This is a genomic window from Pseudooceanicola atlanticus (genome assembly GCF_000768315.1).
Lineage (GTDB): Bacteria > Pseudomonadota > Alphaproteobacteria > Rhodobacterales > Rhodobacteraceae > Pseudooceanicola > Pseudooceanicola atlanticus.
Genome location: NZ_AQQX01000002.1, coordinates 506,148 through 736,833 on the forward strand (window position 1 = coordinate 506,148; position 230,686 = coordinate 736,833).

Here is a 230,686-nt window from a genome sequence, read left to right on the forward strand (position 1 = left end):
GATCACGTCAAGACCGGGGTCAGCGTGCTGCTGGGCGACGCGCCCTTCACCGCCGGGGTCCATGTCATGGGCGGCGCGCCGGGCACGCGGGAAACCGACCTTCTGGCCCCCGACAAGACCGTGGAGCAGGTCGATGCGCTGGTCCTCTCGGGCGGGTCGGCCTTCGGGCTGGACGCGGCCTCGGGCGTGGCGGACGGGCTGCGCGCACAGGGGCGCGGCTTTGCCGTGGGCGGCCAAGTGGTGCCGATCGTGCCGGGGGCGATTCTGTTCGACCTGGTGAATGGCGGCGACAAGGACTGGGCGGAGAACCCCTACAAGGCCCTGGGCCGGGCGGCGCTGGCGGCGGCGGGCGAGGAGTTCGCGCTTGGCACCGCGGGGGCGGGCACCGGCGCGACCACCGCGCAGTTGAAGGGCGGGCTGGGCTCGGCCTCGGTCGTGCTGCCTTCGGGGCATGTGGTGGGCGCACTGGTGGCGGTGAATGCGCTTGGATCGGCCATCGTCGGTGACGGGCCGGAATTCTGGGCCGCGCCCTGGGAAACGGGCGAGGAGTTCGGCGGCTGTGGCGTGGCGCAGGCCTGGCCCGACCCGCATCTGCCGGTGACCAAGCTGTCGGCCCATGCCAACACGACGATCGGCATCGTCGCCACCGACGCGACGCTCACCCAGGCGCAATGCACCCGCATGGCGACCGCCGCGCATGACGGCTATGCGCGGGCGCTCGTGCCCTCCCATACGCCGATGGATGGCGACCTGATCTTTGCCGCCGCGACCGGGGCCAAGCCCCTGACCAACCCGGTGGCCGAGACGCTGATGCTGGGCCATGCCGCCGCGATCTGCATGGCGCGGGCCATCGCGCGGGGCGTACATGCCGCAAGCGAAGCCCCCGGCGATCCCTTCCCGACATGGGCGTCGCGGTTCGGCTGAGACCGGGTATGGCTTTGGTGATGGCTCTGGACAGCGGACGGACTAAGTGATCCAACAAAGCCCAATTACCGCCCGTCATCCGGAGGACATACCATGCTGGACCAAACAACCGATCTGAAATCCCTGCTCAAGGACCCCTCGCTTCTGGTCGAGGCGGCCTACCTCGCCGGCGAATGGGTCGAAGGGGACGAAGGCACCTTCGACGTGGTCAACCCGGCCCGCGGCGACGTGATCGCCCGCGTCGCCGACCTGAGCCGCGCGCAAATCTCCCATGCCATCGACAAGGCCTACGAGGCGCAGAAGGACTGGGCCAGCTGGACCGGCAAGGAACGCGCCCAGGTGCTGCGCAAGTGGTTCGACCTGATGATGGAGAACCAGGACGACCTGGGCACCATCCTGACCGCCGAACAGGGCAAGCCGCTGGCCGAGGCCAAGGGCGAGATCGCCTATGGCGCGTCCTTCATCGAGTTCTTCGCCGAGGAGGCCAAGCGCGTCTATGGCGAGATGATCCCCGGCCACCAGCGCGACAAGCGCATCATGGTCATCAAGCAGCCGATCGGGGTCGCGGCCTCGATCACGCCGTGGAACTTCCCCAATGCGATGATCACCCGCAAGGCCGGCCCGGCGCTGGCCGCGGGCTGTTCCTTCGTCGGCCGGCCGGCCAAAGAAACCCCGCTGTCGGCGCTGGTCATGGGCGTTCTGGCGGAACGCGCGGGCATTCCGAAGGGCGTGTTCTCCATCGTGACCTCGTCGCGGTCCTCGGAGGCGGGCAAGGAATTCTGCGAGAACCCGAAGGTGCGCAAGCTGACCTTCACCGGCTCGACCGAGGTTGGGCGCATCCTGCTGCGCCAGGCCGCCGACCAGGTCATGAAATGTTCGATGGAGCTGGGCGGCAACGCCCCCTTCATCGTCTTCGACGACGCCGATCTGGATGCCGCCGTCGAGGGCGCGATCATGTGCAAGTTCCGCAATAACGGCCAGACCTGCGTCTGCGCCAACCGGATCTACGTACAGGCCGGGGTCTATGACGCCTTCGCCGAGAAGCTGAAGCAGAAGGTCAGCGAGATGAAGGTCGGCGACGGGCTGGAGGACGGTGTCCAGCTGGGCCCGCTCATCAACCCCGAAGCCAAGGACAAGGTGAAGGAACACCTGGACGACGCGACCTCCAAGGGGGCGCTGGTGTTTTACGGCGGCGAGCTGGGCGAGGACGGGTCGAATTTCTGCCCGCCGACCATCGTCACCGGCGTGACCCAGGAAATGCAGGTCGCCACGGACGAGACCTTCGGCCCGCTGGCGCCGCTGTTCAAGTTCGACGACGTGGATGACGTGATCGCCATGGCAAACGACACGATCTTCGGCCTGGCCTCGTATTTCTACGCCAAGGATCTGAGCCGGGTCTACAAGGTGGCCGAAGCGCTGGAATACGGGATCGTCGGGGTGAATACCGGCATCATCTCGACCGAGGTGGCACCGTTCGGCGGCGTGAAGCAATCGGGCCTGGGCCGCGAGGGCAGCCATCACGGGATCGAGGATTACCTCGAGATGAAATATGTCTGCATGAGCGTCTGATTGGCGTAATCCAGCGGAGCGCGCTGAGCGCGCGTTCCATTTCCTGGAAAGGGGGGCTCTGCCCCCCTTTGCCATGCCCGGGGCATGGCACCCCCCGGGATATTTCCCGGCCAGATGAAAGAGGGGCGTGGGTTCGGGGGCGGATCAGGCGCGCCGGGTCCGGCGGCGGGCTCTGCGGCGGGCGGCCTCAAGGTGCACGGCGGCGCATCCCAGATAGGCGAGGCCCGCGAAGATCAGCGCCCCGGTGAAGCCCCAGGGCGCGGTCATGGCCAGCAGCACCGGCGTGCCCAGCAGGTTGCCAAGGTTGCCCATCTGCGCCAGCGCGCCATTGGCCAGCGCCTGGTCCCCGGCCTCGGGGTTGAGCTGGGGGATCGCGGTGAAGCTGGCCCCCTGCACCAGCCCCAGCGACCCGAAAAGCGCCACGGGCGGCCAGAACGCGCCCGGCAGGAGCGCCATGGCCAGCACCGATGCCCCCGCCAGCGCCAGGCCGATCAGCACGATCTGCACCGCTGGCATGTAGCGCAGCAATTGCGCGCCCAGGCTGAGCGAGACGAAGATGCCGGCGATCGGCATCCAGAAGGTCAGGGCGGTGCGGTGCGCCTCGGGCAGGTAGGGGGGCAGCACCGTCAGCAGGGCGACGAAGGTCAGCGTGTAGAAGAACCAGCCCAGGGCGGGGGCCGCGATGTAGGGCGAGGCGTAGATGCGCGGGTGATCGGCCAGCAGGCGACGCAGCCCCGGCAGCGGAGTGTCCGAGCGCGGCACGGCGCCCGCCGGCAGCGCCCGGGCCAATGCGGCGGCCAGCGCCAGCATCGCCACCGCGTGGGCCACGAAGATCGGCGCCGGGCCGTGCGCCTCGGCCAGCGGGGTGGCGAGCCAGGCCACCAGCGCGAAGGTCACGCCGAAATAGCTGCCCCAGAGCGTCATCGTATAGGGCCGGTGCCGCGCCGCGCTGAACTGCGCGATCAGCGTCGGGATCGCGACGACGAGAGAGATATGGCTGACGCCTTCGACCGCGCGGCTGGCCAGCATCAGCGGCAGGGGCGGGATCAGCGCCTGCAAGAGGCTCATCACGGCCCCTAGGATCAGCCCGCCGATCACCACCCGGCGAAACCCCGTACGCGCCACGATCATCCCCGCGATCAGCCCGGTCAGCACACCCGTCAGGCTGAGGATCGAGACGAGGAAGCCCAGCGACGCCCCGGCCTGCGGATAGGCGGCCTGCACCGCGGGGAAGATGACCGACACCTTGGCGAACTGCCCCGCCGCGCACATGCCCGCCAGCAGCAGCAGGGCGATCAGCCCGAAAGGGGTGGTGGTGCGGTCCATGGATGCTCAGTGGCGGATTGCCGGGGGCCGCGCAAGATGGCTTTGGGCAGAGGCGGGTCTGCCGGACTGAATCAGAGCCTAAACAAGGGGAATATTGGTCACACCGGTGTGCAGGGGGCGATCAGCGGCGGGATCTTGTGATGAAATGCGGTGCCGAGTAGCGCTGTAAGGGTGATGAACCGATGCAGATTCAGTCTCTAAACAAGGCGAATTGAGGCTTTTTGCCCCGGATGTTTCCAACACCGCATCAGACGCGGCGGCACCCGCACGGGCCGTACGCCACCGCCATAACCGCGCGCAACGGGACCAGTGGGTGCGCGGCCCCCAATGGCCCCTTTGGCACGGCAGATGGATCACAGGCCCAGCTCTGCCCGGATCGCTGCGCTGTCGGCCCCGCGTTCCGCCGGGCGGGCGGGCGCCGCGGGGGTCGCGCCGTCGAAGCGGGGGGCGGCGGCGGCCTGAAGGTCCTCGCCCTCGCCATGCCAGATGCCGCGCGCCGCGATATGCGGGTCGGCGACCGATTGCACAGGCGGCAGCACGGGCGCGACGCAGGCATCCAGTCCGTCGAACAAAGCGGCCCAATGGTCGCGCGGTTCGGTGGCAAAGATTGCCTCCAGCCGGGCCGACAGGTCGGGCCACAGCGCCTTGTCGTTCTGGCGCAGGAAATCGGGATCCTCGGACAGGCCAAGACGGTCCAGGAAGATCGCGTAGAACTTGGCCTCCAGCGCCTGCACGGCGATGAAACCGCCATCGGCACAGCGATAGCTGCGCGACCAATGCGGCCCGTCCAGGCGGCTCTGCCCGCGTTCTGTGACGGTGCCGCCGACGCTGGCCATGGACATCAGCAGGTTCATCATGTGGGCCGAACCGTCGACGATCGCCGCGTCCACGACGCTGCCCTGCCCCGTTTCCTTCGCGCGCATCAGCGCCGTCAGCATACCGATCACGAGGTAGAGCGCCCCGCCCCCGATATCGCCCACCAGCGTGGCCGGGGTCATCGGCGGCTGACCGGGCAGCGACGCGTACCACAAGGCGCCGGACAGCCCGATATAGTTCAGGTCATGGCCCGCCAGTTTCGCCCTGGGCCCGGTCTGGCCCCAGCCGGTCATGCGGCCATAGACCAGGCGGGGATTGGCGGCCCGCATCTCCTCGGGGCCCAGGCCCAGCCGTTCCATCACCCCCGGGCGCATCCCCTCGATCAGCCCGTCGGCGCTGGCGATCAGCTTTTTCGCGACCTCCAGGTCGGCGGGATCCTTCAGGTCCAGCGTGATCGAGCGCTTGCCGCGATCCAGCGGGTTGGCGGATTGGGCCGCGCGGGCTTCGGGCGCATCCTTGCGGTGGATGGTGATGACCTCGGCCCCGAGATCGGCCAGCGTCATGGCCGCGAACGGGCCGGGGCCGATCCCCTCGATCTCGATGATCCGCACGGATTGCAGCATGTAAGTCTCCTCTGGTCTTGCGGTCCGGTTCACGCCGGATGGCTTGCCGGCCGATTAGGGAACATTGCGCCGGGGGACGCAACCGCCTGCAATGCGCAAGCTTCGGGTCGCGGGCCGGGGGCGGCGCGGCGCAGGGTGACGGGCAGACCCCCAGCCCGAAAAGGACCCAGGCCATGCCCCACACGATCCGCCCCCTGCCCAGCGACAAGGTCGCCGCCTGGCGCAACGGCGCCCCCGACGATTACGGCCTGCCGCCCGAACTTGCCGTGTCGGACGGCGATGGCACGCCCTGCCGCCATTGCCTGCGGAACGTGCCGAAGGGTGCGGGGATGCTGATCCTCGCCCTGCGCCCCTTCACCACGCTGCATCCCTATGCCGAGGCGGGGCCGATCTTCCTCTGCGACGACGAGTGCGCGCCATGGCAGGGCGTCGGGATGCCGCCAATCCTGACGCAAAGCCCGACCTACCTGGTCAAGGGCTACCTCGCCAGCGAGCGAATCGCCTACGGCACCGGCGACGTGGTGCCCGCCGCAGAGGTCCCCGCCCGGATCGACGCGATCCTGGCCCGCGGGGACATCGCCTTTGTCGATATCCGCTCGGCTCGGAACAATTGCTTCCAGGCCCGCGCCTACACGGCCTGAGCGCTTTAGGATGATCCCGTTCAAGGGCTTGCCCGGACCCGGCCTTTCCCCCATATTGCGGCGCAGCACGAATGCCAGCCAGAGGAATGCGCCAATGACGATTGAGGCCCCCGAAACCAAGGTCGTGGAATCCCGCAAGGTGGCCTGCGATGGCGGCGAAGGCGCGCTTGGCCATCCCCGCGTCTGGCTGTTCATCCCCGAAGAGACGAACTTTGTCGAATGCGGCTATTGCGACGCCAAATTCGTGCTGAAAGGCCATGAGGGCGCCTGACGCCCTCTGCACCCCCCCTGACAATCCGATCCCCAGGCCCGGCCGATGGCACCGGGCCGTGACCCATGTCCGCGCCTGATGCGCCACGTCCCTGCCGCCCGGAAAAGGCGGCTGGCAGCAGCCCCCGGAACGTGGCAAGACTCCGGCGACGGATCACGCGCGGAGGCCCAGAATGACCCAGCAATTCGGCAAAGGTTGCCACCTGCACCTGATCGACGGATCGGCCTTCATCTTCCGCGCCTATCACGCGCTGCCGCCGCTGACCCGCAAATCCGACGGCCTGCCCATCGGCGCCGTCAGCGGGTTCTGCAACATGCTGCACCGCTATGTCGAAGGGAATACCGGCCCCGATGCGCCGACCCATGTCGCGGTGATCTTCGACAAGGGCAGCCACACGTTCCGCAACGACCTCTATGACCTCTACAAGGCCAACCGTGAGGCGATGCCCGAAGACCTGCGCCCGCAGATCCCCCTGACCCGCCGCGCGACCGAGGCGTTCAACATCGCCTGCAAGGAGCTTGAGGGCTACGAGGCCGACGACATCATCGCCACCCTGTCCTGCCAGGCCCGCGACGCCGGCGGCCGCGTGACGATCATCAGCTCGGACAAGGACCTGATGCAGCTGGTCGGCGGCGGGGTCGAAATGCTGGACGCGATGAAGAACACCCGCATCGACGTCGAGGGTGTCGAGGCCAAGTTCGGCGTCGGCCCCGACCGCGTGGTCGACGTGCAGGCCCTGGCCGGCGACAGCGTCGACAACGTCCCCGGCGCGCCCGGCATCGGCATCAAGACCGCCGCGCTTCTGATCAACGAATACGGCTCGCTCGAGGACCTTCTCGACCGCGCCGAAGAGATCAAGCAGCCCAAGCGCCGCCAGACCCTGATCGAGAACCGCGAACAGATCGAGCTGTCCAAGAAGCTGGTGCAGCTGGATTGCGAAACGCCGCTCGATTTCACGCTCGACGATCTCGAGGTGAAGGACCCCGATACCGAGACCCTGCTGGGCTTCCTCAACGAGATGGAGTTCCGCACCCTCACCAAGCGCATCGCCGACCAGATGGGCGTCGAACCGCCCGCGCCGCCGGAAACCGAAACACTCGGTGGTGGCGACGCCCCCGAACAGGTCGAGATGCCCGAGATCGACCCCGACAGCTATGAAACCGTGACCACGGCGGACCAGCTTCAGACCTGGATCGACCGCATCTACGAACGCGGCTACGTTGCCATCGACTCCGAAACCACCGGCCTCGACGAAATGCAGGTGGACCTGGTGGGCATCTGCATCGCCACCGATCCCGGCCAGGCCTGCTACGTGCCGCTGACCCACAAGGCGGCCGAGGGCGACGGGCTCTTCGCGACCGAGGACCTGGCCGAGGGCCAGATGCCCCTGAACGAGGCGCTCGACCTGCTGAAACCGGTGCTGGAGGATGACGCGATCCTCAAGATCGGTCAGAACATGAAATACGACGCCAAGATCCTGAAACGCTACGGGATCTCGGTCGCGCCGATCGACGACACCATGCTGATGAGCTACGCGCTGAACGCGGGCCTGCACACCCATGGCATGGACACGCTGTCCGACCGCTACCTCGGCCACCAGCCCATCCCGATCAAGGAGCTGCTGGGCTCCGGCAAGTCGATGATTACCTTCGACAAAGTGCCCGTCGACAAGGCCACCCGCTATGCCGCCGAGGATGCCGATATCACCCTGCGCCTCTGGCAGACCCTGAAACCGCAGCTGCACGTCAAGAAGGTCACCACCGTCTACGAGACGCTGGAACGCCCGCTGTCGCCCGTGCTCGCGCAGATGGAAATGCACGGCATCAAGGTCGACCGCGATACCCTGTCGCGCATGTCCAACGCCTTTGCCCAGAAGATGGCCGGGCTCGAGGCCGAGATCCACGAACTGGCCGGGGAGACGTTCAATGTCGGCTCGCCCAAGCAGCTGGGCGAGATCCTGTTCGATAAGATGGGACTCGAGGGTGGCAAGAAGGGCAAGACCGGCGCCTATGCCACCGGCGCCGACGTGCTGGAAGACCTGGCCACCGAACATGACCTGCCCGCCCGCGTGCTGGATTGGCGGCAGCTGTCCAAGCTCAAGTCGACCTATACCGACAGCCTGCAGGAACATATACACCCCGGAACCGGCCGGGTGCATACCTCCTACGTGCAGACGGGGGCCAATACCGGCCGCCTCGCCTCCACCGATCCGAACCTTCAGAACATCCCCGTCCGGTCCGAGGAAGGGCGCCGCATCCGCGAGGCCTTTATCGCCGAGGAGGGCAAGCTGCTTCTCTCGCTCGACTATTCCCAGATCGAACTGCGCATCCTCGCCCATATCGCCGACATCCCCCAGCTGAAGGAGGCCTTCGCCGAAGGTCAGGACATTCACGCCGCCACCGCGTCGGAAATGTTCGGCGTGCCGCTGGATGAAATGACGCCCGAGGTCCGCCGCCAGGCCAAGGCGATCAATTTCGGGGTGATCTACGGGATTTCCGGCTTCGGGCTGGCCCGCAACCTGCGCATTCCGCGCGGCGAGGCGCAGGGCTTCATCGACCGCTATTTCGAACGCTTCCCCGGCATCAAGGATTACATGAATTCGACCACCGAATTCGGCAAGGCGAACGGCTATGTCGCCACGCTGTTCGGGCGGCGCATCCATACCCCCGACATCGCCGCCAAGGGGCCGCGCTCCGGCTTTGCCCGCCGCGCCGCGATCAACGCGCCGATCCAGGGCACGGCCGCCGACATCATCCGCCGCGCGATGATCCGGATGCCCGAGGCGATCGAGGGGCTGCCCGCCAAGATGCTGCTCCAGGTCCATGACGAACTGATCTTCGAGGTCGACGAATCCGCCGTCGAGGACGTCACCGCCGCCGCGCGCAAGGTGATGGAATCCGCCGCCGCCCCCGCCGTTAAGATCGACGTCCCACTGGTCGTCGATGCCGGTCACGGCAAGAACTGGGCCGAGGCCCACTAAGCCCCCCACCGCAAGTTTCGTGGCGCGCCCCGCCTTTCGCGGGGGGCGTTGCCCTGCGCGCGTGCTGCGGCCGCTGCGTTAAGCCCAGTGCCCTGCCCCGTCGCGCCACCGACGCGATACCGACGCAGCACCGACGTGATACCGACGTCCCGTCCGGGCCGTTAACCGGTTCACGCAACACCGCGTGGTATGAGGGCTGACCGACAGAGATCACGGGGCTGAGAACCGGGGCCCGAAACGAGGGGTTGAAAAACATATTCTAATTCTTTTATATGTTCTGCACCCACCCAGTCGAAAGTTGATTCCGTGACACGTCCTGCCCTCACCCTCCGCTCCCTTTCCCGCTATTTCCCGATCCTCGACTGGGGCAAGACCTACGACAAGACGACGCTGACGTCGGACCTCGTGGCGGCGCTGATCGTCACGATCATGCTTATTCCTCAATCACTTGCCTATGCGCTTCTGGCGGGCCTCCCGGCGGAAATGGGGCTGTATGCCTCGATCCTGCCGCTGGTGGCCTATGCCATCTTCGGCACGTCGCGGGCATTGGCCGTGGGGCCGGTCGCGGTGGTGTCGCTGATGACGGCAGCGGCGGCGGGCAACCTCGCGGCGCAGGGCACGCCGGAATACATCGCGGCGGCCATCACCCTGGCCTTCCTGTCGGGTCTGATGCTGCTGGCGCTTGGCTTCTTCCGCCTTGGATTCCTTGCAAATTTCCTGTCCCACCCGGTCATCGCGGGCTTCATCACCGCCTCCGGTCTGCTGATCGCGACGTCGCAGCTGAAGCACATCTTCGGGGTCTCCGCCCATGGCCATAACCTGCTGGATTTGCTGGGATCCCTGGCCACTCACCTGCCCGACACCAACCTGATCACGCTGGTCATCGGGCTCGCCTCGCTCGCCTTCCTGTTCTGGGTGCGCAAGGGGCTGAAACCACTGCTGCTTTCCGCAGGGCTGGGCCAGCGGTCCGCCGACCTTCTGGCCAAGGCCGGCCCGATCATGGCGGTCGCCGTGTCGATCCTCGCGGTCTGGGGCCTGAACCTTCAGGACCGCGGCGTCGCCATCGTCGGTGACGTGCCGACCGGCCTGCCGCCCCTGTCGCTCCCCTCCTTCTCGATGGAACTCTGGGGTCAGCTCTTCCTGTCCGCCCTGCTGATCTCGATCATCGGTTTCGTCGAATCCGTCTCCGTGGCGCAGACGCTGGCCGCGCGGAAACGTCAGAGAATTGCACCGGATCAAGAGCTTATCGGCCTCGGCGCATCGAACGTCGCCGCCGCGTTTTCGGGCGGGTACCCGGTCACCGGGGGCTTCGCGCGCTCTGTCGTGAACTTCGATGCGGGCGCCGAAACACCCGCCGCCGGGGCCTTCACGGCCATCGGGATCGGTCTGGCCGCGTTGCTTCTGACGCCACTTCTGTTCTTCCTCCCCAAGGCGGTTCTGGCCGCGACGATCATCGTCGCCGTGCTCAGCCTGGTCGATTTCTCGATCCTGCGCCGGTCCTGGGATTACTCGCGCGTCGATTTCGCTGCCGTGTCCGCGACGATCCTGCTGACACTGACGCTGGGCGTTGAAATCGGCGTCTCGGCCGGGGTCGGCATCTCGATTTTGCTGTTTCTTTACAAGACGTCGCGCCCCCATGTGGCCGAGGTCGGGCTGGTCCCCGGCACCCAGCATTTCCGCAACATCAACCGCCACAATGTCGAAACCCACCCCGAGCTGATCACGATCCGCATCGACGAAAGCCTCTATTTCGCCAACGCGGCCTTCTTGCAGGACCTCGTCTATGACCGCGTCGTCTGCGACCAGCCTCTGGAGCATGTGGTGCTGATGTGTTCGGCGGTGAACGAGATCGACCTGTCGGCGCTGGAAACCCTCGAGGCGATCAACACCCGCCTGTCGGAAATGGGCATCAAGCTGCACCTGAGCGAGGTGAAGGGCCCGGTCATGGACCGCCTGAAACGGTCGCATTTCCTGGACGAACTCAGCGGTCAGGTCTTCCTGTCGCAATACGACGCCCACCGGACCCTGACCGGTCGCCCCCACGCGACCGCCGCGAAATAAGGGCCGATTGACCATCCGTCCCGCGCCGCCTATCCCGTCGACATGACATGGACTGGCAAGATCATCGGTGACGACAGCGCCTGGGGCGATGGCCCCGGCGCGGACATGGCCCTGGTCGTGGGCGACCCCGCCGCCCCCGGCGAACCCCTTCCCGGCAAGCTGATCCCCGAAGCCCCGACAGAGGGGCCGGGCGGCATCTACCTGCCCGATCTGGGCGCACTGCGGTCGGTGGATCGCCTGGCCCTGATCGGGTTCCAGGCGCTCAACCCGCATTGGGACGGAATCGCGGTGGTGCTGGGCGACCGCGCGTCGCTCTGGATCACGCTGTCGGCCGGAGAGGCGATCCACCTGCAGGGCAGCGCGACGCCTGCGCTGATCGCCGCGCTTGGTCTGTCGGATCAGGGTGTCAACGGCCTCGACGCCGCGATGGACAGCCCGGACCGCCTGCCGATGCTGCTGCACGATGCCCCCGACGACGCGACCCGCACCGGCACCCTGATCGGGGCCGAGATCGGCGCGGCGCGGACGCTGTGGCTGGGCCAGCAGGCGGTTCTGATCGGCGACGGGCCAGTGTCGAAAAGCTATGCCAAGGGCCTGCAGGACGCCCATGTGCCGGTCACGCTGACCGACACCAAGCGGTTGAAACGGGAAGGGTTCAAGGCGCTGGCCAAGGCCTTCGCTCAGGACTGAGCACCGCGCCGCTTCGGCCCCCAGAGCGCCGCCGCCCCAAGGATCAGACCCGAAATCGTGGCGATCATCCCCGCCGCACTGACCGCATCCGCATAGCCCAGCCAGAGCGGCCCGTAGCCCGCGATGACATAGCCCAGCACGGCCGAGATCACGGCGAAGAGCATGCTCCAGCCCACCTGCACGGCCAGCCGGTCGGTCATCATCCGCGCCGCGGCGGGCGGGCAGATGAACATGGCGATCACGATGATCGACCCGACCGCATCGAAGGCCGCCACCGCCGCGATGGCCGACACGATCACCAGCGCCAGTCCAAGCGCCGAGACGGGCAGGCCCAGCGACCGGGCAAAGCCCTCGTCGAAGGTGGAAATCGCCAACGGCCGCCACAGCACCGCGATGAACAACGCCACGATCACCAGGACGACGGCCATCCGCGTCAGCTCTGGCGGCAGCCAGGCAAGCGCGACCGGGTCCCAGAGGCTGCTCCACCCCGTTGCGTCCAGCCAGATGAGGCTCTCCAGGTTGCCATAGAGCGCGTGTTCCACGTCCAGGTGAACCGAGGACGTATCGGATTGCTCAAGCAGCAGAACCCCGGCGGCGAAGAGCGTGGTGAACACCACCCCCATGGCCGCCCCCGGTTCGATCCGGCCGACCCGGCGCACGGTTTCGATCAGCACGACGGCCACGACCGCAGCGATGGCGGCCCCCAGCATCATCGGCCAGGTGGAGGACGTGCCGGTCACAAGGAACCCCAGCACGATCCCCGGCAACACGACGTGTGAAATCGCGTCCCCGATCAGGGCCTGCCGCCTGAGCAGCAGGAAGTTTCCGGGCAGCGCACAGGCCAGTGCCGCAAGGCAACCGATCAGGATCGGCGGCAGGGACAGGGCGACGAATTCCTCTCCCATCACGCGGCCCCCTCGGCGGTCAGGCGGCGGTCAAGATCGGCGATCTGATCGGCGGTCAGCACGGTTTCGATCGGGGTCAGCCCGTCATAGCGTGCGGCCATCGGCGCCGCCTCGGGCAGGCCACGCAGCATGTGCCAGCGGCGTTCATCCAGGGCGGCGCGTTCGGCCGCGGCCTGCCCGTCGCTGGTGGCGACGCCATCGCGGCGGATCAGCCCCTCCTGCCGCAACAGGCGTTGCGTGTAGGGTTCATAGATCGGCTGGCCCTGCGCCACGGCCAGCAGGCCCTGGCGGCGATGCACCCTGCGGCGGAATTGAAACTGTGCGATCACCCCGGCCAACACGCCACGTTGCGGCGCCAGGACCAGCGACACGGCAAAGATCGCGGCGGCGACCAGCACGATGATCGGCCCGGTCGGCAGATCCGGTGCGAGGGAGGAGATCACCGCCCCCGCCGCCCCCGACACTCCGCCGATCAGCCCGGCCAGCAGGGCGACAACCTCGCTGCGTTCGGTCCAGAACCGGGCGGCAACGGGGGACAGGATCAGCAGGGCGACGATCAGGATCAGGCCGACGACCTTGAGGCCCACCACCGTCACCGCGAGGGCCAGCGCCATCATCGCCATGTCGATCCGGGCGGGCCGCATGCCCTGCGTCGCCGCATATTCCGGGTCGAACGACACGAGCGTCATCGGCCGTCGCAACAGCGCGCAGGCGGCCAGCGCCAGTGCGCCACCCACGGCGATGATGATCGCGTCACTGCGCAGCATCCCGGCGGTCGATCCCAGCAGGAAGCTTTCCAGCCCCGCCTGGCGCCCCGCGCCGATGGTCTGGATCACGGTCAGCAGCACGATGCCGAAACCGAAGAAGACCGACAGGACCGCGCCAATCGCCGCGTCCTCGCCCAGGCGGGTGCGGCGGTCCAGCCAGTGGACGATGACCAGCCCGGCCAGCGACGACAGCGCCGCGCCGCCCATCAGCCCGATCAGGTTCCGCCCGTCGCCGCCAAGCGCGACCATGACGAGGAAGGCCAGCGCCACGCCCGGCAGGGTCGCATGGCTGATCGCATCGCTGACCAGCGACCGTTTGCGCAGGAAGAGGAACGCGCCGATGCCGCCCGCGGCCAGACCTAGAAGGCCCGCCCCGGTGGCCACGAGGATCACGTTGTAGCCCAACCCGAACATCTGGCCCATCATGCGGTGCGCGCGGGAAAGCCGGGGGCCGGCGCGGCTTCTGCCACCGGGAAAAGCTGATCCAGCAGGCCCGAGGCGAGGCGCCCGCCATAGGCCCTTTGCAGCGCGTCCTGGGTGAAGGCCTCGGCCACCGGGCCTTCGGCGACGGGGGACTTGTTGATGATGTAGACGCGATCGAAGTAATCCGGGACGGTCGACAGGTCGTGATGCACGGCAAGGATCGTCCGGCCTTCGTCCTTGAGCGACTTGAGAACGTCGATGATCGCCTTTTCCGTTGCCGCGTCGACCCCCGCAAAGGGTTCGTCCAGCAGGTAGAGGTCGGCCCCCTGCGCCAGCGACCGGGCGAGGAAGACGCGCTGCTGCTGCCCGCCCGACAGCTGGCCGATCTGGCGGTCCGCGAAATCGGCCATGCCGACCTGGTCGAGGCAGTCCATGGCCAGGCTGCGGTGCCGCCCGGTGATCCGGCGCAGCAGGCCAAGCTGGCGGTAGAGCCCCATCTGCACCACGTCGATCACGCGGGTCGGGAAATCCCAGTCGACACTGGCGCGCTGCGGGACATAGGCGATCCGGCTGCGCTGCTTGTCGAGCGGTTTGCCATAGACCGTGACCTGCCCCGACAGGGCCGGCACAATGCCCAGCACCGCCTTGAGCAGGGTCGATTTGCCCGCCCCGTTCGGCCCGATGATCGCCGTCATCGCCCCCGGTTCGACCCGCATATCGGCGGAAAAGACCGCGGGGCTGGCGCCGTAAGACACGGTCAGGCCACGCACCTGCAGGGGAAGCTGCGCATCTGTCATGGTCAGATCCCGGCCGCCAGCTTGCCCATCATCCCACGATCCGGCGGGGTGCCCCCAAGGGCGCGGGCGATGGTGGTGACGTTATGGTCGATCATGCCGGGATAGGTGCCCTCATAGGTGCCGGGTTCGCCCATGGCGTCGGAGAACAGCTCTCCGCCGATCTCGACCTTGTGGCCCCGTGCGGCGGCACCTTCGATCAGCGCCCGCATGTTGCGATCAGAGACAGAGGTTTCGACGAAGACCGCGCCGATTTTTCGGTCGACCAGCGTGTCGACGAGGTCGCGGATACGATTCAGCCCGGCCTCGCTTTCGGTCGAGATCCCCTGGATGCCCAGCACCTCGAACCCGTAGGCGCGGCCGAAATAACTGAAGGCATCGTGGGCGGTGACCAGAACGCGGGCCTCCTCGGGCACGGTGCTCAGCACGGTTTCCGCGTAATCCTGCAACGCCTTGACCTGCGCCTGATAGGCCTCGGTCCGGGCGGTCAGGGCCACCTCGCCTTCGGGGGCCGCGTCGATCAGCGCGGCCGAGATCGCGGCGACCACATCGGTCCAGATGTCGGGGACCATCCAGACATGCGGGTCGAACTTTCCGTCGTAATCCGGGTGGCTCAGCAACCGGTCGCGACCCAGCCCGTCGGCCACCGGCACGACCGCGCGGCGGCGGGCGAGGTTTTGCAGGAACTCCTCCATCTGCGCCTCGAGGTATAGACCGTGATAAAGCGTCAGGTCGGCCCGGGTCATCGCCACGATATCGCTGCGGGTCTGGCGGAAGGCATGGGGGTCGACCCCCGGCCCCATCAGCGCCCGCACCTCGCCCAGGTCGCCCAGGATCGTGCGAGCGGCGTCGGCGATCATGCCGGTCGTGGCCACAACCGAAAGGCCCGTCGCGGCGCGGGCGGGCCGCACCGGCATCAGCGTGGGCATCAGTGCGGCGGCGGCACCGGTGGCAAGGAAGGAGCGGCGGTTCACAGACATGGAATCCTACATAGCGCAAAGCGTTCGGCGGCAAGATGCGAACCGTTCGCATCTTTGTCAAGCCATTTGCGAACCATTCGCAACTAGAGCAACTGGCCGCCTGTTTTCCGCGCAACCGATGCTTCCTTTACGGCGCGCTTGCCATGGCTTTGGGGCCGTGCGACCTTGCGCCCGACCCAGACCAGACGCCCGGAGGAGTGGATGCAAAGCAAGGTCGACCACATGACAGCGCAACTTCCCCAGATGGTCGAGCCGCGCAATCCCGGCCAGGATCTGGACCTCGATTGGGTGCTGTCGGCACAGGCCAATCGCAGCGCCATCGAACGCCGCGCGGGCACCCTGCCGGGGCGCCGGTCGGTCAAGAAGGATTACCAGGCCGCCTGGCTGCTGAAGGCGATCACATGCATCGACCTGACCACCCTGGCCGGTGACGATACCGAGGGACGGGTGCGCCGCCTCTGCGCCAAGGCTCGCCAGCCCGTGCGCCATGACATCATGGAGAAACTGGGCGTCGAGGGGATCACCACCGGCGCGGTCTGCGTCTACCACGACATGGTGGCCCCCGCCGTCGAGGCGCTTCAGGGCACCGGCATTCCCGTTGCCGCCGTGTCCACCGGGTTTCCCGCCGGTCTGTCGCCCTTCCACCTGCGCGTGGCCGAGATCGGCGAAAGCGTGAAGGCCGGCGCGGACGAGATCGACATCGTGATTTCCCGCCGCCACGTCCTGACCGGGAACTGGCAGGCGCTTTATGACGAGATGAAGGAATTCCGGGCCGCCTGTGGCGATGCGCATGTGAAGGCGATCCTCGCGACCGGCGAGCTGGGGTCGCTGCGCAATGTCGCCCGCACCTCTCTGGTCTGCATGATGGCGGGCGCGGATTTCATCAAGACCTCGACAGGCAAGGAATCGGTCAACGCCACCCTGCCCGTGTCGCTGGTCATGATCCGCGCGATCCGGGACTATCACGAGCGCACTGGCTATCGCGTCGGCTACAAGCCCGCGGGCGGGATTTCAAAGGCCAAGGATGCGCTGGTCTACCTGTCGCTGATCAAGGAGGAACTGGGCGACCGCTGGCTTCAGCCCGACATGTTCCGCTTTGGTGCGTCGTCGCTGCTGGGCGATATCGAACGGCAGCTGGAACACCACGTGACCGGCGCCTATTCGGCCGGATGGCGCCATGCGGCTGGCTAAGTCCCTTGCTGCCGCAATGCTGCTGACCGCCGGTCCCGCGCTGGCCGGTCAGGATTATGCCTGCGCGCCCTGGCAGCCCGCCGGCCAGACCCCGGATCTGAGCGCGGTCTCGGTCCTGAAATCGACGTTGGTCGTGACCGCAGGCGCGGCGCCCGAAACCATCCGGATGATGCAGGGCACGCTGACCCGGCGGGTCTACCCGGACGAGACCGGCCTGTATGTCCTGCATGGCGACATGGTGCGCACCGAAAATGGCCCGGGCTTCGGCCCTTCCATCACGGTTCAGCGCCTGGTTCATGACCCGGATCACCCGACACTCCTCCTCACGACCTGCGAGGCAAGCCGATGACCATCAAGGAAATTTTCGACACCATGGAGTATGGCCCCGCCCCTGAAAGTGCCGCCGACGCGCTGGCCTGGCTGATCGATCAGGGCGACCGGTTCGGCCATTTCATCGACGGCGCCTGGACCGAGGTCGGCGACACGTTCGAAAGCCGCAACCCCGCCAACGGCGAGGTGCTGGCCTATATCACTCAGGGCACGCCGGGCGACGTGGACAAAGCCGTGGCCGCCGCCCGCAAGGCCCAGCCGAAATGGGCCAAGCTGGGCGGTCATGGCCGGGCGCGGCACCTCTATGCGCTGGCGCGTCTGGTGCAGAAACATGCCCGCCTTCTGGCCGTGCTCGAGACGATGGATAACGGCAAGCCGATCCGCGAAAGCCGCGACATCGACGTGCCGCTGGTCGCCCGGCATTTCTATTACCATGCGGGCCTGGCCCAGCTGATGGACAGCGAAGCGCCGGGGATGGAGCCGCTGGGCGTCTGCGGCCAGGTGATCCCCTGGAACTTCCCGCTGCTGATGCTGGCCTGGAAGATCGCCCCCGCCATCGCCGCGGGCAACACCGTGGTGCTGAAACCGGCGGAGTACACCTCGCTCACCGCGCTGTGCTTTGCCGATATCTGTCGCCAGGCGGGGCTGCCCAAGGGCGTGGTGAACATCGTCACCGGCGACGGCGCGACAGGCGAGGCCATTGTCACCCATGACGGCATCGACAAGGTCGCCTTTACCGGCTCGACCGATGTGGGCCGCCGCATCCGCGAGGCCACCGCCGGACAGGGCAAGGGCCTGACGCTCGAACTGGGGGGCAAGGGGCCATACGTGGTCTTCGACGATGCCGATCTCGACAGCGCGGTCGAGGGTCTGGTCGATGCGATCTGGTTCAACCAGGGGCAGGTCTGCTGTGCCGGATCCCGCCTGCTGGTGCAGGAGGGCGTGGCCGACCGGTTCCATGCCAAGCTGAAGGCGCGGATGGACAAGCTGCGCGTCGGCAATCCGCTGGACAAGTGCATCGACGTCGGCGCCATCGTCGATCCGGTGCAGCTGGAGACGATCCACGGGCTGGTCGACAATGCGGGCGGAGACGTCTACCGCGCCGCCTGCGACATCCCCGAGGGCTGCTACTACCCGCCCACGCTGATCACCGGCCTGTCCACCTCCGACCGGCTGATGCAGGAGGAGATCTTTGGCCCGGTCCTCGTCTCCACCACCTTCCGCACGCCGGACGAGGCGGTGCAGCTGGCCAACAACACGCGTTATGGCCTGGCCGCGTCCGTCTGGACGGAGAACGTGAACCTGGCGCTTGGCATGGCGCCGAAGCTGGTCGCGGGCGTGGTCTGGATCAACGGCACCAACATGTTCGATGCGGCCGCAGGCTTTGGCGGCGTGCGCGAGAGCGGCTTTGGCCGCGAAGGCGGATGGGAGGGGCTGTCGGCCTACCTGCGCCCCGAAGGCAAACGCAAGACGCTGAGCGAGATCGAACCGCTGACCGGCGACCCGGACAAGCCCGGCGATGGCAGCCTGGACCGCACCGCCAAGAACTATGTCGGCGGCAAGCAGGCCCGACCCGATGGCGGCTATGCCCGTCCCGTCTGGGGCAAGTCAGGCGCCTTGCTGGGCCATGTCGGCATCGGCAACCGCAAGGACATCCGCAACGCGGTCGAGGCCGCGCAGGGTGCCAAGGGCTGGGCCGGGACGACGGGTCACCTGCGGGCGCAGATCCTCTATTACATCGCCGAGAACCTCGAGGCGCGCGCCGCCGAATTCGCCCACCGGATCGACGCGATGACCGGCGGGCGCAGCGGCGAGAAGGAGGTCGCGGCCTCCGTGTCGCGGCTGTTCACCTATGCGGCCTGGGCCGACAAGTATGGCGGCGACCTGCGCCAGGTCCCGATCCGCGGCATGGCGCTGGCCGTGCGTGAACCCGTTGGCGTGATCGGCGCGCTCTGCCCCGATGAGGATCCGCTGCTGGGCTTCATCTCGGTCATGGCACCGGCCATCGCCATGGGCAATCGCTGCGTGCTGGTCCCGTCCGAGCCCTTCCCGCTGGCGGCGACGGATTTCTACCAGGTGCTGGAAACCTCGGACGTACCGGGCGGCGTGGTGAACATCGTCACCGGCTCCCACGCGGAACTGGCACCAACCCTGGCCGCGCATCTGGACGTAGAGGCCGTCTGGTCCTTCTCCTCCTCCGACCTCAGCAAGGTCGTGGAGGCGAAGAGCGCGGGGAACCTGAAACGGACCTGGGTGAACAACGGCCTGGCCCGTGACTGGTTCGGCCGCGAGGGCGAGGGCCGGAAATTCCTGGACCAGGCGACCGAGGTCAAGACCGTCTGGGTCCCCTACGGCGAGTAAAACGCCCGCAGGACGAAAGCGCCGGGGGCCAGCCCCGGCGCCACCCGTTTCACATCTGGATCGGCATGATCTCTGCCACCTCGACGGAACCGCCACCGGCGACCATCGGGTTGCCCTTGGCCAGCGCGCAGGCCTCTTCGATCGTGTCGACCTCGATGATGGAATACCCGAAGGCCGCGTTGGCCACTTCGTCCAGCACTCCATCGGCGGTGACAGATTTCGACTTGCCGACCGGCTCGCCCGGATCGACCAGCTTGGGGCCGACCTCGGCCATCCAGTCGCCCCAGGCCTTCATCGCGGCCTCCTGGTCCTCGGGGGTGGCGGGCACGGACGAGGCATCGCCGTGATAGATATACATGAACTTGGGCATAGGTCTTTCCTTTCAAAGGGTTGAGGGCTGGATCACGTCTGCAGGGACGCATCCGGATCGAGGAAGAAATCCAGCTTCCGCAGGGTCGACAGCCAGCCGCGGGAATGGGCCTGGCCGGCCTCGGTATCCGCAAGCTCCCGATGGGTCAGGGTCAGCCGCGCGCCCGTCTCCGTCTCTGCGACCGTGAAGGTCACGTGGCTTTCCGGGCCGCGCTGATCCGTGTCGTCATGCCAGGCCCAGGTGAACCCGACAGAGCCCTCTCCGCCCTCGGGCGGCCGCACATGGGTGATCTGGCCCGACACTTTGAACTGCGCGCCGCTTTCCTTGCCGACCATGGTGCAGGTCCATGGCCCGGTGCGGCGGAAATCCAGGTCGCAGGTCTCGAGGTAGGTGCCTTCCGGCCCGAACCACTGGATTATCTGCACCGGTTCCGTCACCGCACGCCAGAGGCGGGACAACGCGACATTGTAGTCGCGGATGAACTCGATATCGGTCGTTTCAGTATCCTTCATTCCGTCCCCTCCCCGGGTGTGTCGTCAGGCTCCAGCGCCAGCAGCGTGTCCAACCGGTCAAGGCTGCCGCTCCAGAAGGCGCGATGGTCCATGGTCCAGCCGTGGATGGCGCGCAGGGCGTCGGGCTGGACCGAATAGTAACGATGCGTGCCTTCGACCCTCTGCACGATCACCCCGGCCTCCCGCAGCACCTTGAGGTGGCGCGAGATCGCGGGGGCCGAAATCTCGGCCTCGGCGGCAAGAGTGCCCGCGGGCAATTCGCCCCGTTTCAGCAGCTTTTCGACAAGCGTCAGGCGGGTGTCATCCGACAGGGCGGCAAAGGTCTTGGTCAGCGTCGTCATGAAGGAAGACTGCGCCGATTCTTTATTTTCGTCAAATGTTAATTAACAGATAAGCGAAATTATAGAGCCGAGGCGAACTCGTCCTTCGCATACCCCTGAAGGTACAGCAGGGCGGTCAGGTCCCCGTGGTTCACGCGGATGTTGCACTGCGCCGCGACCGAGGGCTTGGCATGCAGCGCGACGCCCATCCCGGCGCGGGTCAGCATGCCCAGGTCATTGGCTCCGTCCCCGACAGCGATCACGTCGGCGTCGGTCAGCCCCAGCCGGGCGGTGATCTCCTCCAGCGCCTGAACCTTGGCCTCGCGTCCCAGGATCGGACGGCCGACATCGCCGGTCAGTTGGCCATCGGCGGCGATCAGCGTGTTGGCGCGGTTTTCGTCGAAACCCAAAGTCGCAGCGATCTTGGCGGTGAAGGCCGTGAACCCGCCGGAGACGAGCGCACAATAGGCCCCGTTGGCCTTCATCGTCGCCAGCAGCGCGGGACCGCCGGGCATCAGGGTGATGCGCGTGTCGATCACCTGCTGGATCACGCCCTCGGGCAGACCCTTCAGCAGCCCGACCCGTTCGGTCAGGGCACCTTCGAAATCCAGCTCTCCGTTCATGGCGCGGGCGGTGATGTCCTTGACCCGTTCGCCCACCCCGGCCTCATCGGCCAGTTCGTCGATGCATTCCTGCTGGATCATGGTGCTGTCCATGTCGGCCAGCAGCATTTTCTTGCGGCGGCCGTCGGCGGGCTGAATGTTCAGATCGACACCGAGCGCCTGGAAATCCTGCCAGACCTGATCGGCATTCGACGGGATGTCGGTGAGCGTGAACACCGCCGCCTCGTCCGGTGCCAGCCATTGCAGAGCGCCGCCGCCCCAAGCGTTGCGCAGCGCCTCTGCCCCTGCTGGATCGAGGTGGCCGGGTTTCGCGATCAGGGTGACGACATGCATGACGGGGCTCCAACGGACGTTTCGCTGCCTTAAACCATGCGCGCCGGACAGGAGCCAGTACCGCAGAGCTCGTCAGGCCCCGAAGCCGCAGTTTTGCCAGCTGCATACAGGGGGACAGGCTGCGACAAAGTGGCCCGAAACGCCTTCTTATCAAGGGCGTGACGCCAAAACGTATCAATTAATTAACGAATTGCCTCCACAAACCCGCCACATTTTCTGCCGACATTGAGCTCACAAAAAATCAGGCCGCACCAAAACAAAAGCGGCGGGTAGAGACATATGGCAACGACATTCCAGGTAATCTATCTGGGGATTAATCCCTTGATAGATACAGATACGGACGACGAGATCGCGGAAAACGCGGGTGCCCTTCTCGGCACCTACGGCAGCGAGTCTTCTCCCCTTTATTCCGAGATTTACACGCTGTCGGCGGAACGCCTCAGCGAAGACGCCAACGACACCTATGACGTCGATAATGGCGGTGGCTACGACACGTTCCGCATCGATGGCGGGGCGGAACAGCAATTCGACGCGCTGGCCGAATACAACATCACCCTGACCTATATCGACGGCACGACCGCCAATGTGCGTGCCTTCGTGTTCCAGGATACGTCGGGGCGCACCTATCTTGCGCCGGAAACCTCGTTCAACTCCGATCAGGCGCAGATGGAGGCCAAGCCCATCGAGTCGATGGAGCTGACCTCGGTGAACTCCAATACCGGCGACAGTGGCGGCGACATGCAGGCCGACCGGTATGCCGCCGATTACGCCAGCCCGGTCGAGGGGGGCACCGCCACCAGCGACTTCATGGGCTTCGGCTTTACCGATTCCGACGGCGACCAAATTACCAGCGGCGATGACTGGATCGTCGGCTATGGCGGCAATGACTGGATCCAGGCCGATGGCGGCAACGACTTCATCTATGGTGGCACCGGCAACGACACCGCCGAAGGGCAGCTGGGCAACGACTCGATCGAAGGCAATTCGGGCGATGACGAGCTTTATGGCGGCACCGGGCAGGACAGCCTCTACGGCGGGCTGGGCAACGACACGCTGGATGGCGGTATCGGATCCGACACGCTCTGGGGCGACGCCGGCAACGATTCCATGTTCGGCGATACCGGCGACGACAGCCTGTATGGCGGCACCGGCGCAGACAACCTGGATGGCGGGGCCGGCAACGACCTGATCGACGGCGGCTCCGGCGATGATGTGCTCGAGGGTGGGTCGGGCGACGACACCTTTGCCTGGGCCCCCGGTGACGGCAGCGACACGATCAGCGATTTCAACTTCGGGATCTCGGGCGCGCTTGGTGACGGCAACACCACCAACAACGACTATATCGACCTGTCGGGCTATTACGACAACCTGAGCGAGCTGCGCGCCGACTTCGACGATGATGGCGTCCTGAACCAGTCGAACGCCACCGCCGCGACGGGCGCGGTCGATTATTCCGACAACACCCAGATGACCGGCAGCGACGGGCTGACCTTTACCGGGGCGGATCGCAACAGCTTTACCGCCGACAACACTGGCGTGGCCTGTTTCGCCACCGGCACCCGCATCCGCACCCCGCGCGGCGACGTCCCGATCGAAACGCTGCAACCCGGCGACCTGGTGATGACCAAGGATCACGGCGTGCAGCCGGTGCGCTGGATCGGCATCAGCCACCTGGACGAAACGCGCCTGGAACGCAGTGACAAGCTGCGCCCGATCTGGATCAGCAAGGATGTCTTCGGATCCGACCGCGATATCGTCGTGTCCCGCCAGCACGCCATGTGGGATCCCGAGCGCAAGGAACTGGTCCGCGCCGTCCACATGCTGAAGGAAAAGCGCAAGGGCGTCCGCGTGGCCCGTGGCAAGAAGCGGGTAGCCTATGTCCACCTGATGTTCGACCGGCACGAGCTGATCTATGCAGAGGGCGTCCTGTCCGAAAGCATGTATCCCGGCCCGATCGTGCTGAACGCGCTCGCCCCCGAGGTGCGCGACGAATTGTTCGCCGTCTTCCCCCGCCTGCGCCCGGCCAGGTCACCGGAACGAGTGCGCGAATGCTACGGCAAACCGGTGCGTCCGCTCTATTCGCCGCGCAACCAGGACCGCGAAGCCGCCTGATCCGGCGGCGCGCAAGTTTCCGATAGGAGACACGGCAGACCCCCGCGGCGCGAATGCGACGCCGCGCGGGTCAAATGCGTCATCTGCGTCATTGCTTCCTTCACGAATCGGCCCTATATCCGACCGCGGGACACCCCTCCCCAACGAGGGGCGCTTATCTGGAAGGATACCAGCAATGGCTATCGAAGCACCGGCAACGCGGCCGGCTAACCCGCGTTTCTCCTCTGGCCCCTGTGCCAAGATCCCCACGTTTGAACTGTCCAAGCTGTCCGACGCCGCGCTCGGCCGCTCGCACCGTGCCGCCATCGGCAAGGAAAAGCTGAAGGCCGCGATCGAAGAGACGCGCGACCTGCTTGGCATCCCCGCGGACTACAAGATCGGCATCGTGCCGGCGTCCGATACCGGCGCCGTCGAAATGGCCATGTGGTCCATGCTTGGCGAACGCAAGGCGACCATGGTGGCCTGGGAAAGCTTCGGCTCCGGCTGGGTCACCGACGTGGTCAAGCAGCTGAAGATCGACGCCGAGGTCAAGGAAGCCGGCTATGGCGAGATCGTCGATTTCGCCGAGATCGACTTCGACACCGATGTCGTCTTTACCTGGAACGGCACCACCTCGGGCGTGCGAGTGCCGAACGGCGACAAGATCCCCGCCGACCGTGCCGGCCTGACCATCTGCGACGCGACCTCTGCCGCCTTCGCGCAGGACCTGCCCTGGGACAAGCTCGATGTGACCACCTTCTCCTGGCAGAAGGTGATGGGCGGCGAAGCGGCCCATGGCATGCTGATCCTATCCCCCCGCGCTGTCGAGCGGCTGGAAAACTACACCCCGGCCTGGCCGATGCCGAAAATCTTCCGCATGACCAAGGGCGGCAAGCTGAACGAAGGCATCTTCAAGGGCGAGACGATCAACACGCCGTCGATGCTGGCGGTCGAGGATTACCTCGTGGCCCTCGCCTGGGCGCGCGAGATCGGCGGCTTCAAGGCGCTGATGGCCCGGGCCGACGCCAACGCACAGGTGATCTGGGATTTCTGCGACCAGAAGGACTGGATCGCGAACCTGGCGAACGACCCGGCGACGCGGTCCAACACCTCGGTCTGCCTGAAGTTCACTGACGACCGGATCACCGACGGCGCCACCTTTGCCAAGGCCGTGGCCAAGCGGCTGGAGGCCGAAGGCGTGGCTCTGGACATCGGCGCCTATCGCGATGCCCCTGCGGGCCTGCGCATCTGGTGCGGTGCCACCGTCGAGACCGCGGATATCGAGGCGCTTCTGCCCTGGCTCGAATGGGCCTTCCACGCCGAGATCGGGGCGCAGACCGAAGCCGCCTGATCCGTCGAGATCACTAAATTGATTGCAGGCCGGGCCGCTGCCCGGCCCGCCCCTCCCCCGATATATCTTCTCAAGGAGCGCCTGACATGGCCCCCAAAGTACTCGTTTCCGACAAGCTGAGCGAAACCGCCGTCCAGATCTTCCGCGACCGCGGCATCGAAGTCGACTTCATGCCGGACCTCGGCAAGGACAAGGACAAGCTGGCCGAGGTGATCGGCAATTACGACGGCCTCGCCATCCGGTCCGCCACCAAGGTCACCGCCGCCCTGCTGGAACACGCGACCAACCTCAAGGTCGTCGGCCGCGCCGGCATCGGCACCGACAACGTCGACAAGGACGCCGCCTCCAAGAAGGGCGTGATCGTCATGAACACGCCTTACGGCAACATGATCACCACCGCCGAACACGCCATCGCGATGATGTTCGCCGTGGCCCGCCAGATCCCCGAGGCCAGCGCCTCGACCCATGCGGGCAAGTGGGAAAAGTCGAAATTCATGGGTGTCGAGCTGACCGGCAAGACCCTGGGCGTCATCGGCGCGGGCAATATCGGTGGCATCGTCTGTGACCGCGCCCGTGGCCTGAAGATGAAGGTCATCGCCTACGATCCCTACCTGGGCGAGGAAAAGGCCGCCAAGATGGGCGTCGAGAAGGTCGAACTGGAAGACCTGCTGAAGCGGTCTGATTTCATCACGCTGCACGTGCCGCTGACCGACGCGACCCGCAACATCCTGTCCAAGGAAAACCTCGAGAAGACCAAGAAAGGCGTGCGGATCATCAACTGTGCCCGCGGCGGCCTGGTGGACGAGGAAGCCCTGGCCGAGATGCTGAAATCCGGCCATGTCGCCGGCGCCGGCTTCGACGTGTTCGCCGAGGAACCCGCCAAGGACAACGTGCTGTTCAACCTGCCCAACGTCGTCTGCACCCCGCACCTTGGCGCGTCCACGACCGAAGCGCAGGAAAACGTCGCCCTTCAGGTGGCCGAGCAGATGTCGAACTACCTGATCGACGGGGCCGTCGAAAACGCGCTGAACATGCCGTCGATGACCGCCGAAGAGGCCAAGGTGATGGGCCCCTGGGTCAAGCTGTCGGGCCATCTGGGTGCCTTCATCGGCCAGATGACGGACGAGCCGATCAAGGCCATCAACATCCTCTACGATGGTGTGGTCGCCGACATGAACATCGCAGCGCTGAACTGTTCGGTGATCGCCGGGATCATGAAGCGGTCCAACCCGGATGTGAACCTTGTCTCCGCGCCGGTCGTGGCCAAGGAACGCGGCGTCCAGATCTCGACCACCAACCAGGACAAGTCGGGCGCCTTCGACGGCTACATCAAGGTCACCGTCGTCACCGACAAACGCGAACGCTCGGTCGCGGGCACCGTCTTCTCGGATGGCAAGCCGCGCTTCATCCAGATCAAAGGCATCAACATCGACGCCGAAGTGGGCGAGCACATGCTCTATACCACCAACGAAGACGTGCCGGGCATCATCGGCACCCTGGGCCAGACCATGGGCGCGAATGGCGCGAACATCGCGAACTTCACCCTCGGCCGTGCCGCGTCGCGCGGTGAGGCAATCGCGCTGCTCTACCTCGACGAAGCCCCGCGCGCCGAGATCCTGGACCAGCTGCAAAAGACCGGCCTGTTCCGGCAGATTGCGCCGCTTCAGTTCGACGTCGCCTGATCCGCGTCACATCGTGAGCCTTGCAACGCCGCCCGGTCTTCGGGCGGCGTTTTTCGTCTCCGCTGTCAGGCGCGGCCCTTGGCGAACAGCACGACGATGAACATGACCATGGACAGGATCGTGACCACCGAGCCCAGCTTGGCCAGGGTCTCCCCGGTCTGATTGATCGCCATGGCGATGCCCGGCACGATCATCACGACCCCGAGGATCGCCAGCCCGGCATGGATCTTGGACAGGATCCCATCCGCTGCCTTCGGTACCAGGTGATAGAACGTGCCATAGATCGCAAGGCTGACCCAGCCCAGCAGGTTCAGGTGCGCATGGGCCGGGGACATCCCGTGATTGCCCGTGGCTGACATCTGGATACCCCAGGCCATCCCGATAAGACCGCAGATCGCGGCCACCGCAAAGAACAGAAACGGCAGACCTTTCATGTAACCCTCCTTCTTCGATCCTGCGAAATGCAGGCTTCTTCTTTTTTCAAAATATGCGCGGCAGAAGCTGTGTGGCCCCTCCGCGTTCCCCACCTTAGACGCAGAATCGAAAATCGGAGTCGAAAATGTAACGTTGCCCGGCCGCGCCGCCCCGGGTCTGGACACTCCGCGACGGATCGCCCAGACCTTGGCGGACCCAACAGGAAAGCCCGCCCCATGACGCTTTATGTGATCGGTGACATCCACGGACAGGACGCCATGCTCGACACCGCGCTCGACCGGATCGAGCGTGACGGCGTGCCGGGGGCCGAGGTCATCTTTCTGGGCGATTACGTGGATCGCGGCCCCGACAGCCGCGCCGTTCTGGATTGCCTGACCACCGGCCTGTCCGAGGGGCGTAACTGGACCTGCCTGCGCGGCAACCACGATCACATGTTCCACGCATTCCTAGAAAACGGCGCCTTGGCGGATGACAATATCAAGTCCGGCCTGCTGTGGACGCATTACCGGCTGGGCGGGCTGGACACGCTGCGCAGCTACGGCATCGACGCCGACGAATACAGTGACCCGGAAGATTTGCACCGCCAGGCAAAAGAGGCCGTGCCCGCCGCGCACCGCGATTTCCTGGCCGGGCTGCCGCTTTTTGCCGAACGGGGCGATGTCCTCTGCGTCCATGCCGGCATACGTCCGGGCGTGGCGCTGCCCGAACAGGTGATCGACGACCTGATCTGGATCCGCGATCCGTTCCTGGAAACCAAGGACCCGCATCCCTGGCTGGTCGTGCATGGCCACACGGCGATCAAGCGGCCGACCCATTACGGCAACCGCATCAACATGGATGCCGGCGCAGGCTATGACCGCCCGCTCAAGGTCGGGGTGATCGAGGGCGACGCGGTCTTCTTGCTGGAGGACAAGGGCCGCGTGGCCCTGCCCGTCACTCCTGGCGCACGACGCCGGTAAGCGCGGCGGCGCCAAGCGCCGTGATGACCCAGCCCAGCCCCTTGGCGATCCAGCGCAGCCACCAGCCCGCGCGCCCCAGCGGCGAGCGCGCGGTAGACGGGGCCCAGGCCTCCTCCTGCCCAAGTGATACTAGCGGCACGACCACGTCGGCGGCATAGGCGAAACCGTTGAACGTCTCGTAATCCTGCCCCGCGCGACCGGGCGCTGACCAATAGGCACCGGGATTGTCGGGGGCCACTCGAGTCGCCTCGATCCAGTCGTCCGAGATCAGGATCGGCGCAGCATTGGGCGTCATGTCCCCCGCCGCCCAGGTCGCCTGGAAAAACGCGCCCAGCCCGATCATCAGCACCAGCGCCGCGATCAGCGCCCGCCACGGGCGGAAACCATAGCCCACGGTCACCCAGATGAACTGGTCCAGCAGCCAGCCGCTCCACCACTTGGCATCGCGCCCCTGTTCCGCCAGCGCCTGCCGTTCGGACCGGCGCAGGATGCGCTCCTTTTTCATCCGCACGGCGCGGGCATCGTCGCGATGGCCCATATGGGTCAGCACCCGGGCCAGGTGTTCATAGGGCTGCGCGGTAAAGGGCGTGTCGGGCGGACGGCGATCCAGCCAGGCCAGTCGCGCCTCGAGATCAGTTTCCGCGTGGCGCGAAAAATCGGAATAGGTGAACCCGTCCAGCCGGATCGGATAGCTGGCCCCCGGGCCCGCCGGTTCATCGCGCAGCCGTTCCGCATGGGCGCCCGCCAGGTTCACGACGCCGCGCGCGATCTGGTTGTCCCGCAAGTAGAGGATCCCGCCGATCCTTGCCCGCGCCAGCGACAGGGCAATGTCCGGCCCGTGTTCTTCGCTGCCCTCGAACATGGCATCGGGCGGCACGTCTTCACGCGGGGAAATCGCGCAGCGGGTGATGAACAGGTCATGCCCGATCTCGGCCGAGGCAAGGAACAGCGCACCTTCGCTGCTCAGGTCCGACTGCCCCTCGGAATAGGGATAATTGCCAAGGTAGACCGATCCCGACACCGTCAGCGCCGGGGCGAACAGCGCATCCTGCCCGCCCGCCTGAAGCGCGATCCCGCACAATTGCAGGTCGCCCTCGATCTCGGTGCCCGCCAGAGACAGCTCTCCCTTCACCGAGGTTTCGCCGCGCAGGTAGACCGCGCCCGCAAACCGCGCGTGATCCGCCGTCAGCCCGTTCAGGTGGCAGCCGCTGAGATACAGCCCCCGCATCCTTGCGTTCAGCGCCTCGATCGGCCCCCGCAGCAGGCAGTTCACCAGCGTGACATCCTGGTGCAGCGTGATCCCGTTCAGGTCCAGCGTGCCTTCGATCCGCGCGCCACGCAGCCGCAGCGCCGGGGCCTTGTCCTGCAGGATAAGCGCCCGGATCAGGGCGGCGCGGATCGTCACCTCGGGCCCTTCGCCTTCGGGGAATTCGCCCTCGCCCAGTGTCAGCTTGCCGGAGCCATCGGCAAACCGCTGGATCAACGCCTCTTCGGCGGGTCCCGGATCGGGACAGGAGGCGAGGATCTCGTCCTTTGACATGGGGGCAGAGTTGCATGATCCCCGCCAAACGGGCAAGACAGCAGCAATGGGCCGGACCGGGTATCAGGTTCCCCGTCGGCCGCTTGCAAATCCGGGAGGGATTCATGGAAGAAATCGTCATTCTCAGCGGCGCACGTACCGCCATCGGCACCTTCGGCGGCAGCCTGGCCGGCGTCGCGCCCATCGACCTGGGCACCACCGCCGCGAAAGAGGCCCTGACCCGCGCCGGCGTCGAAGGCGGCCAGATCGGCCATGTCGCCTTTGGTCACGTGATCAACACCGAACCGCGCGACATGTACCTGTCCCGCGTGGCCGCGATCCAGGCCGGCATCCCCGACACCACCCCCGCGATGAACGTGAACCGCCTGTGCGGCTCCGGGGCGCAGGCCATCGTGTCGGTGATCCAGTCCCTGGCCATGGGCGACGCGGAATTCGGCCTTGCCGGTGGTGCGGAATCGATGTCGCGCAGCCCCTTCATCAACCCCTCCGAACGCTGGGGCCAGAAGATGGGCGACATCAAGGTTCTCGACATGATGCTGGGCGCGCTGAACTGCCCCTTCGGCACCGGCCACATGGGGATCACCGCCGAAAACGTGGCCTCCGAACACGACATCAGCCGCGAGGCGCAGGACGATTTCGCGCTGGAAAGCCAGAAACGCGCCCTTGCCGCGATCGAGGCGGGCCGCTTCAAGGATCAGATCGTTCCGGTCATGGTCAAGGTGAAGCGCGACGAGGTCGCCTTCGACACCGACGAACACGTCAAGGCCTCCACCACCGCCGAAGGTCTGGCCGGTCTGCGCCCCGCCTTCAAGAAGGACGGATCGGTCACCGCCGGCAACGCGTCGGGCATCAATGACGGTGCCGGCGCGGTCGTGATGGCCACCGCCGCCGCCGCGGACAAGGCCGGGCTGAAGCCGCGCGCCCGCGTGCTGGGCTACGCCCATGCCGGTGTCCGCCCCGAGGTCATGGGCATCGGCCCGGTCCCCGCGGTGGAAAACCTGCTGAAGAAGACCGGCCTGTCGATCACCGATTTCGACGTCATCGAGTCGAACGAAGCCTTCGCCGCCCAGGCCCTGGCCGTGAACAAGGGCCTCGGCCTCGACCCCGCCAAGGTGAACCCGAATGGCGGCGCCATCGCCCTGGGTCACCCCGTCGGCGCGACCGGCGCGATCATCACCGTGAAGGCGCTGTATGAACTGGAACGCACCGGTGGTTCCAAGGCGCTGATCACCATGTGCATCGGTGGCGGCCAGGGCATCGCGCTGGCGATCGAACGGATGTAATCCCGTCTGTCACCGGGAAGTATCAGAGGGCGCGGATGTCACCATCCGCGCCCTTTTTGCGTCCTGTTATTCCCTACCTCAGCGCAGTTCGATCGTGGCAGAGGCCGACCGCCCCGCCGCGTCGATCACCGACAATTCGGTAAAGCCCTGCCCCAGCCCGTCCAGCAGCACGCTGCGGTCCTGAACGCCGGTGCGCAGCGGCAGGCCATTGGCCATCCAGGTGAAAGGCGGCTTGCCCTCGCGCACCTTCGCAGGCACCGCCCCGGCCCGGGCCAGCACGGCGCCATCGGGCGGGAAGGCCAGTTTCGGCAGATCGGCCGGCGCGGCGAACCCGTCGCGGGGCCGGAACCGCTTCAACGGTTCGGGCAGCAGCGCGGCGTCGACCAGCAACGTCTCGGGCGGCGGCGGGGGCGGCGCATCGAGCGCAGGTTTCAGCCGCCCGAACGCCTCGAACAGCACAGGCGCGGCCAGATCGCCACCGAAGGCACCGGGCACCGGTGTGCCATCGGGCCGCCCCAGCCAGACCCCGATCACATGCGCCCCGTCATAGCCCACGGCCCAGGCGTCGCGGTGGCCATAGCTCGTCCCGGTCTTGTAGGACAGGTAGTTGACCGGCGCGCCCGGCGGCGGGTTCAGGCCCGCCAGCATATGCCCCACCTGCCAAGCAGAGGCGCGCGACATCAGCCGCCCCGACTGCTCCGCCTTCTCCATACGCCAGCGAAGGTTTTGCCCCTGTCCGTCATTGGCCAGCCCGGCATAGAGCTGCACGAGGTCATGCAGCGACATCCCCAGACCGCCAAGCGCGACGGCCAGCCCCGGCTTGCCCCCCGGCACCGACGGGTCGGCCCCGGACCGGCGCAGCGCGGCCATCAGGTTCTGCGGTCCGATCGCGTCGGTCAGTTGCACGGCAGGCAGGTTCAGCGACAGGCGCAGCGCATCGGCCACCCGGATCTCGCCCCGGAACATGCCATCGAAATTCTGCGGTGCGTAGCCGTCGAAATCCATCGGGCGGTCGTCGATCATGGTTTCCGGATGCGCCAGCCCGGCATCGAAGGCCAGCCCGTAGATCAACGGCTTCAGCGTCGATCCCGGTGACCGCAGCGCCCGCGTCATGTCGATGAAACCCTGCCGCCGCGTCGCGTCCTCCAGCCCCGCCGACCCGACCGAGGCCAGGATCTCTCCGCTGCGGTGATCGGCGACCATCATTGCGATGGACAGCCGTTCGGAACGTCCCCGCAGCGTCGTCCGTGCCAGCGCCTCCAGCGAAGCCTGAAGGGTGGCGTCCAGGGTCAGGCTTTGCACCGGGACATCCGGTGCCTCCGCCAGGGCGCGGTCGGTCATGTGCGGGGCCAGCGCCGGAAACGGGCGGCGTTCGCGCGGCGCGGTGTCGGTCTTGGCGGCGGCGACCTCGTCTTCCGGCAACACGTCATAGTTCGTCATGCGGTCCAGCACCCGGTCGCGGGCGCGGATGGCGGCCAGCGGGTCACGGTCCGGACGGCGCGCCTCGGGCGATTGCGGCAAGGCCACCAGCAACGCGGCCTCCGCCGGTGTCAGGCGGCGCGGTTCCTTGCCGAAATAGCCCAGCGTCGCCGCGCGGATGCCCTCGAGGTTGCCGCCCATCGGCGCGAGCGTCAGGTAAAGCGTCAGGATCTGCTGCTTGCTGATCTGCCGCTCCAGCGCCAGGGCCAGGCGGATCTGTCGAAGCTTGCCCGCCCAGGCGCCGGTGCCGCTGTCCTCGAGCAGTCGCGCAACCTGCATCGTCAGGGTCGACCCGCCCGAAACGATCTTACCGGCCCGCGCCGATTGCCAGGCCGCACGCAGCATCGCGACCGGGTCGACACCGGCATGGCGATGGAACCGCTTGTCCTCGAAGGCCAGAAGCATCCGGATGTACGCGGGGTCGACATCCTCTGGCGACACGCCGAGACGCCAGCGACCATCCGCTACCGTATAGACCCGCAGCAGCGCCCCGTCCCGGTCCTGCACCTCGGCCGAGGTGTCCAGCAGAAGCGGCGGAATCTCCGTCGCGTCCACCCAGGCGTCCAGCCGGTCGCGGCCAAAGGCCCCGGCCCACAGGGCCAGGACAAGGATCAGCAGCCAGCGCATCACTCGGTGACCGTCACCTGACCGGCGGCGGTGCGGGCGCGGTAGCGGGGGCGATACATGTCCTCGACCGTCGCCGCCGGGTGGTGATAGCTGCCCGGAGAGATCGCGCGCACGATATAGGCCAGGCGGAACGGGTTGTCGGACCGCCAGTCGATCGCCGCCAGGAACCGTTCCGTGCGGAATTCGCTATGTTCCGGATTGCGGGTCTCCAGCCAGTCCAACCCCTTGATGTCGCCCGACTGGATCAGGTTGGGATTGTCGATCTCGAACCCCGCCGGCAGCGGGTCGTCCACCATCAGCCGCGCGCCCGTCTTCTCGAAGGGTTGCACGGTCAGGACGGTCACCAACCGGGTGCCGCGCGCCACGCTGTCCGGCGACACGGCCTCGCCCTCCATCGTGTAATAGGCGCGTTCGATCGAATAGCCGTAGCCGCCCGCATCGGCCGGGGTGGCGGGCACGCCGATCGTCGTCAGGGTCACGTCGGTGACTGCGTCGCCCTCGTTACGGATCGCCATCGGGGTCAGCGTCTCGGCCTCCATCGCGCGCACGAAGGGGCCTTCGACCGTTTCGCCGTTCAGCGACAGGCCGGCAATCGACGGATCGTCGATCAGGGCCTTGGCCGCCAACAGGGTCCAGGCGCTTTCCTGGGTCGACATCGGCCCGTCCTGCGCGCCGACCTGCGACGCCAGCAGGGTCCGGTCCACGGCGTTCGACCCGCTTTCCACCGCCAGCGACAGCACGCCCGCCGCATCGCGCAGCTGCGTACCGTAATCGGCGCGGAAGACCTGCGCCTCGGTCGCCTCACGGTCGGCCTTCAGCTTGCGGCCCGCGATGGCGAACATCGCGTCGGCGCGCGTCTGGTCCCCATAGAGCGCCAGCGCCGCGCCCAGCTGCGCCGCCGCCAGCGGGGTCGCGAAATCCTCGCCCTTGGCATCGGCATAGTAGCGCAGATCGCCCATATTGGCCGCCCCTTCGCGCGCCAGAACCATCAGCGCATAGGCTACGTCCTCGCCGCCATTGTTGGTCTCGGCGTCGAAATCGGGGGCATAGTTGATACGGTTGCGCAGGTTGTCGACCGCCATGCGGAAGGCCAGCGGGTTCACCTCGTGACCCTCAGCCCGTGCACGGGACAGGAAGTCGGTTACGTAGGCGTCCAGCCAGAAATCCCCCGACGATGCGCGCCACAGCCCGAACGCCCCGTTGGAGCTTTGTCGGGTCAGCACGCGGTCCACCGCCTGGGCGATGCGGGTGTCGATCTGCTGCGGCGTCGCGATGCCCATGGCCTGCGCCACGGAGGACAGGTATAGCAGCGGCATCGCCTTGGAGGTCACCTGTTCGGTGCAGCCATAGGGATACCGGTTCAGCGTCGCCAGCAGCGCCGGCGCATCGACGCGTGCGAGCGGCCCGGCCGACACGATGGCCTGCCCGGTGCCCGGCACGAAATCGGCAAAGACGTTCTGGTCCAGCGTGAAGGTATCCCCTGCCGCCAGCGAGAACCGCTGCGTGACCGAGATCGCGGGATCGTTGACCCGCACCGGCATGTTCAGCGTCTTGGTCAGCTGCCGCCCATCCGGCGTGGTCAGCGCGACCGTCACCGTATGGTCGCCCACCTGATCCGCCGCCAGAGGCAGGCGGAAAGTCTGGGTCTGCTTCTCGCCCAGGTCGAAGCCCGAAGGCACATTGCCCGTCAGCTGCACACCCTGCGCGGTGACGTCCAGCCCCATCCGGCCCGTCGGCCCGGTGGCATGCACGATCTCCAGCAGCATCGAAGACGTATCGCCCGGTTGCAGGAACCGCGGCAGCGTCGCCGTGACCACGACCGGGTCGCGCACCAGCACCTCCGCATCTGCGGCACCGACACCGGTCTCGCTCCAGGCGACGGCCATCAGTTTCACGGTGCCGTTGAATTCGGGCAGGTCAAAGGACAGCTCGGCGCGGCCATCGGCACCCACCGTGACGGGACCGGTGAAATAGGCCACCAGTTCCTCGGTCGGCGGCGGGCTTTCCAGCCGGGCAGAGCTTCCGGCATCGCCACCGGAACGCACCACGCCCATGGCGCCCTGCGTGCTGTCGATGAGGCGGCCGTAGAGGTCACGGATATCCATGCCCAGTCGGCGCTGGCCAAAGTAATGGCCCTCGGGATCCGGCGTTTCGAACCGGGTGAGGTTGAGGATCCCGACATCCACCGCCGCGACGGTGACATAGGCGGTATCGCCCGCGCGCACGCCTTCGACGACGACGCTGGCGGTCAGCGGCCCGCGCGGATCGGCCTCCTCGGGGGCGTCAAAGGACACGTCCAGCGCCTTCTCGCCGGGATCGACCTTGGCATAGCTCAGCCCCAGGGACCGGGCGGGCATCTGCCCCGCCGGTTCGTCCATGGCCCGGATGACCGAGGCGGTGACATAGGCCCCCGCGCCCCAATCCGCGGTCACGGGCAGGTCGATCAGGTTCTCGCCCTCCTGCACCTCGACCGCCTTCATGTCGATCAGGCGGTTGGACATCACCGTGACCAGCGCCGTGCCCGCATAGCGCGGCACGATGCGCAGCTGCGCGGTGTCGCCCTCGGCATAGCCGTCCTTGTCCAGCGACAGGTCCAGCATATCGGGGGTCGAGGACGCATCCGCCGGTGCATACCAGCCCGAATGGAAGGTCAGGTCGCTGGCCAGGTAATCGCCGTCCAGACGCTCCACCACGATTTCATAGCGGCCCCAATCCGTCGGGGCCGTGACCTCGACCGGGGCATCGCCCAGCGTGGCGCGGCCCGTCGCGACCTCGGTCCGGGTCGTGTAGGGTTCCCAGTTCCAATTGCCGTATTGCTGGTACCATTGATATCGTGTGCGGACCCGGTTGACCGTCCACTGGACCTCCATCGCCTCGGCCTCCAGCGCGGAGTTCAGGGCGATCAGGTCGAACGCCGCCATGGCGCCTTCGCTCACGGCCTCATCGAACAGCGGTTTGATCCCGATGGCCGGGCCGTCCGGTCCGATGACCCGTTGGATCGACCGTTCGACCGGCCGCCCGGAGCCTTCCTGCACCCGTACATTGGCCCGCAGCGCGAACGGCATGCCGCGATTGTCGTCAGGGAAGGGCGGCTCCAGCGCCAGCGTCGCCGCGCCCTGCGCATCCGTGCGCCCGCTCAACGTGTCAGAGATGGCGTAGCGGCTGTCGGCCTCGCGCCCGAACGTATAGCCCGGATGACTGTCCAGCTGCCGCGTCGTGCTAAGGCGGATCTCGCCCGAAATCCGCAGATCGGCCCCCGGCGCGCCAAACAGGTAATCCGCCTGAACCCCGAGCGTCGGCAGAGCCGAAGCTTGCAACGGGCCCTCGGGCAGGTCGAGCGCCACGTCGATGCGTTCCGGCAGGAAATCCTCGACCAGGACGGTGGTCTGGGCCAGGGCCGGCGCGTCCACGTCGGCCTTGATCTCGATCCGCCAGGACCCGCGCGGCGCGGTCGATCCGACGGGCATCTGGAACACGTGCCCCCCAGCCGCATCGCGGGTCGAGGTCATGCGCGCATATTCCACCCCGTCCGGGCGGGTCAGGATCGCCGTGATCGGCAAGCCGTCGATGGCCGCGGCGACATTGTCCCGCGCCAGCGCGGTGACGTTGATCGTTTCACCGGCGCGATAGGCCCCGCGATCGGTGGTCAGGAAGACATCGACCGGCGGCGCGGGCTCCCGCCCCTCGACACCACGGTCGGACAGGTCGAAGGCCGGATCGGTCAGCGACAGAAACGCCAGGTCATCCCCCGATCGCGCCAGCACCATCGCCGGGGCCGCCCCGCCCGTGCCACGGGTCAGGCCGGCCTCGAACAGGCCATAGCCCTCGGCATCGGTGGTGATCGTGCCCAATTCGCGGTTGGCGCGGCTCAGCAGGGTCAGCTCGACCCCGTCACGCGGCTGCGCATCGCCAAGGCCACGCAGGAAGACATGCAGCCCGTCGCTGCCCTGCATCGTGGTCAGGCCCAGATCGGTCAGGATGAACCATTGAAAGGCCGCCTCCGCATCGTCGTTCCCGGGTTCTTCGGCGGACAGGACATAGGCGCCCGGCTCCAGCCCGGCCAGAACGTCACCCATCGGCAGGCGGGTGGTCATGTCGCGGTTCAGCTCGTTCTGGGTATCGGCCTCGCCCTCCCAGACCTTTTCGGCCACTTCGCCGGTGAAATCGCGCAGCTCCCAGCGTTGCAGGCGCTGACCGAAGTAATCCTGCTGGACCGAGCGCAGCAGGTTGCGGTCGATCACGCGATAAAGCTGCATCTCGACCCGGTCCAGGTTCACCGTCTCGATCGGCAGCGCGGCACTGCCCGACGAGGGCAGCACATAGGCCCGGCCGGGGAAGGTGACCGACGGTTCACGGTCGCGGATATAGAACCGCAGCGGCACGTCCTTGACCAGCTTTTCACCCGACAGCGCGGGCATCCCTTCGCGGAAGGTCACGGTGTAGCGTTCGCCGTGATTGCCGCCGCGCACGCAGATCTGGTTGCCGCTGGCCTCCACGGCCATGGATTGATCGGGCAGGCGCACGTAATCGGCGTAATCCACACCGACCTTGACCAGTCGTTCCGAGAACTCGGCACAGATCTGCGGATCGGCGAGGTTGCTTTCGACGCGATGTTCGGTGATGCGGAAGCCGAACTTGCCGATCGCATCGTCCAGCGCGGCGGTGATGTCCTCGCGCGGCTGGATGCTTTCGGCCAGGCGCAGCGTCGGGATCATGTCCCGCCCGCGACGGTTCAGCAGCAGCGCATCGGCCATCACGGTCAGCGCATTGACCCGCACCGCGTCACTGTCGGCCCGCAGGTAGGCGTTGATCGCCGCCGCCAGCGACCGGTCCGTATAACGCGAGCGGTTGTTGCCCGCATCGGGCGCATGGTCATGCAGAAGGCGGGCATATTCCGCCCATTGATCGGCGGCGTCGGACTTGGCCACCGCCCCGCCCATCCAGCGCATCGCGTTCAGCAGGTCGCCATCGGTGCGGCGCTGCTGCGAGGCGGCGACCATGGCCGACACGGTGAATTGCCCGCCGGGGTGATACCAGCCCACCTGCCGCGCCAGATCGCGCGCGTCGCGCATCGCGCCGCTGCCCAGGAATGCGATCTCGGCCGCACGGGTTTCGGCCAGGGCCATCGCCTCGGGCGTCATGCGCACCACGCGGGCCGATTGCGCACCGTCGAATTCCTCTTCTGCCGTCACCTCGCTCTTCGGGAAACAAGACTTGTTGTTCTGGTTGAAGGTGAAGGCAATGCAGGCATCCTGCGCCTCGCAGGCCTGTCGGCAGGCCTCGAACGTGGTGTCGAACAATTGCGACAGATCGGTCCCGACAAAGTCTCGATCCCCCGACACGACCACCCGTTTCTCGGGCACCGGCGCATCCTGCGCCTGGGCGAACGGGGCGGCAAAGATCAGGGCGGCGGCAATCACCTTGAGCAAGCGGGACATGAATTTCTCCTCGATGAATGCAGTCAAACTGCCATGCCCCGCCGAAAGCTGACAAGGATTCGCCTCCCCGCAGGGCAAACCTAAACGGATTATTCACCAACATGGCCGAGTGTCCGGTGAGGCGCGAAGCGCAGCGAACGGAGAATCTGGCATGACCCTGGCCACCAAACTGGCGGAGGAACGGCGCGCGCGCCTGGCCGCAGAACGGTTGCTGGAACAGAAGCAGCAGGAACTGCACGCGGCCAATCGCAAGCTTGGCCGCCATGCCCGTGCCCTGTCCGAGGAAATCGTCGAAACCCGGGCAGAGGTGCAGAACGTCCGCGACGAAAACCAGCGGTTCAAGCTCGACCTCAGCGTCGCCAACCAGAAGGTCCAGCTGGCCGAACGGCGGCTCTGGCATTCGATCCAGTCGATCCAGGACGGCTTTGCCTTTTTCGACCCGGACGGCCGGATGCTGGCTGCCAACGATGCCTGGATGTCCGTCTTCGACGGGCTGGACGAGGTCGGGCCGGGTGTCTCCTACATGCGGCTGCTGCAACTCGCCACCGAGGAAGGCATCGTCGATATCGGCGACATGACCCCCGCCGACTGGCGCACCATGATGATCCGCCGCTGGCAGGAGCCGAACCCCGACCCGGTGGTGATCCGCCTGTGGAACGGCGTTTTCATCAAGATGGTCGATCAGCGCGGCCATGACGGCGACATCGTCTGCCTGGCGCTGAACATCACCGACACGATGCGCTACCAGAAGGAACTCAAGGATGCCCGCCAGAAGGCGGAGGCCGCGAACCGCGCCAAAAGCGCCTTCCTCGCCAATATGAGCCACGAGATCCGCACGCCCATGAACGGCGTCGTCGGCATGACCGAATTGCTGGCCGACACGCCGCTGACCGACGACCAGCGGCTCTATGTCGATACGATCAAGAACTCGGGCGAGGCGCTCTTGGTCATCATCAACGACGTGCTCGACTATTCCAAGATCGAGGCCGAGAAGCTCGAGCTTCATCCCGAACCCTTCGACCTGGAACGCTGCATCCACGAAGTGCTGATGCTTCTGCAACCCGCCGCCCGTGACAAGGAGCTGGAGCTTGTCGTGGATTACGACCTCTTCCTGCCCACCACGTTCATCGGTGATCCCGGGCGCGTGCGGCAGGTGTTGACCAACCTGATCGGCAACGCGGTCAAGTTCACGCTTCAGGGCCACGTGATCGTCCGCGTCACCGGCCTGCCCGAACCCGAAACCGGCCGCGTCCATGTCCATGTCACGGTCGAGGATACCGGCATCGGCGTCCCCGCCGACAAGGTCGAGGCGATCTTCGGCGAATTCAGCCAGGTCGAGGACAGCCAGAAACGCAAGTTCGAGGGCTCCGGCCTTGGCCTCGCCATCACCCAGCGGCTGATCAACCTCATGGGCGGCGAGATCTGGCTGGACAGCGAGGAAGGGGTCGGATCGGCCTTCGGCTTCCAGGTGACCCTGCCCGTCACCGACCAAACGGCCGACCCCGCGCCGCCCGACACCCTGCGCCGCGTGCTGCTGGTGGACGACCAGCCGGTAAACCTGTCGATCCTGGAAAAGCAGGTCGAAATCCTCGGGGCCAGCGCTACCTCCTGCGCGTCGGGGGCAGAGGCGATGGCACGCATCGGCGACGGGTTCGACCTTGTGATCACCGATCACAACATGCCCGACATGGACGGGATGGAACTGGCCGACGCCATCCGCGACGCGGGCTACGACGTGCCGATCATCATGCTGTCCTCCTCCGTCGGCTACGCCGAGATGGACCCGGCGCGCCGCCACCTCTCGGCGATCCTGCAACGGCCCACGCCGCGGCGCGACTTGTTCCGCGCGCTCGAAACCCTTGACCTGCCTGCGCCCGCCAAGACCCCGCCGCCGCCGGAACCGACCGACACCGCACCGCCCACCGAGGCGCCGCCGGACAATCCGCGCCCCATCGTCTTGGCGGCAGAGGACAACGCGACCAACCGGCTCGTCCTGTCCAAGATGCTGCGCGACGAAGACATCGACCTGCATTTCGCGGAAAACGGCGAAGAGGCGGTGAAGCAATGGCAGACACTGCGCCCGGTGATGATCCTCATGGACATCTCCATGCCCGGCATGGACGGGATCGAGGCCACCCGCCTGATCCGCGACGAAGAAGCAAGCCGCGCCCTGCCCCGCACCCCCATCGTCGCCATGACCGCCCACGTGATGGAGGACGGAGAGGCCCAGATGCGCCGCGAGGGCCTGGATGGCCACCTCGGAAAACCGATGCGCAAGGCCGCGATTCTGGAAACGATCCACCAATATCTCGGCACGCCCGAAACCGTGCTGGATGCAACAGGATGAAAACCGCCGAACGCCAATGGCTTCAGCAATTCTCTGCGAGCGGGCAACGGTTCACCTTTCGATTTCGCAACAATCGGGGTAAGATCGGAAACAATGAAAAGCATTGATAAAAGGCCGGCAGTCCTCATGCGCTCGTTTCTTTCAGTGACCTTCGCGTCGCTCACCGTCTTGTCCACGGCCGCGTCCGTCGTGGCAGAACCGGTGGCCCGCTCGCTCCGCCCGCTGGCGCGTCCCGCCGCGTTGCAGACGGCGACGCCCGTCGCGGTCACCCCTGTCTCCAACAGCTCGACCACGCAATCCGGTGCCACACAATCCGGCGACAGGGCCATCGCGGCCTCCATCGCCGGACAGGTCATGGCCCAGCTGGGCACCAAGCCCGCAACCCAGGCGGAACAGCCCGCGACCCGTGCGGCCTCCGGCGCCAAGGTGATCCGCGTCGCCGCCCGCACCAGCCTGCGGCCCCGCGTCCGGCCCGAAGGGTTGCTGGCCACGTCGCAATCCACCTCGCAATCCTCTGCAGAGGTCATCCAGGCCTCGAACCCCGCGGGCTTCCGCAACTGGGTCTCCGGGTTCCGCAACCGCGCGCTGGCCAAGGGCGTCAGCGCCCAGGTCTTCGACCGGACCTTCGCCCGCGTCCGCTACCTGCCCGAGGTCATCAAGCTCGACCGTCGGCAGTCCGAATTCACCAAGTCGACCGGCGAATACCTGGAAAGCGCGGTGTCGGCGACCCGCGTCACCAATGGCCGCAAGGAGGCGCGCCAGCACGGCCGCACCCTCAACGCGATCGAGGCGCATTACGGCGTCGACAAGAACGTCGTCGCGGCGATCTGGGGCATGGAAAGCGCCTATGGCTCCTACCGGGGCAAGACGCATATCCCCTCGGCCCTCGCAACGCTGGCCTATGACGGCCGCCGCGGGTCCTTCTTCGAGGCGCAGCTGGTCGAGGTGCTGAAGATCCTCCAGCGTGGCGATACCACGTCGGAAAACATGCTGGGCAGCTGGGCCGGGGCCATGGGGCACACCCAGTTCATCCCGACCTCCTACCAGGCCTACGCGGTCGATTTCACCGGCGATGGCCGCCGCGACATCTGGTCGGACGACCCGACCGACGCGCTGGCCTCCACCGCCGCCTATCTCAACCGCATGGGCTGGGTCCGGGGCATGCCTTGGGGGGCCGAGGTGACGCTGCCCGCCGGGTTCAACTTCACCCTCGCCTCCGGTCCGCGCAAGATGCCGTCGGAATGGGCGCGGCTGGGCGTGGTGCCTGCGCGGGGTGGATCGATCCCCGATTACGGCTCTGCCCGGCTGCTGCTGCCCGCCGGGGCCAAGGGCGCGGCCTTCCTGGTGTTCAAGAACTTCGACGTGATCAAGCGCTACAACAACTCCGACGCCTATGCGATCGGGGTCGGCCACCTGGGTGACCGGATCAGCGGCGACGGGCCGCTGCGCGGCTCCTGGCCCAAGGGCGAACGCGCGCTGAAACGCGCCGAACGGCAGGAGCTTCAGACCCGCCTGACCCGCGCCGGATTTTCGACCGGCGGCGTCGACGGCAAGATCGGCCCCAACACCGTGGCCGCGATCCGAGGCTACCAGCGCGCCGTCGGGATGGAACCGGACGGCCACCCCTCCGTCGCCCTGCTGACCCGCCTGCGGCGGTAGATTCAGACCCTGTTTCAGGGGAATTTGGCCCGGCGGACACAGGTTCGCCGGGTCTTTTCATTGGTCATTCGGGTAGTAGCAGGGGGAGTTTGCCGGAGCATTTCATGCGCCTCGCGCCGAACGCGCTGCCTCGCAGGGAAGCGCGACAATCGAGCCGCTCCTTCCGCCTCTGTCAAAGCATCGTGCCGCGTCTTGCGAGCGCCGTTTCACCGGCTGGTACTCGAATTTGGGCCGTCCTCTCTTTGCCCTGTCGCATCTCATATCTCGGCTCAGAGCTTATGCTTTAAACCAGCCGATGCGACGGCCCGAGCCGTGCGCGCGCCGTCCCGCGGGGTGGCGCTCCGACCGCCCCGCTAACGCGCTTTCATGGTGCAATCTGCATCTTCGCTCTAGGCTAACATCGAACGTCAACATAGCGCCGCCCCGTGGGGGCGGCATCGTCCATTGTCCTCGGACCAATGGCGGACAATGAACGATCGCTCGCACGGCGCCTGCGGCTTGATTCCGTGCGGGGGATAAAGCGGAAGCCTCGCCCAACGTGGGGCAGGACGCATTGGCCACGATCCGTGTACCGGGTCCGTATCGATCCTCGAAAAACAGACCCTAAACCGGGCCTTTCCGCTCTTCTTCGACCGTACCGGCCCCACGCCACGCCCCGTATCCCGGCGTCAGAACCTCGCGCAGGAAGGCCACCGGATGCGCCTTGAGCGACAGGCGCAAGGCCACGAAATCCTCGACCATCGCCTCGCCCGGGGTCATCTCGGGCAGCAGCACCGCGGGTTCCACGATCCCCTCGCCGTCCATGTCGCCCTCGAACAGCGGCAGCGGCTTGCCGGGGCGCAGCGCCTTGGCCTCCCAGATGGCGCCGCGGCGATCCAGCCCCAGCCCGGCAAAGGCATCGGCCTCGGCCAGCCGTTCGATCAGCGACGGGGCCACGCCCGCCCGGCGCCAGACATCGCCGACCGAGTGATAGCCGTTGCCCCGCGCCGCCACGATCCAGTCCGCCTCCTCCTGCGCGACGCCCTTGATCTGGCGAAAACCCAGCCGCAGGGCCAGCCGCGCGCCATCGCGCTCCATGATGTTGTCCCAATGCGAGGCGTTGATATCGACGGGCCGGACCTCCACCCCGTGTTCACGCGCATCCCGCACGATCTGGGCAGGGGCGTAGAACCCCATGGGCTGCGAATTCAGCAGCGCACAGGCAAAGATGCCGGGATGGTGCCGCTTGATCCAGGACGAGGCGTAGACCAGCAGCGCGAAACTCGCCGCGTGGCTTTCGGGAAACCCGTATGACCCGAACCCTTCGATCTGGGAAAAACAGCGCTCCGCGAAATCCTCGTCATAGCCGTTGCGCCGCATTCCCCGCAGGAACCGGGTGCGAAATTCCGACACGTTGCCGTGCTTCTTGAAGGTGGCGAGGGACCGGCGCAGGCGGTCCGCCTCCTCTGGGGTGAACCCGGCCCCGATGATCGCGATCTGCATCGCCTGTTCCTGGAAGAGCGGCACGCCAAGCGTCTTGCCCAGCACCCGGCCCAGCTCGTCCGAGGGGAATTCCACCGCCTCCTCGCCGTTGCGGCGGCGGATATAGGGGTGGACCATGTCGCCCTGGATCGGGCCGGGGCGGATGATCGCGACCTCGATCACCAGGTCGTAGAAGCAGCGCGGCCGCATCCGGGGCAGGAAGTTCATCTGCGCCCGGCTTTCCACCTGGAAGACGCCGATCGTGTCGGCCTTGCACAGCATGTCGTAGACCTTGGGATCCTCCGGCGGGATCGTGGCGAGGTCCAGCTCGGTCATCTCGTGGCGCTCCAGCAGGTCGAAGGCCTTGCGGATGCAGGTCAGCATGCCAAGCGCCAGCACGTCGACCTTCAGGATGCCGAGCGTGTCGATATCGTCCTTGTCCCAGCAGATGACCGTGCGGTCCTCCATCGTGGCGTTCTCGATCGGGACAAGTTCGTCCAACCGTCCCTCGGTCATGATGAAGCCGCCGACATGCTGCGACAGGTGGCGGGGGAAGCCCTCGATCTCGTGGATCAGGGCCATGGTCTGGCGCAGGCGCGGATCGGTGGGGTCCAGCCCGATCTCGCGCATCCGCTGGTCCTCCATCCCGCCGGCGGCGAAGAACCCCCAGAGCTGCGAGCTGAGCGCCGAGATCGTGTCCTCCGTCAGGCCCATGGCGCGGCCGACCTCGCGGATGGCGCGCTTGCCGCGGTAATGGATCACCGTGGCACACAGCCCCGCGCGGTGGCGGCCGTAGCGTTCGTAGATGTGCTGGATCACCTCCTCGCGCCGCTCGTGTTCGAAATCGACGTCGATGTCGGGCGGTTCGTCGCGGGCCTCCGACACGAAGCGTTCGAACACCATCGTGCCGATCTCGGGGCTGACCGAGGTGACGCCAAGCGCGTAGCACACGACCGAGTTTGCCGCCGAGCCGCGCCCCTGGCACAGGATGTTGCGCGACCGGGCGAAGGCCACGACGTCATGCACGGTCAGGAAATAGGGTTCGTAATTCAACTTGGCGATCAGGGTCAGTTCATGATCCAGCATGGCGCGGACCCTGTCGGGCGCGCCGTAGGGATAGCGCCAGGCCAGCCCCGCCCGCGCCAGCCGGGCCAGACGGTCGGTGGGGCTTTCGCCTTCCGCGATCTCGCTGGGATATTCGTAGCGCAGCTCGTCGAGGCTGAAATTCAGTCTCTGAACCAGGGAAATCGTACGATCCACGGCATCCTGAAACGGCCCCAGCATGCGCCGCATCTCGGCCTCCGACCGCAGGCGCTGTTCGCCATTGGCCAGCGCGTCGCGGCCCAGGGCCTCGACCGTGCGGGAGGTGCGGATCGCGGTGACCACATCGGCCAGCCTGCGGCGGCGCCCGTGATGCATGATCGGGCGGGCGCTGGCGATGGTGGGCAGGGCAAGCGCCTCGGCCAGCGCCGTCTGCGCCGCGAACCGGGCCGCATCCTGCCCGTCATAGGCCGGGGCCAGCGCCAGCGACATCTGCCGGCCAAAGCGGCGCGTCAGCCGTTTCGCCCTTGGCAGCCAGTCACCCGCGCCGCGCTGCGATGTCAGGCTTTGTGGCGGGTGGAGCACCAGGTGCACCTGGTCCAGCCCGTTCTCCAGCAGGTCCTCGGGGTGGAGCAGGCAATCGCCCTTGGGCGACCGCAACCGTCCCTTGGAGATCAGGCGACACAGCCGTCCCCAGCCCTGCCGCGCCTCGGGCAGGGCCGTGATCTCCGTCCCGTCGGCCAGCAGCAGCCGGGCCGCCGGGATCAGCCGCGGCGCCTTCGGGCGGGGCGGTTCGTGGCCGGGCTTGAGCGGTCCCATCGGCCCGTTCGCGGCCTCCCAGTCCGTGCGTTCGCGGATGGCGCGGGCGATCTCGCGCGCCTGCTGGTGGGCGCGGACGATGCCGGCAACGGAATTGGTGTCGGCGATGGCGATGGCGGCCAGGCCCAGCTGTTCGGCACGCAGCACGTATTCCTCGGGGTGGGAGGCCCCGGTGAGGAAGGTGAAGTTCGAGGTGGCAGAGATCTCGGTGAACATGGGGAGCGATGCGTTGGAGCGACTCGCAGTATATTCACGTTTTGTTCTTTTTTGAAGCCTGGGAGGGGCGGTGACGATCAGGACGCAAAAGCCCTTGTTTAGGCTCTGGATCTGCTCAGCATCCGGATGAACTGGCCGGATCGGGCAGCCATTCGCCGTGTGTGGATCAAGACCGATGTCAGGAAACGACCTGCGGGATGGCCCTTCCCAGCGTATCCGCCGGCAGGACAAGACAACCCAAGTCGTCCTACGCGGGGAAGGCCACAGGGCACGAACCCTCGAAAACAGACCCTAATTCAGGCGAATTCGCCTCATTCCACCCGCCGCCAGACCAGCGCCATCCGCCCAAGCGCAAACAGCGCCACGGCCACCGCCACGATCGACGGCCCCGCCGGGCTGTCCAGCCCGTAGGACAGGCCCAGCCCGCCGAGCGCCGCGACACCGCCGACGGCGACGCCGAAGCCCAGCATCGCCTCGGGCGAGCGGGCAAAGGGCCGCGCGGCCGCTGCCGGGATCACCAGCAGCGCCGTGATCAACAACGCACCCACCACCTTGATCGCCAGCGCCACCAGCAACGCCAGGGCCAGTGTCAGGATGCGCCGGTCGCGGTCGGGGTTCATGCCCGAGGACCAAGCGAGGTCGGGGTTCACCGTCGCCGTCAACAACGCGCGCCAGCGCCAGCCGATCACCGCGATGATTGCAGCCGCGCCACCCCAGATCACCCCGACATCGCCCCAGGACACGGCCAGGATATCGCCGAAGAGGTAGGCCTCGAGGTTCAGCCGCGCGCCGGGCAGGAAGGACACCGCGATCAGCCCGATCGCCAGCGCCCCATGCGACAGCACCCCCAGCAGCGAATCCGCGCCCAATCCCGGACGCCCGGATTCCATCGCCGCCACGGACAGAGCCATGATCACGGCGACACCCGCGACACCCAGGTAGACCGGCAGGTGCAGCATCAGCGACAGGGCCACGCCCATCACCGCCGCATGGGCGGTCGCGTCGCCGAAATAGGCCATCCGCCGCCAGACGACGAAAACTCCGAGGAACGGCGCCGCCACCGCGACCCCCAGCCCGGCCAGGGCCGCGCGGATCATGAATTCAGAGAAAAGCCCGCTCAATTGTCCGTTCCCGTCTTGTCCAGCGCGGCACCGTGGTCGTGGTGATGGCGGTCGCCATGGTCATGCCCGTGCCCGTGATGATGATCGTGATCATGGGAGTGATCGTGCTCGTGCCGGTAAAGCGCCAGCGCCCCATGGGTCCCGGTGCCGAACAGCGCGCGGTATTCTGGGGCAGAGCTGACGATCTCGGGCGCGCCTTCGCAGCAGACATGCCCGTTCAGACAAACCACGCGGTCGCTCGCGCTCATCACAACGTGCAACTCGTGCGAGACCATCAGGACGGCGGTCCCCATTTCCTCCCGCAGGGTGGCGATCAGGGCGTAGAAATCGGCCGAACCGCGCTGGTCCATGCCCTGCGTCGCCTCGTCCAGGATCAGCAGATGCGGATCGACCAGCAGGGCACGGGCCAGCAGGGCGCGCTGGTACTGCCCACCCGACAACCCGGCCAGCGGACGATCCGCCAGCGCGGAAATCCCGACCCGCTCCAGCATCGCCGCCTTGGCGGCCCGCCCCGCCGGGCGCGGCAGGTCCAGGAAGCGCGAAACGCTCAGCGGCAGGGTCGGGTCGATGCTCAGCCGTTGCGGGACATAGCCCAGCCGCAGCCCCGGCATCCGCGTGATCCGGCCCGCGCGCGGCGACAGCGCGCCGACCAGCATCCGCATCAGCGTGGACTTGCCCGACCCGTTCGGGCCGACCACGGTCACGATTTCTCCGCCATCTATGTGGAAATCGACACCGGATAGCACATCCGTGCCGCCGAAACCGGCGCTCAGCCCCTTGGCCTCGATCAATCTGCTCACGCGGCTTTCTCCGTACAGGCGGCACAAAGGCCCTCGGCTTCAACCGTGGTCCGTTCGACGCGGAACCCTTCGGGCAGGTCAGGCAGGGTCGCCGTGACCTCGGCCACCGTGCCACAACCGCGACAGATCAGGAACGCGGCGCCATGCCCCTCGGCCTCGGGATGTGGGCAGGCGATGAAGGCATTCAGCCGCTCGATCCGATGCGCCAACCCGTGATCCACCAGGAAGCCGAGCGCGCGATAGGCGACGGGCGGCTTGTCGCCCAGCCCCTCCTCGTCCAGTCGGCCAAGGACATCATAGGCGCCCATCGGGCGGTGCCCCTCCAGCAGGATTTCCAGCACCCGCCGCCGCACCGGGGTCAGCCGCGCGCCGGAAGACGCGCAGATCCGTTCGGCCGCCGCCATCGCGTCCGAAACGCAGTGATCGTGATTATGCGGATGGAACTCGCGCAGGGGGTCGGGATTTTTCTCATGTGCCATATTGATATATTATCACATCGCATGTTAGAGGCAATGTTATCTTGTAACAAAATTGGTCAAATCGACATGCGCACCCTCCTCTCCTCCGTCGCCCTCTGCGCAACCCTGCCCAGCCTCGCCCTGGCCGAGGCGCCCCGCGTCGTCACCGACATCCCGCCCGTCCATGCGCTGGTAGCTCAGGTGATGCAGGGCGTGGGCGAACCCGACCTGCTCCTGCCGCCCGGCGGCTCCCCTCATGGGCACCAGATGCGCCCGTCCGAGGCGAACACGCTGGCCAACGGTCACCTGCTTTTCTGGATCGGCGCGGCGCAATCGCCCTGGATCGAAGAGGCGACCGAGACGCTGGCCACCAACATCCGCTCCGTCCCCCTGATCGAGGTCGAAGGCACGCATCTGCGCCTCGGCGGCCATGACCACGGTGAGGAAGGGCACGATGATCATGGCGAAGATCACGCTGATCATGCAGAACATGACGATCACGGCGACGATCATGCGGCCCACGAAGATCATGACCATGAGGCCGAGCATGACGATCACCACAACCACGAGGACCACGCCGAGGACCACCACGATCACGACCACGAGGACCACGCCGGCGACGACACCTCCGACGGCCACCATGTCGGCGATGGCCACGTGCATGACGGCATCGACCACCATGCCTGGCTCGACCCGGTCAACGCGCTGATCTGGCTGCCGGAAATCTCGCGCCAACTGGCCGAGATCGACCCCGACAACGCCGCCACCTACCGCGAGAATACCGAGGCCGCGATGACCCGCATCAAGACCCTGACCGGAGAGCTGACGGCGCGCCTGTCGCCGCTCGAAGGCGGGTTCTTCGTCTACCACGATGCCTATGGCTATTTCACCGACCGGTTCGACCTTCCCGCCAGCGGCGCGATTGCCGACAGCGACGCCACCCCTCCCGGTGCCCGCCGCATCGCAGAGCTTCAGGCTGAAGCCGAGGCCGCCGATATCCGCTGCCTCTTCACCGAGCCGCAATTCGACACCCGCACCGCCGACCGCATGGCCGCGACGCTGGGTGTGAAGGTCCACACGCTCGACCCTGTCGGGTCGTCCATGACCCCGGGGCCGGATCTCTACGACGATCTGCTGCTGAACCTCGCCAAGGGGCTGGAGGCCTGCCTGACCCCGGAATGACCCACGCCCAGGGGCTTGCCTCACCCCCAAGGACATCCAGCCCGGGCGGTTCCGATCCTCAGCGGATCAGGATCGCCCGGAAATCATTGACGTTCGTGCCGGTCGGCCCTGGCACGAACAACCCGCCGCAGGCGTCGAAGGCGCTCCAGGCATCGTTCAGCGACAGCGCCTCGGCCGGATCGATCCCGGCGGCGCGCATCGCGGCGCAGGTGCCCGCATCGGCAAAGGCACCGGCATTGTCCTCGCTCCCGTCGATCCCGTCCGTATCCGCCGCCAGCGCCGCGATCCCCTCGCAACCCTCCACGGCCAGCGCAAAGGCCAGAAGGAATTCGCTGTTCCGCCCGCCTTTGCCCTCGTGTTTCAGCGTCACGGTCGTCTCGCCGCCCGACAACAGCAGGCAGGGCGCGGTGAAGGGACGGTTCTTCGCCGCCACTTCCCGGGCGATGGCCGCATGGGCACGGGCGATGTCGCGCGCCTCCCCTTCCATCGCGTCGGACAGGATATGCGCGGTCAGACCACGTTCGGCTGCCAGGGCCGCCGCGGCCTCCAGCGACCGCGCGGCCGAGGCGATGACATGCACCTCCTGCCCCTCGAACACCGCGTCGCCGGGCTGCGGCGCGTCCTCCGGTGCCTCGTTCAGGAAGGTCATGATCCGATCCGGCAGGGTGATGTTCCAGGCCCGTATCGCCGCCAGCGCATCGGCGCGGGTCGCGGGGCCGGGCACCGTCGGGCCGCTTGCCACCTCGGCCGGGTCGTCGCCGGGCACGTCCGACACGACGAGGCTGACCAGCCGCGCCGGACCGACCATCGCTGCCAGCCGACCACCCTTGACCCGGCTCACCTGCTTGCGGATCGCGTTCATCACGCCGATCGGCGCACCGCTCGACAGCAGCGCCTTGTTCAGACCCTGCTCGTCCTCCAGCGTCAGCCCCTCGGGCGGCGCGGCCAGAAGGGCCGACCCGCCTCCGGTGATCAGCGCGACCACCAGGTCATCCGCCGTCAGCCCCTCAAGCGCGGCCAGAACCTCCTGCGTGGCGGCCTCGCCAGCGGCATCGGGGACAGGGTGCGCGGCTTCCAGAACCTTCAGCTGGCGACACGGCGCGGCATAGCCATAGCGGGTGACGATCACCCCCTCGACCGGGCCGTCCCAGGCGGCTTCGAAAGTCTGCGCCAACTGCGCCGCCCCCTTGCCGGCCCCGATCACCACGGTCCGGCCCTTCGGCTTCTCCGGCAGGTGATCCTTCAGCGCCTCCGCCGGATCGGCCGCGGCCACGGCAGCGTTGAACAGGTCGGTGAGCAGGGCGGTATCGTCTGGTGTCATCCCCTCAGCCTAGCCGAGAGGAAGGGGGCCGCAAGGCCTTCCGATCCGGCACGGGCCGGGCAAGGCATGACGTGCCCGATTTGCGGACGATGGTACTCCCCAAGGTCGAGCGCTTTTGGCATCCCAAACTCTCATGTAAAAACCGAGGGCAGCGACACACGGAGTTGAATGACCAAACCAACCCAAACGCCCCCAATTGCCAAATCCCCGCCTCAAGCGTACCGTCCCGCCAAACATGCCCGCAGGAGGACCCCATGGAAGACGGATTCCGCGACAACGATATCTCCAAGGTGGTCGAAGCCGACCGCGCCCATGTCTGGCACCACCTGGTGCAGCACAAACCCTTCGAGACCGGCGAGCCGCGTATCATCACCGAGGGCAAGGGTATCCATGTCTGGGACCAACGCGGGGTGAAGCACCTCGACGGTGTGTCGGGCGGCGTCTGGACCGTGAACGTGGGCTATGGCCGTGAAAGCATCGCCAATGCCGTGCGCGACCAGCTGATCAAGCTGAACTATTTCGCCGGGGCCGCCGGCACGATCCCCGGCGCGATCTTCGCCGAAAAGCTGATCGAGAAGATGCCGGGCCTGACCCGCGTCTATTATTGCAATTCCGGGTCCGAGGCGAACGAGAAGGCCTTCAAGATGGTCCGCCAGATCGCCCACAAGAAATACGGCGGCAAGAAGACCAAGATCCTCTACCGCGACCGCGATTATCACGGCACCACCATCGGCGCCCTGTCGGCCGGCGGCCAGGACCAGCGCAACGCGCAATATGGCCCCTTCGCCCCCGATTTCGTGCGCGTGCCCCATTGCCTGGAATACCGCGCCGGCGATCAGAACGCGCCGGTCGAGAATTACGGCGAATGGGCCGCGGACCAGATCGAACAGGTGATCCTGGCCGAAGGGCCCGAAACCGTCGGCGCGCTCTGCCTTGAACCGATCACCGCGGGTGGTGGTGTCATTGTCCCGCCCGAAGGCTATTGGCCCCGCGTGCAGGAGATCTGCCGCAAGTACGATATCCTGCTGCATATCGACGAGGTCGTCTGCGGTGTGGGCCGCACCGGCACCTGGTTCGGCTACCAGCATTATGGGATCGAGCCCGATTTCGTCACCATGGCCAAGGGCGTGGCCTCTGGCTATGCCGCCATTGCCTGCTGCGTCACCTCGGAACGCGTCTTCGACATGTTCAAGGAATCGCCCGAGGACCCGATGGATTACTTCCGCGACATCTCGACCTTCGGGGGCTGCACCGCCGGCCCCGCCGCCGCGATCGAGAACATGCGCATCATCGAAGACGAGAACCTGCTCGACAACACCGTGGCCATGGGCGACCGCCTGCTGAAAAACTTCGAAGCGCTGGCCGAGAAGCACAAGGTGATCGGCGAGGTCCGCGGCAAGGGTCTTTTTGCAGGGATCGAACTGGTCGCCGACCGCCAGACCCGCGCCCCCGCCGACGAAAAGCAATGCGCGCAGATCGTCGCCGAATGCGCCAAGCGTCAGGTCATTATCGGGGTCACCAACCGCTCCGTCCCGGGCTACAACAACACGCTGACCTTCAGCCCCGCCCTGATCGCCACGCCCGACCATATCGACGAGATCTCGAACGCCGTCGATGAAAGCCTGACGGCGGTCTTCGGATGACCACAGGGGTGATCTCCGGACGCTGCTATTGCGGGGACACCGCCTACGAATACACGGGCAAGGTGTTCCTGCATGCGCAATGCCATTGCCGGGAATGCCAATATTACTCCGGCGGCGGGCCGAATTACTTCATGCTCGGCGCGCAGTCGGAGTTTCGCTTCACCAGGGGCGAACCGCGGGACTTTACCCGCCCCGACCTGGACCAACCGGTCCACCGCCAATTCTGTCCGACCTGCATGACCAGCCTGGTCACGCTGCTCGACAACGGCACGGTGGTGATGAAGGCCGGAACGCTGGACGATCCGTCGGACTACGCAGGGCCACAGGCCGCGATCTACATGTGCGACACGAATTTCTACCAGACCGTGCCCGACGGCGTGCCGACCTTCGACAAGCTGCCGCCGCGTGGTTAGGCGCTCATCGGAAACAATCAAACAAGATTGTTTCCGCTGTGCATACAATGCCGAGGCTTATTCCGGCTGGACCATCCGCCCCATGCGGCGCCCCCCCAGGATATGCAGGTGGAAATGCGGCACTTCCTGCACGCCATGTTCCCCTGCATTCGAGATGAAGCGGCAGCCCGCCCCCTCATCCGCCGTCACCCCGGTGCTGCGGCACACATCGGCCACGACCCGGTGGAAATCCACGATCTCCTCGGCCGAGGCCTCCGCGGCGAAATGATCGTAGGTCACATAAGCGCCCTTGGGGATGACCAGCACATGCACCGGCGCCTGCGGGCGGATATCCTCGAAGGCCAGCGTGTGGTCGGTTTCCTTCACCGTCTTGTTGGGGATCTCGCCCCGCAGGATCTTGGCAAAGATGTTCTGGTCGTCATAGGCGTAGGCCATCGGGTCCCTCAATCGGCAAAAAGATGCGGTGTGTTGGCAAGTTCATGCGCCACATCGTCGGAAACCGCAAGGAACCGGCCCATGGCGCGGGCATTCTGCTCCACCGTGGCGGATTGCCGGATCCGGTAGAGATTGGGGAATTCCGCATCGCGGATCTGGTCGTGTTCCATGGCAATCGCGTTGCGCACGGTTGGCAGCAGCCGCTGCAGGGCATCCTCGCCCGTCCGTGCCCCGGCCAGCCCGACGCGCCGTGCATGGCCCTTCAGGTAGTCGTCGTCGAACTCGCAATCGATCTCCAGCAGGGTGGTCACCGACCGGTCCGAACAGAAATCCTGCAACAGGTCCAGGCTGGCCGAGTCCAGGCAGATCACCATCCGGTTGCTCTTGTAATAGTCGAACAGCATCCGCATCAGCGACCGCCTGTGCCGGGTCCGCTTGGCCAAGGTGTTCTGGATGCCGCCCAGGTCGGGCATGGCAGCGTTTTCCTCGTGAAACAGGTACTCCACGGTCGGGATGTCGGTCAGTTCCCGGATCTGCTTGGCCAGTCGCTTGGCGACATGCCACTTCTTGCAGATCACGATCAGCAATTCGCGTTCGCGCCCCAGGCTGGCTTCGTTTTCCCAGAACCGCGGCGCAAAGCGCCGCCCGATCCGGCCCCGCCCGGTCAGGAACTTGAACAGCGACTGTCCTTCGTTCGAGATCTGGAACTCCGTCCCCGTCGCCGAATACAGCGCCCCCAGCCGCGTCTTCAACTCCAGCGCCTCGGGGCTGATCTTGCGGGCGAACAGGAACTCCTGCCCCAGCAGCAGATCGTAATGGTCGTTGTAGAAGACGACCGGCATGCCGTAATCGCTGAACATCAGGAAGGTCAGGGTGCGCGTCTCGATCTCGACATCCGGGACCAGGTGGCGCACCAGCGTCTGAAAGAACGTCTCGTCCGGGATCCACGTGGTCCGGAAGAACCGGATAACGTCGCGCCGCCGGGCGAGGAAGTCCATGATCGCCTCGACGGTCTGGCGTCGCAGGCACCACCACTGGCTGCCGATCTGGATCTGCAGATCCTCTGGGATCTCCCGCGCCAGTCCCAGCTTCTTCTGCAAAAGGATGCTCTGGTAGAACATCCACTTGTGCTTCCGTTCGTTCAGGTAATGGCGGTAGATCAGCCGCTCTTCCTTGATCCCGGTCTTGATCCAGTCGCTGTCGAAGAAATCGAAGCTCTCGATGTAATCCTTCTCGGCGCTGTCCAGGAAATCATGGGCATAGGTGGCTGTCTTGATCGGCATGCAATCGCCCGACAGCATGTAGAGATGCGTGGCCCGCGGAAATGCCTCCAACGCGGCTTCGACGGCCTGCAGGGTGGCATCGACCAGCGACCACTCCCCCCACCCGCAGCGGAGCCGCTTGCGGGCAAAGGTCACGCGCGGGTTCGGGTCCAGCGCGGTTCTGATCTGGCGATAGGCGGCCGGGCTGGCATTTCCATCGAAATGGATGGACATGAAGTCGCCGGTTGCCGTCAGGCGATTGGCCTGATCGATGATCGCTTCCGGATCCTTGTGACACAACAGGATGTAAGCAATTGTTGCCATGGACGAAACTAATTCACGAAACTGCCGTATTTTGTCCACACCGTTATGGTGGAAGACGCATTGATAAGACAGGCAATGTTTGCTTTTTTATGCAAGATAACGACTGGGTTCAAAAAACAGGCCCGGATGACTGGAGGCTGAGCAATATGGGATTCCCCGGCACATGGATGACGGAAAGTGAGAGCGTGGTCTACCGCGTCGTGCCCAAGTGCGCCTGCTCCACCATCGGTCAGATCATGTATTACTCCGATCATGGACAATTTTATGACGGCGACATCCACGATTCCAAGGAGGGGCTGCATAAATGGTCACAGGATCACAGCCAGCCGCTGATCGAGGCGAATGTAAGCCACCACAAAAGCTACGCCTTCACCTGCGTCCGCAACCCCTATGCGCGGATCCTGTCGTCCTTCTTCGACAAGATCTGCGGCATCCAGCGCAACGGCAACCGCTACCGCGGCAACCTCGTGCCGCTCCTGGTGCAGAAATACGGGATCGAGGTCGGCGGTGACGACGGCCAGCAGGACTTCGACCAGATCAAGTCGTTCCGCCGCTTCCTGCTGTTCGCCCGCGACACCATCCGCTGGCGTCGCCCGATGGAGCCCGACATTCACTGGTCCGCCATGTCCGGTCACATCTCGACCTTCATCGCCAATGGCGGCCGCTACGACAAGATCTTCTGGACCGAGAAGTTCAACGAGGGCATGCAGCAGGTGCTCGATCACATCGACACCCCGAACCCGGTCGACCTGGGCAGCATTCCCCGCTTCAACGAATCCGAAGGCCACGGGCCCAAGCGCGCCCACCCGGTCGAGGATTACTTCGACGACCTGTCGATGCACCTAGTCTACGAAATCTACAAACGTGATTTCGAGCTATTCAAATACGATTTCCACGATCCGTCGAACAAGATGCCGATCGCCGAGATCGACCTGGACGAGGTGCACGCCAAGCTGGGCGACTGACCTCCGGACGACGCGCACCACTCGCCACAGGCCCCAACCGAGGATCGGTCCCGAAGGGAACGGTCCGAGTAGCAGGAATGCGCCCCCGCCAGGGGGCGCGCCTTTGGATCAGGTCCGGCTCAGCTCTCCGCCGTGCGGGGCAGCTTGGGGCTCGCCCGGTCCAGCTTCAGCTCCGCATCGGAGAACTTGAACGGCGCGCGGACGCCCGGCACGCCGTCGGGCTCGATCCGCATGCCCCGCGCCACGACCTGCGGGTCCTCGAAGACCTCGGCCATGTCGTTGATCGGCCCCGCCGGAATGCCCTTGCCCTCGCACTGGGACAACAGCTCGGCCTTGGTGAAGCGCAGGCAGGCCTCCTGGATGCGACGGATCATCTCGGGCCGGTTGGCGACGCGGTCGGAGTTGATCCGGTAATCCGGGTCGTCCTTCATGTCCTCCAGCCCCAGAACGTCACACAGGCGCTGGTACTGGGCGTCATTGCCGGTGGCGATGATGATATGCCCGTCCGACACTTCGAACACCTGGTAGGGCGTCAGGTTCGGATGATAATTCCCGGTCCGCGCCGGCGGTGTGCCGGTCGACAGGTAGTTCATCGCCTGGTTTGCCGTCACCGCCACGGCGCAATCCAGCAGCGCCATGTCGATATGCTGGCCACGGCCGGTGACGCTGCGCTGATGCAGCGCGGCCAGGATCGCGGTCGAGGAATAGATGCCGGTGAACAGGTCGGTGATCGCGACACCCGCCCGCAGCGGCTCGCCATCGGGTTGCCCGGTCAGCGACATCAGCCCGGACATGCCCTGGATGATGTAATCGTAACCCGCGCGGTGCGAATACGGACCGTCCTGCCCGAACCCGGTGATCGAGCAATAGATCAGCCGGGGGTTCACCTCGGCCAGGCTCTCGTAATCCAGCCCGTATTTCTTCAACCCGCCGACCTTGAAGTTCTCGATCAGGATGTCGGCATCCTTGACCAGGTCGCGCACCATCTCGCGGCCTTCCTCGGTCCGGAAATCGCAGGTGACGCAGGTCTTTCCGCGATTGCAGGAATGGTAATAGGCGGCGGTGTGATCGTCGTCGCGGTCGATGAACGGCGGGCCCCACTTCCGGGTATCGTCCCCGTCAGGGCTTTCGACCTTGATGACCTCGGCACCGAGGTCGGACAGAGTCTGACCGGCCCAGGGGCCGGCCAGGATACGGGCCAGTTCGACGACCCTCAAACCTTCCAATGGTGCAGCCATCAGCTCTCCAGCTTGGCGTCGAGAATAGCCTTCAGATCGCCGTAGTTCATGTTGGAATGTTTCTCACCGTCGATGATCAGCGTGGGCGTGCCCGTCACGTCATCCTCGGTGCTGTTCTTCTGGAACCAGGCGACCAGCTTGCGGGCCTGTTCCTCGTCCGCCAGGCAGGCATCCAGCGATGCGTTGTCCAGCCCGGCCACCAGGCCGATCTTGCGCAGGCGGTCCGCAATGCCCGCCGGATCGCCATCGCCGATCCAGTCGCGCTGCTGCGTGTACAGCATGTCGGAGATCCCGAAGAACCGGGTCGGTTCACAGCGCGCGACCATCGCCGCCCACAGGCCGAACTGGTCGAAATACACGTCGCGATAGACGAACCGCACCTTGCCGGTATCGATGTAATCGGCCTTCAGGTCCTTGAACACGGCGTCGTGGAAGTTGGCGCAATGCGGACAGGTGAACGAGGCATATTCCATCAGGGTCACCGGGGCGTTCTCATCGCCCAGGGTCATCTCGATGATGTCGGAGGTGTCGATCTCCTCGCCCGAGACCTGGTTGATCTGCACGGGCGTGGTGCCGGGCGCCTGCATGGAATACCACGCGCCGCCTGCGGCCACGACGACAGCGGCGGCGCCGCCTGCCATGAAAATTCTGCGGTCCATCAAATGGTCCTTTCTACTTGTCCTGTTTGCTTAAAACATTCCGGGCCAGGGCCTCAAGCGCCGATCGCAGGCTCTCGTCGCCCACGCCGTCCGCCACCTGCCGTGCTTCCGCCGTGACGGCGGGGCTGGGTTCGGGCCGTGATTTCGGTTTCTGCGGGGCAAAGGCGACCTGGCCATCGGCGAACCCGGTCGCGGCGGTCTGCGTCACCCGCACCCGCGCAATCGCGTTGTAGCCATAGACCGCGTTCACCTTTTCCCGCAGCTTTTCCTTCTGCATCTCCACCAGCGGGGCCATCGCCCCGGTGGTCAGCAGGGTCAGCGTCGCGCCAAATCCCTGGCGCGCATACTTCACGTCGACGGGGCGGGCCATCTCGGCCATGTCGCCCGCGATCTCGTCCCAATGGGTCAGCAGACGCGTCACGGCAAAGCCGCGCGTTTCTCCCGCCCGCCGAATCTGCCCTTCCAGCAGCTTCGACGTGCGCGCAAATCCGTAGGTTGAGGTCGTGCGGCGCTGTGCCATAAGCTTGCCTTTCCCGGTTGGCCCCTATCCTAGACGGTTATTCCGCCGGGACCAGAGCCGAGAACCGGCAAGCCATAAACATTGTGTGACGGCAGGGTGAACAGAATGGCAAAAATCGCGCCACGCGCCGAAGATCTGCTCGACTGGTACGACCAGCATGCCCGCACCCTGCCCTGGCGGGTGCCGCCGCTGTCCAATGCCCGCCCCGACCCCTACCGCATCTGGCTGTCCGAGGTCATGTTGCAGCAGACCACCGTCGCCGCAGTGAAGGAGTACTTCGCCCGCTTCACCGCGCTCTGGCCCAGTGTCGATGACCTGGCCGCCGCGCCCGATGACCGCGTGATGGGCGAATGGGCGGGCCTGGGTTACTACGCCCGCGCCCGCAACCTGCTGAAATGCGCCCGGGTCGTCTCTGCCGATCATGGCGGCATTTTTCCCGATACCGAGGAGGGGTTGCAGAAACTGCCCGGCATCGGCCCCTACACGGCTGCCGCCATTGCCGCCATCGCCTTCGACCGGCCCGCCGTCGTGATGGACGGCAATGTCGAACGGGTGATGGCCCGGCTGCATGACATCCACACCCCCCTGCCCGCCGCCAAGCCCGAGCTCAAGGAACAGGCCGCGGCGCTGACCCCCGACACCCGCCCCGGCGATTATGCGCAGGCGGTGATGGATCTCGGCGCCACGATCTGCACCCCACGCTCGCCCGCCTGCGGCATCTGCCCCTGGCGCGACCCCTGCGCCGCCCGCGCTGCCGGCACTGCGCCCGAACTGCCCAGGAAGACCCCGAAGAAGGCCAAGCCGACCCGCCGGGGCATCGCCTACCTCGCCCGGACCGCCGATGGTCACTGGCTGCTGGAGAAACGGCCCGACAAGGGATTGCTGGGCGGCATGCTGGGCTGGCCCGGATCGCCCTGGGCCGATGCCGATCCGCAGGAGGATCCGCCGCTCGACGCCGACTGGCACGATGTCGGAGAAGAGGCGCTGCACACCTTCACCCACTTCCATCTGCGGCTGGGACTGCGCGTCGCGCAGATCGGTCACAGCACCGACGTGATACCGACGTTATACCGACGTGATACCGACGCCGAATTTCGGCTGTTGTCGCCGGGTGACTTCCGCCCCTCCGACCTGCCCACGATCATGCGAAAGGCATTTGACCTCGGTCATGGCAAGTTGGAGACTCTGCGCGACACTCGGCCCTGAGTTCCATCAAAGGCAGCCCGCATGATCCCCGCCGACACCTTCCCGAAATTCCGAAGCGCCATGCCGTTCTGGATGACCCTGCTCAACGTGCCACTGGCCGTGACAGGCACCATCCTGGGCGGAATCTGGGTTCTGCTGCTTCCCGTCTATGGCTTTGTTCTGATTACACTTCTCGACGGTTTGGCGGGGCTTAACGAGGAAAACGCCGATCCCGAAACCGCGGAAGCCGACCTGTTCTGGTATCGCGCGATCACGCTGGTCTGGGTGCCGGTTCAGTTCGTCACCCTCTTCTGGATGATCTGGTACGTCGCCGATCACCGGCATCTGGGTGTGCTCGAAATCCTGGGTCTGACCTACGGGTTCGGCGTCATGACCGGCGCCGCCGGGATCGTCTATGCCCATGAATTGCTTCATCAAAAGAACAACCTGGAGCGCTGGCTGGGCGATTTGCTGCTGTCCATGGTGCTCTATTCCCACTTCCGCTCCGAACACCTGCTGGTCCACCATCTGCATGTCGGCACCACCCGCGACGCCGTCACCGCGCGTTACAACGAAGGGTTCTTCCGCTTCTTCCCCCGCGTATTGATGGAGTGCCCGCGTTCGGCCTGGCGGGCCGAGGTGGCGATGCTGAAACGTCGGGGCGCCTCAGCGTTGGACCGGCGCAACCCCTTCTGGCGCTACGCTTTTCTGCAACTCGGGATGCTCGTCGTGGCGCTGGTGCTGGGCGGCTGGTACGGGCTGATGCTGTTCCTGCTGCAGGCCTTTTTCGCCGTCTGGATGCTGGAACTGACCAACTACGTCGAACATTACGGGCTGACCCGGAAATACCTGGGCAACGGCAAGTACGAACACGTCAAACCGCATCACAGCTGGAACGCCGCGCACAAGGTGTCGAACTGGATGCTGATCAACTTGCAGCGCCATTCCGACCATCACTACAAGCCCGACCGCCGCTTTCCCCTGCTGCAGAATTACGGCGCCGACGAAGCCCCGCAACTGCCCTACGGCTATCCCCTGATGGCCACGATCGCGATGGTTCCCCCGCTGTGGCGGCGGATGATGAACCCCAAGGTTCGCAAGTGGCGGGCCATGTACTACCCCGAGATAACCGACTGGAAACCCTACAAGAAAGGCCAGCACCCCGAACCTGCGGGCTGATCGCAACGAAAAGGCCCCGCCGGTAAGGGCGGGGCATGAGTTAGGCACCGCACTTGGCGGTCGGCGGTGCCGGCGGTTCGTGTAAACGCTTGATGTCTCAGTTCATCTCGGCGCGGATCTGCTGGCGCAGCAGGTCGATCGGAATGGTCTTCCCGTCGCGCTTGAAGCACCAGTAAGTCCAGCCGTTGCAGGACGGCGCACCTTCCAGATGCGCCCCGACCTGGTGGATGGAGCCCTTGATGTCGTCGCCGATCAGCGTGCCATCCGCGCGGACCTTGGCCTTGTGGCGACCGTTCATCGACCACAATTCCTCACCCGGGCGCAGCATGCCACGCTCGACCAGCTGCCCGAACGGCACACGCGGCGCCGCACGTTTGGAGGCCGACACTTCCAGCGCCTCGCGGTCGTATTTCCGAACCCGCGCCAGGCGGGCTTCGGCGACGCGACGATAGCTTTCCTCGCGCTCGATCCCGATGAAATCACGGCCCAGCATCTTGGCCACGGCCCCGGTCGTGCCCGTACCGAAGAACGGGTCCAGCACCACATCGCCCGGATTGGTCGACCCGACCAGAACCCGGTGCAAAAGGCTTTCGGGTTTCTGCGTCGGATGGGCCTTGTCGCCGTTGGCGTCCTTGAGGCGTTCACCGCCATTGCAGATCGGCAGCACCCAGTCCGACCGCATCTGCACGCCTTCGTTCAGCGACTTCAGCGCCTCGTAATTGAAGGTATATTTCGCACCCTCGCCCTTCGATGCCCAGATCATCGTTTCATGGGCATTGGTAAAGCGCTTGCCGCGGAAATTCGGCATCGGGTTCGACTTGCGCCAAACCACGTCGTTGAGGATCCAGTAGCCCTGGTCCTGCAGCGCCGCACCCACGCGGAAGATGTTGTGATAGGAGCCGATGACCCAGATCGCACCGTTGGGTTTCAACAGGCGCCGCGCGGCTTTCAGCCACTCGCGGGTGAACTTGTCATAGGCTTCGAACGACGCGAACTGATCCCAGGCATCGTCCACCGCGTCGACCTCGGAATTGTCGGGGCGATGCAGCGAGCCACGCAACTGCAAATTGTACGGGGGATCCGCGAAAATCAGGTCGACAGAGCTTTCGGGCAGAGCATTCATCTGCTCCACGCAATCGCCGGCCAGGATAGTGTTGAGCGGCAGGGTCGCTGCCTCTTTGGTCTTTGTTTTCATCATCTTCTGCCTCTATGCCGGCCCCGTTTGCGGGTGCTCGTTAGATGCCCAAATGATGAGTCAAAGGTGATTCGCAGTCAATTTCTTTTTCGAATCAAGGGGTTACGCTTTTATCTTTACACAAGATATTGTGGACAGGTTTGAAGCTCCGTCTATGGTGTGGGGTGACACCGATATTTTGAAGCGCCGAAATGTGGCTTTTTGACGGATATCCGGCGTTGGACTCCCATCCGTAGCCGGGAAACTGTTGCGCCAAATCCCGCATGATCATGTCACGCGCGATTTTGGCCGCGATGGAGGCCGCGGCGATCGACACCGACCGGCCGTCGCCTTTGACCACCGCCTGGGCGGGTATCGTCAGACCACGGGGAATCAGATTGCCGTCGATCAGCAGGTGGTCGGGCGGCACGGACAGCCCGGCAACCGCCCGTTCCATCGCCAGGTGAGAGGCACGGAGAATGTTGATCTCGTCGATCTCCTCGACGCTGGCATGAGCGACAGAGATCTCGGCGCAATCCTGCAGCGCCTCCAGAAGGGCGATGCGCTTCTTCTCGGTCAGCTTCTTGGAATCGTTCAGGCCATCGGGGATCGCGGACGGGTCCAGCACGACGGCAGCCGCGGTGACAGGGCCGGCCAGCGGGCCGCGGCCCACCTCGTCCACACCGGCGATACGACGGGCGCCCTGGGCGATCAGGCTCTGTTCAAGGGAGAAATCGGGACCATCCATGCCCCGGCCTACCCAATCCCCCCGCCCAAGGGAAGCACGCAAAAAAGGAGGGAGGGGCCGTGTCCCCTCCCTCCTCGCTCTGTCCGCCGCCTGGAGAATGGCGAACCTGGGGAGCGTTCGGTTACGCGTTGAAACCGTTCCGGCGCAGGCAGCGGGCGGAGTAGAAGTAACGCGAGGTGTTGGCGAAGTTACGGCGCACGCAATCGCTGGGCAGCGCGGCGGGGCGACGGATGTTGTGGCGGGTGCAGCCAACCGCGTAGCCCTTGGTCCAGCCCTGGCGGGTTTGGGCGTTGATCAGGCATTTGCGCGGGGCGACAAGACCGGCATTGTGGCGCGGTTTATGGCCGTGATTGTTATAGCGCGGCTTGTGGTTGTTGTAGTGCCGCTGATGGTTGTTGTAACGCGGCTTGTGGTGCACTTGGGGCTTGGGCTTGTAATGGCTCTGCGTGCCGGCATGCGCCTTGTTCTTCTTGCGCTGTTCGTCGGCGATGGCGGCCCCGATGATCGCAAGGGCAGTGGCCCCGACGATAAAGCGGGCGACATCCTTGTCACCGGCCTGGGCGGCGGTGGTGGTGGCGCTGATGGAAGTGACGGCAATCGCCGCGGCGAGGATGGTTGCGATGAATTTGCGGCCCATGTGAAATCTCCTTTTGGATATGCAGGCTCGAGGTCTGGGTATGTGTCCGCCCCGACCCGGGGGACGGATGAGGCATGACCAGACGATGGGTCGAACCGGCGAAATCGGGCAATAACGGCCCCCTGTTATCGGATAACGCGGTTCCCAAGCCCCTTTGGTTATTGAATGACACGGGCCGCGCGGGCACATTCCGCTGCATGAAACACATCGCACTCATCCTTGGCGTCTCACTCGCGCTGATCACCGCTCCCGCTGTTGCGAGCGCTGCCTGCGTGGCCGAATACAAGGCCAAGCGGGACAATCCCCTGCAGCTGAATTATGGTGAGCTTACGGTTTCCACCTGCAACCTGGCCGACGCGACCGAAGAGGCCCGGAGCATTCTGGCCGCCCGGGGATGGATCCTTCTCAAGATCCTGTCGCTGAAAGGCTGAGATCGAAGAAGGACCAAGGTGACGGTGCAATCAGATTCGACCGAATTCGCCGCTGACATCCGACGTGTCGGCACCCGCGTGGTGACGATCGGCATCGCGGCCATCGTCCTAATGCTGGTGATCGGGGGCGTGATCCTCTTCCTGACACTGCCCGATGCGGGTGTGTTCAACGAACGGGTGGAACGCATCTTCGTCGAGAACGACACCCTGACCGGCGATGCCGAGATCAAGCTGCTGGAAATCCTGGCCCAGTCCGGCACCGCCTTTGCGGAAACGCTGGCGGGCTACCGGATCGTCATCTTCGTGCTGATGGTCTTTGCCACTGCCCTGCTGGTCGCGGCGCTGGTCTTCCTGGTGATCCTCATCACGCTCAACCGCCGCATGGCCGAGATCGAGCGCGCGGGGATCGAGGTGAATTCGCTGCTCATCAGCCGCGATGAAAAGACTGTCTACCTGAACAATCACGGCTTCAAGCTGACCGATGCCGCGATGGAGACTTTGTCGATCCTGGCCGAAGCGCGGCTGGACGACGAGATGCTGACCGGCGCGCAGATCGAGGCGATGATTTCCGGCCGCAACGTGGCCGATTGCGAAGAGGCCGCCGGCGCCACCCGGATCAAGCGGCTGCGCGACACGCTGGGCAACCAGCTGGTCAGCGAATTGCTGGTCCGCAACATCGCGCGGCGCGGCTACATGCTGTCCGTCGGCAAGGATGTGATCCGGGTGATCTGACGCGCGGGCGGGTTATTCCGCCAGGTGGCAGGCCACGCGCGTGTCGCCGATATGGCGCAGCAGGGGCTTCTCCTGGCTGCACCTGTCCACGGCAATCGGACAGCGCGGATGATAGGGACAGCCGGTCGGCGGATTGATCGCGTCGGGAATTTCCCCCTTGGGCGGATCGACCTCGCGCCCGAAGGCATCCATGCGCGGCGCGGCGTCAAAGATCATCTGCGTATAGGGATGCTTGGGATCGGAGAACAGTGCGTCGCGCGGGGCCTCTTCCACCAGCGTCCCGAGGTAGAGCACCCCGATCTTGTCGGCCATGTGCTGCACCACGGTCAGGTCGTGGCTGATGAAGAGATAGGTCAGCCCCAGCTCTTCCCGCAGGTCGGACATCAGGTTCAGCACCTGACTTTGCACAGAAACGTCCAGCGCAGAGGTCGGTTCGTCACAGACGATGATCTTGGGGCCCGAGGCCAGCGCGCGGGCGATGCAGATACGCTGCCGCTGCCCGCCCGAGAACTCGTGCGGATACTTGTCGGCATCTGCGCCGGACAGGCCCACCTGTTCCAGCATCCTTTCCGCCAGACCCCCGGTCTTGCCGCCTCGCACGGCGACGGGTTCGGCGATGATGTTGCGGACCTTCCAGCGCGGGTTCAGCGAGGCATACGGGTCCTGGAAGATCATCTGGATATCGGCCCGGACCTTCGCCGCCTCGGCACTGTCGGGGTCGGAGCTGATATCCTTGCCGTTGACCTCGATCCTGCCCTTGGTGGGCGGGACCAGGCCGGTGATCATTTTGCCGATGGTCGACTTGCCCGACCCGCTTTCGCCGACCAGCGCGTAGACGGAGTTCTCTTCGATCTCGAAGGAAACGTCCGAAACGGCGGTCAACTTGGCCTTGGGCAGACGTTCCAGCACACGGTTCAGCCAGGGCTTGGACACGTCGAAGATGCGGGTCAGTGCCTCGACACGGATGAGGGTGCTCATGCGGTCGCCTCTTTCGTCTGGGTCAACGGGTACCAGCAGGCCGCGCGCCCTTCATCTGCTGCCAGGGTGGGGCCCGGTTCGGCGCGGCACTTGTCGGTCGCCTTTTCACAGCGGGGATGGAAGGCGCAGCCATCGGGCAACGCGTCCAGCCGCGGCATGGCACCGGGAATCTGGCGCAGGCGCTTCTGCCCCCGGCTGGCCACGGGTGTGGAGGCCATCAGGCCAGCCGTATAGGGGTGATGCGGCTTGGTGATGACGTCGCGGACGGGGCCCAGTTCGGCCATGCGCCCGGCATACATCACGGCGATCCTGTCGGCCGCTTCGGCGATGACTCCCATGTCGTGGGTCACCAGCATGACCGCCACGCCACGTTCCCGGCACAGACGCTTGAGCAGGGCGATGATCTGCGCCTGCACGCTCACGTCCAGCGCGGTGGTGGGTTCATCGGCGATCACCAGCTCCGGCTCCGCGCACAAAGCAAGCGCGATCACCACACGCTGCCGCATGCCGCCGGAAAATTCGTGCGGGTAGCTGTCGATGCGCTGACGGGCGGCAGGAATGCCGACCTCCTCCAGCGCGGCGATGGCGCGGTTCAGGGCCTCGGACTTGCTGACATCCAGATGTTCGCGGATCGTCTCGGTCAGCTGCTCACCCACGGTCAGAAGCGGGTTCAGAGAGGTCAGCGGATCCTGGAAGATCATACCCATCCGCTTGCCCCGTTGGCGGCGCAGGGCCTCGCCCTTGAGGTTCTGGATGGGGTCGCCCAGCAGGCGTACCTCGCCCGCCGCGATGCGCGCGGGGCGATCCAGCAGGCCGATCACGGCATTGCCGGTCATCGACTTGCCCGCGCCGCTTTCACCGACGACGCCCAGGATTTCACCCGCGGCGATGTCGAAGGACACGCCATCGACCGGTTTCAGCAGACCCTTGCGGGTGGGAATTTCCACGACAAGGTCGCGGACGGACAAAACAGGAGTGCTCATCTCGCCACCTATCGCAGTTTCGGGTTCAGCGCGTCGCGCAGCCAGTCACCCAGCAGGTTGATCGACAGGGCCAGCGCCAGCAGCGTCAGCGCGGGGAAGATGAGGATCCACCATTCCCCCGAGAACATGAAGCCCTGCCCGATCGAGATCAGCGTGCCCAGCGACGGCTTCGTCGGCGGCGCGCCCACGCCCAGGAAGGACAGGGTCGCCTCGGCGATGATGGCCAGCGCCAGGCTGATCGTCGCGATCACCAGGACGGAGTTCATGACGTTGGGCAGGATGTGCCGCAGCATGATCGAAAAGGCCGACCGGCCGGCGATCTTGGCCGCCTGCACGTATTCGCGGTTCTTCTCGACCAGCGTCGCACCCCGCACGACTCGGGCGAATTGCACCCAGTCCGACAGGCCGATGGCCACGATCAGCACCCAGATCGCCATCTGGTCGCGATAGGCCGGGGGGGTGATGCCCTTTGCGATCCCGAAGATCAGCATGGCCACGAGGATGGCCGGGAAGGTCAGCTGGATATCCGCGATGCGCATGATGATCGTTTCGACCCAGCCGCCGACATAGCCGGCGATCAGGCCAAGGATCACCCCCAGCACCATCGCGAAGAGCACGGCCGAAAAACCCACGAACAGCGATATCCGCATCCCGTAGAGGATGGTCGAGAACACGTCGCGCCCCTGGTCATCGGTGCCCAGCACGAAGAAATCCCCGGTGAAGGCATTGGCCTCTCCGGGTGGGGTGAAGCCGTTCATCAGGTTCAGCGTGGCCGGGTTGAACGGATCATGCGGCGCGACCAGCGGGGCAAAGACCGCCGCAAGGATCAGCACCATGACCACGATCGCCGACACCACGGCCACCGGGTTGCTGCGGAAGGAATGGAACAGGTCGCTGTTCACCGCGCGGGAAAACCGCGACGGGCGGGCGGGATCGGCTTTGGGGCGAAGCTCGGTCTGGGTCATGTCAGTGGCCTCCGGCTGCGCTGCGGTCGACGCGCAGGCGCGGGTCGATGGCGAAGTAAAGCAGGTCGACGATCAGGTTGATCCCCACGAACATGACCGAGATCATCATCAGGTAGGCGGCCATCACGGGGATGTCGACGAATTGCACGGCGTTGATGAAGAGCAGCCCGACGCCCGGCCACTGGAACACCGTTTCGGTGATGATGGCGAAGGCGATGATCGACCCCAGCTGCAGGCCGGTGATCGTGATCACCGGGACCAGCGTGTTCTTCAGCGCGTGGTGGAAATTGATGGCCCTCTCGCGAATGCCGCGGGCGCGGGCGAAGCGGATGTAATCCATGCGCAGCACTTCCAGCATCTCGGTCCGCACCAGGCGCATGATCAGCGTCATCTGGTAGAGGCCCAGGGTGATGGCCGGCAGGATCAGCGCCTTCAGCCCGCTTTCGGTCAGGAAGCCGGTGGTCCAGCCACCCAGCCGCGTGACCTCGCCCCGCCCGAAGGAGGGCAGCCAGCCAAGCTCGACCGAGAAGAGGTAGATCAGCAGGATGCCGATCAGGAAGGTGGGCAGCGACACGCCAACCAGCGACAGGGTCATGATGACATTGGCCGACACGCCACGCTTGCGGATCGCGGTGAAGATGCCCAGCCCGATCCCGCCGCACAGCGCCAGCAGGCCCGACACGAAAGCCAGTTCCAGCGTCGCGGGCAGGCGTTCGATCAGGATGTCCGACACCGGACGCCCCTGACGGTAGCTCAGCCCGAAATTGCCCTGCGCAGCCTGTTCGAGGAACCGCCAGTATTGCACGAAGAACGGCTGATCCAGGCCCAGCTGTTCGCGCAGCCGTGCGATGTCGGCCACTGTGCGTTCCTGGCCCAGCATGTTGTCGATCGGATCGCCGACAAAGCTGAACATGGAAAAGGCAACGAACCCCGTCACCAGTAGGACGAGGATGGATTGAGCGACACGTCTGATGATGTAGGCGAGCATCTGACCTCGGAAATTCTGTCCGACCCGATGGGCCGGTAGGGGAAAACCGCCGCCCCTGTTCTGGGGCGACGGTCGAAAGGGTCACCCGGCCGCGTGGCCGGATGTCCGGGTCAGTTCAGAGTGAAGTACTTGAACTTCGGGCTATCGGACGGATCGACCGCCGTGCCGACCATGTCGGACATGCCCCAGTTCAGAACCTGGTGGTGGATCGGCAGGTAGAGCGTTTCTTCCTGCACGGTCGACCAGATATCCGCGATGGTGGCGTTGCGCGCATCCAGATCGGTTTCCGAGGCCAGGCTCACGATCTTCTCGTCGATGCCGGCATCGGAGAAGCCGGTCGCATTCCAGGACCCGCGCTCATCCCCCTTGGTGTGCACCAGGAAGTTGAAGACATACTCGGAATCGTAGGTCGGAACGCCCCAGCCCAGCATGAAGAAATCCGTGGTGCCATTGGCGATCAGCGGGAAGTGCTGCGCCTTGGGCTTGGAGTCGAGGTTCACGGTGATGCCGATCTGGGCGAACATGCCCACGGCGGCCTGGCAGATCGCTTCGTCGTTGATGTAGCGGTCGTTCGGGCAATCCAGCTGGATCGAGAACCCGTCGCCATAGCCGGCCTCTTCCATCAGGGCCTTCGCGGCCTCGACATCGGTCGAAACGGAGCCGTCCATCTCTTCGGTCCAGCCATTGACGAAGGGCGGTGCGATCATGCCGGCGGGCACCGACTGGCCACGCATCACGACCTGTTTGATCGCATCGCGGTTCAGAGCCATGTTCATCGCCTTGCGCACCTTGGCATCGGCCAGCGGGTTCGCACCATCGACATCGTCGTTTTCCAGGTCATCGGCGCCCAAGTTCAGACCGAAGAAGATCGTCCGGTTCTGTTCGGTCGACTTCACGCTGAGCCCTTCGGTATCACCGACGCGGCCAAGGTCCTGCACCGGAACGTCCTGGATGAAGTCGACCTCGCCCGACAGCAGCGCGGCGACGCGGGTCGCGGCGTTCTGGATCGGGGTGTAGACGACCTCGGTCACTTCCATCGGGAAGGTGTCCATGCCCCAGTAATCGGGGTTCTGGGTCAGCACGGTCTTCACGTCGGGTTCGCGGCTTTCCAGCACGAAGGGGCCGGTGCCGTTGGTGTTGGCGGCCGCAAAGGTCGTTTCACCGCCTTCGTAATCCTGCACCTTGGTGGCGTCGTTCGCCTCGGTCCAGGTTTTGTCCATGATGAACAGGTTGGTCACGTTGTTGGCCAGGATCGGGTTCGGACCATCGGTGACGAATTCGACGGTGTAATCGTCGACCGCCCGGATCTCCGTGATCGAGGTCAGCAGTTCCTTCATGTCCGAATCCGGGGTCTTGGCCCGCTCGAACGAGAACACGACGTCCTCGGCGGTGAAGGCAGAGCCGTCATGGAAGGTCACGCCTTCGCGCAGCTTGAACACCCAGACGTTCGGATCGTCAGCCTTGGGGCCCCATTCGGTGGCGAGCGCCGGTTCGAATGCGCCGTCATAGTCGCGGATGATCAGGGGTTCGTAGATTTGATGCGCCAGCGTGTGGGTCGGGCCTTCGTTCTGGGCGTGCGGGTCGAGGGTGAGCGAATCACCCGCGCGCGCCCAGCGAACGGTTTCGGCCGAAGCGGACAATGCCGTGCTCGCAAGTAGAGCGGCGGCAAGAATGCCGGTCGTTTTCATGGATATCTCCCTGTTGTCGTGCCGTTGGTTCGGCTTGTTGATAGCAGGTATGATAGTAAGTGATATCCAAGCCGCAAGTTTACCCTTGCGTCCACCTGTCGACCCCCAATCACGTGTTTGTGGGGTCGGCGAAATATCAACATGTTGCGATCAGCTATGCTTTGCCCGGTGATCAGGCACCAGGGTGGCGCTGAATTTTCGGGCAAATCACCCCGGATTTCGCAAAAAAGGGCCCGCCAAACTGGCAGGCCCCTCTGATTTCGACCGTCGTAGATCAGTTCAGCGCGGACGGGTCCGACAGCCCGGTCAGCAGGTCGTCCTTCGAAACCTGGCCGATCAGCTTGCCATTCTCGGTCACGCCGATCGGACCGCTGGAACCAATCATCCGCTCCATCCCGTCGCGGATCAGCATGTCGGCGTCGATCGTCTGCTCCGGCGTGCCGTTGACCGGCCCCATCACATCGCGCGCCCGCAGCACGCCCAGCGGGTTCATGTGCTGGACGAAATCCTTGACGTAGTCGTTCTTGGGATCGCGGAAGATGTCCTGCGGCGTGCCCATCTGGACGATCCGGCCGCCTTCCATGATGGCGATCTTGTTGCCCAGCTTGAACGCCTCGTCGAGGTCATGGGACACGAAGACCAGCGTGCGTTTCAGTTTCTGCTGAAGCTCCAGCAATTCATCCTGAAGCTTGGTGCGGATCAGCGGATCGAGGGCCGAGAACGGTTCGTCCATCAGCAGGATCGGCGCCTGGGTGACGAAAGCACGGGCCAGGCCGACACGCTGCTGCATGCCCCCCGACAATTCGCCGACCTTGCGTTCTGCCCAGTCGGACAGGCCGACCAGGGCCAGCTGTTCGTCGATCTTGGGGTTGGCCTCGCGCTCCGGCATGCCGGCCAGCTCCAGCGGCAGGCCGACGTTTTCCCGCACGGTCCGCCAGGGCAGCAGCCCGAATTGCTGGAACACCATGGCGATGTTATGCATCCGCAGGCGCCGCAGAGTTGCCGGATCGGCCTGGGTCACATTCACCATGCCGTCGCCGTCATGGATGCTGACGGAGCCGCGCACCACGGGGTTCAACCCGTTCACGGCGCGCAGAAGCGTAGATTTCCCGGACCCCGACAGGCCCATGAGAACGAGGATCTCGCCCTCCTGAACGTCGAGGGTGCAATCATGCACGCCAAGAACCTGGCCGGTGGCGGACTGGATCTCTCCGCGTTCCTGACCCTTGTCCATGAGCGGCAGGGCCTTGTCCGGTTCCTTGCCGAAGACGATGGAGACGTTATCGATACTGACGGCAGTGCTCATTTGCGGTTCCCCAGGTTCAGAATGCGGTCCAGCATGATGGCGACCACCACGATGACGAAGCCCGATTCAAAGCCGAGCGCGGTGTTCACCTGGTTCAGGGCGCGCACCACGGGAACACCCAGGCCATTTGCGCCGACCAGCGCGGCGACAACGACCATGGACAGCGACAGCATAATGGTCTGGTTCAGACCGGCCATGATCTGCGGCAGCGCATAGGGCAGTTCCACCTTGTAGAGCGTCTGCCGCGGCGTCGCACCAAAGGCCCGCGCGGCCTCTAGCAGCGGTTGCGGAGTGGACGACACACCGAGATGCGTCAGGCGGATCGGCGCGGGCAGAACGAAGATCACCGTGGCGATCAGGCCCGGGACCATGCCGATGCCGAAAAAGACGATGGCGGGGATCAGGTAGACGAAGGTTGGCAGCGTCTGCATCAGGTCGAGGATCGGCCGCATGTAGGCATAAAGCTTGGGCCGGTGCGCCGTGGCGATCCCGATGGGCACCCCGATGGCCATGCAGACCATGCAGGCCGACAGGACCAGCGTGAGGCTTTCCGTCGTTTCCTCCCAGTAATCCTGGTTGAGGATGAACAGGAAGCCGGCCAGCACGAACAGGCAGACCTTCCAGTTCCGCTGAAGCAGCCATGTCAGGCCGACGAAGACGGCAATGACGATCATCGGATGCGGCTCCTGTAGGACCCAGAGGATCGCGTCGATGAGCGTTTCCATGAAGACCGAGAGGGCATCGAGCGCCCATTCCCCGTTGTCACGCACCCATTCGAAAATGGCGCTCGCCGCCTTCCCGATGGGTAACTTGTTGTCAGTGAGCCAATCCAGCAATGTCTTTCCCCGTTTCGCGCGTTTCGTATTTATCGCCCCTCTCTGGGGGCCTCAAAATACCGGGGGCCAGACTGACCTGACCCCCGGAAAGTCGAGACCCCGCCAGCTATCTGCAGGCGGGGTCCAAGAGGCTCAGAGGCCCAGTTCTTCCTTGACGGCGGCAGCACCGTCTTCGCCGTCGGCCGTGGTCACGCCGTCGACCCAGGCCAGGACGGCCTCCGGGTTGGCCTTGATCCACTCCATGGTGGCGTCATCCGCGTCCTCGCCATCGTCGAGGATCTTGCCCATGATGCCGTTTTCCATCTCGAGCGAGAAATCCATCTGGCCGAAGAGCTTGCCCAGGTTCGGGCATTCCTCGGAGTAGCCCTTCCGGGTCACGGTGTGGACCACGCCTTCACCGCCGAAGAAGTCTTCGCCGCCGGGCAGGTATTTCAGGTCGAAGTTGGCGTTCATCGGGTGCGGTTCCCAGCCCAGGAACACGACCGGTTCCTGATCCTTGTAGTACCGCGACACCTGCGCCAGCATGCCCTGCTCGGAGGATTCAACAACCTCGAACCCTTCCAGGTCGAACTTGTTCTCTTCGGTCAGCGACACGAGGTAGGCGTTGCCTTCGTTGCCCGGCTCGATCCCGTAGATCTTGCCGTCCAGTTCGTCGCGGAACTTGTGGATGTCGGCATAGGATTGCAGGCCGGCCTCGTAGGCGTAGGTCGGCACGGCAAGCGTGTACTTGGTGCCTTCGAGGTTCACGTTGATCGCCTCGATCTCACCGCTTTCCAGGTAGGGGCCGATGGCGCCGGACTGCGCCGGCATCCAGTTGCCCAGGAACACGTCGACATCGTCGCTTTCCAGCGATGCGAAGGTCACCGGAACGGAGAGGACCTTGACGTCCACCTCGTAGCCGAGCGCCTCGAGCACGTGCTTGGCCGCAGAGGTCGTGGTGGTGATGTCGGTCCAGCCGACATCGGACATCACGACCTCGCCGCAATCGGCATTCGCGACGCCTGCGGCAGCGATGGTGAGGGCGGATACAGTTGTCAGAAGCTTCATGTTTTCTCCCTGATCTAGAGTGATCGTTTTTTGATTGACCAGTCAATCAGTCCACGGTTACCAATATTTTGCAACTCTTTTTTCGTACAGCCGGAAGGTCAGATGTCCAGTTTGCCTGCAAGAAAGCAGCAGCTTGTCGAAGCTGCCATCCACGAGATCGGCACCACCGGCACGCTGAACGTGACCGTCGGGCAGATCGCGAAACGCGCGGGCGTGTCGGCGGCTCTGGCCTTTCATTATTTCGGGGACAAGGACCGGCTTTTCCTGTCCGCGATGCGCTATGTGTTGACGATTTACGGCGCCGAAGTGCGCGGTGCCATCGCCGCGGCGGATGGCCCGAAAGGGCGGATCGAGGCGGTCATCCGGGCCAGCTTCAGTTCCACCAACTTCCGTCAGGAGGTGATCGCGGCTTGGCTGAACTTCTACGTCATGGCCCAGCAATCGGACGAAGCGCGGCGCCTTCTGTCGGTCTACCACAGACGCCTGCATTCCAACCTGACCCACGAATTGCGGCCGCTCGTCGGCCCGACCGCGCCGGAAATCGCCCTGCGGATCGGTGCCCTGATCGACGGCATCTACCTGCGATTCGCCGTGAACCCCGCCGATACCACCGGCAAGAGTGCCACAGCCCAGGTGCTGGCCACCCTTGACCATGAACTGAGAGCAAACGCGTGACACAACCGAATATCCTCATCCTGATGGTCGACCAGCTGAACGGGACGCTGTTCCCCGATGGCCCTGTCGACTGGCTTCATGCGCCGAACCTCAAGAAACTCGCGGCGAAATCCGCGCGGTTCCGCAATTGCTACACCGCATCCCCGCTTTGCGCGCCGGGCCGGGCGAGCTTCATGTCCGGCCAGTTGCCGTCCGTGACGGGCGTCTATGACAACGCGGCGGAATTTCCCTCCGATCTCCCCACCTATGCCCATCACCTGCGTCGTGCGGGCTACCAGACATGCCTGTCCGGTAAAATGCATTTCGTCGGCCCCGACCAGATGCACGGGTTCGAGGAACGGCTGACCACCGACATCTACCCCGCCGATTTCGGCTGGACCCCGGACTACCGCAAGCCCGGTGAACGGATCGACTGGTGGTATCATAACATGGGCTCGGTCACAGGTGCAGGGGTCGCCGAGATCTCCAACCAGATGGAATACGATGACGAGGTCGCCTACAACGCGACCCGCAAGCTCTATGATCTGGCACGTGGCCATGACGATCGCCCCTGGTGCCTGACCGTCAGCTTTACCCACCCCCACGACCCCTATGTCGCGCGCAAGGAATTCTGGGATCTCTACGAGGATTGCGAGCACCTTGAACCCGAGGTCGGCGCCATCCCCTACGAAGAGCAGGACGCGCATTCCAAGCGGATCTTCGACGCCAATGACTGGCGGTCCTTCGACATCACCCGCGAAGACATACGCCGTTCCCGCCAGGCCTATTTCGCCAATATCAGCTATCTCGACCGCAAGGTCGGAGAGATCCTGGACGTGCTGGAACGCACCCGCCAGGAGGCCGTGATCCTGTTTGTCTCCGACCATGGCGACATGCTGGGCGAGCGTGGACTGTGGTTCAAGATGAGCTTCTACGAAGGCTCGTCGCGGGTGCCGATGATGATCTCGGGCCCCGGCGTGACGCCCGGCCTGGTGACCGACCCGGTCTCCAACATCGATGTCTGCCCGACGCTGTGCGACCTGGCCGGTATCTCGATGGAGGAAGTCGCGCCCTGGACCTTCGGCGAAACGCTGGTCCCGATCGCCAACGGCACGCCGCGCGAAACCCCCGTGCGGATGGAATACGCGGCCGAGGCCTCCTACGCGCCGATGGTGTCGCTGCGCCAGGGCAAGTGGAAGTTCAACCAGTGCAAGCTGGACCCCGATCAGCTGTTCGACCTCGACGCCGACCCGCACGAGATGACGAACCTGGCCGACAATCCGGCCCATGCCGACACCCTCGCCGCCTTCCGCGCCGATGCCGCCGCCCGCTGGGATCTTGATCGGTTCGACGAAGAGGTGCGCAAATCCCAGGCCCGCCGCTGGATCGTCTACGAGGCGCTGCGTAACGGCTCCTACTACCCGTGGGACTACCAGCCGCTGCAGAAAGCCTCCGAACGCTTCATGCGCAACCACATGGACCTCAACGTCGTCGAGGAAAACCAGCGTTTTCCCCGCGGTGAGTAAAGGACGCCCGATGGCCTACCCGACCCAACCGACCGCCAGCCACTACATCAACGGCGCCTATGTCGAGGACCAGACTGGGGACGAAATCCCCGTAATCTACCCGGCGACCGGGGACCGCATCGGATTGGTCCATGCGGGCACCCCGGCGATCGTCGACCAGGCGATTGCCGCCGCCAAGGCCGCGCAACCTGCTTGGGCCGCCCTGTCGCCGCGCGAACGCGGGCGCATCCTGACCCGCGCCGCCCAGATCATGCGCGAGCGCAATTACGACCTGTCGGTTCTGGAAACACACGATACCGGCAAACCGCTGCAGGAAACGCTGGTGGCCGACGCGACATCCGGCGCAGATGCACTGGAATATTTCGGTGGCCTGGCCGGCACTCTGACGGGCGAACACATCCCGCTGGGCGAGGACTGGGCCTACACGATCCGCGAGGCGCTTGGCGTCTGCGTCGGCATCGGAGCCTGGAACTACCCCACGCAGATCGCCTGCTGGAAAGGGGCCCCTGCCCTCGCCTGCGGCAACACGATGGTGTTCAAACCTTCCGAAACCACACCGCTTTGCGCCCTCAAGGTGGCCGAGATCCTGACCGAGGCCGGCGCCCCTCCGGGTGTGTTCAACGTGGTGCAGGGCATGGGCCAGACCGGCGCGCAGCTGGTCACCGACCCGCGCGTCGCCAAGGTATCGCTGACCGGTTCTGCCGCCACCGGCAAGAAGGTCTATGCCGCCGCCGCGGCCGAGATGAAGCATGTCACGATGGAGCTGGGCGGCAAATCCCCGATGATCGTCTTCGAAGACGCCGATATCGAGAACGCCATCGGCGGCGCGATCCTGGGCAACTTCTATTCCTCCGGCCAGATCTGTTCGAACGGCACCCGCGTCTTCGTGCATCGCGCCATCAAGGAACACTTCCTGACCCGCCTCGCCGAACGTCTGGCCACGGCCAGGATCGGGGATCCGATGGACGAGAAAACCTCGTTCGGGCCGATGGTCAGCCAGGCGCAGATGAACATCGTCCTGCGCTATATCGACATCGCGAAGACAGAAGGCGCCCGGCTTGTCGCGGGTGGCCAGAGGATCGACCGCGACGGTTTTTACATCGAACCGACCGTCTTTGCCGATGTCACCGACGACATGACTATCGCCCGCGAAGAGATCTTCGGCCCCGTCATGTCGGTGCTGGATTTCGAGGACGAGGACGAGGTCATCGCCCGCGCCAATGCCACCGAATACGGGTTGTCCGCCGGGGTCTTCACACGCGACCTGTCGCGCGGGCACCGGGTCATCGGGGGGTTGCAGGCCGGGTCCTGCTTCATCAACTCCTACAACGATGCCCCGGTCGAGGCACCCTTTGGCGGCGTCAAGGCCTCGGGGGTCGGGCGCGAAAATGCCCGCGCCGCGATCGAGCATTACAGCCAGCTGAAATCCGTCTATGTCCGCATGGGCGATGTCGAGGCCCCCTTCTGATGCAAGCCGAATATGTCATCGTCGGCGCGGGCAGCGCCGGCTGCGCCATTGCCTATCGCCTGGCCGAGGCCGGGCGTCGCGTGCTGATCATCGAACATGGCGGCACCGATGCCGGGCCCTTCATCCAGATGCCCGGCGCCCTGTCCTACCCGATGAACATGAAGCGCTACGATTGGGGCTACCAGACCGAGCCGGAGCCGCATCTGGGCGGTCGTCGGCTGGCCACGCCGCGGGGCAAGGTGGTCGGTGGGTCGTCCTCGATCAACGGGATGATCTACGTTCGCGGCCATGCCCGCGATTACGACCATTGGCGCGATCAGGGGGCGACGGGCTGGGGCTATGCCGATGTGCTGCCCTATTTCAAACGGCTCGAGAACTGGCATGATGGCGGCCATGGCGGCGATGCGTCATGGCGCGGCACTGACGGTCCGCTGCACGTCACGCGCGGGCAACGCGACAACCCCCTGACCAAGGCCTTTGTCGAGGCCGGGCGCGAGGCGGGCTATCCGGTCACCGGCGACTATAACGGTCATCAGCAGGAAGGCTTCGGCCCCTTCGACATGACCGTCTGGAAAGGACAGCGCTGGTCCGCCGCCAATGCCTATCTGAAACCCGCGCTGAAGCGCGAAAACTGCACCATGATCCAAGCCTTCGCACGTCGCGTGATCATCGAAGGTGGCCGCGCCACTGGGGTCGAGGTCACGCGCGGCGGCAAGGTCGAGGTCATCAAGGCCGAACACGAGGTCATCCTCGCCGCGTCGTCGCTGAATTCGCCCAAGCTGCTGATGCTGTCGGGGATCGGCCCGGCGGCCCACCTGGCCGAACATGGTATCCCCGTGATTGCCGACCGTCCCGGCGTCGGGCAGAACCTGCAAGACCACCTGGAGCTATACATCCAGGCCGCCGCGTCCCAGCCCGTCAGCCTGTTCAAGTACTGGAACCTGCTGGGCAAAGCCTATGTCGGAGCCCGCTGGCTGCTGACCCGGACCGGGCCAGGTGCCACGAACCAGTTCGAAAGCGCCGCATTCATCCGCTCGGCCGCCGGGGTCGACTATCCCGACATCCAGTATCACTTCCTGCCGATCGCCGTGCGCTACGATGGCCAGGCCGCCGCCGAAGGGCATGGGTTCCAGGCCCATGTCGGCCCGATGCGCAGCCCGTCCCGCGGATCAGTGACGCTACGCTCGGCCAAGGCCGAGGACGCGCCGGTCATCCGATTCAACTACATGTCGCATGAAAAGGACTGGGCCGATTTCCGGAAGGCGATCCGCCTGACCCGCGAAATCTTTGCCCAGCCCGCCTTCGCACCCTACTACAAGTTCGAGATCCAACCCGGAGAGGCCGCGCAATCCGACGAGGCGCTGAACGATTTCATCCGCGAACATGTCGAAAGCGCCTATCACCCCTGCGGCACCGCGCGGATGGGGCGGCGCGACGATCCCAATGCGGTGGTCGATTCCGAAACCCGGGTGATCGGGGTGGACGGGCTGCGGCTGGCCGACAGCTCCGTCTTTCCGCAGATCACCAACGGCAACCTCAACGCGCCGTCGATCATGGTTGGCGAAAAGGCTTCGGATCATATCCTCGGCCGCGCGCCGCTGGCCGCCGAGAACGCCGATCCCTGGATCCATCCCGACTGGCAGGCCCAGCAACGCTGATCCGGCAGGACGCTCAGCTGTCCTGCCGCGCGATATCCGTGATCAGCACGTCCAACAGGTTCTCGCCGATCACCTTGACGCCGGCCTCCCGCAACGCGTTGCGCAGCACGTCCATGTTGTTGGAATTGGTGAAGGCCCCGCGGAACCCGCCGCGATTGGCGTGGTCGAACAATTCCTGAAGGAAGACATCGCGCAGCTTGGGTTCACGGGTGAAGACGGCCTCGCGTGTGCCGGCTGCAACCTCCACGCTCAGTGACATGACGACCAGCGCCTCGACCCGGCCTTCGGCGACAACCGGCACGACGAACTGGTTGTTCATCTTCACGTATTCACGGTCTTCAGGTTGAACCTCTTCCGCTTCCTTTTCCTCATGAGCGACCTGGGTGCCGTCGCCGCAGGGATTGATCGCGGCGACCTCCTCGGGCTGCGGACGAAGCATCAGCCCCGCCGCACCGCCACCACCAATACCCAGCAGGATCAAAAGGATCGGCAATATCTTCCGCATCGCTCCGTCCTTTCCTCAAAAGGGCAGGATCATGTCGACAACCTGCTGCCCGAGGCGCGGTTGCTGCATGTCCGAGATCTGACCACGACCACCGTAGGAGACACGGGCCGACGCGATCTTGTCGTAGGTGATTTCATTCTGGCGCGACACGTCCTCGGGACGGACGAAACCGGTGACGATCAGTTCCCTGATCTCGAAATTCACCCGAACCTCCTGCGTGCCCTGGATGTGCAGTACCCCGTTGGGCAGCACGTCGGTGATGGTCGCCGCGATCCGCAGCGTCAGCTTTTCATTTCGGCGGACAGAGCCGTCGCCGCTTGAATCACTGGACGAACCAATGGAGACCGCGTTGTCGAGGCTCGCGCCGTCCGGCATCCCCCGGTTCGCCTTTTGCGGCAGGCCGAAGAATTGCGGGATCTGCAGGCTTTCGCTGCCGCTACGCGACCGGCTGGTGGCATTCGAGATCTCGGCCTTTTCGTCGATCTCGACCACGACCGTCATGATATCGCCCCGCCGCATCGCGCGCCGGTCGCCCAGCAGGGATTGCCGGTTGAGGTTCCAAAGCGACGCGCCGGGCACCACTGCGGCGACCTCTTCCTGCATCGGCAGGCCGGGCGACATCATCGCGTTGTATTCGGTGCCCTGCACGGGCGGGTTGAAGCTGGGCGGTTTGCCCAGGTGATCCTCGCGACCGCAGGCCGCGGCCAGACACAGAAGGATCAGGGGAAGGAATCGGGACATATGGAGTTCCGTTGCGTTAGGGCGAAACAAGGACAGTGCCGTCGGCCTGCACACGGCCGGACAGCGTTGAACGGGAGGACAGGTTCATCACGCGCACCGTTTCTCCGACACCGGCACGTGCCAGCGACCGGCCTTCGACACGGATCGACAGACCTGCGCGGTCATAAGCCAGCGTGACGATCTGGTTGCGTTCGACCAGCGCGGGCGGGCCGATATCCTCGGGCAGAATCGGGCGACCTTCGTACAGGACCACGCGGGTTTCCTTCCCGATCAGCTCTGCCTTGCCGGCGAAAGTGCCCGGCATGTCTCCGGGTTCGATGCTCAGATCGGCAGGCGTCAGGGTCGTCTGGGCGCGCAGGGTGCGAGCGGCGACGACGATATCGGCCAGGGCCGGGTCGGCGATCAGGAGACAGAGAAGGAACCAGCGCATCGGATCAGCGTACCTGCGTCGTCGCGCCCAGCATCTGGTCCGCGGCCGAGATCACCTTGGCGTTCAGTTCGTAACCGCGCTGTGCCTCGATCAGTTCGGTGATCTCGCGCACCGCGTCGACCGTGCTTTCCTCCAGGTAGCCCTGCCGCACCGTTCCCAGACCGTCGAGGCCGGGGGTGGACTGGTTGGACGGGCCCGAAGCCTCGGTCTCGGCAAAGAGGTTCGACCCGATCGCCTCGAGCCCCTTGGGGTTTGTGAAACCCGCCAGGGTGAACTGACCCAGAAGCTCTGCCGCGCCGCCGGTGTTGAAGTAGGCGTAGACCTCGCCGTCGGGATTGATCGAGATGCTGCGCGCATCCTCCGGGATGACGATCTCCGGAGACACCGGGAACCCGTCCGAGGTCACGATCAACCCCTCGCCGTTGCGCTTCAGCGCCCCGTCGCGGGTATAGGCGACATCACCCGATGGTAGCGTGACCTCCAGGTAGCCGCGACCCTCGATCGCGAGATCCAGGTCGCCGCCCGTCTGGCCCAACGCACCCTGCGCCATCTGCATCGACACCGCCGCGGGGCGGACGCCGAGGCCAAGCTGCACGCCGGTCGGCAGGACCGTTCCGTTGGCCGCGTTGATCGTGCCGGCGCGGGCCACCTGCTGGTAATGCAGGTCCGCGAATTCGGCCCGGCGGGCGTTGTAGGCGGTGGTGGACATGTTCGACAGGTTGTTCGAGATCGTCTCGACCCGCATCTGCTGTGCCGCCATGCCTGTTGCGGCGATCTTGAGGGCTCGCATTGCTGCCTCCTTACTTCATGAATGTTTTCATTGCGTTGCGGACACGCTCGTTTTCCGCATCCAGAAAGCTCTGGCCCATTTCATAGGCCCGCTGCACTTGGATCATCCGTGCGATCTGGCTGATCGGGTCGACGTTCGAGCTTTCGATGAAGCCCTGCACGACGCGCGGGTTTTCGACCGGTTCGAACCCGGCATCCGCCTCGAACATCACGCCGTCCTCGCGGGTCATTCCGTTGGGATCAATGGGCCGCACGATCCCGATCTGCGCCAGCGGTTGCCCATCCACAGACAGGGTCCCGTCCGCCGCGGCGCTGATGTCACCGGCGCCGGCGGGGACAAAAACCGGCGCGCCGCCGCTGTCCAGAACCCGGAACCCGTCATTGGTCACGAGGTCCCCGTTGGCCGAAGCCGAGAAACTGCCGGCCCGGGTCAGACGCTCCCCCTGCGGCGTTTCGATCAGGAAGAACCCGTCGCCCTCGATGGCGAAATCGAAACGGTTGCCGGTCTGGGTCAATGCGCCTTGCATCATCGAGGTCCGCCGCACGTTCGCGGTGGCCATCGACACCGAAGGGCCGTCCGCAACACGCTGCACGTATTCCGAAAAAACCAGACCCTCCTGCCGATAGCCAGTGGTCGCAGCGTTGGCGATGTTGTTCGCCACGATCTGCATTTCCTTCATCAGGCCGGTCTGACGGGTCAGGGTCGTGTATCCGGTATTGTCCATTTTCAGCCACCTATGATCAGCGGGACCAGCGTGTCGCGGAAATAGGCGACCAGCGTCTGGGTCATGAATCCCATCGAAAGCCAGTAGACGACGACGATCGCCGCCAGTTTCGGGACGAAGGTCAGCGTCATTTCCTGGATGGAGGTCAGCGCCTGGAACAGGCCGATCAGAAGACCGACGACCAGGGCCACGGTCAGGATCGGCACCGAGGTGATCACGGCCACCCACAGCCCCTGCCGGAGCGTGTCGAAAAACAGCGCCTCATCCATGGAGGATTACACCGGCATCCGCAGGATTTCCTGGTACGCCTCGACGACCTTGTCCCGGACGGTGACCGCGGTTTCCACGGCCAGTTCCGTCTGGGTCAGGGCCTGGACAAGCGTATGGGGGTCTGCCTGTCCGACCATGGCGGCTTTTGCCGCCGCTTCGCCCTCTTTGAGGGTGCTGGCGAAATCCGAAACAAGCCGCGCCGCCGTCTCGCCCGCGCCGGACCCGGGAACGGGTTCGGTCGCCGGACGGGAGCTGGCGTATTTCTGGGCGGCATTCAGGGCACGAATATCCATTCTGGAGCTCCTTATCTGCGCAACAGTTCAAGCAGGGAGCCGGACATCTGCCGGGCCTGATCGAACATCTTGAGGTTGGCTTCGTAGCTGCGCTGCGCTTCACGCGCGTCAGCGATTTCGATCACCAGATCGACATTCGATCCATCGTAGTGACCATTGGCATCGGCGAGCGGATGCGATGGATCGTAGAGTTGATCCAGCGGCGACTGGTCGAGTTTCACTCGACCGGTGCGCACGATCCCCTCACCTTCACCGGCGCGTGCAACGCTTTCGAACGGCACGGTTTTTCGCCGGTATCCCGGAGTGTCGACGTTGGCGATATTCTCGGACACGTGGCGCAGACGCTGCGCCTGGGCTTTCAGCCCGCTGGCCGACACGGACAGGGAATTCAGAAAATCGGACATGATGCCTCCTTACCGGCGCCCGATGGAAGCGCGCAGCACGCTCAGGCCGGAGCGATAGATCGCAACCGCCTTGTCATGCTGGCGCTTCACGTCGACGCCCTTGAGCATTTCTTCCTCGAGAGAGACGGAGTTGCCGTTGGGGTTTGAATCTGCGGATTTGGTATCGAACAACCCGGGGTCCAGCGACGCGGCCGGGCCGTGCAGGTGTCCGGCACGGGTCGCGCGGAACGTCGCCGTGCCCTGTTCGGTACGGTAGAATTCCTTGAACGGAACGACGTCACGCGCCCGGTATCCGGGCGTGTCCGCATTGGCGATATTTGACGCGATGACACCCTGCCTGGCCCCGGCATGGGAGGCCATGGCATGTGCCATGCGGAACAGTTCCAACGATTTGAACATCGGGGCTTCTCCCTCGATTGGCTTCAATCAAGGCTTAACCCTGATTCCTTTAGAAATGGTTCTTGAGCGACAAAGGATGTTCAGGATGAAGCAGAACGCTTTCGAAGGGTTGCGGGCCGAAATCGAGTCCCTCTCGCCGGTCCGCCAGATCGGCCGGATCATCGGGGTTGAGGGATCGACGCTTCGTATTGCAGGGTTCGGCCAAGCCGCCCGGATGGGCGATCAGGTGCGCCTGACCCGCCCCGATGGCTCTTATCTTGGTGGCGAGGTCATTCGCATCGATGCGGATGTCGCCACGATCCTTCCCGACGATGCCACCGACGGCGTTTCACTGGGCGATCGGGTGACGCTGATGGGTCGTGCTCGGATTGCCCCGCATGACGGTTGGATCGGGCGGGTCATCGACCCCTATGGCCAGCCGCTGGACGGCCAACCGCTGAACCGCGGCCAAGAGGAACGCGCCCTGCGCAACCCGCCGCCGCCACCCGCGCAAAGGGCCCGTCTTGGCCAGCGCCTGGAAACCGGCATGGCCGTGTTCAACACCATGCTACCCATCGTCGACGGCCAGCGGATCGGCCTCTTCGCCGGTTCCGGCGTTGGTAAATCCAGCCTGCTGGCACATTTCGCAAGCCACATGGAATCCGACGTGGTGGTGATCGCCCTGATCGGCGAACGCGGGCGTGAATTGCGCGACTTCGTGTCCGACGTCCTGGGCGAAGAAGGCATGGCCCGCGCCATCGTCATCGCCGCGACTTCGGATCGCTCGCCACTGGTTCGCCGGCAATGCGCCTGGACGGCAATGAGCGTCGCCGAACACTTCCGGGATCGCGGACAACGCGTGCTTTTCCTGGCCGACAGCGTCACCCGTTTCGCCGAAGCACACCGCGAGGTCGCTGTCGCTGCGGGCGAACCGCCTGCCCTTCGCGGCTATCCGGCATCGACCTCCCACACGATCATGCAGCTCTGCGAACGCGCTGGCCCAGGACTCGAGGGTAGCGGCACGATCACCGCCATTTTCAGCGTCCTTGTCGCCGGGTCTGACATGGAGGAACCGATTGCCGACATTCTGCGCGGGGTTCTCGACGGCCACGTCGTGCTAGATCGCAAGATCGCGGAACGTGGCCGATACCCGGCCATCGACGTTCTGCGCTCCGTATCGCGAAGCCTGCCACATGCCGCGACCGAAGCGCAGAACGACACGATCGGGAATGCGCGTCGCATGCTCGGCGCCTATGCCCAGAACGAGATGATGATTCGCGCAGGCCTCTATTCCAAAGGCAGTGACCCTGCTTTGGATGCCGCGATTGCAGGCTGGCCAGATTTGGATGCCTTCCTGAGCGAGAAAGAGGGGCAAAGCATCGAAAATTCTTTCAATCGCCTCACCTTGATCCTGCGACGCGCGAATTCGGGCTCCTCCCGGCAGACCGCGACAGGCAACCGCTCGGCCGAGCCGCGCCAGCGCAACAGCCCAAAGCCTACGAAGGCGGCCTTACCCAGTCCGATGGCCCAAATGGATAGTCTGACTAGTACTGCCAATAATATAAGTGGGTCGAAGTCTTAGTATCTCGGCCCACGTCGACTTATCAGAAGAACGAAGACTGCGAGCGTGCGAAATTCGCCGCGTTTTCGAGAAGCGAAACGGCAATGTTGGCGGAGGAAGCCACCTGAATTTCCTGGATCTGTGATCGAGCCAGGAACCGGTGAACCAATTTCTGCTGCATCTCCGGTTGGCCGAACTCAGCGAAATCCGAGACATCGAATTGACGATTGGCGCGATCCTTGAACTCTTCCAGTTGCTTTTCGATGTCCAGTTGGCTGAAGCTGTTGGGCAGCCCCATGGCCATCTCGAAAACCTGTCGTAACGGCGGGTTGCCCATCACGCGCAGCCACTTCGTATTGTCGCTGACATTCGCCTCCGCCAATTCGGGAAGGGCGCGTTCGGCGTTCAGCGCTAACCGCATGGATTGATCCTGCTCGCCCACGGCAACTTCAAATTGCTGCCGGCGAAACTTGGCGGTGATGTTGGTGCCGAAATCCGAGAGCTTTGTTCGGGGCGTGGAATAATCACCGAACCCGAAAGCCTTCGAGAAATCCCGATATCTCTTGTCCGACAACCTGTTCGCCAGAGTGTCGTCATCAAGCGTACCGTCTTCGAGGATCCGTTGGACGAAATACTTGTTGTTGATATCATCCTGCAGATCGAAGGCACCGAGGGCGACCCGCAACAACCTGCGATCGTTGACGAGGTCTTCCGCTGTATCGATTTCACCAATCTTGGCCTCGAAATATTCCGTGTCCCTCATCATCTGCGGGCTGGCTTCAAACGCCTTTGTCTGGGTTTCCAGGGTGCGGCCCAGATAGGACCAGGCCGCAAGTCCTGAACCGAAAATGACCGGTTGAAAGGTCATGACATACGAGCCCCAAGCAGTCGCTCTTCCCGCGGCAAAAGACTCCGCAATGCCTTGAGACATTGGTAATGCTGATCCTGGAGTACCGCGTGGGACGCTTCGCTGAGTAGTTTCCGGCTGTCGGGGTCCGTGAGGATCTGACTCAGCTCTTCGATGCGTCGGAGCAACTGAAATTCCATCTCCTCCGCATCGGCATCCCCGGTCAGGACCAGCTGGGCAAGGTAGCATACTCGCCGGACCGGCGTGGTCGCGTCGTCCGGATGAATGGCATCCTTGAGCCGCAGAATATTGACGTTGGGCGTCATGATGGAGAGCCGCGACCGGCGATCCCCGTTTTCTATGACAGCACCATTGATCAGGACCCGTTCCTTAGGACCGAGTTTCAACACCAGACCACCCATCACTTGCCCCCTTCCTTTCTGAGGCCACGCATGATGGCAGAGTTGATTTCGACCAGGGCAGCGACGCTGCCCTTGCGTTGCAGTACCTTGCGGCTGTGGGTTTGCGTGAACTCCGCCAGATAGAAGATCTGTGCGCGAAGCTCGTCCGTAAGAGTGTTGTTGTCATCGACAACATCGGCCGCAAGCAGCGTCCAGAGTTGCCGGTTGTCGTGGATCGCGCGACAAAGCTCGGAGAAGCCTGCATTTCCTTTTCGCGCGGCGGCGATCAGCCGATGCGTGATACGGGCCAAGACTTCGTATTCCGTACCGCGAGCTGTCCTCGTCGGGGCGGTGGCTTGTCCGTATGCGCGCTGTGCCAGAGAGTGGGCGGTCACGTTCTGTCCTTCCGGTTCTTGTTCATGGTCTCAGGCAGTGGATGACCGGGCCGGCTTTGCGGCCCGGTCAGTTGTGCCCTTACCGGAAGAGCGAGAGCAGGGATTGCGGCGCCTGGTTGGCGATGGACATCGCCTGAACCGCCAGCTGCTGCTGAACCTGCAGAGCCTGCAGACGTGCCGAGGTTTCTTCCATGTTGGCGTCAACCAGCGACCCGATGCCGGACTTCAGGCTATCAGTCAGCTTGCCGATGAACTCCGACTGGGTCTCGATACGGCCCTGGACGGAACCGAATGCAGCAGCGGAGTCGATCGCGGTATCGATGTAGGTCTCGATATTCTGAAGCGCTGCAGCAGCACCTTCATCGGTCGTGACATCGATATCGTCGAGGCCGGCCAGACCACCGGTTGCCGTACCGTCGGCCGCACCGGTCACCGCGAAGGCGAGCGTGGTGCTGTTGTTGTCCACCTGCAGGACGAACTGACCCGAATCGTTGGTGGTCACCGCGGTCGAGATATCGGACAGGCCGGCACCATCGATTGCCGTTTTCAGACCGTTTGCAACGTCTTCGAAGGTCTCGCCTTTGCCGGCGACGTAATCGAAGTCCTGCGACCCGATCGTGACACGATAGCCATCGCCTTCATTCACGCCAGCGGTCGCGCTGAAGGTCACGGTTTCGGCACGCGCTTCGAGGGCTGCGTCACCGCCATAAGCGCCCGTGGTCGAACCGGTCGACGAGAAGGCAAGTGCGGTGTCTTCGAACGCGACGGTCGAACTCAGCGTGATCGCGGCACCTGCCACGGTCGCGGTGATACCTTCGATACCGGCCGCGTTGATCGCAGCGGTCAGACCGGCGGACGCGTCGTTCAGCGTGGTGGAGTCGGCGGTATAAGCAACAGTCGTATCGCCAATCTCAAGGCGCAGAACGTCACCGATGCTCTGAGCCGTGGACAGAGTCAGGGTTTCGGTGATCGCGGTATTGACCGCGGCAGCGGCAGAGGCTGTCGCGTTCGCTGCCAGCGAGGTGCCGGTCGAGTTGTAGGAGCCGGCATCATAGGACAGATCCTGGCGTTCGACCGCGATGGAGCTGGACGACACCGAGCCGTCGTTTGCACGGTCGAGCGAGGACAGAACCTCAACGTCTTCCGTGCCTTGCAGCAGGTTGAGGCCATTGAACTGGGCCGCCGTCACGACGCTTTCGATCTGGTCGGTCAGCGCGTCGATATCGGTCTGCAGCTTGTTGCGATCAACGTTGCCTTCATTGGCAGAGATGATCTTGCCTTTCATCTCCTGCAGCAGATCGGTCACAGTCTCGGAAGCGTTCCGCGCAACAGCGACGGTCGACTCGCCGAGAGACAGGCTTTCAGAGATTGCCTTGAAACCTTTGACGTCGGATTCCATGACTTTGGAAATCGCCCAGACGGCAGAGTTGTCCTTGGCGCTGGAGACCCGTTTGCCGGTCGAAATCTGGCTTTGGGTTTCGGTCATCGACTTGTTGACCGATTTCAGGGTTTGCAGCGCAACCATTGCGCTGTTGTTCGTCAGAATGCTGGACATGCATTACTTCCTTTGGTCTGGGGCGCTTTGCGCCCGTTGCACATCCCGCCCCGAGCCGGAGCGGTTGAATACGTCGTTCTGACCTGTGCAGTTGTCGGGCACTCACCCGGTCGCCGCGCCATCCGATCTGGATGCCCGACCAACATCGACCTAAGAAGCTAATGGATCACTAAATCGACCTGCCTCCTTTCGCTGCATTTTATGAAAAACCTTCACGCCCGACGTTCGACCTTCGATGTCACTGCAGACGGCAGGGACGTTTTCAATCCGCGCTCATCGTATGTTTCCAAGGACTTGCTGAGCTTTCGCAACGTCGCGAAGCGGTTGGCCACGTGGCGAATTCCCTGCAGCGCATTGTCCAGAAGCTCCTGATTTCTCAGCGCTTTAGTCTGAAGATTCTCCAGTTGGGCGCTGTCCGGGCCCTGTAAGTCGTTCAACTGTTCCAGCAAGATGGTTTTCTGATCGACGAGCCCCGGAATTTCCGAAAATTCTCCGGACATCAGGACTTCACGCTCCCGATCCAGGATCTGATCGAAAAGATTTGCGATATTCTGATTTTCATTCGTCATTCTGACGCTCCTTCAGAGAGTTGAACAAAGCTTCGCCCAGGGACAAACCGCCCGCAGCGGTCAGCTCCCTCGCATATTCGTCCCGCAGGAAGGAGGCGAACTGTCCTTCGCCTGCACCACCGCCGAACAAGGATGGCGTCTCGGCGACACCTGCGGACTTCAACATTTCAGAAAGAAATGTCGCCTCAAGCTGATCCGCCACAGCCTTGAGTTTCTTGTCCGCACTGCTCTGCGGCTGGCGGTACGTCGAGGCAGAGATCCCGGAAGTTTCCATTTTGTTTACATCCAATTCTCATCAGTTTTGCCGATCATGCCCCTCAAGCGGTAAAGGATCGGTAACCAAAACCAGCGAAAAGAGAACAAAGGAAGAAATCCCGAGTACAAAAATGAAGACCAAAGCGCTGAAAATACTGTCGTTGGCCCAGTTGACGTCGACTGCCGTGGACAAGTCCAAGAAAGCGGACAAACCGAAGATCGACTTTGGCGCGATCGTCAAAAGCATGGCCAAGGATGGAAGTGGATCAGACGTCGACAACAAGACGCAAGTTGGAAAGTCCGATAAGGTCGTAAAAGCAAGTCCCGAGCATTCGGAAAATCATGAAGTCGCAGAAGACATCTATCTTCCGGAACAGCGAGATACGCAAGTCTTGATACGGGAATACCGCAAGACCACAAAAAAATTTGCCGACAATAGTCCTGCGACTTCAATCGAACCAGAACTTTCTCTCAATGGATTCGACCGAGAAGACGCGAAAGTCCTTAATCCTGACAACAAAGCACCTGAAGACGATCGGGAACCGGTCAGCCCCGGAAGCCCAAATAAGACCGTTAGTTCGGATAGAGAATTATTGCGCAAATCGCCGCTAGCGGATAGCGCCAGAAATGAAGAGTTTTATCCAAGCGGACCACAGTCGCAATTTCCACTTGAAAATACTCGTGCATTGAAACCCTCAGGAAAAGTCGCCGATTACTTGGAAGCACGAGCGTCCGGCGAAAAAACGAAGCGGCCGGAAACTGCGCCTTCTAATTCATCATTGCCCGCCAAAAACGATGAATCCATAGAAACGGCAGAAAAAGGCAAGTTGCCGCCCGACGACATCGAAAATTCAAAGGAACGCCAACGCCCCTTCCTGGACAAGGCGGATCTGAGAGCGAATGAGTATGTCAGAAGAAACGATGATGATCTTCCGAAGAAGAAGACCAATCTGACCAACTCATTAACTGTTGACCCTCGTTCTCGCGACGCGATCTCTAGAGCTGAACCGAAAGTAAAGTTCCCGGAACAAGCCAAAATCCGTTCGTCCGTCACGACGAAAATCTCCACGCCCGCACCCGTTGAAACCGGAATTAACAGCTATGCGCCCGATCAGGTGTCAAAAGTTCTCAGGCAAAATCCTGTGACCAACGTCACGGCGCACACAGAGACCCCGCGCGACAAGGCGCCTGAAACAGTTGATGGTTTTTTGGTTTCGAAACAAAGAACCAATGCAGCGGTTGAGCGGCAAGCGAATGAGCGTGCACAGCCTAACAAGAAACTTGGAACTGATCAGCTCGCGCCTCAAGAAGCCGGGACGGAGACACGACCAGGTGACATCAAGCCGACTGTTGGCGACGCAAAGAGCAGTCATATTCAAGAAAAGAAATCATCTACAGAACGGGACACGAGTGTGGTTCGATTTGTGACCGCGCACACTAGCGGGCAAGAAAACGAAACGTTGATCCCAGCCACATCTGAGAGTTCGAGCACGCCCAAGCTATTGGCACCTCTTTCTTCCGCTCGCAAAACCGCACCAATTTTCACCTCCGAACAATTTTCGCATTCCATAAATGCGCAGCATGATGATGAGCAGACTCCGGAGGGCAACAATATGCTTGCAAATGGCGCCAAAGAGACAGGCAAATCCCACGGCTGGGAGCATACTGCAACGTCCAGCCCTGTGATTTCAGGAATAAAGGAAACATCTGAAAGAATAATCGGCATTCAAAATTTTGAAGTCGTGCGCCGGAAGGAGCAGAGTGATATTAATATTGCCAAAAGCAGTGAGACGGCACTGAAGCCCCAAATTATAGAAATAGAAATTACTCAAAATCGGAGCACTCGTCACTTAGATAATATTGAAAATCCCAAGACCGACGCGGAAAATTCGAAAAATATGTCACGTCAACTGTCGCGAAAAGCAGGAACTACCCCTATTAATGAAAAGAGTATTGCTCGACTGTCAGACCCTGCACGTGACCGTCAAGACCTTATCGTTGGCGGCGATGGCGTGGGTGTTTCAAAACTCCATGAAGCAGAAATCCAAGCCCCAAGACTGGATAGCAAAGGAAATAGCCGGGTCGAAGCGGAACAGCCTCAGCGGACCCCAAAGAAATCCGAAAACGTAATAAATCAATCAACTATAAGCAGGAATCACAACGCAATTTCTGACCGAAGCGCGACGGCTGCGACCGTAGAAGATACGATACAGACACAGGGAAATCGCAAAATTCGCACACATATCTTGTCTGGTATGCGCCGAGATTTGAAAGACTCACACGATTTTCTTGGAGCTGGGTCACGCAAAAACGAGGAACAAAGTTCGTTTCGTTTGGACCGCGCCGGAAGCGGTCTGAAAGAAAAAAACATTCCAACTCCGCCGGCAGAATTGGACGGAATAACTCAGGCAAGTATTCGTGTCACCGCGAACCGATTGCCGAAAGTGGATGGGTCCCCTATGCAATTGCCAGACCACGGGCTGTTGAAGAACGACAGTTTGCGAGCAGTCGTCCGTGCAGAAGACTCACCGACTTCGTACACCGGGAAGACGGAACGTCCTCCCCAGCCACAAGTATATTCCGAACGCATGACTCCTAAAGAAGCCTCGTCCCTTCCTTCCTTGGCCTCGGGCGATAGGAAGGCCGGTGACGCGGGGGTGCGTGTTGGCCAAACCGCGACAGTCGGTTCCTATGACACGACTGAATCCAAACTGGTTATCGATCCGCCGTCGCAGGACAGGATGCGAACCAGGCCTGTTGCGGATCTCAAGCATCCGGAGACTGGGAATGGTCAACCTGAGAGAACTCGAAGGATTTTGGAGGCGCGACGACCGCCGAACCTCGGCTTTTCGTTGGGAACATCCGACGGGCGCGAAGTCGGATTTCCCATCCCAAAGACGTCCGTGCCAATAAATTCGAGTGCTGCCAAAGTGCCAGAGTCGCACCATTCGTGGGTGCCAAGGGCACAAAGTGCGTCTGCAGAATGGGCGCAAGGAGCACGTTTTGCATCTGTGAATGACATCGAATTTTCCGACGGTGTGGTGAAAGAACCGTACCCGGTGCCGAAAGAATCCAATCAGCCACTCGAGGTCAAACCAGGCCATCGCGACGTTCTTAATACAGCGCCGCCAATGGCTGTGAAGAAGGAACCGCTTGCAGAAATCGACGTCAGTTTGGTTCGGAACGAACCTGTCGATGAGCGGGTATCAGGTGACCAATTTCCAACCCTTACGGACGGACAGGTTTCTTCGCGTCAGCGCGGAGCAACGAATCAGGGGCCGGAACTCAGGACAGAATCAATGGGACCTAGCGCCTTGGCCTCACCGCCGGCAGGTCTGACAAGCTTGGCCACCGATGCGGAACGGCCGATGTTGGATGAAGGGGACATCATTGGTGCAGGCGGCGCCATACCGCAGGCTGATGTTTCAACCGGGAGTCACCGGCATCAAATGGCCCCGCTCGCGCAGGCCAGAACGGTGAACACCGTGATTGATCGGCTGAAACCGGTGAAGGACGGCGCGATGGAGGTGGAACTGCATCCGGCTGAGTTGGGTCGGGTGCGCCTCCACGTGCAAACAACCGATAACGTGGTGTCTCTTGTGATTTCTGCCGATAGACCGGAAATCCAGGATCTTTTCCGCAGGCATGTCAGCGCATTAACCGAGTTTTATGAAGATATGGGCTACGACCGGGTCGACGTGGCTTTTGCCGGTGGCCAGGGGCCGGGATCCGGCCAGAGTGACAAAGATGGCGCGGGGACGTCCGGCGGCGCGACCGGGATGGAGATATCATCACGGGACGTGGCGGAGGACGACGTCGAAGCATATGTTGCTGGAATGGTTCAGGATTCCGGCGTCGATCTGAGATTGTGAGGTTGGATCATGGAAGTAGCGAGCACAAGCGCCGGCAACACGCCGACCAAACCGCCTCAGGTGAAGCCAAAGGCGGTGATCAGCAGCGATTTCGAGACGTTTCTCAAGATGTTATCGACCCAGTTGCAGAACCAGGACCCTTTGAACCCGGTGGATTCAGCGGATTACGCTGTGCAGTTGGCGACGTTCTCTTCGGTGGAGCAGCAGGTGCTGACGAACAACCACCTGGAAGAACTGACAGCATCGTTCCAGACCTCCGGTATGGCGGACCTTGCCGGGTGGGTCGGAATGCAGGCGAAGAGCATGTCGGATGCGAGTTTCAGCGGCGCCCCCGTGACGTTGGCTCCGATCGTGCCGACGGTCGCGGATCGTGCGGTTCTTATTGGCAAGGATTCCAACGGCCAGGTCGTCTTGCGGGAGGATATCCCCCTGAATGCAAAGACTTACGAATGGGACGGCAAGAACGGCTCGGGCCAAACCGTACCGAACGGTGTCTATAGTTTCGAACTGGAGTCGAGCGCGAATGGCGAGATTCTGACGACCGAAACCGTCGCCTCCTACAACCGTGTGGTTGAGGCGCGGCGGGTTGGGCAGGAAGTGCAACTGGTGCTTGCCGGCGGCCAGGTTGTAAATGCGAACGAGGTCTACGGCTTGCGGGCGCCGGACGCGACGGCCGCGAACTGAGGATCGCCTAGGCCGCGTAACCCGCTGATTCCCCGTGTCGGTATTACGTCGGTGTGACGTCGGTATCGCGTCGGTGCGAGATCGGTATCCTGTCGCCTTGGCGCCGGAATGGCGCTAAGGGACGGATATGACCTCTGAGCGATTTGACATCTTCCTCGTCTGTGCGCCGGGTCTCGAACCGGTATTGCGGGACGAGGCGCGAGAGCTGGGCTTCACCGACGCAGCGGCCCAGCCGGGCGGCGTGACCGTAACAGGCAGTTGGGCAGATATGCGGCGGGCCAACCTGATGCTTCGGGGTGCGACCCGCGTCGTCATCCGGATCGGCGGGTTCCGCGCATTTCACCTGGCGCAGCTGGACAAGCGGGCGCGCAAGTTTCCCTGGGCGGAGTTCTTGCGCCCCGATGTTCCGGTGACCGTGGAGGCGACCTGCAAGGCATCGAAGATCTATCATGACCGCGCGGCGGCCCAGCGAATCGAACGGGCGATTCACGAGGAATTGGGGGCCGAGATCTCGAAATCCGCGTCGGTGCGGGTGATGGCCCGGATCGAAGACAACCTGGTGACCTTCAGCCTCGATACGACCGGCGAGAGCCTGCACAAGCGCGGCCACAAGGAGGCCGTGGGCAAGGCGCCGATGCGGGAAACGCTGGCGGCGCTGTTCCTGCGGCGCTGCGGCTATACCGGGGCGGAGCCGCTGCTGGACCCAATGTGCGGGTCGGGCACCTTCCCGATCGAAGCCGCGGAGATCGCCCTGGGCCTCGCCCCCGGACGCAGCCGCAGCTTTGCCTTTGAACATCTGGCGGGGTTCGACGCGGACCTTTGGGCCAGCGAACGCGCCGCGATCAGCCCCCGGACGACGAACCTGACCTTCCACGGATCGGACCGCGATGCCGGCGCAATCAAGATGGCGACCGCCAATGCCGAACGCGCCGGCGTCGCCGGGATCACCCGGTTCGAGCAGAAGCCGATCAGCGACATCACCCCGCCTGAGGGGCCGCCGGGGCTGGTCATGATCAACCCGCCCTATGGTGGTCGGATCGGCAATCGCAAATTGCTGTTCAGCCTTCACAAGAGTATGGGCGACGTGCTGATGGAGCGTTTCCGTGGCTGGCGGGTCGGCATCATTACCGACGATGGCGGGCTGGCCAAGGCGACCAACCTGCCCTTCCTGCCGCAGGAGGCGCCGGTGGCCCATGGCGGGCTGAAGGTGAAGCTGTACCGGACCGATCCGCTGGGTTAGGCCGAGGGCTCTGACACCGCGTCGGCCCAGGGGGACATGACCTCCGTGCAGCCCATATTGCGGCCGTCGCGCCGCATCACCGCCGAGGGGCAGGCCCAGAAAAACGGATAACTGACAGACGGTTGCACAGAGACCGGATAGGACTGGACCAATCGGTCCAGCACGTCCTGCGGAAGGGCGGAGTTGGCGACCAGCGTCTCGCCCGAAATGTCGAAGCGGGGTGTGTGGAAGGCCTGTTCCAGCGTCAGCCCGCCATCGGTGAGATGGGTCGAAAGCTGCGCAACCGCGCCCACGATCTTGCGCCCACCGGATGCCCCGACGGCAAAACCACCCTCCGGCGTGATCGCGATCGTGGGACAGATGTTCATCAGGCAAGGCTGACCGGACGCGAGCGAATTGGGTTTGCCCGGCTCCGGATCGAACCACATGATCCCGTTGTTCATCAGCATCCCGGTGCTTTGCGACAGGGTGCGACTGCCGAAGATCGACAGCAGGGTCTGGGTGACGGCGACCATGTTCCCTTCGCGGTCGATGACCGAGAAATGCGATGTGCAGCCGGGGCTGTCATGGGTTTCGCCGTCATGGCCCATCGTGGCGATCCGGTGGTCATAGGCGGCGCGCAGGGCGTCGGCCATCGCGGGGACATCGCCGCCGCTTGCAAGGCGCGTGAAGTAATCGGCGAGGGTCGGACCGGCGGTGAGGCCGGGCATTGTGTGGAACCGGGTCGTACCGCGATCGAAGCTGAGCGGTTCGAAGAAATTGGCCGTGTATGCCCTGAGATCCTCCATCGACAGGCAGCCGCCCTTGCCCTGGACGTCGGCGACCATGGCCTCGCCGATCTCGCCCTCGTAAAAGTCACGCGCACCGTGGCTGGCGAGGCGTCGCAGGGTTGCCGCCATGCCCGACATGTCCAGCCGCTGCTGCCCCGACCCGGTCCAGCCGCCGATGCGCGGCCAGGTGCCGTCTTCGAGGAAGATCGCGGCGAGGTCCGGGTCCTTCGCGATCAGCCGAGCCGAGGAAGTGGTGAGCAGGGCGGAATACCAATCGGCCAGCGGCCCCTCTTCGGCGATGGCGGTAGCGGGGGCCAGGAGGTCGCCCCAAGCTTTTGTTGCGAAACGGGAATGCGCGGCCTCCATCCCGGCGACCATGCCGGGTACGGCAACGGCGGTCGCGCCCACGACGTTGCGGTCATCCTTGACCGCGGGCCAGGGGAAAAGGTCGGTCGCACGGGCCGCGCCGGTCAGCGGGTAATCGGCGACATCGAGCGCGGCCGGGGAGCGCATGCCGAAGTTCAGCGCATAGGCGCGCTGTTCCTTTGCGCGCCAGATCACCATGGCACCGCCGCCACCCGGCCCGCTCATCCAGGGTTCGACCACGCCCAGGGTAAAGGCCGTGGCGATGGCCGCGTCGATGGCATCTCCGCCCTCGGCCAGGACCTGGGCCCCGACCTCGCTGGCGCGACGATGCTGGGAGGCGACGACGCCGCCCTCCGTCTCGGTCACGGTCTTGCTGGTCTTCTGGGTGGCGGAGAAATTCGTCTGCATCGTGTCAGCCTTCGATCGGTGGCAGGACCTTGCCCGGGTTCATCAGGTTCAGCGGATCGAGCGCGGCCTTGATCGCCCGCATTGCCGCAAGCGCCGCCGGATCCTTGCGCCGCGCCATCGACGACAGCTTGGCCTCGCCCACACCGTGTTCGGCGCTGAACGATCCGCCGAGGTCGATCACGATATCCTCGACCGCCTCCATGATCGCATCCTTGAGCTGTGCGTCGTTGACGGTGGGCCAGACGGTGTAATGCACATTGCCGTCACCCAGATGCGCCACGACCGACGTGTCGCTGCCGGGATCGACCCGCTGCATCGCCGCGTCAGAGCGGGCCAGGAAGGTTTCGACCAGGTCCAGTGGCACCGCGACGTCGTTGGTGACCCGGAAGGGATGCAGGGTCGCGACCTCTGCCGCAGCTTCGCGCCGGGCCCACATCTCGCGCCGCTGGGCTTCGTTCCGGGCGACGATTGCGTCGTCGATGCGGCCGTCCTCAAGGTACTGGCCAAGGATATCCTCGAGATAGGCGACGATGGGGATCTGCCCGTCCTCGCCGGGTTCGCAATCGCGGGGCGACAGGGCGCCGATCTCGATCAGGATGTTGACCGGGTGGCGGTCGTCGAAGGGCAGCTTGTGCGCGGGGTTCAGCCGGACGTAATCGCCGACGAACTTGTCGGGCATGTATTCGAAGGCCTCGACCAGGCCGCCGGTGGCCTTCTGCACCTCGTTCAGCAGCGGCAGGGCGTCCGACAGCTTGGCCATGCCGATCATCGCGGTGGCATAGGCGCCGGGCTTGGGCATCAGCTTGAGCGTGGCGGCGGTGATGACCCCCAGCGTCCCCTCGGAGCCGATCAGGAGGTGGCGCAGGTCATAGCCGGAATTGTTCTTGTGCAGGCCGCTCATCAGATCGACGATCTGGCCGTCGGGCAGAACCGCCTCGATCCCCAGCACCAGGTCGCGGGTATTGCCATAACGCAGAACGTTGGACCCGCCCGCATTGGTGCCCAGGAACCCGCCGACCCGGGCCGACCCCTTGGCGCCGAAGGTGAGCGGAAAGACCAGGTTCTGTGCCTCGGCAGCGTCATGGATATCCGACAGGATCGCGCCGGCCTCGACCACGGCGATGCGGGCCTCGGGGCGAATCTCGCGGATCGCGGCCATGCGTTCGAACGACAGGATCAGCACTCCGTCCCCGATGCCACCACGGGTCAGACCCGACCGTCCGCCCACCGGAATCACCGGCAATCGCAGCGTGTTGGCCAGCTTGATGAGGTCCGACACTTCCTGCGTGGAGGCGGGGCGTGCCACGGCCGCCGGGGTGGCCTGCCACATGCCGGTGATGTCTTCGCCGTAAGGCGCGGCATCCGCCCCGGTCAGAACGTTCTTGGGGCCGACGATGGCGGCAATCTGGTCAATCATCCGGAGATCCTTTCAAGCGTCAGGATGATGGCCATCCCCGCGACAAGAGGCAAGGGCACGCGAAGTGCGAAAAGGTCGGTTTTTCCCGCTTGACCTGACGCGCCCCGTGGCCTAAACGGCCCCGGTCTGGCGGAGTAGCTCAGTCGGTTAGAGCAGCGGAATCATAATCCGCGTGTCGGGGGTTCAAGTCCCTCCTCCGCTACCAGACCTTTCCCAGTGACCATTTAGATCGACGTCTGCGGCTGTTGATTTGCGCATCGTTCAGATGCCATTTCGGGGGTGCAGGGGTAGCAATATTCGTCTTCAGACATGAAAGTCGCGTCGTGACACAGCAAGCGCGTCACACATCCAATTTATCGGCCATACCCCTCGGTGCTTCGTCATGAATCCTACCATCAAAGTTGGTCCCGGGCGAATTAGGCGTTCGACCATTGTCCTCGGGCCAATGACAAAACATGGTCTCACCCTTTTTAAGATGTAAAGCTCGGCATTCAGCTTGGATAGCTCCCGTCGAAGAGACCAGAACTCTTCTTGCTCTGGGGTAAGCTTGCCATTTCCAGGCAAGGCAGCCGATGGGGTCTCAAGTTTCATAAACACCCTATCTCGGCGCCCACGAAACCGGCCGAATCTAATTCGAATTCAGCCGGGCATAACGGCCGGCCATCGCGCGCAGTTCTGCATCGGTGCCGATTTCGACGATACGGCCTGCATCCATCACCGCGATGCGGTCGGCGTCGCGGATCGTGCCAAGGCGGTGCGCGATGACCAGCGTGGTGCGGTCACGGGACAACTCGTTCAGGGCGATCTGGATCTGGCGCTCGGTTTCGGAATCGAGGGCCGAGGTCGCCTCGTCCAGGATCAGGATCGGCGGGTTCTTGAGAAAGGCCCGGGCGATGGCGACGCGTTGCTTCTGACCGCCCGACAGCATGACCCCGCGTTCGCCCACCACCGTGTTCAGGCCGTCGGGCAGCCCGGCGATCATGTCGGTCAGTTGGGCATGGCGGGCGGCGTCGAGGATCTGCTCCTCGGTCGCGTCAAGCCGCCCATAGGCGATGTTTTCCCGCAAGGTTCCCCCGAACAGGAAGACATCCTGGCTGACGATGCCGATCTGGCGGCGCAGCGATTGCAGGGTCAGGCCGCGCGTGTCGCGACCGTCGACGGTGATCTGCCCTGAGGACGGGTCATAGAACCGCGGCACCAGCGACAGCAGCGTCGTCTTGCCGGCCCCCGAGGGGCCGACAAAGGCCACGGTTTCCCCCGGTTCAACGGTGAGGGAGATCTCGCGGATCACCGGACGGTCATCGCCATAGTCAAAGCTGACATCGTGAAACCCGACCGCGCCGCGCAGCGCGGGTGCCGCCACGGCATCGGGGCTGTCGGTCACGTCCGGTGTCGTCTCCATCAGGTCGAGGTAGCGGCGGAAGCCTGCGATGCCGCGGGGATAGACCTCGATCACCGCGGCGATCTTGTCGAGCGGGCGGAAGAACACGCCGACAAGCAGCAGGAAGGCGACGAAGCCGCCAGTGGTCAGCGATCCGTTCAGCACGAAGATCGCCCCGGCCACCATCACGATCACCTGGATCAGCCGCATCCCCATGTAGTTCAGCGACGACGATGCCGCCATCACCTTGTAGGCGGCCAGCTTGGTCTTGCGATAGGCGGCATTGTCCTTTGCGAACAGGGCCTTCTCGTGATCCTCATTGGCGAAGGCCTGCACGACGCGCATACCGCCGACGTTCTCCTCGAGCCGGATGTTGAACGATGCGACGCGGGCATAGATCTCGCGCCAAGTGCGTGTCATGCGACCGCCGTAGAACACCACGATCGCAACGCAGGCGGGCACGATGGCCGCGGTGATCAGCGCCAGTTCCACGTCGATGGTCAGCATCAGGATGAAGGCCCCGATAAAGGTCATCACCGCGATGAACAGGTCTTCGGGGCCGTGATGCGCGACCTCTCCGATCTCTTCCAGGTCGCGAGTGACCCGGGCGACAAGCTTGCCGGTGCGCACCTTGTCGAAATAGCTGAAGGACAGCCGTTGCAGGTGGTCGAAGGCGCGGCGGCGCATCTCCGTCTCGATATTGATGCCCAGCATGTGGCCCCAGTAGATCACCACCGCCATCAGCCCGGCATTGACCAGGTAGATCACCAGAAGACCGATCGCCGCCAGCACGGTCAGCGGCAGGTCCCCCGAGGGCAGCAGCCGGTCGATGAAGGCCTGCACGGCCAGTGGAAAGGCAAGCTCCAGCAGGCCCGAGATCACGGCGCAGCCGAAATCGATCCAGAAAAGAGCCTTCCATGGGCGGTAATAGTCAAAGAACTGGCGGAGCATTCTGTCTTTCCATGGCTGGCGCCCGAGGGGCGGGCTGGCAATCCGGTCGCGGGAGGAGAGCTTGGTCGCAGTAGCAGCGGCGGAGCTTCACGCCTCCCAGTAATAGGCGAAATATCCGTCTTTCGGCCCGATGCGGAGCGTGTCGCGGAACCGGGCCTTGGCCTTGCGGACCAGGTCTTTCTCGGCGGCGATCCAGACATACCTGTCGTCGCCTTCCGGCAGCGGTTCCGTCGCCAGAACATCCCAGAGCGCTTCGCCCCGGTCGCGCACGAGCCAGGTCAGGTCCATTCCTGCCGGGCGCGGCATGTCGCAGATGTCAGCCTCTGTCCCGACCTCAAGCACGATGCGGCCGCGCCGGTCGGCCGCGGAATGTTCAAGGATGCGACGGATCGCGGGCAGCGCGGTTTCATCCCCGGCGATCAGCAGGTCCTTACCGGGTGGGAAATCGCCGCTGCCCGGGCCGGTGATGCCCACCACCTGCCCCGGCTGTGCCGCCTGCGCCCAGCCGGTGGCGCGCCCGCCCTCGTGTTCGAAGATGTCGAAGCTGAACCGCCCCTGCACGGGGTCCAGATCGACGAAGGTATAGACCGCGCGGTGCAATTGATCGGCGCCCGTGGGCATGATGGTCCGGCCGGCCTCGTCCAGACGGGGCCAGACCGGGTCCCGCCCCTCGGGTGGCAGGAGGAGCGAGAAATGCATCCCCCGCCCCTCGTCCAGCCGTTGCGTGTCGGCACAGGCCATCTCGACCCGCAGGAAATGCGGCGCGACGCGCCGGACCCCGCGCACGGTGGCGGTAGCAAAGTTCAGGGGCGTGCGGTTGCGGGCCACATCGCCCTGCCAGTCGGCGCTCGGGCCCAGCCCCGGCGCCACGTGATCCAGGATATGCAGCAGGTAATCCCGGATGTTCTGCAACGACACGGCATCCACCGCATCGACGCGGACGCGCAGGTCCGTGGCGCCCCGTTCCATCGCGACCTTGGCCAGCGGCACGGTCACAATCAGGGCGCTTTCCCGTTCCTCGAGCTCCAGCTCCGCCGCGCGGGCATGCGCGGCGATATGCGGGATCAGGTCATCGGGCAAAGCCCCGGCGAAGGTCGCCGTGGCCTGGGCAGCATAGGCCTGTTCGGCATGGGTCTGTGCGGCATGGGTCATGCGGAAAGCTCCTTCCTGGCGGGTTCGGGCGGGGTCAGGTGACGCCCGAGCGGCAGCATCATCGGCTGGCCCGAGGTCGGGTCGGTCATCACCCGGCAGGGCACGCCGAAGACCTGTTCGACCATGTCCTCGGTCAGAACCCGTTCGGGCGATCCGGCGGCGTGGACCTGCCCCTGCCGCATTGCGACCAGATGGTCGGCATAGCGCGCCGCGAGGTTGAGATCGTGCAGCACCATCACGATCGTGGTGCCGCGCCGACAGTTCAGGTCAACCAGCAGGTCCAGCACCTCGATCTGGTGCGCGATGTCGAGAAAGGTCGTCGGCTCGTCCAGCAGAAGGATATCCGTCTCCTGCGCCAGTGCCATAGCGATCCAGACCCGCTGGCGCTGCCCGCCGGAGAGCTCATCGACGTCCCGATCCGCAAGCTCCGCCGTGCGCGTCGCCTCCAGCGCATGGGCCACGGCGATGTCATCGGCCTGCGTCCAGCGCGAGAGCATGCCCTGGTGCGGATGGCGGCCATGGCTGACCAGATCGGCCACCGTGATCCCGTCCGGCGCAATGGGCGATTGCGGCAAAAGGCCCAGCACCCGCGCCAGCTGTCGCGTCGGCATATCGCGGATCGACCGGCCCTCCAGCACGACCTGGCCCGAGCTGGGTTTCAGCAGGCGGGACAGGCAGCGCAGCAGGGTGGACTTGCCGCAGGCATTGGCCCCGACGATCGCGGTGACCACACCTGGCGGCACGGTCAGGTCCAGATCGGTCAGGATCGGGCGGCCGCCATAGCCGGCGTTCAGGGTTTCGGCGGTGATTGTGGTCATGTCTCTCTCCCGGTGCGGTTGGACCGGATGATCAGGTAAATCAGGTAGGGTGCGCCCAGGGCGCCGGTGACGACACCGACGGGAAAGCGCCCGGCCAGCAGGTGCTGCCCGGTGTAATCGCCGATCAGCACCAGCAGCGCCCCGACCAGCGCGGCGGGGATCAGCGGCGACCGGCCCGGTCCCGCGATCCGCTTGGCAATCGGTCCGGACAGGAAGGCGACGAAGGCAATGGGCCCCGAAACGGCGGTTGCCACCGCGATCAGCCCGACGGCCGCCATCACCGCAATCACCTTGTCCCGCGCCAGCGGCACGCCAAGCGCGGCGGCGGTGTCATCGCCCAGCCGCATCGCCTCAAGGTTGCCACGCCGGGCCAGCAGCAGGCCGCCCAACACCAGCAGCGCCAGCATCAGCGGCAGTGCCTCGTCCAGCGTCGCGCCGTTGACGCTTCCGGTCAGCCAGCGCAGGGCGTCCTGCAAGGTCCAGGACGGCGCGCGCGACAGGACATAGGCGATCAGGCTGTCCAGCATGGCGGCCAGCCCGATCCCCACCAGGATCAGCCGCGCCCCCGACACCCTGTCGCGCCAGGCCAGCAGGTAGATCAGCAGCGCGATGCCAAGCCCGGCGATGACGGCGGTGACGGACACCGCAGCGCCGCTCCAGCCGAGGATGACGATGGCGAAGACAGCCGCCGCACTGGCCCCGGCACTGATGCCGATGATGTCCGGGCTGGCCAGCGGGTTGCGCAGCAGCGTCTGGAAGATCACCCCGCCCAGGCCGAAACTCATCCCCGTCAGCACCGACAGGGTGGCCCGTGGCAGGCGCAGTTCCGTCACCGCGAAACTGGCCCCCGGCACGTCGTGGCCTGAGAAGATGCGCAGCAATTGCCCCGGCGTGGTCAGCGTCGGCCCGGTCATCAACGTCGCCAGGACGCCCAGCACGACCAACGCAGACATGATGGCCACGAGGCGCAACCGCCCCCTGCTCCGCGCGGCGCGCAGCGTGCCGATCCATGCGGTCGTGTCGCTATGCTCCACGGCGCTCACAGGTCACGCACCCGGCGCTGACGGACGATCCAGATGAAGACGGGCGCGCCGACAAAGGCTGTCACGATGCCGACATCCATCTCGGACGGACGGGCGATGATGCGGCCGATCACGTCGGCGACGATCAACAGGATGCCCCCGGTCAGGGCGGAAAACGGCAGAAGCCAGCGATGATCGACGCCGACCAGCAGGCGGCACATATGCGGCACCACCAGCCCGACGAACCCGATCGGCCCGCAGATCGCCGTGGTCGCCCCGCACAGCAGCACGGCCCCGAGCGCGGCGGCCGCCCGCGCCCAGGCAACCTGCGCCCCCAGGCCGGCAGCGGCCTCGTCACCCAGGGCCAGCAGGTTCAGGCTGCGCGCCGACAGAAGGCACAGCACCAGCCCGACGGCCAGGAACGGCAGGCAGGGCAGGATCGCGTCAAAGCTGGCCCCGCCCACGCCGCCGATCTGCCAGGACCGCACGCCGCCCGCGATATCGTTGCGCGGCAGGATGATCGCCACGGTGAAAGACGCCGACGCGATGGAGGTCGCCGCCCCCGCCAAGGCCAGCTTCAACGGTGTCGCCCCGCCCCGGCCCAGCGACCCGACCGCGTAGACGAAACAGGCCGCGATCCCGGCCCCGAGGATCGCCGTCCAGAGAAAGGCATCAAGCGATTGCATCCCGAACCAGGCCATGCCGATCACCACCGCCATCGCCGCGCCGGCATTCACGCCCAGGATCCCCGGATCGGCCAGCGGGTTGCGCGTCACGCCCTGCATCACCGCACCCGCCAGCCCAAGTGCAGCACCCGCAAGCGCCGCCAGGACCGTGCGTGGCACCCGGACGGCGACGACGGCCTGCGCCATCGTCTCGGTCGTGCCCGATACGCCCGCCACGATATCCGCCCAACCGACATCCCGCGTCCCCAGGCTGACCGACAGAATGCAGGCCAGGGCAAGGCCAAGCAGCACGACCGCCAGCCAGGCGGCCCGGCCGCGTCGGGACCGGCGCAACCCGTCGAGGGTCGCAGTGCCGGCGGCAGAGCTCATTCGACCCGGCTCGCGGCGTCGGCCAGGCGCGACACGTAATCGTCCAGCACCCAGGGGATCGACAGCGGTGTCGGGTTCGCCGCCGTCCCGACCGGATCATTGCCAAGCAGCACCACGGCCTCGTTTTCCACGGTCTTCATGCGCGAGGTCAGCAGGTTCGACTTCACCCGGTCGAACAGCGCCCTGCCCCCGTAGGTGACGATGATGTCGACATCGGCTAAGGCGTCGATCCGTTCGGCGCTCATCTCGCCGGAATAGCGGCCCGGCTCCGTCGCCTCCATGACGGCCTGCGGCGAATGCAGCCCCAGATCCTCGAGGAACCGCACGCGAGGGTCGTTGGCCGAATAGAACCGGATCACGCTCAGGTCGCGGATATCGAGGTGGGTAACGAACATCGCGCTTTTGCCCGCGATGACGGGATGGTCGGCGACGACATCGGCGATCTGGCCCTCTATCTCGGCGATCAGCGCCTCGCCTTCCTCGGTCAGGCCCAGCCCGGCCGCGTTCAGGCGGATCATTTCGCGCCAGCCCGTCGACCACGGCCCGTCGCGAAACGGGATCACCGGGGCGATCTTGCTGAGCGTCTCGTAATCGGATTGCGACAGACCGGAATAGGCCGCCAGGATGACATCGGGTTGCGTGGCCGCGACGGCCTCGAAATCGATCCCGTCGCCCTCATCGAAGAGCGTGGGCACGTCGGCCCCCAGCTGCTCCAGCCGGTCCGAGACCCAGGGCAGCAGGCCATCGCCGTCGTCATCGCCGAAATTGGCCCGGGCGAAGCCCACCGGAACGATGCCAAGCGCCAGGGGCACCTCGTGATTGGCCCATGCGACCGTTGCGACCCGCGCGGGACGGGTGGGAACGGTGGTCTGCCCGTAGGCGTGATCGACGGTGACCGGAAACTCGTCGGCCAGGCCCGGCTGCGCGGCGCCAAACCCGAGCCCGATCACGCACAGGATCATCTTCGCATAATGGAACATGGTGGAATGGACCTCCGGCCCGGGTCATTTCAGTCGACAATTTCGGTCGGCTTTTCACTTCCCCGCCAGTCCGTCAAGCTGGCCGGGACCCGCAAAAACGCAATTCCGAGTATTTTTGACAGGTTTCCCGGAGAATCCGACAAAAACAGTCGATATATACAATACACATCTCCGCGATCCTGCGTTAGGTGCCGGCAATGCCGGGGCAGCCGGGCCGAATCCCGGCCCTGCAGTTCCGGCGCACTCATGCGGAAGGGGCACAGACGAAAGTCCGGCCCCCGACGCCGCAAGCAAACCGTCTTCCCTCGGCGGACAGCCAGCAAAACCGACACTTCAGAAGCTTGGAAAACGTCATGGGGTCATCCTCCACTCATCATCGCCTATCCCGTACTCGTCCGGCCCGCCGGGTCTCTGTCCTGCTTGGCTGCACGGCGCTTGTCGCTCTTCCGCTGACCGCCGCAGCGCAGGACAGCGCCGACACCGGGACCTACCGGCTCTCTCCGATCATCGTCGATCTGAGTTTCGCATCCGACGACGACGCGAACTCCACCATCGCCAAGGAACTCTGGACCGGTGGCAAGGTCGCGACGAGCGTCCTGGACACGCCCGCCTCCGTCTCGGTGGTGACGCAGAAGGAAATCACGCAGCGCAATGCCGACAAGGTCGAGGACGTGCTGGAATACACGCCGGGCATCGTGACCGATTACTACGGCACCGATGACCGCAACGATTACTACCTCGTGCGCGGTTTCCAGGCCTCGACCTATCGCGACGGTCTGACGCTCGGCTCCATGCGCGGTGTCCGGGAAGAGCCCTACGCCTTCGAACGGCTCGAGGTGATGAAAGGCGGCAACTCCACCCTCTTCGGCACGTCCGATCCGGGCGGCACGGTCAATTTCGTGACCAAGACCCCGAAATTCGAACGCTTCGGCGAGGTCTATACCTCCTACGGGTCGCACAACCACGCCGAAATCGGCTTCGATTTCGGCGACGTGCTGAACGAGGAGGGCACCGTCGCCTACCGCGTCGTTGGCAAGGTGCAGGATGCGGACCTGGAATACGCCAATTCCAAGGACAACGAGAAGTTCTTCCTGGGCTCCATCGCCTACAAGCCGACGGATTTCACCGAGCTGACCTTCACTGTCGACTACCTCGACCGTGACGGCACACCGAACAGCGGCGGCTATCCGCTGGACCGGCTGTACGACCGTGGCCTGTTCTTCGGCGAACCCAGCTTCAACTACCACGAGGTCGAACGGCTGACCATCACCGCCGGGCTGCAGCACGAATTCGCCAACGGGCTGACGCTGAACGCGAACCTGCGCTACAGCGACCTGAAGGACGATTTCGGCTATGTCTACGTGAACGACAACGCGGCGCGGGTCGGCAGCGTGGTCAACCGCGACTATTTCGGCACCAACAGCACCGCGGAAGAGCTGATCGGCAACGTGATCGTGCAATACGATACCAGCTTTGGCTCGGTCGACAGCAGCACCCTGGCCGGGTTCGAATTCCGCGATGCCTCGACCACAAGTTCGGCCTTTTACGGCAACCACACGCCGATCGACACCAACAACCCGGTCTATACCGGGGCGCCGACCGGCTTCGCGCCCTATAGCGTCCAGGCCAACAGCTACACGACGCAATCCGTGTTCCTGCAGCAGAACCTGTCCTTCTCCGACCGCCTGGTCGCGACGGCGGGCGTGCGGCATGACTGGCTGGACATCACCAACACCAACCAGCTGACGGCGGCAACGACGCAGGCGGCCTTCTCGGAAACCTCTTTCCGCGGCGCGCTGACCTACAAGATCACCGACGAGGTGTCGGCCTATGCCAGCTATGTCCAGTCGGTTGCGCCCCCCTCCATCGGCACGCAGCCCGAACGCGGCGAGCAGTACGAGGTCGGGATCAAGTACCAGCCCGAGGCGATCAACGCGCTCTTCACCGCATCGGTCTACGAGCTGACCAAGAAGAACGTCGTCGTTCCGGTGGTGCTGCCCAGCGGCGTGATCGACCGTCAGACCATCGGCGAATCCCGCATCCGCGGCTTCGAGTTCGAAGCTCGCGCCGAACTGGCCGAGGGCCTGACCCTGTCCGGGGGCTACAGCTACCAGAAGTCGAACTACGTGCGCGGCAACGTGCGCGGCACGACCGTGGACGGCAACGAATTCGCCACCGTGCCCAACCACATGGCGTCGATCTGGCTGAACTACGACCTGCCCTATGCCGGCGCGCTTGGTGACATGTCGGTGGGGATCGGAGCACGCTATGTCGGCCCGTACTACTACAACGTCTACAACAACAGCGGCAGAAGCCCTGGCCAGACCTATGTGGACGCGTCGTTCTCCTACGCGGTGACGGACAGCACCGACCTGACGGTGAATGTCAGCAACATCTTCGACGAGCAATATGTCGTGGGTCAGGGCACCGCGGCCTATTACAACAACGGAAGAACGATCACGGCGGCCCTGCGGCACAGCTGGTGATCCGACCTGTCCCACCCGGTTCCCTCGACCGGGTGGGATGACAGGTTTGCGCCTGTCGCCCTACCCCTGCTGCTGGCGGCGTCGCCAGCTGGCCGGGGTTTCCCCAACGATCTGACGGAAGGACCGCGTCAGGTGCGCCTGATCCGAGAACCCGAGTCGGTCGGCAATATCCGCCACGGTCAGATCGGACCCCGACAACAGATCCCGCGCCTGGTCGACCCGCTTGTTCAGCTGCCATTGATGCGGGGTCATGCCCGTGGTGTTGCGGAACACCAGGGAAAACCAGCTGACCGACAGGTTCACCGCCTCTGCCATCTGCGCCGTGCTCAGCCGCTGGCCGCCGCCGGCCTCGAACCGCCTGGAGACCTTGCGCATCTGCGCCCCGGTCAGCCGCGCATTGCCATCGCCTGCCTCCTGCCGCTTGAGATCGAGAACGCCGGTGATCAGGGCATTGGCGATGTTTTCGGCAAACACGTCGTGCCGGGTGGGTTGGCGGACCTCTTCCACCAGCAGACGGGCCAGCGGTTCGATATCGGCAATGTCATGGCGTTCGGCCGGGGCATCCAGCATCTGCATCGCGGCCGACCTTGGCAGGACCGTCGACAGGAACTGCACCGCCCAGCCATGGTCGATGTGGATATCGACATGGGAAAAATTCAGCGGTTTCGAAAAGCTGGTCGTCAGGTGCATCCCCGCCGGCACGTAGATCGCCCGCGCCAGTTGCCGCGTTTCTTCGCCCGATGTGACGGCAACCGAGCTCATGTCGTCGAAAAACAGGCTCAGCCGCGGATTGGCCGACACGTATTGCCCGGTGGCACCGCGTTCCCCCGCGGCCTCCCAATAGGCCACCAGGGTGTTTTCGTATTGCCGCCACTCAACGGGAGCGATGCTGCGCAGGCTCTTGGTATAGCCCCGAAAATCGTGGTTGTAGCCCAAGGGTCGAAGCGTCCGGGTTCGGAGATTGCGATCTGGCTGTCCGTCGCAAGGGGCTGCGATCCGGGTTGGCTAAGGGTTTTTTGTATGGCTTTTCGTTCGCCATCTCAAGCAAACGTCATATTCGGCCTCCAATGCGTCGCTTTGGCAGAGCCAATTTGAGCCGTTGTTCATGCATCGGCTGTAAAAGGTATGACATCCGGGGGCTGTCATTTCCTTCAAGTTTAAAACATACTTGAAGCAGAATGACTTTGGATGATTCGATATGACGGCAGGCCCGAGGCAGGCGTACAGGGACGTGGTGCTGACCGTGCCGGTCACCGTGCCCTACCAGCGCTATTCGATCGACGCCGCGCATTGGTGGTTCGGCGCCGCGCTGCGGCAGCTTTCCAAGGCGTCGGGCATTTCCCACAAGGACATGGACGGGCTGTGCGCGGCGAGCTTTTCGCTGGCCCCCGATAGTGCCGTGGCGCTGACCCAGCATCTGGGCATGTCGGTGCGGTGGCTGGATACTGTGCCGCTTGGCGGGGCCTCGGCGGTAGCGTCGATCCGGCGGGCGGCGCGGGCCGTGGAAAGCGGCGATGCCGACGTCGTGGCCTGTATCGCCGCGGACACCAACCATATCGACAGTTTCCGGCAATCCCTGTCCAACTTCTCGCGCTTTGCGCAGGATGCGGTCTATCCGATGGGGGCCGGCGGCGCGAATGCCAGCTTTGCTCATCTGACCCGTAATTACATGGACCGGTTCGGTGCCACCCGCGAGGATTTCGGGCGCATCTGCGTGGCGCAGCGCCAGAATGCGCTGTCGAACCCGAACGCGCTGATGAAGAAGCCGCTGACGCTCGACGCCTACATGGCCGCGCCACCGATCTCGGACCCGGTGCACCTGTTCGATTGCGTGATGCCCTGCGCAGGGGCCGATGCCTTCCTGGTCATGCGCGAGGAGACCGCGCGCGCCCAGGGGCTGGACTTCGTCCGGCTGACCGGGTCGATCGAACGCCATCACAGCTTTCCCGAGGATCCGGTGCAGGAGCGCGGCGGATGGGCCAGGGATGTCGATGACCTGTACGCCATGGCAGGTACGTCTCCGCAGGGGATCGACGTGTTGCAGACCTATGACGATTACCCGGTCATCATCATGCTGCAATTCGAGGATCTGGGCTTTTGCGGCAAGGGCGAGGCGCCCGAGTTCGTCCGATCACACGATCTGACCTTCGGCGGGGATTTCCCGCAGAACACGGGCGGCGGGCAATTGTCGACGGGCCAGGCGGGGGCCGCGGGCGGTCATCTTGGCGTGGTCGAAACGATGCGCCAGTTGATGGGCCAGGCCGGTGACCGGCAGGTGTCCGAGGCGCGGCGCGGCATGGCGCTTGGCTTTGGCATGATCAATTACGAGCGCGGCCTGTCCTCGGGCGCCGTGATCCTGGAGGCCTCAGCATGACCCGCCCGGTGCCGCCGAAGAAGAACCCCCTGCTGCGCACGCAGGTGCCGCTGCTGCCACCGCAGCCACGGTCGCTGCGGGGTCACCTGCTGATCGCCGCGGCGGCGACCGGCCGGTTCGCGCTGCAACGCTGCGCGGAATGCGGCACGGTGGCCTACCCCGCACGCGACGCCTGCTCCGAATGCCTGAGCCCGGACCTGCCCCTGACGGATGTCCCGGCGGGAGGGACATTGCTGAGCGAGACGACCATCCGCAACACGGCGGACCCATATTTCCGGCGCCTGACGCCGATCCGGCAGGGGCTGATCCAGTCCGATGCCGGGCCGCAGATCATCGCTTTTCTGCACCGTGACTGTACGCCGAACGGGCGGGTCACGCTGTCGCTGAAACTCGACGCCGGTGGACAGCCGGTGGTATTTGCCTTTCCCGAAGGCCCCGCGGCCCCGGATGCGGAGGAGGACCCCATCTTGCGTGAACTGACCGCCGATCCGCTGCATGCCCGGATCCTGCTGACCGACGGGCGGCACCCGGCCAGCGTGGCCCTGTGCAAGGCCCTGCTGGGGGCGGGTGCGGCGCATATCTTCGTGGGCGTTGCCGAACGATGGAAACCCTCGGCCCAGATCGACGCGCTGGCCGCGGTGGAGGGGGTCGAGCTGATCGACCTTGATCCGCGTGACGAACGGTCGGTCATGGATGCCGCCGCGGACCTGGCGGGCAAGATCGAGATCGTGGTGAACAGCGCCTACCATTACCGCCCCGGATCGCTGCTGGACAGCGGGGCGGCGCTGCGCATCAAGGATATGATGGAAGTCGGCGCGCTTGGCCTTGTCAGGCTGAGCCAGACCTTCGGCGCCGCCATGATGGGCCGCGGTGCGGATGGCGACCGGCCGGCGCTGGCCTGGGTCAATCTGCTGTCCATCACCGCGCAACTGGCACATCCCGCAGCCGTCACCTACTCGGCCGCACAGGCGGCAGAGCTGTCGGTGGCGCAATCCCTGCGCGGCATGCTGCGCGGCGGCGGCGTGCGGGTGGTGAACGTGTTCCACGGCGCTCTGGATATCGACTGGTTCGAACAGGTGCCGCCGCCCAAGCTGGGCGCGGGTGCGCTGTCGAAAGGCGTGGTCGATGCGCTGAAGCGTGGGCTGGAAGATGTCTATCTCGGCGCGGAGGCCGAGGATTTCCGCGAGCGGATGGATCAGAACCCGAAAGAAGTCGAACGGTCGAGGTGGACGTGATGCAGGACAACCAGACACCCGATACCGTCCTGACCGCATTGGCCGGCGCGCTGGCCTCGGGCGGGGTGCAGTTGGTCGACCTGACGCGGACGCTTGCGCCCGACGATCCGACCATCGTGATGCCTCCGGAATTCGGCCAGTCCTGGCCCGTGCGGATCGAGAGAATCTCTCGCTACGACGGCACCGGCCCGGCCTGGTACTGGAACAACATCAGCTTTGGCGAACATACGGGCACGCATTTCGACGCGCCGGTGCATTGGGTGACGGGGCGCGACCTGCCGCGTAATTCGGTCGACACGATGCCATTGGAGCCGATGCTGGCCCCCGCCTGCGTGATCGACTGCACGGAGGCCTGCGACAAGGATGCCGATCACCTGCTGACCCGCGAGGCGATCCTGGACTGGGAAGCGCAGCATGGCCAGATCGAACCCGATTGCTGGGTCATCATGCGCAGCGGCTGGGGCGACAAGACCGGCGCAGAGTACGCCAATCTTCAGGCGGATGGCGCCCATACGCCCGGCCCGGACGCGGAGGCGATCCGGTTCCTCGTCGACGACCGGAACATCCAGGGCTTCGGCACGGAAACCATCGGCACGGATTGGGGTCAGGCCGGGCATCTGTCGCCGCCCTATCCTGCACACCACTACCTGCACGGGGCCGGGAAATACGGTCTGCAATGCCTGACCGGGCTGGAGGCGCTGCCCCCGCGCGGAGCGATGATCTTTGCCGCGCCGCTGAAGATCAAGGCGGGTTCCGGCAGTCCGCTGCGGGTGATCGCGCTGGTTCCGGGCGGCACCGACTGAACCGGTGCCACCGCTTAAGGCATCGCGGCGGGTCGCGTCACAGAAAGCGGGACCGGGATCGCGGCAGGGATTGACGGCAACGGTATCTTTACTTCAAGCTTGAAGGAGTTTCGCGCAACCCTGCGGGTTCACCCTCCGGTTGGGCGCGTCCGTTCAAACAGAGAGTGAGCCGCCCATGACCGTCTGCTACTTTGCCCTCTTCTTCAATCCGGCCGACCCGTCGCTGCGGATCGCCCCCTCCGAAACCGAAGGGCTGCGCACCTGTCTGAAAGGTCTGCCGGGGCTGGAGCGCGGGCATCTTTATACCCCTGCCCAGGCCGATGACATGTTCAACGACGACGGTGCCCCGCCGGTCTTTGGCATGCAGCTTTTCTTTGACGACCTTCAAAGCCTTGAGGCCGCGATCAATCCCGGTGGCGGTCTGCATACGCTTGTGCAGAACGGCGGGATGAAAAGCCTGGACGGCACCGATGCGTCGCAACAGGCCATGTATCTCAGGCCCTTCGCTGTCCCGGAACCGGCGCCGCTGTCGCCAACGGCCTGCAGCTATATCGTCTATTATCCCGGTCCGGCGGAGGATCTGACGGAATGGCTGGATTGCTACATCCGCCAGCATCCGCCGATCATGAAAGACTTCCCCGGCATCCGCGAACTTGAGGTGCTGACCCGCATGGACTGGATCGACGCCATGCCCTGGGAACGGGTGCAGGTCATGCAGCGCAACCGGATCATGTTCGACAGCCCGCAAGCCCTGACCGACGCGCTTCATTCCCCCGTACGGCTCAGAATGCGGGACGATTACCACACGTTCCCGCCAATCCTGAATGGCAACAAGCATTACCCGATGCTGACCGAAGTGATCCGGCCCACGGCGTGACACGACACCGTCGCGCTTGCCTCGCAAGCCGGTGGCTGCACGTTCGCGCATGGCAAAAAAGTTTAGGATTGAAGTAAATCCGAGTCGATCCCATACTTCGCCGAACAGGGCGTCCAGCCCTCGAAAGAAAGGAACGCCCGCATGTCCGAGCAAGCCAAGGATCAGGTCTTTTCCGATGCCGCCCGGGCGGTCTGTGACTTGCTCGACCAGAAGGTGGCAGAGGAATACTGCCGGGCGTCCCATGCCCGGGCGGATGCGCTCGAGGTCAGCATTCCCTCGGCGGCCAGGACCCTCCCCGCCTTGCTTGAGGCCCGTGTCAGCGATGCGCCCGATGCGGTGATGCTGCAGATGGATGGCGCCAGCCTGACCACCACGGGGTTGCGGGAGCAAGCGTCGCGCCTGGCCGGCCTGCTGGTCGAGGCCGGGGTCGCGCCGGGAGACCGCGTCGCGATGATCAGCGCCAACCGCCTGGACTTCGTCCCGCTGCTGAGCGCGATTTCCTGGGTCGGCGCGGTGGCCGTGCCGATCAACACCGCCTCGCGCGGGGATCAACTGCACCACATCTTCCAGAACTCGATGGCCAAGCTGCTGATCATCGAGGCCGCGCTGCTGCCCAACCTCGCCACGGTGGACCGCAGCGACCTGGCGCTTGAGACAATCTATGTGCTGGACGCGGAGGGCGCGGACCTGCCCGACGGCGCGCAGCCGATGCCAGAACCCGGAGAGCCTATCGACGCGGTCGCGGTGAAGCCTGCCGATCCGATCGCGATCCTGTACACCTCTGGCACGACGGGCGTGTCGAAGGGTGTGATCTGCCCGCATGAGCAATTCTTCTGGTGGGCGATCACGACCGGTCGCCAACTGGGCATCCGGCCGGGCGACGTGCTGCATACGACGCTGCCGCTGTTCCACACCAACGCGATCAACTGTTTCTTCCAGGCGCTGGTCTTCGGCGGCAGCCAGTCGCTGTCGGAACGATTCTCGGTCTCAAAGTTCTTCGAGGCGCTGAAGGCGTCGGGGTCGGACGTGACCTATCTGCTGGGGGCTATGGTCCCGATGCTGTTGTCGCGGCCCGAAGGCCCGGAGGAACGCGACCATTCCACCCGCGTGGCCCTGGCCCCCGGTGTGCCGGCGCAGTTTCACGATGAATTCGTGCGGCGCACGGGAATCCTGCTGCTTGATGCCTTCGGATCGACCGAGTCGAACAATGTCATCCAGACCGAGGCGGATATCCTGCGCCCCGGTATGATCGGGCGGATCACCAAGGGGTTCGATGCCCGCGTGGTGGACGAATTCGACAACGAGGTGCCCGACGGGACTTCGGGCGAGTTGCTGTTGCGAGCAGACAAGCCAAACGCCTTTGCCCACGGCTATTTCGGGATGCCGGACAAGACCGTGGAGACCTGGCAGAACCTGTGGCTGCATACCGGCGACCGCGTGGTGCGCGATGGCGAGGGCTATTACCGGTTCGTCGACCGGATCAAGGAAACCATCCGACGGCGGGGCGAGAACATCTCGTCCTACGAGGTCGAACAGGGCGTTCTGAGCCATCCTTCGGTTTCGACCGCCGCGGTCTTTCCCGTGGCATCGGAACTGGCAGAAGACGAGGTCATGGTCGCCATCGTCCTGAAAGAAGGCGCGACGCTCGACCCCGAGGCGCTGATCCGCCATTGCGAAGACCGTCTGCCCTATTACTCGATCCCCCGTTTCGTCGACATACGGACCGAACTGCCACGCACCGAGAACGGCAAGATCCAGAAGTTCAAACTGCGCGAGGAAGGTGTCACCGACACCACCTGGGACCGCGAGGCCGCAGGGGTCACCCTGCGCCGCTGACGCCGGATCGCGTCGCGATCCTATGCCCGGCGACCTATGGGCGCCGGGATCAAAAGCTACACGTTCAAAACACTGAATCACCCTGAACGCCGCGCCATTACGCGCGAATCCCTTTATTCGTGCGAGTGTCACAGATTCTTCTTGCAATATTTATTTCATACTTAAAGGTATACAGAGAAACCCAGCGTGGATGCTCATGTACATTCCTTTGCGCAAGAAAACGGAACCGCTTGGCAACATGGTCTACAAGGACCTGCTGGATGATCTTGTCATGCACAGGCGGTCGGCGGGCGACCGGCTGATCGAGGCCGAGATCGCAAGGGCCCTGGACGTGTCCCGCACCCCGGTCCGCGAAGCGTTGAGCCGCCTGGAAAAGGACGGGCTGATCGAAAGCGTCCGGCCGACCGGCTACGTCGTTGTGCATCCGTCGATGGAAGACGTCCGCGACATCTTCGAAATTCGCCGCGCGCTGGAACCCGTCGCCTTTGCCACGGTCGTGGCGCAGGCCCGGGACGAGGACATGGCCCGCTTCAGGCGCCTGCACGGGGCGGTCATCGCTTCGACCACGCCGGAGGAATCGGCGCAGGCGAATCGTGCCTTCCGCGCCTTCTGGTTCGATCGCATCCGGAACGACCGGATGCGCGAGACGCTGGTGCGCTTTCACCTTCAGGTGCACCTGGTCCGCGCCGCGACCCTGCATTCCGCAGAGGGGCGCAAGGCGGCCGGAGAGGGCACCGCGCGGCTGTTGGCCGCTTTCGAGAACCGAGACACCGACATGGCCCACGCGGCCATGCAGGATTTTGTGGATGCCGCCCTGTCGTTCTTCGAACAGGCCGATGCGGAACGCATTCTGCAAGCCCCTCCCGCGTCCGAAAGGACCGGGCAAGACCCGATGGCCAGCAACAAGGTCGGTTAGCGACCGGGCCGCTTCAACACTGTGAGGACCAAATGAAGAATTACAGCTTTCTCAAAGGCGTCGCCGCCGCAGCCCTGATCGGGATTTCGGCGTCCGCTGCCTCGGCCCAGGAGATCATCCGCGCCGTCACTTTCACCCCTGCCCAGGTGTCGTTTTCCAAGAACTTCATGAAGTTCGTGGACCTGGTGAACGAACGCGGTGAAGGCGTCGTCCAGATCCAGGTGATCGGCGGCCCCGAGGTCATCCCGAACGAACGCATGGGCGAAGCCCAGATGAACGGCATCGCGGACATGTTCCTTCTGCCCGCCGGTTTGTACCTGAACCTGGTGCCCGAGGGCGAAGCCTTTGCCGGCTCCAACCTGGACCCGATGACCACCCGTGAAAACGGCGGCCTGGAGCTGGTGAACAAGGCCTATCACGAGAAGGCCAACACCCATATCCTGGCCCATGTCGATGGCGGCGCCGGGTTCCACCTTTGGACCACCGAACGCCCCGGCACCACCGAGGACGGCCAAGTCGACCTGTCGGGTCTGCGCCTGCGCACCTCGCCGCTTTACCGTGCATTCTTTGAGGAACTCGGCGCGACCATCGTGGTCCAGGCCGCGGGCGAGGTCTACACCTCTCTCGAGCGTGGCGTCGTCGACGGCACCGGCTACCCGATCTCGGGCATCCGCGACTTTGGCTGGGACAAGTTCATCAAGTACCGGATCGATCCGGGCTTCTTCCAGACCGACGTTCTGATCTCCATCAACCTGGACACCTGGAACGGCCTTTCCGACGAAGCCAAGGAAATCGTCAACCAGGCCGCCATCGATCACGAGATCGCCTCCTACGAAGCCGAGAAAGAGCTGATCGAAACCGAAACCAAGGCCATGGCCGAAGGCGGGATCGAAACGATCACTTTGGAAGGCGAACAGGCCGACCTGTTCCTGACCAAGGCCTACGACATCGCATGGGCTCGCCTGAAAGAGCGTGACCCGACGATGCATGACGAACTGAAAGAGCTCTTCTTCGAAGACTTCTGATCCGAGTTCCGGGCGGGCGCCGCATGGCCCCGCCCGGTCCCCCTTTGATTTCACTCCGCCTGTTCCCTCCGGCGACCGCCTCTCACTTCCAGACGCGAAGGACCCCACGATGCGCCCGATGCTCCAATTGATCGACCTGATATCGAAACTGCTGTTCGTGCTGGGCTGCCTGCTGGTCCTGGCGATCGTCTTTATCGTGAATTACGACGTGCTGTCCCGGAACCTGGGCCTGCCGACCGCGATCTGGGCGGTGAACACGGTGGAATACGCGATGCTGCACCTGACCTTCCTGGTGCTGCCCTACCTCGTGATGACGCGCGGCCATGTCTTCGTCGGTATTCTGCTGACCTACATGCCCGAGCGGATGCGCAAGGGGTGGGAAACCGCGCTGCACATCATTTCGGCCGCGATCTGCTTCTACATGACCTGGTACAGCCTCGATTCCTTCCTGAAGGGTTGGGCCGACGGCAGCTACGAGGTGCGCGCCTACGACATGCCCATGTGGGGTGTCTATTCGACCATGCCTATCGGGTTCTTCTTTGGCGGGCTTCAGTTCCTCGCCTTCCTGCCCAAGGGCCAGAGCTTCTTCGATGCCAGCGCTGACGCGCATGCCGGCCTTTAAGGAAAGAACACGACCATGATGGACTGGACCCTTTCGATTGCAATTCTCATCGGCGGCCTGCTGCTGTCCATGGGGATCGGCCTGCCGGTGGCGCTCGGCTTTCTGGTGATCAACGTCATCGGCACCTATTTCTTCATGGGTGGCGAGCGCGGCATCACCCAGATGGTCGCCAACGCCACCATGGCCGTGTCGACCTATTCGCTGGCCCCGGTGCCGCTCTTCCTGGTGATGGGATCGCTGTTCTTCCATTCGGGCCTGGCCCGGCGGGTGCTGGACGCGATCGACGTGCTGATCGGCCGCCTGCCGGCGCGCCTGTCCTACCTGACCGTGACCTCAGGCACCGTGTTCGCGGCGCTGTCGGGATCGTCGCTGGCCAATACCGGCATGCTGGGCACGCTGATGGTGCCCGAGATGGTCAAGCGCGGCTACAAGAAGCATATGGCGATCGGGCCGATCCTGGGCTCGGGCGGCCTTGCCGTGATCATTCCGCCCTCCACCCTTGCGGTTCTCTTCGGCTCGCTCGCGCGAATCGACATCGGCGGGCTGCTGGTTGCCGGTCTCATCCCCGGCGTGATCCTGGCGATCTTCTACGCGATCCTGATCTTCGTTCAGTCCAAGATCGATCCCGATGCCGCGCCGATGTACGATTACGTGCCCAAGCCCGTCAGCGAGCGGATCAAGATTTTCTGCCGGGATATCCTGCCGATGGCGGCGATCATCTTTGCCGTGGTCGGGTCGATCCTGACCGGCGTGGCCACCCCGACCGAAAGCGGCGCGCTTGGCATCCTCGCCGTTGCCGTGCTGGCGCTGATCTTCAAGGCGCTGGACTTCAAGGCGATCAGCACCGCGATCACCGATGCGGCCCGCGTGACCGGCATGACCTTCCTGCTGATCACCGCCTCGTCGACCTTTGCGCAGCTGCTGGCGTTTTCCGGCGCTTCGGCCGGGTTCGTCCGCTGGGCAACGTCACTGGAGATGGGGCCGACGCAGACCCTGCTGATCATGGCGCTGATCCTGCTGATCCTCGGCATGTTCATGGACCAGGTGTCGATGATGCTGATCACGCTGCCCATCTTCGTGCCGCTGGCCATGTCGCTGCAATTCGACATGATCTGGTGGGGCCTGATCATGCTGCTGATGCTGGAGGTCAGCTTTACCACCCCGCCTTTTGGCCTGCTGCTGTTCGTGATGCACGGTGTCAGTCCGAAAGGCACGACCCTGCAGGAAGTTGCGCGCGCGGCCTTGCCGTATATCGCCTGCGTCTTCCTGCTGGTTGCCCTGGTGATCGCCTTCCCGATCCTTGCGACGTTCATCCCGTCGCTGATGTAGGCGCCCAAACAATGAAGGACCTGTTGAGAATGTACTGCCCGACCTCGGGGGCCCGCGCATGAGCGGCTTCGTCGAAACACTGATTGACCGCTTCGGACCGTCCGTCGTGACGGCCGGGGCGGAAAGCCCCGAGAAGTACCACCATGACTGGGCCGGCCTGGCACCTGTCGTGCCGCTGGCCCTCGTTCGTCCCCGCACCACCGAGGAGGTGTCGGAGATCATGGCGGCCTGCCACTCCGAGGGTGTGCCGGTTGTGCCGCAGGGCGGGCTGACCGGGATTTCCGGCGGCGCGCATCCGGTGGCGCGCGGCATCGTCCTGAGCCTTGAGAAACTCGACCGGATCGAGGGTATCGACACCGATGCCGGCACATTGATCGCGGGGGCCGGCGTTGTCCTGGAAACCGCGCAGGAGGCCGCGCGGGACAAGGGCCTGTTCCTGGGCATCGACATCGGATCGCGCGGGTCCTGCCAGCTGGGCGGGGTGCTGGCCACCAATGCCGGCGGCAACACCGTGGTACGTTACGGCATGGCGCGGGATCACGTGCTGGGCCTCGAGGTTGTTTTGGCCGACGGCACCGTCATCGACGGCATGAACACCATGCTCAAGAACAATGCGGCACTGGACCTGAAACACCTGTTCATCGGGACCGAGGGGCTGCTGGGCATCATCACCCGCTGCGTGCTGCGGCTGCATCCGCTGCCGCCCGCCAAGGAAACCGCCTTTGTCGGCTGTGGCGGCACGTCCGAGGTGATCGGCCTTTTGCGGACGGCACGGGAAACGCTTGGTCCGATGCTGTCGAGTTTCGAGGTCATGTGGCCCAGCTTCTTCGACATCATGTCGGAGGGTACGGGGCTGGGATCGCCACTGGCAGGCAAGCACGGCGCCTATGTCATCATCGAGGCCACCGGGTTCGACAAGGAAGGCACCCGAACGGCCGTGGAGACATTGCTGGAGAAAGCGTTCGAGGATGGGCTGGTCGGCGATGGCGTCATCGCGAATTCGGTCAAGGAGGAACGCGCGCTCTGGGCCGTGCGGGAAAGCCCGGCGGAATACGAAAGGGTGCTGGGCCCGGTGATCCCCTTCGACGTCGGGATCCCCATCGGCAAGATGGACGAGGCCGTGACACGGATCGAGGCCGAGGTTCATGCGCTGTTCCCCTCGGCGCGGACGCTATCCTACGGGCATATCGGGGATTCCAACCTGCATGTCGTGATCAACGTGCCCGAGGCCGGACAGAACCAGCCCGAGAAAGAGATCAAGGCCTGCGTCTACGGCATCACCCGCGACCTGGGCGGCACGGTTTCGGCGGAACATGGCATCGGCGCGATAAAGCGCGATTACCTGGGCTATTCCCGCAGCGCCGATGAGATCGCGGTGATGCGCGGCATCAAGCAGGTGATGGACCCCAAGGGCATCCTGAACCCCGGAAAGAGCTTTGACGAAGGGCAGGCTGCATGACCTCGCTTCGCCGCAAGGTGCAGGAACGGGCGCCCCTGCGTGGCCCATTCCTGTCGATCCCGTCGGCCATGACCGCCGAGATCGTCGCCGGGGCCGGACCGGATTTCCTGTGCATCGACACCGAACACAGCCCGATCAGCGATGCGGTAATGACGGACATGATCCGCGCCGCCGACGTGGCTGGCCTGCCCGCGTTGGTGCGGGTGCGCGGGCTGTCGGGGCAGAATATCGCCGCCGCGCTGGATGCCGGGGCCTGCGGGGTCCTGGTGCCGCATGTCTCGACTGCCGAAGAGGCGCGCGCCGTCGTGCGCTATGCGCGTTTCCCGCCCGAAGGGTGCCGCGGCGCCGGACCGGGGCGCGCGGCCGGTTACCTGCGGGACATTCCGGGCTACATCGCCCGCGCCCGCCAGGACACACTCGTGATGGTCCAGATCGAGACCATGACCGCCATCGAAAACCTGGCAGAGATCATCGCCGTGCCTGGCATCGACCTGATCCTCGTCGGCCCGGGCGACCTGGGTGTCGACCTGGCCGCCCGCGGATCGGACAAGAGCGTGGACGAGGTCATTCCCGGCATTCTCGACACTGCCCGGGCGGCGGATATGCCGGTTGGCATCTTCTCGCCCGACCGCGACAGCTCGGCCCGGTGGCTGGAGCAGCTGTCCTTCGTCATCGAAGGATCGGACGCGATGTACCTGTCTCTGGCGACAGATGCCGCCTTTGCACCGCTCAAGACCGGAAAGACCTGAATATGGACCACCGCTTTTTCGATTTCGACGCGACCGATCCCGTCGAACGCTACCGCCTCATGGCCAATTCCGTGACCCCGCGCCCGGTGGCCTTCGTCACGAGCGTCAGCCCGGAGGGCGTCGCGAATGCGGCACCGTTTTCCTTTTTCGGTCTGCTGAGCCACGATCCTGCGACACTGGCCATCGGAATCGAACCGCGGCTGGACGGGCGGCGCAAGGATACCGCGCACAACATCCTGAAAACCGGTATCTTCACGGTGCATATCGCCGATCATGCGCTGACCGCGCAGATGGATGCCTGTGGCGCGCCGGTCGAACCGGGCGAGGACGAGCTGTCCCTGAACGGCATTCCGACGGTTCCCGGCACGGCAATCGACATCCCCCGGATCGCCACGGCTCCCGTGGCGATGGAATGCCGCCTGCACACGACGCTTGAGCTGGGTCCGGCGCGGGACATCGTGGTCGGCACCATCGTCGGGTTCCACCTGCGCGAGGACGCGATCACCGCAGAGGGCCGCATCGACCAGACGATCCTCGACACGGTCGGTCGGGTGGGCGCCATGAGCTATGCCACCACGCGGGACCGGTTCCAGCCCTGACGACCGGACGGTTTATACTTCAGATCTAAAGTAATTTTACCGTATCGCGGGCGCCTGCGATGCGCTCCGAAGGGATTCGGGCGCGCGATATGTCTGCAAAACGACCGAAAATCCGCCCTCTCTGCACAATTATTTTGCACATATTTGCAACGCGGATCCTGCGGGATCCGCGAATTTCCTTTATTCCGTTGGGGTTGCTGCACTGCCGCATGATTTGCAGTGCAGGTGCGGCGGAAAAAAAGCTTTGAACTTGAAGCAGAAAAGTACATGCATTTGCATATCTTACTTTTTAGAAACCAAAGACATCGACAGAGGGAGACCACCATGACCGCCAAGGATACCCTGGCTCAGCTGGCAGGCGCACTGCTCGACGGATCGATCAAGATCGTCGATTGCACGGCCCCGCTCGGCCCCAAGACACCGCTGTTGAAGCTGCCGGACGAAATCGCCGACCAGACCCCGCCGATCGAGATTCATCCGATCTCGAAATACGGTGACCGTGGTCCGTTCTGGGCGTGGAACTGGCTGAAGCTCGGTGAACATTCCGGCACCCATTACGACGCGCCGCATCACTGGATCACCGGCAAGGATTACCCGGACGGATCGGTGGACACGATCAATCCGCAGTACTTCATGGCGCCCGCGAACGTCATCGACTGTTCCGCCGAAAGCGCTGCGGATCCGGACTTCCTTCTGACCGTGGATCACGTGAAGGCCTGGGAGGCCGAGCACGGCGAGATCAAGGAAGGTGAGTGGGTGCTGATGCGCACCGACTGGGACCAGTACAACACCGACGAGGACAAGTTCCTGAACGCGGACGAGAATGGCCCCCACACCCCCGGGCCGACCGCAGAGGTCATCCAGTACCTGATGGAAGACCGCAAGGCGCTTGGCTGGGGGTCGCAGTGCATCGGTACCGATGCGGGCGCCGCCGGTGGGTTCGAAATCCCCTTCCCCGCGCACAACCTGCTGCACAAGCACAACCGCTACGGCCTGGCCTCGCTGACCAACCTCAAGGAGCTTCCGGCCAAGGGCGCGATCCTGGTGACCGCACCGCTGAAGATCGTCGAAGGCACCGGGTCCCCGATCCGCGCCATCGCCATGGTTCCGGCGGCCTGAGCCATGTCCAACGCAGTCGATATCGCCATCGTCGGGTCGGGGATCAATGCCCTGACCGCCGGCGCAATGCTGGCAAAGGCCGGCAAGCGCGTCGCGCTTTTTGAACGCGAGGATGTCGCGGGTGGCTGCATGCGGACCGAAGACATGGCCGAGGGGGTCAGCCATGATCCCCTCGCCACCACTTTCGTGCTTTGGGTCACGGGTGCCGCGCATGGCGCGCTTGGCGAAGACCTGGCCCGGCACGGTGTCGAATTCTGTGCGACCGATACGCCGACCGGCGTGCTGATGCCCGACGGGCAGGCGCTGGTCTACAAGATGGATCGGAGCGCCAATGTCGCGGCCTTCAACGCGGTGTCCGACGGCGATGGCCAGCAACTGGCCGCCGATCTGGACACGTTCGGGGCCAATGCGAACCTGCTGTTCGGGCTGATGGGCGGCGATCCGTGGTCGAAATCCACCGCCAAGCTGATGGCCAAGGAAGCCTGGTCGCGGGGCCCGCGCGGGCTGGCCGCGACGATGGGTGACGCGCTGCAATCCATGCGCGGCTGGCTGGAAACCTCTTTCGACGGCGACCTGACCCGCGCGCTCTGGGCGCCGTGGTGCCTGCATGCGGGCCTTGGCCCCGAAGCCGCGTTTTCCGGGCAGATGGGCCAGGTGATCGGCTTTGCGCTGGAGGCCGCGGGCGCGCCCGTCGTCAAGGGAGGCGCGGCTCAGATGGTCCGCGGACTGGTCGCGATCATCGAGGAAAACGGCGGCACGGTCCGCTGCGGGGCTGAAGTCGCCGAAATCACGACCTCGGGTGACCGGGTCACCGGGCTGGTCCTGACGGGCGGAGAGAAGATCGCCGCCGACAAGGTTCTGGCCTCGGTCACGCCGCATCAGCTCTATGAACGCCTGGCGCCGGCGACCGACCGCGCCGAAGATTTGCGCAAGTACCGCTATGGCCGCGGCGACTTCCAGCTGCATTACGTGCTGGACGGCGATGTCGACTGGACCACGCCGGGTCTGGAAAACGTGCAGCTGCTGCACATGACGCCGGGTCTGGACGGTGTGTCCAAGGCCGTCAACGAGGCCGAGCGCGGCCTGCTGCCCGAAGTGCCCACGATCTGCGTCGGCCAACCCTGCGCCGCCGATCCGTCCCGTGCACATAAGGGCAAGAGCGTGCTGTGGCTTCAGCTGCCCGAAGCGCCGCGCATGGTGAAGGGCGATGCTGCCGGCACCATCGACACGCCGGAAAACGGCGAATGGACCGACACCCTCCGCGAAGCCTATGCCGACCGGATCGAGGACATCCTCGCCAACCATATCCGCGATTTCAAATCCCGGATCGTGACCCGCCGCGCTCTGTCGCCTGCCGACCTGGAAGGCATGAACATGAACCTGGTCGGCGGCGATCCATACGGTGGCGCATGCACGCTGGAGCAGTTCTTCCTGTGGCGCCCGTTTTCCGACAGCAAGCGCCACGGCACGGATATCAAGGGCCTGTACCATATCGGCGCCTCGACGCATCCGGGTCCCGGCCTTTCGGGGGGATCCGGCTTCCTCATCGCCAAGGAGCTTGGTGCATGATCGACCGGCCCGAAGAGCTTGAGGAATTCACGCCCTACCTGATGAACCGGATCATGGCCCGGTACAACAAGGGTGTGGAATCCTCTCTCAAGGAGGTTGGCGTGACCGTCGCGCAGATGCGTGCGCTGGCCGTCCTTGCCGAAGGCGGGCCCTGCACGATCAATGAATTGTCGGTTCTGACCGTCATCAAGCAATCCACGCTGTCGCGCACACTGGACGGAATGGAAAAGGCCGGCCTGATCCTGCGATCCGCGCAGGAAGGCGACAACCGCTACCGGATGATCAGCCTGACCGACGAGGGCGAAACCGCCTACCGGGCGGCCTGGCCTGCCATGCTGGCGATGCAGGACACGATGCTGAAGCCACTGGACCAGACCGAACGCCACACCCTGAACGCCATCCTGCTGCGGGTGCTCTACGACATCCGCCACCACGATTTCTGAAGACCGACTGCCAAGGCCCCCTCTCCTCAGCCACAGGACCAGATCATGAAACGCACCCTCCTGACCGCCGCACTTGCCCTTTTCCCCGCCCTGACCCCTGTCCTTTCCCAGGCCGAGGGCCTGCCGGGAATGCGCGGTGTCGATCATATCGGCATGACCGTGCCCGACCTTGGCGAGGCCGTGACTTTTTTCAGCGACGTTCTGGGCTGCACCGAAGTGACCGGCTTCGGCCCCTTGTCGGACCCCGAGGGCACCTTCATGCAGGACCTGCTGGGCGTCGATCCCAAGGCAGTGATCGAAAAGGTCACGCTGATGCGCTGCGGGTTTGGTGCGAACCTTGAACTGTTCCAGTACAGCGCGCCCGATCAGGCCACGATCACCCAGAAGAACAGCGATATCGGCGCCCATCACATCGGTATCTATGTCGACGATATCGACGCCGCCGTCGCCTACCTGGACGAGAAGGGCGTGCGCCACAACTGGGGCCCGCTGCCCGTAAGCGACGGCCCGACCGCGGGCCAGTCGATCATCTATTTCTACGCCCCCTGGGGCCTGCAGCTTGAGGCCATCAGCTATCCCGATGGCATGGCCTACGAGGCGGAGGCGGACACGGTCCTGTGGTCGCCCAAGGCCCCTGCAGAATAACCCGAAACAACCAGCCTGAACCGGAAAGGAGACACCAATGGCCGAACGTTCGTTTGCCAAGGAAGTCCAGAAACTGAAGAAAGGCGATGGAGAGACCTTCACCGGCGAGGGGATCCTCGCCATCACCAAGGCCCTGCTTGAAAACGGCGTCGGCTATGTCGGCGGTTACCAGGGGTCGCCCATCTCTCACCTGATGGACGTGCTGGCCGATGCGCAGGAGATCCTGGGCGAGCTTGGCGTGCATTTCGAAGCCTCCGCATCCGAAGCGACGGCGACCGCAATGCTGGCGGCCTCGGTTCATTACCCGACCCGTGGCGCGGTAACCTACAAATCCGTCGTCGGTACCAACGTGGCCTCGGACGCGCTGTCGAACCTGGCATCCGGCGGCGTGACCGGCGGCTCGATCATCATCGTCGGCGAGGATTACGGCGAAGGATCGTCGATCATGCAGGAGCGGACCTACGCCTTCGCGATGAAGAGCCAGGTCTGGATGCTGGACCCGCGCCCCAACCTGCCGACCATCGTCAAGACAGTGGGCGACGCGTTCGAGCTGTCCGAAGCCTCGAACACGCCGGTCATGCTGCAAGTCGGCATCCGGTCCTGCCACGTCCATGGCAGCTTTACCGCGTCGGACAACAAGCGGCCGGAACTGACCGTGTCGGACGCACTGGAAAACCCCAAGCGGAAGCTGGACCGCATCGTCCTGCCCCCCGCCACGTACATCCACGAACAGGAAAAGCTGACCAAGCGCCGCCCCGCGGCCGAGGAATTCATTCTGGAGCGCGGCATCAACGAACGTTTCGGCACCCCCGCCTCCAAGATCGGGCTCGTCATCACCGGTGGCAGCTACAACACCGTGATCCGGGCGCTGAACCGTCTGGACCTGGCCGATATCTACGGCGACACGCAGATCGACATCCTGTGCCTGAACTGCGTCTACCCGCTGGTGGACAGCCAGATCCTGGACTTCTGCGAGGGCAAGGATGCCGTGCTGGTCGTCGAGGAAGGCTTCCCCAACTATATCGAACAGCAGATCTCTCACGTGCTCTACAAGGCCGGGAAGTCGATCAAGCTGGAAGGCAAGGGCAAGCTGCCGATGGGCGGCGAATATACCGGCCAGGTGATGGTCGATGGCCTCGCAGAGTTCCTGCAGGATCACGCGCCGGGTCTGCTGCCAGTCACCAAGGTGGCCACGAACGAGGAACCGGTCGCCATTCCGGACTTGACCGACACGCTGCCGGCGCGTCCGCCGGGATTCTGCACCGGCTGCCCGGAGCGCCCGATCTTTGCCGCGACCAAGCTGGTCGAGGAAGAGCTGGGCGAGCATCACATCTCCTCCGATATCGGGTGCCACCTGTTCTCGATCATGCCGCCCTTCGACCTGGGCGCCACGACGATGGGCTACGGGCTGGGCCCGGCCTCCGCTTCGGCCTTCCGCAACGAGAAGAAGGGCGGACGCCGGTCAATATCTTTCGTGGGCGATGGCGGGTTCTGGCATAACGGCCTGACCTCGTCGATCGGCAACGCGGTCTTCAACAAGTCCGACAACGTCATCATCATCGTCGACAATTACTATTCGGCGGCAACGGGCGGGCAGGATATCCTGTCGTCCCGCGCGACGAACAAGACCAAGGAAACACAGCATTCCATCGTCGATGCGGTGAAGGGCATGGGCGTCAAATGGGTCCGGCATATCGACCGCACCTATGACGTCACCAAGATGCGCGACACCCTGACCGAGGCACTGACCACCCCCGAAGAGGGGCCCAAGGTCATCGTCGCCTCGTCGGAATGCATGCTGAACAAACAGCGCCGCGTGAAGCCCGAGATGGCCAAGGCGGTCAAGGATGGCAAGCGCGTGGTGAAGCCCCGCTTTGGCGTCGACGAGGACGTCTGCACCGGCGACCACGCCTGCATGCGCCTGTCGGGCTGCCCGTCGCTGTCGGTCAAGGATACCGGCGATCCGCTGCGCGACGATCCGGTCGCCTCGATCGACCAGACCTGTGTCGGATGCGGCAATTGCGGCGAGGTGGCGGATGCCGCCGTGCTCTGCCCGTCCTTCTACCAGGCCGAGGTCGTGTCGAACCCGACCGAACGGGAAAAGCGCAGCGCCAGCCGGTCGCAGCGCCTGATGGGCTGGCTGCAATCGCGTCGTGACGCCAAACGCATCGTCTACGCCTGAGGAGATGACGGCATGAACATTCCAGTCCAACCGATCATCGCCCGCCGGTCCCCCGGCCCGGATGGCGAGAAGATCATCACCCTCGCGGCACTGGCTGTCGGCGGACAGGGCGGCGGCGTCCTGACCGACTGGATTGTCGCGGTAGCCGAGGCGAACGGCTACCGCGCGCAGTCCACCTCCGTGGCCGGTGTGGCGCAGCGGACGGGCGCCACGATCTACTATGTCGAGATGTGCCGCGATACCGGTCGCATGCCGGTCTTTGCCCTGTCGCCCGCCATCGGCGATGTCGATATCCTTATGGCGTCCGAGTTGATGGAAGGCGGGCGCGCCATCATGCGGGGCTTTGTCACGCCGGGGCGGACCACCATGATCGCCTCGACCCACCGGATCCCTGCCGTGGCCGAGAAGATCGCCCCCGGCGATGGCCGCGCCAACGGCCCCGAAGTGATCGAGGCCATGGGCATTGCCGCCGACAAGGTCGTCGCCTTCGACATGGAAACCGTGGCCAAGGACGCGGGGTCGGTCATCTCCTCCTCGCTTCTGGGGGCGCTGGCCGGGTCGGGTGCCCTGCCCTTTCCGCGCGAAAGCTATGAAGAGGTCATCCGCAAGTCGGGCCGCGGGGTCGAGGCCTCACTGAAGGCTTTCCGTGACGCCTGTGACATCGCCGAGGGCAAGACCGCCGTGCCGGTCCTGCCACCCGAGCCGGTCAAGCCGGCCCCGAACCTCGTCGTACCGGACAAGCTGAAGAAGAAATGGGCCAAACTTGAGGCCCGCATCGCAGCCCTGCCCACACCGGCCCAGGAAATGGCGATGCTGGGGCTGCAGAAGGTCGTCGATTACCAGGACGTGAAATACGGCGCGCAATATCTGGACATGGTCGAACAGGTGGCGGCGCTGGATGCCGAACCCTACGACATGACCTCCAATGCGGCCAAGTATTGCGCCCGTGCGCTTTGCTATGACGACTTGATCCGCGTCGCCGACATCAAGACCCGCGCCACCCGGATGGACCGCGTGAAGGGCGAGGTCGCGGTGCAGGACGGACAGGTCCTGATGCTGACGGAATATTTCCACCCTAGGTTCGAGGAATTCGCAACCACCCTGCCCCGCCCGATCGGACGCTGGGTGCAATCCCGCAAGGGGTTCGAGGCTTGGTATGGCCGCAATCTGGACAAGGGCCGGCGCATCCGCACCGACAGCATCCGGGGCTTCCTGATGCTGTGGACCGTGTCCTCGCTGCGCCCGATGCGCCGCCGCCTGCTGCGCCATCGGTCCGAGATGGATCACGTTGATGCCTGGTTCGCCAAGGTGCTGGAGACGGCAAAGACCGACCGCGCGCTCGCGGCCGAGCTGCTGGCGAACTACCGGCTGATCAAGGGCTATTCCGACACCCATGCGCGCGGCCTGTCCAAGTTCGCCCGCGTGATGGAGGCGCTGGACATGCTGAAGGGCCGCGACGACGCCGCCGATTGGATGCGCCGCCTGCGCACCGCCGCGCTGGACGACGTGAAGGGCGAGAAACTGGATGGCGCGCTAGCGACAGTGCGCAGCTTTGCGGGGTAACGACATGGGCGGTCAGGTTGTCATCATCGGATCGGGGATCAACGGTCTTGTCGCCGGGGCGGAACTGGCCGCGGGCGGTAAATCCGTCCTGATCCTGGAACGCGGCCCGACCCCGGGCGGCGCCGTCCGCACCGAGGAACTGACCCTGCCGGGGTACCGCCACGACGTGGCCGCGATGAACCTGTCGATGTTCGCCGGGTCCGCCTTCATGGCCGCGCATGGCGAAGAGATGGGCAAGCACGGGTTCGAACTGGTCCCGATCCAGCGGCCCTTCGCCCAGGCCCTGACGCCGGGCGATTACGTCGGGATCTCGACCGATGTCGAGGAAACCCTCGCGACCTTTGCCTCCGACGCGGACAAAGCGGCCTGGCGTCAGCTGATGGCCGATTTCCCCGAACGCGTGGCCGGGGTCGGCGGTCTGCTGGGCACGCCGATGCGGCGCGGCCCGCTGGCCAAGTTCCTGTGGTCGACCTGGCGCCGCCTTGGGACTGCCGGCACGCTTGAGCTGGCGCAATTCCTCATGACCTCGCCCCGCGACTGGCTGACCGGAACCTTCGAGGACGAGCGCCTGATCGCGGCCCTGTCCTCATGGGGTATGCACCTGGATTTCGCACCCGATGTCGCGGGCGGAGCGATCTTTCCCTATCTCGAAGCGATGGCCGGACAGGCCATGGGCATGGTGATCGGCAAGGGCGGCGCGGATACCGTGACAAACGCCCTGGTCGCAATGATCGAGGTCCATGGTGGGCGGATCGAATGCAACACCGAGGTCACCGCAATCCGCCATGCCGGCGGCAAGGTGACCGGGGTCGAGGCCGGTGGCCGCACGATCAACTCCGACACCGTGCTGGCCGGTCTGGCCCCAAAGCATCTGGCGCGACTGATGGGCCCCTCGGGCAATGCGCGGTTCGACAAGGGCCTGACCACGTTCCGCCATGCGCCGGGCACCATGATGCTGCACCTTGCGGTAGATGGGCCGGTGCCGTGGAAGGCCGAAGCGCTTGGCCAGTTCGCCTATGTCCATATCGGGTCCTCCATCGACACAGCCGCGCAGACCTATGCCCAGGCCAAGGCGGGCCTGCTGCCCGCGACGCCGGTTCTGGTCGTCGGCCAGCCCTCGGTCTTCGATCCGAGCCGCGCGCCCGAAGGCAAGCAGACGCTCTGGGTGCAGGTCCGCGTGGTACCGGCCGAGATCCGGGGCGATGCCGCGGGTCAGATCGACGCCACCGACTGGGACGCCGTGAAACCTGCGATGACCGAACGGGTGCTCGACCTGATCGAGGCGCAGGCGCCTGGCATACGCGACCGTATCCTCGGGCAGCACGCCGTGTCGCCGCTGGATCTGGAGGCCGAGAACCCGAACCTCGTGGGCGGCGATCAGCTCTGCGGGTCGCACCACATGTCACAGAATTTCCTCTTCCGTCCGGTCCGCGGCTTTGCCGACGGAACGACCCCGGTGAAGGGGCTGCACATGATCGGTGCAGCCTGCTGGCCCGGGGCCGGGACCGGGGCGGGGTCCGGCCATTTCACGGCGCAGGCTCTGTCATGAAACAACCAACTCACCCACAGAATCCGGCAAACCGGATCACCTCAATCCAACAGGAGCGATAAATGACCAACTACCCTCTCTCCCGACGCAGCTTTCTGGGCGCGTCCTCGGCCCTGGCGGCACTGGCCGCTTCGGGTCTTTCGGTGTCCGCCCAGAGCGGCAGCAACCTGACCATCGCCTACAACATTCCGGTTCTCAGCTGGGACCCGACCACCGGCCCCGCCGCCGTGAACCCGGTGCTGCAATCCTACTACCTTGCCGTGTTCGACCGTTTCGTCGGCCAGAAGCCCGACCTGTCCTTCGAACCCGGTCTGCTGACCGACTGGGGTTTCTCGGAAGACAAGTCGACCATCACCATGACCGTCCGCGAAGGCGTGAAGTGGCACAACGGCGACGACTTCACCCCCGAGGACATCGTCTGGTCGCTGGAACGCGCCGGCAATCCCGAAACCGGCAACCCGATCCAGTTCGTCTGGGGCAAGTTCGGCAACTACCGGATCGACGGCCAGACCATCACCGCCGATGTGCTGGAATTCGAACCGACCCTGTTCAAATGGATGGCCTTCTTGACCGGCTACGTCCTGCCCAAGAAATACTACGAGGAAGTCGGCGCCGAGGGCTTCGAGAAAGCCCCGATCGGGACCGGCCCCTACATGGTCGACGCCATGGAACAGGGCGCCTATGTCCGCCTGAAGGCCTTCCCCGATTACTGGGGTGAAAAGCCCGATTTCGAGACTGTGACGATCAAGTTCGTGACCGACGCGGCATCGCGCGTCGCCGAGGTGGAATCCGGGTCCTCGGACGTGACGGTGAACATGCCCTACGAGGATTACGACCGCCTGATCGCCAAGGACGGCCTGTCCGGTGAGGCGATCCCGATCACCGATATCGGCATGATCTTCCTGAACGATATCGAGGTGATGACCGACAAGAACGTCCGTCTTGCCGCCCACCACGCCATCGACAAGCAGCTGATCATCGACCGCCTGCTGCGCGGCTACGGCGTGCCGCTAGCCACGCTGGAAGCACCCGGCTACGCGGCCTATGACGAAAGCATCACCTTCGACTACGACCCCGACAAGGCGGTCGAGCTGCTGGCGGCCTCGGGTTACTCCACCGAGAACCCGGTGAAGTTCACCATCCAGACGACCCGCGGCTTCAAGCCCAAGGATTACGAGATGATCCAGGCCATCGTCGGCATGTGGCGCAAGGTGGGTATCGAGGCCGAGATCGAAGTCTACGAGATCGCCAAGCACTACGAGCTGCGCGCGACCGACACCCTGGCCCCGGCGGCGTTCTACAACTGGGGTAACTCGATCGGCGATCCGTCGACTTCGACCGGGTTCGCGATGTTCGGCCCCTCGCCCCACTCCGTCTGGGATACGCCCGACCTGATCGAAAAGATCGCCCCGCTGTTCGGCGAAGCCGACGAAGAGGCGCGGATCCAGGGCTACAAGGACGTGTCGAAATACATCACCGAGCAGGGCTATGTCATTCCGCTGCTGCAATACGTGATGCCCATCGTCTATGCCGACAGCGTCAGCGTCACGCCCTACACCTCGGGCGACCTGCTGCCGCAGGCGATTTCCCAGGCTTGATCTGACGATCCAAGACCATAACCCGGGCCGATCCGTCGGCCCGGGATTATTTTCCGAGGTCCCATGTTACTCAAGACACTCATCACCCGCCTGCTGACGATGATCGTGACCCTGTTCGGGGTTGCTGTCGTCGTCTTTACCCTTGTCCGCGTCGCACCCGGCAACCCGATTGCCATGATGCTGCCGCCCGGCGCCTCGGAAGAGGACATCGCCCGGCTGACGGCGCTATACGGGTTCGACAAGAGCCTCGTGCAGCAGTTCTTCATCTGGCTGGGCGGCGTCGTCCAGGGCGATTTCGGAACCTCGATCACGCTGCGCCAACCGGTGGATCAGCTGGTCCTGTCCCGGCTTCCCGCGACGCTGGAGCTGGCCGCGATGGCGCTGGTTATCGCACTGCTGCTGGGGGGCACCGTCGCCGTGCTGGGCGCGCGCAACCGCGGCACCGGGACCGAGGTCGGGCTGGACCTGACCAGCGGCGCGGTGCTGTCGATCCCCGATTTCCTCTGGGGTCTGATCTTCGTGTTGATCTTTGGCGTGCTCTGGCCGGTCCTTGCGATCTCGGGCCGGATCGACCCGCGGATCGAGTTCGACTTCGCCACCAATTTCTATCTGATTGAAGGCCTACTGCGTGGCCGGTTCGACGTGGTCGGATCGACCCTGTCGCACATGGTCATGCCGGCCATGTCCCTGGCCCTGCCGCTGGCCGCGATGATCGCGCAGCTGCTGAAGCAGAACCTCAAGGGAGAGCTGGTCCAGGACTACGCCACCATCGCACGGGTCCGCGGGTTTTCCGAAACCACCGTGATCCTGCGTGAGGCGCTGCGCAACGCGGCGCTGCCGACCATCGCGCTGGTCGGGGTGCAGTTCACCTTCCTGATCGGCGGCACCGTGATCGTCGAACGGCTGTTTGCCTACGAGGGCCTCGGCAACATGGCCATCGACGCCGTCATCAACCGCGACCTGCCGCTGATCCAGGGGATCGTTCTGCTGTTCGCCGCGATCTTCATCATGATCAACCTCATCGTCGATCTGTCCTATACCCTTCTGAACCCGAGGCTCCGTCATGGCTGAGGCATCCACCGCCCCCCGCGCCCGGCATGGCTCCGGGCTGAACCTGCGGCTCTGGCTGCCGCTCTCCTGGGTCACGCTGCTTGTCGTGGTCGCCGTCTTCGCCCGGTGGATCGCCCCGCATGATCCGCTGGCCCAGGACCTGCTGCTGGAACGCCTGCCGCCCTTCTTCATGTCCGGATCCGAGCCGGGCTATTGGCTGGGCACCGACAGCCTGGGCCGGGATGTGCTGTCACGCATGATCTACGGCGCGCAGATCGCACTGTTCGTCAGCGTCATCGCCGCCTCTGCCACCTGCGTCTTCGGGTCGGTCCTGGGCATGCTGGCCGGCTATTACGGCGGCTGGGCCGAGCGCATCATCTCGCGCCTCGTGGACATCTGGATGGCGTTTCCGCCGGTCCTGTTCGCGGTGCTGCTGGTCGCGGTGATGGGCACCGGCCTGACCTCTGTCATCGCTGCCATCGCCCTGATCGACTGGACCCGCTTTGCCCGCGTGGTGCGGGCCGAGACGCTGGTCCAGACCCGGATGGATTACGTGGACAGCGCCCGGATCGGCGGTGCGCGTCGTGCCTCGACCCTGTGGACCGAGATTCTGCCCAACGTTCTGCCCACGATCATCGCGCTGCTGATGCTGGAAATGGGCATCGCCATCATCGTCGAGGCGATCCTGAGCTTCGTGAACCTGTCGATCTCGACCGACGATCCGACCTGGGGGTCGATGATCGCGGAAGGCCGCAACGCCATCCATTTCGCCTGGTGGGTTCTGCTGTTCCCACTGATCGCTCTTTTCTTCAGCGTGCTGAGCTTCTCGGTGCTGGGTGAAGGTCTGCGTCAACGTTTCGATCCGGTGCTGCAATGACCAGAACTGTCCTTGATATCATGAACCTGACGGTCAACCTGCCGAACCGCACCCGGATTTTGCGCGATGTGTCGCTCAGCCTGGAGCCCGGAGAGGTCCGGGCCCTGGTCGGCGAAAGCGGCGCGGGCAAGTCGATGATCGGCAAGGCCGTTCTGGGCATCCTGCCGCCCAAGGTGCGCATTTCGGAAGGCGAGATCCTTCTCGACAACGAACATCTGGGCGCGATGACCCCGGTCACCCGGCGCAACACGGTGGCGCGGATGTCGGCGCTGATCCCGCAGGATCCGCTCACCGCGCTCAACCCGCTGCGCAAGATCGGGCCGCAGATCGTCGACCCGTTGCGCCGCATCCATGGCTGGAGCGCCGACAAGGCCCGCGCCCGCGCCCTCGAGCTGCTGGACCGCGTGCATATCCGGGCGCCGGAGCGCGTTATGGCAAGCTATCCGCACGAATTGTCCGGTGGGATGCGTCAGCGTATCCTGATCGCCGCCGCCTTTGCCCCGTCGCCCCGCTTGATCGTCGCCGACGAACCGACCACGGCGTTGGACGTGACGGTGCAGAAGGAAATCCTAAAGCTGATCCGCGAATTGCAGCGCGAGACCGGAACGGCCGTGCTTTTCGTCACCCATGACATGGGCGTGGTCGCGAAGATCAGCCAGAAAGTCACCGTGTTGTTTGCCGGCAAGGTGATGGAGGACGCCCCGACCGAGCAGGTCTTCTCCGGTGCCGCCCATCCCTATACCCGCGCCCTGATCAACGCGACGCCCAGTTCGGCCGATCCCTCGCGCAGCTTTACCCCGGTTCCGGCACAGCTGGTGGCGGACCTGCACCGCGAGATCGCCCAAGACGACCACCTCTACATGACGGTGACATCATGACCGCAACACCGTTCTTTTCCGTTCGCAACCTGCACCTGTCCTTTGCCGACCGGGCGCACAAGCCGCTATTCGGTCCTGCGCCACGGATCGAGGTCCTGAAGGGCCTCGACCTCGATATCGGCGAGGGGCGGATCACCGGCATCGTCGGGGAATCCGGGTCGGGCAAGTCGACGCTTGGCCGGGTGCTGGTGCGTCTGCTCGACCCCGATAGCGGCAACGTCATGTTCAAGGGTCAGGACATCGCAGGACTTGACGAAGAGGCGCTGCGCCCGTTGCGTCGCGACCTGCAGATGATCTTCCAGGATCCGATGTCGTCGCTGAACCCGCGCCACAAGGTCTGGCGTATCATCGCGCAGCCGATGAAACGCTACGGTCTGGGCGGGACCCGCGAACAGGCGACCGAGGCGCTGGTCCGTGTCGGCCTGCCGGCCGAGTTCGGCGACCGCTTTCCGCATCAATTGTCCGGCGGTCAACGCCAGCGCGTCGGGATCGCTAGGGCCATTGCAGTCGGTCCCAGCTTTATCCTGGCGGACGAGATCGTGTCGGGCCTGGACGTGTCCAGCCAGGCACATGTGCTGATGCTGCTAAGCAAGCTCGCGAAGGAGATGGGCCTGACCGTCGCCTTCATCAGCCATGACCTGTCAGTGATCCGTCATCTCTGCGACGACGTGATCGTGCTGGACCACGGCGTGATCGTCGACAACGGCCCGGTCGAGCAGGTCTTCGACGATCCGCAATCCGACGTTACCCGCAAATTGCTGGCGGCGATCCCGTTGCCGGAAATGGACGATACCTGGTTCGAGCGCTGATCAGGCGCTCGCCCTCAGGCCGTGGAATCGTGACCGGGCATAGACCAGCGACTGACGTTCGGGGGCGAGACAGACCTCGACGATGCGGCCGATAAAGACGGAATGACTGCCCACGGTGTTCTGTCCGTCCACCACGCAGGAGATCGAGGCCAGGGCCGAGGTCAGCCGGGGCTGGCCGCCACGGCATTCGATCCAATCGCCCTCAAGGAACTTGTCGGCCCCGACCACGCCGGTCGCCCCGGCAAAGCGCAGGGCGAGGTCCTGATCCTCGTCGGACAGGAGCTGCACGCTGAACCGCCCGTTTTCCGCAATCGCGTCGCAGGTTCCGCTGGAGGTATTCACGCAGACCATGAGGCTGGGCGGGCTGTCGGTGAGCGAGCAGACCGCCGTGGCGGTCAGACCACGGCGATCACCGCCAGCGCCGGTGGTGATCAGTGTGACCGCACCGGCAAACAGCCCCATGGTGCTGCGGAATTCATCCTTCGAGATCATGTCGGGCAGGTCGGTTGGCGTGGTCATGTCAGGCCTCCATCTGTGTCAGGAGCAGCTCGTAGAGCCATGTGAGGGCAGCGTCGGATGAGAAGGCTTGTCCGACCCAGAAACTTACGTCGAATGTAGGAACGCCGAAGGGCAGTTCCAGATGATCGAATTCCCTGTGCCGGTTCATCATCCGACAGACTGAATGCGGGAACAGAGCCACGAAATCCGTCCGCCGAAGGATCTCGGGCACGATGGTGAAATGGTCGAGCTGCGCCACCGTGCGATAGCGTATCCCGAGGTCGTCGATGAACTGCCGTGCCATCCGGTAACCGGTCGCGTCGCGGCCCACGTCGATGAAGCTGAGGCCGGCAAAGGACTCGGCTGTCCAGGGCTGGCGGGTCAGCGGGTGATCGGCCCGGAACAGGCAGACGATCTTGTCGTTCAGAACCGGGCGCGCGACGGCGCCGGTCTGTTCAAGGCCCGGCTGATATCCGATCGCGGCATCGACCCGACCCGTCCGCAACGCGGCGCCCAGGTCATCCGGCGCGATGCGCATGGATTGCACGCTGGCCTGCGGGGCCACCGAATGCAGCGCCGCGATCAGCCGGGGCAGGATCACGTATTCGCCGGTATCTGTCATCGCCACCCGGAACTGCCGGTCCGACGTTGCCGGTTCGAACTGCCGCGAGGCCTGCATCGTGTCGCCGACCAGTCGCATCACCTGTTCGAAGGCGGGGCGCAGGGCGATAGCGGTCTGCGACGGCTCCATCCCGTTGCCCACCCGCACGAAGAGCGGATCACCGAATTCATCCCGCAAGCGCCGCAAGGCGTGGCTGACCGCGGGTTGGGTCAACCCCAGCCGGTTGGCTGCCTGGGTCAGGTTGCCGCTCTCGCTGATCGCAAGGAACACCTTGATCAGGTTCAGATCGAAGCGATGCAGCGCGGCGTTGTCCATGGCGGGCGTCCGGTCCCCTTGAATCAGGGATAGCCGCGCGGCGGTTCCAGCCCGGCCAGAACGCGTCCGGCCGATTCCATCGTCATGTCGGTCACGGCGGCATGCTGGGTCACCACCATCGCGTCGCGCATGTGGCGCTGCATCTCGCTTTTCTTGCTAATGACGCCCATGCCGGAAATCCGGTAGGCCTTCTGGACGATGGCCGCACCCTTGTGCGCCGCATTGGTCGCGCTGATGCGCAGCAGGTTGGTCTGGTCCAGTGACACCGGATCACCCTTGAGCAGGCTGTCCCAGGCCTCTTCCGCCGCCTCGTAGAAGAACGCACGGGCCGAGCGCAGATCGGCCTCGCATTCGGCCAGGCCGGACAGGAAGTAACCTCGGTCGCACAGGCGCGAGTGGCCTACCATGATCTTGGCCGCGCCGGACACGGATTTGGCATATTCGATGGCCGCCCGCGCCAGGCCAAGATTGCAGGCAGCGTGGACCTGCGCCTGGTAGGCCAGCGCCGGATATTTATAGAGCGGTTCGTCGATCACGCCGGGCGCGCCGCGCTCGCAGATCCACATGTCGGAATAGAACTTGTCGGTGACCTTTGTGTCGTGGCTGCCTGTGCCCTGCATGCCCGAGACGTCCCAGGTTTCGATGATCTCGACCTCGTCTGCCGGGGCGACGGCCATCATCACGGTCGGCACGTCATCGGGGCCTGCGCCTTCGGCATGTCCCGCGATGCCGACGCCGATCCAGTCCGCACCCATGCAGCCGGAGGCGAATTTCCACTGGCCGGTGACGTTCCAGCCGCCATCGACGCGCGTTGCCTCCTGCACCGGGTGCAGACCGCCGGCGAAGACCTGGTCAGGGCCGTTCGCATACATGATTTCCTGCGCTTCGACCGGCAGAGCGGCGGTATAGGTGTTGGCAGACCCGAAGGCCGACACCCAGGCGGCAGAGCCGTCGACGGTGCCGATCTTGTCGACCATCTTGAGGAAATGATGCGGGGCCATCGCATCGCCACCGAACATCGTCGGCGTGGCGGAACGGAAGATTCGCGCCTTCTTCATCAGGTCTATGACGTCGCGCGGAATGTGGCGGATGGTTTCGAACTGGTCGCGGCGGGCCTTGATCTCGGCCAGGAGGGTTTCGAATTCAGGGGTTTCCGTCAGTTTGGAGAAATCGACGGTCTCTGCCGCTTCGGCGCTTTTCAGCGGTGTCTTCTCTGCGATGGTCATGTTGCGTTCCCTTGCTGGATCATCAAAACCTGCGACGCAGATGTCAATTACACAAATTCATAATCCTAATTCAGGATATGCGGAATAGTTATACCTACGCCATAACCCCAAGAATAACGCGCGCTGTGGCCGTTGACCTGCGTAAGCAGCGAACCATCTCTCTCGGGACATGCACGATCTTTGGGCGCGGTTGAGACAAGTCTGTCGCCCGAAAGTCATATTTGCTTCGCACCTAAACAAAATGGGTTTGGGTGTATCCTGCTGCCAAAGAGCGCCATTTTCGCCCTAAATCCCAGATTTCCTGTTACATTGTCCAACCAGGCCAATGCCAACTTGACTCGCTCCGTGCGATTTTACTTTATACTTGAAATACTTTTCCGACTCGCTATCCTGAAATCATCAAACAGGGAACCATTAGCCATGAAAATCGCTGTACTGGGTGGAGGCCCTTCCGGTCTCTATTTCGCGATCTCGATGAAGCTGCGGGACGCATCGCACGACATCACCGTCTACGAACGCAACCGGCCCGACGACACGTTTGGCTGGGGTGTCGTCCTGTCGGACGAGACGATGTCGAACTTCGACGAAAACGATCCGGTCAGCGAAAAGATGATCCGGGATCACTTCGCCTACTGGGACGACGTTAAGGTTGTCCGCGGCGACGAAAGCATGACCTCCGGCGGGCATGGCTTCTGCGGTATCGGCCGCAAGGACATGCTGCTGCTGCTGCAGAAGCGCGCCAAGGATCTGGGCGTCAATATCGAGTTCCAGAAAGAGATCACGCCGGACGCCATCGAAGAGCTGCGCCGGGACAATGATCTGGTCGTCGCCTCGGACGGCCTGAACTCGAAAACGCGGTCGCTTTATGCCGACGAGTTCAAGCCCGAGATCGACACCCGCATCAACCATTTCGTCTGGCTGGGCACGCATCAGAAATTCGACGATGCCTTCACGTTCATCTTCGAAAAGACCGAACACGGCTGGATCTGGGCACATGCCTACCAGTTCGACGACGACACCGCGACGTTCATCGTGGAATGCGGCCCCGAGGTCTACAAGGCCTTCGGCTTCGACACGATGAGCCAGCAGGACAGCATCGCACTGTGTGAAAAAATCTTCGCCAAGCACCTGGGCGGCCACAGCCTGATGACCAATGCCAACCACGTCCGTGGGTCGGCCTGGATCCAGTTCCCGCGCGTGACCTGCGAGAACTGGTATTTCGAGAATGTCGTGCTTCTGGGCGACGCCTCGGCCACCGCGCATTTCTCCATCGGGTCCGGGTCCAAGCTGGGCATGGAATCCGCCATCATGCTGGCCGACGAACTGAGCAGCGACAAGCCGCTGCAGGACGCGCTGCAAAGCTACCAGGACGAGCGCAAGCTTCAGGTGCTGCGCGTGACCTCCGCCGCGCGGAACTCCACCCAGTGGTTCGAGGAAATCGAGCGTTACATCGACCTCGACATGATGCAGTTCAACTATGCCCTGCTGACCCGGTCGCAGCGGATCAGCCATGAGAACCTGCGCCTGCGGGATCCGGAATGGCTGGCCTCGGCCGAGGCCTGGTTCCAGGCCCGCGTGGGCAGCAATTCGACCCGCAGTCCGATGTTTGCCCCGTTCAAGCTGCGCGACATGGAGCTGAAGAACCGCGTCGTCGTGTCCCCGATGGCCCAGTACAAGGCGAAGGACGGCATGCCGACCGACTGGCATTTCGTGCATTACGCCGAACGCGCCAAGGGCGGTGCTTCGCTCGTCTTCACCGAAATGCTGTGTGTCAGCATGGAAGGTCGGATCACCCCGGGCTGCCCCTGCATCGGGCCGGAGCAGGTTGATGCCTTCACCCGCCTGACCGACTTCGTGCACGAGGAAACCGACGCCAAGATCTGCGCCCAGATCGGGCATGCCGGCCGCAAGGGGTCGACCCGACTGGCCTGGGACGGCATCGACAAGGCGCTGCCCGAGGGTGAGAACTGGCCGTTGCTGTCGGCCTCGGCCATTCCGTTGATGGAAGGCAACGTCGTGCCCAAGGCGATGGACCGTGCCGACATGGACATGGTCAAGGACCAGTTCATTGCCGCCGTCAAAGCCGCGAAAGACGCGAACTTCGACATGATCGAGATGCACGCGGCCCATGGCTACCTGCTGGCCTCCTTCATCTCGCCGGTGACCAACAAGCGGGACGACGAATATGGCGGATCGCTGGAAAACCGCATGCGCTTCCCGCTGGAAGTGTTCGAGGCGATGCGCGCCGAATGGCCCGAGGACAAGCCGATGACGGTCCGTATCTCGGCCCATGACTGGATGGGCGATGACGCGGTCACTCCGGACGAGGCCGTGAAGATCGGCAAGATGTTCAAGGATGCCGGTGCGGATGCGATCAACGTGTCCTCCGGCCAGACCGACAAGGCGGAACAGCCGATCTATGGTCGCATGTTCCAGGTTCCCTTCGCCGACCGCGTGCGCAACGAGATCGATCTGCCGACGCTTGTGGCCGGCAACATCTATGAACCGGATCACGTGAACTCGATTCTCATGGCCGGCCGCGCGGACCTCGTTCTGCTGGCCCGTCCGCACCTGGCCGATCCGTACTGGACCCTGCATGCCGCGGTCGAGCTGGATGACCAGGAACAGGCATGGCCCGCGCCCTACGAGGGCGGCAAGCGCCAAGCGTATACCCTGGCAGAACGCGCACGGGCCATGGCGACATGAGCCTCGCCGGTAAAACGGCATTCGTCACGGGTGGCGGCTCCGGCGTCGGGGCCGCCATCGCGTCTGCGCTGGCCGCCGAAGGCGCCAGCGTGACGATCTGCGGGCGCAGGCAAGCCCCGCTGGACGACATGGCCGCCAGGCATCCTGGCATCACCGGCACGGTCTGCGACATTACCGACGAAGCCGCCATTTCGGACGCAATCGCCAAGGCCACCCCGGATATCGTGATCGCCAATGCCGGCGCATCGGAAAGCGCGCCGTTCACCCGGACCGAGCTGGCCGCATTCCAGCGCATGGTCGACGTGAACCTGACCGGCACCTTTCTGACCCTGCGCGAGGGCGCGAAGGCGATGAAGGACAAGCCTTGGGGCCGTCTGATCGCCATCGCCTCGACCGCCGGGCTGAAGGGCTATCCCTATGTCGCGCCCTATGCCGCCGCAAAGCATGGCGTCGTGGGCATGGTGAAATCCGTCGCGCTGGAACTGGTGCGCAAGGGGATCACCGCCAATGCCGTCTGCCCCGGTTTCCTGGATACCGAAATGACGGAACAATCGATCACAAACATCGTCGAAAAGACCGGCCGCACCCGGGAAGAAGCCCGCGCCTCGCTGGAAGCGACCAACCCGATGCACCGGCTCGTTCCGCCCGAAGACGTCGCTCAGGCCGTTCTATGGCTGTGCGGGCCGGGCAGCGACATGGTCACCGGCCAATGCATTTCCGTGTCTGGAGGCGAAACATGACCGAGCGGTTCGTCCTCAGCCGCCAGATCGAGTTCAACCATTGCGACCCGGCCGGCATGGTTTTCTACCCGCGCTATTTCGAAATGATCTCGGCCACGGTGGAACGTTTTCTCGCCGACGAGATCGATTATGGCTGGACCACGATGGGCGCGAGTACCGGCGGCTTCGGCACCCCTATGGGGCAGATCGACGTCCGGTTTTCCAATCCGTCCTACCTGGGTGAGTGGCTGGATTTCAGCCTGGTGATCAAACGGCTTGGCCGCGCGTCGGCCACGTTCGAGATAACCTGTAGTGGCGATGGCAAGACACGGTTTGTCTGCAACGCCACGATCGTGCATGCGGAAACCGGTGGCGGCAAGTCGCAGCCCTGGCCGGATGCCGCGCGTACCCGTATGACCCGTTTCCTTGATGCATCAGAAGACCCCGAGATGAGGACACCCGCATGACCGCCCTGACCCCCCATACTTTCCTGCAACCGGACGGCTGGGTGCCCGCAAAGGGCTATGCCAATGGGATCCTGGCAGAGGGCCGCATGGTGTTCACCGGCGGGCTTGTCGGCTGGAACGAAAACCAGGAATGGATCGAGACGGATATGGTCGGGCAGTTCCGCCAGACCCTGAAGAACATCGTCGCCGTCCTGGCCGAGGCGGGTGCCAAGCCCGAACACCTTGTGCGGCTGACCTGGTACATCACTGACAAGGCCGAGTATAACAACAACCTCAAGGCCTTCGGCGCCGCCTATCGCGAGGTTATCGGCCGCCACTTCCCCGCCATGGCCGTCGTGCAGGTCGTCGCCCTGATGGAAGACGAGGCCCGGGTCGAGATCGAGGCCACCGCGGTCGTCCCCGAGGCATGATCCCAGGCGCTCCCCTAGCGGGAGCGTCGCAAGAACGCCACGTCGACAAGGCCGTGTGGCCCTGACAGGGGGCCGCGCGGCCTTTACTCATCGGTTCGAATGGTTGATACCCGAAATAACGCATCTTAAAATTGTGAGAGGTCGCGGTCCATGGAAGACACGGCACCGAATTTTCAGCACTCCGACCGGATCGCGGTCGACCGGCTTCGTCTGTGGCTGCAGATGCTGAAGGCCGTTCGTCATGTCGAGGGCGTGCTGAGAGAGCGGCTTCGTTCGGGCTATGACACGACCCTGCCGCGCTTCGACGTGCTGGCCGCGCTGCATGCCCAGCCCGAAGGCATGAAGATGAGCGAACTGTCCCAGCACCTGATCGTGTCCAATGGCAATGTCACCGGCGTGGTCGACCGACTGGTCGCCGATGGCCTCGCCGAACGGCAGAGCCTGGCCACCGACCGCCGCGCCATCGTCGTCCGCATCACCGAAACCGGCCGCGCCCTGATGGATGACATGGCCGCCGCACACATGACCTGGATCAACGATATGTTCGGCAGCGTGTCCGAGGCCGACGCGGCCCGCGGCATGTCGATCATGCTGGATATCCGTCACGGCACCCAGACAAGCGACGAGAAGCAATCCGCCACGGGCTGACGCTTCTCGGAAACCCCCCGGTGATGTCTGACAGCGCGGTCACCTGACGCTGCTTCATGGCAGCGTACCAACCGGTTTGGTGGTTTTCAGGCTGTCTGCTATCCTTCCGCCATTGGTAATTTGGATCCGGCCCTGAAACGCCGGGCTATTTCGCATGACGGATGGCAGGTTCCCCTTGGTACTGGCGGCATGGCTGGTCCTTCCCGTGCAGCTCCACGCGCAACCCGCGGGCGAGCTTGTCCCCGTTCCGCCAATCCCGACCACGCCCGGCGTCATGTTGGACACCCCCGCACCGATCATCGTGCCGCCGACCGTTTTGCCCAGCCCCGGCATCAGCGTGCCCGACATTGCCATGCCGACGATTCCCGAGATGCCCGACGTGAACGGCCAAGGCTGGACGGGCGACCCGGTCGGGCTGCAACTGCGCTATTCCGCCGAGGTCGCGTTGTCGTCGTTACGGATGCAATTCGAACTCAGCAGCAAGTCCTTCGACCTCTGGCTGGGGCAGGAAGACCCGATCGCAAGTCGGGTCGAACCGTGGCGTCTGCGTCATCGTGAAATCCTGGCAGAGCTTCATGCACAACTGGCCGCCCATTCCCCACCAAAAACCGATCGCGTCGACACGGAGAACCTTAAGGCTCTGCTCGAGCAGGTCAAACAGGACGGCCTTCGGATGGAGGAAACCTTCAAACATGTCGACGCACGGCTGGATGCCCTGGCGGACCGGCGCGTTGCGTATTGCGAGGCGCAGCGGACGGACCTCTTCATGGGCTGCATGCATTTCGAGCCCGAACCTGTCGCGGCCATCCCCGCAGGCCCGGATATTCTGGGTCTCTTCGACCAGACGCTGATCCGGACCTTCAACTTCGGCACCGTCACCCCGGTAGAGCTGACGGTGCTGACCTTTGATGAGGGTCGGTGGATTCGGTCGGAGGACCCGCAACTGCGCTACGGCAAACCCTTCCTGGTGGAGGTGGAATTCGACAAACCGACCAGCGCGAGATTTTTCGAAGTACCGCTGCGCTATTCCGAGGATCGCAGCCGCAGCGTCCGTGTCTTTGCGACATCGGACGCGCCGGAGATTTTCCGCTCGGGCCCCGTCATCCTGGATGATCCGAAGAGGAAGGAATGATGCGCCCCGTTATCCTTGCCTTGCTTGGAACGCTGCTTGCGGGCTTGCCCGCCATTGCCAATCCGGTGACCGAAGCGCGGGCCGCTTACCTGGCAGAGGACGCGCGGCAGGCTGATCTTGCGAAACGGATCAGGACGCTTGAGCAGCAGATCGAGGAAGCCGAGACGCGACAGAAGACACTGACCCAGACACGCGCCGATCTTGTCGCGCGGGTAGAGGTGCAGCGTGACAAGCTGCTGCAACTGGATACCGGCTATGCCGGCGCCATCCGCTGGCGCGGCCGCGAGCAAGCGATCCTCCAGGGCCGCTGGAAGGAGATGCTCGATAACCCCCGCGTCTTTGCACGGGCCGAGGTCAATCAGACCCGCCAGGCGCTGGCCACCCTGTCGACAGAGATAGCCGAACTGACCGCCAAACGCGCCGCGCTGCGCCCGGAGTTGGACAAGCGGAACGAGGCGTTGCAAGCGGCGGAGTTGGACGCGGATCACACAGCCGAGGTTACCAGCCTGGATGCCGACATTTTTGACATGCGGACGCGGCTGGACCTGCTGCGTCGGGGGGTGGCCGACAGCCTGAAGGCGCAGGAGGCCGCGTTCGAAGCATTCCGCACGGCCTCGGACGAGACGTTGCCGCCGGTTGTCGACAAGGTCCGCGTGATCGGGCCAGACGGTGTGGTCTTCGAAGCCGCCTGGGCACCCGACACCCTGCCGCAGAAGGCCGCAGACCGGTACTGTGGCTTGCCGCCCGTGAAGGGCAGCAGCGCCGAAACAGCCCCGGCCGATCCCGCACAAATGCGACTTGCCCGGGACATGGCGGAGATGGAGGCGACGCGGCGCACGGCCGAGGACACGATCAAGCGCAATGACGAGGTCATCGAGGAGCTGACCAAGCAGATCCGGGCCTACAACGACCAACAGATCGCTTTGAACACCCGCTTCGCGACGCTCTACAAGGAAATTGGCGAGTTGGAAAACACCAACCTCGCGATTGCGACCGTCATCGATATCGGCGTCGTCATCGCCGAGGTCGCCCTGACCGGCGGCGCGGCGACCGTGGCGCGCAAGGGGGCAGAGCTGGGCGTCGATGCCCTGGGCAAGATCACCGCCCGCGAATTGCGAAAACAGGTGGGCGACCGGGTCAGCCGCCAATTGCACGGCAAGGCGATCGACGTGGCGCGCCGCGAATTCCTGGACGAAGCCAGCCGCCGCACCCGCATCACCGTGCAGATCCGCGGGGCCGAAGCGATCCGTAAGGAGGCAGCAGAACTGTTCGATGACGTCGCGCAGGAGGCCTTTCGCGAACACCTGAACAAGCTGACAACGGCTACGGTGGGCCGCGCCCTTGTGCGCAAGAAGGTCGCGGCGATGGCGGCCGATGCCGCGCCAGCCATGCAAGGAACGGCCGGTCTGCGCGCCGCCAAGAGCCTGGCAACCGATACGGTCGAGGGCGGGTTCGACAAGCTGGTCGGGTTCGCGGCCTACAAGGGCTACGAAAGGCTGCAGGCCTCGGGCAAGGATTGGAAGCGCGTCGCGACGGGTCTGCGCAGTCTCAAGCCGAACACGTTGCGTGATCTGGTGCCGGACAGCCCGGCGGATGTGGTAGGCATCGTCGGGGCGACCGCAAAGGCCGCCTTTGCATATAGTGTCGGTTTGGAAATCGACGAACGAACGCGCGAGGCCGCGACGATCACGGCGCAATACGGTGCCATCTACAAGATCAACGAAGAGATGTTCGTGAACCGCCTCGAATTGCGGAAAAAGAACTCTGAACTGGCCGATATGTCGGCCCGGGCGGAGGAAGAGCTGAATGCGATCCGAAAGGGGCTGCGCACCAATCGCCGGCTGGTCATCCTGGAAGATGCCGGGTTGAGCGACATGGACGCGGCACATCAGCTGGAGGTCACGTTCTCCAAACCGCTTGGACAGGCACCGCAGCTGAACGTTGGCGGGATCGCTTTGACGGTCGAGGGTCAGGGCCCGGTCGGTAGCACCGTCTGGACCGCTGCGTTGCCGATGGAGCGGTTGAAGGACCGGACGGAGGAACAGAGCATCGCGATCGAAGGCGAAGATGCAGGTGGGCAAGGCGTCGACAGCTCTCCGGCCAGCCTGAACCTGCCGAAACTGTCGGAGGACGGCATGCACTTCTACGATCCGGGCATCGACGAATGCTATCGCCTGCCGATCAAGCCGGGGGATCCGCTGATCCTTGAATTCGAGGGGCTGAAAGCCGAATTCAAGATCCGGTAGATGGACCCCCAGCTGACGCCGTTTCGGCTCTATTGGGGCGCCACGCCGCCCATGACACCGTGCCCCTGATGGCGCGCGATTGAAATTCGCGGTGACGAGGGCTACAGAACCCCCAGACCGCAAAGGATATCGCGCGTGACCAACCATCTTTACAAACGTGACCTGCCCGAGGGGCTGGATCTTGGGCCCGTCGTGGCGATTGATTGCGAGACGATGGGTCTGAACCCGCATCGCGACAGGCTCTGCGTGGTGCAGATGTCGGGGGGCGACGGCCATTCGCATATCGTGCAGATCGAGAAGGGTCAGACCGAGGCCCCGAACCTCTGCGCGATGCTGACCGATGCAAAGGTACTGAAGCTGTTCCACTTCGGCCGTTTCGACATTGCCGCGCTGTTCAACACATTCGGCGCGCTGACCGCTCCGGTCTATTGCACCAAGATCGCCAGCCGGCTGGTGCGGACCTACACGGACCGCCACGGACTGAAGAACCTGACCCAGGAGTTGATCGGTGTGGACCTGTCCAAACAGCAGCAGAGCTCTGACTGGGGGGCGGCAGACCTGACGGACGCGCAACTGGATTACGCGGCCTCCGACGTTCTCTACCTGCACCGGTTGCGCGAAGAACTGGACAAGCGGCTGGCCCGCGAGGGCCGCACCCATGTGGCGCAGGCCTGTTTCGATTTCCTGCCGATGCGCGCGCAGCTGGACCTGATGGGCTGGCCCGACACCGACATCTTCGCCCATTCATGAGCGCCGCCACCGATACCGCCCGCCGGGTCATCCGGACCGAGGCCGACGCCCTGACAACCCTGGCCGACACGATCGACGGCGGCTTTGAAGAGGCCGTGCAGGTAATGCTGGCCGCCAAGGGCCGGATCATCGTCTGTGGCATGGGCAAATCTGGGCATATCGCGCGCAAGATCGCGGCCACCCTCGCCTCGACCGGGACGCCCGCGCAATTCGTGCACCCGGCAGAGGCAAGCCATGGCGATCTGGGCATGCTGACCAAGGACGATGTCGTTCTGGTCCTGTCCAATAGCGGCGAGACGCCGGAACTGGCCGACGTGATCGGCTATACCCGCCGGTTCCACATCCCGATGATCGGGGTCGCTTCGCGCGCCGGATCGACGCTGCTGCAACAATCCGACATCGCGCTGGTCCTGCCCCCCGCGCCCGAGGCCTGCGGCACGGGCGTGGTTCCGACGACCTCGACGACGATGACGCTGGCCCTTGGCGATGCGCTGGCCGTGGCGCTGATGGAACATCGCCAGTTCACGGCCGAGCATTTCCGCGAATTCCACCCCGGCGGCAAACTGGGCGCCATGCTGAGCCGTGTGCGCGACCTGATGCATCGCGACGCCGCGCTGCCACTTGTCACCGGCGACACGCCCATGGCCGAGGCACTGCTGGAAATCAGCCGCAAGGGCTTTGGCGTGGTCGGCGTGACCGATGCCGATGGTCGTCTGACCGGGATCATCACCGATGGTGACCTTCGTCGCCACATGGAAGGCCTGCTGGATCACAAAGCCGCCGAGGTCATGACGGCCGCCCCCCGCACCATCGCCCCCGATGCGCTGGCCGAAGAGGCCGTAGGCGTCATGAACGATCGCAAGATCACCTGCCTCTTCGTGCTGGACCCGGATGGGGACGGCGCTGCCGAAGGGCTACTGCACATCCATGATTGCCTGCGGGTCGGACTGGGCTGATGGCCAGATCGCAGGACGGCTATTCGCGGCTGGTCGGATGGTTGAAGATCGTTCTGCCGCTGGGCGCGCTTGCGCTGCTGTCGACGGTGTTCCTGTTGTCGCGCACGCAAGAGGCCACCCAGGACTTGCCCTATGCCGAGGTCGAGGTCGGCGATGACGGGCTGGTGGAAAGGGTTCTGAACCCGACCTTTGCAGGCGCGACGGAGAATGGCGACCTGATCGCCTTTGTCGCCGAAACCGCGCGGCCCGTCGGCCAGGGACTGAACCGGTTGCGGGCGATGGAGTTCAGCGGACGTGTCGACCTGACCACCGGAAGCTCGATCACCTTCGAATCCGACACTGCCTTCGTCGACCAACCCGAGGACGAGGCGCGACTGACCGGCAGCGTGGTGATCGCCTCATCAACCGGGTACCGCGCGGAAACCGAAGCCCTGACCACCAAACTGACCCGTATCCAGGCTGAAACAGACGGGGAAGTCGTGGCGACCGGCCCCTTCGGCCGCTTCACAGCCGGTAAGATGGTCGTGACCACGATCGGGAACGGGCCTGACGTGGACATGGTTTTCACCGACGGCGTTAAGCTGATATACAACTCGAGGTCTGAGTGAGGATTTTAGGATGAAACGCATTTCCCTGGCCTTGGCGAGCCTTATGGTTCTCCTGCCTGTCCTCGCTCTGGCGCAGGCGACGGCCTTCGGCTCCGGTGGGGCCGATCCCGATGCGCCCGTCGAGGTGGAGAGCGACAGCCTGAGCGTCAACCAGGGCGATGGCACCGCCGAATTCATGGGCAATGTAGTGATTATCCAGGGAGATATGCGCCTGGGCGCGCCCCGGGTCCTTGTCGTCTACGACGAAAACGGCGAACGCATCCAGAGGCTGGAAGCCACCGGCGGCGTGACGCTGGTATCCGGTGAGGACGCAGCCGAAGCGGAACGGGCGGATTACGATATCGACAACGGCATGGTGGTGATGCGGGGCAATGTTCTTCTGGTTCAGGGTGAGTCGACCCTTGAATCACAGCAGATGACGGTCGATCTGAACGCCGGTACGGCGCAGATGGACGGGCGTGTCCGGACGCTGCTGAACCAAAGGAACTGACCTTGGCCCGACCCGACCTTCAACTTCATACCGGCGATCAGGGATTGCGCATCGACCATCTGCGCAAATCCTATCGCAAGCGCGTCGTGATCCGCGACGTGACGATGAAGGTCGACCAGGGCGAGGTTGCGGCCCTTCTGGGACCGAACGGATCGGGCAAGACGACGACCTTCTACGCTGTTGCGGGCCTAGTCGTGCCCGAGGGCGGCAAGGTCACCGTGGACGGGCGCGATGTGACCAGCCTGCCGATGTATCGGCGGGCCCGGCTGGGTATCGGCTACTTGCCGCAGGAAATGTCGATCTTTCGCGGCCTGTCGGTCGAGGACAACATCTCGGCGATTCTCGACATCACCCATGCGGACCGTCACAAGCGGCGGGAGCGGCTGGAAGAGCTGTTGTCCGAGTTTTCGATCGAGCATCTGCGCCGCGCCCCAGCCCTGGCCCTGTCGGGTGGTGAGCGACGCCGGGTTGAAATTGCCCGCTGCCTGGCCGCGGATCCGAAATACCTGCTGCTGGACGAACCTTTTGCCGGGGTCGACCCGATCTCGGTCGCGGATATCCGCCACCTTGTCGCCGATCTGAAGAAGCGGGGAATCGGTGTCCTGATCACCGACCACAACGTGCGTGAAACGCTCGAAATCGTCGATCGCGCCTATATTCTGCACGATGGCAAGGTCCTGATGTCGGGAACGCCGGACGAAGTGGTGCAAAACGAGAACGTGCGCCGGGTCTACCTGGGCGACAGCTTCCGCATTTCCTGAGATTCGCTGCGCCGCGGCGCGAACTCCTGCAATCTCTTGCCAACCATCGCGCATGAGATCCATTGACAGGTGCCGCCACACTCCCTTCATATAGAGGTATGACAGGCCTGCATCCGCTCCTGATCCTTCAGACAGTTTTCTTGCGAAAATTGCGCGAGATCAACGAGATGCGCCTGTTTTTCCGTAGCATTCGAACCTGAATTCCGGGGGCTTTCCGCGCCCGGTTCACGTGCGAAGTGTAAAGAAAAGGAGACGGAATGCGTTACGAAGTCACTGGTAAGCATATTGATGTGGGCGAGGCCCTGCAGACCCACGTCCGAACGGAGCTTGGGTCGGTCATGGAGAAATATTCTCAGCGCCCCACCGACGCCACCGTCATCTTTTCCAAGTCCGGCCACGAATATGTCTGCGAGGCCACGGTTCACCTCAGCTCTGGGCTGAATGCCGCCGCCAAGGCACATGCCACTGAAATCTATGGCGCTTTTGACGATGCTTGCGAGAAAATGGACAAGCAGTTGCGCCGCTACAAGCGCCGGTTGAAGGACCATCACAAGGCACGCTCGGAACCTGTTGAACTTTTGGGTGCCTCCTCGTATATCCTCGCCGCGGAGCAGGACGACGTGGAAGCCGAAGCCGAAACACTGCAGCCGATCATCGTGGCAGAGATGGAGACCAAGATCCCCTCTCTTAGCGTTGGTGAAGCGGTGATGCAGATGGAGCTTGCAGGTGCGCCGGTTCTCGTGTTCCGAAACGAGGGTAAGGACGGGGTCAACGTCGTATATCGCCGCGATGATGGCAATATCGGCTGGATCGACCCGCGCAACTGAGCAGACGGGGCCGAAGGGGGCCCCTTAAGCTCCACGGTAGGGTACATGAATCTTTCAGAGATCCTGAGACCCGAGGCAATCAAGGTGGTTGCCTCGGCGTCGTCGAAGAAGCGTTTGTTGCATGACATCGGCGAGCTCGCCCATGGTGTCTATGGCTACGACTCCACCCTCGTGATCGAGGCGTTGATGGAGCGTGAGAGCCTGGGCCCGACCGGCGTGGGCAATGGCGTGGCCCTGCCCCATGCGCGCCTGGCCGAGGTGACCGACATGTCGGCCGCCTTCATTCTGCTGGAAAAGCCCGTGAATTTCGACGCGGTCGACCGCCAGCCCGTCGACGTCGTGATGGCCTTGTTCGCGCCCGAAGCCGCAGGTGTGGAACATCTGAAGGCGCTGGCGCTGGTGTCACGTACCCTGCGCAGTGCCGACCTGTGCAACAAGCTGCGGGCGAACCATGATCCGGCGACGCTCTATGCTCTGCTGACGCAGGATCAGAATACCCAGGCTGCCTGACGGTAGCTCATTGGTCCTGACGGCCCCGCGCTCGGGTCAGGACCGTTTCCAGGGGCCATATCCGAACATCATGTAATCCCGCGTGTAGACGGAGTTCACCTTCTGCTCGATCTCGTCGTCATAAACGGCGTGAAGCGGATGCGGTGTGTCCTCGGGCGCGGCATCTGGGGCCGTGGGCGACGGATGGCCGACCATCTTGGCCAGCATCGGCAATTGCGTCTGCATGTCTTCTTCGCGCACGACCATGTCCGGCAGCGCGAAGGTGGCGGTGCCTTCTATCACCACGCATTGCGAGGCCCAGGTCTGATCGATCCGGATCGAGGTCTGCCCGGCCAAGTTGGCCTGCAGGAAATCCAGGAACAGCTTGAACGCCTCGCGGTGCTGGTTGAGCGTGTAGGTCCCCTTGTCGTTCCGCGCCGGGATCGGCAGTTTGTATTTCTGCCGAAGGGTCTGGCGGATTTCACCGAAGGACCCTTTCCCGGTACTGACGATCCGGTTGCAGAACACCGAATGGGCCCGCGCGACAGGATGCCGGATAACGCTGAAGGACCGATGCCCCTTGTTGCGGCGTTTCCACTGCCGCAGCGTCCGCTGGGTGAATTTCGCGGTCAGATCACCGGGTTCGGCAGAGTCGAGATCGGACAGCCAAAGCTCGATCTGGTGGTCTAGCTCACCACGGACGGGAATGTAGAGCAGCGGCGTCTGCACGGCCGCCAGATACGCCGGAACGTTGGCGCCACGGCGGGGTTCGAAATTCGGTGTCCGGTTCAGGTTGAACCGGTCAAGACGTGCCAGCGCCGCCTCCATCTCGGGGAAGTTTTCGACCTTTTCCGACACGGGCGCAGGATTCTGGCGTTTGAGCTTGTCATCCAGTTTGTCCAGCTGATCCGCCTGCCCCAGCCAGCTGGCCAGCCCGTTCATCACCGCGACATCCTGCAGGTCTTCATACGCCACGTAGAACGCCGTCTGCCCTGTGGTCTGCAGTGCATTCAACAGACGGACCTGGAAGTTTTGCAGGTTCTGCATGTGGGTCTGGAATTCGTCGGCATCGAATTCAGCCTGGGCATCCTTGCGGCGGCGCACATCGGTCAGTTTCCACTGACCCGTCGCCTGCGCGATCTTCCAACTGACATAGCTGTCGACCGGGTTGCGCGTCAGCACGATCTTGGCGCAGCGGGGATCCTTGAGCGCGATGTCCAGAACCCGGAGGTCGTGGTCATGGAAGAAGCGGAAACCACACAGCCCGTCGGCGGCCTTGATCGTGTTGATCAAGTGTTTCGGGTCCGCCTCGCGTTGATCCATGGTGACGCCAAGGCAGTCATCCTTGTTCGGATAGCCGATGAAATGCGGGTTGAACGCTTCGCCCAGGCAGGACAGGCCGGGAAAGGCATTCAGGTTCGCTTCCAGGAAATTGGATCCTGTCCGCATTTCGGCGAAGACGATGAAATAGTCGAAATCCGGCATTTATTTCTTCACCAAGTAGGGTTTGCGTTGTCGGCTGGGCGGGATCGCATCCAGGTTCGGTTCCACTGGAAAATCGCCCATCAGATAGGGGTGCATGCCCTGGTTCTTGAGGTTCTGCAGGAATTGCCCAAATCCCGCGAGGTTCACCATCTTCGGCGCCTCGCTGAGGCGGCGGGCATTCTTGGCACCCAGATCGTCGATGATGTTCTGCAAAGGCTCCATCGGGGCTTCGACAAATTCGGCCATGGTCCAGATGCGTGTACGGGCCTTGCAATGGGTCGAGCGTAGCTTGTCCAGGAACAGCGTTTCGATCTTCTGCAGGGCTGCGGCTTCGGCGCGCAATTCCGAGAAATTGCGGTTCGACATGAAGAGCGGCACGGCCCAGGCACCGGAAATGACAGAGATCTGCGCATTGGGATCACGCGCCATTGTCCAAGCGGCTTCCTGGTTGTCACTGGGGCCGAACTGGAAGCACTGGCGTTCCCCGCGCGTGTTCCAGATCAGGTTCGTCAGGAAGGAGCGGGGCCGGTAATCACGGATCGCCGCACTAGCACTGAGCGCGCCATGGATCACCGGCTGGTCGGCGGAAAATTCGACCCTATTCCGCGCATAGACATGGCCATGCACCTTGCAGCCCGTCGACCGGGCGAGCCATGCCTCGAAATCCTCGAAGAGCTCGGAAAAGCCCTGAAAGACGGAATACTTGGCCCCGGTGAGCCCGTTCTCCCAACTGGGATGCGGGAACCGCGACTGCATGTAGAGGCCGGGTCGTCCGCGCGTCCGCCGCTCGACCGCCTTGGAAAAGATGCGGTCAATCTTGCCCGGGTTGGGTTCGGTCCGTTTCAACGCGTGATCCGCGTCGGTCAGAAAGGCATCGTAGAGCCGGTTCGCCTTGGGCCAGATCTTGCGCGCGACGAAACAATCGGAGCGGCGCAGCAACTGCAGGTGGTCGTCGTAGAAGATATGCGGTTTGCCCTGGAAATCGAACTTCGACAGGGTCAGGGACCGGCTTTCGATATGGGTGGAATAGAGCCGCGAGAGCGTCTGGAAATAACTTTCGTCCGGGATCCAGACGCGGCGGAAGAACGTGTCATAGGCCGATCTTTCCGGGTCTTCGAGAATCGCGGAGAGCGTCTGGCGGGTCAGGCACCACCATTGCGACCCCATATGCGGCACGATCCCGTGGGGCATGCGCCGGCGAATTCCGAGACGCCGCTGCAATTCGACATAGCGATCGAAGAGGAAACGGTTCTTCTTCCACGCAAAGGGGAAGCGCAGGGTAAATCGTTCACTGTCCAGCCCGCCCACGGTCCAGGGGACGTCGGCGGTGGTGGCGCTTTCGATGAAATCGGTGCGGGGACGATCGGAAAGGTAGTCGATCAGCTCCTGCACCGGGCGCAATGGCAGGCAGGAACCAGAGGCCAGGTAGACATGCCGCACCTCGGGAAATTCACGCAGCATCATCTCGCTCGCGGACTGGGTGGCGGCCACGATGCCCCAGGTGCCCCATTCACAGCGATGGCGTTGCGAAAACTTGATGATCGGAACGTCGGACAGCGCCTTGCGGAACTTCTGGAACGTCTTGCGGGGCACATTGACGTCGGCATGGATCACGACCGGACAGCCCGACGCCGCCCAATGCCGCGCCACCTGTTCGGCACGCCCGAGCGCCGTATGGACCAGCATGACGATGCCGACGCTGCTCATGCCCAGTTCCCCTTGGACATGAGCCCGAGAATCTCAAGCTGGCGCCAGTTGATGTATTTTTCGGACCACTTGCACCAAAGCTCTGGATCGTCGCGCATCAGGTCAGCATAGGCGCGGTATTCGACCGAAGCAGCGTAGTGCTGCTTCCTCTCCAGTTCTTCCTTGGCCTTGGCGCTGAACGTGTCCAGGAACTTGGTGTGCAACAGCAGGCCACTGGCCTTTTCGCCGCCCCATTCGTCATAAACCTGGTTCAGACCGCGCGGTAACAGCATGTGGGTCGAGCTGACGAAGGCATAGCGGCGGTCCCATTTCACCAGCGGGATCTTGTTGAGCGCGGGGGCCTTGGCGGGGTCTTCCGGGAAGAAGACCCGCATCCGAGGACCACCCTGGATCCACAGGTTGCCAAACCGCGCGTTCTTTTGGATCAGGTAATTGCCGCTGTCGAACCAAGAGGCGATTTCCAGCGGGTTCTGCCCCTCGATATAGGGTTCGGCGTCGATACGGCCCTTGGGGTACATGTCCAGCAGCATCGCGGCGAAGGATTTGATCGACGACGCGTCCAGCCAGTCGGTCAGCGCCTGGATGGGGCGCGTGTCACAGAACGGGTAAACGAAGAATTCATCGGGATCGACAGTCAGCGTCCAATGGCCATGGCCGTAGCGCATCAACAGCCAGTTGATCCAATCCATGCCGAAGCGCGCGCGCTTATAGCCCTTTGCCGTGTGCCAGACCGAACAATCGGGCTGATCGGCGAGGTAGGCAGCGGTGCCGTCATCACTGTCATTGTCGACGAACAGGAAGTGCTGCACCCCGAGGTCGCGGTAATATTCGAGGAAATAGGGCAACCGCACCCGTTCGTTCCGGGCTGTACAGAACAACAGCATGTCGTTGCGCCGGATTTGGCGCGTGCGATTGGCAACAGATTTGAGTTCGCGCCTTTTGCGAACGGCACGTATCAGCCAGCGACGGCGTTGCACCCGAAGGCGATATGACGAAACAAAGCTCAACGCCCGCCCTTCTCGACCAGTGGCACCGGTTCCTCGGGGTCGGCCATTATCAGATCATCTTTAAGACAATCTTGAAATGCTCTTCCCAAGTCGGGGGTTGGAAATCCTCCATCCCCTTGGCGCCTGCCTGTCTGTCCTCAATCAGGCTCTTAACGGCCTCTTTCCAAGAATAGCTGTCGTCGGGCGCCAGGTAAACTGGCAAATCTTTCAAGACCTCGTAAACAGACGGAAGATTCGTACTGACAACAGGGGTCTGAAGGGCGGCGGCCTCGATCGGTGGCAGGCCATAGCCTTCGGCAAAACTGGGGAACAGCAGCGCCTGTGAGCGCGCCAGCAGCGCAGCAACGGCGCGGTCGTTAAGGTCGCCCCATTCAAAGACATCGCGCCCCATCATCGGGGAATTGTCGAGCTTGTTGAAAACCTTTTCGTTCAACCAGCCGCGTTTACCGCAGATGCCCAGAACGGGTTTCGGGCCATCCGCCTCGCTCCAGTTTTCCCAGATATCGAGTAGCAACGCGTGGTTCTTGCGCGGCTCGATCGTGCCGACGGTCAGAAACAGCGGTCGGTCCGGCGGAAGGTCGGCCGGCAACGCGACCGGATCGGGACGCGGCTGTTCGACCCCCAAATGGGCGACATGAATCGGAGGAATGTGAATGGGTGGATGCTTGTCGTCATCCTCCTCGTCGTCGTCTTTCTTCTTCCGGTCCTGCTTGGCGATACGGATCATGTTCCGTTCGACGTCCGCCGCGGTCTTTTCTGAGTTCACGATCACGAGGTCCGCATAATCCATGACGCGGCGAAGCTGACCGCGGAACCGCGAGACGGAATCAGCCCGGCAATAGTCCGGAAAATCCAACGGGATCGTGTCATGCAACATGACGGTGATCCGCGACCGGCCACTTTCCGACACCGCCTTCAGCGTGTTGTCCGTCAGATTGGAATGACCGATATTGAGGTAGGTGAAGCCTTCGGGGATATCCTCGAGCAGCTTTGCCAGGTTCTTGCCCATGACCTTTGAATGCGCCAGCCGCCAAAGATCGCTTTGCGCCTTGCGCTGATCGGTAGAAAGGTTACGGGCGAACAACGTCAGCAGCTTGGGCGACCCCCAGGGCGTGCGCCCCCGCAGACGGTGAAAAAACGACGTCATGCCGTTCCGGTCCAGCAGCACATAGCCCATGGCCACACGTGCAAGCCCCCAAAGCGGCGTCTCGCGTTCCAGTAATTCGCGGATATAGGCAAGCTCTACCCGGTCGACACCAGTTGGCAGACGTCCCGCGCGGCTGGCCAGACGCGTGATGTCCAGCAGTCGCACGGGGGGGACGCTATTTTTCGTAGTGGCCACTCTGATGCCACCGCCACGCATCGGCGATCATCTGGTCCAGCGTCGACCGGGTCGGGCTCCAGCCCAGTTCGGACTTGGCCCGGGTAGACCCGGACACCAGCTTGGTGCAGTCGCCGGGCCGTCGCGGCCCTTCCTTGTAAGGCACGGCCCTGTTGGTGACCGTACGGGATTGATCGATCACCTCACGCACCGAAAAACCGGACCCGGTGCCGAGGTTGAAGACGCGGCTACGCTTGCCGCCGGACAGCCACCGGAGACCCAGAACATGCGCATCGACCAGGTCACAGACATGGACGTAATCGCGGATACAGGTGCCATCGGGAGTATCGTAATCGGTACCGAACACCGTCAGGGCGTCACGCTTGCCGTCGATGGCGTCCAGCATCAGGGGGATCAGGTGGGTCTCGGGGCGATGATACTCTCCCACCTCGCCATCCGGATCGGCCCCCGCCACGTTGAAATACCGGAAGATCACGTGACGCAGCCCGAAGGCGGCCTCGAAATCGCGCAGCATGTCCTCGATCGCGCGCTTGGACGCGCCGTAGGAATTGATCGGCTGCTGGACGCTGTTTTCATCCAGCACCACGTTGTCCTGATCGCCATAGGTCGCGCAGGTCGAGGAAAAGACGAAGTTCATGCAACCCGCCTCGACAGCCGCCTCGATCAGGTGGCGGGACCCCTCGACATTGTTGCGCCAGTAGAGGCCCGGGTTGGTCATGCTTTCGCCGACGAGGCTGAGAGCGGCGAAATGCATCACCGCAATCGGTTCGTACTTGGCGAAAACGGAATCCAGACGCGTGCGATCCAGCAGGTCGCCTTGTTCGAAGGGCCCGAACTTCACCGCATCGGACCAGCCGGTCACGAGGCTGTCATAGGTGACCGGTTCGTATCCGGCCGCTCTCAGGGCTTTGCATGCGTGCGAGCCGATATAGCCCGCACCGCCCGTCACCAGAACACGATCCATACCCTCAGATCATTCCGCGGCTTTTTCCATGTTCACGACCTCGCGGAGGTAATCCATCAGGTCGTCACGCAGTTCATCGCGCGACAGGCCGAAGGACACCGTTGCCTGCAGATAGCCGGACTTGGAGCCGCAATCGAACCGCTGCCCGCGGAAGCGGAACCCGTAAACGTCGCGACCCTCCGTGATCTCGTGCGCGATGGCATCGGTCAGCTGGATTTCACCACCGGCACCCTGTTCCTTGCGGCTGAGGTTCTTGAGAACCTGCGGCGTCAGGACATAACGCCCGATGACGGCCAGGTTGGACGGTGCCTCGCCCTGCTTGGGCTTTTCGACCATACCTTTGACCGACACCATCGAACCGTGGTCTTCCTTGATGTCCAGCACACCGTAGGAGGACGCTTTTTCGGGCGGGACTTCCATGGCGGCAACCATGTTGCCGGGCCGCTCTTCGAAAGCTTCGACCATCTGCTGCAGGCAAGGCTTTTCAGCGGCAATGATGTCGTCGGGCAGAAGAACAGCAAAGGGTTCGTTGCCGATCAAACGACGCGCGCACCAGACTGCATGGCCCAGCCCCAGCGGCTTGTGCTGACGGATATAGGCAATCGCACCGCTATCCATGTTGGTATTCTTGACGATCTCGAGGATCTCGTCCTTGCCCTTGCGGCGCAGCTCCGACTCGAGCTGGGGCGCATGATCGAAGTAATCCTCCAGCGCGCCCTTGCCGCGAGACGTGACGAAGATGAATTCCTTGATCCCGGCAGCGCGAGCTTCGTCGATCGCGTATTGGATCAGCGGGCGATCCACCAGGGTCATGATTTCTTTGGGAATGGATTTGGTCGCGGGGAGGAAACGGGTCCCCATACCGGCAACTGGGAAAATGGCCTTGGTAATCTTGTTCTTCATCACTCAAACTCGCTGCGTTGCGTGTCGATTATATGTTTCGCACCCGACTATGTCAGATGTTTCGCGCCATGACACCTGAAACCGGCAAAATTGGGGCTTCTCGCGATGACAAAGCGGGCAACGTCAGGTCAAATGGTTAATTCGGTATTCCCCGGACCGCCGCCACGCGCGTCTTCTCACGTTTGAGGCGTCTTTGAAAGCCGGTTAGGGCAAACCAGGGCTCGGTACGCGCGGACTTGCCCCAAAGACCGCCGGATTGCTCCCATACGCCATCCCGGGTCATCCGGACGCGATGAAAAAGCGCCGTCGGGGAAAAGAGAAACAGTGACACGCTATGCCCCTCCTTCGCCTTGCGACGGGCCAAAGCACGCAAGCGTTTACAGGCAAAGACACGGCCTGCGACCACGGTGCCACGATCCTTCACGCGCGACGCAAAGGGCAGGAACGGAGCCTTGGAATGGGGCAACGCTGGTAACGGCGTCAGGCTGCGCGTCTCGCCAGCACGAATGCCGTCGCGAAGACGCTGCCGAAGGCGACGGACATCACCCGGTTCAAGCCGTCCTGCGACCATGTGTTCGATCAGGGCGTCGTTGCGTTCGCGGCAGAACCGCTCGACGACCGAAGCACGTTCAGGTTCCGGGCAGTGGCGACGCAGATAGCAGGCCAGGCTGGCACCGATTTCGAACAGATCCTTCGGCGCCCGAGACGCGAGACGACGGGCGGACGGGGCAAAGGCGTGATGCACTTCCGCCAGTGGCGCAATCGCAGTGACCCGCCGGGCCTTGGCCAGACGCATGTTCAGATCGGTTTCATCCAGGTAGAACCGATAGGCCGGATCGAAACCTCCGATCCCGGCCAAGACGTCGCGCCGAAAAGCCATGTTCGTGCCTTCCGTCTTGATGGCCTGCCCCGCGGGCGGCGTCAGTACGGTCGACCGGGTTTCGTCTATCTGAAGCGGCGTGGCGCGGCCGGTGTGATCTACGCTGTGGGCTTTCCATTGGAAGGAGATACCGTTGCGCCCCCGGACAAAACCACCGACAGCACTGACCTGCGGGTCCGCAAACGGCGCGACAAGGTTGTTCAGCCAGGTGGGTTCGGGAATGGCATCATCGTCAATGAAAGCGATGACCTCTCCCGCGGCAACGGCGATACCACGATTGCGGGCTTCGGCGATGTTGGGATCGGCGAAAGCGACGGTTTTCACTTCATCGCTCATTCGGGCCAGCTTGACCGCCTCCAGCCCCTCCGCATCAGCGACGACCACGATTTCGTAGTTCGGATAGAAAAGCCGCGACAGGCCGACGAGTGTCAGGACCAGGCTGTCCCGCCGGCCGCGGCTGACGACGACGACGCTGACGGGCAGCGTCATGCCATGCCCATCTCGGCCATCATCGCCTCGATCCTCGGCACGTCCTCGGGGTTGTTGAGCTCCCAGAACTGACGGCCTTTCGCCTCGACCTCGACACAGAGGACGGGTTGCCCATGGGCGAGGAAGCGAAGTTGTTCTAGACCCTCGAGTTTTTCCAACTGCGTCTCTTCCCAACTGCCGTATGCCTTCAAGGCATCGGGTCGATAGGCATAGACGCCGACATGGTGGAAGACGGGGGTCGCGTCGTCATCGGCAAAGGTCTTGCCGGTATAAGGAATGACCTCCTTCGAGAAGTAGAGCGCGCGCCCCGCCTCTCCGAAGACGGCGGTTGTCCCGCCGACGCGACCTGCGCGGCGGTCTTCAAGGAACCCGTTCAACGCCCGACCGTCGCAGCGCAGCACCGGCGTGGCCATGCCCGCCCAGTCGGCGCCTTGCAGGCCGGTCAAAAGGTCCTCGACGAACCAATGCGGGGTCAGCGGGGCGTCCCCCTGCAGGTTGACGACCATGTCGAAATCGCCGCCCAGAACCTCCAGCGCTTCGGCGCAACGTTCGGTGCCATTGCGGCAGGTGTCCGAGGTCATGACGACCTCGGCCCCGAAGGCCTCTGCCGCGTCCCGGATCCGGTCATCGTCAGTGGCGACAACGACCCGATCGACACCAGCCACCTGCGAGGCGGCCTCCCACGAGCGCTGGATCAGGCTCTTGGCCTCACCGGTTGCGCCGGTCAGTGCAACCAGCGGTTTGCCGGGATAACGGGTCGACGCATAGCGCGCCGGGATCACGACAAGCGTGGACATTCAGGCTTCCTTCAGGACGACATCCGGCGAATAGGCGATGAAGAAGGGGTTGGCGAACCCGTCCTTGCCATAGGTCAGCGGCTGATGATCGTCGAACCGCACCACGCGCCCGCCGGCACCGGCCAAAACGGCATGGCCCGCGGCGGTGTCCCATTCCATCGTCCGTCCAACGCGCGGATAGATGTCGGCCTCACCCGTGGCGATCAGGCAGAATTTCAGCGAGGACCCGGCGCTTTTCATGTCCTTGGTGGCATATTTCGAGATGTAATCGTCGGTCGCCTGATCTCGGTGGGATTTGGATGCGACGACGAACAGCGCGTCGTTGTCGGGCTCGGACACCTTGATCGGCGTCAGGGTTCCGACCTCATCCTTGGAGAACGGTCCCGCCTCTTCGACCGAAGAGCCATCGGCACGGGTGAAGAACATGCGATCCTTGGCCGGGGCATAGACGACACCGCGCACGGGCACGCCACTTTCGACCCAGGCGATATTCACGGTGAAGTCGCCGCGGCGCTTGATGAATTCCTTGGTCCCGTCCAGCGGATCAACGATCAGGAAGGTATCCGCGCGGGTGTCATGGGTGCCCGCCTGTTCCTCGGTGATCAGGATCGCCTCGGGGAAGGCCTCTTTCAGACCGGCGGAAATCAGGGCATCCGCAGCCTCGTCGGCCTCGGTCACCGGGCTGTCGTCGGATTTGACCTTAATGTCGAAATCGTCGGCATTGTAGATCTCCATGATCTTGTCCCCCGCTTCGAGGGCAAGGCGACGCATCACGGTTTCAAGCTTTTCGTAATCCAAAATGTACTCCTGTTGCGGCCCGGGCGAGGTGCCCTTGGCGTGAATTGCTAACGTCCTCCCGGCTCGTTATGATAAAGACACAAGGGAACAGCAAGAATTCCCTCGCATATTCGGCACCTTCAGCGCGCTATCGTCAGTAAAGGCCATACATGTTCCAGAAGAAGGCCCACCGGACCCAAGCTTCCACGATCATCTCGATCCTGGAACTGATCTACCACGCCTCTGTGAACCAGATCCGGAAAACGCATCGGAATGCGCTTTTCTCGATTGGCGTCAACATGTTGCAGATGATCACCTTCGTGCTTTCCTTCTACGTCATGTTCGAACTTCTGGGTCTGCGCGGCGCGGCGATCCGGGGCGACTTCCTGCTTTATATCATGTCGGGGATTTTCCTTTACATGACGCATATCAAGACGATGGGCGCCGTTGCCGGGTCCGGCGATCCGACCGCGCCGATGATGAAACATGCGCCGATGAACACGGCCGTGACCATCGGGGCCGCCGCGATTTCCAGCCTCTACATCCAGGTTTTGTCGCTGACCTTGATCCTCTTCGTCTACGACGTCGCCTTTACCCCCTTCACGATCGAGGAACCCATTCCCGCCTTCGGAATGCTGCTGGTCGCCTGGTTCACCGGGATCGCTGTCGGCATCGTCATGCTGGCGATCAAGCCCTGGTTCCCGACCTTCGTCAGCGTCTTCACCCAGATCTATCAGCGCGCCAACATGATCGCGTCCGGCAAGATGTTCGTGGCCAACACCCTGCCCGGCTACATGGTGGCGATGTTCGACTGGAACCCGCTGTTTCATGCGATCGACCAGTGCCGCGGCTTCGTGTTCATCAACTACACGCCGCGCAATTCCAGCATCGAATACCCGATCTACGTCGGCATCGCGCTGATCATGATTGGGCTGATGGGCGAATTTTATACAAGGCGCCATGCCTCTCTGTCCTGGGGGGCAAAGCGATGATCCGCGGTCTGGTCCTAGGCCTACTGCTGGTCTTTTCCGGCCCCGTCCTGGCGCAACCGACCCTCCTGCCTGCCCTGCATGACGTGACCGGCGTGGCCGGTGATGACGTTCTCAATATCCGCGAAGCGCCCGATGCCGGATCACCGATCATCGGCACCCTGGCCCCCGACGCCAAGGGGATCGAGGTGATCGCAACCAACGACACGGAAACCTGGGGTCTGATCAACACCGAAGAGCGTGCGGGCTGGGTGTCCTTGGCCTACCTCACCGTCCAGCCGGGGCAGGATTTCGGCGATTTTCCTGCGGTTTCCACCTGTTTCGGCACGGAACCCTTCTGGTTCGCGAAACGCGAGGCCAACGACGGCGATCCCTACTGGGTTTACGAAAGCCCGGATGGTCCGGGGATGAGCCTGTCTGAAGACTGGCGCGACAATGCCGGCGGGCGCCCCGACCGGTTCGGTCTGATCCTGGGCGAAGGTGAGACGTCGGGTCACGCAGTGATTGCCCGGGCCAGTTGCAACGACGGCATGTCGGACCGGGAATATGGCCTGACCATCGACCTGATCCTACAAGGCGAGGGCGGCGACCAAGACGGGTCGCCACGGCTCTTGTCCGGGTGCTGTCGCCTGGCGCAGTGACGCGCGATCAGGTCCAGCCTGTCAGCGCATCAGTTCCGGCAGGTCCCCGGTCAGTCCGGCGGCTTCGCGCACAAATCCACGTCGCAAGCCTGGCATCGCATTGATGACCCCCATCCCGATATCCCGCGCCGCACGAAGGAACGGATTGTCGTTCGAAAACAGGCGGTTCGACATATCCGTCGCCATGGCAAGCGACGCCGTGTCAAAGCGGCGCCATTCCTGGTAGCGGCGCAGAACGTCAATCGCGCCGATATCCTCGCCCCTCTGACGTGCCTCCTGCAGGACCTGCGCCAGCGCGCCGATATCCCGCAACCCGGCGTTCAGCCCCTGCCCCGCAATCGGGTGCATGCCATGCGCCGCGTCGCCCACCAAGGCAAGCCGCGGATCGACGAAGCGCTGCGCAAGGCTGAGGCCGAGCGGATAGGTGAAGCGTTTCCCGGCCAGGGCGATCTCACCCAGGAAGGTGCCGAAACGCGGGCGCAGAATGTCCAGGTATTGCTCTTCCGGCAGGGCGTTGACCGCCAGCGCCTGTTCGCGCGTCTCACTCCAGACGATGGAGGACCGATTGCCAGGCAGCGGCAGGATCGCCAATGGTCCGGGCGGCAGAAAGAACTGGTGCGCGATACCGTCATGCGGCTTTTCATGCTCGATCGCGCAGACCAGTGCGGTCTGGCCGTAATCCCAACCGGTCCGCTTGATCCCGGCCCGTCGCGCAGTGCCGCTGGACCGCCCGTCACAGCCGATCAGCAACCGCGCCGATTTGACCGCGCCCGAGGCCAGCGTGGCCTGTACGCCATGTTCGTCGATCGCCTGGTCCGTCACGGTTTCGCCCGCCAGCACGGTGATCGCATCCTGTTCCGCCATGGCGTCGGCCAGGGCGCGACGCAGGTAACGATCCTCGATCATGTGCCCCATCGGGCCTTCCTCGATCTCGGCATGGTCGAAATGCATCAGGAAGGGCGACGGCGCCTCTCCGGCCCGGCCATCGGTCACCTTGATCTCCAGCATTGGCTGGCTTTGATCCGCAACGCGGTCCCAGACCCCGATGCGCCGCAACAGACGGACAGAGGCAAGCGCGAGCGCATAGGAGCGGCCGTCGAAATCTTCGGCGGCGCGGGTGGTTTCGGGCAACGCGTCGATCACGGTCACACTCAGCCCGGCACGGGCCAGGGCAAGCGCAGTGGCGGGGCCGTTCAGGCCGCCGCCGACAATCAGGACGTCACTGTCATATCCGGTCTTCGTGTTCATGGGCTGAACTATGGCGCGAGGGGCGGGATTGTCCATGCGCTCCGGTGCCGCTACCGTCGCGAAAACGAACGGAGGGCGGGACATGGAAGCATGGCGTTGGATGAGCGCATCGGAACTGGGGCGCGGGATCGCAGCCGGAGAGATCGACCCGGTCGATCTGACGGAGACCTTTCTGGAGGCCATTGAAAGCCATGAACATACCGACCGCATCTATGCCCGCGTGACCCCCGAACGGGCCCGCGCCGAAGCCGCCGCGGCCTCTGCCCGCGCCAAGGCCGGCACCCGGAAATCCGCGCTGGACGGTGTTCCGATCTCCTGGAAGGACCTTTTCGATAGCGCCGGCGTCGCGACAGAGGCCGGATCGGCGCTGCTGGAAGGACGCGTTCCCGAACATGACGCAAAGGTGTTGCAGACCGCAACCGAAGCCGGGCTGGTCTGCCTCGGCAAGACACACATGTCCGAACTCGCGTTTTCCGGCATCGGCATCAACCCTGTCACCGCGACCCCGCCGAACCGCCATGATCCGGCCTGGGTGCCGGGCGGGTCCTCCTCGGGCGCGGCGGCGTCGGTGGCCTTTGGCCTGGCCGCCGCTGGCATCGGCAGCGACACGGGCGGGTCGGTCCGCATCCCCTCGGCCTGGAATGACCTTGTCGGGCTCAAGACGACTTCGGGCAGGTTGACCCTGGAAGGTGTGGTGCCGCTGTGCCTGCGCTTCGACACGATCGGCCCGCTGTGCCGCAGCGTGGAAGACGCCGCGATGCTGACCGCCCTGATGGAGGGTACGACGCCCCCAGACCTGCGGGGTGTATCGCTTGCAGGCAAACGCTTTGCCGCCCTGCAAACCTGCGTGCTGGAGGATCTGCGAGACGAACCCAAGGCCGCCTACCTGGCCGCCTTGGACCGCCTGCGGGACGCCGGGGTCGAAATCGAACCGATCGAAGCGCCAGAGGTCGACCAGGCCATGGCGCAATCCGGGATCGCCTTCACCGCCGAAGCCTACGGCCTGTGGCGCGACGTGATCGAAACCGCGCCGGACAAGATGTTTGCCGAAATCCTCGGTCGTTTCCGGTCCGGCGCGAGCCATTCCGGCCCCGATTATGTCGCCGCCTGGCAGGAAATCGAACAAGCCCGGCGCATCTGGAACACGCGGGTCGCGGGTTATGACGCCGTGCTGGCGCCAACCGCCCCGATCCTGCCGCCCGACGCAGCGCGGATGCTGGCAGATCACGACTATTACGTGGGCGAGAACCTGATGGCGCTTCGAAACACGCGGGTCGGTAACATGCTGGGCCTGTCGGCGCTGACCCTGCCCACCGGCGTTCCGGCCTGCGGGTTGATGCTGCTCGGCAAACCCTATGGCGAAGAGGCCTTGCTCAGACTGGGCGCCGCCGTGGAGCCTGCGCTGACCTAAATGCCACAAAAGGGCATCAGCCCCTCTGCGCCACTGGACGCAAGCTGATGATTTGGGTACCTTTCTGCCAAACGGGGCGAAAACGATCCCGACTTTGAGGCAGTATGAATATGTTTCCCGAGCGGTTTTCGAACCTTCCGGCCTATGCGTTTCCGCGCCTTCGTGCGCTATTGGACCCGTATGCGCCGGGCGGAGACGTGGTCAACATGACCATCGGAGAACCAAAACACCCCTTCCCCGCCTGGGTGCCCGAGGTGCTGGCCGCCAATGTGGACGGCTTTGCCTCCTACCCGCCCAATGACGGTTCGCCCGAGTTGTTGCAGGCGATCTCGGACTGGATTGCGCGCCGCTACGACGTGTCGATGCCGCCCGATCAGATCATGACGCTGAACGGATCGCGAGAGGGGCTCTACAACGCGGCGATGGCGCTGTTGCCCGAGACGAAGAACGGCAAGACGCCGGTCGTCCTGATCCCGAACCCGTTCTATCAGGTCTACATGATCGGCGCCCTTTCGGTCGCGGCCGAACCGGTTTTCGTCGCTGCGACGCGCCAGAACGGCTTCCTGCCCGATTACGGGTCGCTACCTGCCGACGTGCTGGACCGCACCACCGCCGCCTATATCTGTTCCCCGGCCAACCCGCAGGGCGCGGTGGCTGATCGCGGCTATTGGCGCGACCTGATCGCACTGGCCGAAAAACACGATTTCCGTATATTCAGTGACGAATGTTACTCTGAAATCTACCGCGACACGCCGCCTCCGGGCATCCTTGAAGTGGCCCAGGAGATGGGCGCAGACCCCGACCGGATCGTGATCTTCCAGTCTCTTTCGAAACGGTCGAACCTGCCCGGGATGCGGTCGGGTTTCGTGGCCACTGGCCCCGAAGCGATCAAGCGGATGCGCCAGCACCGGGCCTATTCCGGCGCCCCCCTGCCGCTGCCCCTGCAGCGGGTCGCCGAACGCGCCTGGGCCGACGAAGAGCACGTGATCGAGAACCGCGCGCTCTACCAGGAAAAGTTCCGCATCGCGGACGACATCCTGAACGGCGTGCCCGGCTACCAGGGCCCCGAAGGCGGGTTTTTCCTCTGGCTGCCGGTCGAGGATGGCGAGGACGCGGCGCTCAGCCTTTGGAAACATGCAGGCATCCGGGTGCTGCCCGGCGCCTATCTGAGCCGGAAGGTCGACGGCGACATCCCGGGCAAACCGTATATCAGGGTCGCCATGGTGGCCCCAAAAGAAGAGATGGCGCAGGCGCTGATCACCCTGCGTAACCATCTGTACCAGTGAGGAAGAAGCAGAATGGCTTTTCAGACACGAGGCGGTGACCCCTTGTTCGGGAACGATATCCAGGAATCCATCGAGCGACGCGGCAAGGAACTGGCAGGGTTCGCCCTGATTGCAGTCGGATTGCTCGCGGCGATGATGATCGGCTCCTACACGCCCGACGATCCCTCCTGGCTGTCTGCCCATGATGCCCCCGTCCAGAACTGGCTGGGACGGCTTGGCGCAACGATTTCCGCTCCGCTCTTCATGGTGATCGGGTCGGGAAGCTGGGCCATTGCCATCGTGGCCCTGGCCTGGGGCGTGCGCCTTGCGCTGCACCGCGGCGAAGAACGTGCCGTCGGACGACTGATCTTCGCCCCGATCTGGATCGCGCTTCTGTCGGTCTATGCCTCCACGCTGGTCCCCGGGCAGGACTGGACCCACCGGTTCGGCATGGGTGGGCTGTTCGGCGATACCGTTCTTGGCACCGTTCTGGGCATTGCACCCGTCGGGCCGAGCTTCGGACTCAAGATGTTCTCGCTCCTGCTAGGTGCCCCGGTCATCGCGCTTGGCCTCTTCGTGACCGGCTTCACCAAGGTCGAATTGCGCAAGATCGCCCGCAGCTGCCTGATCGGCCTGATCATGTTCTATGCCGCCGCCATGACCCTGCTGGGCCGTGGCGCAGTCAATGCCATGCGGACCGCCGCACATCTTCAGGAAAAGAACCGCGAACGTCGCGAACGCCGCCGGATCGAAGCCGAGGAAAACGCTGCCTGGGCCGAAACTCAGCAGGCGGCGGCGCCGCAGCAGAGCTGGACCGCCACCTCCTACGATACCGCACCGGTAGCAGAAGATGACTGGGCCGCCCCCGAACCGACCATGACAGCCCCCGCCAAGAGCGGGATCATGAAGCGTCTGCCCGGCCTGATCCGCCGCGCCGAGCCCGAGGTTCAACCCGAACCGGAACTGGTCGAAACCTATCCGGATGACCAGAACATCGAGGCGCCGGGCGATGACCGCATCAAGGCCCGCATCGCCGAAATCGTGCGCAGCCGCGTGCGCCAGAGCGGCGTCCAGCCAGTCGAACCGCCGGCGGACAAGCCGCTGACCAAAGGCCGTGGCCGTGGTCCGCAGCCGCTTGTCGTGGATGCCGGGCAACGTGCGGAACCTCCGCTGACTGCCCCCGCAGCACCGCAGCGCCCGGCCGAGCCGCCGTTGACCGCGGCCCATGCCGCGCCGCGTGTGACGCCCCAGCCCACCATCGCCGCAGCACCCGCCATTCCGCCGGCGCCCACCATTCCCGCCGCGCCGGCAATGCCAGCCCATCACGCCGTCGAGGAGCAGGCAACCGCTCCCATGGCCGAAGACGTGCCGATGGAGCACGAGATCGAACAGCCGCAACCGCAGCCGCTTCCCCTGACGCAGCCGCAGCGCGTACAGACGGCGCCGCAGCCCTTGCCCGTGGCCGAACCGCGCCAGCCGCTGGTTCAGCACAACATCCGTAAGGCCCCTGCCCCGTCGACCCGCGCCAAGGCAGAGGCGCAGCCGACCCTGCAATTCGAGGAACCGGAGGTCGCCTACGAGCTTCCGCCGCTCAACCTGCTGGCCGATCCGGCGAACATCCAGCGTCACCACCTGAGTGACGAGGCGCTGGAAGAAAACGCCCGCATGCTGGAGAACGTCCTGGATGATTATGGCGTGAAGGGCGAAATCGTTTCGGTCCGCCCCGGTCCCGTCGTTACCATGTACGAACTGGAACCCGCACCGGGCCTCAAGGCGTCGCGTGTCATTGGCCTGGCCGATGACATCGCGCGATCCATGTCCGCCCTGTCTGCGCGGGTCTCGACCGTGCCGGGCCGTTCGGTCATCGGGATCGAACTACCGAACGAAAACCGCGAAATGGTGTCCTTCCGGGAGATCCTGTCGACCCGTGATTACGGTGACGGCAAGCACAAGCTGCCACTGGCGCTTGGCAAGGATATCGGTGGCGATGCCATGGTCGCTAACCTGGCAAAGATGCCTCACCTGCTGATCGCGGGGACGACCGGCTCGGGTAAGTCCGTGGCCATCAACACGATGATCCTGTCGCTGCTCTACAAGCTGACGCCGGATGATCTGCGGCTGGTGATGATCGACCCGAAGATGCTGGAACTCAGCGTCTATGACGGCATCCCGCACCTTCTGTCCCCCGTCGTCACCGACCCCAAGAAGGCGGTCGTGGCCCTGAAATGGGTCGTGGGCGAAATGGAAGAACGCTATCGCAAGATGTCCAAGATGGGTGTGCGCAACATCGACGGCTACAACGGCCGGGTCGAGGATGCGCTGTCCAAGGGCGAAATGTTCTCGCGCACCGTGCAGACCGGTTTCGACGACGACACCGGCGAACCGGTCTTCGAAACCGAGGAAATCCAGCCCCAGAAAATGCCCTACATCGTCGTCATCGTCGACGAGATGGCCGACCTGATGATGGTCGCGGGGAAGGAGATCGAGGCCTGCATCCAGCGTCTGGCGCAGATGGCCCGTGCCTCGGGCATCCACCTGATCATGGCCACGCAGCGCCCCTCGGTCGACGTGATCACCGGGACGATCAAGGCGAACTTCCCGACCCGGATTTCCTTCCAGGTGACGTCCAAGATCGACAGCCGCACGATCCTGGGCGAAATGGGCGCCGAACAGCTTCTGGGCATGGGTGACATGCTCTACATGGCCGGCGGCGCCAAGATCACCCGCTGCCACGGCCCCTTCGTCAGCGACGAAGAGGTCGAGGAAATCGTGAACCACCTCAAGGCATTCGGTCCCCCCTCCTATGTCGGCGGCGTGGTCGATGGGCCGGACGAGGACAAGGAAAGCGACATCGACGCGGTTCTGGGCCTGTCCACCGGGGGCAACACCGATGGCGAGGACGCGCTGTACGATCAGGCTGTCGCGATCGTGGCGAAGGACCGCAAGTGTTCGACCTCCTACATCCAGCGCAAGCTGGGCATCGGCTACAACAAGGCCGCGCGCCTTGTCGAGCAGATGGAGGAGAACGGCCTCGTCTCTCCGGCGAACCATGTCGGCAAACGCGAGATCCTGGTGCCGGAGCAGCAATAACGCGCCGGCATCGCGGAACGCTAACCGCTTTGTGAGAGTTAGGCTCTGGTATCGGAAACGACCGGAGCCTAATTGTATTTCATGAAACTCGCACGTCTCTTTGCCGCTTCGGCCCTGACCCTGTCCCTCGCCGCCCCCGCCATGGCGGAGAAGCTGCCGTTGTCGCAGCTGTCCTCCTACCTGAACGGGATCCAGACGGCGCAGGCCAAGTTTACCCAGATCTCGGATGACGGCACGGTCGCGACCGGCACGCTGTATATCCGCCGCCCCGGCAAGATGCGGTTCGAATACGATCCGCCCAACGAATCCTACGTGATCGCAGACCACGGCGCCGTGGGCATCTTCGACAAGAAGGGCGATGAGGCCGTCGAGCAATACCCGCTGCGGCGTACACCCTTGAACATCATCCTGGCGGAGAACGTGAATTTCGGTCAGGCCAACATGGTGACCGGCCATCGCGAGGACGGCCCGTCAACCATTGTCCGTGCGCAAGACCCAGAGAATCCGGAATACGGCTTCATCGACCTTGTCTTCACCGGCGGCCCGGTCGAGCTGCGCCAATGGGTCATTCATGACGATGCAGGTTCGACCACCACCGTGGTGCTGGGCGACATGCAGACGGGGATGCAGCTGAGCCAGTCGCTCTTCAACTTCCAGGACCGCTACAACCCCGAACGCTGATCAATCGTAGGGGCACCGCTGCAGCTGGCCGCGATACATTTCGGCCCGCTGGGCGACACGTGCGGAGACGTCCACCAGCCATGCCTTCTTGCGCCAGGTGCCACGGGCGTAACCCGTGTGACCGTCGTGATAGGCCAGGTACTGGTTACGCGCATCGGTCATCGGGATACCCAGACGGTCACGCGTCTTGGTCATGTACCAGCCCATGAAATCCGTCGCGTCGGAGAAGTTGTTGCGGCGGGCCCGGCGATTGCCGGTCTCCTGCCGGTATTCATCCCACGTGCCATCCAGCGCCTGGCTGTAGCCGTAGGCGGAACTCTGACGACCCATCGGAATGATCCCGAGCGCATAGCGGTGCGGGGTTCGGGCATTACCGTCGAATTTGCTCTCCTGGTGGATCATGGCCATGATCACGTGCTTCGGAATGCCGTAGCGCCGCTCGACCTTGCGGAGGTGGCGGGCATAGGGCTTGCGTTCCTTCAGGAGAAGACAGGCATTGTCCAGGTTTCGGGGTGATCCCTTGGGGCCGCCACAGGACGCCACCATCAATAGGATCAACACGGCGCTCAGCGCTCTCATCATCTGCTTCTTGCCTCGTTCTGTCGTGTCTAACGCACTTTGCGAAGATTTTAGCAAACTACGCGCGGTGGTTGAAATGACAAATTGGTGGGGTCAGAGCAAAACCGCGAGGATAAGCGGGATTGCAACAACCGAAAGAAGCGTCGAAACCACGACAAGACCCGCAACCGCCTGCCCGTCCGCGCCGTATTTCTCGGCCAGCAGGTAGGAGGTCACGGCGACCGGCGTTGCGATCTGAAGCACCAGCACGGCAAAGGCCGTGTCATCCAGCTTGAAGAACACGCCGACGCCCCATGCGATGGCGACACAGACGATCACCTTGACCACGGCCATCACGACGGCAACCGCCATACGGCCGGGAGTCAGCCGGGCCACGGCCACGCCCAGAGTGATCAGCATGATCGGAATGGCCATCTGCCCGATCAGCTCGAGCGTGTTGGTCAGGAAGCGCGGGGTTTCCCAGCCTTGCCACAGGAAGATGCCGCCAAGCACGGTGCCCCAGACCAGCGGCTCTTTCACGGCCTTCATCACCGACCCGCCGCCCGACACGATCCAGATCCCGTAGGTAAACGACCAGATCGCCATCACGGCAAAAACCACCACTGCATAGCCCAGCCCTGTTTCACCAAACGCAAACAGCGCCAGAGGCAGGCCAAGGTTGCCGGTATTGCCGAAAATCAGCGGCGCCTGGTAGGTCCGCTGGTCATAGCCGAAGACCTTCAGGCCGACGGCGACAACCACCGTCAGAACCCCGTAGGCCACGACCGAGGCCAGCGACAACGCGGTCAGCGCGGAGGGATCGATATTGGTTCTCATGAGGGAGACGAAGATCAGGCAGGGCACCGAAAGCGTCATCGCCAGACGGGTCACGAATTCGACCCGATATTCGAACCCAGCCTTCACCCAGCCAAAGCCGATCGCGGCAAGAATAAAGACGGGTGCCACGATTTCGAGCACTGTAAAGGCAAGGTTCACAGATTGTTTCCCTATTTTTCCGTTACAAAATTGGACATTTAGAGGATGCTGGGTCTAGTAGTGGCGTAAGGGGGCCGCAAGCCATGCTGAAGACACGCGCCAAATATTATCTGGGCCAGGTCGTGCGTCACAAGAAGCACCCGTTCCGGGGTGTGGTATTCGACGTCGACCCCGAATTCAATAACACCGAAGAATGGTATGATGCGATACCCGAAGAGGCTCGCCCCTCTCGGGAACAGCCGTTTTACCACCTTCTGGCCGAAAACGATCAAAGCTACTACGTGGCCTACGTTTCCGAACAGAACCTGGTGGCAGATTATTCGGGTGAACCGGTGGATCACCCTGATATTCCCGAATTGTTCGGGTCGTTTTCAGACGGGTCCTACGCGCTGCACTTCCAGCTGAACTGACCGGTCGGGGGCCATAGCCCCCTCAGTACCCAATCGCACATCCATCCTTGCGAGAATCCGAGCCGGCCTCGAGCCAGCCATTGTCATGGATCCGTATCGCCTGGGAGCCGCCGATGGCTTCGTCCGGGATCATCACGTTATGGCCCATGTCGGCCAGCGCCTGATGCACCTCGGGGGCATAGCCGCGTTCCACGTTCAGCCGGTCCGACAGCGCAAAGGCACGGGGCGCGTCCATGGCGGCCTGCGGGTCCATGCCGAAATCGACGATATTGGACAGGAACCGCGCATGCCCATTGGCCTGGTAAGCGCCACCCATCACGCCGAAGGGCATCAGGACCTTGCCGTCGCGCTTCAGCATCCCGGGGATGATCGTGTGCATGGGGCGCTTGCCCGGCGCCATCTCGTTCGCGTGGCCCGGCGCCAGGGAGAAGCCCGAGCCGCGGTTCTGCAGCAAAGTTCCGAACTTGGGCGTCGCGATGCCCGATCCGAAGCCACGGAAGATCGAATAGATCAGCGACACGGACATCCGATCGCGGTCCACGACCGTGATGTAGATCGTGTCTTTGTGCACCTCTTCGGACAATTCGGTCAGCGTGGCCGTCGCGCGGCGCGGGTCGATCAGGCGCGCCAGCTTCGCGCCGGTCTCCGGGTCCAGCATGTGATCCAGCCGCGTCATGTGATCCGCATCGGCAAGGAAGCGGTTGCGCGTGTCATAGGCCAGGCGCGTCGCCTCGGCCTCGATATGGGCGCGGTCCGCACCGAAGGGATCCATAGAGGCGATATCGAACTGCGCCAGGATGTTGGATAGCAGAATCGCGGTCGCACCCTGGCCGTTCGGCGGATGCTCCCACAGCTCGACCCCGTGATAGGTGCCGCTGACCGGGTCGGTTTCAGTGCCGCGATGGCTGGCGAAATCCTCAAGGTCATGCGGCCCGCCGAGCGCCTTGAGCGTGTCGACCATGTCTTCGGCAACTTCGCCTTCGTAGAACCCCTTGGGTCCGTCGCGGACGACGCGGCGCAGCACCTCTGCCTGACCGGGCAGGCGCAGGATATCGCCGGGCTTGGGCATGCGGCCCCAGGGCAGGTAGTGGCGTTTCGCCTCTTCGGTCAGGGCGAAACCCTTGTATTCGTAGTCCCAGACGACCCGGGGCGCCATGGGCACGCCGTTTTCCATGTAATGGATCGCGGGCTCCATCACCGCATCGAGGTCGCGCCGACCCCAGAGCGCATGCATGCGACAGAACCCTTCGACCGCGCCGGGAATGGTAACGGCCAACGGGTCCTCGGCCGGGACGGATGTCAGACCGCGATCACGCAGCACCTGCGGATTGGCCCCGGCAGGCGCGCGGCCTGAGCCGTTGAAGCCCAGAATATCCTCGGACCCCGCAGGCGAAATAAGCGCGAAGCAATCGCCCCCCAGACCGGTCATCGGCGGTTCACACAGCCCCATGACGGCCGCGCCCGCAAGGGCCGCGTCCATAGCGTTGCCGCCGTCGCGCAGGGTCTGAACGGCGATCTGTGCCGATAGCGGATGCGAGGTGGCGCAAATGCCGTTCTCGAACCAGACGGGGGACCGCCCCGGAAGATGAAAATCACGCATGTCTGCTCCTCCCCTGATTTGGTTCGGGCATCATAGGCATCTTGTCGTCGGGGGAAAGCTGTAGACCTCGGCGCCACGCACTGGGTGGGGGCTGTATTGACGCGACGCCGAGGGAAGCCATGCAGCTACCCTGTTTTTATCGCCTTGGTTTCGGGCGCAGGTTGGTTCCCAATGGGGCAATTTCAGGACGTTTCAGAGTTTCGCATCTTCAATCCGACACATTTCAAGTGCCTGTTCTATCTAGAGAAACGATAGTTTCTGATATCCAAACAATGCTTTGATTATACAGCGACTGGTGAGCGATGTCCGCCAGATCCTACGCGGATCAGCGTCAGTTCTGACGCTACCTTCGAGAATCAGTCTAGCGCGACGGCCAGCCGAAAGGACAGGACGTTCCGACCCCGATCCCGGCGATAGACGATGTTATGTGCCAGGCCCCCGATCAGGAACCAGCCAAATCCGCCTTCAGGCACTAGGGCGGCGTGATCCTTGGGGCTTTGATCAGGGTGCAGCGGGATGCGCCCTTCGGGCATCGGAACGCCGTTGTCAGTGATGCGGATATGCAGACCATTGCCGCTGAGCACCCAATGCAGTTCGATCCGGCCATCATCACGGCCCAGATAGGCATGTTCGACGATGTTGTTCAGCGCCTCGGCCACGACCAGTTCGACAGAGCCAAGTTCTTCGTCGGCCATGTGCAGCGGCGCCAACTGGTCCAGCAGCTCTTCCAGGGCATGGCGGACTTCCATCGGATCCGACACCAGCGACACACTGGCATTCGTTGCGACGGGTCGTTGCGATATCTGGCGATCAGGAAATGTCATCCTGTCGGCCCCCTCCCGAACTCGGATCAGCAGGCGCGGTCCTGCAGGGCGGACTCGGCCGATTGGTGGATCGTGAACACGGTATCCATACGGGTCAGACGAAACACTTTTTCGACATTCGGCATCAGTCCGGACAGATCGAGCGAAACGCCGTCCGGCATCTGTTTCATTGACGCCACGATCGCGCCCAACCCGCTGGAATCAATGAAATCGACCTCTGACAGGTCCAGTACCGTGCGGGTCGCCGCATCCGCGGTCAGGTCGCGCATGCGATCCTTGAACCGGATGGCGACGGCCGCATCGATGCGAGGTTCACCCACGCGGATGATCAAGCAATCTCCGATCCGTTCCGATGTCAGGTTCATGCCGGTCTCCGATATCAGGCTCTGATTGCGAACAACGCTAGACGTTATTCGTTACCATCCGGTATTCATGCCCCAAACATGGAGGATCATCATGCAAGAGGTAGTCATCGCCGGCGCCGCCCGGACACCGATGGGCGGGTTCCAGGGCAGCTTTGACGGCGTGGAGGCCGCGCAACTGGGCGGCACCGCGATCCGCGCCGCACTGGATGCAGCCGGGACAAAAACCGTCGACGAGGTCCTGATGGGCTGCGTCCTGCCGGCGGGCCAGGGTCAGGCGCCTGCGCGTCAGGCCGGCTTTGCCGCGGGTCTGGGCGAAGACGTCCCCGCCACGACGCTCAACAAGATGTGCGGGTCGGGCATGAAGGCCGCCATGATGGCCTGGGATCAGCTGGCGCTTGGCCGGGCCCAGGTGATGGTCGCAGGCGGCATGGAAAGCATGACCAACGCGCCCTACCTGCTGCCCAAGATGCGCAACGGCGCGCGGATCGGCCACCAGGAGGTCAAGGACCACATGTTCCTCGACGGTCTGGAGGACGCCTATGACAAGGGTCGCCTGATGGGCACCTTCGCCGAAGATTGCGCAGAAGCGTTCCAGTTCACCCGCGAGGCCCAGGACGAATACGCGCTGAAATCCTTGCAGAATGCGCTCGACGCGCAGAAGTCCGGTGCATTTGATGGCGAAATCACCCCGGTCACCCTTCAGACCCGCAAGGGCGAGGTCACCGTGGCCGAGGACGAACAGCCCGGTGCAGCCCGCCCCGACAAAATCCCCCAGCTGAAGCCGGCCTTCCGCAAGGACGGCACGGTCACCGCCGCCAATTCCTCGTCGATCTCGGACGGGGCAGCGGCGCTTGTCCTGGCCACCCGTGGCGCGGCCGAAGCACAGGGCATGCCGATCCGTGCCCGCATCCTGGGTCATGCCAGCCATGCACAGGCCCCCGCGCTCTTCCCGACCGCTCCGGTGCCAGCGGCGCAAAAACTGCTGTCCTCCATCGGCTGGACCATCGACGATGTCGACCTTTGGGAGGTCAACGAGGCCTTTGCCGTCGTACCCATGGCCTTCATGCAGGAAATGGGCCTGTCCCGCGACAAGGTGAACATCAATGGCGGCGCCTGCGCGCTTGGCCACCCCATCGGCGCATCCGGTGCGCGGATCATGGTGACCCTGCTCAACGCTCTGGAAAAGCACGACCTGAAGCGCGGGATTGCAGCCATCTGCATCGGTGGCGGCGAGGGCACAGCCATCGCGATCGAACGCGTCTGAACAACCGAAACGGGCGGGGCCAACCCCGCCCGCATCCAAGGAGGTCCGCAATGCGCGTCGACTATGCCACGCTGTCCAAGACCATCGCCTCGCTCACCGAAGGGGAAACCGACGAGGTCGCGTTGATGGCAACGATGGCCTGTGAAATCCATCATTCGGACGACAGGTTCGACTGGACCGGGTTCTACCGCGTGACCGAGCCGGAGGTGCTGAAGATCGGTCCTTATCAGGGCGGTCATGGCTGCTTGGTCATCCCCTTTGCGCGTGGAGTCTGCGGCGCTGCCGCGCGCACCGGTGAAACACAGCTTGTACCGGACGTGGATGCCTTTCCCGGCCATATTGCCTGCGCGTCCTCCACCCGCTCCGAACTCGTGATCCCCGTGAGGAACGGCACCGGGGACATCATCGCCGTGCTCGACATTGACAGCGATCGCCCCGACGCCTTCACAGCCGAGGATGCCGACGCACTGACCGCGATCCTGGACGCCACGTTTGCGCGCGAACTGGTCTGAGAGACAGCCCGCCAGGAAGGGAAACGAAATGCTCAAGGGTTCCTGCCTCTGCCAGGGCATCCGCTTCACTGTCAGCGGCCCGGTTCAGGGACCTTCGGTCTGCCATTGCACGCAATGTCGCAAGCTGTCGGGGTTTGCCTGGTCGTCGGCCTATGCGCCTGCCACGGCGATCGATATCAACGGTGACGTGCGGTGGTTCGCCTCAAGCACGACCGCAGAGCGTGGCATCTGCCCGACCTGTGGCGCGTTTCTTTTCTGGAAAGCGCACGACGAGAACACGATGAGCTTTGCGCTCGGCGCCATTGACGGCCCCACCGGCCTGACCCTTGAAAAGCACATCTTCACCGAGACCAAGGGCGATTACTACCAGATCGCCGACGGGTTGCCGCAAAAGCCCTGACATTCCGCGCGGCTGCGGTTAGATCACCGGCATGAGTGACGTCTACGCCCCACCCGATACGCCCCTATCGGTGATCCACGAGGATCACGAGCTCCTGCTGGTCGACAAGCCCGCCGGCCTGCTGTCGGTGCCGGGCAAGGGCGAACACCTGGCCGATTGCCTGCTGACCCGCGTGCAGGCCGCCTTTCCGACCGCGCTGCTGGTGCACCGGCTGGACAGGGACACGTCGGGCATCATGGTCTTTGCCCTGACACCGCATGCCCAGCGTCACCTTGGCCTGCAATTCGAACATCGTCGGACGAAGAAGACCTATGTCGCACGCGTGCATGGACGGCTGGAGCCCCGGAAGGGCGAGGTCGATCTGCCCCTGATCGTCGACTGGCCGAACCGGCCCCGGCAAATGGTGGATCATGAGAATGGCAAACCGGCCCAGACCGACTGGCGTGTGCAGCGATACGGCGACGGGGAAACCCGCGTCAGGCTGATGCCGAAAACCGGCCGGTCTCACCAGCTCAGGGTTCACATGCTGGCCCTTGGGCACCCGATCCTGGGCGATCCCTTCTACGCGGAAGGCGAAGCGCGCAACCATCCTCGCCTTATGCTGCATTCCGAAGAGCTTCGTCTGCTGCACCCCGATGGCGGCATGGGGCTGAGCTTCAAGGCCCCTTCCCCGTTCTAAGCCGGCCTTTGGTTCGCTCTGTCGGATGCTACCCGACGCGGGCCCAATCCGCGAGCAATCTGTCGGCTGGCCGTAGCAAGCCGACACGTCGAGACGGCCAGCGCCGCACCCAAGCGATGGCTCAGGCCAGGCCCGTGCGCCTCTTTCTGCCCTCCAACATCTGCCCAAAAAACAAAAGGGCCCGGCAGACATTGCCGGGCCCCATATTTCTACGGATCGAAAACCGATCAGGCGGTCTTCGCATCCCAGCCGGAGACGGCCTTGACCTCCATGAAGTCCTCAAGGCCCCAGACGCCACCTTCGCGCCCGTTGCCAGACGCCTTCATGCCGCCGAACGGCGATCCGGCACCGCGCGGCTGGCCGTTCATCTCGACCATGCCGGAGCGCAGGGACAGCGCCATGCGGTTGGCCTTTTCGGCGTCCTGGGTCTGAACGTAGTTGGTCAGGCCATAGGGCGTGTCATTGGCGATCTCGATCGCGTCCTCGATCGTGTCGAAGGGGATCATCGTCAGAACCGGCCCAAAGATTTCCTCGCGGGCGATGGTCATCTGGTTGGTCGCGTCCGCAAAGACCGTCGGCTTGACGAAGTAACCGCGGTTCATCCCCTCGGGACGCCCGGTGCCACCGGCAACCAGCCGCGCGCCTTCGTCGATCCCGGCCTGGATCAGACCCTGGATCTTGTTGAACTGCGCTTCGTTCACGACGGGGCCGATATGACGGCCTTCCTGGCTGGCCGGTCCGACCTGCACCATGTTGGCGGCAGCGGCAGCCTCTTCCACGGCGGCGTCATACCGCTCGCGCTGCACCAGCATCCGCGACGGTGCGTTACAGGACTGGCCTGAATTGTTCATCATGTGCATGACACCACGCTTCACGGCCTTGTCGTCCGCATCGGCGAAGATCACGTTGGCACCCTTGCCGCCAAGCTCCAGGTGCACCTTCTTCAGCGTCGCAGCGGCATTTTGCGAAATCGCAACGCCCGCGCGGGTCGACCCGGTGAAGGACACCATGTCCACGTCCTCGTGACCGGTCAGGGCAGAGCCGACACCGGCACCGTCCCCGTTCACCAGGTTGAACACACCAGCCGGAACGCCGGCTTCATGCATGATCTCGGCAAAGATGATCGCGTTGAGAGGGCTTTCCTCGGACGGTTTCAGCACCATGGTGCAGCCGGCGATCAGGGCCGCGATCACCTTCAGCGTGATCTGGTTCATCGGCCAGTTCCAAGGCGTGATCAGCGCGCAGACACCGAAACCTTCATAGACGATCCGGTCGTTCGGAGCATGATCGCCAAGCGGACGGATGAATTCGAACGACTTGGCCGCGCGAATGAAGTTCTTGGTGTGCGCATAGCCCGCGCCCCACTGGGCAGAGCTCGACAGGTCGATCGGCGCGCCCATCTCCATGGAAATCGCCTTGGCCATGTCGTCCTTGCGGGCGCCGTAGACCTCGAGGATCTTCTCGGCCAGGGCGATACGCTCGGCCGGGTCGGTCTTCATCCAGGCCGGGAACGCGGCCTTGGCGGCGGCAACGGCCTTGTCGACATCTGCCGAGGAACCCAGCGAAATGACGGCGCAGGCCTCTTCGGTCGACGGGTCGATGACCTCGTGATCATTGGCGGTTACGGGATCCACCCATTCACCGTTGATGTAGAATTGGCGTTTTTCGATCATGGCTCACTCCCTGGTGGTGGACAGTTTTCCGCTATGCAGACAAGTGTCCCGCAATTTCGGCGCCACTGTGTCACTGTGCCTATCCGGTTTCAAGCTACAGAGGGGTGTAAATCGTCAGGACGATCTTTAGATAGGTCTCGAACCGATACCTGCAAATGGAGGACACCAGACCCATGCGTATCAATGAAACTGTTCCGAACTTCACCGCCCAGACCGATCAGGGCGAGATCAAATTCCACGATTGGATCGGCGACAGCTGGGCGATCCTGTTCTCGCACCCCAAGGATTTCACGCCGGTTTGCACCACCGAATTCGGTGCCGTCGCACAACTGGCCGACGAATGGGAAAAACGCGGCACCAAGGTCATCGGCATCTCCGTCGACGGTGTCGAGGATCACGTGAAATGGAAGGGTGACATCGAATCCTTCGGCGGCGCCAAGGCCGGCTTCCCGATCATCGCGGACAAGGACCTCGAGGTCGCCAAGATGTTTGACATGCTGCCCGCCGAAGCCGTCCTTCCCGACCAGCCGACCCCGGCCGACAGTGCCACGGTGCGTTCCGTCTTCATCATCGGCCCGGACAAGAAGCTGAAGCTGATGATGACCTACCCGATGACCATCGGCCGCAACTTTGCCGAAGTCGTCCGCGCCCTCGACGCGCTGCAGGCGACCTACGAGGTCCCGCTGGCCGCCCCCGCGAACTGGGTGCCGGGCGATGACGTGATCGTCGCGCTGTCGCTGGATGACGAAGCGGCAGAAGCCAAGTACGGCAAGCTCGACAAGAAGCTGCCCTACCTGCGCTTCGCGAAGGCCCCCAGCTAAAGGCTTTCCGGCCGCCTCGACCGAGCCGACAACGTAAGAAAAGAAACGCGCGCCCCCATGGCGCGCGTTTTCGTTTCCGGGCTAGGGTGACGCCGAAGCGGGAGGACAGCAGATGTTGGAATCATTCGGCCCGGATATCTGGATTGCGGACGGCCCCGTCGTCAGCGCCATCGCAGGCTTCCACTACCCGACCCGCATGGCCGTGATCCGGCTGAAGAACGGGACGCTGGTGATCTGGTCGCCTGTCACGCCCTCGCCCGAGTTGTTCGACGCGATCGACGCCCTGGGCCCGGTCGGCCATATCCTGGCACCGAACACCCTGCACCACCTGGCGCTCCCCGATTGGCACATGCGCTATCCGACGGCCCTGATCCATCCCGCGCCTGGGCTCGCCGAAAAACGGACCGATCTGGCGTTTTCGTCTGACCTCGGCGACGCCCCGCATCTTGCCTGGGCCGGAGAGATCGACCAAATCGTCGTGCCCAATTCCATCGCCGACGAAGTCGTGTTCTTTCACAAGGCGAGCGGCTCCGTGATCTTCACCGACCTGCTGCAGAACATGCCCCGCGGCTGGTACAGCGGTTGGCGCAGTATCGTGGCGCGGCTCGACCTGATGACCGGGACCACGCCCCGGGTGCCGCGCAAGTTCCGCATGGCCCTGCGCGCCCGCAAGGCAGCCGAGCCGATATCGCGCGTCCTCGACTGGCCGGCAGAGCGTGTCCTGATGGCCCACGGCACCCCGGTGACCAACGACGCCCAGAGTTATTTGCGGAGCGCCTTCGGCTGGCTCGTCAAGTAGCCACCTACGCAAGTATCAGTCTCTAAACTAGGCTTTCTTCACATCATCCGGCCAAAGTGATGCGGCCCGGAACCCCTCCGGAATCGTGACACGGCCCTCCAGAACGAGGTCAGCCATCACCTCGGCCACCTTGGGCGCCATGCCGAACCCGATCTTGAACCCGCCATTGGCGATGAAATGCCCCGGCCGTCCCGGCCACGCCCCCAGCATCGGCGCACGCGACCGCGCGCGCGGCCGGACACCGGCCCACCGTTCGATCACCTCGGCCCCCTCCAGCGCCGGAACCGCCGCCCGCGCTGCCGCAATTACGTTGTCCAGGGCCGCATCGGTGCTGGCGGGATCATCATAGTCGCGTTCCGAGGTCGATCCGATCGCCACCGTCCCGTCCGCATGCGGCACGACATGCACACCCCCGGCGAAGACCTGAGGCACCGGCCCCGCATCATGGGCCAGCAGCGCCGCCTGCCCTTTCACGCCGGTTCCGATCTGGCGGGTCGTGGTCGCGCTCATCTCCTCCAGCCCCGCAATTCCGGTGGCATGGATGACGGGGCCGACCTCATCGCCATGCGCCACGACCTCCACCCCACCCATCCGCAGCGCACCGACCAGTGCAAGACAGGCTTTGCGGGGATGCATGCGGGCGGTGAGCGTATCGTGCACGTAAAGGCCGGTGGGCGATACCGGCGCAAAGTCACCGGCCCCCTCGACAACGCGCCAAGTGGCATGACTGCCCCACAACTCGGTCGCCGTCTGCTCGCGTACGCGGGCCAGGTCCACCGCGCGCTCATCGGCCAGGGGTTGTACGCGGCCAAGGCGTCCGTAGCCGGCCGAAAGCCCTGATGTAGTCTCTATTTCGGCCCACCAATCGCCGGCCATCAACAGGCTGTCCAGCTGAAACGCCTTCTTGTCGTTCCAGTTTTCCGGCACGTGCGGCGCCAGCGCGCCAACCACCCCGCCTGACGATCCGGCACCCGGCCCGAACGGGTCGATGACCCGCACCCGCGCGCCCCGTTTCAGGCAGGCCCACGCGCAGGACAGGCCAAAGATACCGGCCCCCCGAATGGTCACGTCGATCCTTGTCATCGCCCTGTCCTCGCTGCATTGTCGCGCCACGCTGCGTTGCGGCGGTTTCTAGAGGATCCCTCCATGTCCGGCCAGCCCACCGGCCCACAGCAACCCGAGCTCACCTGGCGCGAGGGAAAGACCCCCGTGTCGGAACGCTTCGACGATCCTTATTTCAGCCTCGATAACGGGCTGGCGGAAACCGTCCACGTCTTTCTGAACGGCAACGGCCTGCCGGATCGATTTGCCCCCGGATTTCACATTGCCGAACTTGGTTTCGGTACCGGCCTCAACCTTCTGGCCGTGCTCGATGCCTGGCGCAAGTCCGGCACCGAAGGCCCGCTGCGCTTCACCACGTTCGAGGCCTATCCGATGGCGCCCGAGGACATGATCCGCGCTCAGGCTGCCTTTCCCGAGGTCGGGGATATCGCCGAGGACCTCGCCCGGCACTGGGGCCGGACCCGGATCGAATTGCCCGACCTCCACCTCCACATAGTCACAGGAGATGCCCGCGAAACGCTGCCTCACTGGGACGGTCAGGCTGATGCCTGGTTCCTCGACGGATTTTCCCCGGCCAAGAACCCGGAAATGTGGGGCCAAGCGCTGATGGCCGCCGTCTTCAACAAGACACGCGACGGTGGCACGGCCGCCACCTACACCGCCGCCGGGCATGTCCGACGCGCGCTCGAGGCCGCGGGTTTCGACGTGACGCGCATCCCCGGTTATGGCCGCAAACGCCACATGACGCAGGCGAGGAAAGCAGAATGACCGAACAGAACACACGCCTCGGCATCCTGCTGATGATCGCGACCACGTTGGTTTTCGCTGCGCAGGACGGGATCTCCCGCCACCTGGCGGCGGACTACCCGGTGCTGATGATCGTGATGATCCGCTACTGGTTCTTTGCCCTGTTCGTCATCGCAATTGCCGCGCGCAAGGCCGGCGGTGTCGGCAATGCCGCGCGCACCGAACAGCCGGTCGTACAAATCCTGCGGGGTGTCATCCTTGCGGCCGAGATCTGCGTGATGGTGAAAGGCTTCGACCTTCTGGGCCTTGTCGAAAGCCATGCGGTGTTTGTCTCCTACCCGCTGCTCGTCGCCGCCCTGTCCGGCCCGATCCTGGGCGAAGCTGTCGGCTGGCGGCGCTGGTCTGCAATCGGCGTCGGCTTTGTCGGGGTGATGATCGTGCTGCAACCGGGCTTCGGCGTCTTCGCAATCGAGGCGCTGGTGCCCCTCGCCGCAGCCCTGATGTTCGCCGTCTATGGCTTGCTGACCCGCTATGCGGCCCGCAAGGACACCTCGGCCACATCCTTTTTCTGGACTGGGGTCACCGGTTGCGTCGTCATGACAATCGTCGGCATCTGGTCTTGGACCCCGATGGATGCCGGCGCGTCGGCGTGGATGGCTCTGCTTTGCCTGACCGGCGCGCTTGGCCATTACCTGCTGATCCGCACCTACGAGGTGGCAGAAGCCAGTGCCGTGCAGCCTTTCGCCTATTTCCAGCTGGTCTTCGCCGCCCTCATCGGGCTGACGATCTTTGGCGAAACGATCAAGACGAATGTCGCTATCGGCGCCGCCATCGTCATTGCAGCAGGGCTATTCACCTTGTGGCGCGAACGCCGACAGGGTTGAACCGGACAGTTCCGTGCTGAACGGGATCGGCAGGGCAACCTTGCCCAGACGCGCGCGATAGATCGGCAGGCTTTCCGCCACCCGCTGCACGTAATTCCGCGTCTCGCGGAACGGGATATGTTCGACCCAGTCCACCGGATCGACATCGCCGCTGCGCGGATCGCCGAACAATTCAGACCAGCGGGTCGCGCGGGACGGACCGGCATTGTACCCGACCGACACCAGCATGACGTTGCCGTCGAACTCCTCGGCCAATTGCGCCAAGTATGCCGAACCGAGCTTGGCATTGTACGCCCAATAGCCCAGCCGGCCCGAAACGTCGTCGCTGTCTCCGACCTTGCGGCCCATTTCCAGCGCGGTGCGCGGCATCAGCTGCATCAGGCCGCGGGCGCCGACGGGGCTGGTGACGGCCGGATCAAACTCGCTTTCGCGGCGCGCGATGGCCAAGGCCATTTCCTGCGCCACCGGCAGCTCCATCTCGATCAGCGGGTGCAGCGCGTAGTAGTGCCGTTCGATGACCACGCCGCGCGACGCCGCGGCCTTGCCCAGCATCACCTGAAGGTGCGGGTCGCCGGCCTCTTCGACCATGCGACCGAGGGCCAGCAATTCGTCCATCGTCGCGGTTTCGGCCATGTGCTTCAGGAACCGTTCGGCCTCGTATTCCAACCCGGCCGAGCGCAGCAGCATCACTGCTTCGCGCAGGTCGCTGTCCACCAGCGCGGTGTCCCGCCAATCCGGGCCTTCCACCTGGCCGGACAGAGACGAATCTAAGGGAATATTGGCCTTCTCGGCGGCCAGAAGCCCGTAGAAGCTTGTCTGATGCTGCGCCCCTTCCCGGTACGCTGCCATGGCGTCTTCGGGTCGATTCAGGGCCTCCAGCGCCCGCCCCCGCCAATAGCCTGCACGGCCCAGAGAAATGGGGGTCTGAACACCCGCCTCCAATCGGTTGAAATGCTCCAGCGCGCGGGCCGGGTCATCCAGGTATCGCAGCGACAGGTAGCCCGACAGGAATTCGAGATCCGCAAACGCGCCGCCTTCGGTCAATTGGTGGGTCGAGGCCAGTTCGTAAGCCACGACCGGATCGCCGCTGCGCATTTCGCCGCGCGCATAGGACCGGCGCAGGTTCGACCATTTCTCGGGAAAGCCCAGACCGCCGGCAATCTGGCTCTGGCTGCGAAGCAATTCCTTTGCGTCGTCGTTGCGGTTCTTGCGGACGCGCCAGACATACCGGTCATAGGCGAGGCCCGGATCGTCACGCAGCGCCTCGGGCACCGCTTCGATCAGGGCATCAACGTTGTTATCGTCGTCCTGCAAGGCCAGGCGCGCCTCGGCCAGTTTCTCCTGATCGCCACCGACAAGGCGCAGCATCCGGCGCACGTCCTGCGTCCGGTCCTCCCAGATCGCATGCGACAGGCGCGCGCCGTGATGCGGTTGCAGCAGGCTGCGGTACCGCTGAAGGAAAGCGTCATGCGTCGTCTCATCCAGGTCGAGCGTTCGCCATGCCAGAACGATACCCGCTTGCGCCGCGCCGGTCTCTCCGGCCGCATCGAGAGCACGGGCATGACGAAGCGCGCCCAGCCCTGTCTGCGGTGTAGTGTTCTGGAAGAATTCCAGCACCTGCCCGTCATCAGCCTCGACAAAGGCTTCCTCGTTCTGGCGTCTCAGGTAATCCAGCCCGGGCCAGTGCGCGTGAGAGGCGAGGAAATCCAGCACCTCCTGCGGTGTCCCCCGACCCGACCGCAACCGCACCCATTCGATGTAGGATTCCGCTGCCGGCCCGTCGCGCGAAGCCAGCTGTGCCGCCTTTTCCCATTCGCCATCCCGGGCCGCATCAAGGGCCGAGCTCAAAGGCCGGGGCACGATTCCAGCGATCGGGCCGTCGGTCGCTCGAATCGAAGAAGGGGCCAGGCAGGCGGTTCCAGCCAGGCAAAGGCACAGTACAAGGCCAAATCGGCTCAGTATCACTTGCATTTCTCCTGCCGAACCGGTTTAGACACCCGGCAAATGTAGACCGACTCTGCCAGCCCTCAACCAAAGTTTCGCGGCACGGGCGGAGTTCCGCAACAGGGACGGTACCGGATTGGCCGGACTGCCCGCCAGACAAAGGAGCGTGTCATGTTTCAGGGGTCCATTCCCGCCCTCGTCACGCCGTTCAAGGACGGCGAGCTGGATCTGGTGACGCTCAAGAAACTCGTGGACTGGCACGTGGAGCAGGGCTCGTCCGCCCTCGTCCCCGTCGGCACCACCGGTGAATCCCCGACCCTGTCGCTGCGTGAACACGAGATCGTCGTGGAAGAGGTGGTCAAGTTCGCCGCCGGCCGCATCCCCGTGATCGCCGGTGCGGGTGCGAACAACACCAAGGAAGGCATCCGGCTGATCAAGCATGCCGAAGAGGTCGGCGCCGATGCCGCCCTGGTGGTGACGCCCTATTACAATAAGCCGACGCAGCGTGGCCTGATCGCGCATTTCACCGCGATGCATGATGCCAGCACTCTGCCGATCATCATCTACAACATCCCGCCGCGGTCGGTCATCGATATGATGCCCGAAACCATGGGCGAGCTGTCCAAGCTGCCGCGCATCGTCGGGGTCAAGGACGCCACCGCAAAGCTGGACCGTGTCGCGCTTCAGCGCATGACCTGTGGCCCTGATTTCGTGCAACTTTCCGGCGAAGACGGCACCGCCGTCGGTTTCAACGCTATGGGCGGCCGCGGCTGCATCTCGGTCACCGCGAACGTCGCGCCGAAGCTCTGCGCCGAAATGCAGGCGGCGACGCTGAAAGGCGATTACGAGACCGCGCTGACCTACCAGGACCGGCTGATGCCCCTGCACGAGGCGATCTTCACCGAACCCGGCCTCTGCGGCGCCAAGTTCGCGATGTCCGAACTGGGCCTGTGCTCGGACGAGGTTCGCCTGCCGCTGATGACCCTCACCGACGAGACCAAGGAAAAGGTCCGCGCCGGGATGCGCCATGCGGGTCTGCTGAACTGATCCGGGCGGTCATCTGATAAATCAGGGAAACAGGGGCCGCGCGCCCCTGTTTTTATTTGTCAATCCAGCCTGCGGAAGCGCAGGGGATCACCTTGCCCGACATAATACATCGACCAGTCGATCCCTTCGATCTCGTCGATGCTGTAGCAAAGCGGATCTCCGCCCTCCATCGGGAACAGCTGAAGGTATAGTCCACCGGCCCCGGGCGGTGCTTCGGGGCAGGACCCGGTGATCGAGATGATCGAGGACCCCATCGGCTGGCCGTTATAGGAATCCTCCCAGATCGCACCGATGATCGTCATCTGGGATTTGCGATCCGCCAGCGAATACCACTGGCCCTGCATGTTATCGATCACGACGTCTGTCATCGTGCGGTCGCGCGTGCCTACCTCGCGCAGGACGATATCGGCGGTGCTGTCATGCACGGCCTCCAGATCGCCCGAAACCTGGATCGGCGCGCCGGGCAACAGGCTGCGCAACGCGTTCAGCGCGGTCTGGTCGCTGCGCCCGTCATCATAGGCAAAGAACTGCGTCCCGTCGGCCACGAAGGTACAATAGGACACGCCCTGAAAATCGCAGGACTGGAAAATTGCCTGGTTGGAATAGGGCTCGCCGTACTGACCGACCGCCGCCTGCTCGGTCGACGGGGCAACGCCGCCCGGCGTTGTGATCGTCATGGTGAAATGGGTCGCCGTCTTGCCGGTATCGAGCTTGCGGAAGCGCTGGCTTTCATAGCCTCGACCGCCGCAATCCTCGTCCCCGACGATATCGAAGGCCGCCCGTGTCGTGCAGAAGGCGTAATCGGCATTGGGGAAGTTCCGCTCAGGCGCCTCGGCCCGCCAGTAGTAGTACCGACGCTGCAGGTCGCCCCCCAACACGGTCTTGCATTCGCCCGGCGCGACACTCCACCACCCTTCCGATACCCAGTCCTCGCCCTTCTTGTACCCGACCGCAATAGTCTGTTCGACGCTGTCCTCGTTGCAGAATTCCAACCCGGCAAGCGCTGCGCCCGGGCTCAGGATGGCGGCCAGAAGGAACGGGGTCAGTTGACGGCGCATGAAGGTCTCCTCGAACTCGGGAAGACACTAGCCCGGCTTTGCGAACTCAGTCGAGATACAAGATGTATTCGTCTGCGCCCCAGCCCGATTTCGAACAGCGCGCCCGGATAATCACCTTGTTCGCACCGTCCGGGATCATCACCGACGACAGGGACCGGGTGAAGGGCTGTTCGTCCACGTGCGGATGCATCAGTTCGCGGATGCCCAGACGGTCGCCCGCCGCATCCAGAACCTCCCACCCATCGGCAAAGTGGTCCCAGCCCTCGTCGCCATGCAGAAGCGTCACGCTGATCTTCCACCCCATGCCCGATCGATGGGCCTTGGCCCCGACGATCTCGGGAGCGTCGGCCAATGCAGGCATGGCAAGAGCAAAGGTAAGGATCGTGGCTCGGATCATGGCACCCTTATATCCGGCACCCGCCACATTGCCACTGCACTTCGTTTCACGTCGGCGTGCGGTCCGTGTCCTCCAACAGCGCCGCGCGCGATTTGGAGGCAAACTCCCGCCGCCAGAGCACCGCACAAGTGATCAGCGTCGCTCCGATCAGCGCCCAGGCGCCCAGCAGCCAGGCTGACGCGCCCATTGCGAAATAGACCGCCCGCAGCCCGCGGTTGAAACTGCGCGCGGCGGTGATGTTGATCGTCGCGGCCTTGGCGGCGCGCGGCAGGGCATTGGGGTTGTCGATCTCGTTGGGCACCGCGGCCATCAGAACGGCGCAATAGCCGAACAGCCGGTGCGACCAGACGAACTTGAGGAAGGCATTCACCAGGAAGAACAGGATGACCAGCAGCTTGATCTCCCACACGATCGCCGGATCGCTTTCCAGCGTGATCTGGTTCGCCAGCCCCATCAGCTGATCCGAATTGCCGATCGCTGCCAGCCCGCCACCGATGGCGATCATCGTGGCCGAGGCGAAAAAGGACGTTCCCTGCCGAAGGGTCGACAATGTCTGCGCATCGAAGATTCTTGGCTGCCGAGATACCATGTGCCGCATCCATTCGCGTCGGTAATCCGCCATCAGGATCGACACCGACGGATGCCGCGACGAAGGGTTTTCGATCCGCAGCCCGATCAACTGCCAGGCCAGAACGATCACGATGACCGCGCCAAGATCGAGCGGTGTGAAAAGCGAAAGGCGGTCCATCCAGGTCATGAGCTCCCATAGCGCATCCCCGCGCAGCTTGCCAATGGACAGGATTCGGGACTAGAAAACGGCCACTTTAGCGTGTGCCGAGGTCCGCCATGCAGATGCCCGTTCCTGACCCCAAGGTCCTGAAGAACAAGGACGCGCTTGTCGCGGCCCTTAAACAGGTCTTGCCCGATGACGCCGTGATTTCCGACCCGATGGAAACGCGCGCCTACGAATGCGACGCGCTGACGGCCTATCGCTGTCCGCCGATGATCGCGGTCCTGCCGTCGACAACGCAGGAAGTGTCGGACGTTCTGCGCCTGTGTCACAAGTTCGGTGCGCCGGTCGTGCCGCGCGGCGCCGGCACCTCGCTGGCCGGTGGCGCGCTGCCCACGGCCGACAGCGTCATCCTGGGCGTTGCGCGCATGAATGCTGTGCTCGAAACCAATTACGATGACCGTTTCATCCGCGTGCAGACCGGCATGACCAACCTGTCCGTCACCGGCGCGGTCGAGGGCGACGATTTCTTCTATGCCCCGGACCCGTCCTCGCAACTGGCCTGCGCCATCGCCGGCAACATCGCGATGAATTCCGGCGGGGCGCATTGCCTGAAATACGGCGTGACCACCAATAACCTGCTCGGCGTCACCATGGTGATGATGGACGGCGAAGTTGTGGAAATCGGCGGGCCTTACCTCGGTTCCGGCGGTCTGGACCTGCTGGGGCTGATCTGTGGATCCGAAGGGCAGCTTGGCGTCGTGACCGAGGCCACCCTGCGCATCCTGCCGAAACCCGAAGGCGCGCGGCCTGTCCTGATGGGCTTCGATAGCAACGAGGTCGCTGGCGCCTGTGTGCGCGACATCATCGAGGCCGGCGTGCTGCCCGTGGCCATCGAATTCATGGATCGCCCCTGCATCGAGGCGACCGAAGCCTTCGCCGGCGCAGGTTATCCTGATTGCGAGGCGCTGTTGATCGTCGAAGTCGAAGGATCGGATACCGAGATCGACGAACAGCTGACCGTCATCAAGTCCATCGCCCAGCGGCACAACCCGGTAGAACTGCGCGAAAGCCGCTCGGCCGAGGAAAGCGGCCGCATCTGGCTGGGCCGCAAATCCGCCTTCGGCGCCATGGGCCAGATCAACGACTACATCTGCCTCGACGGCACGATCCCGGTCAGCGAACTGCCGACCGTGCTGCGCCGTATGGGCGAGCTGTCCGACGAATTCGGCCTCAAGGTCGCCAATGTGTTTCACGCGGGCGACGGCAACCTGCACCCGCTGATCCTGTTCAACGCAAATGCCGAAGGACAGCTTGAAACCTGCGAGGCCATGGGCGCCGAGATCCTCAAGCTCTGCGTCGAGGTCGGCGGCTGCCTGACCGGCGAACACGGTGTCGGGGTCGAAAAACGTGACCTGATGAGCCACCAATACGCCCCCGAAGACCTCGAGGCACAGCTGGCCGTGAAGGATGTCTTCGACCCGGCTTGGCTTCTCAACCCCAGCAAGGTCTTCCCCCTCGCCACTACTGAACCACGGCGGAGCGCGTGATGGCGCGTCCCAATTCCGAAGCCGAGCTGGCCGACCTGATCCGTGGCGCCAATGCCCCCTTTTCCGTGCGCGGCGGCAATACGCGCGGGCTCTCGCAGGATGGCGGCGAAGCGCTGGAAACCGGCGGGCTTTCGGGGATCCACCTGTATGAACCCGGCGGCCTGACCCTCGTCGCCGGTGCCGGCACCCCCATCGAAGATATCGACGCCCTGCTGGCCGAAAAAGCACAGCGTCTGGCCTTCGAACCGATGGATCACCGCGCGCTGCTGGGCACGTCGGGCACCCCGACCCTGGGCGGGATCGCAGCCGCCAATATATCGGGCCCCCGCCGCATCCAGGCGGGCGCGGCGCGGGATCACATGCTGGGCGTTCGCTTCGTGACCGGTGCGGGTGACATCGTCAAGAATGGCGGCCGCGTGATGAAGAACGTGACCGGATACGATCTGGTCAAGCTGATGGCGGGCAGCCATGGCACCCTTGGCGTGCTGACCGAAATCAGCCTCAAGGTGCAGGCGATCCCGGAAACCGAGGCGACGCTGATCCTGCGCGCCCAGGACATGGCCACCGCAATCACGGACCTGACCCGCGCCATGGGCACCCCATTCGATGTGTCCGGCGCCGCCTGGCTTTCCGGCACCGCGACCGGAGGGCCCGCTGAGCGGCGCATCCGGGTCGAAGGCCTGTCCGGCAGCGTCAGCTACCGCGCCCGGAAATTGACTGATCTGCTTGGTGCCGATGCGGTGGTCGAAGGCGCGGACAGCGCCGCGCTCTGGCAACAGACGCGCGACGTTGCGCCCTTTGCCGACAAACCCGGCGCCGTCTGGAAGATCTCCACCCGCCCGACCGCCGCAGCCACCTTTTGCGACGCGCTGCTGGCAAGTGGCCTCGACCACTCCGTCATCGCGGATTGGAGCGGTGGACTGCTCTGGCTGCTGACCGACGACACCGGCGATGCGGGCGCGCAGGCGATCCGCCAGCAGGTCGCGACCCATGGCGGCCACGCGACACTGGTCCGCGCCTCGAACAACACGCGCAAATCCGTTCCGATCTTTCAGCCGCAGCCCGCGGCCATCGAGAAACTGACCGCAGGTTTGCGCGCCAAGTTCGACCCCAAGGGCCTCTTCAATCCAGGACTGATGGAAATCCCCGCATGATGCAGAACCTGTTCCTGATCGCAGTCTGCCTCGTCGGACTGGGTGTCTATGTTGCCCTCGTCCGCCGCAGCCCCAACCGGTCCTTCTTTCCGCTGCTGGGTCCGGGCATCATCCTTCTCGGCGCGGCCGGTCTGGCCATGCTACGCCTCTTGCCCATCGACGCCGCCGAAAACACCGCGCGGGTGCTGGTCGCTCTAGCGCTGCTTTGGATCGGCTGGATCGGACTGGTCGCCTTCGTGGTGCAGGCCATTCACCGGCGTATGCCCGGCTCCTACCCCTGGCCCACGCTTTTCGGCTCCGTCGTCACTTTCTCGCCCGTTCTGGGCTTTCTCGTCGCAAGGGCCATGATCTGATGCGCACCGAATTCACGCCCGAACAGCTGACCGATCTCGGCACCGCCCGCGCCAATGAAATCCTGCGCGCCTGCGTGCATTGCGGCTTCTGCACGGCGACCTGCCCGACCTACCAGGTGCTGGGTGATGAACTAGACAGCCCGCGTGGCCGCATCTACCTGATCAAGGACATGCTGGAAAACGACCGTGTGCCGGACGAAAAGACCGTCAAGCATATCGACCGTTGCCTGTCCTGCCTTGCTTGCATGACGACTTGTCCCTCGGGCGTGCATTACATGCACCTTGTGGACCATGCGCGGGCGTATATCGATCGGAATTACAAGCGTCGCTGGGACGATCGCGCCCTGCGCTGGATCCTCGCCCGGATCATCCCTTACCCTACACGCTTCCGCCTGGCCTTGTTCGCCGCCGGCCTCGCCCGTCCGTTCCGCCGGCTGATCCCGGATGCACGGCTGCGCGCGATGATCGGGATGGCGCCCGGCCGCCTGCCGCCGGTGTCTCGCAACGACGATCCTCAGACCTTTCCCGCCGCAGGGCAAAAGATCAAACGCGTCGCCCTGATGACCGGCTGTGCCCAGAAGGCGCTGAACACCGACATCAACGACGCCACGATCCGCCTGCTGACCCGCATGGGCGTCGAGGTCGTGATCCCCGAGGGCGAAGGCTGCTGCGGCTCGCTCACCCACCACATGGGGAAAGAGGACCTGGCCCATGGCTCTGCCGCGGCCAATATCCGCGCCTGGGCACGCGAAATGGACGGCAACGGGCTGGATGCCATCGTCATCAACACCTCGGGCTGCGGGACGACGGTCAAGGATTACGGCCACATGTTCCGCAACGATCCGCTGGCTGCGGATGCCGCCCGTGTTTCTGCCATCGCCAAGGACGTGACCGAGGTACTGGCGGATCTCGACCTGCCCCAGCAGCCATCCCGTGGGCTGAAGGTCGGATATCATGCGGCCTGCTCGCTCCAGCACGGGCAAAAGATCAAGGACACGCCCAAGGACCTACTCAAGAAGGCCGGGTTCGAGGTCGCGACCCCCGCCGATCCGCACCTCTGCTGTGGATCTGCCGGGACCTACAACCTGATGCAGCCCGAGATCTCGGGCAAACTGCGCGACCGCAAGGTACGGACGCTGGATGCCACGCAGCCCGACCTGATCGCGGCGGGCAATATCGGCTGCATGATGCAGATCGGCCAGGGCACCGACACGCCCATCGTGCATACGGTCGAGCTCATCGACTGGGTCACCGGCGGGCCGAAACCGGCCGCCCTGAAAAACCTTTCGGCCGCGTGACCTGCCCTATTTTCGCCCCACAGCTTGGCTACGATTTTTTCAATTCTTGCCAATCGGGGGCATCATGTTGAACCGTATCCTTCCAGGCATGGCCCTGGCGCTGACGTTGGTTTTTGCCGCCGTCCAGACACCACATGCCCAGGAAAGTTCGCTCAAACGCCTCGATACCGGCGATGATAGCCGTGGATGGGAGGCCGTCGGACGCCTCGATATCGACGGCCGCGGATTCTGCACCGGCGCGCTGATCGCCGAGGATCTGGTCCTGACCGCCGCGCATTGCCTCTACGACCGGACGCGCGGCACGCGGTTCGACCCGACCCGCATCGAATTCCTGGCCGGCTGGCGCAACGGCCGTGCCTCCGCCTATCGCCAGGTGCGCCGTGCCGTGGTGCCGCCGGATTACGATTTCTCTGCCAGCGTCACGCCCGACCGCGTCCGCAACGACGTCGCCCTGCTGGAGCTCTACCAGCCGATCCGCAACACCCACGTGATCCCCTTCCTCACGGATGCCCGTCCAGGGCTGGGCGAACGGATCGCCGTCGTCTCCTATGCTCATGACCGGGCCGAGGCGCCGAGCCTGCAGGAAATCTGCAGCGTCATCACCCGTCAGAACGGCGCGCTCGTGATGTCCTGCGATGTCGATTTCGGATCCTCCGGCGCGCCCGTCTTCTCCTTTGCCGGAGGGGAGCCTCGGATCGTGTCGGTCGTGTCCGCCAAGGCCGAGATCTCGGGGCAGAACGTGTCGCTGGGCACGGACCTTGAACAGCTGACTTTGCTTCGTTCGGAACTGGCCGCCGGTGGCGGGTTCAACCTGCCGCAGGCGCCGCGCACCAATCGCCTGACCGCCGGGTCCCGCGGCGATACCGGCGCGAAATTCGTCCGCCCGGGCGAGTAATCGCCGCCCCCTTGAAACCGTTCTGAGCGATCCCCAAGTTTCGGGTATCGGGACGCCAAACCGGGTCCCGTTTGACCGCCTGTCCCACGATGGGAAGGCACAAACCCTTGTTATCGCTCAAAGAGGATGACCATGCGTAACTTTGATTTTGCTCCGCTCTATCGTGCAACCGTTGGCTTCGACCAGATCGCCGACATGATGGACCGGGTGCTGAGCAACGACGTTTCTCAGCCGACCTACCCGCCCTATAACATCGAAAAGACCGACCAGGACACCTATCGCATCACGATCGCCGTCGCCGGCTTCTCCGAGGATGAACTCGGGATCGAGGTGAAGGAAAACGCTCTGGTGGTCACGGCCCGCAAGGCCAATGAAGACAACCGCACCTACCTGCATCGCGGCATCGCAACCCGCGCGTTCGAACGGCGCTTCCACTTGGCGGACCACGTCAAGGTGACCGGTGCATCCCATGCCGACGGCATGCTGCATATCGACCTGGTGCGCGAGGTCCCCGAGGCGCTGAAGCCCCGCCGTATCGAGATCACCAAGGGTGACACGGTGCAGGGCAAGGCGATCGAGGCCAAGGAAACCGCCTGACGCCAATGGCGGGGTGAACCCAAGACTATCCCTCGATTTCACTGGGCGCGGCTTCGGCCGCGCCCTTTCTTTTCGGACAGGTGTCGCCGGGCCGTCGTCACCCCTGCATTCGCCGCATCCGTTCGATCCGCAGCGCCTGTGCCTCCTGTTCGACCAGTTCCTCGCTGACCTGTTTCTTGGCAAACGAGGTCTTCAGCCGCGCCTCCGCATCCGCCTTTCGCACCAGGACGCGGGCCAGCTGCATGTTCAGCTCCTTGCGCTGGCGACCGACCCAGGCGCGCCAGGCGCGATCCGCACCGATCGCCTGCCAGTCGCTGGCCACGCCGTCGGACATGTCCAGGCTTTGACGCAACTGGTGGTCCAGATCGTCCAGCGCCTCGCGCAGATCCATTTCTTCGGCCTTGATCCGCTGCAGTTTGCCCAGGTCCACCTGATAGACCGTTTCGATGATATCGCGCAGCTCCGTCAACTGGGTCATCAGCGCCAGCTCTTCCTGACTTTCTGCCGCATCTGGTCCGCGAACCGGATCGCCACGGCGACCGCCCTGTAAGTGTCCGGAGAGATCTCGCTCCCCACGTCGGTCGTCGCATACAGCAGCCGTGCGGTCGGCGGATCGGGGTGGATCGGCACGCCATTCTCCTGCGCCAGCCGCCGGATCGTCGCCGCGACCTCATCGACGCCCTTGGCCACGCAAGTGGGCGCGGCACCGGGTTCGCGGCTCCATTGCAGGGCAACCGCGTAATGGGTCGGGTTGGTGATGATCACGTCAGCCTTGGGCACCTGCGCCATCATCTGGTTCATGGCAATCGCCTGACCACGGGCGCGCCGCTCCTGCTTCATGTGCGGGTCGCCCTCGGTGTTCTTCTGCTCGTCCCGGATTTCCTTATCGGACATGCGGTGCTTTCGCAGATGCTCCGCCCGTTGCCACATGAAATCGATCCCGCCGATACACAGGGAAATCACCAGCACCACGAACATGAACTCGATGCAAATCCGCAGCAGAAGCGCCGTCGCCATCCCCGGATCGGTCCTGAGCGAACCGGCCATTTCCGGCAACCGTGTGGACAGGAAGATGCCCAGGACCATCGAGTAGATCACGAGTTTGGTGAAGCTCTTGCCGAACTCGAACAGCCCGTTGCGCCCGAACTTGTTCTTCGCGTTCGACAGCAGGGAAATCCGCGACATCTTGGGCTGCAGCTTGCTGGGCGTCACCACGAAGGCGCGCTGCGAGATGATCGTCAGCAGCGCCGCGACCGCCGGCACCAGGAAAAACGGCAGGATCAGCAACGCGCTGCGTCCTGCCAACGTGGCGACGACACCGCCTGCGCCCTGATCGGACAGGAACAACCCGTCCAGCCGATCCGCCTGGTCGATCAGCACCATCAGCGATGACCCGAGCGCCTTGAGGTTATCCCCGCCCACGGCAACGGCCGCCAGCGTCAGCCCTGCATAGCTTGCCGCGGTGGACAGGTCCTGGGATCGCGGCAGCTCCCCTTTCTTGCGTGCATCGTCGAGCTTTTTCTGTGTTGGCTCGTGTGGCTTGTCGCCATTCTCCTCGTCGCTCATGGCCCCACCCCTAGCGGATTGGCCAGGAAACCCATCAGCGCATTCTGCCAGACCGTCAGCATCGTCGGCGCCAGCAGGAAAAGCAGTGCCAGGCCCCCGAAGGTGATGACCGGCGCACCGACAAAGGCCACCATCAGTTGTGGCATCGCCCGGTTGATGACCCCGAGCGTCAGGTTATAGAGGACCGAGATAATCACGAACGGCACCGCCAGCATGAAGGCCAGGCTGAACGCCCGCGCGACCCCGGCAATGCCCCATTCCGCAAGGTCCGACGCATCCGGAAAGACGCCCCCAGGCAGCACCTGGTAAGAGCTGATGATGACCTCTGCCACGCGCACATGCAGGCCCATCATCATCGCCAGCGCCAGGCCCGACATCACCAGCATGTGTCCCATGGCAGGCATCGGTTCCGCCGCCACACCGCCGGCGATCTGAGACAGTGTGGTGGCCTGCGCCGCCATCGACCCGGCCGTCTGCAACGCGATCACGAACAGTCGGAACCCGATGCCGAAGGCCAGCCCGATGATCGTTTCGGTCCCGAGAAATCGCAGGAAAACCCCCAGGTCCCAGACCGCATTTGGCGCCAGGGGTGCAATCGCCGGGGCGCAGATGACCGTCAGCGCCACCGTCAGGCCCAGTTTGATCCGCACCGGCACCGATTGTTCCGAAAACCCCGGCAACAACGCCATCATCGGGCCGATCCGAAGCAGGATCAGCAGTCCCTGCCACAGGGCAAGGTCCGCCAGCCGCATCAGTTCGGCCGCGTCGGTCATGCCGCCACCACGCCAACCAGCGACGGACGCGCCTCCAGCCCGATCTCCTCGAAGGCGAGGACGGGGTTCTGGATCGCACGCGCGCTCATCACCATGCGCAGGAACCGCCGCCGCCGGGTCGAGGTCACGACCGCCGGGTAAATCCCCTGGTCCGCTGCCCGGCTGACATTGTCCGCGATATTGCCCGCCAGCGTGTTGAACACGTCCGGCGGCAGGGCGACGTCAATGCCACCGCGTTCGCTGTCGATCTGGTAATTGGCAAAGGCGTCTTCCCATTCCGGGGCCAGCTGGATCAGCGGAATCGTCCCATCGTCACGGCGCAGGTGGCTGACCAGCTGGAAGCCGAGGCGCTGGCGCACCATCTCGCAGATGCCTTCGGGCTGGGTCGTGGTCATCCGCGCCTCGGCGATGGCCTCCATGATCAGCGGCAGGTTTCGGATCGACACCTGTTCCTCCAGCAGAAGGCGCAGCACCTGGTGCAGCACATCCATCGGCACGCGGTCGGGGATCATCTCGTCAAGCAACTTGCGGTTCGCCTCGGACCGGCCCGGATCGCTCAGATGCACCATCTCATCCAGAAGGCGCCGCAGCGATTTCAGCGACAGAAGCCGCGGCAGGTTCCGCTTGATCAGCTCCAGCAGATGCGTCGCCAGGATCTCTGTCGGGGTGACCAGCGTGACACCCGACAGCGCCGCCCGCTCCTGCTCGGTCTCGGGGATCCAGCGGGCAGGGGCGCCATAGACCGGCTCCGACACGTCCTCACCACGGGGCAGGTTCGTACCCCCCTCCGGCAAAAGCGCCATGACGTGGTTGTTGCGCAGCGCGGCGCGCGCGACCTCGACCCCCTGCAGCCGGACGATATAATTCCCCGACGGCAGCGACGGGTCGTCGGTCAGCCGGATCTCGGGCAGGATCAAACCGTAGGTCGAGGCGACGTGATTGCGCATATTGGCAATCCGCGCGTCCAGGCCCGTGCCTGGGTCCAGCACCATGTCGACAAGGTCAGGCGCGAACTCGACGTGGATATCATCCAGATCCAGCAGGTCCCCGATCGGCTTCTGACGCGGCTGGTCCGGTTTGTCCTCCTTGATGGCCGGCGCCGTTTCGGCGTCGCGGTTCTTCTTCCAAACCATCCACGCGGCTCCGGCCAACACGAGGCTTCCCGCCACGAACGGCAGGAAAGGCAGGCCCGGCACCAGGGCGAACAGCATCATCAGCAGCGACACGGTGGCCAGGGCCGCCGGGTGGCTGCCCAGCTGTTTGACCAGCGCCATGTCCGTCGACCCGGTCGCCCCGCCACGTGCCAGCAGCAATGCCGAAGCGATGGAAATGATGACCGCCGGGATCTGCGTGACCAGACCATCACCGACGGTCAGGATCGCATAGGTTTCAAAGGCTTGAGAGATCGGCATCCCATGGACCAGAACGCCCATGATCAGTCCCATGACCAGGTTCAGAAGCGTGATCAGAAGCCCTGCAATCGCGTCCCCTTTGACGAATTTCGACGCACCGTCGAGCGACCCGAAAAAGGTCGTCTCCTGCTGTTCGATCTCGCGCCGGGCCTTGGCCTCCGCATGATCGATGGCGCCCGCGGACATGTCGCTGTCGATCGCCAATTGCTTGCCCGGCATCCCGTCCAGGGCAAAACGCGCGCCAACCTCGGCCATCCGCGCGGCGCCCTTGGTGATCACCATGAAGTTGACGATCAGCAGGACCCCGAACACCACAAGGCCGAGGAACACGCTGCCCGACATGACGAAATTGGCAAAGCCCTCGATCACGTCTCCCGCTGCGCCGGTGCCGGTATGGCCCTGGCCGATGATCAGCTTGGTCGAGGAGACGTTCATCGACAGCCGCAGCATCAGCGAGGCCAGCAGGATCGTCGGGAAGGACGAGAAATCCAGGGGCCGTTCGATGAACAGGGTTACCGTGAAAATCAGGATCGCCAGGCCAAAGCTGGCAGCCAGACCGATATCCAGGACGATCGCCGGCATCGGCAGGATCATCATGACGATGATCGCCATCAAAGCCAGCGCCAGCAGAACGGTCGGCTGGAACACAACCGAGGGCGTGAATTTGGGCATTCTTCAGCTTCCTGTCAGAAAGTTGCGGCGCGATCCCGACTGTCCGATCGGGACCAGTGATCCACGCGAACCACTGCCCGCGGTCCCGGACCTGAGCAGCGGATAAGTATTTGTACGGGAGGATCGGTCCGGGCTGACACGTCCGACCTGGCTTAGGCGGACAGGTTCCAATCCCTCCCGCAAGCCGTCAAACCGCGCCAGATAGATCTTGGCCTTGTCCGGCCTGCGCGAATGAAAGGCCCCCGCAGCCAGGCGCCAGTCGCCCGTCTCCTTATGGAGATCCTGTAGAAAGCGCGCTGCATAGGATGCATTGGCCCTTGGATCGAACATGGCCGCAACATCGGAGAAGTTCTCACCGTGCCAGCCGTAGTTGATCTGAAAACAACCGACGTCGAAATTGGTAACCCCGCCCGCGACGGCGCGTTCCGCACGATCCAAAGCCTCATCGAAACTGTCGAACCAGGCACCCCGCCCACCAACATTGATCGTCCAGGGCCAAGGCTGCATGACACCGTCCAGGCCGCGCCCTGTTTCGACGCGCGTTATGGCGCGCAAGACATCCAATGGCACGTCGTAGTCTCGTGCAGCCTCGACAGCCGCCCGGTCACATTCCGCGGCGACCGGATTGGTCACGGCCCGGCCCGGCATATTGGGCATCATCCATGGCACGCCGAAAACACTGGCCGCCAAGGCCGCCACCGCCAACCGCCCTATTCTTGCGAAGCGCATTCACACCCTCTTCCATCCGCGTTCTGCGTGATGGCCCAAATCTATCCGGGCAGGTCTTTACAAAGAGTGGAGATCCGCGGCCCATGACCGCAAATCTTAATCCGCGACGGAGACTTCGTAGCGGCTCAGCAATTGCTCTAGCGTCGATTTCGCCGCAGCCGTGTCCTGCAAAAGGCGCCGGTTTTGTGCCAATTCGCCCATCTCGGGACTGGTGGGTGCCGTATCTGTCGACTTCATCAGGGTCGCGACCGAAGCCTTCAGCGGGTCCTCGGATTCAGACAGGTCTGACCATCGGCCGGCCAGCCAGGCCTGATCTTCCGCCGCGTCCACTTGGTTCAACCGCGAATACACTGCGCTTGCCGCACCGTGATCGCCGCTTTCGGATCGCGCTCTGGCGCGGAGCGCATCGATCTCTACACCTTCCAGCCCGACCAGCTCTGCTTCGGCTCGAAGCGGCCGGCCGGTTGCAAGTGCAACCTCGGATCGTAGGATGCGACGGGCCCGGCCCTCCGCTCCTTCCGCGCCCTCGCTCAGGAAGGGTTCAGCAAGGTCGGGAAAGCCCAGGTCCAGCAGGCGGGCGCTCAGAGCATTGCCTGTTGCCACATCGATTGTCGGGACATGACGGGTCGCCAGATCAAGCGCATGTGCCATGAACTCCGCATCCGGTGCGCTTTGAGTCACAAGGCCTGCCACGCGGTTCCGCAGCCGATCCACCGCCAACGGGTCCAGATTGTCCGCGGCCCGCTGATCGAGGATCTCGAACGCGGTTTCGAATTGTCCGGCACCGGCCCGCGCCAGGATTTCGACGCGCAAAAGGTCAATCGCCAAGTCGGAGTTCCTGAACTGCAGCGCATAGGCCGCCACCAACTCAGCCGTTTCGCGGGATACCGGATTGCCTTCTTCCAGCTCCGTTTCCACCATGGCGATCAACGCTTCCGGAGAGATTTCCGACCCCTCACCAACAGCCCTGGCCAATGTGGCCTTGCCCTGATCCGAATCGCCCTTGGCCAGGTTGAGCTTACCCTCTGCCAGGATATGCCGATCCTCCGAGGTTTCACCGCCACGCTCGACGACCCGCAACAGCCGTTCAGCCGTGCCGGGGTCTTTCGCTGCAATGAAACGTTCAGCCAGGATCGGTCCAAGATATTGGCGCATCATCAGCGGCAATTCGTTCATGGTCCGCATGATCGCCGGAACTTCCGGCGCCATATCTGGCGTGATCGCAGGATGCGCCAATGTGGCCCAAAACGCGGCATGGGTGTCGCAATCCATCTGATGAGCGAAAGCCGACGGCTCCGGATCATGGCCGTATTCGAGAATACGCGCCATGGAGGCGACAATCTGCGCCTCACCGCCTGGGTCACCCATCATAGCCAGCGCGCCCAGTGCCTCCGGCCCAAAACCATATCCCACGTAGAATTTGGCCGTTGCCAGTGCCGTCTCGTCCCGCGTGCGATCGAGTTCCGTCATCAGGTCCCGCCGCAATTGGCCCAATTCGAAGGTGAATGGCTGCTCACCACGCCATTCCGTCACATTCAGCGCTTCATCAGGCAGGCATGCGCGACCATCCGACGTGACGGGCTTGTCCCCATGCTGATCCTCGATCATCGAAGAGTGCAGAACAGCCCCGCCCGCCTGCTCGACAGGAACGGATACCGGAGAGACAGGGGCTTCGACCCCCTGGTCCGCAATCGCCGGCGTGTCGCTGTTCTTCACTGGCCTCGACTTGTTGCCTGGCTTGAGCAAGCCCTGTGTCGCGGCCCGCGCCACTTGCTGCAGGATCATGGCTTCAAGCTCGGCGAGTCGCGCAGCCTGATCCGGCGACCCTTCTTCGGTCATGCTTGGCAGGTTGTTCGTGGCCGCCTCGGTCACAGCCTTGGCATCCGCCTGGCTCACGGTGTTCACCTTGACACTCTCGGGTACTCGCGCACTCGACCGTGGTCTCTCGACAACAGGCAATACAGCGTCGGGCTTCTTGTCCACGAGGTCGATTACCAGAACATTGCCTGGCAGGAGCTGAGTCCGGAACTCACAGGAACAGAGATAGGAAAGCTCCAGCGGTGAATTGCTTCGACCCTGCAACACCTCGGAAAATCGGTCGCGCCCGATGCGATCATAGATGGTGGATGTGTCGAACTGCACGCTGGGCGTCGTCGTCAACCGGGCAGCATTGGCGCTTTCTGCAAGATCCCACTCGACCCCTTCCGGCAGATAGGCGACGAGCCGGGTAAACCCGTCATGTTCACCGGACCGCACAACGGCCGTCGCGGCCCAGATCGGACCGCTCCAGACCAGCGCCAGCAGAATGGCAAGAAGTCTCATGCGGCCTCCTGCTTCACGGATTTCAGGGCATCTTCAAGGTCCGAATAGCTGGGCCGGTAATGGGATGGCGTGTTTTGCCGCCCCACTTCGATACAGATATTCGTGGCGTGGTTATGCAGGTTAGCGACCAGGACCTCGCGGATCAGGTGATAGAAATGACCATCGTCCTCGACCACGGTCTTCACCTTCGTGGCGAAGGGGCCGACCAGGCCGTAGGCCAGAAACACGCCGAGGAAGGTCCCCACCAGGGCGCCACCGATCATCTTGCCAAGGATCTCAGGCGGTTGATCGATCGAAGCCATTGTCTTGATCACACCAAGCACGGCTGCCACGATCCCGAGCGCCGGAAGGCCGTCTGCCATGGATTGCAGGGCATGGCTGGAATGCAGAGCGTGATGCAGGTTCGCCTCCATCCGCTTGTCGAGGATTTCCTCGACCTGGTGCGGATCGTCGTAGTTCATGGAGGCCGAGCGCATCGTGTCGCAGATCAACCCGATCGCCTCCTTGTCAGACAGGATTTTGGTATATTTCGAGAAGATCGAAGAATTCTCCGGATCCTCGATATGTTCTTCGATCGCGACCGGATTCTGACGGGCAAGGCGGATCAGTTCGAACAACAGGCAAAGCAAGTCGCGGTAATCATCGGGCTTCCATTTCGGACCCTTGAAGACCTTCCCGACATCCTTGAGCGTATGCTTGACTGACGCCATGTCATTGCCGACCAGGAAGGACCCGACTGCGGCGCCCCCGATCATCATCATCTCGAACGGCAAGGATTTCAGGATGATGCCCAACTTCCCGCCAGCGAGGATATAACCGCCGAACACCATGACGAAGATCACGCCGATCCCGACAAAACCGATCATCTGAGAAACTCCGAAAACGACTCGGGACGATCATCGCCCGTTCAAGTTAAGAAACGGTCATGTCCCGACTATTCCGTCGGGACATTCGCGTTGCGACCGGCCAGGATCACGCTGACCGCATAGGCCGTCTGTGGAGACAGCCCTGCCATCACGCCGGCAGCCGCGCCCGGCTGCATTCGGCCGAGGAAACCAGCCGCGAATTGCGGGTCCATTTCCTCGAACAGCATGGCGGCCTCTTTGGGTTTCATGTTCTCGTAGACGGCGGTAAGGCGCGACAGGTCGTCCTCTGCAGCAGTGTCGGCCAAGGCCAGCGTTTCGCGCAGCGCTTCTTCAGCGCGTGTCAGTTCCGCCAGCTTTTTCTCGATCTCCTGATCCGCAACAGACAGGGCCTGCATACGGTTGGCGACCTGCGCTTCCTTTTCCTTCAGCCGCGCTTCACGGGTGGCGAAAGCTTCCAGCATGGCGGCAACATCGGGCTCCGGCTCGCAGGCCTGCGGCACTGGCGCGTGCGCGGCCATTTCGGACTGGTTCTCCGGTTCTTCAGTTCGCGCGATCGCCTGGCCCGCATCCGCACCGATTCGCAGGACCGCCGACCCGATCAGCAAGCACGCCAGGATCAGCAACGTCCCCTTGCCGCGACGCCGGACAGACCGGCGTTTGCGCGGTTTTTCCCTGGTCGCCTTCCGTTTCATCCGCCAGCACTCCGCCGCGTGAAGACGGGCCCGGACACGACATTGCCCTTATCCTTTGCCTCATCCGCATCGGGCAGGTCGTGCATCGACGCGACCATCAGTTCCAGCCGCTTGGCCACGGTTTCGGCCCGGTTGGTCAGATCGGTGAGCGAGGCAGAGCTGTCCTGCGAACTGGCCTGGGCCGCTGCGAGGGTGCGCGTCAGGTCATCGACCTGTGCGGACAGCACGGCAACAGCACCCCCGACCCCGTTTTCGAGGTCGTTGAACCGGGTCAGCCGTCGCGCCAGCACGAAGCAATAGAATGCCGCCCCGAGGGCGCCGGCGACCAGTAGAATATCAGCAATTAGTTCCATTTTGTCCCTCAATTCATCACGAATTCCATGACCAACAGGTCATTGACGTTTCCTTGTCCTGTCACGACTTGCACCCGTCGCAACATCTGTGCGCGTAGCCGCACCAGGGCCGACGGGTCCTGCAGATCCGACAATTCGACCGCGCGCAGGTAGGAGTTCAGAACGTCCACCACACGCGGTAGCAACATCGTCACCCGTTCCGCCCGGGCAGAAGGCACTTCCAGTTGCGCGCGGAAGCGCAAGTGACGGTTATCGGCCGCGCGACCCATGGTGATCGTCATCGGCTCGATCGCTACGTAAGCCACATCGGGCATATCGATTGCGTCCGCGCCCGGTTCCTCCAGGGGATGGTCACCGTCCGCATGTTCAGCAGGTGCGCCGAACAACATGCCCGAATAGATCGCAAAGAAACTGCCACCACCCCCGACCAGGGCCAGGACCAGCCCCAGAATCAGGGGCAGCTTGGAGGCCTTCTTCGGCGCGACGTCCTGTTCTTCTTCCGTATCTGCCATCGTGAATTCCGAATTTGTCGATGGCTCTTCATAACCCGACAGGGACTAACCGATTGTTAAGGCAGATCGGCGAAAAGTCGGGTCACCGGGCGGTAGAAAATTGCCCTGACAGGAGGCCCAAGTGCAGCAGTTGATCTCTCTGTGGATTGGTATGGATTCGCGGCGCAGGATCGTGACGGTCCTGGCAAGTCTTGCCTTGTTCGTGACCGTTCTCGGCCTGACTCGCATGGCGACTCAGCCGGGCATGGCCCTGCTTTATTCCGGCCTGGAAAATGGCCAGGCGGGTGAAGTCGTGCGTGCTCTCGAACAGCGCGGCGCATCCTACGAGGTGCGCGGCGGCGCCATTTATGTCGAAGGGAATCAGCGGGACGAACTCCGCATGACCCTCGCCAGCGAAGGTCTGCCGCGGAACAATTCCCAAGGGTACGAACTGCTGGATTCGCTCAGCGGTTTCGGCACCACGTCGCAGATGTTCGATGCCGCCTATTGGCGCGCGAAAGAAGGGGAATTGGCCCGGACCATCGCGGCCTCTCCGCAGATTCAGGCCGCGCGCGTGCATATAGCCAATGCCGGTTCGAACCCGTTCCAACGTGACCTGAAACCCACCGCGTCCGTTTCGGTTACCGGGTCGGGAACGCTATCTGGCGGTCAGGCCAGGGCGCTGAAATATCTTGTCGCCTCCGCCGTTGCCGGCCTCAGCCCCGACGACGTTGCGATCATCGACAGTTCCGGTGAATTGCTGGCGGGTCAGGATGAACTTGCCCCCAACAGCTCCACTGACGATCGGTCCGTGAAACTGCGCGAACGGGTCCAGCGCCTGCTGGAAGCCCGTGTCGGTTTCGGCAATGCCGTGGTCGAGGTCAGTGTCGACACCGTGACCGAAAGCGAATCGATCCGCGAACGCCGGTTCGATCCGGAAAACCGCGTCGCCATCTCGACCGAGACGGAGGAACGCTCCGGCACGTCACAGAACGCGGCGAATGACGTCACGGTGGCGTCAAACCTCCCTGACGGCGATGCTGCGGGTGGTGAGAACTCGACCAGTCAGTCCAGTGAAACCCGTGAGCGGGTGAACTACGAAGTCTCTGAAACCGAAAGGGAAATCATTCGTGCACCCGGTTCGGTGAAACGGCTGACGGTCGCGGTTCTTGTCAACGGGATCGAAGCACAGGGGCCAGATGGGGCCGCCACGCTCGAACCCCGGCCAGATGACGAACTCGACGCGCTGCGCGATCTCGTCGCCTCTGCCGTCGGCTTCGATGAAACCCGCGGCGACGTGATCACCATCAAGTCCATGCTCTTCGAAGAGCTCGAGCCCCAGGGGACCTTTGCCAGCAATTCACTGACTGATCTGATCGCGCTGGACCCGATGTCGATCATCCAAATGGCGATTCTTGCGATCGTCGCGCTGGTTCTCGGCCTCTTCGTGATCCGCCCGGTCCTGCGTGGCTCCGGTGCCGATATCTCCCAACTGCCCGCGCCCGCCATGTCCGGCCCTGATGACGACCGGGGGTCCAGCTCTGCTTCCAACGCCCTGACCGGCGAAATCACGGATGACGATTTCACCCTGCCGGACCTGCCTATCGTGTCGGATTTCGACACCGGCGGTCTGCCCGGCTTCGACGACGACCCCTCCGAAGATCCGGTGGAACGGCTTCAGTCTCTCATCGGCGAACGTCGCGATGAAACCGTCGAAATCCTGAGGAGCTGGCTCGAAGACAGAGAGGAAACGGCCTGATGTCCATCGCGCATCTCCTCGACGATTTCGGATCCCAACCGGCGCAATCCGCGCCCTCCCAGGCCATGGCCGAAGAGGAGGTCGAGACCCTGCGCCTGCAATCCTACGAAGAAGGCTACAAGGCCGGCTGGGAGGACGCGATCAAGTCTCAAAGGGACCAGAGCGCGCATATCTCAGACGAATTTGCACGAAATCTGCAGGACCTGTCCTTCACCTACCATGAGGCGCACAGCCAGGTGATGCAAGCCATGACCCCGCTGATCCAGGACATCATTGATGTCGTCGTGCCGGAAACGGTCAAGGAGACCATAGGCTTGCGCGTTGTTGAACAGCTGAGCGAGATGGCGCGCCGCAACGGGGCCCACCGGGTCGAGATCATCGTCGCTCCCGAAGATGCCGACAAGATCCGGGTCCTTCTGGACCAGGATTTCGGCTTCCCGATCGAGGCGATGTCTGACGAAACCCTCGCAGAGGGGCAAGTCTTCCTGCGCATGGCCCAGGAAGAACGGCAGATCGACATGGAGGCCGTGATGTCCGGTATCCGCCAGGCGGTGGCCGGGATCCTTCAAGAAACTGAAAGGAAAATGATGCATGGATAAACCTGCAGCCGAAAAGGGGCATCCCTTCTCCTCCGTCCCGATCGAGATCACGATTTCGGTCGGCAAGGCGCGCCCGCTCATCCGCGATCTGCTGTCGCTGGAACATGATGCGGTGCTGCCGCTCGACCGCCGTGTCGACGATCCGGTCGAACTGTATGTCGGCGATCGCCTGATCGCCCGTGGCGAACTGGAAGAGATGGAGGGCGACCAGGCCGGGCAGCTCGCCGTGCGCCTGACAGAGGTCGCCGACCTTCAGGACGGTATCTGACCCCATGACCAGAAAGACGATGTCGGTCGCGCTGACCGTCGGTTTGATCCTGGCCGCCAGTGCGGCCGGGGCGCAGGAACTCAGCCTCGACCTAGGGGATGGCGGCTCGATCTCTGCGCGCAGCCTTCAGCTGATCGCGCTGATCACGGTGCTCAGCATCGCGCCGGGCCTTGCCATCATGATCACCTGTTTCCCGTTCCTCGTGACGGTTCTGTCGATTCTTCGGCAGGCCATCGGCATGCAGCAATCGCCGCCCAACATGCTGATCATCTCCCTCGCGCTGTTCCTGACCTATTACGTGATGGAACCGGTCTTTCAGACAGCCTGGCAGAACGGGATCGACCCGCTGGTCGCCGGCACGATCGAGTTGCAGGAGGCCGCAACCCGCGCGATCGAACCCTTCCGGGGTTTCATGGCCAACCGCGTGGACGCTGAAACCTTCGAAACCATGGCCGCGTTGCGCCCGGACAATGCGAATATCGCCCGTGGCGAGGATGCGCCGCTGTCTGTCCTCATCCCCAGCTTCATGCTGTCCGAGGTCTCGAGGGCCTTCCAGATCGGCTTCCTCGTCTTCCTGCCGTTCCTGATCATCGACCTCGTCGTCGCGGCGGTGCTGATGTCCATGGGTATGATGATGGTCCCGCCGGCCATCGTGTCGCTGCCCTTCAAACTCGCCTTCTTCGTCATCGCGGACGGATGGTCGATGATCGCCGGCAGCCTGGTACGCAGTTATTTCTGAAACCGCGATCTAGAACAACACCAATTGAAGAAAGCGGTCGGGAATATCCCGGCCGCTTTTTATATTCCCTCTGACCCCGAAGTTGCGCGAACGGAGACGGACAATCGCGGGCCCACCGAACCAGTCAATCCGAAAGACTGCGCCGGTCAGAACCCAAGCACCGGATCGCCCCAAGAACTTGCATTGGCAACACATGAGTCCATGCGCCCAGCCTCTCAAAAGAAAACCGCCGCTCCGAATGGGGCGGCGGTTCCTGTTGTTCCGACAGAGACGGGAGGCAGATCAGCGCACCATGAACTCCGCGTGCAGGGCGCCGGCCGCCTTGATACTCTTGAGGATGTCGATCATGTCGCGCGGGGAAACACCAAGGGCGTTGAGGCCGGCAATCACCTCGGACAAGGATGCACCGGGAGGGACCTCGGCCAGGCCGGTGCCCGGCTCTTCCTCCAACTCGGCCCGGGTGCGGGGCACCACGACCGCCTCGCCATCGGTGAAGGGGTTCGGCTGCACCACCATCGGCGCTTCCTCGATCCGCAGGGTCAGGTTGCCCTGGGACACGGCCACGCGGCTGATGCGGACCTCGTCGCCCATGACGATCGTGCCGGAGCGTTGATCGACCACGACACGCGCCTTGCGTTCCGGCGTGACCAGTATGTTCTCGACCCGCCCGATCGCATGGGCCGGGGACGGCATCCGCGTGGCCTGGATGTCCAGCCGCACCGTGCCCGCATCCAGCATGCGCGCCACGCCCCGCCCGAAATCGCGGTTGATCGCGGTTTCGATCCGACCGGCCGTGGTGAAATCCGGGTTGCGCAAAGCCAGCCGCAATGACCCGAGTGCATTAAGATCGAAATCGATCTCCCGCTCGACCCGGGCACCGGAGGGGATGACGCCGGCGGTGGGGACGCCCTGGGTCACAGTGGCCGCGTCGCCCTCGGCTGTTGCGCCGCCAGCGATGATCGTGCCCTGGGCAACGGCGTAGATTTCCCCATCCGCGGCGTTCAGCGGCGTCATGATAAGGGTCCCGCCCAGAAGGCTTTTCGCGTCGCCGATCGCGGAAACGGTCACGTCTATCTGACTGCCTGCTCGGGAAAAGGCCGGCAATTCAGCGGTGACAAATACGGCCGCCACGTTCTTGGGCCGGAACTGTTCCCCGGTGACGTTGACGCCCAGGCGTTCCAGGATGTTGGACATGATCTCTTCGGTGAAGGGCGCGTTGCGCAGCCCGTCGCCCGATCCGTTCAATCCGACAACCAGGCCATAGCCGACCAGGTCGTTGCCACGGACGCCGTCGAATTCCACGAGGTCCTTGATCCGGATCGGGTTGGCCGCAACCGACCCGGCCATCACGAGAAAGAAAAGCAGGGCGCGAATGATCATCGTAGGTAATCCGTAAGCGAGAGGCGGGAGAGACGCGCGGTGACCGTATAGAGCCCTTCCAGCTGGAACTGGACGTCCTCAAGCCGCGTGACCGTTTCGTAGGGATCGACCGCGAGCAATTCCGTCCGCGCCATCTGGAAAGACGTCCGTTCGGCGGCAATCCGGGTTGCGCTTTCCTCGATCCGCGACTGGGCATAGCCCAGATCGGCGCGGATCTCGGTCAGGCCATTCTGTTGGAAGGCCAGGCCTTCCCCCGCGGCGACGACAATCTCGGATTGCAGGGTCTGATCGAAGCCCAGGCTCGTATCCGAGGCAAGCGCCGCCATGGCCGCATTCTTCAGCAGCACGCGAACCGAGGCATCGTCGCCGCGCAGGGCCAGGTCGACACTTTCGCCATTGCCCAGCGCGAAGGCCGACAGGTCCTTCGTATCGCCGGTATAGCCGATCGTTTCGAAATCACCGCCTGGCCCGAACCAGGTGTCAAAGACGGCCTGAACGCCGGCAAGCGTCGTCTCGCCGGCCACTTCGGTGCGCAGCGCATCCAGCATCACATTGGCCGGGGCGAGAGAGGGCTGATCCGTCGCCACCCCGGAAAACAGGGACCGCCCGCCGATATTCGTGTTGATCTTGGAGACCATGACGGCGAAGTCCTCTCCCGCGCGGTGCGAGGCAGAGGATACGATCTGCGGCATGTTGGACCGGCCCGAGGACATGAGCGTATTGCCCAGGTCGCTGGACACGGTCTGGAACCCTTCCAGCGCGTCCTGCATGGTCTGGGTGAACAAACGTGCCTCGTTCGTGGCGCTGGAATAGCCGTCCAGCAAGGACAGGTTCCGCTCCACGTCGGCAAGGTAGGAATAACTGCCCGAGAGGTGTTTCGCGACGTCCGCAGTGCGGCCGCTCGACAATTCCTCGATCAGCGTCGACATTTCGGCCTTCAGATTGCCGTTCTGGCGACGCAGCAGGTAGGATTGGGCGAGATCGCCAATGGTCGTCAGTGTCATGGTCAGAGGTCCATCAGAATTTGGAGCATGTCATCAACGGTCTGCACCACGCGGGCATTCGCCGCGTAGGCCTGTTCGATCAGCATCATGCGCTGCATTTCCTGATCGGTGTCGACCCCGTCTGCCAGCAGACGTTCCTTGATTTCGCCGTGGCGGGTGACCTCGAAAGTCAGGCTCTGTTCCGACAATTGCCGCTCTGTCCCGGCCAGCGACAGAAGGCTGGAGGCGAGGCCGGAGGCGGAAATTCCCGCCGTGCCGAAACTGCCGGAGCTTGGAACACGCCGTTCCGCCAGTGCCTCCATCATGTCAGTCAGAAGCGCGCTTTCTCCCGGCGGGCCGGCCACCGCTGCCCCAAGACCGTCGCGCAATCTCCAGGTGGCACCGCCCTGAGCCGGATCGACCAGCGCGTTCACGGAGATACGAGCCGCGATACCCTTCTCGTCGACCGCATCGAAGGCCGCGCCATTGTCGGTGAAGAGCCCCGGATCGCCAACCGCCCGCGTGGCATCAAGGCCCGATTGCTGGAACCTCTCGATCATGTCGCGCGCCGACACATCGACCCGCGATTGTGCCTCCACGGCCAGTTCGTCGCGGATCTCGAACAGCGCGGCCAGGCGTCCACCCCCCAGTGTGCCCCCACCGGAAGACGTGTCGACATCGCGCCCGTTCAGCGTAAGCCCGGACAGATCGCCGTTTTCAAGGCTCTGATAGGGGGTAATCACGTTGGTCCGGTCGAAGGACAGCTCCGATGCGCGCCCATCCAGCAGGAAGGACCCGCCGGGCGTCAGCAGGGCGACGACCCCGCCATCGCGCTGGATTTCGCGGACCGGCACATATTCCGCCAATTCGTCGATCACCGCCTGGCGATGATCCATCATCCCGGCGGAATCCCCGCCAGTGGCATTGGCCCGCAGGATCGAGTTGTTCAGCTTCTCGACCTGCTGCAACAATTCGTTCATCCGGTCGACGGAGGCGGCGATTTCCGCGTCGGCCTCCTGCCGCAGGGTCTGGATCCCGTCGGTGATGCCGTTGAATTCGCCCGCCACCCGTTGCGCGGAAGTCAGGACCGCGTTCAGCCGCTCGGGCAAATCCGGGCGGCTGGAGGCGGAAATCAGGTTGTTTTCGAAATTTGCGATCTGGGCCGAAAGCGAATGGCTGTCCTCGGGCGTGCCGAGGATCGTCTCCATCCGCTGCCGGAATGTTGTCAGCGTATCCGCATGGCTCAGGTCGCTGTCGGCGGCGCGCAGGTCATGCACCAGCTTCAGATCGGTGTGCCGGGAAATCCCGGCCACCTGGACCCCACCGCTCGACCCGGTCGTGCGCGTCACCAGTTCAAGTTCCCGCCGGCCATAGCCTTCCGTCAGGGAGTTCGAGACGTTCGAGGCGATGACGGAAGCTGCCCGCGAAGACGCGGTCAGCCCCGACAAGGCGTTGGACAAGGCACCGGAGATGCTCATGACATTTCCCTTTCAGCTGAGCGGTGGGCAGACGGCGACGCGTCAGGCCTTACCGCTTGATATTGGTGGTTTCCTGCAGCATCTCGTCCACCGTCTGGAAAACCTTCGCATTGGTGGAATAGGCGCGCTGGGTGCGGATCATGTCCGTCAGCTCTGCCGCGACATCGGTGGCCGATTCCTCGCGGGCGAAGGCGACTATGTCACCGGTCGGGCCGTCACCGGCATCCCACAGGAAGAAGGCGCCACTGTCGGGCGAGGGCTTGTAGGTCTGGTGATCCATGGCAAGCAGGCCGTTGGTGTTCGGCATGTCGGCCAACGGGATCTGGTACATGGTCCGCTTCACGCCGGTATCGAAGAAGGCGTGGACGAAGCCGTTCGCATCGACCTCGACCGAGGTCATGTTGCCCACGGCCGATCCGTCCTTGGAAATCGACAGCGGCGCGAAGACGTCGGACAGCTGGCTCAGCCCGCCGGTGCCGCCCAGCGTACCAAGGTCGATCTCCATCGGGCCGCCCTGCACGTTGACGATGATGCTGCCGCTGTTGCTGTCATAGGCCCCGCCGGTGGTGGCGGTCACGGCCTGAAGTGTGCCGCCCCCGATCCGTGCATCGGCGAAGTTCAGGGTGTATTCGCCGACAACCGCGCCGCCCTGGGCGCTGTCGGTGATGACCATGGTCCATTCATTGGACGCCCCGCTTGCCGGCACGGTCGGGGTAAATTCGATCGTGACACTCTCGGATTTGCCGAGGTTGTCGAAATATTCGACCGACAATTGCTGGCTGGTGCCGGCGGCGCCGCTCTCGGTTTCCGTCGCAGGCAGGTTGACGCCCAGACCGATCGTCGTGGTCGGCTTGCCCTGGAACAGGTTCGGGTTGATCTGGACCGGCACGAGGCCGTCTGCCGTGTCACGCGGAACCAGCGGGATCGACCCGGAATCGTCAGCCGGCCAGCCAAGCATGACCAGCCCGGATTCGGTGCGCAGGTAGCCGTCTTCGTCTGCCTTGAACGACCCGGTGGTCGTCAGCATCATTTCGTCGAAATCGCCGGTATTCTCGACCTCGTAGGCCGCGGCAACGGGGATCATGCCCCGACCGCGCACCGCGATATCCGTCGCGTTCGACGTGGTCACAAGGGGACCGCGTTCGTTGATCAGCCGTTCGGTCGTGGCCCGGACGCCACCAGCCGTGTAACCGCCGCTGTTTTCGCCAATCACGAGGGAATGAAAATCGGCCTCGACCCGTTTGTACCCGTAGGTCGAAGAGTTTGCGATATTGTCCGCAATCGTCCCCAGCTTCGTCGCGTTGACGTGAAGCCCGGCGACGCCCGCGTTCATCGAAGAGGAAATTGTCATGAATACGCCTTTCTGCTGCATCGACATTTCGTCGGCAGCAGGAATAGGCCCGCAGCACTTAAGATGCGGCTAACAGCTAAAATCCTCTCCTTTTCTTGCGCCCTCCCCTCAAAGTCGGTCCCTCAGCAACACGATCTCAAGGCGATTATTGCGTCTTGCCATAGGGTTACGCACCGCCGGTTCACGATCCGCATGGCCCGTGACCCGCACAATCCGGTCCCGATCCAGCCCCTGGTCACCCATCAATTGTCGCATCGCATTGGCGCGACCGGCCGAATTTTCCCAAACGGGGTTCTGATTCAGCACCACGGGACGGGCGGCGACATGCCCTTCGATGGCGATATCGTTCGACACGATGGCGGTCACCCGCACCAGCATCCGCGCGATATCCTCCAGCAGGGCCGTCGGCCTTTCGCTGCGTGGTTGGAACATCGGCGCGCCGTCCAGGTCAAAGACCTCGATGATCAGGCCTTCGTCGGTGACCCGCGTCACGATATGCTTGAGAAGGTCCGGCGCGACCTCACTCTCTCCGGACAGGCCCATCAGCTTGTCCTCGACAGCGCGCAGCGCGGCTTCCTCTTCCTTGGCGCGTTCACCGCCATCGGCCACCAGTCCGCTTTCCCCGCGGGCCTCGTTGGTTTCCGTCGCCTGGATCGAGGTCGCCCCGGTGCCGATCTGTGCCATGACGGTTTCCGAGAACACGCTCTCGCCACCAAAGGCCCCGTCGCCACCCCCGGACACCCGGTTGATCGGGATCGTCGGCGAAAAGTAATCCGCGATCCCCTTGCGTTGTTTTTCCGTCGTTGCGTTCAGCAGCCACATCAGCAGGAAAAAGGCCATCATTGCCGTCACGAAGTCGGCATACGCAACCTTCCAGGCGCCGCCGTGGTGACCATCACCACCGACAACCTTTTTCCGTTTGATGATGACCGGCGCCGCATTTGATTGCGCGCTCATCCACACCACCTATTTCTCACCCGGAAACAGGTGTAAGCCCGCGGATCTTATCAACCGGTTAAAGTTGCAAAGCTGTTAAGCCGCGGCGCCCGGCAAAGTCTTTCAAAGTCTATAGACCCGCTGCGCCGTGTCGTGGAACAACGCCGCCTTCTCGGTCTCCGACGCGCCAGACGCCAGGCGCTTGAAGGCATTCCAGACCACCGGATAGGCGCAGGACCCCTTGTCGACCGGGAAATTGCTTTCGAACATGCAACGCTCCGGCCCGAACAACTCGATCGTCGTCTCGATATAGGGGCGCCACAGCCGCGAAAGCTCTCCAGACGACGGCGGCAGAGGTTCGCGGTTCAGGTCGAACCCGTTCACGTCCATCGCCAGACCGCCCAGCTTCACATGGGCATTCGGACAGGTCGCCAGATCGGTCATCGACGCCTTCCAATCGGCGAACACCTCGTCCCGGTGGCCACGATAGGGCCCGATGCCCAGCGGCCCGCCGACGTGATCCAGGATCATCGTCGTTTCGGGGAAGGCACGGGCGAGGTCGGCGAAATCCGGGATCTGCGGATGATAGAGCCACCCGTCGAAGGTCAGCCCCGCAGGCTGCAACCGGGCAAAGCCCGCGCGGAAGGTTTCGTCGTACATCTGCCGCAGGGGCGCATTGGGCACGGCGCCGGAAAACGCCTCCCCGCCCGAGGCGGTGATATGGCGGATGCCGCGCAGACGGCCCTTGGCGGCGGCTTCGTGCGCTTCCAGCACGCGGTCCACATCCGCGCCCAGCATCAGGTCCGCGTGGGCGACGATCCCGGCCACGGCACCAATATCGGGGCGTTTCTCGGCGGCCTCTTCGGCGATAGACACCGCAAACTCCGTCTCGCCCACCGGCATCATCTCTTTCGGGCCGTCCGTGCGATAGCCATAGCGGCACTGGATGAAGACCGATTGGCGGATATTGTGGCCAGATGTCAGATCGCCCAGCAATTCATCGGTGTAATACGGTCCAAGACGATCCCACAGGTGGTGATGCGGATCGATGATCGGCAGATCGGGCTCCAGGATCTCCTCGCTGAGCTTCGCCAGCCAGGCCTCGTCCGTCATGATATGCGTCGTCGCTTCGTAAGTCATCGTCAGTCCTCCCTGCCCGGGAAGATAGCGAATGATCCGTTTTGCGAAAGTATATTCCGTAATGCGGACCATTGCGACGGTGCAAAGGCCTTTATGCAGGACCCGCCGCAATGCTAGGACGGATCAAGGGTATCTGAGAGAGTGACATGACACGGGCCTTGGTATTGGGCAGCACGGGGCGGCTGGGGCGGATCATGAGGCGTGTCTGGGCGACACCGCCCGACGCGTTCTCGGCGCTGCACTGGATCGCACGGAAACCCGAACCGGGGGTGACCGCCTGGCAGCCGGGCGACCCGACCGGTGCCCTGCCCCGTGCCGACGTCATCATCGCGCTCTGGGGTGTGACGGCGGGCGACGAGGATACGCTTGCCCTGAATTCCACCCTCGCCACAACGGCGATGGACCTGGCGCTCGATCTCGGCGCCTCCCGCGTGCTGCATTGTTCCAGCGCGGCGGTCTATCCCGGGACCTCCGACCCGCTGGAGGAAACCGACGACACCGATCCGCCCCGCCCCTACGGCGCCGCCAAGCTGGCGATGGAGGAAGCGGTGCAGGCCTGGGTCCAAGACCACCCGAACGGGCCGATGACCTGCCTGATGCGGCTCGCCAATGTCGCCGGCGCCGACAGCCTGTTCGCCAGTCTCGACCGCGGGGGTCCGGTCACGCTCGACCAGTTCGCCGACGATCATGGGCCACAGCGCAGCTACCTTGCCCCGCAGGATTTCGCCCGCGCCCTAATCGACCTCTCGACCTGCCCGGATCGCTATTTCCCGCCCGTGGTCAACCTCGCCGGCCCGCGCCCCGTCGCGATGGAGGCGATCGTGCGCGCCGCAGAACGCCAGGTGATCTGGCAACCCGCCCCGGACAACGCACTGCAATGCGTGTCGCTCGATACCGGGCGGATCACTCGGCTCAGCGGTGAACTCGTCGCCAGTTCGGATGCCGGCAGCCTTGTCGCCAACTGGCGGGATTGGGGCGAGACGCGACAATGACATTTCTCAAACGGGTGATGGACCTGATCTGCGTGGCCCTCTTCGCGCTCACGCTCTGGCCATTCTTCATCTGGGTCAGCCTGCTGATCCTGATCCGCGATGGCCGCCCGATCTTCTTCGTGTCCGAACGGATGAACGGGCCCGACAGCGCCTTCGGCCTCATCAAGTTCCGCACCATGCGCCACGATCCCGCGGATGCCGGTGTTTCGGGCGGGGACAAGGTCCACCGCATCACACGCACGGGCCGCTACCTGCGTCGCAACCGCCTGGACGAGATCCCGCAACTCTGGAACGTGCTCCGCGGAGACATAAGCTTTGTCGGCCCCCGCCCGCCCCTGCGCCGCTATGTCGAGATGTTTCCCGATCTCTACGACCAGGTCCTAAAATCCCGCCCCGGCATCACCGGGCTCGCCACCCGCGTCTATCACCGGCACGAGGAACTGATCCTGGCCCGCTGCAACACCGCCGCGGAAACCGAGGCCGCCTATATCCGCCGCTGCGTTCCGGCCAAGGCACAACTGGACCTGATCTACCAGGAAAGGCGCACGATCTGCTTCGACATCTGGCTGATGTTTTCGACCGTGATCCGCCGCATGCCGGTGCGCTACAAACCCGGTCGTACAGGCAGATGAACGCCGATCCGGGACAACAGACTTGCCCAAAACGATTTTTTGAACCAAAACATAGGCATTGAAGATGTGCCTTCACTGGCAAATTACTGTGAAAGGATCCGACGCATCGTTCTGAACATGCTTCCTGAACCTTCGGGATCATCGGAACGATTCGATGGCTGCTTGCCTCGGACGGAGCCGAATTGATGCTGTACAAGATTGCGACGACGATCAGTCATCGGAAGAAGCAGGCGATCCTGCTTTTCCTGGATCTGTCATTGGTCGTCGTGGCCTTCTTCGGCAGCGAAGCGCTCCTCAGCAGTGCAGCCTCCACGCCTTTCGCCCCTTTCGCGCGCCTTGAATTCCTGATCGCCGGCTTCTGTGCCGCTGCGGCCTCGATCCTGCATCTGGGCCTGCACCGGATGAAGCTGAACGCCTACGAGGCGCAGGGCATGACCGATACGGTGCTGGTCGCCGGTGCGGTCGGCGCAGCCTGCGGGCTGACCAACTTCGTCGCCGAAACGCCCATGCGCTTCGCCGAGATCCTGGTCGTTAGCGCCTCCTACCTGATCCTCATGATGGCGTCGCGCCTGATGCTTCTGCGGCTGGTCCGCTGGATCTGGAGCACCGGATCGGCCGAAACCCGGGTGCTGATCTACGGCGCCGGGCAGACCGGCCGTCAGCTGGCCGCCGCGCTCGCCACGGATACCGCGGTCTTCCCGGTCGCCTTTGTCGATGACAACCCGCGCCTGCAAAGCCTGACCATCGCCGGACTGCGGGTGCATTCGCCCGTGCAGATCGCCGAACTGGTCGAACGCAATGGCGTCGACCGGATCGTGCTGGCCATGCCGTCCGTCGGGCGTCACGCCCAGATGCGCATCCAGCGAAAGCTTCAGGATATCGGCTGCGAGGTGCAATCGCTGCCCTCCTTCGCCGACCTTGTGGCCGAAGGCGGCGAATCCAGCCGCAAGCCTGCCATCGACCTGGCCGGCCTCATGGGCCGCAACCGCCTGGAAGAAGAACTTCCGGGCGTGTCAGAGGCCTATGTCGATCGCTCGATCCTCGTCACTGGCGCCGGTGGCTCCATCGGGTCGGAGCTTTGCCGCCAGCTGACGCTCTGCGATCCGGCCAAGATCGTGCTGATCGACCACAGCGAACTGGCGCTCTACAACATCCTCAAGGAACTCAAGGATATCGCGCCGAACCTGCCGGTCGTGCCGATCCTCGGCTCCGTCTGCCAGGCGGAACTGGTGCGCGACGTGCTTTCGCAGCACGACATCGACATCGTCCTGCACGCCGCCGCCTACAAGCATGTGCCGCTGGTGCAGATGAACGCCATCGAAGGCGTGCGCAACAACGTCCTCGGTACCAAGACCGTGGCCGAGGAATCGGGCCGCGCCGGGGTCGAACGCTTCATCCTCGTGTCGTCGGACAAGGCCGTGCGCCCGACCTCGATCATGGGCGCGACCAAGCGGATGGCCGAACAGGTGGTCCAGGACCTTGCGACGCGGTCCAAACACACCCGGTTCTCGATGGTGCGCTTCGGCAATGTCATGGGCTCCTCCGGTTCGGTGATCCCGTTGTTCGAGGAACAGATCTCCCGCGGTGGTCCCGTCACCGTCACCGATCGCCGCGTCACCCGCTTCTTCATGACCGTGTCCGAAGCCGTGCGCCTCGTCCTGCTGGCCGGATCCTTTGCCCGTGGCGGCGACGTCTTCGTACTGGATATGGGCGAACCCGTCCCGATCCTGAACGTCGCCCGGCAGATGATCGAAGGCGCAGGCTATTCGGTGCGCGATGAAAACAACCCCGATGGCGAAATCGAGATCCAGCTGACCGGCCTGCGCCCCGGCGAGAAGCTGCACGAAGAGCTGTTGATCGGCTCCGACATGCTGACCACCCCGCACACCAAGATCCTGCGGGCCGACGAATCTCACCTGTCCGAGATCGAGATGGCCAAGGCGCTGAACGAATTGCGCGCCACGATCACCGACCGCGACCCCAAAAAGTGCAACGAGATCCTGCGCCGCTGGGTCGAGGTCGACCCCAAGCTGGCCGAGGTCGTGACCACCGACGCCTAACCGTCCTCGCGGCCCCGCGACGCGATATGGCTTGTCGTGACATCAATCAGAACCGTTCCGTCCGCCGATGAAACCTCGGTCCGGATCACCTTGAGCGTCCGGCCCCTCCGCACGTACCGCGCCCGTGCGGTCAACGTCCCCTCCCGGACATTGGACAACAGCTGCGCCGTCAGGTTGATCGCCAGCGGAAACCCGGCCATCCCGCCGGATGTCTGCGCACCTTGCAGGGCCAGGTTGGTGGCCGTGACATCCGCGAACCAGATCAGCGCCCCGGCATGAACGGTGCCATAGGGGTTCATGATCCCGGCCTGCACCGGCATCGTCCCCTGCGCTTCCTCCGGCGAGATCAGTTCGCAGTGGAACCGTATCTGCCCGGCGTAATCCTTGGTGTGTGACATGGTGCTCCTCCTCGATCAGAGGATGCAGCCAATTAGCGTCACTTGTCTATGTCAGTCTGACAACCTGGCCGTCGATCATCAGATCGGCTGCCATGAATTGCGGGCCGGGAAAGAACCGGATGCGCGGGTCGATCAGCCGTGCGGCCAGTTGCGCCCCGATCCAGGCCGCGTCGGGATGCTGTACCGTCAGCGACAGCAGCTCCGCCTCGCCGCCCTGCATCTGCGTCGGTGGCAGAGGGTCGGCCTTCCATTCCAGGATCGACGGCATCGCGCCATCCAGCGGCAGGTATCCGTCTTTGGGCACTGTCAGAAGCCAGCTCAGATCGCCGCGGGTCACCGGGATCGCAGGACCCAGCAGGCCGGGCATATCCGGCAGCATCGTCGTCATGTCGCTGCACCGCAGGACCCAATGCGCCAGGTGCGGTTTCTGGACCGGCTGGTCTAGCCCGAACCAGCGCGGCCGATCCGGCGCCGGCGCATCCGGATTGACCGCGATCACCTCGAGGAAACTGTCCGCACCCAGCCGCAACAGCCGGTTATGGGTGCCCATCAGCGGATGCTCTCCGCCCGGTCCCATTTCCAGCCCCGTCAATTCGCGCACATGGTCCACACCGGCCTCAAGGCTCGGTGCGGCCACGACAATATGATCAAGCGTAAGCGTCATCCCAGCTTGGCAAGTACCGCATCCACCCCCGCCTGGGCAACCTCCGTGTCCTGCGCCGGAGAGCCGGAGCTGACACCTATCCCCCCGATACAGGCCCCGTCCAGGATCACCGGCAGGCCACCGCCCACCACCATCAGCCGCCCGCCGATGGCCGAGGCGATGCCATAGGCCGGCGCGCCGGGCTGGCTGGCCTCGCCATATTCATGCGTCGCCTTCTTCGCGCCGGAGGCGGTATAGCTCTTGTCGATCGCGATGGTCGTGGACGTCACCTTGCCCCCGTCCATCCGCTCGAAGGCGACAAGGTTCCCGGCATCGTCGGTGATCGCGATGCACATCGGCACGCCGATCTCGACCGCCTTGGCCTTCGCGGCCTCCAGCATCACGCGGGCATCGTCCAGATCCAGCCTGTTCACCGAAATCATGCGTAAACCTCCTTCGCCTTGCGCCGGGCGGCATGCAGCACCGGCTCGGTATAGCCCGAGGGCTGCGCCACCCCGGTAAAGATCAGATCCCGTGCCGCCTGGAAAGCCGGCCCATCGGGATTGTCGACCAGCGGCCGATAGGCCGGATCACCCGCGTTCTGGGCGTCCACCTTCGCCGCCATGCGCATCAGCGCAGCTTCAACCTCGTCGCGGGTGATCAACCCGTGTTCCAGCCAGTTCGCCAGGTATTGCGAGGAAATCCGCAGCGTCGCGCGATCCTCCATCAGGCCCACATCGTTGATGTCCGGAACCTTCGAACACCCGACGCCCTGATCGACCCAGCGGACCACGTAGCCCAGGATCCCCTGGCAATTGTTGTCCAGGTCGCGGCGTACCTCGTCCTCGGTCAGGTTGCGCCCGGACAGGACGGGCGGGGTCAGCAGATCGCCCAGATCGGCGCGCTCCCGGCTCATCAAAGCATCCTGGCGCGCGGCCACGTCGATCTGGTGATAATGGGTGGCGTGCAGCGTTGCGGCGGTCGGCGACGGCACCCAGGCGGTGTTGGCCCCGGCAGTCGGGTGGTTCGTCTTCGCCTCCAGCATCTCGGCCATGCGGTCGGGCTTGGCCCACATCCCCTTGCCGATCTGCCCCTTGCCCCGCAGGCCAAGCGCCAGCCCCGCATCGACATTGCCGTCCTCATAGGCCTTCAGCCAGACAGAGCCCGCCATTTCCCCCTTGGGAATGAACGGCCCCATCTGCATCGAGGTATGGATCTCGTCGCCGGTACGATCCAGGAAGCCGGTGTTGATGAAAACCAGCCGGTCCTTCACCGCCCGCATGCATTCGCGCAGGTTGGCCGAGGTGCGGCGCTCTTCGTCCATCACGCCCAGTTTCACGGTGTTCAGCGGCAGGCCCAGGATCTCCTCCACCCGCGCATACATCGTATCGGCAAAAGCGACCTCTTCGGGGCCGTGCATCTTGGGCTTCACCACGTAGACCGACCCGGCGCGCGAATTGCGCGGGCCTTCGGTCTTTTGCAGGTCATGCATGGCGCAGGCGACGGTCACCAGCGCATCCAGCATCCCCTCGGGCGTTTCCTCGCCCTCGAACATCACCGCGTCAGTGGTCATCAGGTGGCCCACGTTCCGCACCAACAGCAGGGCACGACCCGGCAGGGTCAGGCTCGACCCGTCCGGCGCGGTCAGCACCTTGTCGCTATTCAGCGCGCGGGTCATCTGCTGGCCGCCCTTCTCGAAGGTCTCGGTCAGCCCGCCGGTCATCAGGCCCAGCCAATTGGCATAGACCTCGGTCTTGTCGGCGGCATCCACGGCGGCGACGCTGTCCTCGCAATCCTGGATCGCGGTCAGGGCCGATTCCAGCACGACGTCCTTCAGCCCGGCGGCCGAGTCCCTGCCCACGGGATGCGACGGGTCGATCAACAGCTCGATATGCAGCCCGTTGTGGCGCAGCATGTAGGACGCGGTATCACCGTCCTCCGTGTAGCCCACGAAAACGGAGGGGTCGACAAAGCCATGAGCCTTGTCCCCGACCTTCGCGACCAGCGCAGCACCGTCCCGCTGATAGGCGGTGACATCTGCATGGGACGCGCCATCCAGCGGCACGGCACCGTCCAGGAACTCCGCGGCCCAGGCCACGGCCTGCGCCCCGCGCTTGGGGTCATACCCCTTGCCCTCGGGCGCACCGGGCAGCGCATCGGTGCCATAGAGCGCGTCATACAAGGATCCCCACCGGGCATTCGCCGCGTTCAGCGCGAACCGCGCATTCATCACCGGCACGACCAGCTGCGGCCCGGCAATCGTCGCGATCTCGGGGTCGACATTCTCGGTCCCGATCTCGAAATCCGGGCCCTCGGGCACCAGGTACCCGATCTCTTCCAGGAAGGCGCGATAGGCGGCGGCATCCCAATCCTGACCCTTGCGCTCGGCCAGCCAGGTGTCGATCTGCGCCTGCAGGCTGTCGCGCTTGTCCAGCAGCCGCAGATTTTCCGGCACCAGGTCCTTCAGCATCACGGCATAGCCTTCCCAGAAGGCCTTGGCCTCCACCCCGGTGCCGGGCAGGATCCGCGTCTCGACCAGCTCTGCCAGTTCCGCGGCGACCTGCAGGCCGGCCCGTTCCACATATTCCGTCATGTCACGACTCCTCTTGTTGCGCGGACCCTAGCGCGTTGCGTCGGCAAAAGCGTGACCCCCGTCGCACTTTTCCATATCGTGGAAAACATATCCCGAGAGGTCCCCATGACAACTGCCGTTCAATCCGTCGACCGCGCCCTGACATTGCTGGAGCTGATCGCAGCCGACCCCGAAGGCCGCCGCCTGTCCGACCTCGCCCGCGCGGCCGACCTGGCCCCGTCAACGACCCACCGGCTTCTGACAGCGCTGGAAACCCGCGGTTTCGTGCAGACCGACGCGGCCACGGGCCTGTGGCATATCGGGCGGCGCGCCCATACGGTCGGCGCGGCCTGGGGCACGGCCAAGACCATGCTGGCCCCCGCCATGCCGCATCTGCGCCGCCTGCGCGATGCCACCCGCGAGACCGCCAATCTCGGCGTCATCGAAAAGGGCCATGTCATCACGATCGCCCAGGCCGAAAGCCGCGAGATCATGCGCGCGATCTCTCCGCCCGGGGGGCACGCGCCGATCCTGTGTTCCGGCATGGGCAAGGCGATCATCGCCACTTGGGACGACGACCAGATCGACGCGCTGATCGACCGCTACGGCCTGACCCCGGCCACCGCCCGTTCCCTGACGACGCGCGACGCGGTGCACCGCAACATCGCGATGATCCGCGACCAAGGCTTTGCCATGGATGACGAGGAATTCGTGATCGGCCTGCGCTGCGTCGCCGCCGTCGTCCGCTCTCCGTCCGGGGAAGCCGCGGCCGCCATCTCCGTTTCCGGGCTGGCTGTCCGAATGACCCCGGACAAGGTCGCCCGCTGCGCAGAGCTTGTCCGCAGCCTCGCCAGCGATCTCTCCGGCCGGGCAGAGCTCTAGCGGATCCAGACCTCGACCCGCCGGTTCACCTGCCGGCCCCAGGCGCTGTCATCGCAGGCCATCGGCATCGCCTCGCCAAAGGCGGCGACATCCACGTCGATCTGGTCGAAATCGGCGGTCCGCGCGGCGTTCACCACGGCGCGGCGCACGGCCTCGGCCCGGTCCCGCGCCAGGTTCAGGTTCACGCCCGCGCTGCCCCGCCCATCGGAAAAGCCCACAAAGACGATGCGCCGCCCGTCATACATGCTGCCCTCCAGCGCGGTGGCCAGCTGTTCGACATTGGACCGCGACTGCGCGTCCAGCAGGGTCGACCCGGCCTCGAACCGGAAGGAGGTCGTCAGCCGTTTCAATGGCGTCAGGTAGCGCACCATCGCCTGCAATTCCTGCAGGTCGATCTCGGTCCCTGCCTGGGCGATGGCATTGGCAAATCGCGCACCCTGATCGTTGATCGCCACTTCCTCCGGCGCCTGGTCGACGAACCCTGCCCGCCGGATCACCAGCTGGGCGGCAGGCTGGCGGGTATAGGCCAGGAATTCGCGGGCCAGCTTGGGCAGACGCCGCGCGGGCATGTAAAGAAACACCGGCGCGGTCAGCGGGTAATCCTCGGTCTTGGCGTCGATCCGGGTGGCATGGATGGTGAACCCGCATTCCCCGCTCAGGCCCAATTGCATGGCATCGCCGGTTTCCGACGCGGTGGTCAGCCCGATGGCAAACGGATCGCGCAGCACGTCGCGCACCAGCGCCCGGTCGCTTTCGTGGCGCACGGCCGTCTCGGCCAGCGACGCGCCGACGGGCGACAGCAACCGATCCTCCACCGCCTGCCCCAGCCCCGACGCCGCATCCCGCAGATGCGGCACGATGGGCGCGTCGGGCCCGCCGAGCGCCTGCCAATTGTCGATCTCTCCGGAAAAGACGCGCGACAGCTGCGGCATCGTGATCTCGGTCACCGGGTTGCCCGGCGCAACGATCGGCACCAGCGCATCCAGCGCCAGCACACGCGACCGCCCGGCAGCCCGCAGATTGCCCATCCCTGCCTCGATGGCGCGGCGCAGCTCTCCGGGGCGGATCTCACGCAGGGCCATGACAAGATCGGCCTCGTTGGCCAGCAGGTCGGCAAAACCCTCGTTCGTGTTGCTGGACCGGATGGTGAACCGGCCCGCGACCCGGTCCTCGGACCGTTCGGTCAGCACGTAGGTCACGATGCCCGGCTCCACCTCCTCGCGGGTGACGCCATAGCCATAGCGGAAGCCGAACCCCTCGACCAAGGCGGGCAACAGCACCTCGCCCGTGGTGGCCGCCCCGGAAATCGTCATCTCGGCCACGAAGGCGGACAGGTTCGGACAGGCCGGGCCTTCGCAGATCACGCCGGACCCGTCGACCGTCAGCTCTCCGTATTCCGATTCGACGCGATAGAATTCACCGTCGAAACTCAACAGGTTACCGGTGATCGTGACGGACCCGTCGCGCGACGACAACGTCACGTCCTGTGCAATCGCCCCGATCGCTGCTCCAAACAGAAGAAGTGCGGCGCAGAACGCCGCACGAAGAACCGACATGACGGGTCCTTGATTTGCCTATGACCTGGAAGCGATCTTCAGGTCATCGACAAGGTTTTTCAACAGCAGAAAATCACCAACCGCATCGCAATCCGGCACGGTCACGCTCAGCAGGCTCGGTTCGCTCACGACAGCATCGGAAACCTGCAGAACCTCGGCGGTGACTTCACGCCCGCAATTCAGCTCGGTGACCTCGACCTCGACGCTCATCTGGACGTCACCGCTGGCTTTGGCGGTGCCGGTCGGGAAGGTGTAGACATCGGCCATGTTGGCCCCGTCGATGCTGGTATCGCCCAGCCGGGTCACGAACCCGCCCTCGCCGACAGCGGCGATCTTGGCGTCCCGCGGGGCACCGGCCCAGACATGGCCCGCATCCTTGTAATCCGCGCCGAATTCCAGCGCATGGATCGACACGCCCGCATCGCCGCGCCATTGCACGATCGACCGGTCGTAAAAGCTCAGCGATCCGACCTCGACTTCAACGGCGGCGCCATTGCCGTCATCCATCATCGCTAGGAACGCGGCCTGTTCGGCCAGGGCAGGCACCAGGACCTGGACATAGCCCTCGTCATCCGTGGCCGAGGTGAACTTCATCCCCTCATGATGGAAAACGACCCGCGCATTCGGCTGGCACGGCGCGCTCAGCTTTAGCGCCACCATGGCGGCGGCCCGGGTTTCGCCGGCCAGGTCGACAAAGCAGCCCTGCTCTGCGCGCGGTTCGCTCAGCGGTTCCGTTGCGTCCGACGCCGCGGTGTCGTTCCCGGCCTCCAGCATGTCCTCGTCACCGGTGGCGACAAGGATCGGGGTCAGCGGGAACTGGGCGGCCTTGGTCATCGTGTCGGGCAGACGCGTCACATCGGACGAGGTCAGCGTGATCGCGGCCAGCTGCACCGGGGTCTCCTGGATCGAACCGGGGGTCTGCGCGTCCTTCGGCAGGTTGCTCAGGGTTTCGGTTTCGACAGGGGTCGCCGGGGCGAAGGAAGAGGTATCCTGCTGTCCCGTCTGCATGAACACACCAATAGCGGCCGCCATAACCAGCGTACCGCCTGCAATCGCAATCGTGCTCACTTTGATCATTTCGATGATCTCCGGATCTGTTCGGAATGAGCAGTGCAGAACGATTGGGGCAAACATATGGCAAAGCCGGGGCGGATTCCCGTCACCCGGCTTTTTGGCCACACTTTTGCACGCTTAAGATGTCAGACCAGCGCGCCGTGGCAATGCTTGAACTTCTTGCCCGACCCACAGGGGCACGGCGCGTTGCGGCCCACATCGCCCCAGCTGGAGGGGTCGTTCGGGTCCAGACCGGCCACGGCCTCGCCAGTGGGCGCGGCGGCGGCGGCATCACCCTGGGGCGGCGTTTCGCCCTGGCTGGCCTGCGCGGCAGCCTGCTGGGCCGCCAGCTGGCGTTGCAGTTGCTCCATCTGCTGGCGCTGCTCGTCCTCGGTCAGCGGACGCACCCGCGACAGGGTCGAGGTCACCTCTTCCCGCAGCGAATCCAGCATCGACTGGAACAGCGCGAAGGCTTCGGACTTGTACTCGTTCAGCGGATCGCGCTGCGCATAGCCGCGGAAGCCCACGACGGACCGCAGATGTTCCAGCGTCAGCAGATGCTCGCGCCACTTGCTGTCGATGGTCTGAAGCAGCACCTGCTTCTCGATCGACCGCATGTTTTCCGGCCCGAATTCCGCGGCCTTGCTCGCCATGTACTTGTCGGCGGCCTCTTCCAGGCGCTCGGCGATGGCTTCGTCGTCGACACCCTCTTCCTCGATCCAGTCCTTGACCGGCGCGTCGAGGTTCAGCCCCTCCAGCACCGCCTGGTGCAGACCGTCGCCGTCCCACTGGTCGGCATAGGTCTTGGGCGGAACATAGGTGGTGACAAGGTCGTCGATCACCTGGGACCGCATGTCGTTGACGATCTCCGACAGGTCCTTCGATTCCATGATCTCCATCCGCTGCGAGAAGACCAGCTTCCGCTGATCGTTCATCACGTCGTCGAATTTCAGAACCTGTTTCCGCATGTCGAAGTTGCGGCCCTCGACCTTGGCCTGGGCGCGTTCCAGCGACTTGTTCACCCAGGGGTGCACGATCGCCTCGCCATCCTTCATGCCCAGCGAAGACAGAACCTTGTCGAGCCGCTCGGACCCGAAGATCCGCATCAGGTCGTCTTCCAGCGACAGGAAGAAGGACGACCGGCCCGGATCCCCCTGGCGGCCCGAACGGCCGCGCAGCTGGTTGTCGATCCGTCGGGATTCGTGACGTTCCGTGGCCAGGACGAACAGGCCACCCGCGGCCTTCACCTTTTCCTCGTCGGCGACGTGTTCCTTTTCGATCCGCTGGCGGATCTCCTCGGGGTCGGCCTCGGGATCGGCGGCAATCGCCTCCATGATCTTGAACTCGACATTGCCGCCCAGCTTGATGTCGGTGCCACGGCCCGCCATGTTCGTCGCGATGGTGATCGCGCCCAGCTTGCCGGCATCGGCGACGATCTGCGCCTCCTGCTCGTGCTGGCGCGCGTTCAGGACGTTGTGCTTCAGATCGGCCTTGGTCAGCAGCGCCGACAGCAGCTCGGATTTCTCGATCGAGGTGGTGCCGACAAGGATCGGCTGGCCCTTGGCATGGGCCTCCTTGATGGTCTCGACGATGGCGTCATATTTCTCCTGCGTGGTGCGATAGACGGCGTCGTCGTCATCCACCCGCGCAATCGGCTTGTTGGTCGGAACCTCGACCACGCCCAGCCCGTAGATTTCCTGGAATTCCTCGGCCTCGGTGCTGGCCGTCCCGGTCATGCCCGACAGCTTGTCGTACAGGCGGAAGTAGTTCTGGAACGTCACCTGCGCCAGCGTCACGTTCTCGGGCTGGATCTTCACGCCTTCCTTGGCCTCGATGGCCTGGTGCAGGCCCTCGGACAGACGGCGCCCGGCCATCATCCGGCCGGTGAATTCGTCGATCAGCACGACCTCATCGTTGCGGACGATGTAATCCTTGTCCTTCTGGAACAGCTTGTGGGCGCGCAGCGCCTGGTTCACGTGGTGGACGATCGTGGTCGATTCCGGGTCATACAGCGTCTGGTCTTCCGGCAGGATGCCCGCATTGTGCAGCAGCCCTTCCAGCGCCTCGTTGCCCTCGTCGGTGAAGGTGACCTGGCGCTGCTTTTCGTCCTTGGTGTAGTGGCTGTCGTCCAACGACGGGATCAGCTGGTCGATGGCGACATACAGCTCCGACCGGTCCTGCGCGGGGCCCGAGATGATCAGCGGCGTCCGCGCTTCGTCGATCAGGATGCTGTCCACCTCGTCGACGATGGCGAAGTTGTGCTTGCGCTGCGACATCTCCGCCAGTTCCGACTTCATGTTGTCGCGCAGGTAGTCGAAGCCCAGCTCGTTGTTCGTCGCGTAGGTGATGTCGCTGTCATAGGCGGCCTTCTTCTCCGCGGCGGGCTGCTGCGGATAGACGACGCCGGTGGTCAGACCCAGCATGGAATAGACCTTGGACATCCAGTCCGCGTCGCGGCGGGCCAGGTAATCGTTGACGGTGACGATGTGCACGCCCTTGCCCGTCAGCGCGTTCAGGTAGGCGGGGAAGGTCGCGACCAGCGTCTTGCCCTCACCGGTCTTCATCTCGGCGATGTTGCCCTGGTGCATGAAGATACCGCCCATCAGCTGCACGTCGAAGGCGCGCAGGCCCAGGGCCCGCTTCGCAGCTTCGCGGCAATTGGCAAAGGCTTCGGGCAGGATCGCGTCCAGGCTTTCACCGCCCATGGCCCGCTTGGCCAGTTCCTCGGTCTTGTCCTTGAGACCTTCGTCGCTCAGCTTTTCGAATTCCGGCTCGAGGTCGTTGATCTTCTGGACGATTGGGCGCGTCGCTTTTACCTTCCGGTCGTTCGGGGTGCCGAACACCTTTTTGGCAATTTTGCCCATTCCCAGCATGATGCATTCCGTTCGATTGTTGACGTCGATGTGTTGGCGCGTTGCTTGTACCCAAGGGCCAGCCCCCATAGAAGGGGCGGCAGCCGGGGACCCCGCCAAGCCTTGAGCCGATGTAAGGGGCCACCCCTACCCTGTCAACGCCGCGCCCTGACGCGGCCAATCAAAGGTTTCAACATGACCCTACGTCTAAGCCGGGCTGCTGCAATTGCACTCTCCCTGACCATGGCCGCGCCTGTTCTCGCCCAGGAAGAACCCAGCCCCGACACCGTCGTCGCCACCGTCGACGGGACCGAGATCACGCTGGGCCACATGATCCTCGTGCGCCGTGCGCTGCCGCAGCAGTACAACCAGCTTCCGGACGAAGTGCTGTTCCCCGGTATCCTCGACCAGCTGGTCCAGCAGACCGCGCTCCAGCACAGCTTCGAGGGCGACACCCCGCCCCGCGTCGCCATGGCGCTCGAGAACGAGGAGCGTTCGCTGATGGCCGCAGAGGTCGTGGGCAAGATCCTCGAAACTGCCGTCACCGACGCCGCGATCCAGGCCGCCTATGACGAGCAATACGCCCAGGCCGAGGCCGAAACCGAGTACCAGGCCGCCCATATCCTCGTCGAAACCGAGGAAGAGGCCCAGGCCATCGTGGAAGAGCTTGAAGGCGGGGCAGAATTCGCCGCCGTCGCGCGTGAGAAATCCACCGGCCCGTCGGGTCCCAACGGTGGGTCGCTCGGCTGGTTCGGCCAGGGCATGATGGTGCCCCCGTTCGAAGCC

Annotated in this window: 209 protein-coding genes, 1 tRNA gene and 1 pseudogene (2 of these 211 only partly in view); 104 read left to right on the top strand and 107 right to left on the bottom strand. The window is 64.1% G+C overall.

Translation table 11 applies throughout. The annotated features are described in order from the left end of the window. Together ATO9_RS06575 and ATO9_RS06580 are read left to right on the top strand one after the other, a co-directional pair. Positions 1-924 carry the 3' portion of a P1 family peptidase gene (locus ATO9_RS06575; RefSeq protein ID WP_043747405.1) on the top strand. The gene continues 66 nt to the left of window position 1, outside the view, so the window shows 924 of its 990 coding nt (coding positions 67-990); the start codon falls outside the window, past its left edge; the stop codon is at positions 922-924. Between the two features lie 93 nt (positions 925-1,017). Further along, positions 1,018-2,493 carry an NAD-dependent succinate-semialdehyde dehydrogenase gene (locus tag ATO9_RS06580; RefSeq protein ID WP_043746997.1) on the top strand — a complete coding sequence of 492 codons (1,476 nt, stop codon included), beginning with the start codon at positions 1,018-1,020 and terminating at the stop codon, positions 2,491-2,493. A gap of 144 nt (positions 2,494-2,637) precedes the next feature. Here the strand turns inward: ATO9_RS06580 and ATO9_RS06585 are convergent, their stop codons facing one another. Next, on the bottom strand, positions 2,638-3,819 hold the full coding sequence (locus ATO9_RS06585) for an MFS transporter (protein WP_043747000.1): 1,182 nt from the start codon (positions 3,817-3,819) through the stop codon (positions 2,638-2,640). Positions 3,820-4,172: 353 nt separating this feature from the next. After that, entirely contained in the window at positions 4,173-5,258 is a 1,086-nt protein-coding gene (locus tag ATO9_RS06590) for a CaiB/BaiF CoA transferase family protein (RefSeq protein WP_043747003.1), read from the bottom strand. Between the two features lie 173 nt (positions 5,259-5,431). Between ATO9_RS06590 and ATO9_RS06595 the strand changes: the two genes are divergently transcribed. The 5 genes from ATO9_RS06595 (at position 5,432) to ATO9_RS06610 (ending at position 11,901) form a co-directional block, all read left to right on the top strand. Beyond that, positions 5,432-5,899 (top strand): DUF1203 domain-containing protein, encoded by a 468-nt coding sequence (locus ATO9_RS06595; RefSeq protein ID WP_043747006.1) that lies wholly within the window; start codon positions 5,432-5,434, stop codon positions 5,897-5,899. A gap of 94 nt (positions 5,900-5,993) precedes the next feature. After that, positions 5,994-6,170, top strand: coding sequence for a zinc-finger domain-containing protein (locus ATO9_RS23855; protein ID WP_081979472.1), 177 nt, complete (start codon positions 5,994-5,996; stop codon positions 6,168-6,170). 172 nt (positions 6,171-6,342) lie between these two features. Further along, the gene (gene polA / locus ATO9_RS06600) at positions 6,343-9,150 is read left to right on the top strand and encodes a DNA polymerase I (protein WP_043747008.1); all 2,808 of its coding nucleotides are present in this window, start codon (positions 6,343-6,345) and stop codon (positions 9,148-9,150) included. A 306-nt stretch (positions 9,151-9,456) separates the two neighbouring features. Next, positions 9,457-11,211, top strand: coding sequence for a SulP family inorganic anion transporter (locus ATO9_RS06605; protein ID WP_043747011.1), 1,755 nt, complete (start codon positions 9,457-9,459; stop codon positions 11,209-11,211). Between the two features lie 42 nt (positions 11,212-11,253). After that, complete coding sequence (locus ATO9_RS06610; RefSeq protein ID WP_043747013.1) at positions 11,254-11,901, top strand: 2-dehydro-3-deoxygalactonokinase; 648 nt, start codon at positions 11,254-11,256, stop codon at positions 11,899-11,901. Here ATO9_RS06610 and ATO9_RS06615 read toward each other — a convergent pair. Genes ATO9_RS06615 through ATO9_RS06630 form a run of 4 tightly spaced genes read right to left on the bottom strand, consistent with a single transcriptional unit; the run spans position 11,892 to position 15,770 of the window. After that, on the bottom strand, positions 11,892-12,806 hold the full coding sequence (locus ATO9_RS06615) for a metal ABC transporter permease (RefSeq protein ID WP_081979473.1): 915 nt from the start codon (positions 12,804-12,806) through the stop codon (positions 11,892-11,894). The genes ATO9_RS06610 and ATO9_RS06615 overlap by 10 nt on opposite strands. Beyond that, positions 12,806-13,987 carry a metal ABC transporter permease gene (locus ATO9_RS06620; RefSeq protein WP_156127818.1) on the bottom strand — a complete coding sequence of 394 codons (1,182 nt, stop codon included), beginning with the start codon at positions 13,985-13,987 and terminating at the stop codon, positions 12,806-12,808. Before ATO9_RS06620 ends, ATO9_RS06615 begins: the two co-directional genes overlap by 1 nt. A gap of 8 nt (positions 13,988-13,995) precedes the next feature. Continuing rightward, positions 13,996-14,793 carry a metal ABC transporter ATP-binding protein gene (locus ATO9_RS06625; protein ID WP_043747021.1) on the bottom strand — a complete coding sequence of 266 codons (798 nt, stop codon included), beginning with the start codon at positions 14,791-14,793 and terminating at the stop codon, positions 13,996-13,998. Between the two features lie 2 nt (positions 14,794-14,795). Then, on the bottom strand, positions 14,796-15,770 hold the full coding sequence (locus tag ATO9_RS06630; protein WP_156127809.1) for a metal ABC transporter solute-binding protein, Zn/Mn family: 975 nt from the start codon (positions 15,768-15,770) through the stop codon (positions 14,796-14,798). Between the two features lie 201 nt (positions 15,771-15,971). Between ATO9_RS06630 and deoC the strand changes: the two genes are divergently transcribed. From deoC to ATO9_RS06645, 3 genes are read left to right on the top strand one after another with little or no spacing between them, the layout of a single operon-like run. Beyond that, entirely contained in the window at positions 15,972-16,961 is a 990-nt protein-coding gene (deoC, locus tag ATO9_RS06635) for a deoxyribose-phosphate aldolase (RefSeq protein WP_043747023.1), read from the top strand. Beyond that, a complete protein-coding gene (locus tag ATO9_RS06640; RefSeq protein WP_043747026.1) occupies positions 16,948-17,310 on the top strand; it encodes a hypothetical protein in 363 nt (120 codons plus the stop codon). Before deoC ends, ATO9_RS06640 begins: the two co-directional genes overlap by 14 nt. Continuing rightward, positions 17,307-19,652, top strand: a complete 2,346-nt coding sequence (locus tag ATO9_RS06645) for an aldehyde dehydrogenase family protein (protein ID WP_043747028.1) — start codon at positions 17,307-17,309, stop codon at positions 19,650-19,652. Before ATO9_RS06640 ends, ATO9_RS06645 begins: the two co-directional genes overlap by 4 nt. 49 nt (positions 19,653-19,701) lie before the next feature. Here the strand turns inward: ATO9_RS06645 and ATO9_RS06650 are convergent, their stop codons facing one another. The 4 genes from ATO9_RS06650 to serB are packed head-to-tail and all read right to left on the bottom strand — an operon-like array spanning position 19,702 to position 21,810. Continuing rightward, a complete protein-coding gene (locus ATO9_RS06650) occupies positions 19,702-20,022 on the bottom strand; it encodes a YciI family protein (protein WP_043747030.1) in 321 nt (106 codons plus the stop codon). A gap of 32 nt (positions 20,023-20,054) precedes the next feature. Then, positions 20,055-20,534 (bottom strand): SRPBCC family protein, encoded by a 480-nt coding sequence (locus ATO9_RS06655; protein WP_043747032.1) that lies wholly within the window; start codon positions 20,532-20,534, stop codon positions 20,055-20,057. Continuing rightward, positions 20,531-20,875: an ArsR/SmtB family transcription factor gene (locus tag ATO9_RS06660; RefSeq protein WP_043747035.1), complete on the bottom strand. Its 345-nt coding sequence runs from the start codon at positions 20,873-20,875 to the stop codon at positions 20,531-20,533. The genes ATO9_RS06655 and ATO9_RS06660 overlap by 4 nt, the downstream gene beginning before the upstream one ends. Positions 20,876-20,934: 59 nt before the next feature. Next, complete coding sequence (gene serB, locus ATO9_RS06665; protein ID WP_043747037.1) at positions 20,935-21,810, bottom strand: phosphoserine phosphatase SerB; 876 nt, start codon at positions 21,808-21,810, stop codon at positions 20,935-20,937. Between the two features lie 321 nt (positions 21,811-22,131). Between serB and ATO9_RS06670 the strand changes: the two genes are divergently transcribed. From ATO9_RS06670 to serA, 3 genes are all read left to right on the top strand, one after another. Beyond that, positions 22,132-23,922 carry a Hint domain-containing protein gene (locus ATO9_RS06670; protein WP_162183060.1) on the top strand — a complete coding sequence of 597 codons (1,791 nt, stop codon included), beginning with the start codon at positions 22,132-22,134 and terminating at the stop codon, positions 23,920-23,922. 175 nt (positions 23,923-24,097) lie between these two features. Then, the gene (locus ATO9_RS06675) at positions 24,098-25,252 is read left to right on the top strand and encodes a phosphoserine transaminase (protein WP_043747040.1); all 1,155 of its coding nucleotides are present in this window, start codon (positions 24,098-24,100) and stop codon (positions 25,250-25,252) included. A gap of 86 nt (positions 25,253-25,338) precedes the next feature. Further along, positions 25,339-26,934 (top strand): phosphoglycerate dehydrogenase, encoded by a 1,596-nt coding sequence (gene serA, locus ATO9_RS06680; RefSeq protein ID WP_043747042.1) that lies wholly within the window; start codon positions 25,339-25,341, stop codon positions 26,932-26,934. Between the two features lie 65 nt (positions 26,935-26,999). Here the strand turns inward: serA and ATO9_RS06685 are convergent, their stop codons facing one another. Beyond that, positions 27,000-27,368: a hypothetical protein gene (locus ATO9_RS06685; RefSeq protein WP_043747045.1), complete on the bottom strand. Its 369-nt coding sequence runs from the start codon at positions 27,366-27,368 to the stop codon at positions 27,000-27,002. Positions 27,369-27,584: 216 nt separating this feature from the next. Between ATO9_RS06685 and ATO9_RS06690 the strand changes: the two genes are divergently transcribed. After that, entirely contained in the window at positions 27,585-28,328 is a 744-nt protein-coding gene (locus ATO9_RS06690; protein WP_043747048.1) for a metallophosphoesterase family protein, read from the top strand. Here the strand turns inward: ATO9_RS06690 and ATO9_RS06695 are convergent. Beyond that, positions 28,303-29,868: a hypothetical protein gene (locus ATO9_RS06695; RefSeq protein WP_043747050.1), complete on the bottom strand. Its 1,566-nt coding sequence runs from the start codon at positions 29,866-29,868 to the stop codon at positions 28,303-28,305. The two genes, ATO9_RS06690 and ATO9_RS06695, sit on opposite strands and share 26 nt — an antisense overlap. A gap of 104 nt (positions 29,869-29,972) precedes the next feature. Between ATO9_RS06695 and ATO9_RS06700 the strand changes: the two genes are divergently transcribed. Beyond that, positions 29,973-31,151, top strand: a complete 1,179-nt coding sequence (locus ATO9_RS06700; RefSeq protein ID WP_043747052.1) for an acetyl-CoA C-acyltransferase family protein — start codon at positions 29,973-29,975, stop codon at positions 31,149-31,151. A gap of 78 nt (positions 31,152-31,229) precedes the next feature. Here the strand turns inward: ATO9_RS06700 and pbpC are convergent, their stop codons facing one another. Together pbpC and ATO9_RS06710 are read right to left on the bottom strand one after the other, a co-directional pair. Next, positions 31,230-33,257, bottom strand: coding sequence for a penicillin-binding protein 1C (pbpC, locus tag ATO9_RS06705; RefSeq protein ID WP_043747054.1), 2,028 nt, complete (start codon positions 33,255-33,257; stop codon positions 31,230-31,232). Beyond that, positions 33,257-38,695, bottom strand: a complete 5,439-nt coding sequence (locus ATO9_RS06710; RefSeq protein ID WP_043747057.1) for an alpha-2-macroglobulin family protein — start codon at positions 38,693-38,695, stop codon at positions 33,257-33,259. The genes pbpC and ATO9_RS06710 overlap by 1 nt, the downstream gene beginning before the upstream one ends. Positions 38,696-38,846: 151 nt before the next feature. Here ATO9_RS06710 and ATO9_RS06715 point away from each other — a divergent pair, with 151 nt between their 5' ends. Both ATO9_RS06715 and ATO9_RS06720 read left to right on the top strand, forming a co-directional pair. Then, positions 38,847-41,042 (top strand): response regulator, encoded by a 2,196-nt coding sequence (locus tag ATO9_RS06715; protein ID WP_043747059.1) that lies wholly within the window; start codon positions 38,847-38,849, stop codon positions 41,040-41,042. Between the two features lie 126 nt (positions 41,043-41,168). Further along, on the top strand, positions 41,169-42,701 hold the full coding sequence (locus ATO9_RS06720) for a lytic murein transglycosylase (RefSeq protein WP_043747061.1): 1,533 nt from the start codon (positions 41,169-41,171) through the stop codon (positions 42,699-42,701). A 603-nt stretch (positions 42,702-43,304) separates the two neighbouring features. Here ATO9_RS06720 and ATO9_RS06725 read toward each other — a convergent pair. The 4 genes from ATO9_RS06725 to ATO9_RS06740 form a co-directional block, all read right to left on the bottom strand. Then, positions 43,305-46,238 (bottom strand): error-prone DNA polymerase, encoded by a 2,934-nt coding sequence (locus tag ATO9_RS06725; RefSeq protein WP_052418146.1) that lies wholly within the window; start codon positions 46,236-46,238, stop codon positions 43,305-43,307. A 311-nt stretch (positions 46,239-46,549) separates the two neighbouring features. Continuing rightward, a complete protein-coding gene (locus tag ATO9_RS06730; protein WP_043747063.1) occupies positions 46,550-47,359 on the bottom strand; it encodes a metal ABC transporter permease in 810 nt (269 codons plus the stop codon). After that, positions 47,356-48,159, bottom strand: a complete 804-nt coding sequence (locus ATO9_RS06735) for a metal ABC transporter ATP-binding protein (RefSeq protein ID WP_043747064.1) — start codon at positions 48,157-48,159, stop codon at positions 47,356-47,358. Before ATO9_RS06735 ends, ATO9_RS06730 begins: the two co-directional genes overlap by 4 nt. Next, positions 48,156-48,638, bottom strand: coding sequence for a Fur family transcriptional regulator (locus ATO9_RS06740; protein WP_052418147.1), 483 nt, complete (start codon positions 48,636-48,638; stop codon positions 48,156-48,158). The genes ATO9_RS06735 and ATO9_RS06740 overlap by 4 nt, the downstream gene beginning before the upstream one ends. A 66-nt stretch (positions 48,639-48,704) precedes the next feature. On the opposite strand from ATO9_RS06740, the gene ATO9_RS06745 reads away from it, so the two are divergent. After that, positions 48,705-49,799 carry a zinc ABC transporter substrate-binding protein gene (locus ATO9_RS06745; protein ID WP_043747066.1) on the top strand — a complete coding sequence of 365 codons (1,095 nt, stop codon included), beginning with the start codon at positions 48,705-48,707 and terminating at the stop codon, positions 49,797-49,799. A gap of 58 nt (positions 49,800-49,857) precedes the next feature. Here the strand turns inward: ATO9_RS06745 and ATO9_RS06750 are convergent, their stop codons facing one another. After that, positions 49,858-51,120 carry a glycerate kinase type-2 family protein gene (locus ATO9_RS06750; protein ID WP_043747068.1) on the bottom strand — a complete coding sequence of 421 codons (1,263 nt, stop codon included), beginning with the start codon at positions 51,118-51,120 and terminating at the stop codon, positions 49,858-49,860. Positions 51,121-51,374: 254 nt separating this feature from the next. Between ATO9_RS06750 and ATO9_RS06755 the strand changes: the two genes are divergently transcribed. Both ATO9_RS06755 and ATO9_RS06760 read left to right on the top strand, forming a co-directional pair. Beyond that, positions 51,375-52,763, top strand: coding sequence for an aminotransferase family protein (locus ATO9_RS06755; protein WP_043747074.1), 1,389 nt, complete (start codon positions 51,375-51,377; stop codon positions 52,761-52,763). Further along, positions 52,760-53,176, top strand: coding sequence for a GFA family protein (locus ATO9_RS06760; RefSeq protein WP_043747076.1), 417 nt, complete (start codon positions 52,760-52,762; stop codon positions 53,174-53,176). The genes ATO9_RS06755 and ATO9_RS06760 overlap by 4 nt, the downstream gene beginning before the upstream one ends. Before the next feature lie 57 nt (positions 53,177-53,233). Here the strand turns inward: ATO9_RS06760 and ATO9_RS06765 are convergent, their stop codons facing one another. Further along, positions 53,234-53,611 carry an HIT domain-containing protein gene (locus tag ATO9_RS06765; protein WP_043747077.1) on the bottom strand — a complete coding sequence of 126 codons (378 nt, stop codon included), beginning with the start codon at positions 53,609-53,611 and terminating at the stop codon, positions 53,234-53,236. An 8-nt stretch (positions 53,612-53,619) separates the two neighbouring features. Then, complete coding sequence (locus tag ATO9_RS06770; RefSeq protein ID WP_043747079.1) at positions 53,620-55,197, bottom strand: DUF5928 domain-containing protein; 1,578 nt, start codon at positions 55,195-55,197, stop codon at positions 53,620-53,622. Between the two features lie 146 nt (positions 55,198-55,343). Here ATO9_RS06770 and ATO9_RS06775 point away from each other — a divergent pair, with 146 nt between their 5' ends. Then, positions 55,344-56,162 (top strand): sulfotransferase family protein, encoded by an 819-nt coding sequence (locus tag ATO9_RS06775; RefSeq protein ID WP_043747081.1) that lies wholly within the window; start codon positions 55,344-55,346, stop codon positions 56,160-56,162. A gap of 119 nt (positions 56,163-56,281) precedes the next feature. Here ATO9_RS06775 and ATO9_RS06780 read toward each other — a convergent pair whose 3' ends face one another. Genes ATO9_RS06780 through ATO9_RS06790 form a run of 3 tightly spaced genes read right to left on the bottom strand, consistent with a single transcriptional unit; the run spans position 56,282 to position 58,579 of the window. After that, positions 56,282-57,400, bottom strand: a complete 1,119-nt coding sequence (locus ATO9_RS06780) for a CaiB/BaiF CoA transferase family protein (protein ID WP_043747083.1) — start codon at positions 57,398-57,400, stop codon at positions 56,282-56,284. Further along, positions 57,400-58,059, bottom strand: coding sequence for a DsbA family protein (locus tag ATO9_RS06785; protein ID WP_043747085.1), 660 nt, complete (start codon positions 58,057-58,059; stop codon positions 57,400-57,402). The genes ATO9_RS06780 and ATO9_RS06785 overlap by 1 nt, the downstream gene beginning before the upstream one ends. A gap of 13 nt (positions 58,060-58,072) precedes the next feature. Further along, positions 58,073-58,579: a DUF721 domain-containing protein gene (locus ATO9_RS06790; RefSeq protein WP_043747087.1), complete on the bottom strand. Its 507-nt coding sequence runs from the start codon at positions 58,577-58,579 to the stop codon at positions 58,073-58,075. Positions 58,580-58,684: 105 nt separating this feature from the next. Between ATO9_RS06790 and mutY the strand changes: the two genes are divergently transcribed. Further along, a complete protein-coding gene (mutY, locus tag ATO9_RS06795) occupies positions 58,685-59,785 on the top strand; it encodes an A/G-specific adenine glycosylase (protein ID WP_043747089.1) in 1,101 nt (366 codons plus the stop codon). A 21-nt stretch (positions 59,786-59,806) separates the two neighbouring features. After that, positions 59,807-60,943: an alkane 1-monooxygenase gene (locus ATO9_RS06800; protein ID WP_043747091.1), complete on the top strand. Its 1,137-nt coding sequence runs from the start codon at positions 59,807-59,809 to the stop codon at positions 60,941-60,943. Between the two features lie 97 nt (positions 60,944-61,040). Here ATO9_RS06800 and ATO9_RS06805 read toward each other — a convergent pair whose 3' ends face one another. From ATO9_RS06805 to ATO9_RS06815, 3 genes are all read right to left on the bottom strand, one after another. Further along, positions 61,041-62,141 carry a site-specific DNA-methyltransferase gene (locus ATO9_RS06805; RefSeq protein WP_081979475.1) on the bottom strand — a complete coding sequence of 367 codons (1,101 nt, stop codon included), beginning with the start codon at positions 62,139-62,141 and terminating at the stop codon, positions 61,041-61,043. A gap of 91 nt (positions 62,142-62,232) precedes the next feature. Further along, complete coding sequence (locus ATO9_RS06810) at positions 62,233-62,865, bottom strand: ribonuclease HII (protein ID WP_043747094.1); 633 nt, start codon at positions 62,863-62,865, stop codon at positions 62,233-62,235. 121 nt (positions 62,866-62,986) lie between these two features. Beyond that, positions 62,987-63,502: a hypothetical protein gene (locus tag ATO9_RS06815; protein ID WP_043747097.1), complete on the bottom strand. Its 516-nt coding sequence runs from the start codon at positions 63,500-63,502 to the stop codon at positions 62,987-62,989. 197 nt (positions 63,503-63,699) lie between these two features. On the opposite strand from ATO9_RS06815, the gene ATO9_RS06820 reads away from it, so the two are divergent. Then, positions 63,700-63,933 (top strand): hypothetical protein, encoded by a 234-nt coding sequence (locus ATO9_RS06820; protein WP_043747099.1) that lies wholly within the window; start codon positions 63,700-63,702, stop codon positions 63,931-63,933. A gap of 18 nt (positions 63,934-63,951) precedes the next feature. Further along, the gene (locus ATO9_RS06825) at positions 63,952-64,665 is read left to right on the top strand and encodes a winged helix-turn-helix domain-containing protein (RefSeq protein ID WP_043747101.1); all 714 of its coding nucleotides are present in this window, start codon (positions 63,952-63,954) and stop codon (positions 64,663-64,665) included. A gap of 12 nt (positions 64,666-64,677) precedes the next feature. On the opposite strand, the gene ATO9_RS06830 is transcribed toward ATO9_RS06825, so the two are convergent. From ATO9_RS06830 to choX, 8 genes are all read right to left on the bottom strand, one after another. Beyond that, entirely contained in the window at positions 64,678-65,643 is a 966-nt protein-coding gene (locus ATO9_RS06830) for an ABC transporter ATP-binding protein (RefSeq protein ID WP_043747103.1), read from the bottom strand. Next, positions 65,640-66,626 carry an ABC transporter ATP-binding protein gene (locus tag ATO9_RS06835; protein WP_043747105.1) on the bottom strand — a complete coding sequence of 329 codons (987 nt, stop codon included), beginning with the start codon at positions 66,624-66,626 and terminating at the stop codon, positions 65,640-65,642. Before ATO9_RS06835 ends, ATO9_RS06830 begins: the two co-directional genes overlap by 4 nt. An 8-nt stretch (positions 66,627-66,634) precedes the next feature. Then, the gene (locus tag ATO9_RS06840) at positions 66,635-67,591 is read right to left on the bottom strand and encodes an ABC transporter permease (protein WP_043747107.1); all 957 of its coding nucleotides are present in this window, start codon (positions 67,589-67,591) and stop codon (positions 66,635-66,637) included. Between the two features lies 1 nt (position 67,592). Beyond that, the gene (locus ATO9_RS06845) at positions 67,593-68,579 is read right to left on the bottom strand and encodes an ABC transporter permease (protein WP_043747108.1); all 987 of its coding nucleotides are present in this window, start codon (positions 68,577-68,579) and stop codon (positions 67,593-67,595) included. A gap of 110 nt (positions 68,580-68,689) precedes the next feature. After that, on the bottom strand, positions 68,690-70,267 hold the full coding sequence (locus ATO9_RS06850; protein ID WP_043747110.1) for an ABC transporter substrate-binding protein: 1,578 nt from the start codon (positions 70,265-70,267) through the stop codon (positions 68,690-68,692). Between the two features lie 274 nt (positions 70,268-70,541). Next, positions 70,542-71,573, bottom strand: a complete 1,032-nt coding sequence (choV, locus tag ATO9_RS06855) for a choline ABC transporter ATP-binding protein (RefSeq protein WP_043747112.1) — start codon at positions 71,571-71,573, stop codon at positions 70,542-70,544. Further along, positions 71,570-72,406: a choline ABC transporter permease subunit gene (choW, locus tag ATO9_RS06860; RefSeq protein ID WP_043747409.1), complete on the bottom strand. Its 837-nt coding sequence runs from the start codon at positions 72,404-72,406 to the stop codon at positions 71,570-71,572. Before choW ends, choV begins: the two co-directional genes overlap by 4 nt. Before the next feature lie 135 nt (positions 72,407-72,541). Further along, positions 72,542-73,456 (bottom strand): choline ABC transporter substrate-binding protein, encoded by a 915-nt coding sequence (gene choX, locus ATO9_RS06865; protein ID WP_043747114.1) that lies wholly within the window; start codon positions 73,454-73,456, stop codon positions 72,542-72,544. A gap of 102 nt (positions 73,457-73,558) precedes the next feature. On the opposite strand from choX, the gene betI reads away from it, so the two are divergent. The 4 genes from betI to betA are packed head-to-tail and all read left to right on the top strand — an operon-like array spanning position 73,559 to position 78,762. Next, positions 73,559-74,131, top strand: coding sequence for a choline-binding transcriptional repressor BetI (gene betI, locus ATO9_RS06870; RefSeq protein ID WP_043747116.1), 573 nt, complete (start codon positions 73,559-73,561; stop codon positions 74,129-74,131). Next, the gene (gene betC / locus ATO9_RS06875) at positions 74,128-75,636 is read left to right on the top strand and encodes a choline-sulfatase (protein ID WP_043747118.1); all 1,509 of its coding nucleotides are present in this window, start codon (positions 74,128-74,130) and stop codon (positions 75,634-75,636) included. The genes betI and betC overlap by 4 nt, the downstream gene beginning before the upstream one ends. A gap of 10 nt (positions 75,637-75,646) precedes the next feature. Continuing rightward, a complete protein-coding gene (betB, locus tag ATO9_RS06880) occupies positions 75,647-77,104 on the top strand; it encodes a betaine-aldehyde dehydrogenase (RefSeq protein ID WP_043747120.1) in 1,458 nt (485 codons plus the stop codon). After that, positions 77,104-78,762 (top strand): choline dehydrogenase, encoded by a 1,659-nt coding sequence (betA, locus tag ATO9_RS06885; protein WP_043747121.1) that lies wholly within the window; start codon positions 77,104-77,106, stop codon positions 78,760-78,762. The genes betB and betA overlap by 1 nt, the downstream gene beginning before the upstream one ends. A gap of 13 nt (positions 78,763-78,775) precedes the next feature. On the opposite strand, the gene ATO9_RS06890 is transcribed toward betA, so the two are convergent. The 9 genes from ATO9_RS06890 to ATO9_RS06930 are packed head-to-tail and all read right to left on the bottom strand — an operon-like array spanning position 78,776 to position 83,318. Then, positions 78,776-79,267, bottom strand: a complete 492-nt coding sequence (locus tag ATO9_RS06890) for a flagellar basal body-associated FliL family protein (protein ID WP_043747123.1) — start codon at positions 79,265-79,267, stop codon at positions 78,776-78,778. A 15-nt stretch (positions 79,268-79,282) separates the two neighbouring features. After that, positions 79,283-80,008, bottom strand: coding sequence for a flagellar basal body L-ring protein FlgH (gene flgH, locus ATO9_RS06895; protein WP_052418148.1), 726 nt, complete (start codon positions 80,006-80,008; stop codon positions 79,283-79,285). A gap of 16 nt (positions 80,009-80,024) precedes the next feature. Continuing rightward, positions 80,025-80,438: a flagellar basal body P-ring formation chaperone FlgA gene (gene flgA / locus ATO9_RS06900; RefSeq protein WP_043747125.1), complete on the bottom strand. Its 414-nt coding sequence runs from the start codon at positions 80,436-80,438 to the stop codon at positions 80,025-80,027. A gap of 4 nt (positions 80,439-80,442) precedes the next feature. After that, positions 80,443-81,228: a flagellar basal-body rod protein FlgG gene (gene flgG, locus ATO9_RS06905; protein WP_043747127.1), complete on the bottom strand. Its 786-nt coding sequence runs from the start codon at positions 81,226-81,228 to the stop codon at positions 80,443-80,445. Between the two features lie 10 nt (positions 81,229-81,238). Next, positions 81,239-81,952, bottom strand: coding sequence for a flagellar hook-basal body complex protein (locus tag ATO9_RS06910; RefSeq protein WP_043747129.1), 714 nt, complete (start codon positions 81,950-81,952; stop codon positions 81,239-81,241). 2 nt (positions 81,953-81,954) lie between these two features. Continuing rightward, on the bottom strand, positions 81,955-82,221 hold the full coding sequence (locus tag ATO9_RS06915) for a flagellar biosynthetic protein FliQ (protein ID WP_043747132.1): 267 nt from the start codon (positions 82,219-82,221) through the stop codon (positions 81,955-81,957). Between the two features lie 6 nt (positions 82,222-82,227). Beyond that, the gene (gene fliE, locus ATO9_RS06920) at positions 82,228-82,515 is read right to left on the bottom strand and encodes a flagellar hook-basal body complex protein FliE (protein WP_043747133.1); all 288 of its coding nucleotides are present in this window, start codon (positions 82,513-82,515) and stop codon (positions 82,228-82,230) included. An 11-nt stretch (positions 82,516-82,526) separates the two neighbouring features. After that, on the bottom strand, positions 82,527-82,919 hold the full coding sequence (gene flgC / locus ATO9_RS06925) for a flagellar basal body rod protein FlgC (protein WP_043747135.1): 393 nt from the start codon (positions 82,917-82,919) through the stop codon (positions 82,527-82,529). A gap of 9 nt (positions 82,920-82,928) precedes the next feature. Next, positions 82,929-83,318 (bottom strand): FlgB family protein, encoded by a 390-nt coding sequence (locus ATO9_RS06930; protein ID WP_043747411.1) that lies wholly within the window; start codon positions 83,316-83,318, stop codon positions 82,929-82,931. A gap of 85 nt (positions 83,319-83,403) precedes the next feature. Between ATO9_RS06930 and ATO9_RS06935 the strand changes: the two genes are divergently transcribed. Continuing rightward, entirely contained in the window at positions 83,404-84,879 is a 1,476-nt protein-coding gene (locus ATO9_RS06935) for a FliI/YscN family ATPase (RefSeq protein WP_081979476.1), read from the top strand. Between the two features lie 22 nt (positions 84,880-84,901). Here the strand turns inward: ATO9_RS06935 and ATO9_RS06940 are convergent, their stop codons facing one another. The 6 genes from ATO9_RS06940 to ATO9_RS06965 all read right to left on the bottom strand — a co-directional run bounded on the left by ATO9_RS06940 (position 84,902) and on the right by ATO9_RS06965 (position 88,899). Continuing rightward, on the bottom strand, positions 84,902-85,726 hold the full coding sequence (locus tag ATO9_RS06940) for a DUF1217 domain-containing protein (RefSeq protein ID WP_043747137.1): 825 nt from the start codon (positions 85,724-85,726) through the stop codon (positions 84,902-84,904). After that, positions 85,723-86,127, bottom strand: coding sequence for a flagellar biosynthesis repressor FlbT (flbT, locus tag ATO9_RS06945; protein ID WP_043747139.1), 405 nt, complete (start codon positions 86,125-86,127; stop codon positions 85,723-85,725). Before flbT ends, ATO9_RS06940 begins: the two co-directional genes overlap by 4 nt. Then, entirely contained in the window at positions 86,127-86,501 is a 375-nt protein-coding gene (flaF, locus tag ATO9_RS06950; RefSeq protein WP_043747141.1) for a flagellar biosynthesis regulator FlaF, read from the bottom strand. Before flaF ends, flbT begins: the two co-directional genes overlap by 1 nt. Before the next feature lie 79 nt (positions 86,502-86,580). Further along, positions 86,581-88,056: a flagellin N-terminal helical domain-containing protein gene (locus ATO9_RS06955; RefSeq protein WP_043747143.1), complete on the bottom strand. Its 1,476-nt coding sequence runs from the start codon at positions 88,054-88,056 to the stop codon at positions 86,581-86,583. A 212-nt stretch (positions 88,057-88,268) separates the two neighbouring features. Then, complete coding sequence (locus ATO9_RS06960) at positions 88,269-88,625, bottom strand: hypothetical protein (RefSeq protein WP_043747144.1); 357 nt, start codon at positions 88,623-88,625, stop codon at positions 88,269-88,271. Then, positions 88,615-88,899, bottom strand: a complete 285-nt coding sequence (locus ATO9_RS06965) for a rod-binding protein (protein ID WP_052418149.1) — start codon at positions 88,897-88,899, stop codon at positions 88,615-88,617. Before ATO9_RS06965 ends, ATO9_RS06960 begins: the two co-directional genes overlap by 11 nt. A gap of 112 nt (positions 88,900-89,011) precedes the next feature. Between ATO9_RS06965 and ATO9_RS24220 the strand changes: the two genes are divergently transcribed. The 3 genes from ATO9_RS24220 (at position 89,012) to ATO9_RS06990 (ending at position 94,676) form a co-directional block, all read left to right on the top strand. Beyond that, positions 89,012-92,752, top strand: coding sequence for a flagellar hook-length control protein FliK (locus ATO9_RS24220; RefSeq protein ID WP_156127810.1), 3,741 nt, complete (start codon positions 89,012-89,014; stop codon positions 92,750-92,752). 9 nt (positions 92,753-92,761) lie between these two features. Beyond that, positions 92,762-93,436, top strand: a complete 675-nt coding sequence (locus ATO9_RS06985) for a flagellar hook capping FlgD N-terminal domain-containing protein (RefSeq protein ID WP_043747152.1) — start codon at positions 92,762-92,764, stop codon at positions 93,434-93,436. A 127-nt stretch (positions 93,437-93,563) separates the two neighbouring features. Further along, a complete protein-coding gene (locus tag ATO9_RS06990; RefSeq protein ID WP_043747154.1) occupies positions 93,564-94,676 on the top strand; it encodes a THUMP domain-containing class I SAM-dependent RNA methyltransferase in 1,113 nt (370 codons plus the stop codon). Here the strand turns inward: ATO9_RS06990 and ATO9_RS06995 are convergent. Together ATO9_RS06995 and ATO9_RS07000 are read right to left on the bottom strand one after the other, a co-directional pair. Beyond that, a complete protein-coding gene (locus ATO9_RS06995) occupies positions 94,673-96,220 on the bottom strand; it encodes a gamma-glutamyltransferase (protein ID WP_043747156.1) in 1,548 nt (515 codons plus the stop codon). The genes ATO9_RS06990 and ATO9_RS06995 overlap by 4 nt on opposite strands. 4 nt (positions 96,221-96,224) lie before the next feature. Then, positions 96,225-97,637, bottom strand: a complete 1,413-nt coding sequence (locus ATO9_RS07000; RefSeq protein ID WP_043747158.1) for an FAD-binding oxidoreductase — start codon at positions 97,635-97,637, stop codon at positions 96,225-96,227. Between the two features lie 128 nt (positions 97,638-97,765). On the opposite strand from ATO9_RS07000, the gene ATO9_RS07005 reads away from it, so the two are divergent. Continuing rightward, positions 97,766-97,842 (top strand) — tRNA-Met (locus ATO9_RS07005). Positions 97,843-97,946: 104 nt separating this feature from the next. Here ATO9_RS07005 and ATO9_RS24675 read toward each other — a convergent pair. The 7 genes and pseudogenes from ATO9_RS24675 to ATO9_RS07035 form a co-directional block, all read right to left on the bottom strand. Continuing rightward, positions 97,947-98,207: pseudogene (locus tag ATO9_RS24675) on the bottom strand (hypothetical protein); the annotation flags it as partial. Positions 98,208-98,265: 58 nt separating this feature from the next. Next, positions 98,266-99,969: an ABC transporter ATP-binding protein gene (locus ATO9_RS07010; protein WP_043747160.1), complete on the bottom strand. Its 1,704-nt coding sequence runs from the start codon at positions 99,967-99,969 to the stop codon at positions 98,266-98,268. A gap of 87 nt (positions 99,970-100,056) precedes the next feature. After that, complete coding sequence (locus ATO9_RS07015; protein WP_043747162.1) at positions 100,057-101,121, bottom strand: siderophore-interacting protein; 1,065 nt, start codon at positions 101,119-101,121, stop codon at positions 100,057-100,059. After that, on the bottom strand, positions 101,118-101,939 hold the full coding sequence (locus ATO9_RS07020; RefSeq protein ID WP_043747164.1) for an ABC transporter ATP-binding protein: 822 nt from the start codon (positions 101,937-101,939) through the stop codon (positions 101,118-101,120). Before ATO9_RS07020 ends, ATO9_RS07015 begins: the two co-directional genes overlap by 4 nt. Next, entirely contained in the window at positions 101,936-102,982 is a 1,047-nt protein-coding gene (locus ATO9_RS07025) for a FecCD family ABC transporter permease (protein WP_420329713.1), read from the bottom strand. The genes ATO9_RS07020 and ATO9_RS07025 overlap by 4 nt, the downstream gene beginning before the upstream one ends. Next, the gene (locus ATO9_RS07030) at positions 102,979-104,016 is read right to left on the bottom strand and encodes a FecCD family ABC transporter permease (RefSeq protein ID WP_043747166.1); all 1,038 of its coding nucleotides are present in this window, start codon (positions 104,014-104,016) and stop codon (positions 102,979-102,981) included. Before ATO9_RS07030 ends, ATO9_RS07025 begins: the two co-directional genes overlap by 4 nt. Beyond that, positions 104,013-104,996: an iron-siderophore ABC transporter substrate-binding protein gene (locus ATO9_RS07035; protein ID WP_043747168.1), complete on the bottom strand. Its 984-nt coding sequence runs from the start codon at positions 104,994-104,996 to the stop codon at positions 104,013-104,015. The genes ATO9_RS07030 and ATO9_RS07035 overlap by 4 nt, the downstream gene beginning before the upstream one ends. Before the next feature lie 353 nt (positions 104,997-105,349). Here ATO9_RS07035 and ATO9_RS07040 point away from each other — a divergent pair, with 353 nt between their 5' ends. Continuing rightward, complete coding sequence (locus ATO9_RS07040; protein ID WP_043747415.1) at positions 105,350-107,482, top strand: TonB-dependent siderophore receptor; 2,133 nt, start codon at positions 105,350-105,352, stop codon at positions 107,480-107,482. 60 nt (positions 107,483-107,542) lie between these two features. Here the strand turns inward: ATO9_RS07040 and ATO9_RS07045 are convergent, their stop codons facing one another. Beyond that, on the bottom strand, positions 107,543-108,418 hold the full coding sequence (locus ATO9_RS07045) for a helix-turn-helix domain-containing protein (RefSeq protein ID WP_043747170.1): 876 nt from the start codon (positions 108,416-108,418) through the stop codon (positions 107,543-107,545). A 262-nt stretch (positions 108,419-108,680) separates the two neighbouring features. Here ATO9_RS07045 and ATO9_RS07050 point away from each other — a divergent pair, with 262 nt between their 5' ends. The 24 genes from ATO9_RS07050 (at position 108,681) to ATO9_RS07165 (ending at position 135,588) form a co-directional block, all read left to right on the top strand. Beyond that, positions 108,681-109,856, top strand: a complete 1,176-nt coding sequence (locus ATO9_RS07050) for a thiolase family protein (protein WP_043747172.1) — start codon at positions 108,681-108,683, stop codon at positions 109,854-109,856. Next, positions 109,853-111,091 carry an SDR family NAD(P)-dependent oxidoreductase gene (locus ATO9_RS07055; RefSeq protein ID WP_043747174.1) on the top strand — a complete coding sequence of 413 codons (1,239 nt, stop codon included), beginning with the start codon at positions 109,853-109,855 and terminating at the stop codon, positions 111,089-111,091. Before ATO9_RS07050 ends, ATO9_RS07055 begins: the two co-directional genes overlap by 4 nt. Then, complete coding sequence (locus ATO9_RS07060; RefSeq protein WP_052418150.1) at positions 111,091-111,894, top strand: cyclase family protein; 804 nt, start codon at positions 111,091-111,093, stop codon at positions 111,892-111,894. Before ATO9_RS07055 ends, ATO9_RS07060 begins: the two co-directional genes overlap by 1 nt. Positions 111,895-112,069: 175 nt before the next feature. Further along, positions 112,070-112,771, top strand: a complete 702-nt coding sequence (locus ATO9_RS07065; protein ID WP_043747176.1) for a hypothetical protein — start codon at positions 112,070-112,072, stop codon at positions 112,769-112,771. Between the two features lie 141 nt (positions 112,772-112,912). Further along, entirely contained in the window at positions 112,913-114,607 is a 1,695-nt protein-coding gene (locus ATO9_RS07070) for an ATP-dependent acyl-CoA ligase (RefSeq protein ID WP_081979477.1), read from the top strand. A gap of 196 nt (positions 114,608-114,803) precedes the next feature. Further along, positions 114,804-115,523 (top strand): GntR family transcriptional regulator, encoded by a 720-nt coding sequence (locus tag ATO9_RS23410; RefSeq protein WP_052418151.1) that lies wholly within the window; start codon positions 114,804-114,806, stop codon positions 115,521-115,523. 32 nt (positions 115,524-115,555) lie between these two features. Then, entirely contained in the window at positions 115,556-116,548 is a 993-nt protein-coding gene (dctP, locus tag ATO9_RS07080) for a TRAP transporter substrate-binding protein DctP (RefSeq protein ID WP_043747178.1), read from the top strand. Positions 116,549-116,657: 109 nt separating this feature from the next. Next, entirely contained in the window at positions 116,658-117,170 is a 513-nt protein-coding gene (locus ATO9_RS07085; protein WP_043747180.1) for a TRAP transporter small permease, read from the top strand. Between the two features lie 15 nt (positions 117,171-117,185). Beyond that, positions 117,186-118,499, top strand: a complete 1,314-nt coding sequence (locus tag ATO9_RS07090) for a TRAP transporter large permease (protein WP_337588272.1) — start codon at positions 117,186-117,188, stop codon at positions 118,497-118,499. Positions 118,500-118,557: 58 nt separating this feature from the next. Continuing rightward, the gene (locus tag ATO9_RS07095; RefSeq protein ID WP_043747182.1) at positions 118,558-119,958 is read left to right on the top strand and encodes an FAD-binding oxidoreductase; all 1,401 of its coding nucleotides are present in this window, start codon (positions 118,558-118,560) and stop codon (positions 119,956-119,958) included. Continuing rightward, complete coding sequence (locus tag ATO9_RS07100; RefSeq protein WP_043747184.1) at positions 119,955-120,707, top strand: HpcH/HpaI aldolase family protein; 753 nt, start codon at positions 119,955-119,957, stop codon at positions 120,705-120,707. The genes ATO9_RS07095 and ATO9_RS07100 overlap by 4 nt, the downstream gene beginning before the upstream one ends. A gap of 2 nt (positions 120,708-120,709) precedes the next feature. Then, positions 120,710-121,306, top strand: a complete 597-nt coding sequence (locus ATO9_RS07105) for a flavin reductase family protein (protein WP_081979479.1) — start codon at positions 120,710-120,712, stop codon at positions 121,304-121,306. Positions 121,307-121,630: 324 nt separating this feature from the next. Beyond that, positions 121,631-122,425 (top strand): cyclase family protein, encoded by a 795-nt coding sequence (locus tag ATO9_RS07110; RefSeq protein ID WP_043747186.1) that lies wholly within the window; start codon positions 121,631-121,633, stop codon positions 122,423-122,425. 3 nt (positions 122,426-122,428) lie between these two features. After that, positions 122,429-123,994, top strand: coding sequence for a phytoene desaturase family protein (locus ATO9_RS07115; RefSeq protein WP_043747188.1), 1,566 nt, complete (start codon positions 122,429-122,431; stop codon positions 123,992-123,994). Then, on the top strand, positions 123,991-124,437 hold the full coding sequence (locus tag ATO9_RS07120; protein WP_043747190.1) for a MarR family winged helix-turn-helix transcriptional regulator: 447 nt from the start codon (positions 123,991-123,993) through the stop codon (positions 124,435-124,437). The genes ATO9_RS07115 and ATO9_RS07120 overlap by 4 nt, the downstream gene beginning before the upstream one ends. Positions 124,438-124,482: 45 nt before the next feature. Beyond that, positions 124,483-125,082 (top strand): VOC family protein, encoded by a 600-nt coding sequence (locus tag ATO9_RS07125; protein ID WP_043747192.1) that lies wholly within the window; start codon positions 124,483-124,485, stop codon positions 125,080-125,082. Between the two features lie 37 nt (positions 125,083-125,119). After that, positions 125,120-127,264, top strand: a complete 2,145-nt coding sequence (locus ATO9_RS07130; protein WP_043747194.1) for a thiamine pyrophosphate-dependent enzyme — start codon at positions 125,120-125,122, stop codon at positions 127,262-127,264. A 12-nt stretch (positions 127,265-127,276) separates the two neighbouring features. Further along, a complete protein-coding gene (locus tag ATO9_RS07135) occupies positions 127,277-128,827 on the top strand; it encodes an indolepyruvate oxidoreductase subunit beta family protein (RefSeq protein WP_043747196.1) in 1,551 nt (516 codons plus the stop codon). A 4-nt stretch (positions 128,828-128,831) separates the two neighbouring features. Then, positions 128,832-130,376 (top strand): phytoene desaturase family protein, encoded by a 1,545-nt coding sequence (locus tag ATO9_RS07140; protein ID WP_043747198.1) that lies wholly within the window; start codon positions 128,832-128,834, stop codon positions 130,374-130,376. 62 nt (positions 130,377-130,438) lie between these two features. Next, the gene (locus ATO9_RS07145) at positions 130,439-131,974 is read left to right on the top strand and encodes an ABC transporter substrate-binding protein (RefSeq protein WP_043747201.1); all 1,536 of its coding nucleotides are present in this window, start codon (positions 130,439-130,441) and stop codon (positions 131,972-131,974) included. A 63-nt stretch (positions 131,975-132,037) separates the two neighbouring features. Beyond that, positions 132,038-133,045, top strand: a complete 1,008-nt coding sequence (locus ATO9_RS07150; protein ID WP_043747202.1) for an ABC transporter permease — start codon at positions 132,038-132,040, stop codon at positions 133,043-133,045. After that, positions 133,038-133,901: an ABC transporter permease gene (locus tag ATO9_RS07155; protein ID WP_043747205.1), complete on the top strand. Its 864-nt coding sequence runs from the start codon at positions 133,038-133,040 to the stop codon at positions 133,899-133,901. The genes ATO9_RS07150 and ATO9_RS07155 overlap by 8 nt, the downstream gene beginning before the upstream one ends. Beyond that, positions 133,898-134,779 (top strand): ABC transporter ATP-binding protein, encoded by an 882-nt coding sequence (locus ATO9_RS07160; protein WP_043747207.1) that lies wholly within the window; start codon positions 133,898-133,900, stop codon positions 134,777-134,779. The genes ATO9_RS07155 and ATO9_RS07160 overlap by 4 nt, the downstream gene beginning before the upstream one ends. Beyond that, positions 134,776-135,588, top strand: coding sequence for an ABC transporter ATP-binding protein (locus ATO9_RS07165; RefSeq protein ID WP_043747208.1), 813 nt, complete (start codon positions 134,776-134,778; stop codon positions 135,586-135,588). The genes ATO9_RS07160 and ATO9_RS07165 overlap by 4 nt, the downstream gene beginning before the upstream one ends. Here ATO9_RS07165 and ATO9_RS07170 read toward each other — a convergent pair whose 3' ends face one another. Genes ATO9_RS07170 through ATO9_RS07180 form a run of 3 tightly spaced genes read right to left on the bottom strand, consistent with a single transcriptional unit; the run spans position 135,589 to position 138,249 of the window. Next, a complete protein-coding gene (locus tag ATO9_RS07170; RefSeq protein ID WP_052418152.1) occupies positions 135,589-136,107 on the bottom strand; it encodes a flavin reductase family protein in 519 nt (172 codons plus the stop codon). Position 136,108: 1 nt separating this feature from the next. After that, complete coding sequence (locus ATO9_RS07175; RefSeq protein ID WP_043747209.1) at positions 136,109-137,023, bottom strand: LysR family transcriptional regulator; 915 nt, start codon at positions 137,021-137,023, stop codon at positions 136,109-136,111. A gap of 23 nt (positions 137,024-137,046) precedes the next feature. Then, positions 137,047-138,249, bottom strand: a complete 1,203-nt coding sequence (locus tag ATO9_RS07180; protein ID WP_081979480.1) for an acyl-CoA dehydrogenase family protein — start codon at positions 138,247-138,249, stop codon at positions 137,047-137,049. 420 nt (positions 138,250-138,669) lie between these two features. Between ATO9_RS07180 and ATO9_RS07185 the strand changes: the two genes are divergently transcribed. The 14 genes from ATO9_RS07185 to ATO9_RS07250 all read left to right on the top strand — a co-directional run bounded on the left by ATO9_RS07185 (position 138,670) and on the right by ATO9_RS07250 (position 151,479). Beyond that, a complete protein-coding gene (locus ATO9_RS07185) occupies positions 138,670-140,955 on the top strand; it encodes a bifunctional salicylyl-CoA 5-hydroxylase/oxidoreductase (RefSeq protein WP_043747211.1) in 2,286 nt (761 codons plus the stop codon). Then, on the top strand, positions 140,952-141,695 hold the full coding sequence (locus tag ATO9_RS07190) for an SDR family NAD(P)-dependent oxidoreductase (protein WP_043747213.1): 744 nt from the start codon (positions 140,952-140,954) through the stop codon (positions 141,693-141,695). The genes ATO9_RS07185 and ATO9_RS07190 overlap by 4 nt, the downstream gene beginning before the upstream one ends. Further along, a complete protein-coding gene (locus ATO9_RS07195; RefSeq protein ID WP_043747214.1) occupies positions 141,692-142,141 on the top strand; it encodes an acyl-CoA thioesterase in 450 nt (149 codons plus the stop codon). Before ATO9_RS07190 ends, ATO9_RS07195 begins: the two co-directional genes overlap by 4 nt. After that, positions 142,138-142,551, top strand: coding sequence for a RidA family protein (locus ATO9_RS07200; protein ID WP_043747216.1), 414 nt, complete (start codon positions 142,138-142,140; stop codon positions 142,549-142,551). Before ATO9_RS07195 ends, ATO9_RS07200 begins: the two co-directional genes overlap by 4 nt. A 150-nt stretch (positions 142,552-142,701) precedes the next feature. Continuing rightward, positions 142,702-143,199, top strand: a complete 498-nt coding sequence (locus ATO9_RS07205) for a MarR family winged helix-turn-helix transcriptional regulator (RefSeq protein ID WP_052418153.1) — start codon at positions 142,702-142,704, stop codon at positions 143,197-143,199. Between the two features lie 154 nt (positions 143,200-143,353). Further along, positions 143,354-144,331, top strand: coding sequence for a hypothetical protein (locus ATO9_RS07210; protein ID WP_043747218.1), 978 nt, complete (start codon positions 143,354-143,356; stop codon positions 144,329-144,331). Next, positions 144,328-146,577: a coiled-coil domain-containing protein gene (locus tag ATO9_RS07215; RefSeq protein WP_156127812.1), complete on the top strand. Its 2,250-nt coding sequence runs from the start codon at positions 144,328-144,330 to the stop codon at positions 146,575-146,577. The genes ATO9_RS07210 and ATO9_RS07215 overlap by 4 nt, the downstream gene beginning before the upstream one ends. Before the next feature lie 135 nt (positions 146,578-146,712). Then, positions 146,713-147,327, top strand: a complete 615-nt coding sequence (locus ATO9_RS07220; RefSeq protein ID WP_043747221.1) for a ribonuclease D — start codon at positions 146,713-146,715, stop codon at positions 147,325-147,327. Then, positions 147,324-148,283, top strand: a complete 960-nt coding sequence (locus tag ATO9_RS07225; RefSeq protein WP_043747222.1) for a KpsF/GutQ family sugar-phosphate isomerase — start codon at positions 147,324-147,326, stop codon at positions 148,281-148,283. The genes ATO9_RS07220 and ATO9_RS07225 overlap by 4 nt, the downstream gene beginning before the upstream one ends. Then, a complete protein-coding gene (gene lptC / locus ATO9_RS07230; RefSeq protein ID WP_043747223.1) occupies positions 148,283-148,891 on the top strand; it encodes an LPS export ABC transporter periplasmic protein LptC in 609 nt (202 codons plus the stop codon). The genes ATO9_RS07225 and lptC overlap by 1 nt, the downstream gene beginning before the upstream one ends. A gap of 10 nt (positions 148,892-148,901) precedes the next feature. After that, a complete protein-coding gene (locus tag ATO9_RS07235) occupies positions 148,902-149,381 on the top strand; it encodes an LptA/OstA family protein (protein WP_043747224.1) in 480 nt (159 codons plus the stop codon). Positions 149,382-149,383: 2 nt separating this feature from the next. Beyond that, entirely contained in the window at positions 149,384-150,142 is a 759-nt protein-coding gene (gene lptB, locus ATO9_RS07240) for an LPS export ABC transporter ATP-binding protein (RefSeq protein WP_043747225.1), read from the top strand. Positions 150,143-150,399: 257 nt separating this feature from the next. Continuing rightward, positions 150,400-150,969: a ribosome hibernation-promoting factor, HPF/YfiA family gene (gene hpf / locus ATO9_RS07245; RefSeq protein WP_043747226.1), complete on the top strand. Its 570-nt coding sequence runs from the start codon at positions 150,400-150,402 to the stop codon at positions 150,967-150,969. A gap of 45 nt (positions 150,970-151,014) precedes the next feature. Beyond that, entirely contained in the window at positions 151,015-151,479 is a 465-nt protein-coding gene (locus ATO9_RS07250) for a PTS sugar transporter subunit IIA (protein ID WP_043747227.1), read from the top strand. Positions 151,480-151,515: 36 nt separating this feature from the next. Here the strand turns inward: ATO9_RS07250 and ATO9_RS07255 are convergent, their stop codons facing one another. From ATO9_RS07255 to cysQ, 9 genes are all read right to left on the bottom strand, one after another. Then, on the bottom strand, positions 151,516-152,943 hold the full coding sequence (locus tag ATO9_RS07255) for a sulfotransferase family 2 domain-containing protein (RefSeq protein WP_043747228.1): 1,428 nt from the start codon (positions 152,941-152,943) through the stop codon (positions 151,516-151,518). Further along, entirely contained in the window at positions 152,944-154,650 is a 1,707-nt protein-coding gene (locus ATO9_RS07260; protein WP_043747229.1) for a DUF5927 domain-containing protein, read from the bottom strand. It lies immediately after the preceding gene. Further along, positions 154,647-155,657 carry a glycosyltransferase family 2 protein gene (locus ATO9_RS07265; RefSeq protein WP_043747230.1) on the bottom strand — a complete coding sequence of 337 codons (1,011 nt, stop codon included), beginning with the start codon at positions 155,655-155,657 and terminating at the stop codon, positions 154,647-154,649. The genes ATO9_RS07260 and ATO9_RS07265 overlap by 4 nt, the downstream gene beginning before the upstream one ends. 49 nt (positions 155,658-155,706) lie before the next feature. Then, positions 155,707-157,020, bottom strand: a complete 1,314-nt coding sequence (locus ATO9_RS07270; protein WP_081979481.1) for a glycosyltransferase family 4 protein — start codon at positions 157,018-157,020, stop codon at positions 155,707-155,709. Continuing rightward, positions 156,980-157,963 carry a UDP-glucose 4-epimerase GalE gene (gene galE, locus ATO9_RS07275; RefSeq protein ID WP_043747231.1) on the bottom strand — a complete coding sequence of 328 codons (984 nt, stop codon included), beginning with the start codon at positions 157,961-157,963 and terminating at the stop codon, positions 156,980-156,982. Before galE ends, ATO9_RS07270 begins: the two co-directional genes overlap by 41 nt. Before the next feature lie 9 nt (positions 157,964-157,972). Further along, a complete protein-coding gene (gene galU, locus ATO9_RS07280) occupies positions 157,973-158,866 on the bottom strand; it encodes a UTP--glucose-1-phosphate uridylyltransferase GalU (protein WP_043747232.1) in 894 nt (297 codons plus the stop codon). Positions 158,867-159,002: 136 nt separating this feature from the next. Beyond that, positions 159,003-160,235, bottom strand: coding sequence for a glycosyltransferase family 2 protein (locus tag ATO9_RS07285; protein WP_043747233.1), 1,233 nt, complete (start codon positions 160,233-160,235; stop codon positions 159,003-159,005). After that, positions 160,232-161,032, bottom strand: coding sequence for a 3-deoxy-manno-octulosonate cytidylyltransferase (gene kdsB / locus ATO9_RS07290; RefSeq protein WP_043747234.1), 801 nt, complete (start codon positions 161,030-161,032; stop codon positions 160,232-160,234). Before kdsB ends, ATO9_RS07285 begins: the two co-directional genes overlap by 4 nt. Further along, positions 161,033-161,830, bottom strand: a complete 798-nt coding sequence (gene cysQ / locus ATO9_RS07295; protein WP_043747235.1) for a 3'(2'),5'-bisphosphate nucleotidase CysQ — start codon at positions 161,828-161,830, stop codon at positions 161,033-161,035. It abuts the gene before it with no gap. Positions 161,831-161,979: 149 nt separating this feature from the next. Here cysQ and ATO9_RS07300 point away from each other — a divergent pair, with 149 nt between their 5' ends. Together ATO9_RS07300 and ATO9_RS07305 are read left to right on the top strand one after the other, a co-directional pair. After that, on the top strand, positions 161,980-162,801 hold the full coding sequence (locus ATO9_RS07300) for an ABC transporter permease (RefSeq protein ID WP_043747236.1): 822 nt from the start codon (positions 161,980-161,982) through the stop codon (positions 162,799-162,801). Then, entirely contained in the window at positions 162,798-163,439 is a 642-nt protein-coding gene (locus ATO9_RS07305; protein ID WP_052418155.1) for an SH3 domain-containing protein, read from the top strand. Before ATO9_RS07300 ends, ATO9_RS07305 begins: the two co-directional genes overlap by 4 nt. A 21-nt stretch (positions 163,440-163,460) precedes the next feature. Here ATO9_RS07305 and ATO9_RS07310 read toward each other — a convergent pair whose 3' ends face one another. Beyond that, a complete protein-coding gene (locus ATO9_RS07310) occupies positions 163,461-164,723 on the bottom strand; it encodes an FAD-dependent oxidoreductase (RefSeq protein ID WP_081979482.1) in 1,263 nt (420 codons plus the stop codon). 46 nt (positions 164,724-164,769) lie between these two features. Between ATO9_RS07310 and ATO9_RS07315 the strand changes: the two genes are divergently transcribed. The 4 genes from ATO9_RS07315 (at position 164,770) to ATO9_RS07330 (ending at position 171,134) form a co-directional block, all read left to right on the top strand. Next, a complete protein-coding gene (locus ATO9_RS07315; protein ID WP_043747238.1) occupies positions 164,770-166,098 on the top strand; it encodes an amidase in 1,329 nt (442 codons plus the stop codon). A gap of 110 nt (positions 166,099-166,208) precedes the next feature. Further along, positions 166,209-167,384 carry an aminotransferase class I/II-fold pyridoxal phosphate-dependent enzyme gene (locus ATO9_RS07320; RefSeq protein WP_043747426.1) on the top strand — a complete coding sequence of 392 codons (1,176 nt, stop codon included), beginning with the start codon at positions 166,209-166,211 and terminating at the stop codon, positions 167,382-167,384. Between the two features lie 12 nt (positions 167,385-167,396). Next, on the top strand, positions 167,397-170,453 hold the full coding sequence (locus ATO9_RS07325) for a DNA translocase FtsK (protein WP_043747239.1): 3,057 nt from the start codon (positions 167,397-167,399) through the stop codon (positions 170,451-170,453). Between the two features lie 81 nt (positions 170,454-170,534). Then, positions 170,535-171,134, top strand: coding sequence for a LolA family protein (locus ATO9_RS07330; RefSeq protein WP_043747427.1), 600 nt, complete (start codon positions 170,535-170,537; stop codon positions 171,132-171,134). On the opposite strand, the gene ATO9_RS07335 is transcribed toward ATO9_RS07330, so the two are convergent. Both ATO9_RS07335 and ATO9_RS07340 read right to left on the bottom strand, forming a co-directional pair. After that, positions 171,135-171,716 carry a transglycosylase SLT domain-containing protein gene (locus tag ATO9_RS07335; RefSeq protein ID WP_043747240.1) on the bottom strand — a complete coding sequence of 194 codons (582 nt, stop codon included), beginning with the start codon at positions 171,714-171,716 and terminating at the stop codon, positions 171,135-171,137. A 90-nt stretch (positions 171,717-171,806) separates the two neighbouring features. Next, positions 171,807-172,688, bottom strand: coding sequence for an AEC family transporter (locus ATO9_RS07340; protein ID WP_043747241.1), 882 nt, complete (start codon positions 172,686-172,688; stop codon positions 171,807-171,809). A gap of 83 nt (positions 172,689-172,771) precedes the next feature. Between ATO9_RS07340 and hspQ the strand changes: the two genes are divergently transcribed. Beyond that, on the top strand, positions 172,772-173,098 hold the full coding sequence (gene hspQ / locus ATO9_RS07345) for a heat shock protein HspQ (RefSeq protein WP_043747242.1): 327 nt from the start codon (positions 172,772-172,774) through the stop codon (positions 173,096-173,098). 22 nt (positions 173,099-173,120) lie between these two features. On the opposite strand, the gene ATO9_RS07350 is transcribed toward hspQ, so the two are convergent. The 3 genes from ATO9_RS07350 to ATO9_RS07360 form a co-directional block, all read right to left on the bottom strand. Further along, positions 173,121-174,698, bottom strand: coding sequence for a gamma-glutamyltransferase family protein (locus tag ATO9_RS07350; RefSeq protein WP_043747243.1), 1,578 nt, complete (start codon positions 174,696-174,698; stop codon positions 173,121-173,123). A gap of 356 nt (positions 174,699-175,054) precedes the next feature. Then, positions 175,055-175,522, bottom strand: coding sequence for an ATP-binding protein (locus tag ATO9_RS07355; RefSeq protein ID WP_081979483.1), 468 nt, complete (start codon positions 175,520-175,522; stop codon positions 175,055-175,057). A gap of 26 nt (positions 175,523-175,548) precedes the next feature. Next, positions 175,549-175,887, bottom strand: coding sequence for an STAS domain-containing protein (locus ATO9_RS07360; protein WP_043747245.1), 339 nt, complete (start codon positions 175,885-175,887; stop codon positions 175,549-175,551). 91 nt (positions 175,888-175,978) lie between these two features. Between ATO9_RS07360 and ATO9_RS07365 the strand changes: the two genes are divergently transcribed. Genes ATO9_RS07365 through ATO9_RS07380 form a run of 4 tightly spaced genes read left to right on the top strand, consistent with a single transcriptional unit; the run spans position 175,979 to position 178,742 of the window. Further along, positions 175,979-177,151, top strand: coding sequence for a thiolase family protein (locus tag ATO9_RS07365; RefSeq protein WP_043747246.1), 1,173 nt, complete (start codon positions 175,979-175,981; stop codon positions 177,149-177,151). A gap of 50 nt (positions 177,152-177,201) precedes the next feature. Next, on the top strand, positions 177,202-177,663 hold the full coding sequence (locus tag ATO9_RS07370) for a GAF domain-containing protein (RefSeq protein ID WP_043747247.1): 462 nt from the start codon (positions 177,202-177,204) through the stop codon (positions 177,661-177,663). Between the two features lie 28 nt (positions 177,664-177,691). Next, positions 177,692-178,063: a GFA family protein gene (locus ATO9_RS07375; protein ID WP_043747248.1), complete on the top strand. Its 372-nt coding sequence runs from the start codon at positions 177,692-177,694 to the stop codon at positions 178,061-178,063. A 31-nt stretch (positions 178,064-178,094) separates the two neighbouring features. Beyond that, positions 178,095-178,742 (top strand): pseudouridine synthase, encoded by a 648-nt coding sequence (locus ATO9_RS07380; protein WP_043747249.1) that lies wholly within the window; start codon positions 178,095-178,097, stop codon positions 178,740-178,742. A gap of 227 nt (positions 178,743-178,969) precedes the next feature. Here the strand turns inward: ATO9_RS07380 and ATO9_RS07385 are convergent, their stop codons facing one another. Then, positions 178,970-180,415 carry an aldehyde dehydrogenase family protein gene (locus ATO9_RS07385; protein ID WP_043747250.1) on the bottom strand — a complete coding sequence of 482 codons (1,446 nt, stop codon included), beginning with the start codon at positions 180,413-180,415 and terminating at the stop codon, positions 178,970-178,972. 173 nt (positions 180,416-180,588) lie between these two features. Here ATO9_RS07385 and ATO9_RS07390 point away from each other — a divergent pair, with 173 nt between their 5' ends. Further along, positions 180,589-181,236 (top strand): peroxiredoxin, encoded by a 648-nt coding sequence (locus ATO9_RS07390; protein WP_043747251.1) that lies wholly within the window; start codon positions 180,589-180,591, stop codon positions 181,234-181,236. Positions 181,237-181,348: 112 nt separating this feature from the next. Further along, positions 181,349-182,035, top strand: coding sequence for a DUF4336 domain-containing protein (locus ATO9_RS07395; protein ID WP_043747252.1), 687 nt, complete (start codon positions 181,349-181,351; stop codon positions 182,033-182,035). 27 nt (positions 182,036-182,062) lie between these two features. On the opposite strand, the gene ATO9_RS07400 is transcribed toward ATO9_RS07395, so the two are convergent. Further along, positions 182,063-183,118, bottom strand: a complete 1,056-nt coding sequence (locus tag ATO9_RS07400) for an NAD(P)/FAD-dependent oxidoreductase (protein ID WP_043747253.1) — start codon at positions 183,116-183,118, stop codon at positions 182,063-182,065. 63 nt (positions 183,119-183,181) lie between these two features. Here ATO9_RS07400 and mnmC2 point away from each other — a divergent pair, with 63 nt between their 5' ends. Further along, a complete protein-coding gene (mnmC2, locus tag ATO9_RS07405) occupies positions 183,182-183,865 on the top strand; it encodes a tRNA (5-methylaminomethyl-2-thiouridine)(34)-methyltransferase MnmC2 (RefSeq protein WP_043747254.1) in 684 nt (227 codons plus the stop codon). Further along, positions 183,862-184,728, top strand: coding sequence for a DMT family transporter (locus ATO9_RS07410; RefSeq protein ID WP_043747255.1), 867 nt, complete (start codon positions 183,862-183,864; stop codon positions 184,726-184,728). Before mnmC2 ends, ATO9_RS07410 begins: the two co-directional genes overlap by 4 nt. On the opposite strand, the gene ATO9_RS07415 is transcribed toward ATO9_RS07410, so the two are convergent. Then, a complete protein-coding gene (locus tag ATO9_RS07415; RefSeq protein WP_337588273.1) occupies positions 184,693-186,576 on the bottom strand; it encodes a lytic transglycosylase domain-containing protein in 1,884 nt (627 codons plus the stop codon). The genes ATO9_RS07410 and ATO9_RS07415 overlap by 36 nt on opposite strands. A gap of 267 nt (positions 186,577-186,843) precedes the next feature. On the opposite strand from ATO9_RS07415, the gene dapA reads away from it, so the two are divergent. Continuing rightward, positions 186,844-187,719 carry a 4-hydroxy-tetrahydrodipicolinate synthase gene (gene dapA, locus ATO9_RS07420; protein ID WP_043747257.1) on the top strand — a complete coding sequence of 292 codons (876 nt, stop codon included), beginning with the start codon at positions 186,844-186,846 and terminating at the stop codon, positions 187,717-187,719. Positions 187,720-187,778: 59 nt separating this feature from the next. Here the strand turns inward: dapA and ATO9_RS23415 are convergent, their stop codons facing one another. From ATO9_RS23415 to ATO9_RS07435, 3 genes are read right to left on the bottom strand one after another with little or no spacing between them, the layout of a single operon-like run. Beyond that, positions 187,779-188,777 carry a DUF1036 domain-containing protein gene (locus ATO9_RS23415; RefSeq protein WP_052418156.1) on the bottom strand — a complete coding sequence of 333 codons (999 nt, stop codon included), beginning with the start codon at positions 188,775-188,777 and terminating at the stop codon, positions 187,779-187,781. A 46-nt stretch (positions 188,778-188,823) separates the two neighbouring features. After that, positions 188,824-189,174 (bottom strand): hypothetical protein, encoded by a 351-nt coding sequence (locus ATO9_RS07430; RefSeq protein WP_043747258.1) that lies wholly within the window; start codon positions 189,172-189,174, stop codon positions 188,824-188,826. 46 nt (positions 189,175-189,220) lie between these two features. Beyond that, positions 189,221-189,931: a DUF599 domain-containing protein gene (locus tag ATO9_RS07435; RefSeq protein WP_043747259.1), complete on the bottom strand. Its 711-nt coding sequence runs from the start codon at positions 189,929-189,931 to the stop codon at positions 189,221-189,223. 89 nt (positions 189,932-190,020) lie between these two features. Here ATO9_RS07435 and ATO9_RS07440 point away from each other — a divergent pair, with 89 nt between their 5' ends. The 6 genes from ATO9_RS07440 to ATO9_RS07465 all read left to right on the top strand — a co-directional run bounded on the left by ATO9_RS07440 (position 190,021) and on the right by ATO9_RS07465 (position 195,751). Beyond that, complete coding sequence (locus ATO9_RS07440; protein ID WP_043747260.1) at positions 190,021-191,454, top strand: FAD-linked oxidase C-terminal domain-containing protein; 1,434 nt, start codon at positions 190,021-190,023, stop codon at positions 191,452-191,454. Next, positions 191,454-192,608: an FAD-binding protein gene (locus ATO9_RS07445; protein WP_043747261.1), complete on the top strand. Its 1,155-nt coding sequence runs from the start codon at positions 191,454-191,456 to the stop codon at positions 192,606-192,608. The genes ATO9_RS07440 and ATO9_RS07445 overlap by 1 nt, the downstream gene beginning before the upstream one ends. Next, positions 192,605-192,961 (top strand): hypothetical protein, encoded by a 357-nt coding sequence (locus ATO9_RS07450; protein ID WP_043747262.1) that lies wholly within the window; start codon positions 192,605-192,607, stop codon positions 192,959-192,961. Before ATO9_RS07445 ends, ATO9_RS07450 begins: the two co-directional genes overlap by 4 nt. Next, positions 192,961-194,259, top strand: a complete 1,299-nt coding sequence (gene glcF / locus ATO9_RS07455; RefSeq protein ID WP_043747263.1) for a glycolate oxidase subunit GlcF — start codon at positions 192,961-192,963, stop codon at positions 194,257-194,259. The genes ATO9_RS07450 and glcF overlap by 1 nt, the downstream gene beginning before the upstream one ends. 64 nt (positions 194,260-194,323) lie before the next feature. After that, positions 194,324-195,154 (top strand): trypsin-like serine peptidase, encoded by an 831-nt coding sequence (locus tag ATO9_RS07460; RefSeq protein ID WP_156127813.1) that lies wholly within the window; start codon positions 194,324-194,326, stop codon positions 195,152-195,154. Between the two features lie 132 nt (positions 195,155-195,286). Continuing rightward, positions 195,287-195,751, top strand: coding sequence for an Hsp20 family protein (locus ATO9_RS07465; protein ID WP_043747265.1), 465 nt, complete (start codon positions 195,287-195,289; stop codon positions 195,749-195,751). A 97-nt stretch (positions 195,752-195,848) separates the two neighbouring features. Here the strand turns inward: ATO9_RS07465 and ATO9_RS07470 are convergent, their stop codons facing one another. The 10 genes from ATO9_RS07470 to ATO9_RS07515 all read right to left on the bottom strand — a co-directional run bounded on the left by ATO9_RS07470 (position 195,849) and on the right by ATO9_RS07515 (position 205,648). Then, positions 195,849-196,229, bottom strand: a complete 381-nt coding sequence (locus ATO9_RS07470; RefSeq protein WP_043747266.1) for a hypothetical protein — start codon at positions 196,227-196,229, stop codon at positions 195,849-195,851. Beyond that, complete coding sequence (locus tag ATO9_RS07475; RefSeq protein WP_043747267.1) at positions 196,229-197,317, bottom strand: EscU/YscU/HrcU family type III secretion system export apparatus switch protein; 1,089 nt, start codon at positions 197,315-197,317, stop codon at positions 196,229-196,231. Before ATO9_RS07475 ends, ATO9_RS07470 begins: the two co-directional genes overlap by 1 nt. Next, positions 197,314-198,090 carry a flagellar biosynthetic protein FliR gene (locus ATO9_RS07480; protein WP_043747268.1) on the bottom strand — a complete coding sequence of 259 codons (777 nt, stop codon included), beginning with the start codon at positions 198,088-198,090 and terminating at the stop codon, positions 197,314-197,316. Before ATO9_RS07480 ends, ATO9_RS07475 begins: the two co-directional genes overlap by 4 nt. Next, entirely contained in the window at positions 198,087-200,174 is a 2,088-nt protein-coding gene (gene flhA / locus ATO9_RS07485) for a flagellar biosynthesis protein FlhA (RefSeq protein ID WP_043747269.1), read from the bottom strand. The genes ATO9_RS07480 and flhA overlap by 4 nt, the downstream gene beginning before the upstream one ends. Positions 200,175-200,177: 3 nt before the next feature. Continuing rightward, the gene (locus ATO9_RS07490) at positions 200,178-200,903 is read right to left on the bottom strand and encodes a lysozyme family protein (protein WP_081979484.1); all 726 of its coding nucleotides are present in this window, start codon (positions 200,901-200,903) and stop codon (positions 200,178-200,180) included. Between the two features lie 96 nt (positions 200,904-200,999). After that, positions 201,000-203,225, bottom strand: coding sequence for a hypothetical protein (locus ATO9_RS07495; RefSeq protein ID WP_043747270.1), 2,226 nt, complete (start codon positions 203,223-203,225; stop codon positions 201,000-201,002). Beyond that, a complete protein-coding gene (gene motA / locus ATO9_RS07500; RefSeq protein ID WP_043747271.1) occupies positions 203,222-204,091 on the bottom strand; it encodes a flagellar motor stator protein MotA in 870 nt (289 codons plus the stop codon). The genes ATO9_RS07495 and motA overlap by 4 nt, the downstream gene beginning before the upstream one ends. A gap of 68 nt (positions 204,092-204,159) precedes the next feature. Next, the gene (locus ATO9_RS07505) at positions 204,160-204,783 is read right to left on the bottom strand and encodes a MotE family protein (protein ID WP_043747272.1); all 624 of its coding nucleotides are present in this window, start codon (positions 204,781-204,783) and stop codon (positions 204,160-204,162) included. Then, a complete protein-coding gene (locus ATO9_RS07510) occupies positions 204,780-205,136 on the bottom strand; it encodes a hypothetical protein (RefSeq protein ID WP_043747273.1) in 357 nt (118 codons plus the stop codon). The genes ATO9_RS07505 and ATO9_RS07510 overlap by 4 nt, the downstream gene beginning before the upstream one ends. A gap of 8 nt (positions 205,137-205,144) precedes the next feature. Further along, on the bottom strand, positions 205,145-205,648 hold the full coding sequence (locus ATO9_RS07515) for a flagellar basal body-associated FliL family protein (protein ID WP_043747274.1): 504 nt from the start codon (positions 205,646-205,648) through the stop codon (positions 205,145-205,147). Between the two features lie 121 nt (positions 205,649-205,769). Between ATO9_RS07515 and fliF the strand changes: the two genes are divergently transcribed. From fliF to fliP, 4 genes are read left to right on the top strand one after another with little or no spacing between them, the layout of a single operon-like run. After that, positions 205,770-207,386, top strand: coding sequence for a flagellar basal-body MS-ring/collar protein FliF (gene fliF, locus ATO9_RS07520; RefSeq protein WP_043747275.1), 1,617 nt, complete (start codon positions 205,770-205,772; stop codon positions 207,384-207,386). Further along, entirely contained in the window at positions 207,386-207,985 is a 600-nt protein-coding gene (locus ATO9_RS07525) for a FliH/SctL family protein (protein ID WP_043747276.1), read from the top strand. Before fliF ends, ATO9_RS07525 begins: the two co-directional genes overlap by 1 nt. Then, a complete protein-coding gene (locus tag ATO9_RS07530; RefSeq protein WP_043747277.1) occupies positions 207,978-208,253 on the top strand; it encodes a FliM/FliN family flagellar motor switch protein in 276 nt (91 codons plus the stop codon). Before ATO9_RS07525 ends, ATO9_RS07530 begins: the two co-directional genes overlap by 8 nt. A gap of 4 nt (positions 208,254-208,257) precedes the next feature. Then, positions 208,258-208,992: a flagellar type III secretion system pore protein FliP gene (fliP, locus tag ATO9_RS07535; protein WP_043747278.1), complete on the top strand. Its 735-nt coding sequence runs from the start codon at positions 208,258-208,260 to the stop codon at positions 208,990-208,992. Between the two features lie 282 nt (positions 208,993-209,274). Here fliP and ATO9_RS07540 read toward each other — a convergent pair whose 3' ends face one another. From ATO9_RS07540 to ATO9_RS07565, 6 genes are all read right to left on the bottom strand, one after another. Next, complete coding sequence (locus ATO9_RS07540) at positions 209,275-210,372, bottom strand: flagellar basal body P-ring protein FlgI (RefSeq protein ID WP_043747279.1); 1,098 nt, start codon at positions 210,370-210,372, stop codon at positions 209,275-209,277. Further along, on the bottom strand, positions 210,369-211,376 hold the full coding sequence (locus tag ATO9_RS07545) for a flagellin (RefSeq protein ID WP_043747280.1): 1,008 nt from the start codon (positions 211,374-211,376) through the stop codon (positions 210,369-210,371). The genes ATO9_RS07540 and ATO9_RS07545 overlap by 4 nt, the downstream gene beginning before the upstream one ends. Before the next feature lie 2 nt (positions 211,377-211,378). Further along, a complete protein-coding gene (gene flgK, locus ATO9_RS07550; RefSeq protein ID WP_043747281.1) occupies positions 211,379-212,833 on the bottom strand; it encodes a flagellar hook-associated protein FlgK in 1,455 nt (484 codons plus the stop codon). A gap of 49 nt (positions 212,834-212,882) precedes the next feature. Next, positions 212,883-214,184: a flagellar hook protein FlgE gene (locus ATO9_RS07555; RefSeq protein ID WP_238318676.1), complete on the bottom strand. Its 1,302-nt coding sequence runs from the start codon at positions 214,182-214,184 to the stop codon at positions 212,883-212,885. Between the two features lie 108 nt (positions 214,185-214,292). After that, positions 214,293-215,141 (bottom strand): flagellar motor protein MotB, encoded by an 849-nt coding sequence (locus ATO9_RS07560; protein ID WP_043747283.1) that lies wholly within the window; start codon positions 215,139-215,141, stop codon positions 214,293-214,295. A gap of 102 nt (positions 215,142-215,243) precedes the next feature. Continuing rightward, entirely contained in the window at positions 215,244-216,260 is a 1,017-nt protein-coding gene (locus ATO9_RS07565; protein ID WP_052418158.1) for an amidohydrolase family protein, read from the bottom strand. Between the two features lie 146 nt (positions 216,261-216,406). Here ATO9_RS07565 and ATO9_RS07570 point away from each other — a divergent pair, with 146 nt between their 5' ends. From ATO9_RS07570 to ATO9_RS07580, 3 genes are all read left to right on the top strand, one after another. Then, entirely contained in the window at positions 216,407-217,252 is an 846-nt protein-coding gene (locus ATO9_RS07570) for an NAD-dependent epimerase/dehydratase family protein (protein ID WP_081979485.1), read from the top strand. After that, a complete protein-coding gene (locus tag ATO9_RS07575) occupies positions 217,249-217,884 on the top strand; it encodes a sugar transferase (RefSeq protein WP_156127814.1) in 636 nt (211 codons plus the stop codon). Before ATO9_RS07570 ends, ATO9_RS07575 begins: the two co-directional genes overlap by 4 nt. A 185-nt stretch (positions 217,885-218,069) precedes the next feature. Then, positions 218,070-219,944, top strand: coding sequence for a polysaccharide biosynthesis protein (locus ATO9_RS07580; protein ID WP_043747284.1), 1,875 nt, complete (start codon positions 218,070-218,072; stop codon positions 219,942-219,944). Here the strand turns inward: ATO9_RS07580 and ATO9_RS07585 are convergent. Genes ATO9_RS07585 through ATO9_RS07600 form a run of 4 tightly spaced genes read right to left on the bottom strand, consistent with a single transcriptional unit; the run spans position 219,941 to position 223,578 of the window. Further along, the gene (locus ATO9_RS07585) at positions 219,941-220,342 is read right to left on the bottom strand and encodes a PaaI family thioesterase (RefSeq protein ID WP_043747285.1); all 402 of its coding nucleotides are present in this window, start codon (positions 220,340-220,342) and stop codon (positions 219,941-219,943) included. The genes ATO9_RS07580 and ATO9_RS07585 overlap by 4 nt on opposite strands. Before the next feature lie 46 nt (positions 220,343-220,388). Beyond that, the gene (locus ATO9_RS07590; protein WP_043747286.1) at positions 220,389-221,006 is read right to left on the bottom strand and encodes a VOC family protein; all 618 of its coding nucleotides are present in this window, start codon (positions 221,004-221,006) and stop codon (positions 220,389-220,391) included. Further along, the gene (locus ATO9_RS07595; RefSeq protein ID WP_043747287.1) at positions 221,003-221,428 is read right to left on the bottom strand and encodes a GlcG/HbpS family heme-binding protein; all 426 of its coding nucleotides are present in this window, start codon (positions 221,426-221,428) and stop codon (positions 221,003-221,005) included. The genes ATO9_RS07590 and ATO9_RS07595 overlap by 4 nt, the downstream gene beginning before the upstream one ends. Next, positions 221,425-223,578 carry a malate synthase G gene (locus tag ATO9_RS07600; RefSeq protein WP_043747288.1) on the bottom strand — a complete coding sequence of 718 codons (2,154 nt, stop codon included), beginning with the start codon at positions 223,576-223,578 and terminating at the stop codon, positions 221,425-221,427. The genes ATO9_RS07595 and ATO9_RS07600 overlap by 4 nt, the downstream gene beginning before the upstream one ends. 105 nt (positions 223,579-223,683) lie before the next feature. Between ATO9_RS07600 and ATO9_RS07605 the strand changes: the two genes are divergently transcribed. Next, entirely contained in the window at positions 223,684-224,439 is a 756-nt protein-coding gene (locus ATO9_RS07605) for an IclR family transcriptional regulator (protein ID WP_043747289.1), read from the top strand. On the opposite strand, the gene ATO9_RS07610 is transcribed toward ATO9_RS07605, so the two are convergent. The 3 genes from ATO9_RS07610 to secA all read right to left on the bottom strand — a co-directional run bounded on the left by ATO9_RS07610 (position 224,436) and on the right by secA (position 229,921). Beyond that, positions 224,436-225,995, bottom strand: a complete 1,560-nt coding sequence (locus ATO9_RS07610) for a substrate-binding domain-containing protein (RefSeq protein ID WP_043747290.1) — start codon at positions 225,993-225,995, stop codon at positions 224,436-224,438. The genes ATO9_RS07605 and ATO9_RS07610 overlap by 4 nt on opposite strands. Before the next feature lie 18 nt (positions 225,996-226,013). Continuing rightward, complete coding sequence (locus tag ATO9_RS07615; RefSeq protein ID WP_043747291.1) at positions 226,014-227,072, bottom strand: hypothetical protein; 1,059 nt, start codon at positions 227,070-227,072, stop codon at positions 226,014-226,016. A gap of 122 nt (positions 227,073-227,194) precedes the next feature. Then, positions 227,195-229,921 (bottom strand): preprotein translocase subunit SecA, encoded by a 2,727-nt coding sequence (gene secA, locus ATO9_RS07620; RefSeq protein WP_043747292.1) that lies wholly within the window; start codon positions 229,919-229,921, stop codon positions 227,195-227,197. 174 nt (positions 229,922-230,095) lie between these two features. Here secA and ATO9_RS07625 point away from each other — a divergent pair, with 174 nt between their 5' ends. Beyond that, positions 230,096-230,686, top strand: the 5' portion of a protein-coding gene (locus ATO9_RS07625) for a peptidylprolyl isomerase (protein WP_043747293.1). The gene runs 258 nt beyond the window's last position; only the first 591 of its 849 coding nucleotides appear in the window; it begins with the start codon at positions 230,096-230,098; its stop codon lies beyond the right edge, outside the window.

Coding starts and splice junctions, on each gene's coding strand:
- ATO9_RS06580 (WP_043746997.1), top strand. CDS start 1,018: ATGCTGGACCAAACAACCGATCTGAAATCCCTGCTCAAGGACCCCTCG.
- ATO9_RS06585 (WP_043747000.1), bottom strand. CDS start 3,819: ATGGACCGCACCACCACCCCTTTCGGGCTGATCGCCCTGCTGCTGCTG.
- ATO9_RS06590 (WP_043747003.1), bottom strand. CDS start 5,258: ATGCTGCAATCCGTGCGGATCATCGAGATCGAGGGGATCGGCCCCGGC.
- ATO9_RS06595 (WP_043747006.1), top strand. CDS start 5,432: ATGCCCCACACGATCCGCCCCCTGCCCAGCGACAAGGTCGCCGCCTGG.
- ATO9_RS23855 (WP_081979472.1), top strand. CDS start 5,994: ATGACGATTGAGGCCCCCGAAACCAAGGTCGTGGAATCCCGCAAGGTG.
- polA (WP_043747008.1), top strand. CDS start 6,343: ATGACCCAGCAATTCGGCAAAGGTTGCCACCTGCACCTGATCGACGGA.
- ATO9_RS06610 (WP_043747013.1), top strand. CDS start 11,254: ATGACATGGACTGGCAAGATCATCGGTGACGACAGCGCCTGGGGCGAT.
- ATO9_RS06615 (WP_081979473.1), bottom strand. CDS start 12,806: ATGGGAGAGGAATTCGTCGCCCTGTCCCTGCCGCCGATCCTGATCGGT.
- ATO9_RS06620 (WP_156127818.1), bottom strand. CDS start 13,987: ATGTTCGGGTTGGGCTACAACGTGATCCTCGTGGCCACCGGGGCGGGC.
- ATO9_RS06625 (WP_043747021.1), bottom strand. CDS start 14,793: ATGACAGATGCGCAGCTTCCCCTGCAGGTGCGTGGCCTGACCGTGTCT.
- ATO9_RS06630 (WP_156127809.1), bottom strand. CDS start 15,770: ATGTCTGTGAACCGCCGCTCCTTCCTTGCCACCGGTGCCGCCGCCGCA.
- deoC (WP_043747023.1), top strand. CDS start 15,972: ATGCAAAGCAAGGTCGACCACATGACAGCGCAACTTCCCCAGATGGTC.
- ATO9_RS06640 (WP_043747026.1), top strand. CDS start 16,948: ATGCGGCTGGCTAAGTCCCTTGCTGCCGCAATGCTGCTGACCGCCGGT.
- ATO9_RS06645 (WP_043747028.1), top strand. CDS start 17,307: ATGACCATCAAGGAAATTTTCGACACCATGGAGTATGGCCCCGCCCCT.
- ATO9_RS06650 (WP_043747030.1), bottom strand. CDS start 20,022: ATGCCCAAGTTCATGTATATCTATCACGGCGATGCCTCGTCCGTGCCC.
- ATO9_RS06655 (WP_043747032.1), bottom strand. CDS start 20,534: ATGAAGGATACTGAAACGACCGATATCGAGTTCATCCGCGACTACAAT.
- ATO9_RS06660 (WP_043747035.1), bottom strand. CDS start 20,875: ATGACGACGCTGACCAAGACCTTTGCCGCCCTGTCGGATGACACCCGC.
- serB (WP_043747037.1), bottom strand. CDS start 21,810: ATGCATGTCGTCACCCTGATCGCGAAACCCGGCCACCTCGATCCAGCA.
- ATO9_RS06675 (WP_043747040.1), top strand. CDS start 24,098: ATGGCTATCGAAGCACCGGCAACGCGGCCGGCTAACCCGCGTTTCTCC.
- serA (WP_043747042.1), top strand. CDS start 25,339: ATGGCCCCCAAAGTACTCGTTTCCGACAAGCTGAGCGAAACCGCCGTC.
- ATO9_RS06685 (WP_043747045.1), bottom strand. CDS start 27,368: ATGAAAGGTCTGCCGTTTCTGTTCTTTGCGGTGGCCGCGATCTGCGGT.
- ATO9_RS06690 (WP_043747048.1), top strand. CDS start 27,585: ATGACGCTTTATGTGATCGGTGACATCCACGGACAGGACGCCATGCTC.
- ATO9_RS06695 (WP_043747050.1), bottom strand. CDS start 29,868: ATGTCAAAGGACGAGATCCTCGCCTCCTGTCCCGATCCGGGACCCGCC.
- ATO9_RS06700 (WP_043747052.1), top strand. CDS start 29,973: ATGGAAGAAATCGTCATTCTCAGCGGCGCACGTACCGCCATCGGCACC.
- pbpC (WP_043747054.1), bottom strand. CDS start 33,257: ATGCGCTGGCTGCTGATCCTTGTCCTGGCCCTGTGGGCCGGGGCCTTT.
- ATO9_RS06710 (WP_043747057.1), bottom strand. CDS start 38,695: ATGTCCCGCTTGCTCAAGGTGATTGCCGCCGCCCTGATCTTTGCCGCC.
- ATO9_RS06715 (WP_043747059.1), top strand. CDS start 38,847: ATGACCCTGGCCACCAAACTGGCGGAGGAACGGCGCGCGCGCCTGGCC.
- ATO9_RS06720 (WP_043747061.1), top strand. CDS start 41,169: ATGCGCTCGTTTCTTTCAGTGACCTTCGCGTCGCTCACCGTCTTGTCC.
- ATO9_RS06725 (WP_052418146.1), bottom strand. CDS start 46,238: ATGTTCACCGAGATCTCTGCCACCTCGAACTTCACCTTCCTCACCGGG.
- ATO9_RS06740 (WP_052418147.1), bottom strand. CDS start 48,638: ATGGCACATGAGAAAAATCCCGACCCCCTGCGCGAGTTCCATCCGCAT.
- ATO9_RS06745 (WP_043747066.1), top strand. CDS start 48,705: ATGCGCACCCTCCTCTCCTCCGTCGCCCTCTGCGCAACCCTGCCCAGC.
- ATO9_RS06750 (WP_043747068.1), bottom strand. CDS start 51,120: ATGACACCAGACGATACCGCCCTGCTCACCGACCTGTTCAACGCTGCC.
- ATO9_RS06755 (WP_043747074.1), top strand. CDS start 51,375: ATGGAAGACGGATTCCGCGACAACGATATCTCCAAGGTGGTCGAAGCC.
- ATO9_RS06760 (WP_043747076.1), top strand. CDS start 52,760: ATGACCACAGGGGTGATCTCCGGACGCTGCTATTGCGGGGACACCGCC.
- ATO9_RS06765 (WP_043747077.1), bottom strand. CDS start 53,611: ATGGCCTACGCCTATGACGACCAGAACATCTTTGCCAAGATCCTGCGG.
- ATO9_RS06770 (WP_043747079.1), bottom strand. CDS start 55,197: ATGGCAACAATTGCTTACATCCTGTTGTGTCACAAGGATCCGGAAGCG.
- ATO9_RS06775 (WP_043747081.1), top strand. CDS start 55,344: ATGGGATTCCCCGGCACATGGATGACGGAAAGTGAGAGCGTGGTCTAC.
- ATO9_RS06780 (WP_043747083.1), bottom strand. CDS start 57,400: ATGGCTGCACCATTGGAAGGTTTGAGGGTCGTCGAACTGGCCCGTATC.
- ATO9_RS06785 (WP_043747085.1), bottom strand. CDS start 58,059: ATGGACCGCAGAATTTTCATGGCAGGCGGCGCCGCCGCTGTCGTCGTG.
- ATO9_RS06790 (WP_043747087.1), bottom strand. CDS start 58,579: ATGGCACAGCGCCGCACGACCTCAACCTACGGATTTGCGCGCACGTCG.
- mutY (WP_043747089.1), top strand. CDS start 58,685: ATGGCAAAAATCGCGCCACGCGCCGAAGATCTGCTCGACTGGTACGAC.
- ATO9_RS06800 (WP_043747091.1), top strand. CDS start 59,807: ATGATCCCCGCCGACACCTTCCCGAAATTCCGAAGCGCCATGCCGTTC.
- ATO9_RS06805 (WP_081979475.1), bottom strand. CDS start 62,141: ATGATGAAAACAAAGACCAAAGAGGCAGCGACCCTGCCGCTCAACACT.
- ATO9_RS06810 (WP_043747094.1), bottom strand. CDS start 62,865: ATGGATGGTCCCGATTTCTCCCTTGAACAGAGCCTGATCGCCCAGGGC.
- ATO9_RS06815 (WP_043747097.1), bottom strand. CDS start 63,502: ATGGGCCGCAAATTCATCGCAACCATCCTCGCCGCGGCGATTGCCGTC.
- ATO9_RS06820 (WP_043747099.1), top strand. CDS start 63,700: ATGAAACACATCGCACTCATCCTTGGCGTCTCACTCGCGCTGATCACC.
- ATO9_RS06830 (WP_043747103.1), bottom strand. CDS start 65,643: ATGAGCACCCTCATCCGTGTCGAGGCACTGACCCGCATCTTCGACGTG.
- ATO9_RS06835 (WP_043747105.1), bottom strand. CDS start 66,626: ATGAGCACTCCTGTTTTGTCCGTCCGCGACCTTGTCGTGGAAATTCCC.
- ATO9_RS06840 (WP_043747107.1), bottom strand. CDS start 67,591: ATGACCCAGACCGAGCTTCGCCCCAAAGCCGATCCCGCCCGCCCGTCG.
- ATO9_RS06845 (WP_043747108.1), bottom strand. CDS start 68,579: ATGCTCGCCTACATCATCAGACGTGTCGCTCAATCCATCCTCGTCCTA.
- ATO9_RS06850 (WP_043747110.1), bottom strand. CDS start 70,267: ATGAAAACGACCGGCATTCTTGCCGCCGCTCTACTTGCGAGCACGGCA.
- choV (WP_043747112.1), bottom strand. CDS start 71,573: ATGAGCACTGCCGTCAGTATCGATAACGTCTCCATCGTCTTCGGCAAG.
- choX (WP_043747114.1), bottom strand. CDS start 73,456: ATGAAGCTTCTGACAACTGTATCCGCCCTCACCATCGCTGCCGCAGGC.
- betI (WP_043747116.1), top strand. CDS start 73,559: ATGTCCAGTTTGCCTGCAAGAAAGCAGCAGCTTGTCGAAGCTGCCATC.
- betB (WP_043747120.1), top strand. CDS start 75,647: ATGGCCTACCCGACCCAACCGACCGCCAGCCACTACATCAACGGCGCC.
- betA (WP_043747121.1), top strand. CDS start 77,104: ATGCAAGCCGAATATGTCATCGTCGGCGCGGGCAGCGCCGGCTGCGCC.
- ATO9_RS06890 (WP_043747123.1), bottom strand. CDS start 79,267: ATGCGGAAGATATTGCCGATCCTTTTGATCCTGCTGGGTATTGGTGGT.
- flgH (WP_052418148.1), bottom strand. CDS start 80,008: ATGTCCCGATTCCTTCCCCTGATCCTTCTGTGTCTGGCCGCGGCCTGC.
- flgA (WP_043747125.1), bottom strand. CDS start 80,438: ATGCGCTGGTTCCTTCTCTGTCTCCTGATCGCCGACCCGGCCCTGGCC.
- flgG (WP_043747127.1), bottom strand. CDS start 81,228: ATGCGAGCCCTCAAGATCGCCGCAACAGGCATGGCGGCACAGCAGATG.
- ATO9_RS06910 (WP_043747129.1), bottom strand. CDS start 81,952: ATGGACAATACCGGATACACGACCCTGACCCGTCAGACCGGCCTGATG.
- ATO9_RS06915 (WP_043747132.1), bottom strand. CDS start 82,221: ATGGATGAGGCGCTGTTTTTCGACACGCTCCGGCAGGGGCTGTGGGTG.
- fliE (WP_043747133.1), bottom strand. CDS start 82,515: ATGGATATTCGTGCCCTGAATGCCGCCCAGAAATACGCCAGCTCCCGT.
- flgC (WP_043747135.1), bottom strand. CDS start 82,919: ATGTCCGATTTTCTGAATTCCCTGTCCGTGTCGGCCAGCGGGCTGAAA.
- ATO9_RS06930 (WP_043747411.1), bottom strand. CDS start 83,318: ATGTTCAAATCGTTGGAACTGTTCCGCATGGCACATGCCATGGCCTCC.
- ATO9_RS06935 (WP_081979476.1), top strand. CDS start 83,404: ATGAAGCAGAACGCTTTCGAAGGGTTGCGGGCCGAAATCGAGTCCCTC.
- ATO9_RS06940 (WP_043747137.1), bottom strand. CDS start 85,726: ATGACCTTTCAACCGGTCATTTTCGGTTCAGGACTTGCGGCCTGGTCC.
- flbT (WP_043747139.1), bottom strand. CDS start 86,127: ATGGGTGGTCTGGTGTTGAAACTCGGTCCTAAGGAACGGGTCCTGATC.
- ATO9_RS06955 (WP_043747143.1), bottom strand. CDS start 88,056: ATGTCCAGCATTCTGACGAACAACAGCGCAATGGTTGCGCTGCAAACC.
- ATO9_RS06960 (WP_043747144.1), bottom strand. CDS start 88,625: ATGACGAATGAAAATCAGAATATCGCAAATCTTTTCGATCAGATCCTG.
- ATO9_RS06965 (WP_052418149.1), bottom strand. CDS start 88,899: ATGGAAACTTCCGGGATCTCTGCCTCGACGTACCGCCAGCCGCAGAGC.
- ATO9_RS24220 (WP_156127810.1), top strand. CDS start 89,012: ATGAAGACCAAAGCGCTGAAAATACTGTCGTTGGCCCAGTTGACGTCG.
- ATO9_RS06985 (WP_043747152.1), top strand. CDS start 92,762: ATGGAAGTAGCGAGCACAAGCGCCGGCAACACGCCGACCAAACCGCCT.
- ATO9_RS06990 (WP_043747154.1), top strand. CDS start 93,564: ATGACCTCTGAGCGATTTGACATCTTCCTCGTCTGTGCGCCGGGTCTC.
- ATO9_RS06995 (WP_043747156.1), bottom strand. CDS start 96,220: ATGCAGACGAATTTCTCCGCCACCCAGAAGACCAGCAAGACCGTGACC.
- ATO9_RS07000 (WP_043747158.1), bottom strand. CDS start 97,637: ATGATTGACCAGATTGCCGCCATCGTCGGCCCCAAGAACGTTCTGACC.
- ATO9_RS07010 (WP_043747160.1), bottom strand. CDS start 99,969: ATGCTCCGCCAGTTCTTTGACTATTACCGCCCATGGAAGGCTCTTTTC.
- ATO9_RS07015 (WP_043747162.1), bottom strand. CDS start 101,121: ATGACCCATGCCGCACAGACCCATGCCGAACAGGCCTATGCTGCCCAG.
- ATO9_RS07020 (WP_043747164.1), bottom strand. CDS start 101,939: ATGACCACAATCACCGCCGAAACCCTGAACGCCGGCTATGGCGGCCGC.
- ATO9_RS07030 (WP_043747166.1), bottom strand. CDS start 104,016: ATGAGCTCTGCCGCCGGCACTGCGACCCTCGACGGGTTGCGCCGGTCC.
- ATO9_RS07035 (WP_043747168.1), bottom strand. CDS start 104,996: ATGTTCCATTATGCGAAGATGATCCTGTGCGTGATCGGGCTCGGGTTT.
- ATO9_RS07040 (WP_043747415.1), top strand. CDS start 105,350: ATGGGGTCATCCTCCACTCATCATCGCCTATCCCGTACTCGTCCGGCC.
- ATO9_RS07050 (WP_043747172.1), top strand. CDS start 108,681: ATGACGGCAGGCCCGAGGCAGGCGTACAGGGACGTGGTGCTGACCGTG.
- ATO9_RS07055 (WP_043747174.1), top strand. CDS start 109,853: ATGACCCGCCCGGTGCCGCCGAAGAAGAACCCCCTGCTGCGCACGCAG.
- ATO9_RS07060 (WP_052418150.1), top strand. CDS start 111,091: ATGCAGGACAACCAGACACCCGATACCGTCCTGACCGCATTGGCCGGC.
- ATO9_RS07065 (WP_043747176.1), top strand. CDS start 112,070: ATGACCGTCTGCTACTTTGCCCTCTTCTTCAATCCGGCCGACCCGTCG.
- ATO9_RS07070 (WP_081979477.1), top strand. CDS start 112,913: ATGTCCGAGCAAGCCAAGGATCAGGTCTTTTCCGATGCCGCCCGGGCG.
- ATO9_RS23410 (WP_052418151.1), top strand. CDS start 114,804: ATGTACATTCCTTTGCGCAAGAAAACGGAACCGCTTGGCAACATGGTC.
- dctP (WP_043747178.1), top strand. CDS start 115,556: ATGAAGAATTACAGCTTTCTCAAAGGCGTCGCCGCCGCAGCCCTGATC.
- ATO9_RS07085 (WP_043747180.1), top strand. CDS start 116,658: ATGCGCCCGATGCTCCAATTGATCGACCTGATATCGAAACTGCTGTTC.
- ATO9_RS07090 (WP_337588272.1), top strand. CDS start 117,186: ATGATGGACTGGACCCTTTCGATTGCAATTCTCATCGGCGGCCTGCTG.
- ATO9_RS07095 (WP_043747182.1), top strand. CDS start 118,558: ATGAGCGGCTTCGTCGAAACACTGATTGACCGCTTCGGACCGTCCGTC.
- ATO9_RS07100 (WP_043747184.1), top strand. CDS start 119,955: ATGACCTCGCTTCGCCGCAAGGTGCAGGAACGGGCGCCCCTGCGTGGC.
- ATO9_RS07105 (WP_081979479.1), top strand. CDS start 120,710: ATGGACCACCGCTTTTTCGATTTCGACGCGACCGATCCCGTCGAACGC.
- ATO9_RS07110 (WP_043747186.1), top strand. CDS start 121,631: ATGACCGCCAAGGATACCCTGGCTCAGCTGGCAGGCGCACTGCTCGAC.
- ATO9_RS07115 (WP_043747188.1), top strand. CDS start 122,429: ATGTCCAACGCAGTCGATATCGCCATCGTCGGGTCGGGGATCAATGCC.
- ATO9_RS07120 (WP_043747190.1), top strand. CDS start 123,991: ATGATCGACCGGCCCGAAGAGCTTGAGGAATTCACGCCCTACCTGATG.
- ATO9_RS07125 (WP_043747192.1), top strand. CDS start 124,483: ATGAAACGCACCCTCCTGACCGCCGCACTTGCCCTTTTCCCCGCCCTG.
- ATO9_RS07130 (WP_043747194.1), top strand. CDS start 125,120: ATGGCCGAACGTTCGTTTGCCAAGGAAGTCCAGAAACTGAAGAAAGGC.
- ATO9_RS07135 (WP_043747196.1), top strand. CDS start 127,277: ATGAACATTCCAGTCCAACCGATCATCGCCCGCCGGTCCCCCGGCCCG.
- ATO9_RS07140 (WP_043747198.1), top strand. CDS start 128,832: ATGGGCGGTCAGGTTGTCATCATCGGATCGGGGATCAACGGTCTTGTC.
- ATO9_RS07145 (WP_043747201.1), top strand. CDS start 130,439: ATGACCAACTACCCTCTCTCCCGACGCAGCTTTCTGGGCGCGTCCTCG.
- ATO9_RS07150 (WP_043747202.1), top strand. CDS start 132,038: ATGTTACTCAAGACACTCATCACCCGCCTGCTGACGATGATCGTGACC.
- ATO9_RS07155 (WP_043747205.1), top strand. CDS start 133,038: ATGGCTGAGGCATCCACCGCCCCCCGCGCCCGGCATGGCTCCGGGCTG.
- ATO9_RS07160 (WP_043747207.1), top strand. CDS start 133,898: ATGACCAGAACTGTCCTTGATATCATGAACCTGACGGTCAACCTGCCG.
- ATO9_RS07165 (WP_043747208.1), top strand. CDS start 134,776: ATGACCGCAACACCGTTCTTTTCCGTTCGCAACCTGCACCTGTCCTTT.
- ATO9_RS07170 (WP_052418152.1), bottom strand. CDS start 136,107: ATGACCACGCCAACCGACCTGCCCGACATGATCTCGAAGGATGAATTC.
- ATO9_RS07175 (WP_043747209.1), bottom strand. CDS start 137,023: ATGGACAACGCCGCGCTGCATCGCTTCGATCTGAACCTGATCAAGGTG.
- ATO9_RS07180 (WP_081979480.1), bottom strand. CDS start 138,249: ATGACCATCGCAGAGAAGACACCGCTGAAAAGCGCCGAAGCGGCAGAG.
- ATO9_RS07185 (WP_043747211.1), top strand. CDS start 138,670: ATGAAAATCGCTGTACTGGGTGGAGGCCCTTCCGGTCTCTATTTCGCG.
- ATO9_RS07190 (WP_043747213.1), top strand. CDS start 140,952: ATGAGCCTCGCCGGTAAAACGGCATTCGTCACGGGTGGCGGCTCCGGC.
- ATO9_RS07195 (WP_043747214.1), top strand. CDS start 141,692: ATGACCGAGCGGTTCGTCCTCAGCCGCCAGATCGAGTTCAACCATTGC.
- ATO9_RS07200 (WP_043747216.1), top strand. CDS start 142,138: ATGACCGCCCTGACCCCCCATACTTTCCTGCAACCGGACGGCTGGGTG.
- ATO9_RS07205 (WP_052418153.1), top strand. CDS start 142,702: ATGGAAGACACGGCACCGAATTTTCAGCACTCCGACCGGATCGCGGTC.
- ATO9_RS07210 (WP_043747218.1), top strand. CDS start 143,354: ATGACGGATGGCAGGTTCCCCTTGGTACTGGCGGCATGGCTGGTCCTT.
- ATO9_RS07215 (WP_156127812.1), top strand. CDS start 144,328: ATGATGCGCCCCGTTATCCTTGCCTTGCTTGGAACGCTGCTTGCGGGC.
- ATO9_RS07225 (WP_043747222.1), top strand. CDS start 147,324: ATGAGCGCCGCCACCGATACCGCCCGCCGGGTCATCCGGACCGAGGCC.
- lptC (WP_043747223.1), top strand. CDS start 148,283: ATGGCCAGATCGCAGGACGGCTATTCGCGGCTGGTCGGATGGTTGAAG.
- ATO9_RS07235 (WP_043747224.1), top strand. CDS start 148,902: ATGAAACGCATTTCCCTGGCCTTGGCGAGCCTTATGGTTCTCCTGCCT.
- hpf (WP_043747226.1), top strand. CDS start 150,400: ATGCGTTACGAAGTCACTGGTAAGCATATTGATGTGGGCGAGGCCCTG.
- ATO9_RS07250 (WP_043747227.1), top strand. CDS start 151,015: ATGAATCTTTCAGAGATCCTGAGACCCGAGGCAATCAAGGTGGTTGCC.
- ATO9_RS07255 (WP_043747228.1), bottom strand. CDS start 152,943: ATGCCGGATTTCGACTATTTCATCGTCTTCGCCGAAATGCGGACAGGA.
- ATO9_RS07260 (WP_043747229.1), bottom strand. CDS start 154,650: ATGAGCAGCGTCGGCATCGTCATGCTGGTCCATACGGCGCTCGGGCGT.
- ATO9_RS07270 (WP_081979481.1), bottom strand. CDS start 157,020: ATGCGTGGCGGTGGCATCAGAGTGGCCACTACGAAAAATAGCGTCCCC.
- galE (WP_043747231.1), bottom strand. CDS start 157,963: ATGGATCGTGTTCTGGTGACGGGCGGTGCGGGCTATATCGGCTCGCAC.
- galU (WP_043747232.1), bottom strand. CDS start 158,866: ATGAAGAACAAGATTACCAAGGCCATTTTCCCAGTTGCCGGTATGGGG.
- ATO9_RS07285 (WP_043747233.1), bottom strand. CDS start 160,235: ATGACGCTGCCCGTCAGCGTCGTCGTCGTCAGCCGCGGCCGGCGGGAC.
- kdsB (WP_043747234.1), bottom strand. CDS start 161,032: ATGTCCACGCTTGTCGTGATCCCGGCGCGCTATGCGTCGACCCGTTAT.
- ATO9_RS07300 (WP_043747236.1), top strand. CDS start 161,980: ATGTTCCAGAAGAAGGCCCACCGGACCCAAGCTTCCACGATCATCTCG.
- ATO9_RS07305 (WP_052418155.1), top strand. CDS start 162,798: ATGATCCGCGGTCTGGTCCTAGGCCTACTGCTGGTCTTTTCCGGCCCC.
- ATO9_RS07310 (WP_081979482.1), bottom strand. CDS start 164,723: ATGGACAATCCCGCCCCTCGCGCCATAGTTCAGCCCATGAACACGAAG.
- ATO9_RS07315 (WP_043747238.1), top strand. CDS start 164,770: ATGGAAGCATGGCGTTGGATGAGCGCATCGGAACTGGGGCGCGGGATC.
- ATO9_RS07320 (WP_043747426.1), top strand. CDS start 166,209: ATGTTTCCCGAGCGGTTTTCGAACCTTCCGGCCTATGCGTTTCCGCGC.
- ATO9_RS07325 (WP_043747239.1), top strand. CDS start 167,397: ATGGCTTTTCAGACACGAGGCGGTGACCCCTTGTTCGGGAACGATATC.
- ATO9_RS07330 (WP_043747427.1), top strand. CDS start 170,535: ATGAAACTCGCACGTCTCTTTGCCGCTTCGGCCCTGACCCTGTCCCTC.
- ATO9_RS07335 (WP_043747240.1), bottom strand. CDS start 171,716: ATGATGAGAGCGCTGAGCGCCGTGTTGATCCTATTGATGGTGGCGTCC.
- hspQ (WP_043747242.1), top strand. CDS start 172,772: ATGCTGAAGACACGCGCCAAATATTATCTGGGCCAGGTCGTGCGTCAC.
- ATO9_RS07350 (WP_043747243.1), bottom strand. CDS start 174,698: ATGCGTGATTTTCATCTTCCGGGGCGGTCCCCCGTCTGGTTCGAGAAC.
- ATO9_RS07355 (WP_081979483.1), bottom strand. CDS start 175,522: ATGACATTTCCTGATCGCCAGATATCGCAACGACCCGTCGCAACGAAT.
- ATO9_RS07360 (WP_043747245.1), bottom strand. CDS start 175,887: ATGAACCTGACATCGGAACGGATCGGAGATTGCTTGATCATCCGCGTG.
- ATO9_RS07365 (WP_043747246.1), top strand. CDS start 175,979: ATGCAAGAGGTAGTCATCGCCGGCGCCGCCCGGACACCGATGGGCGGG.
- ATO9_RS07370 (WP_043747247.1), top strand. CDS start 177,202: ATGCGCGTCGACTATGCCACGCTGTCCAAGACCATCGCCTCGCTCACC.
- ATO9_RS07375 (WP_043747248.1), top strand. CDS start 177,692: ATGCTCAAGGGTTCCTGCCTCTGCCAGGGCATCCGCTTCACTGTCAGC.
- ATO9_RS07380 (WP_043747249.1), top strand. CDS start 178,095: ATGAGTGACGTCTACGCCCCACCCGATACGCCCCTATCGGTGATCCAC.
- ATO9_RS07385 (WP_043747250.1), bottom strand. CDS start 180,415: ATGATCGAAAAACGCCAATTCTACATCAACGGTGAATGGGTGGATCCC.
- ATO9_RS07390 (WP_043747251.1), top strand. CDS start 180,589: ATGCGTATCAATGAAACTGTTCCGAACTTCACCGCCCAGACCGATCAG.
- ATO9_RS07395 (WP_043747252.1), top strand. CDS start 181,349: ATGTTGGAATCATTCGGCCCGGATATCTGGATTGCGGACGGCCCCGTC.
- ATO9_RS07400 (WP_043747253.1), bottom strand. CDS start 183,118: ATGACAAGGATCGACGTGACCATTCGGGGGGCCGGTATCTTTGGCCTG.
- mnmC2 (WP_043747254.1), top strand. CDS start 183,182: ATGTCCGGCCAGCCCACCGGCCCACAGCAACCCGAGCTCACCTGGCGC.
- ATO9_RS07410 (WP_043747255.1), top strand. CDS start 183,862: ATGACCGAACAGAACACACGCCTCGGCATCCTGCTGATGATCGCGACC.
- dapA (WP_043747257.1), top strand. CDS start 186,844: ATGTTTCAGGGGTCCATTCCCGCCCTCGTCACGCCGTTCAAGGACGGC.
- ATO9_RS23415 (WP_052418156.1), bottom strand. CDS start 188,777: ATGCGCCGTCAACTGACCCCGTTCCTTCTGGCCGCCATCCTGAGCCCG.
- ATO9_RS07430 (WP_043747258.1), bottom strand. CDS start 189,174: ATGATCCGAGCCACGATCCTTACCTTTGCTCTTGCCATGCCTGCATTG.
- ATO9_RS07435 (WP_043747259.1), bottom strand. CDS start 189,931: ATGACCTGGATGGACCGCCTTTCGCTTTTCACACCGCTCGATCTTGGC.
- ATO9_RS07440 (WP_043747260.1), top strand. CDS start 190,021: ATGCAGATGCCCGTTCCTGACCCCAAGGTCCTGAAGAACAAGGACGCG.
- ATO9_RS07445 (WP_043747261.1), top strand. CDS start 191,454: ATGGCGCGTCCCAATTCCGAAGCCGAGCTGGCCGACCTGATCCGTGGC.
- ATO9_RS07450 (WP_043747262.1), top strand. CDS start 192,605: ATGATGCAGAACCTGTTCCTGATCGCAGTCTGCCTCGTCGGACTGGGT.
- glcF (WP_043747263.1), top strand. CDS start 192,961: ATGCGCACCGAATTCACGCCCGAACAGCTGACCGATCTCGGCACCGCC.
- ATO9_RS07460 (WP_156127813.1), top strand. CDS start 194,324: ATGTTGAACCGTATCCTTCCAGGCATGGCCCTGGCGCTGACGTTGGTT.
- ATO9_RS07465 (WP_043747265.1), top strand. CDS start 195,287: ATGCGTAACTTTGATTTTGCTCCGCTCTATCGTGCAACCGTTGGCTTC.
- ATO9_RS07470 (WP_043747266.1), bottom strand. CDS start 196,229: ATGACCCAGTTGACGGAGCTGCGCGATATCATCGAAACGGTCTATCAG.
- ATO9_RS07475 (WP_043747267.1), bottom strand. CDS start 197,317: ATGAGCGACGAGGAGAATGGCGACAAGCCACACGAGCCAACACAGAAA.
- ATO9_RS07480 (WP_043747268.1), bottom strand. CDS start 198,090: ATGACCGACGCGGCCGAACTGATGCGGCTGGCGGACCTTGCCCTGTGG.
- flhA (WP_043747269.1), bottom strand. CDS start 200,174: ATGCCCAAATTCACGCCCTCGGTTGTGTTCCAGCCGACCGTTCTGCTG.
- ATO9_RS07490 (WP_081979484.1), bottom strand. CDS start 200,903: ATGCGCTTCGCAAGAATAGGGCGGTTGGCGGTGGCGGCCTTGGCGGCC.
- ATO9_RS07495 (WP_043747270.1), bottom strand. CDS start 203,225: ATGAGACTTCTTGCCATTCTGCTGGCGCTGGTCTGGAGCGGTCCGATC.
- motA (WP_043747271.1), bottom strand. CDS start 204,091: ATGATCGGTTTTGTCGGGATCGGCGTGATCTTCGTCATGGTGTTCGGC.
- ATO9_RS07505 (WP_043747272.1), bottom strand. CDS start 204,783: ATGAAACGGAAGGCGACCAGGGAAAAACCGCGCAAACGCCGGTCTGTC.
- ATO9_RS07510 (WP_043747273.1), bottom strand. CDS start 205,136: ATGGAACTAATTGCTGATATTCTACTGGTCGCCGGCGCCCTCGGGGCG.
- ATO9_RS07515 (WP_043747274.1), bottom strand. CDS start 205,648: ATGGCAGATACGGAAGAAGAACAGGACGTCGCGCCGAAGAAGGCCTCC.
- ATO9_RS07525 (WP_043747276.1), top strand. CDS start 207,386: ATGTCCATCGCGCATCTCCTCGACGATTTCGGATCCCAACCGGCGCAA.
- ATO9_RS07530 (WP_043747277.1), top strand. CDS start 207,978: ATGGATAAACCTGCAGCCGAAAAGGGGCATCCCTTCTCCTCCGTCCCG.
- fliP (WP_043747278.1), top strand. CDS start 208,258: ATGACCAGAAAGACGATGTCGGTCGCGCTGACCGTCGGTTTGATCCTG.
- ATO9_RS07540 (WP_043747279.1), bottom strand. CDS start 210,372: ATGATCATTCGCGCCCTGCTTTTCTTTCTCGTGATGGCCGGGTCGGTT.
- ATO9_RS07545 (WP_043747280.1), bottom strand. CDS start 211,376: ATGACACTGACGACCATTGGCGATCTCGCCCAATCCTACCTGCTGCGT.
- flgK (WP_043747281.1), bottom strand. CDS start 212,833: ATGAGCATCTCCGGTGCCTTGTCCAACGCCTTGTCGGGGCTGACCGCG.
- ATO9_RS07555 (WP_238318676.1), bottom strand. CDS start 214,184: ATGACAATTTCCTCTTCGATGAACGCGGGCGTCGCCGGGCTTCACGTC.
- ATO9_RS07560 (WP_043747283.1), bottom strand. CDS start 215,141: ATGAGCGCGCAATCAAATGCGGCGCCGGTCATCATCAAACGGAAAAAG.
- ATO9_RS07565 (WP_052418158.1), bottom strand. CDS start 216,260: ATGACTTACGAAGCGACGACGCATATCATGACGGACGAGGCCTGGCTG.
- ATO9_RS07570 (WP_081979485.1), top strand. CDS start 216,407: ATGACACGGGCCTTGGTATTGGGCAGCACGGGGCGGCTGGGGCGGATC.
- ATO9_RS07575 (WP_156127814.1), top strand. CDS start 217,249: ATGACATTTCTCAAACGGGTGATGGACCTGATCTGCGTGGCCCTCTTC.
- ATO9_RS07580 (WP_043747284.1), top strand. CDS start 218,070: ATGCTGTACAAGATTGCGACGACGATCAGTCATCGGAAGAAGCAGGCG.
- ATO9_RS07585 (WP_043747285.1), bottom strand. CDS start 220,342: ATGTCACACACCAAGGATTACGCCGGGCAGATACGGTTCCACTGCGAA.
- ATO9_RS07590 (WP_043747286.1), bottom strand. CDS start 221,006: ATGACGCTTACGCTTGATCATATTGTCGTGGCCGCACCGAGCCTTGAG.
- ATO9_RS07595 (WP_043747287.1), bottom strand. CDS start 221,428: ATGATTTCGGTGAACAGGCTGGATCTGGACGATGCCCGCGTGATGCTG.
- ATO9_RS07600 (WP_043747288.1), bottom strand. CDS start 223,578: ATGACGGAATATGTGGAACGGGCCGGCCTGCAGGTCGCCGCGGAACTG.
- ATO9_RS07605 (WP_043747289.1), top strand. CDS start 223,684: ATGACAACTGCCGTTCAATCCGTCGACCGCGCCCTGACATTGCTGGAG.
- ATO9_RS07610 (WP_043747290.1), bottom strand. CDS start 225,995: ATGTCGGTTCTTCGTGCGGCGTTCTGCGCCGCACTTCTTCTGTTTGGA.
- ATO9_RS07615 (WP_043747291.1), bottom strand. CDS start 227,072: ATGATCAAAGTGAGCACGATTGCGATTGCAGGCGGTACGCTGGTTATG.
- secA (WP_043747292.1), bottom strand. CDS start 229,921: ATGCTGGGAATGGGCAAAATTGCCAAAAAGGTGTTCGGCACCCCGAAC.